Below are 230,686 nucleotides of genomic sequence, written 5' to 3'. Positions count from 1 at the left end.
AGCACCTTTTATGTTAAAAGTATTAGGGGCTAGTGATGATTATTTACAATTGGGATTAGACTATATCAATGTGATTTTAGCAGGTACAATCTTCTTTATGACAAATTATGCTTTTAATGCAATTTTAGTCTCTAAAGGAGATACAAAATCATATAGAAATACTCTAATCGTTGGTTTCTTTGCAAACTTAATACTAAACCCTTTATTTCTTTATGGCTTTGGACCCATACCAGCAATGGGAATAGCTGGTTTAGCTTTTGCAACGGTTGTAATACAATTTATGAACTCTATTTATATGTTATATAAAGTTCTTCAAACAAAACTTGTACACTTCAACAATTTAAAATACTTTTATCCAAATAAAAAAATATATAAAGATTTACTAGTACAAGGTTTTCCATCTAGTTCTAATATCATGATTATGTCTTTTGGATCTATGCTTCTTATCTATTTTGTATCATTATATGGAGTTAAAGCAGTAGCAGGTTTTGGAATAGGAATGAGAGTTGAACAACTTATGCTTTTGCCAGCTTTAGGGCTTAGTTCTGCTGTACTTACTTTAGTTTCTAATAACTTTGGTGCAAAAAAATATGATAGAGTTAAACTAATACTTGACAAGGGATTAAAATATGGATTTATAATCTCTACTTTTGGTATTGTGTTTTTATATATCTTTGGAAAACTAATTATTAGTCAATTTGATGATGATTTAGCAGTTATAAATTATGGACTTGAATATACACTAGTTGCTGTTTGGATTTTTTATGCTTATGTTACTTTATTTTTATGTGTATCAACACTTCAAGGAATAAAAAGACCAAAAATGATTTTTTATATTGCTTTATATAGACAAATAGTTGCAAAGTTTATAATAGCTTATGCAATTGTTGTGATATTTAATTTAGACTATATTTATCTTTGGATTGGTGTTTTAGTTATGATATATAGTGCTGCAATATTTGCATATTTTTATACAAAAAAATTATTAACTGCATATACTATATAATTTTACGCTATAGTGATTCTCATTTTACAAGTTAGTTCTTGTATAATAAATCACTATTAAATTAATATTTCAAGGCTTATTATGAGAATTTTGTTATTAAGTATTTTATTTTTTATCACTACTCAAATATTGGCAAAACCGATTACTTTTACAGAAGAGGAAAAAGAGTTCATAAAGAAAAATACTCTAGTAAAAGTTGGTATGATGCCAGATTTTGCCCCTTTTTCTTATTATACAAAAAATACTCCTGTGGGATTTGAACACGAATTATTAAATATGATATCTCAACGTACAGGCTTAGTTTTTGAAAAAACAATTGCAAAATGGACTACAATTTACACAGCCTTTAAAAATAAAGAATTAGATGTTATAACAAGTATTTCATATAAAAAATTTAGAGAACCTTTTACTACATTTACAAGTTCATATTATGATATTCCTATTACTATTTTTGTAAGGGACGATTTTGGAGACTATGTTGATATTAAAAGTCTAATAGGGAAAAAAGTTGGGGTACTAAAAGATGTTTTTTATATTGAAGAATTAAAAAAAGTTGGGGATATAAATTTAGTTTATTATGACACATATGAAGAGTTAACTAGGGATTTAGTTTATGGGAAAATCGATGCTTTAATGCAAAACTTAACTAATATAAACTATTTTATCAAAAAGAATTTATACTCAAATATAAAAATTGCTAGTGAATTAATTTTACCAAATACAAAAAAAGAGGATTTAAGACTAGGAGTAAACCCTGAAAAACCACTATTAGCCTCTATCTTACAAAAAGCCTTAGATTCAATCTCAAGTAAAGAAAAAGAAGCTCTTGTAACTAAATGGATTGGTTCAATAAAAGAGTATAAAGGTGGACATGTTGAGCTTAATAAAGATGAAAGAGCATACTTAAATACAAAAGTTATCAAATACTGCATAAACCCCGATGGATTGCCTTTTGAGGGCTTAAATGAAAATGGGGAACATACAGGAATAAGTTCTGATTATTATAGTTTATTTGAAAAAGTTTTATCTGCAAAATTTGAACTGATTAAAACAGAAAACTGGAATGAATCAATAACATATGTAAAAGAGGGAAAATGTGATATGATTGCTCTGGGGATGGATACTTATGAAAGAAGAAAATATCTAAACTTTACAAGTAACTATTTAAATGTACCTTTAGTTGTGGCAACAACTGTTGATGTTCCATTTATAAATCATATTCTTGATTTACAAGGTGAAAAAATAGGAATTATAAAAGGTGATGCTTTTGTAAAAATCCTAAGACAAAAATACCCATCTCTTAACTTAGTTGAAGTAGAAGATATAAAAGAGGGTTTAGATAAAGTAAAAAATGGAAAACTTTTTGGATATATTGATACCCTTGCTAGTATAGGATATGAGTTCCAGCAAAAATATTTTGGAGAACTTAAAATAGCTGGGAAAATTGATGAAACATTAAAACTTTCTATGGCAGTTGTAAAAGATGATACAACCCTACTAAATATTTTACAAAAAACAATAGATAGTCTAACAAAAGATATTCATAGGGAAATTTTTAGTAAATGGATACCTATAAAATATGAAAAAGGTGTAAACTATGATCTTGTATGGAAAGTTGGTCTTGGTTCTTTATTATTTATACTTTTAGTTGTTTATTGGAATAGAAAAATCATAAAAACAAATAAACTATTAGAAATAGCTCAAAAAGATATTGAAGAGAAAAACAAAGCCTTAGAAAAGCTTGCAACAACTGACAAATTAACAAACCTATATAATAGAAGAAAAATAGAAGAGTTGTTAGAGTTAGAGATAAATAGAAATGAAAGATTTGGACATTATTTTGGTTTAGCAATTATTGATATAGATAAATTTAAAGAGGTGAATGATACTTTTGGACACCAAGCAGGAGATAAAGTATTAGAAGAGCTTGCAAGCATATTAAATACAAATAGAAGGAAAACAGATTTTGTTGGAAGATATGGTGGTGAAGAGTTTGTAATTATTTGTCCAGAATCAGACCTTGAGGGAACTCTAAAACTAATGGAAACTATAAAAAATAAAATCTCTGAATACCCTTTTTATAGGGTAAAACATAAAACTGCAAGTTTTGGTGTAACTATATCAAAAAAAGGTGATACAGTAAAATCTATTTTAAATAGAGCGGATATTGCACTTTATGATGCAAAAAATGCAGGAAGAGATAGAATTGAATATAAGTAATTCTTTAAAGAAATACTTTATTCAATAATAGTTCCACTAAAGGCTCTTTTAGAAGCTTTTTTGCTTCTTTAAAGTCTATTTCATTTTCAATACAAATCTCTTTTAAAATTTTGCCTATAGTTTGTTTTTTATTTAATCTATCTAATAATTCATAAATCAAAGGATTTATCTCTCTATAGATAACTTCATTTGATTCAAAATCATAATAGATAACCACAAAGTTTTCTCTTTTTATAGTGTATTCTTTGTTTAAAATATCGTATTTAAACTTCTTGATTCGGGCACTTTTAGATAACTTATATGTATCTTTATAAGAAAATTTCTTTTGTTTGGAAAAACTATACTCTTTCATATAAATCTCTATTTCTATCCAATCAAAATAAAGAAGTTCGTAAAGATATTTATGGTTTTCAAAAAGCTTATTTTTCTTTACAAATTTAATATAATCTTTTGGTACCTTCCAAAGAAATGGAGTACTAGGAGTTTCAATCATAAACTTTTTAATTGAATCTTCAAAAAGCTTTTCATCAACTTCTTTTATAAAAAGTGGAAAACTATTTCTTAATACCTCTTCATATCTTTGAAAAACTAGTTTTTGATAAGTAGCTATAGGAGAGTTATCAAAACTCTTATTTTGGTCTAAAAGATTATCTAAAAATCTTATTTGTACCTCTTTTTCCAACTCAGGCATATCTTACTCTTTGTACAATTTTTTTCATTGCTTCATACTCTTTAGCTAACTCTTCTAATGGTGGGATATTATTGTCCCTTTCAATCATTACAGGGGAATCAATTTGTTTTAAGGTATATTCTAATAATTTCCAAACACCTGAACATATAGGCATTCCATGAGAGTCTATTCTTATATTTGCCTCTTCATCAAAATAATGCCCAGCCATATGCATATATGATATATGTTTTTTCTCTAATTTATCTATAAATTTTCTTGCTTTAAAAGAGTGATTTACAGAGTTAACAAATACATTATTAACATCTAAAAGCATCTTTGCACCAGATTTTTCCAATACTTCATTTATAAAATCAACCTCATCCATTTCTGCATAAGGAACATAATAATATGTAGCATTCTCAAGTATCAGATTTCTTTGAATAATATCCTCAACCTCTTTTACCTTGTCACTAACGATATTTACCATCTTTTTAGTCATTGGTATTGGTAAAAGTTCATAACTTTGTTTTCCATTGAAAGATGAAAATGAAAGGTGTTCAGAATAATATTCTATATTGTATCTATCTAAAAACTCTTTTATCTGTTTTACAAATTTTTTATTGATTTTTTCTGCTGAACCAATAGAAAGTGATAAGCCATGTGCAACTGTTGGTCTTGAAAAAACTGCTTCTTCAAATGCCTTTTCATATATTTTTGGCATATGCATCCAGTTTTCAGGAGTAACTTCCCACCAATCTGGTTGGAAATCACTCTTTTTAACATCAAGTAAAAAGTTGCTTCTAAGTCCTAGTCCGCAGCCTTGAAGTTTTGCCATTGATTAAACCTTAAATCAACCACATTTTCCAGCACCGCATGAACCTTCAACTTTTTTGTTCATATCAGCACCACATTTACCTGCACCACAAGCCATATTTGTTTTTTTACCAGAATTACCAGACATCTCGTCCTCTTTTGGCATCATCTTTTTATCAGATGAACCACACTTTCCAGCACCACAAGAACCTTTTTTTTCTACTTTTTTAGATTCACTTCCACATTTCCCAGCACCACAAGAACCACTTGCTGCAAAAGCACCTGTACTAGTTAGAGCAGCTCCTAAAAGAACTCCTGCTAACTTTAATTTTTGATTTTTCATGCATTTCCTTTTATTATGTTTGTTATTCTATTTACTTATATATTAAATATAGTTAAATTATTTTTCAATTGCTTCAACTTCAATTTGAAGTTTCACTTCTTCACTTACAGCAACCCCACCAAATTCAAGGGCTTTATTCCATTTTAAACCATAATCTATTCTATTTACTTTTCCTGTTAGTGAAAACCCTATTCTATTGTTTCCTTTAAAATCTTTAACACTTGCTAACTCTTCAACTTCTAATGTTACCTCTTTTGTAACACCTCTCATTGTTAAATCACCAATAACTTTTCCATCTTTGTAAGACTTCATATTAAAAATTATATTTGGAAATTTTTCAGCATAAAAGAAATCTGCACTTCTTAAGTGATTATCTCTTTTTTCTATACCTGTATCAATACTTGTTGCTTTAATCACTGCATTTAATTTATTAAATGTTTTCGAATCTAAATCAAAATCGATTTCACCATCATAATCTGTAAAATCCCCTTTTACATTTGAAATCATTAAGTGTTTAACAGAAAATCCAACTTCACTATGTGATTTATCCAACATAAATGGTGTTGCATTAACTAATGAAAAACCTAAAAACATCCCTAAAATCAACTTACCTAAAAAATTCATATCTAACTCCTTTTAATAATTTTTGTATTAGCATTTTAATTATCTTTTGTTAAGTTTTTGTGTAGAGAGTGTGGGGACTATTTTTTATTTTCTATGTTATACTTATACCCATGAAAATACTATTATTAGAAGATGATTTAATTCTAAATGAGATAATTGAAGAGTTTTTAAATGGTTTAGGATATGAAGTAACTTGCGTATTTGACGGGATGAATGCCAGTGAAGTTATATATGAAAACCATTTTGATTTATTGATTTTAGATGTAAATGTACCAAATATGACAGGCTTTGAATTTTTAAAAAGCTTAAGAGAAAACAATATCACAACACCAGCTATATTTATAACCTCACTAAATTCTGTAGAAGATATAGAGGAAGGGTTTAATTCAGGAGCTGATGATTATCTAAAAAAACCTTTTGAACTAAAAGAATTAGAACTTAGGATAAACAATATAAAAAGACTTTTACATTTAGATAGTGATGAAATAGAGATTGCAGAAAATATATCTTTTAACAGCAAATTAAACTATGTAAACAATAATTCAATCAAAACAAAATTGCCTTTAAAAGAAGCTCAGATATTAAAATACTTAGTCAACAATGCAAATAGATGTATCTCACAAGATGAACTAAGTTCAAATATCTGGACCTATGAAGGTTTACCTACCTCTTCAACCATAAGAACTTATATAAAAAATATTAGAAAAATTTTAGGGGAAGAGTATATAGAAACAATCAAAGGAGTTGGTTATAGATTTAACAAGAAGTGAGAGGGTAACTTTTCGTAAATTTTTGGGTCTGTATTTAGGCTCATCTTTAATCTTATTATCAATAATCTTTTTTCTTTTTTATAAAATGGAATCAAGACTGCAATACGATTTAATCACTTCAAATATGCAAAATGTAGCCTCAAAAGTTTCTTCAACTATAATATATGCACATCTTTCAGGACTTTCAATCAATACAGCTAAAATGGCAAATTTTATTAAATACGATTATGCTTTATATGATAAACAACACAGAAAACTTATAGGAAATATTAGAGATAAAATCGATTTATCAAAAAAATTACAAAAAATAGATGATAGTTATGTTTTAGTTGATAGTACTCCAAGGGGTCATTTAGGGGTACATCATATTGTTATTAGAGAAAATATTTACCATGATATTATTGTTGATTTAACAGAAAGATTGGTTTTCTCTTTCTTCTTAATCTATTCAACTATTGCTGTTGTGGGATATTATCTAGCTAGTTTATTTATTAGTCCAATAATAAATGAAAGAAAAAAACTAAATAACTTTATAAAAGATACAACCCATGAGTTAAATACTCCAATTACTGCTATTCTTATGAGTACAGGTAAAGATGCACCACTAACACAAAAAAATCTACAAAGAATAAATTTAAGTGCAAAAAGAATCTCCGAGATATATAAAGATTTAGTATATCTATTTTTACAAGATGCCAGTAAAAAACCTGCCATAGAAAATCTTCAATTAGATGAAATTATAAAAAATCAACTTGACTATTTTGACTCTTTTGCACAAAAAAAACGTCTAAAGATTACAGCTTCTACAGAACCTACTATGTTTAAAATAGATAAAGAAAACTTCACAAGATTATTTAATAATCTAATCTCAAATGCTATTAAATATAATAAAATAGAGGGGAATATTGATATCTCATTGAAAAATCGAGTACTTACTATAAAAGATACAGGTATTGGAATAAAAAAAGATAGAATAAAAGATATTTTCTCAAGATATTATAGAGCCACAAAAGAGCAAGGTGGTTTTGGTATAGGCTTAAATATTGTATATCATATTTGTAAAACATATGATATTAAGATTGAAGTTGAATCAGAAGAGAATATTGGAACAACGTTTAGATTAACATTTAAAGATTAAGTTTATATCCCAAACCTTTTATTGTGGTGATTTTATCTTTTCCTAAAATTTTACGAAGATTTTTTATATAGGTTCTAATAGTTGTAGCAGTGGGAACCTCATCATAAACCCAATTGTTTAAAGATATCTCATCTATAGAGACTGATTTATTTTTATTTTTTATAAAATACTCAAAAACTTTTGCTTCTGTTTTCGATAAGTGATTAGATTTTTCATTTATTTTTAGTATCTTTTCATCATTATCATAAAAAATATTTTCAGATAATTTTACAACTCCACTATCTTCTATATGTCTTAGTCTTTTAATATTGTTTATTCTAAGCTTCAACTCACTTAAATGGAAAGGTTTTTTTATATAATCATCAGCTCCTGCTTTAAAGCCATCTTCCATATCTTGTGAAGTGTGTAAAGAGGTTATATATATTGTGGGGATATCTATAGAGTTTGACTTTAACTCTTTTAAAAGTTCAAATCCATTTAAACTAGGTACATTTACATCTAAAATAAGTAAATCAAACCTATTTTCATAAATAGCTTCTAAAGCCTCTTGTCCATCAAAAGTTGTAAAGACTTCATAATCAAGCTCTTCTAAAAATTCTACAATAATCTCATTTAATAGAGTGTCATCTTCTAAAAGTAATATTTTCATAAAGAAAAGTATAGTATAACTTTGTGTAAATTTTATGGAAAACATTTATGTTATAATCTCAAAAAAGGATTTTTTATCAAACTAACACAAAGTGAAAGAAAAACATTTATAAGATTTTTCACCCTTTATCTAGGTGGATCATTCGTTCTTATGATACTAATTGCTTTTTTATATTACCAAAATGAAAAGAAGCTATATTTTGATTTGGCACAAACAAAAATGAGAAATGTAGTGTCAAACATCTCTTCACAAATAATTTTTGCACATATGAGTGGAAACTCTTTAGATATGAATCAATTTTTAAAAACAGACATATATCAAATCTCTTTTTATGATAAAAATAAAAATCTCCTATATGGAAACCTAAAAGATGAAAATATCGATTTTTCAAAAAATATTATAATGCATGAAAAAAATTTTATTCTTATTGATAAATCAACATATGGACATCTAAATATTTACTATATAGCAATTAAAGAGAATGTATTTTTCAATAGATTAAGTGCTCTTCAAAAAGAGATAGTTATACTTTTTTTATTTATATATATATTTATTTCCATAATAGGTTTTTTTCTAGCAAGACTATTTTTAAAACCAATAAAAGATGAAAGAACTAGACTAAATAACTTTATAAAAGATACAACCCATGAATTAAATACTCCAATTAGTGCTATTTTGATGTCAGCAGAAGATGAAGAGAATCTATCATCAAAACAAGTAAAAAGAATAAAACTTGCAGCCCAAAGGATCTCTGAAGTCTATAAAGACCTAACCTTTATATTTCTAGAAGATAAACAAAATATCTCAAATCCCAAAGAGTATAATCTAAAAGATTTAATTGAATCCCAATTAAAATATTTTGAAGCCTTAGCTTTAAAGAAAAAAATAACTATGAATTCTAGTCTTGAAAATACCTTTTACACTATTGATGAAAATGATTTTATCAGACTTTTTAACAATATTCTATCAAATGCAATAAAATACAATAAACAAAAAGGAAATATAGATATTATCCTAAAAAACAATTCTCTTATCATAAAAGATACTGGAATTGGTATAGAAAAGTCTAAAATAAAAGATATTTTCAATAGATACTATAGAGCTACAGAGTTTAGTGGTGGATTTGGAATTGGACTTAATATTGTTCATAATATTTGTGAAAAGTATTCAATAAAACCCACAATTGAATCTAAACTAAATGAAGGTACTCGTTTTACCCTAACTTTTTAAACTTTTATTCCGCTAAGTGTTTATATTTATGATAAATCTCTTTACCTTTTTCATTTCCTAATTGCATTGACTTTTTGGCATCTTTAACAGCATTTTTATAATCACCTTTATGGTAATAAGCCCCGCTTCTTTCTAAATATGCCCTTGCATTATCAGAATTTAAGTCTATAAATCTGCTCCAATACATTATAATTAAATCCCATTTATTCTCTTTTGCTAATATAAAATCCATTACTAAATAATGATTAATCTCATTTGGATTTTTATCAATTGCATCTAAACAATATGAATAAGCAGTAGATAATTCTAACCTATCCATATAGATTCTTGCTAAACTATTATAAATATAACTATTGTTTTCATCTACTTCTAATGCACTTAAAAGAAGTTTTAAAGCCTCATCACTATTATACTTTTCTCTCAATTCTCTTGCTTTTGTATACATAACTCGCGAGATATAGTTTCTATCATCTTTTACAGCTTTTTTACTTGGATTTAATGCATAAGCATAAAATATATCTTCTTTTGCATTTTCAAAATCACCTATTTTTGCATAAATTTTTGCTCTATATCTAAAATAATCTTGATTGTACTTATCCATAGATATAGCTTTATTGATATACTCTAATGCCTCATCATATTTTTTTAGCCAATAAAGATTTCTTCCTATTCTAAAATAGATTAAAGGATATTTTTTTGTCAAATTCAGAGCTTCTTTTAAAAGTTCATTTGATATTTCATACCGTGAAGATAATGAAGCCAAAGATGCTTTATCAATCAAAATTGCAGCACTCAAAGGTTTTAATTTTGGATTTTTATGTATTAAAGGTTCAATTGTATTAATATAATATTGCATTTGTTCATATGAACCTCCCCATCTAGGAATCAATGTGAGCATATATGCTTTTCTTAAATAAAATGATTCGGGGTAAATAGATATTGATTCATCAAATGTCTGTTTTATTAGATTATCCTCTCCTATTGTATTATATATCCTGATATATAATAAATAGTATATGTATGTTTTTTTATTTAATCCTATACTTGTTTCTAAATCTTCTTTTGCTTTTTTCATATATTCTGACATTTTTTCAAATTGTTCTATTTTAGTTTTATTTGCATATGCTCCCCCTCTTTCTAACCATGCCATATTATAATAATATATTGCCCTTGCTAGATAAGCAGTATAGGCTGTAGGAGTTTTTTCTATCCACAAGTTAAAAAGTTGTTCATAAGATTTATCTCTCATATCAAAAATATAGTAACTATCAATTAAACTTTTTTCATCTTTACTTTTGTTCTCAAAAGAGATATCTAAATTTTTTAAAGTTGTATTTAGTTTATTGAAATCCTTGTTAAAAAAAGAGTTTCTTAATTGAATAATTGGATTATCTGGGTAGTTTGTAAATTGCTCATTTGTTACTGCAACTTGAAGAGGTAAAGGTTCAACAATAGTTTCAGTATCCTGATTAAAAATATATAAAAAACTTATTATAGGTATTATGCTAAATAAAAGTGCATATACTAAAAATGATAAAATTTTTTTCATGAAAACTCCAATAAATATATTTTAAAATTATATAATTATATATATTTAAGTTATATTATTTCCACACTCTTTCCATATTAAAGGAATAAACTTCTTAAAATTTTTTAAGGAGTCATTATGAAATTATTAAAAATAGTTTCTATTTTAATCTTCTCTTGCATTCTTTTAAATGCAGAGCCAATCGATTTAAAAGGTAAGAAAGATGGATATGAAGTTCAACTTCAATCTGAAAAATCTTTAGTTGTAGGTGATAATACATTTGTTGTAACTCTTGCTAAAGATGGTGTAGCAGTAACAGATGCAAAAGTTAAAGCAAAGTTTTTTATGCCAGAGATGCCTGGTATGCCTTATATGGAATATGTAGGAAAAGCAAAACTTGTTGATGGTAAATATAAATTTTTAATCAATTTATCTATGAGTGGAACTTGGCAATACCATTTGTTGTTTAAAACAGCTGATGGAAAAGTTCACAAAATCAGATCTAGTGTAAATTTATAATGAAAAAACAATATCTATTAACTGCACTTTTACCTTTGTTTGTAAATGCTCAATCAGTAGATAGTATTGTAACTAGTGCTTTAGAGAAAAATTCATCTCTAAAAGCACTGGAATCTTCTATTAATATAACAAAAGAGCAAATTGCACTTTCAACAAAATGGGATAATCCTGTAGTAAATATTGGTGCTACAGATATTCAATTTAATGATTACAGAGCAAGAAACAAAGAACCTATGCAAAGTCAATTTATAGGACTTACTCAAGCTATTCCTTTAGGGGATAAACTACAATTGGCAAAAGAGGTTGCTACAAATGATTATACGATTTCAAAATATAATCTAGAAAATAAAAAACTTGAACTTAAATCAAATATTTACGAGTATGCCTATAAAATAAAACTTTTAGAAGAAAGAATCTTTTTATATAAACAGTTTAAACTAAATGTAGAAAAATTAGAATCTTTATTAAAAGATTTTTACAAATATGGAAAAGCAAATCAAAAAGATATATTAAGTGTTCAAATACTTTATAATGAACTTAATCTAAAACAACAACAACTTCAAACTTTTTTAAATACAAGCTATTTAAAACTTGAAGAATTAACATATGAAAACATTTCAAATATTGATATTAATACAGATATAAAACCAATAGTTCTTTCTAAAGATATTTCAAATCATCCAAAAATTTTATCTTTTGAACAAACACAAAATAAATTTACAAATATTTCAAAACTTGAAGAAGAGAAAAAAATTCCAGATATCAAGATGAATGTAACTTATTTTGAAAGAAGTCAAGAGTATGAAGATTATATGAATGTTTCTCTTTCTTTTCCTCTTCCTGTTTATGGAAAAGAATCAATTAAAGCAACAAAAGCAAAATTTCAATCTCAACAAGTAAAAAATCAACTTGATGATTTGAAAAACAGATTTTATGTTTCTATTAATACTCTTCAAAAAAATATTAATGATTCAATTGATACTTTTAAAATTATAGAAAAAAATATTATTCCAAAATATGATGAGTTGCAAGAACTTTTAGAAAGCAACAATAGTTTTCTTTTAAAAACAAATCTTGACACAAGAGAGTTAATAAAAAATCAAAACGATATTATCAAATATAAATTAAAAGCTGTAGATGAAAAAGAAAAATATTTCTCATCTTTAGCAAAATCATACTATTTTACAAGGATCGAAAAGTGAAACTAATTATAAGTGCCCTACTTCTGGGCTTTACAATACTCAATGCCCAAATTCTTGAAGTTGAGCAGTTGTTCAATAAAAAGCTTACGAAAGTAAAAAAAGAGCAAATAGGTACCTTAAAAAGCTTTTATGGGCGTACTGCTTTTGATGAGAGAAAAATTTATGATATTGTAAGTAGATTTGATGGTTATATCACAAATTTAAGTGCAAATGAACAATACAAAACTATAAAAAAAGGTGAAAAACTATTTTCTCTTTATTCAGATGAAGTTTTAGCAATCCAACAAGAGATTCAATTAACAAAAAAAATAAATAAAAATTTATTAAATAGCAATATTGAAAAACTAAAATCTTTAGATATCAATCCTTCAATCATACAGCAAGTTAAAAACTCAAAAACACTTATAAAAGATATCCCTTTTTATTCACCATCAAATTCTATAATTATCAAAAAAAATATCAATGATGGAAGTTTTGTAAAAAAAGGTAATCTACTTTTACAATTAGCTTCATTGGATAAATTATGGTTTATCGCTTCTGTTTATCAAAAAGATTTGGCTTTTATAAAAAAAGATATGGAAGCAAATATTTTAATAGATGGAATAAACAAAACTATAAAAACAAAAGTTGACAAAATCTATCCAATTGTTACCCGTGAAACAAAAAGTGTAGATGTTAGATTTATAATTGATAATAAAGACTTAGCTTTTTATCCAAATATGTTTGGAAAAGTTTCATTACAAGAAAACAAAAAAGAGATTTTAACTCTTCCAAAAACTGCTGTTCTTTTAAAAGGTGATAAAAAATATGTATTTAAGATGTTATCAAAAACTGAAATTGAACCAATTGAAGTTGAAGCTAAAAGAATCACTTCTAATAAATATGAAGTTATAAGTGGTATTGAAGAGAGTGAAGAAGTTATTGATAATGCTTTATTCTTATTAGATTCAGATGCAGTTACAAATGGATTATATAACTCTGATGATGGGGATTGGTAGGAAATATTATGGTTGAATCAATAATTGCATACAGTATCAGAAACAAATTTTTTATACTTATTACAACACTTGTATTAACTATCGCATCTTTTTGGGCAGTTAAAAATAGTAGCTTAGATGCATTGCCAGATTTATCACCTCCACAAGTTATTGTGCAAGTAAAATGGCCAGGGCAAAGTCCAAAAACAATTGAAGACCAAGTTTCTTATCCTCTGATTTCAAACTTAATGAGTCTTCCAAATATTCAAACAGTAAGAGCTATGAGTTCTTTTCAAAATGCTCTTATTTATGTAATATTTAAAGATGGTACAGATTTATATGACTCAAGAAATAGAATCTTAGAACAACTATCTCAACTTCAAGGATCTTTCCCTGCAGGTGTAGATGTTGCAATTGGACCAGATGCCACAGGTGTTGGTTGGGCTTATGAATATGCATTAAAATCTGATACAAAGTCTCTTGATGAACTAAAAACTCTTCAAGACTATTATTATAAGTTTGCTCTTTTAGGAGTTGATGGAGTTAGTGAGGTTGCTTCTGTTGGTGGATTTATTAAAAACTATGAGATAACTTTAGACCAAGATAAATTAGTACAATATGATATAAGTATTAAAGATATTAAAAAAGCCATAGAAAACAATAATGATGAAAAAGGTGGTAGAATTATTTTAGAAAATGGTTTTGAACATATGATTCAAGCAAAAGCATTTTTGAAAACAAGTGAAGATATTGAAAATATTACAATTAAAACAAATGATTCTATCCCTTTATTAGTAAAAGATATTGCACAGGTTAACATCACACCAACAAATAGAAGAGGAATGGCAGATTTAAATGGTCAAGGTGAAACTGTTGGGGGAATTATTGTTGTAAGATATGGTGAAAACCCTTATGATGTTATAAAAAGGGTTAAAGAGAAAATACAAACACTAAAAGTTGATGGGGTTGAAGTTATTGAAACTTATGATAGAACTTCACTTATTGATAAAGCTATTGATACTTTAAAACATACCCTTGTAGAGGAGTCTATAATTGTAATGATAGTATCAGCATTATTTCTTTTCCATCTAAGAAGTGCTTTGATTATTATCATCACTCTACCAATTACAGTTTTATTTACTTTTCTTTTAATGAAAGCCTTTGGCTTAGGTTCAAACATTATGAGTCTAGGTGGTATTGCTATTGCCATAGGAGCAATGGTTGATGCAACAATAGTTATGGTTGAAAATGCCCACAAATATTTACAAGGTAAAAATGATATATCAAATAAAGAAAGAGTAGAGATAATAATCAAATCAGCAAAACAAGTTGGACGTCCAATCTTTTTTGCACTGATTTTAGTTGTGGTTTCATTTTTGCCTATCTTTGCCCTAACAGGACAAGAGGGAAGACTTTTTTCACCTTTAGCTTTTACAAAATCTTTTGCCATGATTGCAGGAGCAATTTTATCAATTACACTTGTTCCTATTCTAATGATATTTTTTATAAAAGGAAAAATACTTGATGAAAAGAAAAACTATATAAATAGATTTTTCATAGCTCTTTATTCACCACTTTTAAATATCTCTTTAAAGTTTAGATATGTGGTTGTGGTTTTATTTATAGGTACAATTATCGCAATCTATCCTGCATATAAAAAACTAAATTGGGAATTTATGCCCATGATGAATGAGCAAACTTTTATGTATATGCCAGTAACTCCTTATGGTATTGGAATTGATTTAGCAAAAGAGTTAACACAAAAAACAGATAAAATCATAAAATCTTTTCCAGAAGTTGATACTGTTTTTGGTAAAGCAGGACGAGCTGATACAGCAACTGACCCTGCACCACTTGCTATGATTGAAACAATTATAACCTTTAAGCCAGAAGATCAATGGCGTGAAGGTATGACATACAAAAAATTAATGGAAGAGATGGATAAAAAACTGCAAGTTGCAGGTTTAATCAATTCTTGGACTTACCCTATTAGAGGAAGAATTGATATGCTTCTTACAGGTATTAGAACACCTCTTGGCATAAAACTATATGGAAATGACCATCAGGTTTTAGAAGATACAGCAAATAAAATCGAGCAAAAGCTAAAAAAGTTTAATAAGACTCTATCGGTTTCTACAGATAAAATAAATTCTGGTTATTATCTAAATATCTATTTAAAAGATGATATGATAGATAGATTTGGTATCACAAAAAATGATGTTTTATCAACTATATCTTTAGGTGTAGCAGGAGCAAAAATCTCTACACTTTTTGATGGATTAGAAAGATATCCTATCTCTTTAAGATTTAAAGCTGAACAAAGGGAAGATATCACATCTTTAAATAATCTTCAAGTAAAAACAAAACTTGGTTTCCAACCAATATCAATGTTTGCAAAACTTCACTATGAAGAGGGACCATCAGTTATAAAATCAGAAAAAGCATTAAATGTAAACTTTGTATATATCACTCCTAAAAGCGATATTTCAACAAAACAATATAAAGATGAAGCCCAAGAGTTATTAAAAGATTTACAACTTCCTGATGGATTTTATTATGAGTGGTCTGGACAAAGTGAATATTTAGAGTCTGCTATGAATAAACTTATTTATATCATTCCTCTTACATTTTTAATTATTTTCATACTTATATATTTTGCACTTAGAAATATTATCTACACTATGATTATATTTTTTACTTTACCATTTGCACTATCAGGTGGATTGTTTTATTTAGATTATCTAAACTTTAATATCTCTATTGCAGTAATCGTTGGATTCCTTGCTTTACTTGGAGTCGCATCTGAAACCTCTATTGTGATGGTTGTTTATCTAAATGAAGCCATGATTGAATTAAAAAAATCTACTATGGAATTTAGTAAAAAAAATATCTCTATGGCTATTTATAAAGGTGCAGTATTAAGACTAAGACCTAAGCTTATGACACTATTTGCTATTTTAGGTGGTCTTATTCCTATTATGTATATTGATGGGGTTGGAAGTGAAGTTATGCAAAGAATTGCAGCTCCAATGATTGGTGGAATGACTTCATCAGCACTATTAACACTTATTATTATTCCATCTATTTTTTATATTATTGCATTGATTAAAAAAGAAAATATAGTTCAAGAAAGTTTATCTCACTAATTTTTTAGTGGGATAAATTAAAAGCACACGATTACTACACGATTAATTTGTATAATTCTCTCACAGCTAAACGATATATAATGAAACTTGCGTTTAAACTAACTAACGACTAAACCAACAACCTACAAGATTTTCTCCTTTTGCAAGTTTCATTATATTAAAATTTAAAAAATCCTGATAAGTGATTGTTGATTACATTTGTGTTTGTAGATTAGTATTGTCTTCTTGGTCTTTCTTCTCTAGGTCTAGCTTCATTTACTCTTAGAGTTCTACCTTCAAGTTCACTACCATTAAGTTCTTCGATAGCTTGACTTCCACTAACGTCAGTCATCATTTCAACAAAACCAAAACCTTTTGATCTTCCTGTTTCTCTATCTGTAATTACTTTTGCACTTTTTACTTCACCAAACTTTTCAAAAGCACTCTTCAAACCATTGTCATCTGTTCTGTATGACAAATTTCCAACATAAATGTTCATTCTTAATCTTTCCTTTTCAAATAAGTATGAACATTATGCCTTTTTAATTTATTTTTGGCAAGTAAACTTAAGCTTCTTTGTCAAAATTTCTTTCAATTGCGGTAAAAACTCTACTTTTTACCTCATTAAACCCTAATACTGCCATGATGTCATAAACTGATGGAGCCTGTGTTCCCCCTGTTAATGCGATTCTAATTGGTTGAAATAGTTGTGGGAATTTTAACTCAAATTTTTCAATAAATGGTTTAGTAACTGTTTCATAATCACACGCTAAATGTAATGTATCTTTTACCTCTTCTAGAGTTTGCATATAAATTTCAAGAATTTTAATAGTATCTTCTTTTACAAACTTCTTAGTTCCTTTTGCTTCATAAGAAGTTGGAACATCTAAAATTTTATAAATAGCTTCTTTTAATTCAATTAATGTTTGAGCTCTCTCTTTTGATAAATCTAATAGCATCTCTTTTTTATCATGACCGCTTAATTGACAATCAAAAAACTCTAACTCTTTACATAATCTATCATTTGAAACATTTTTAATATAGTGTGCATTTAGCCATAAAAGTTTCTCTTCATTGTATGAAGAAGCAGATTTATTTATATTTTCTGGATCAAATAGTTCTAACATCTCTTCCATTGAGAAAATCTCTTGGTCTCCATTTGACCAACCAAGTCTTACTAAAAAGTTTAATAAGGCTTCAGGTAAGAACCCTTTTCTTTTATAATCCATCACATCAAGTGCACCATCTCTTTTTGATAACTTTTTACCTTGAGGATTATTTATCATAGGTACATGGTAAAATTTTGGAACATCAAAACCTAATGCTTCATAAATTACAATTTGTTTTGCTGTATTTGTTAAGTGATCATCACCTCTAATTACATCAGTCATCTCCATAAGTGCATCATCAATTGTAACAACAAAATTATATGTAGGCATTCCATTACTTCTTGCAATTACAAAATCATCAATCTCTGAACACTCAAAATTCATAAGAGATCTTACACCATCAATAAATGTAATTCTTCCCTCATTTGGAGATTTGATTCTTACTACTGGTTCAACACCTTCTGGAATTTCAGGTAAAGTTTTACCCTCTTCTGGTCTCCATGTTCCATCATATCTTGGAGTCTCTTTATTTGCCATTTGTTTTTCTCTTAAAGCATCAAGTTCCTCTTTTGACATATAACAATAATATGCTTTACCCTCATCTAATAGTTGTTGAATATATTTTTTATAAATGTCTAATCTCTTAGATTGATATTCAACTGTTCCATCATAAGATAATCCAACCCAATTAAATGCTTCTAAAATAGCATCCATTGCTGCTTCATTATTTCTTTGTGTGTCAGTATCTTCTATTCTTAATCTAAAAGTTCCTTTTGTTTTTCTAGCCCATAAATAGCTATATAGTGCAGTTCTTAATCCTCCAATGTGTAAATATCCAGTTGGACTTGGAGCAAATCTAGTTACAGCCATAGTATTCCTTATTCTTTTTTATCTTTATTGTTTATATAAAAGCCTATTGCAGAAAAAATTGCAACAGCAGCAATGAAAATTAACATTGCATAATCAAGAGCTTGCATTTGTTTCCTTCTCTTTTAATTGTCCACATGCAGCAGAGATATCAAGTCCTTTTGATTCTCTAATTGTACATAGTAAACCTCTACTTGTTAAATATTCTTGGAATTTTACCATATCATCCCTTTGTGGTCTTTGATATGAAGTACCTGGATAAGGATTAAAATATATCAAGTTTACTTTAGCTTTAATTCCATCTAATAATTTCAATAATTTTTTAGCAGATTCAATATCATCATTTTTATCTTTTATAACCAAATATTCAAACATAACTTTTTTTCTAGTATCAATTGGAAACTTTCTAACTGCATCAATAATTGATTTTATATTGTATGCTTTATTCATAGGAATCAATTCACTTCTTAAATCATCATCAACTGCATGTAAAGAGATAGCAAGTTGAATACCAAGTTCTTCATTTGCAAGTTTTTCAATTTTTGTTGATAATCCTGAAGTTGAAACTGTTTGTCTTCTTCTGTTTATTGCTAGTCCATCTTCTTCTGAAAATACTTTTACTGAATGAACAAAATTGTCATAATTATCAAGTGGTTCACCCATACCCATAAAAACAATATTTAATGTTTTGTTTTCAGGAATATTGTTATCTCTTTTTATTTGTACAATTTGATTTACTATTTCACCAACTGTTAGATTTCTTACAAATCCACCTTTTGCTGTAAGACAAAATGTACACCCTACTTTACATCCAACTTGTGTTGAGATACAAACGGTGAATTTTTCACTTTGTTCAATTGTTCCATCATCATTTATAACTTTTTTCTTCATTAGAAGAAGTACAGATTCAACTGTATGTCCATCTCTTAATTTAAATAGATACTTTATACTTCCATCAGAACTTTTCTCTTTTTTAACAATCTCTAAAATATCTATTGGATAATTTTCTTTTAAATCTTGAATTAAATCTTTTGGAATATTCTTCATATCGTCATATGAAGTTACATATTTTTTATATATCCAATTGTAAACCTGCTTTGCTCTAAAGCTTGGTTTTAATTTTCCTTTTAACTCATCTAATGTGTAATCATATATTGAATTCATGTTTACCTTTTCTTTTAATATTTATAGGTTTTTACTTTTACTATATATTTTTTCGTATAGTATTTAAATTTTCTTGTGTCTTTTTTTAGTACTAAAACTTAATGTTTTTATTTAACTTTTGTAGTTCATGTTTAGGATGATACTACAAATTTAGTTACTCTTTTTCTTACATTCTTTTTTTGAAAAGTTTGTGTTTTCACTTCGATATTCCTCGAATTTTATGACTGCTTTGCAGACTGCTTCGCTTTCAAGGTCAAACGTAAGAATGTTTACGTTTTCTTAACGACGTTCCTCGAGTTCCATGGATGCTTCGCATACCATTACACTTTCAACGTCTAAAAACGTGAAGCAGTTCACGTTTTCTTTACGACGTTTCACGTGAAACTTTTTATAATTTTCTTTTCTTCTAAGTACTTAGTTAACTTAGCCATTGCTTCTTTGTGATTAGCTATAAAATCTTTATGTGCATTATCATTTGTATAATTTGTAATTACAAATATACCTGCAACAGGTATTTCAAATTCTCGTGCAACTTGTACTATAGAAAAGTATTCCATATTTTCAATACCTATTCCATATTCATTAAACTGCTTAGATAATTCAAAGTTCTTAGATATATAATTTGAACTATTTACTATAGTGTCATTTCTCACCATTTTATTTTCAGACTCCAATACATTATCTAAAGGTGTATATGAATCATCATTTAAAAATGAAAGCTCAATATTTGCTGCTCTTTTTGATTCAACAATATCAAAAATATTATGATTTCCATAGCTACCTGCACTACCTATAAAAAGTAAAAAATCTGGCTTATCAAACAAACATTGTCTTGTAAGATTGATTGCACTTTCAATTAAGCCAACCCCAACTGGTTGAGCAAAATTAAAAGTTTCATTTCTTCCTGCACAAACTATCATTTACACTCCAAAAAATATTTAGGATAAATAGTAACTCTTTCCTCTTTTGCATCAGGAACATCAACATCTTTAGAATTATTTAGAGTGTTACTATAAAGAATATTTACATTGCTGTTATCGTTTATTTTGTCTTTATCAATTTGTACTTTTTCAAGAACACAATCTTTTTTTAAATCGTTTGATAAATTGTTAGCATAAGTATTACCCCAACTAATTGCTTCAAATCTTAAAAGATCTAAAGTTACATTATAAGTTTCTTCTTTTACACTCCAAGATAGATTACTAACAGATACTGTTGTATCTCTAAATCTTTTCAATTCTGTAAGTTCAGATATAAACATATGCATATCTTTCGCTTTATATGAATTTATTTTATATCTTAATTCTCCAACATATCCAGTGATTTTTGGAGTACTTGATATGTGTCGATATTTAGGTCTGATATTAAATTTTTCTAGCTCTCTTTCAACTATATTAAAATTCTTTATCTTCTTATTGAAAACTTTAAATCTATCGTTTACAATATTTTCTGTTTCATCTTCAATTGTAATCATTAAGTTAGCACTTAAAGTATCATGAGGTAATTGATGAGTGAACTCTTTTGTAAACTCTAACTGAAAAGAAAATCCAAAAACTGGTAATAACAATAGATTAAAAAACTTCATATTAAATCCTTACTGGTATGTTGTTCTCTCTTAAATAATGTTTCAATTCCATAATATCTATCTCTTTAAAGTGGAATATTGATGCGGCTAAAGCTGCGCTTGCACCGTGTTCAAATGCCTCTTTCATATGCTCCATAGTTCCTGCACCACCACTTGCAATTACAGGGATATCAACAATTGATGAAATTTGTTCAGTAATATTAAGTTCAAAACCTGATTTAGCTCCATCAGTATCCATAGAAGTTAAAAGTATTTCTCCCGCACCTCTATTATAAACCTCTTTTGCCCATTGTAATGCATCAAGTCCAGTATCTTCTCTACCACCCTTTACAAACACATGATATGAACCATCTTCAACTCTCTTTACATCTATAGCAACTACTATACATTGACTTCCAAATCTCTTTGCTCCCTCGTCGATAAATCCAGGGTTAACAACTGCTGAAGAGTTTACGGAAACTTTATCGCAACCAACATTTAAAAGTTTATAAATATCATCAAGTTTTCTAATTCCACCACCCACAGTTAATGGGATAAAAACCTCTTTTGCTACATCTCTTACTATATCAACTATTGTATCTCTATTTTCATGACTTGCAGTAATATCTAAAAATGTGATTTCATCTGCACCTTCATTGTTATATCTTTTTGCTACTTCAACTGGATCACCTGCATCTCTTAGGCCAACGAAGTTTACACCTTTAACAACTCTTCCATCTTTAACATCTAAGCAAGGTATAATTCTTTTTGCAAAATTACTCAAAATTTAATCCTTCTTTTTAATAAAAAATTATCTTATCTAATTGTAAGTTAAAAGCAGATATACTCTTTGTTCTAATGAAAAAAACAATAATAGCAAAAAAGAAATTTGGACAAAATTTTTTAAAAGATCAGACCGTATTATCAAAGATCATCCAATCGATGCCCAATAACAATAATCATATTGTAGAAATTGGCCCTGGCTTAGGTGATTTGACGGAAAATTTAGTCAAGTACAAAGATACAACAGCATATGAAGTCGACACAGATTTAATAGCTGTATTAAAGTCAAAATTTGCAATAGAAATAAATGACGAGCGTTTTAAACTTATCCACACAGATGTTTTAGAAGCTTGGGAACAAAAAGGTAGTTTACATAATTCAAATTATGATTTGATTGCAAACTTACCTTATTATATTGCAACAAATATTATATTAAGAGCATTTGAAGATATAAATTGTGAGAATATAATTGTAATGATTCAAAGAGAAGTTGCCCAAAAATTTGCTGCAAAAGTAAATGATAAAGAGTATTCTTCCCTTTCTATAATTACACAATTAGTTTCAAAAGAGGCAAGAATACTGTTTGATGTACCTCCTGAATCTTTTGATCCTCCACCAAAAGTGGTTTCTTCAATATTATTTATATCTAAAAAGAAAGATGTAGAATTAGATAAAGGTTTTTTAAAATTTTTAAAAGTTTGTTTTTCTCAACCTAGAAAAAAACTATTTAAAAACTTAACTTCACTCTATAGTAAAGAGGCTTTATCTAATATCTATAATGAACTTAATATAAAAGAGACTTTACGACCTCATGAAGTTGATGTATCTTTGTATAGCCAAATGTATACAAAGGTAAAAGATGGAAAACAACAAAGCTAACAATCAAGCAAATGAAGTAGCTAATAAAAATACAAATGTAGAAAAAAAACAAACTGAACAAAAGAAAAGTGCTCCTAAAAAAGAGCCAACTCAAGGGAAACAAAATCCTCAAAATAGACGAAGAAGAAACCCTAATAATAGTAGAGCTAAAACTAATACTAATAAATCAAATAGCTCATGGATTAATGACTTAAGAAAAGCTCATAGTATAAATGAAAGATCTCACAAAGAAAGATTAAACCCACACAATAAACTAAACCTTTCTACTAATGCAAAAGTTAGAATCACTCCACTTGGAGGATTGGGTGAAATTGGTGGAAACATGATGGTTATTGAAACTGAAAAGTCAGCAGTAATTGTTGATGTAGGTATGAGTTTCCCAGATGAAGATATGCACGGAGTTGATATTTTAGTACCAGATTTTACATATCTTAGACAAATTAAAGATAAAATTGCTGCAGTACTTATTACACATGGACATGAAGATCACATTGGTGCAATGCCATATTTATTTAAAGAGATGCAATTTCCAATTTATGGAACATCATTGCCTTTAGAGATGATTGGTTCAAAATTTGACGAACATAAAATAAAAGAATATAGAAAACTATTTAGACCAATAGAAAAAAGAGTTCCAATCAAAATCGGTGATTTTGAAATTGAATGGATTCATATTACTCACTCAATTATTGACTCATCTTCTCTTGCAATTAAAACAGATGCTGGGACAATAATCCACACAGGTGACTTTAAAATTGACCACACACCAATTGATGGTTATCCAACAGATTTACATAGACTTGCACATTATGGTGAGCAAGGTGTTTTACTGTTAATGTCAGATTCAACAAACTCTCACTCTCCAGGTTTTACTAAATCAGAAAAAACAGTAGGTCCTACTTTTGATAGACTATTCTCTACTTCTAAAGGTAGAGTTATTATGTCAACATTCTCTTCAAATATTCACAGAGTTGCACAAGCAATAGAACATGGATTAAAATATGGAAGAAAAATCTGTGTTATTGGAAGATCAATGGAGAAAAACCTTGAGGTTGCTATGAGTCTTGGGTATATAAAATTTCCAAGAGATCAATTTATTGATGCACATGAAGTTAATAAATATAATGACAATGAAGTACTAATTGTAACAACTGGTAGTCAAGGTGAATCAATGAGTGCATTATATAGAATGTCTATCCATGAGCATAGACATATAAAAATCAAGCCAGGTGATCAAATCATCCTTTCTGCAAAAGCAATTCCAGGAAATGAAGCAAGTGTATCTGGTATCATTAACCATTTATTAAAAGCTGGTGCTACAGTTGCATATCAAGATTTTAGTGAAATCCACGTATCAGGACACGCAGCACAAGAAGAACAAAAATTAATGTTAAGACTTATCAAACCAAAATTCTTTATGCCTATTCATGGTGAATATAACCATGCAGTTAAACATGCAAAAACAGGTATCGACTGTGGTGTACTAGAAAGAAATACATATATTATGAGTGATGGTGAGCAAATTGAAGTTACACCTAAATATCTTAAAAAAGTGAAAACAGTTAAAACTGGAAAAGTTTATATAGACAATCAATTAAATCACAAGATTGCAGATGATATTGTATTAGATAGACAAACTATGGCAAATGAAGGTGTAGTTATTATAGTTGCACAAATTAATGCAAATGATAGAACAATTGAAGAGAGACCAAGAGTTACTTCATTTGGTTTAGTTCCAGATAAACATGATAAATATTTTTCAAAAGAGATTGAAGATTTACTAGTTACATTCTTAAAAAATGCAAAAGAAGGTATTTTCAAAAACAATAGAATTGTTGAAGATGAAATAAGAAAAGTTGTTAGAAAACACTGTATTAGAAAATACAAAAAATACCCAATGATTGTACCAACACTATTTGTTCAGTAAGGAAATAAAAATGGATTTTAATAAAATAGCAAAAGAGGTATTAGATATTGAAGCAAATGAATTAAAAATTGCTTCAGAAAATATCTCTTCTTTTGATATAGAGAAAGCGATAAATCTAATTTATGATTGCAAAGGTAAAGTTATAGTTACAGGTGTAGGTAAATCAGGGCTTATTGGAGCAAAGATTGCTGCTACTCTAGCTAGTACTGGAACTTCATCTTTTTTCCTTCACCCTACTGAAGCTATGCATGGGGATTTAGGTATGATTGGAAAAGATGATATAGTTCTTGGTATATCTTATAGTGGTGAAAGTGAAGAATTAATTCAACTATTACCTCATATTAAAAGATTTGATATTCCATTAATTGCAATGGCAAAAAATATTGAATCTACTTTAGGTAAATATTCTGATATATTTATTGATATAAGTGTTACAAAAGAGGCTTGTCCTTTAGATACTGCCCCAACCTCTTCTACTACACTTACACTTGCAATGGGAGATGTGTTAGCAGTTTGTCTTATGAAAAAAAGAGATTTCCAAAAAGAGGATTTTGCTTCATTTCACCCAGGTGGTAGCTTAGGTAAAAAACTATTTATAAAAGTAGATGATTTACTAAAAAAAGATAATCTTCCAATTGTTTCACGTGAAACGAAAATCAAAGATGCAATAGTAACAATGAGTGAAGGAAGACTTGGAAACGTTCTTATAATAGATGAAAATAATCGTTTAGATTCGGTTTTAAGTGATGGAGATTTAAGAAGAGCATTAATGAGTGAAAACTTTTCAATAGAAAATAGTGTAGATACAATCTCAACTAAAAATCCTAAAACAATAAACAATAAAAATCTATTAGCAAGTGATGCTTTAAAGATTGTAGAAGACTATAAAATACAGCTTTTAATTATTACTAATGAAAATAATGAGATAATAGGTGTATTACATATCCATGATTTAATTGAAGCAGGAATAAAATGAAAAAAGAAATAATAGAAGATGAATCTCAAAGTCAAGAAACAAGACTAAACAAGTTTATTTCTCACAATAGTAACTATTCAAGAAGAGAAGCAGATAAGTTAATCGAAGAGGGAAAAGTTACAATAAACAATAAGCCTGTTAAAAATCTTGCAACAAAAGTGACTGCTAATGATGTAGTTAGAATTGGTAAAAAACTTATCAAAGAAGATAAAAATAGAATGTATACAGTAATAATGTATAACAAACCTAAAGGGGAATTAGTAACAAAAAATGATCCTCAAGGAAGAAAAGTAATATATGATTCTTTAGATAAAAAATATAAGCACTTCTTACCCATTGGAAGACTTGACTACGCTAGTGAAGGATTAATTCTTTTAACTGATTCAGTTGAAGTAGCAAATAAACTTATGCATTCAAATCTTGAAAGAATCTATAAGTTAAAAGTGAATGGTGAGATTCAACCAAAAGTTGAAGAAGCTATGATTCATGGATTAGAACTTGAAGATGCAAGAACTGGAGGACATGAAAAGTCAAAAATCACTTCAATGAATTTTGAGCCTTTTATAGCTTTTCAAATTATCTCAAACAATAAAAACTTTTCAAAATTGAAAGTTGCAATATCTGAAGGTAAGAATAGAGAGCTTAGAAGATTTTTTGGACATTTTGGTTTAGAAATACTAGATTTAAAACGTTTTGAATTTGGTGGTATATCATTAAACAATTTACCAACAGGAAAATCAAGATATTTAACAAAAGATGAATACAAAGACCTAAGACTTTTTTTAAATAGTAATGACTGATTTATCAAATATATTAAGACCTAAAAGTCTAAAAGATTTCATCGGACAAAAACATATTATCGGGCAAAACTGTGCCTTATATAAATTAATTCAGAAAAAAGAGATACCTCATCTCTTTTTTTATGGAAAACCAGGAACTGGAAAAACAACCCTAGCTAAAATTATATCAAAAGAGATAGATACAGATTATTACTACTTTAATGCAACATCAATCAAAGTTGAAGATTTAAGAAAAATATTTGTTAAATATAAAAACTCTTTTATAAAACCAATCGTATTTATAGATGAAGTACACAGGTTATCAAAAAACCAACAAGAGGTTTTACTTCCTATAATGGAAAACTATGAGGCCATTATAATTGGAGCTAGTACAGAAAATCCATTTTTTACACTAACAAATGCAATTAGATCAAGATCATTTCTTTATGAGTTTAAAGCCTTTACAAAATATGAATTAGAATTAGTATTAAAAAAAGCAGAAGCTTATATAGATTTTACAATAAATACAGAGGCAAGAGAGTACTTAATCCTTTCAAGTAGTGGTGATGCAAGGGCTATGTTAAATTTGCTTAATTTTGCCGTTAAAATTGATTCTAATATAACAATAGAATTGTTAAAAGAATTAAGAAGTAATCCAATAGGTGATGGAGTTAGTTCTAAAGATAGTCATTATGACTTAGCAAGTGCAATGATAAAATCAATTAGAGGATCTGATGTGGATGCAGCCTTATATTACTTAGCAAGACTAATAGATGGTGGAGAGAGTGTTGAGTTTATAACAAGAAGGTTAGTAATACATGCCAGCGAAGATATTGGAAATGCAAATCCAAATGCACTAAATATTGCAGTTAATACAATGCTGGCAACTTCAAAAATAGGATATCCTGAAAGTCGTATAATATTAGCACAATGTATTATATTCCTAACTTCATGTCCAAAATCAAATGCATCATATATGGGAATTGCTAAAGCACTTAATGAAGTACAAAATGGTAAAATTTTAGAAATACCAAAACATCTAAGAGATCAACATATTGGATACAAATATCCACATGATTATGGCGGTTGGGTAGAACAAGAGTATTTAAAAGAAGATTTGAAGTTATATGAATCAAATGATATTGGATACGAAAAAACTTTAAATGACTGGGTAAAAAAAATAAAAGGTGAATCTCACTAATTTGAGGAAAGAAGAGTAAAATGCTAGATTATTATTTATGGATTGTTGTTTTTCACGTAATGGCAGTGATGTCATGGATGGCAATGTTATTTTATCAACCAAGACTATATGTTTATCATACTGAACATAAAGATAAAAAAGAGTTTGTTGAAGTAGTAAAAATACAAGAATACAAAATGTACAAATATATAGGGCTTCCAGCAATGTGGGCAACAATTGTAAGTGGTATATTAATGCTGTATTTAAGACCTGATTTGCTTAAAGGTGATGGTTGGATGCATGCTAAAATATTTTTTGTAGTATTGTTAGTTGCATATTCATTCTCTTTAGAGTATTTTAGAAAGCAGTTAGAAAAAGAAAACTATACAAAAAGTGGAAAATTTTTTAGAGCTTACAATGAAGTACCAACATTCTTATCAATACTTATTGTTGGATATGTGATTACAAAAACATTTTCATTAGCTTTTACACTTATAACAATCGCCCTATCAGCATTTGTAATCTACAAAGTATTTAAACAAAAAGAGAAAACAAAATAATGAATTTTGAAAAAGTATATGTATTAGATACAAATATATTATTAGAAGATGCCTCAAATATATTTAAAATAAGTGATGACAATAAAAATTTAATAGTATTACCTGAAACAGTATTAGATGAGATAGATACAAAAAAAGGTGGATTTGATGAAATCAATTTCCAAGCAAGAGAATTTGCGAGAATACTAGAAAACTCTGAAATATTAGTCTCAGAAAAAGTTGGTTCATATAAAATTATTAGACTTGAAGTTTATGGAACAAAAGGTGCTATTATTGACGTAATCTCAAAAGAAGAGTACACCATAAATATAAAAAATGTAGCACCAAACATAATAAATGATAGGAAAATACTAGAAATAGCTTCATTTTGTGATGAATACTACAAAAATAGTGAAACTACATTTCTTTCACTAGATATCATGGCTAGAACAAGAGCTGTAAGTTTAGATATAAAAACAGATTCACTTATAGGTTCAAATAAAGATGAATTTAATTATGAATTTATCAAAACTGTTGAAGTAGCTTTTGAAGATACAGAGTTTTTAGAAGATTCACTTATTACAGATTTTGATGAAGAGTATACGCCTTATAATTTTTCATATTGTTTCAAAGTTAAAAGTTCAGATCAGATTATATTAGCAGCAGTAAAAAACAAAAGAATTATCTTATTAAATGAAGCCGAAGTTAGAGATCAAGTTATAACACCTCTAAATAAAGAACAACTATTTTTCTCAAATGCTATTTTATCGCACTTCTTCAATGTTCTGATTGTAGAAGCAAAGGCTGGTTCAGGAAAAACTTTATTAGCATTAAGTGGAGCATTAAAGCTAGTTAGACAAAAACATTATCAAAAAATAATTTATATTAGAAACTCTGTAGAATCATTAGATAAAGGCGAAGATGTAGGTTATCTACCAGGTTTAGAAGAGAAATTCAAAATTTATAATCATCCTTTAATGGATAGTTTGGATTATATTATTAGAAGCGAATACAAGAAAAAAAGAGCAAATAAAAAAAATATAGAAAACATTCCAGAACTTGATGACCAAGAGGTAAACCAAAGAGTAGAACAAATGATTCAAAACTATGGAATAGAAACAATGTGGGTAGGTGAAATGAGAGGGAGAACCTTGTCAAACTCATTTGTTATAATAGATGAAGCTCAAAATATGTCAAATAAAACTATGCAAATGGTACTTTCTAGGATAGATAGTACCTGTAAAGTTGTAGTATTAGGAAGTAATAAGCAAATAGATAACTTCTATGTAAATAAACACACCAACTCCTTAACAACTTTACTAAAATCAACTAAAAAAAGTAGTGAATTGGTAAATATCTTTGCAATCAAGCTACAAAAAGTTCTTAGAGGTCCAATAACTGAATGGGCTGAACAAATCTTCTCAAGTAAAAACAAATAATTAAGAATTTATAAGAGTTCTGCTACCTTTACGTATTAAAATATGTAAAGGTATGCAAAATGAAAATAGTATTTTTAGACAGAAAAACTTTAGGCCAAGATATAAATCTTGATAAGTTTAATACACTTGGTCAAGTCCAAATTTATGAAACTACACTACCAACTCAAACACTAACTAGAGTTAAAGATGCAGATATCGTAATTACAAACAAAGTTGTGATTGACAAAGAAATAATGGAAAATTCAAATATTAAACTAATTTGTATATCTGCAACAGGAACAAACAATGTAGACCTAGAATACGCTAAGGATAAAGGGATACAAGTTAAAAATGTTGCAGGATATTCAACAGCAAGTGTTGCGCAAGTAACAATATCTTTAGTTTTACACTTTATGCAAAAATTAAATTCATATATAAAATATGTAGAAAATAAAGAATGGGAGAACTCTGATATTTTCACATATATAGATGTACCATTTTACGAATTAAAAAACAAAAAGTGGGGAATAATAGGTTTAGGAACCATTGGAACAAAAGTTGCACAAATAGCAGAAAGTTTTGATTGTGATGTTGACTATTATTCAACTTCAGGAAAGAATAATAATACAAAATATAATCAAATGAATTTGGAAGAATTAATGAAAGAATCAGATATTATATCTATACACTCACCATTAAATGATACGACATATAATATGATAAATAAAACATATCTAGATATGATGAAAGAAGATGCAATATTAATAAATGTTGGTAGAGGTGGAATTATAAATGAAGCTGACCTTGCAAACAAAATTAATAGTAATAAAAGCCTTTATTGTGGGATTGATGTATTAGAGAAAGAACCTATTGAAAAGAGTAATCCACTAAATAAAGTTAAAAATAAAGATAGAATTATAGTTACACCTCATATTGGATGGGGTTCAGTTGAATCTAGAAATAAATTAGTAGAGTTAGTATTTGACAATGTAAAAGAATACATAGTATAATACGTATAAAAATACAAACTGGAGTTAAAATGAATCCTTTACAGTATACATCTAAAGAGATGTTTTCGTCAACTGAGCTAATTAGAAAAAATAAAATGATCTTTGACAAGTTATCTAAAGATGAGATTGACAAGGCAATTATCTTAAGGGATGGGAAACCAAGTTTTATGTTATTAGAGTTTTCAAAATATGAAGAATTGATGAATGAATATATAAACTTAAAAAAATCAATTCAAAACAAAAATGTAAAAACTAATAAAATAGAAAAAGTATATGAATATGAAGATAATATTAAAATTATTGAATCAGAACCAATATCAAAAGAGATTGATGATGAAGATTTAGCAAGTGCACTAAAAGAGATTGAAAATTTAGAGATTGAAGAGTTTTCTAATGAAAATATTGAAGATAAAAAAGAAAAAGATGAAAAAGAACCTTTAAAGGAGTTTTGGGAATAAATGATTGATGTATTAATAATTGGCTCAGGTGGAGCAGGATTAAGTGCTGCTTTAGAAGCAAAAAAAAATAATTCAAATGTTTTAGTAGTATCTAAAACTTACCCTACTCATTCACAAACCTGTCAAGCACAAGGTGGAATAAATGCTGTACTTGAAACTACAGAAAATGATTCAGTAGATAATTATATAAATGATACCTACAAAGCTTCACATAAATTAGCAAATAAAAGCCACATAGAGTACTTATGCAGTGAGTCAAAAAATACAATCGATTGGTTAGCCTCAATTGGTGTTCCTTTTAGTAAAGATATTAAAAACAATATAGCCCAAAGAAAATTTGGAGGAACAAAAGCAAAAAGAACTTGCTATAGCTCTGATTACACTGGATTAAAAATTTTACATACTTTATATGACCAATGCGTAAAAGAAGAAATAAAATTTTTAAACGAGTATTTTTTACTAAAACTAATTGTTGATGAAAACTGTGTAAAAACAGCTTTGTTTTTAGATATGGTAAAAGGTGAAGTTGTAGAAATAGAAGCTAAAACCATAATCTTAGCTACTGGTGGATATGCAGGAATATATCACCAATCAACGACAAATTCATTTGCTTCTACAGGAGATGGTATTGCAACGGCCTTCAAAGCAGGAGCATTATTGTCAAATATGGAATTTGTACAATTTCACCCTACTTCCCTTGAAAGTAAAAATATCTTAGTCAGTGAAAGTGCAAGGGGTGAAGGTGGATATTTAGTAGATAAAGATGGAAATAGATTTATTGATGAGTTAAAGCCAAGAGATGAAGTTGCAAGAGCAATATTTGAAAGAACCCACAAACATGAAAAAGTTTATTTAGATCTAAGACATTTAGGGAAAGAAAAAATAGAAGAAGTTATGCCTCAAGAAAGAAGGCTTATATTAGATTTTATGAAATTGAAAATGGAAGAGGAATTAATACCAATAAATCCATCAGCCCACTATACAATGGGTGGAATTCTAACTAATGATAAAACCCAAACTTCAATAGAAAATCTATATGCTTGTGGAGAATGTGCCCAAAGTGGAATACATGGAGCAAATAGATTAGGAGGTAACTCTTTATTAGAGATAGTTACTTTGGGAAGATTATCAGGTAAAATTGCAGCAAAAAATGCAAAAGAGATTGAATACAAGTATCAATCAGACAATAAACATTGTGAAAATGAAATACAAAGATTAGAAGATATATTAAGTAGAGAAAATAAAAAAGATTTATATAAAACAAAAAAAGAGTTAGGAAAACTACTTTTTAATAATTTAGGACTTTTTAGAGAAGAAAAAAGAGTAAAAAAAGTTTTAGACTATCTTGAAGAATTAGAGAATCAAATCCCTACAATAGGTATTGAAGATAAAAGTAAAGTTTATAATCGAAATCTAATTGATTATTTAGAGTATGAAAATATGTATCTTCTTAGTAAAACCATTGCAAAAAGTGCCTACGAAAGGAAAGAAAGTAGAGGTGCTCACTATAGAATAGATTTTGATGAAGAAAATAACACTTATGAAAAAATATCAATATCTAAATTAGAAAACAACAATTTAAAATTCTGTTTTGAGGATTTAAAATGAAAATAAAAATTCAAAGAAAAAAAACATCAAATGAAGAAAACTACATAGAAGAATATGATGTAAAACATGAAGAAACAATTTTAAACTCATTAATAGAAGTAAAAACAAAACATGATAACTCTTTAGCCTTTAGATGTGGTTGTAAAACAGGGGTTTGTGGTAGTTGTGCCATAAGAGTAAATGGAATTGAAAAATTAGCCTGTAAAACCCACCTAAATGAAAATGATATTATCGAACCAATAAAAAATACGCAAGTTATAAAAGATTTAATTGTAAATCTAGATTATGAAGAGAAAGTATTAAAAAACAGTAACTCTTTTTTAAATCAATTAAGTACATTAGAGATTACAGCAAAAGATGAAAAACTAATTGATAGACAAAGTAATTGTATTTTATGTCAAAGCTGTTTTAGCTCATGCCCTGTATTTGAAGTAAATGAAAATTTCTTAGGACCTTATGCTCTTACAAGAGCTTTAAGGTATGTAGAAGACAAAAAAGAAGCAAATCCTAGCCCTACTCTTGAAAAAATACAAAATAATGGAATATGGGATTGTACCCTATGTGGTAACTGCACAATGGTATGCCCACAATTTATTGATCCAAAAACAGATATTATGAATCTTAGAATGAAATCTGTGCAAAATGGATATGAAGATAAATCAATAAGTGCATTTAATAGTGGTTTTGATGCAGGTTTTGATAATTTTGGAGGGTTTAATCCTAACGGATTCTAAGAATCTCCAAAAGGAGAATTCTTAGATATTATCTTTTAAATAAAGATAATCAGACATTTGGGTCCAAGGTCTAACTTTTTTCATATAAGCATCTTGACTTTCAAAAATCTCTTTTAATTCAGAATTTTTTGCCGCCATCTCATCTCTAAGCTCTTGATTAACTTTTTTTAAGGCATTCATAACATCTTGTGGAAAAGTTTTAACTTGAATATTTGGATACTCTTTTGTCATCTCTTGCCAAGCACTTGCATTCATATCATAATTTTGAATATACATATCATATGCAGCTAATCTAAAAGAAGTAACAAGAACTTTTTGTAAATGTTTTGGAAGTTTATTAAATGTTCTTTCATTTACAAGAAATTGAATCTCTGAAGCTGGTTCATGCCAAGCAGTATAATAATATGGTGCAACCCTATGAAATCCCATTTTTATATCCATTGATGGCCCTACCCACTCTAAAGCATCAATAGTATTTCTCTCTAAAGAAGTATAAAGTTCACCACCAGGAATATTTACAACAAGTACACCAAGTTTAGCTAAAATCTCTCCAGCAAAACCAGGGATTCTCATCTTTAGACCCTTTAAGTCATCAAGTGATTTAATCTCTTTTCTAAACCATCCACCCATTTGCATACCAGTGTTACCACCAGGAAATGAAAGCATATGGTGTTTTTTGTAAACTTTTTGCATAAGTTCTAATCCACCACCATGGTAAAACCAACTGTACAGTTCAGGTGCAGTAAAACTAAATGGCAAAGAAGTAAAAGGCATAACAGCAGCATCAGAACCTTTCCAATAATAAGAAGCTGTATGTCCTAAATCATATTGTCCAGATTTAACCATATCAGATACTGCAAAAGGTGCCTTATGCTTATTTGCAGCATCAACTCTAATTTTTAATTCTCCATTTGATAACTCTTCGGCTAATTCAGCCATATGTTTTGTAGTATCAATTAAAGGAGAAAGTGTAGGCCCCCAAGAAGCAGCCATCTTTAATCTATAAACTTTTTTTGCATAAGAGAAACTAAAAAGTAAAGAAAAAAGTAATACAATTTTTAATAGTTGACTCATAACTATCCTTTAAATATTAAGTAGTTTGAAAAAAAATGTGTAAGAAATACATCTCAATCAAAGAGGAAATAATTTTATCATAATTTTTTTTAAGATATTTTTTAACAGAAGTTAATCAAAGACGTAAGAAAGAAAATATAAATATTTATCTAAGAATCTCAAAAAGAGAAACTTAGATATTATCTTTTAAATAAAGAAAATCAGACATTTTAGACCATTCTCTTACTTTTTTCATATAAGCATCTTGGGAATCTAAAACCTCTTTTAGCAATTGCGACCTAGAAGACATCTCATCTCTAAGTTCTTGATTAGCCTTTTTCATAGCATCCATAACAGGTTTTGGAAAAGTTTTAACCTGTATATCTGGATAATCTTTTTTCATTTTACTCCAAGCCGTAGCATTCATATCATAATTTTGAATATACATATCATAAGCTGCTAATCTCATCGATACAGTTAATACTTTTTGCAAATGTTCTGGTAACTTATCAAAAATTCTTTTATTTACTATAAAATGCATCTCTGATGCAGGTTCGTGCCAACCTGTATAATAATATTTAGCAATTTTTTGAAATCCCATATTTATATCCATAGATGGGCCTACCCACTCTAAAGCATCAATATTATTTCTTTCTAAAGAAGTATAAAGTTCTCCCGGGGCAATATTTATAACTTGAACACCTAATTTAGACATAATTTCTCCAGCAAATCCAGGAATTCGCATTTTTAAACCCTTTAAATCCTCTAAAGATTTAATCTCTTTTCTAAACCAGCCACCCATTTGTACACCAGTACTTCCCCCAGGAAATGATAAAACCCCATGATTAGCATAAACTTTTTGCATAAGCTCTAAACCACCACCTTCATAAAACCAAGCATATTGCTCAGGTGCAGTTAAGCCAAAAGGCATAGAAGTAAAAGGCAATGTAGCAATATCTTTACCTTTCCAATAATAAGAAGCAGAATGACCTAAATCATACTGTCCACCTTTTACCATATCTAATACACCAAATGGTGATTTATGCTTAGTAGAAGCATCAACTCTAATCTGAATTTCTCCATTTGATAACTCTTCCGCAAGTTTAGCCATATTTTGTGCAGCATCAAAAAGTGGAGATAAAGTAGGTCCCCAAGTAGTTGCCATTTTTAATCTGTAAACTTTTTTTGCATTAGAGAAAGTAAATAAGAGTGAAATAAGTAATATAACTTTGAGAAATAATCTCATCACTGTCCTTTAGGATGTTATTTTTTGATAAAAAAGAGTAAGAAGAATCGTTTTATCAAGATTGAAAGATTTTATCATAATTATTTTTAAAATAATTTTTAGTAAATATAATTTTAAGTTATAAAAAGAAAAGTAAGAAAAGAAAAATTTAAAGTAAATGCGATGGTGGTCGTAACTGGATTTGAACCAGTGACCAACACCATGTCAAGGTGCCACTCTACCACTGAGTTATACGACCAAAAGATTATACGTTTAAGTCGTGTAATTCTTTAAAAAGGAAAGCTTCAACGATTTCGTCGATACTTCTTTGAGTAGGAGCAACTAATACAGCAATATTTTCTTCAATAAATTGCCACACATATTCTTGTTCATTTATAACAACAACTGTTTCAACCCATGCTTCGATGTCATTTCTATCTTTATAAAATTTACAATTAGAGATTTGTCCATCATCAAGCTCAATAAATGCCCAATACTTTGATGCATCTAAAGTTGTTAAAAGTGCTTCATGTCTACTATTACAATCAACAGGGATTATTAAGTTCATTTTATTCCTTCATTTCACTTTTAAAAATATTATCAATTTTGACTTTGATAATCTTTAAAATGAAAAATTATTATATATTTTTACAGCTTATTAAAATATTACAAATAAAAAATATTTATAAATAAATTTTATCATACCATTTAGAAAAAACAAACAGTGACCACAGATGTTGTTTAAATTTCCTTTTTTTAGACAAATCATATATTTGTTTTAAATACTCATCATTAAAAAAATTAGTATTTTTATTTACTTTTAAAATCAAGTCTAAAATAGAATCTTTATACTCTTCATGAATCCATTCATTAAAAGGGGAGTTAAATCCCTTTTTTGTTCTATTTATTATCTCAGAAGGGATATATTTTGAAGCAATTTTTTTTAGTAAATATTTGTTTGTGTCCCCTACTTTTATGTTTGAATCTACACTAAACATAAAGTTAACTAATCTATAGTCTAAAAACGGCGTTCTAACCTCTAAAGAGTTCCTCATAGATATTCTATCAACTTTACTTAATAAAGCCTCTCCTAGCCATATTTTAAGATCAATATAGCTCATCCAGTCAACTGGATCCTTTTTAGGAGAATCTGATTTAAATGTTGGAACTTTTTTAAAGAGTTTTTTCTTTTGAATATCTGTAAAAATCTCACCAAAAGAGTTATATAGATTTTGTTTTTTGATTATTCTTCTTAAATATTCACTCTCTTTAGTATTATTTTGCAAAGCGCCGATTATTGAATCTAAAAAAACATTTTGCTCTTTACTCAAAGTTTTTTCAAACTCATAATACTTTAAAAACTTTGCATAATTGTCATAACCTAAAAACAGCTCATCACTTCCCTCACCACTTAAAACAGTTTTTATACCCATATTATGTATTTTTTTAGTAAGTATATTCAAAGGGATTGCCGCACTATCTCCATGGGGCTGTTCTAAAGCTTCAATAGTATCTTCAAGATTATTTATAAAATCATCTTTCCCTATTTCAACAGGAGTGTGTATAGAGTTAATGTGTTTTGAGGTAATCTTTGCATAATCCAATTCACAATAGTTTTTATACTCTTTATAACCAATAGAAAAGGTATTAATTCTTTTATTTGTGATTTTAGAATATAAAGCAGATATCAACGAACTATCAATACCTCCACTAAGTAATGACCCAACCTCCACATCAGAAACAAGTCTTGATTCAACACTTTTAAAAAGTAAATCTTCAATACCTGTTAAAGCTTCATTTTCATCTTTTATTCTCTTATATGTATTTATTTTATAAAAACGTTTTTTTGTAATTGTTTTTCCATCAAAAATCATATAATAGGAAGCATCTAAAGCAGTTATATCTTTATAAAAAGTATTTTCCTCTAAAGGCACAAAATATTGCATATATTGAGATAATGCTACTTTATTTATATTTGGAGTTGTTCCTAGTATTTTTATAATAGAATTAATTGAGCTAGAAAAGATAAATTTATTATCTTTAAAATAGTAAAAAAAAGGTTTCTTACCGTATCTATCCCTAGCACAAAAGAAAGTCTTCTTTTTCATATCATATATACAAAAAGAAAACATACCATTTAATTTATTTAAAAAATCCTCTTTATATTTTTGATATAGTCTTATTATAACTTCTGTATCTGAAGAGGTTTTACAAAGTAGATTTTCTTCTTTTATCAATTCTTTGTAATTATATATTTCTCCATTGAAAACTATTAAAACATCATCAAAAACCATTGGCTGATTTGCTTCTTTATCTAAATCAATAATTGATAACCTAGTATGACCAAAGATAGCATCCCCTACTTCTAAATGGGAATTAAAATCAGGGCCTCTATTATTTAAGTTTTCTAATGCTTGTTTAAAATTGCTAGAATAAAAATTTGTACCTAAGATACCACACATACTAAATTCCAAAAAAATTATGAATAATCAAAATATAAAAATAAACTAAAATAATAAAAGCAATACTACTAACCAAAATAGCAAAAGTTGTATCGACAGGTTTACAGTTATATAAAGAGGCTAAGTTTACATTATTTACAGCTAAAGGAACAATCAATTCTAAGAAAATTATTGAGCCAATAAATGGGTCTATATTAAAAAATAAGATTACGAAAAGTCCTACTATAGGCAATATTATATGCTTAAATAATACTACATTTATAGATAAGCTCCAATTTGCAGTTTTTATTTTAACTTGTGACATAAATATCCCAAATACAACCAACTGCATAACTATAGCTGCATATGCTCCCATAGTAAATAATTTGTCAAAATCCCCATTTAATGAAAACCCAAAATAGTTGTAGGCTATTGCTATAACGGTTACATGAATTGCTGGTATTTTTATAATCTCTTTAAGAGCATTAACAAATTTAAATTTATCTCCTGCAAAAAAGTAGACGGAAAAAATATAGATAAAAAAAACATTTGCAATATTTAAAATAGAGGTATAAGGAACACTAGCTTCTCCAAATAAAGCTATACCTAAAGGAATACCTAAATTTCCAGTATTTCCCACTAAAGAAGATGCCAAAAATACAGATTTATCTTGGGGCTCTTGTTTAAATATTTTTTTTGCATAGATAAAGGCTATAGCTAAAGTTATAAATATAGCTACAAAATAAATAAGTGGAGATATTAAAAAGTTCTCGTTTATTTTAGCTCTTGTTAATCCCCAAAATATAAGTATTGGTTGAAGAAAATATAGATTAAGTAAAACAAAACTTCTTTCATTTACTTGGCTTTGAAATACTTTTTTATAAATAAATCCGATTATAATAAAAAGATAGATTGTTGCGACAGATAATAATGCTTCGATAAAATATTCCTTTAAAAAGGAGTATTTTATCAAATAAAAGTAGTAATTTAGCTTTTAAGAAACCATAAACCCTTTAATCATAAAGAACACACAAGCAGAAAGGAAAGCAGCAGCAGGAACAGTGATTATCCATGCAGCAATGATTTTTTTAACAGCATCTCTTTTTACATATTTAACTCTTTTTGCTGTTTTAAATTCTCTTTTATCTTCTTTTACTTGGTCGATTTTTGCATCAATTGCTTTATATAATTCAGCAATTCTTACATAATCAGCTTTACTTTTTTTCTCTAGTTTTTCTAATTTAGTTAGTTCATCTTCATAAGAATCTAAAGTTTTTTTATGTCTTTTAAACTTTTTTCTTGTATCACTAAGAAATTTTGCTTCACTAGAATCAAGCCACTCTCTTAGGAAACCAACACCAAATACTCCACCTACAGCAATATGAGTAGAAGAAACAGGAAGTCCTAATTGACTTGCAAAAATTACAGTAATAGCAGCAGCCATAGCAATAGAGAAAGCTCTTACTTGGTCAAGTTCAGTAATCTCAGAACCAACTGTTTTAATAAGTTTAGGTCCATATAAAGCCAAACCAATAGCTAAACCAATAGCACCAACAGCCATAACCCAAAAAGGAATACCAACTTTAGATGAAATAGCATGACTTGTTACTGCATCATTAATAGCAGCTAAAGGTCCAATTGCATTTGCAACATCATTTGCACCATGTGCAAAAGATAATAGGGCTGCTGAAAAAATTAAAGGGATAGTAAATAGTGTATTAACACCTTCTCTATCATTTTTTATTTTTTGAGAAGCTTTATAGATAATTGGTTTAACTAAAATATATACGATAACTGCAAAAATTAAACCTAAAATAGCAGCTGTAAAGAAATCTAGTTTAATTATATGCTTTATACCTTTTAAAATAATATAAGTTGAAAAAGCCCAACTCATAACAGATACTAAGATAGGAACAAATTTTTGTGCAGAAGTGATTAAATCTTTTTTAAACATAATTTTCTTTTTGATAAAGAAAAGAAAACCTGCTGCAATGATACCACCTAATAAAGGTGAAATAACCCAAGATGCAGCAATTTTACCCATTGTTCCCCATGAAACAATTGAAAATCCAGCAGCAGCAATACCAGCTCCCATTACCCCACCAACAATTGAGTGAGTCGTTGATACAGGTGCTCCAATAGAAGTAGCAAAATTTAACCATAAGGCAGCAGATAAAAGTGCAGCAGTCATAGCCCAAATAAATACTTCAGGATTAGAAATTAATGCAGGATCAATAATCCCTTTTTTAATAGTCTTAACAACATCACCACCAGCAATAAAAGCTCCAGCAGCTTCAAAAATTGCGGCTATGATAATTGCCCACATTAAAGTCATAGCTTTAGAACCAACTGCTGGTCCCACATTGTTAGCAACATCATTTGCACCTATATTCATAGCCATATAAGCACCAAATACTGCTCCAATAACTAAAAACATATTGTTATGCATTGCTCCATGTGATGCATAACTCCAAATAAAAACTATTACAACAAAAAGTAGTGCCAATGAAAATTTAGCAAATGAGGGTAAGGTTTTTTCCGTAGCCCTATCTATTGTGTCTAAAGTTTGAATATCCAAGTTTTTCCTTTTGTAACCATTGTGTAACGAAAATATTTTAGGATTATATTGGTTTTTTATTTACTTAGACTTTAAGTAAACTTAAAATATTTATGACTAAAATATTTAAATTATCAGTAATCTCTATAAAATATTCCAAAAAAATATCCAAATTTCTAAAATTTTTATATAATATTAATAAAATTCTTGACAAAAAAAACTTTTTTCTATACAATAGTCATAAAATATAGAGTTTATAAATAAAAAAGGAGTTAAAAATGAGTATTACAATACTTACTGACGAAAGTTCTCCAAAAATCTCTAAAGTAAAAAAAGAGTTCGATATTTTCAGAGTAATAGCTATGAAAAAAGGAAATCTAAATATTATTGAGTTTTTCAATAAGGATGGTGCTTTTAGAGGTTTTGGTAGAGATACTAAAGCAGCGTATAAAAGAGCTAAAAAAGCTTTAAAAAATTACTACAAATAGTAAAAGAGGGATTACCCTCTTCTACTTCTTGAAGATGTTCTTCTACTATCAGAAGATGAATTTCTTCTTCTATTGTTATTTCTACCCCTAGAGTTAGAATAACCCCCTCTTCTATTTCTATTACCTCTATCACCCTTGTCATTTTTAAGTCTTTCAATAAGTCTTTCAATATCATTTTGTGATTTACCGATGTAATTATTTCCTTTAACATATGTGTCATTAGTTAAAATAGAAGCTAATTTATGAGCTATAGTAGTTAAATCATAATCCTCTTTTAATGATTCAACGATATTAATACCAGAATCATAAATTTTTTGATCTATAATTTTACTTCTCAATGAATCAGTTTTTTTCTCTTTTACTGAATTGATGTTAGGGATAACTTTTGCTTCTAATTTTCCACCTGTATCTTTTTGAATTTTTTGTAACATTTTAAATTCATGTGGAGTTACAATAGAAACAGCCATTCCGTCTTTTCCTGCTCTACCTGTTCTACCAATTCTGTGTACATAAGACTCAGAATCAAAAGGTAAATGGTAGTTAAATACGTGAGAAACATCATTTACATCAAGCCCTCTTGCTGCAACATCTGTAGCAATTAAAATCTCTAATTTACCCTTTTTAAAAGAGTTCATAGCTTCTTCTCTTTGTCTTTGCTCCATATCTCCATGAAGTCCCTTAGCAGAAAAGCCTTGTGATACTAAAAATGTAGATAATCTATCAACCTCTTTTTTAGTTCGACAGAAGATAATTGATTTTTCTGGATTTTTAAAATCATATAATCTAATTAAAGCATCATCTCTTTCATGTTCATCTACAACATAATATGTTTGAGTAATTTTAGAGTTTGTAATCTCTGATTTTGTAATTGTAATAAACTCAGGCTCAACTAAAATTGATTTAGCCAATGCTTTAATTGCAGGTGGCATTGTTGCAGAAAAAAGTAGAGTTTGTCTATTTGATGGCATATAAGTAAATATCTCTTTGATATCATCTAAAAATCCCATATCTAACATCTCATCAGCTTCATCTAAAACAACAAATGATGGATTTATTTCTATCTTTTTATCTCTTAAAAGATCTAAAAATCTACCTGGTGTTGCTACAACTATTCCTGCATTTTCAATATGTTTTAATTGTCTTGAGTATGATTGTCCACCATATACTGTAGCTGTGTTGATTGATAAATGTTTACCAAATCTGAAAAGTTCATCTGAAACTTGCATTGCAAGTTCTCTTGTTGGTACAATAACTACTGCTTCAACATCTCTATTTACTTCCATCATGTTTATGATTGGAAGTCCAAATGCTGCGGTTTTTCCCGTACCTGTATGTGCTTGTCCAACTATATCTTTTCCCGATAGAACAACTGGAATCGCATCTCTTTGAATAGGACTTGGTTCTTTAAACCCTGCATCTAAAATCGCCTTTTGTAATTTCTCTTTGAAATTGAAATCATTAAAAGTCATTATTTTCCTTAATATTAAATATAAAACATACACTAATAAGCTGGTGTTTTAAAAAGTAGAAAATTAAAAACTGATTTTAAATTGCTAAAACAAGGCCTTGAAATTCGATACTCAAAGTATTTACAGTATATTTGTGTATAGTTTCGCGGATTATATCCAATTTTAGATAAATTTAAGCTTTCATAAAATAAGGGCGAGAGCCCCTACTTTTTAGATACTATCAAGACCTTTGTAGTCTTCTAAGTATTTTGTATCATAATTGTTTGAAATGAAATCTTCGTTTTCCATCATTTTTTTATGGAAAGGTATTGTAGTTTTAATACCCTCTACCTCAAACTCATTTAAGGCTCTTTTCATAATATTAATAGCTTTATTTCTATCTCTTCCCCAAACAATCAATTTTCCAATCATTGAATCATAATATGGTGGTACAACATAACCAGCATAAACGTGTGAATCAACTCTTACATTTCTTCCACCTGGAACAAACCATTGGTCAACTTTTCCTGGACAAGGTAAAAATGTATTTGAATCCTCTGCTGTAATTCTAACTTCAATAGCATGTCCATTGAATTGAATCTCTTCTTGTGCAGGTAACTTTTCACCCTCTGCTACTTTAATCATCCATTCAATAATATCCAAACCTGATACCATTTCAGATACTGGATGTTCAACTTGAAGTCTTGTGTTCATCTCCATAAAGTAGATGTTTTGTTTATCATCTGCCAAAAATTCAAAAGTACCAGCACCCTCATATTTTAAATATTTAGTTGCTTTTACTGCTACGCCATGAAGTTTAGCTCTTGTTTCATCATTTAATAAAATAGCAGGTGATTCTTCAATAACTTTTTGGTGTCTTCTTTGTAAAGAACAATCTCTTTCACCAACATGGATTGCATTTCCATGAGAGTCCCCAATAACTTGTACTTCAATATGTCTTGGATTAGAAATAAATCTTTCTAGATACATAGTTCCATCACCAAATGCAGCCAATGCTTCAGAAGAAGCTGCCATAAATAGTTGTTCAAAATCTGCAGGGTCTTTAATAAGTCTCATACCTCTACCACCACCACCGGCAGCAGCTTTTGCCATAATTGGATATCCAATCTCTTCAGCAACTTTTTTACCCTCTTCTACAGAATGAACTGCACCATCAGAACCAGGTACAACAGGCACACCTGCTTTAATCATCTCATCTTTTGCTTTAGATTTATCAGCCATTTTTTCCATTACTTCAACAGATGGTCCAATAAATTTAATATTGTGTAATCTACAAATCTCTACAAAATCTTGATTTTCAGAAAGGAAACCATATCCTGGGAAAATTGCATCACAACCAGTGATTTCAGCTGCTGTAATAATTGCAGGAATATTCAAGTATGAATCGATTGATTTAACATCACCAATACATATAGCTTCATCAGCATGTTTTAAATAAGCAGCATTTTTATCACCAATAGAATAAATAGCAACAGATTTTTTACCCATCTCTCTAATAGTCCTTATAGCTCTTTGAACTATCTCACCCCTATTAGCAATTAGAATTTTTTTAATTTCTGCCATAATTTATTCTTCTTATAATTTTTCTACAACGAACATTGGCATATCATATTCAACTGGAGATGCATTTTCAATTAATACTTTTACTATCTTACAATCAAACTCAGCTTCAACTTCATTCATGATTTTCATAGCTTCTAAGATACATAAAGTTTGACCTTTTTTAACTGTATCACCCTCTTTTACGAATGCTTGAGCTTCTGGTGATGGTGATGAATAAAAAGTTCCAACCATAGGTGAGTTAATTGTATCTCCACTAATTGCAGCTGGTGCATCTGCAACTGGAGCAGCTACAGGTGCAGTGGCAGCTGGTGCAGCAGCTACTTGTGCAACTGGAGCAGAAGTTGTTACAACAGTACCACCCTCAAAACCTTTTTGCATTGCAACTTCAAATTCACCCTCTTTAACTTTTAATTTATTTAATTCACTTTTATCAAAAACTCTTATTAATTCTTTTATCTCTTTAAAATCCATCTTTTACCTCTTTTTGTAAATTTGTTCGAATATTACCATATTTTTTGTTATAAAATCTTTTATCAAATTTAAAAAAAAAACGTTTTCAGTCGATTTTTTATCAAAAATTACTAATTATTAGAGTAAAATTGAAGAAAATTTAACAAAATCTAGAATTTTTATTTTTTGTAACTTTTATATAACTTATATGAAATTAATATGAATTCTAAGAGGAACCATAATGATAAGTGATTTAAACTTTATAAATATTGCACATGAAATAGCAAGTGCTTCAAAATGTGTATCAAAACAAGTTGGTGCTGTAATAGTAAAAGATGGAAGAATATTATCAACTGGATACAATGGTACACCAGCAGGTTATATTAATTGTAGTGAACATTGGGATGATAAATACACAAAAGATCACCATGACTGGTCAAAAACATATGAGATACATGCAGAGATGAATGCACTAATTTGGGCAGCAAGAAAAGGGATATCTATTGAAGATGGAACAATTTATGTAACCTTAGAGCCTTGTAGTGAGTGTTCAAAAAATCTAATTGCAGCAGGTATAAAAAGAATTGTTTATGATAAAGCCTATGAACATACAAACTCTGAAGTTGTATCTAAATTTATAAAAGACAATGGAGTAACCATAGAGCAATTACAAAGATAATGGATACTTTAAATCATAAATTCTATTATAACTCTTATTTAAAACATGGAATAAGTGCAAAAGGTGTACACTGGCAATCAGAATACAACCAATATTTAAGATTTAAGATGATAACTATATATTTAGAAAATATTGAAGATTCAACTTTAATTGATTTAGGTTGTGGATTTGCAGAATATTTAAATTTTTTAGAAAAATATGATTTAAAGCTTAAAAAGTATATTGGTGTGGATTGTGAAAGTTTTATGATTGAAAACTCAAAAAAGAGGTTTCCAAAAGATATTTTTTTAAAAGCAAATATACTAAATGATAAATTTGATGATGTAGATTATGTAATTTGTAGTGGAGGATTAAATATTATGAATCAAGAAGATTTTTTAGAAGCTATAGAAAAATCTTTTAAAATTGCTAAAAAAGCTTTTATATTTAATTTTCTAACGAAAAACTCTTTGCATTTGATGAAAAAAAGAGATGTAATAAGATTTGTACACACACTTACAAATAGAGTTGAAATATCTTCAAATTATCTAAAAAATGATGCAACAATATGTTTAAAAAAATAAATATCATAACTTTTTCATATATTCGTAATAAAATAATAAACTAAAATAATACCTAAGGAAAACAGATGAAAGTTGGACTATTTATTCCCTGTTTCATGAATGAACTTTACCCAAATAGCTGTATGGCAACTTTAAAACTACTAAAAAAATTTGATTTAGATGTTGATTATCCAATGGAGCAAACATGCTGTGGACAACCTATGGCAAACTCTGGATGCTCAAAAGATATGAAAAGCTTAGCTTACAAATTTGTAGAAACTTTTAAAGATTATGATTATATTGTAGCTCCATCGGGTTCTTGTGTAACAATGGTAAAAGAGCACTATGAGCCTTTTTTTGATGATGATGAAGATTACAATAAAGTAAAAACATCAATATATGAAATCTGTGAATTTTTACATGATGTTTTAAAAATTGAAGAGATTGATACTACTTTTCCATATAAAGTTGGAATTCACAACTCATGTCACGGACATAGAGCTTTAGGTTTAGGTAGTGCAAGTGAATTAAATATTCCATACAATAATAAGTTAAAAAATCTTTTATCTCTTGTAAAAGATATTGAAATTGTTGAACTAAAAAGAGATGATGAGTGCTGTGGATTTGGTGGAACTTTTTGTGTAACAGAAGAAGATATCTCTGTTGCTATGGGAAAAGATAGAATAAAAGACCATCTTGATTCAAATGCACAAATAATCACAGGGGCAGATATGTCATGTCTTATGCATATGGAAGGGATTATAAATAGAGATAAAAAACCTCTAAAAGTTATGCATATAACTGAAATACTAGCAGGAGAATTCTAATGAGTATTCATAACCACCCACTAAAAGCCAAAGAGTTTGTAAAAAATGACGAAAGAATGCATTGGCACGACAAAGCTTTATGGTTTGTAAGAGAAAAAAGAGATTTAGCTTCTAAATCTATTCCAGAATGGGAAACTTTAAGAGCTTATGCAGACCAAATAAAAAGCCATACAATGGCAAATTTAGATAAATATCTTTTAGAATTTGAAGAGAATGCAAGTAAAAAAGGTATTAAAGTTCATTTTGCAAAAGATGCCCAAGAACACAACGAAATAGTATATAAAATATTAAAAGAAAACAGTGTAAAAAAAGTAGTTAAATCAAAATCGATGTTAACGGAAGAGTGTCACCTGAATCCATTTTTAGAAGAAAAAGGTTTAGAGGTTGTTGATACAGATTTAGGTGAAAGAATTGTTCAATTTAGACAAGAGCCACCTTCACATATTGTTTTACCTGCAATTCACCTGAAAAAAGAGGATGTTGCAAGAACTTTCCATGAAAAAATAGGAACAGATGAAAATAACTCTGACCCAACATATTTAACAAGAGCAGCAAGAGGTCACTTAAGAGAAAAGTTTTTAAATGCTGATGCTGGTATTACTGGTGTAAACTTTGCAATTGCCCAAACAGGTGGAGTTGTAGTTTGTACAAATGAAGGAAATGCAGATATGGGAGCTAGTGTTCCTAATCTTCATATTGCTTGTATGGGGATAGAAAAAGTTATCCCTAGACTTGAAGACTTAAGTGTATTTACAAGACTTCTTGCAAGAAGTGCAACAGGACAACCTATTACTTCATATACTTCACATTTTCATGGTCCAATTGAAGGTGGACAAATGCATATTGTAATAGTTGATAATAAAAGAACACCATTTTTACAATCAGAATCATATAAAAAAGCCCTAAACTGTATTAGATGTGGTGCTTGTATGAATACTTGTCCTATATATAGAAGAAGTGGTGGTCACTCTTACGATTATGTTATTCCTGGACCAATTGGTTCAACACTAAGTACATTTAGAGATCCTAAAAAACACAAAACCCTTTCTTTTGCTTGTTCATTATGTGGTTCATGCTCAAATGTATGTCCAGTAAAAATTGATTTGGACTCACAACTATATACACACAGACAAGATTTAAGAGAGCAAAATATAATCTCAAATCAAAAAAGATTAGGTATGCAAGCTGCTGTTTGGCTTATGAATAAACCAACATTATTCTCATTATTAGGAAAAGTTGCTAGAAAAATTGTACCAATCCTTCCAAAAGCATTAGTTTATAGTAAACTAAATGTATGGGGAAAACAAAGAGATATTCCAAATATGCCAGCAAAAAGTTTTAAAGAATTATATAAAGAGGAGTTTCAAAATGACAAGTAAAGAACAAATTCTTGCAAATATAAGAAACAACAATAAAGTAAAAGATAGTGAGCTTCCAAGTTATACAAATTTTGGAATTAAATATGATGACCCTTATGAAAAATTTTCTACAATGTTAGAGAGTGTAGGGGGTAATGCACTATTTATAAAAAAAGAGGAACTTGAAAAAACAATCTCTACTTTATATCCAGATGAAGAAGTGATTGCTTCAAACAGTGAATACTTTACAAATGATAACTTTAAAGCAAATGAAGAATCTGACCCACACAATCTAAAAGATATAGATTTAGCTATAATAAAAGGTGAATTCGCAGTTGCAGAAAATGGTGCTGTTTGGGTTAGTAATAAAGATAACAGACATAGAAGTTTATATTTTATTGCACAAAATATAATTATAGTTGTAGAAAAAAACAATATTGTTCATAATATGCATGAAGCTTATGAAAAAATCAGTTTTGTAAACTCTACATATGGAGCATTTATAAGTGGACCTTCTAAAACTGCAGATATTGAACAATCGTTAGTTATTGGAGCACACGGACCTAAGTCGGGATATGTTATATTTGTAGATTAATATATACCTAACCGAGGTAAGCATGAAAAAACTTTTTATTATAGTTTTTATTTTTATCAACTTCCTTTATGCCCAAAGTAAAGAGGTACTATTTTTAAACTCTTATCACAAAGGGTATAAATGGAGTGATGATATAATAAATGAAGTTGAAAAAAAATTCAAAGATATAGAAGATATTGAGCTAACTGTCCTTTATATGGATACAAAAAGGGTAGGTAGTTCAAGTTATATCGACAAACTTTATGCTTTATATAAAGAACAATTAGCTAATAGAAAGTTCGATTTAGTAATAGCTAGTGATAATAATGCTTTTGATTTTGCAGTAAAATATTATCAAGAACTTTTTAAGGACACCCCACTTCTTTTTTGTGGAATCAATAATTTCAAAAAAGATGAACTTCCAAAGGATGCAAACTTATTAAATAATATAAGTGGTGTAGTAGAACAAGTAGATTTAGAAAAAAACTTCAAACTTATTTTAAACCTTCAACCAAATATAAAAAATTTAATTATCATAAATGACCAATCGAAAACTGGTCTTGCCATGAAAAAAGACTTAATTCCTATAATGGATAAATATTCAAAAAAAGTTAATATAGAATATATTGATAATATGGATATTGAACATCTTAAAACAAAAATTACAAATTTAAATGTTAAAGATACTGCCATACTTTTAGTTTTATTATTTAAAGATAGTACAGGGAAGTTCTTTACATATAAACAAAGTGTAATGCAGATTAGAAAAGCAAGTAATGTACCTATTTATGGTCTTTGGGATTTTTATTTAGATTATGGAGTAGTTGGAGGGCTAATGACTTCTGCAATTGCTCAAGGAGATGCTGTATCAAATATGGCTCTTAGAATTTTAAATGGAACAGATATAAAAGATATTCCTATTTTAGAAAAATCACCCAATAGATACCTTTTTGATTATGATGAAACAAATAGATTTGATTTAGATATTAAAAATGTAGTTAAAGACTATGAAATTATAAATGAACCTCACAGTTTTATAAAAAAATATACAAAACTTGTAGTTCTTACAATAACAATTATTACGGTGCTTTTAATTATGGTTTTTTCTATGAGAGCAAATATTCAAAGAAGGAAAATTGTAGAAAAAGCCTTACAAAATAGAATAAAATTTGATAAAGTACTTGTTGACACCCTACCAAACCCAATATATTACAAAAATAAAGAGGGTAAGTTTATAGGTTGTAACAAAGCCTTTTCAGAATTAGTAAATATGTCAAAAAGTGAAGTTATTGGAAAAACAGCTAAAGATTTTTTCCCACCAGATATTGCCTTTAAAAATGCACTGATTGATGAAGAGATTATGGCAACACTTGGAACAAACACTTCTGAAATGACTCTGCATACTCCAAGTAATCATATGAAACATATAATTATAAATAAAGCCGTATATTTAAATAATGATGGTTCAATTGGTGGTATTGTTTGTGTTATGGATGATATTACAGATAGAATCCAACAAAAACAGTTTATTATCCAACAAGCTAAATTAGCAGAGATGGGTGATATGGTTGCTGCAATTGCCCATCAATGGAATGAACCTTTAGTAGAGTTGTCAGCCCAAGTTCAAGATATACAAACTTCGTTTTTATTAAATGAGTTAAAAGACACCCAAGTTGAAGAGTTTGTTAATGATTCAATGATTCAATTAAAGTATATGTCAAAAACTTTAACTGATTTTAGGAATTTTTTAAAACCATCAACAACAAAAACTCTTTTTTCAATTACTGAGTCATTTAATGAAATCTTTGAGATATTAGGGAAACAAATCTACTATTCAAATATTAACTTACAACTAAATTATGATCATGAAGAATCTGAACTTCTTATATATGGTTATGAAAATGAATTTAAGCAAGTTTTATTAAACCTTATTAATAATGCGAAAAATAAAATTATTGAAAAAAACTCTGAAAGTAAATATAATCTAATCATTAATATTTCAAGTTGTGAAAACTTTACAACTATTGAGATAATGGATGATGGTGGAAATATTGATGAAAAAATAGTAGACAAAATCTTTGAGCCATATTTTACAACAAAAAGTGATGGTACAGGTTTTGGTCTTTATATGGCAAAAGTTATTATTGAAGATAAAATGGGTGGATTAATTACAGCCCAAAATAGAGGTAAGTATGTTGTATTTACCCTTAAATTGCATCATAACAAAGGATAAGCAGTGAAAATACTCCTTCTAGAAGATAATAAAAAACTAAATACTACAATAAAAAAAAGATTAGAATTAAAAGGTTACAAAGTATTTAATTTTGAAGATGGGCAAGAAGCATATGACAACATCACAGAAGGTTTTTCTTGTTTTATTCTTGATATAAATGTACCAAATGTAGATGGGATAAAAATACTAAAAAAAATACGAGAATTTTATAAAGATGTACCAGTTATAATCATAAGTGCATCTGTTGAACTTGATATTATTAAAGAATCTTACGATTTTGGATGTAACGATTATCTAAAAAAACCTTTTTTTATTGATGAACTGGAGATAAAAATAGAAAGGCTTTGTCAAATAAAAGATGAAAGAGTTAAATTTGATGAGAACTCATATTTTGACTATAAGTCTTCAACTTTGATTATTGATGATACCTCTACAAGGTTAACAAAAAAAGAAAGACTTCTTATGAACCTATTTTTAACACAAAAAAATCAAGTTTTATCATATGAAATGATTGAAAATTATGTGTGGGAAGGATCATTTGCTTCTATTGATTCAATTAGAAGTCTAGTAAGACGCCTAAGGAAGAGCCTTCCAAAAGAATATATTCAAACTGTTGTTGATACTGGGTATATTTTCAACAGTTAATTAAAGCATCCTTTTATTTATAAATTATGTCAAAATTATCATACTTTTTTCATTTGGTGTCGTTACAATTTAAATCGAGAGACACAAAAAAACTAAGGAGATCACAATGAAAATGTTTGGTAATTCTACTAAACTGCTAGTTGCTGCAGCACTTGTTGCTGGATTAGGGACATCAGCATTAGCAAAAAAAGTTTATAAATGGAAATTGGCTACAACTTGGGGACCAACACTACACCCATTTATTGATGCACCTACAAAAATGGCAAAAATGGTTGAAGAGATGTCTGATGGAAGACTAATCATCAGAGTTGATGCTGCTAATAAACACAAAGCACCACTTGGTGTTTTAGATATGGTAAAAGGTGGTCAATATGACATGGGTCACTCTGCATCATATTACTGGAAAGGTAAAGATATTAATACATTACCATTCTCAACAATGCCTTTTGGTATGACTACACCTGAACAATATTCTTGGTTCTACTATGGTGGTGGAATGGAATTAATGGAAAAAGTTTATAAAAAACATAAAGTATTATCATTCCCTGGTGGAAGTTCAGGAAACCAAATGGGTGGATGGTTTAGAAAAGAGATTAATAGTGTTGATGACTTAAAAGGTCTTAAAATGAGAATTCCAGGATTTGCTGGGGAAATCATGTCAAAACTAGGATTAACAGTTACAAATATTGCTCCAGGTGAATTATATACTTCACTTGAAAGAGGAACAATTGATGCTTTAGAATGGGTTGGACCTGGTATGGATATCAACATGGGATTCAATAAAATTGCACCATTCTACTATACAGGATGGCATGAACCAGGATTAGATTTACAATTCTTAATCAACGAAAGAGCGTATAAAAAATTACCAAAAGATTTACAAGAGATTTTAGTTGTTGCAATGAAAGCAAGTGCTTTTGATATGTATCTTCAAAACTACCATATGAGTGCTGAAGCTTGGGCTTCTATTGAGAAAGATTATCCAAATATCAAAATCAAAACATTCCCAAAACCAGTTATGGATGCTATGAAAAAAGCAAATGCTGAATTAAGACAAGAGATGACTGCAAATAATCCTTTATTAAAAGAGATTTTAGATTCACAAGAAGCTTATCAGAAAAAAGTTAGAAAATGGACAGAGATGTCTGACTATATCTACTTAAAAGATAATTTATAAAAACAATAACTCCCTTTTTTAAGGGGGTTTGCTATATACTAATAAGCAATGTAAATATAATAAATTATGTTTATCTTACTTATTAAAAAATACCCAAAGGAAATTTAATGTTGTTAAAGTTAGAACGTGGCTTTGATAAATTCGCAGATTTTATCGGAACTATAACTGCTATAGCAATGGTACTAATGATTTTAAATGTGTTTTATGATGTAGTTATGAGATACTTCTTTAAAACCGGTTCAATTGCTATGCAAGAGATGGAATGGCACCTATTCTCTGTAATTATTTTAATTGGTATTGCTTATACTCTAAAAGAGGATGGGCATGTAAGAGTTGACCTTGTATATGATAAATTATCTCCAAGAAAAAAAGCCTTAATCAATATGGTAGGTACTGTATTATTCATATTACCTATTTCACTACTAGTTGGTTTAAGCTCAATAGATACAGTAGTTGAATCGTATACAATGATGGAACAAAGTGGTGACCCAGGTGGTTTGCCTTATAGATGGATAGTAAAAGCTTTAATTCCTTTATCTTTTTTACTTTTAATTATTACATCAATTGGGTTTTTTATTAAAAATCTAAATGTATTTAAAGGTATTAGTAAAGAATACAGTAATTACAACTTAAAAGAAGATATGCATCAAGTTCAATGTGAATTAGAAGAACATAAATTTCATGTTGTAGATATTGATGGTAAAGATGAAAATACAAAAAAAGAGGATACAAGTAAATGATTGGTATAGTGATGTTTTTTACAGCATTATTTATGCTGATTATTGGTTTTCCTGTTGCTTTTACATTTGCGGCAGTTTCGGTATTCTTTGGTATTCTTGCAGGTTTTATTGAAATATTTTCTTATGCAGAAGAGGGACAAGCTTTAATCTCTTTATTGCAAGAGGGATGGGTAGAAGGTATATCAATGTTTGATTATATGCCATTTAGAATCTATTCAATTCAACAAAGTACTATTCTTATGGCAATTCCTATGTTTATTTTTATGGGAATTATTCTACAAAAAACAGGTCTTGCTGAAAAACTTTTAGAATCTATGGGATTCTTATTTGGTGAGATAAGAGGTGGTGTTGCTATCTCAACTGTGTTAGTTGGTACATTACTTGCTGCTTCTACGGGAGTGGTTGGAGCATCAGTTGTAGCTATGGGAGTTATTTCTCTTCCTGTTATGATGAAATACAAATACAACACAGAACTTGCCACCGGAACTATCTGTGCTTCAGGAACTCTTGGGCAAATTATTCCTCCTTCAATTGTACTAATCATTTTAGGTGATGTTTTTCAAGTTCCAGTAGGTGACCTTTTCAAAGCTGCACTAGTACCTGGTCTGGCACTTGTTGGTGCGTATATTTTATTTATATTAGTAGTATCTTTTATAAAAAAAGATATGGCTCCTGCAATTCCAGCTGATCCAGCAAGAGGAAATAAGAAAAAACAAGTTATAAAAGCATTAATAGATATTATCCCTTCATTAACACTAATAATTTTAGTATTAGGTTCAATATTTGAAGGTGTAGCAACACCAACTGAATCTGCAGCTGTAGGTTGTATTGGTGCAATATTATTAGCTGTTGTTTATAAAACATTTTCATTAAATATTGTTAAAGAAGCAGCTTTAGAAGCTGTTAAAATTACATCTATGGTATTTGGTATCCTAATAGGAGCAACTGCATTCTCTATGGTATTTTCATATACAGGTGGAGATGAGATTGTTGAACATGTTATGCTAAGTCTACCAGGTGATGACAAATGGGGATTCATAATTTTTACAATGTTAGCAATATTAATCCTTGGATTCTTTATTGACTTTATTGAAATTTCATATATTATTGTTCCTATTTTAATACCAGTAGCTGATACCTTAGGGATAAATCCTATCTGGTTTGCAATTTTAATTGCCATGAATTTACAAACATCGTTTTTAACTCCGCCATTTGGTTTCTCTTTATTTTACCTAAAAGGTTGTGCCCCTGCAGGTGTAACTACAGGTCATATTTATAGAGGGGTTTTACCTTTTATTGCCATCCAAATAGTTGTTTTAGGAATAGTTGCTTTCTATCCAGAATTTTTTGGAATGTCAGCAGATATGTAGGTATAAAATGTCACACTGTATTAAACTTATTTCAAACATTATATTAAAACAGTGTGACAAAATGTTTTCATTTATAAACGATCCACAACAAAGAATCTATACAGTCCCACGTCTTGAGTGATACCATATTTTAAATTCAGAATAAAAAATATATAAAGGATTTAAAATGTTAGAGGGTAAATACCAAGATTTTTATAACGAAATATCAAAACAAATTGATACAAAAAAGATTTTTACAGATAAATTACACACATTAGCTTATGGAACAGATGCTTCTTTTTATAGACTTATTCCAAAAATAGTTATTAAAACTGATACTTCTAAAGAGGTTGAAGATATATTAAAACTATCAAACGAGATGGAACTAAGTGTTACATTTAGAGCAGCAGGAACTTCACTTTCAGGACAAGCGATTAGTGACTCAATTTTAATTGTTACATCAAGAAACTTTAGAGACTTTAGAGTTTCAGAAGATAAATCACTTATTTCACTTCAACCTGCACTTACAGGACAAGAAGCAAACAATATTTTAGCACCATTTTCTAAAAAAATTGGTCCCGATCCAGCTTCTATAAATGCAGCTATGATAGGTGGAATTGCAGCAAACAATGCATCTGGTATGTGTTGTGGAATCTCTCAAAACTCATATAAAACAGTTGATTCTATGAAATTAATCTTTGCAGATGGAACTAAGCTTGATACAGCAGATGAACAAAGTAAAAATAGTTTTAGACAGACACATAAAGAGTTTTTAGAAAGTTTAAATGCAATTGCAACAGAAACAAAAAATGATAAAGAATTAAAAGAAAAAATTGAAAGAAAATTCAAAATCAAAAATACTTGCGGTTACTCACTAAATGCCCTAACAGATTTTGATGATGAATTTGAAATCCTACAACACTTAATTATTGGAAGTGAAGGAACTTTAGCTTTTATTGAAGAGATTACTTATAAAACAGTTGAGGATTTAAAAGATAAAGCAAGTGCACTAATCTACTTTAAAAATGTAGAAGAAGCCTGTAGTGCTGTTACAAAATTGAAACTTGCTAGGGATTCAAAAACAATAGTTGTTGATGCAGTTGAGCTTATGGATAGAGCAGGGCTTAGAAGTATAGAAAACGACCCAGCAATGCCAGAATTTATAAAAGATTTTGATGAAGAGGTAACAGCTCTTTTAATCGAAACTAGAGCAGTAAGCGACGAAGCATTAAAAGTACAAATTAAAGAGATTGAAGAGCTTTTAGAAGAGTTTAAAGTTGTTAGAGATTTCTATTTTACAACTGATGTAAAAGAGTACACTATGTACTGGAAAATAAGAAAAGGTTTATTTCCAGCAGTAGGAGCTGTAAGAGATATAGGAACAACAGTAATTATTGAAGATGTTGCATATCCAATTGAAAGCCTTGCACAAGCTACTCTTGAACTTCAAGAGATATTTAAAAAACACAACTATAACGAAGCTTTAATTTTTGGTCATGCCTTAGAAGGGAACTTCCACTTTGTATTTACACAAGATTTCTCAACAGATGAAGAGGTTAAAAGATATGATGCCTTTATGAATGATGTTGTAAATCAAGTTGCAGTTAAATATGAAGGTAGCTTAAAAGCAGAGCATGGTACAGGAAGAAACATGGCTGCATTTATTGAAGTAGAGTGGGGTAAAACTGCATACTCAATGATGAAAAGAATAAAAGAGCTATTTGACCCTAAAGGGCTTTTAAATCCTGGTGTAATCATAAATGATGATGCTGAAGCTCATATAAAAAACCTAAAAGCTATGCCAGCAACTAATAATCTAGTTGATACATGTATAGAGTGTGGATTTTGTGAACCAACATGTCCATCAAATGATATTACTCTAACACCAAGACAAAGAATTGTAGTAAATAGAGAGATCTCAAGATTAGAATCTATAGGGGAAAATGAAGAAGCAAAAGAGTATATGGATGCATATCAATATGATGGATTAGAAACTTGTGCTGCATGTTCTTTATGCTCAACAGCCTGTCCTGTAAAAATTGATACAGGAAGTTTAACAAAATACTTAAGAGCTGAACAAATAAGTGATACGGCAAATAATATAGCTTCAAAAATTGCAAATAATTATTCAACTACCTTAAAAGGTATGAGAGTTGGTTTATCAGGAGCAAATTTAGTTCATAAAATACTTGGAACATCAAGTATGGAATCAATCACATCTACATTTAGAGATTGGTCAAATGGGAAAATACCAAAATGGAGCCCATATCTTCCAAAATCTATAAAGATAAATACAAATTTTGAGCAACAACAACTAGATAAAAAAGTTGTATATTTCCCTTCTTGTATAAATAGAAGTATGGGAAGAAATTCAAAAACTACAGTTGATGAAGAGTTATTTGATGTAACAATCAAACTTCTAAAAAAAGCTGGTTTTCAAATACTTTTCCCTAATAATATGGAAAACTTATGTTGTGGGATGCCTTTTTCATCAAAAGGTTTTAAAGAGCAAGCACAAATAAAATCTGATGAATTAGAAAAAGAGTTAAATGAGATAAGCAATTTTGGTCAATATCCAGTTTTATGTGATACAAGTCCATGTACTAAAACGATGATTGGAAACTTTAAATCAGATATAAAACTATATGAACCTATAGAATTTGCATTAGAACTTTTATCACCTGAATTAGATTTTGAGAAGATTGATGAAGCAATTACTATTCACACAACTTGTAGTTCAAGAAAAATGGGATTACATGAAAAATTTATTGAACTTGCTAATATGTGTTCAACAAATGTAATTGTTCCTGATAATGTAAAATGTTGTGGATTTGCAGGAGATAGAGGATTTAATTTCCCAGAATTAAACGATTCTGCACTTAGATTTTTAAAAGAAGATACAAAAAATGCAAAATATGCATTTAGTACTTCTAAAACTTGTGAAATTGGATTAAGTGAACACTCAGACTTAGATTATAACTCAATTTTCTACTTAATTGATAAGGTAACAAAAGCAAAAAACTGTTAATCTTTTTTTTATAAAACAGATATTTACCATTTTTTTGGTAAAATATCTGTCTTTATGTGAAAGGATTAAAATGAGAAAAATTATACTAGCCCTTTTTATGGCTGCTACTGTATCATTTGCAGAGTTAATTAATGGAGTTGCTCTAACTGTAAATGATGAACCAATTACATTATATGATATTGAAAAAACAAAACAACAATATAATATTCCAAGAGAAGATGCTGTAGCTCAATTAATAGATGAAACACTTTTTAATCAATTAATAAAAGAACATAATATCACAGTAGATCTATTTGATGTGAATAATTATTTGGAAAAAATAGCCGCATCTAATGGTATGGACTTATATCAATTTAAATCTGTTATAAAACAAAAATATAAAGATTATGATGCTTATGAAAAGCAAACTAAAAATATGATTTTAAGACAAAAACTTACAGATAAACTTGTAAGAGGAAATATAAAAATTGCAACAGAAGAAGATCTTAAAATATATTATGAAAACAACTCAAATATGTTTACAATGGCTACAAATGTTAAAGCTGTACAATATAGCTCAACAAATAGACAAAGTCTTGAAAGTGCTATGAGAAATCCAATGGTAGCTCTTCCTGATGTAAATAGTTCACCAATAGATTTAGATCAAAGAAATTTAAATCCACAACTTAGATATATGATTAATGAAACAAATAACAATCAATTTACTCCTATTTTTACAGCTGGAGATCAATATGTGACACTTATGATTTTACAAAAACAAAATCTACAAACTATTGCTTTTGAAGATGTAAGAGATAGAATTTTTAATATTATTATGCAAGATAGAGAACAAAAATATTTAAAAGATTATTTTGAAAAATTAAAACTATCTGCAGATATAAGAATAGTAAGATAATAAAGGAAATAGATGTTTGAAATAATTATTGGTCTTGAAGTCCATGTACAGTTAAATACTAAATCTAAACTTTTTTGTTCGTGTGCAACAAGTTTTGGAGAAGAGCCAAATACAAATGTATGTCCAACTTGTTTAGGTTTACCTGGAGCATTACCAGTTTTAAATAAAGAAGCAGTGCATAAAGCGATTATGTTAGGAACTGCACTTAAATCACAAATCAATACAAAATCGATATTTAATAGAAAAAACTATTTTTATCCAGACTTACCAAATGGATACCAAATTTCACAATTTGAAGTACCTGTTGTAGGTTTAGGTGAACTTGTAATCGATTTTGAAGATGGCACTAATAAAAAAATCGGTGTAACAAGAGCACACTTAGAAAATGATGCAGGGAAAAATATCCATGCAGGTTCAGTTTCTCACGTGGATTTAAATAGAGCAGGGACTCCACTTTTAGAGATTGTTTCAGAACCTGATATGAGAAATGCAGAAGAAGCAATTCTTTATCTTAAAAAACTTCACTCAATAGTTAGATACTTAGGTATCTCTGATGCAAATATGCAAGAGGGAAGTTTCAGATGTGATGTTAATGTATCTATTAGACCAAAAGGTGATACAAACCTTTATACTAGATGTGAAATTAAAAATATGAACTCATTTAAGTTTATTGAAAAAGCAATCAAATATGAAGTAAATAGACATATTGAAGCTTGGGAAGATGGAGTTCACGATAAAGAGATTGTTCAAGAAACAAGACTATTTGACCCAGATTCTGGAGAAACAAGATCAATGAGAGGTAAAGAGGACGCTGCTGATTATAGATATTTCCCAGATCCAGACCTTTTACCACTTATCATTACAGATGAGATGATGGAAAAATATACAAAAATCCCAGAACTTCCTGATGAAAAGAAAGAGAGATTTGTAAAAGAGTATAAAATCAAAGAGTATGATGCTTCAGTTATAACAGCTTCTGTTGAGATGGCAAACTACTTTGATGAGATGATGAAAGAGGGTATTTCAGGTAAAAATGGTGTTACTTGGCTTACTGTTGAACTATTAGGAAGACTTGATGGTTCAGGAATCGAAGATTCATTTATTGATGCAAAAACTCTAGCTACAATAGTAAAAAGAATAGAAGATAATACAATCTCTGGGAAAGCAGCTAAAGAGGTTTTAGATTATTTAATTGAAAATGAAACTTTAGATGTAGATTCATCAATTGATAAATTGGGATTAAAGCAAGTATCTGATGATGGAGCTTTATTAGAAATCATTGATGGAATATTAGCAGCAAACGAAGATAAAGTTGCAGAATATAAAGCTGGTAAAGAGAAACTAATTGGATTCTTCGTAGGTCAAACTATGAAAGCATCTAAAGGTAGTGCAAATCCACAAAAAGTAAATGAACTTTTAAAACAAAGATTATCATAACAAAGTAGAGATAACTCTACTTTGTAACTACACTATTTAACTTTCTTCATAATAGTTATCTATATTATTTGAAATTTTATCTAAAAGCTTAAACATAATATCAACCTCATCTTCAGATAGATCCTCAATCATTGCTTCTCTAAAGTTTTCAATTACTATTTTAGTTTTATCCAATACCCTTTGTCCTTCAGATGTAAGGTTTATAGTTTTTACTCTTTTATCCTCTTGTGTAGGTATTCTAACAATATAAGATTTTTTTTCTAAAGCATCAAGTGTTCTTGATATAGTTGTTTTATCTTTACCTAAATTTTTACTCAATTCATTTTGTGAAAGGGTATTATCTTGATCTATAAAATCCAATATAGCTCTTTGTTCAGGTGCAACATCAAAATCTTTTAATACTTTTGTCAAAGATTGATTTATTTTATTTGCAGTTTGAGCTACTCTATAAGGTACAGAAAAATCTTTTAATTTTTTCATTATAAACTCCTTTTCATATAGTTGCATATACAACTTTATAAATTACTTAAGCAACTATAGAAATCTTTTACAAAATTGTAATTAAAAAAACATCTGAAAAAACTTAAAAGCAAGATTTAGATAATATCACATATCAAATTAATCATAAAAAGGTTACTTATGGCAAAAATTGCAGTTATTGGTGCAGGTAAATGGGGACAAGCTCTACAATTTGCACTTAGCCAAAATCAAGAGTGTTTAATCACATCAAGAACAAAAAGAGATATTAAAAACTTTGTAAGCTTAGAAGAAGCCTTGGAGTGTCAATATCTTGTAATTGCAATACCAGCTCAACAAATAAGAGAATGGTTAGAAGAAAACTTTAAATATAAAAAAGGTCAAAAGGTATTAGTAGCTTCAAAAGGTATAGAAGCTAGTACAGGTGAATTTTTAAATGAGATTTATTCTGAGTATGTACCTGAAAACTCAATTGGTTTCATCTCTGGTCCCTCATTTGCAGCAGAAGTTATAAAAGGCCTACCTTGCGCTTTAGTTTTAAACTCTACATCTAAAAAGGTATATGATAAGTTTAAACCATTTTTCCCAGATTTTATAAAAGTGTATTATAGTGCAGATGTAATAGGTGCAGAAATAGCAGGTGCATACAAAAATGTATTAGCTATTGCCAGTGGTATTTGTGAAGGTTTACACTTAGGAAACAATGCTAGAGCATCTTTAATATCAAGAGGTTTAGTAGAGATGCAAAGGTTTGGGAAAAAATTTGGAGCAAAGAAATCTTCTTTTATAGGTTTAAGTGGAGCAGGGGATTTGTTTTTAACTGCTAGTAGTACCCTTAGTAGAAACTATAGAGTAGGTTTAGGTTTAGCCCAAGGTAAAACCCTAGAAGATATCCTAGAAGAGCTAGGAGAAGTAGCAGAGGGTGTAAAAACAGCAGAAGCTATATTTAAACTCTCAGAAGAGTATACAATATATTCTCCCATTGCAAAAGAGGTAAAACTAATACTTGATGGTAAAAACCCTAAAGACAGTTTAAAAGACCTACTTAGAGGATAAAATGCAAAATATCTCTTTTGTCAATCTATTATTCACACTTGTACCATTGATATTTGTGTGGTACTACTACAAAAAATGGACAAAAGACTCAAGTGAAATTATAATTTCCACAATTAGAATGTTAATCCAATTACTTGCAATTGGTTATCTTCTAATATTTATATTTGAATCAAAAAATATATTTTTGGGATTATTTATAATCTGCTTTATGATAGCAGTTTCAACTTTTATAGCACTAAGAAATACAATTGATAAATCTTTAAAACATTATTTTCATATACTTATTTCAATACTAATATCTGGTGTAATAAACTTATTTGTAGTAATCTTAGTATTAAATCTTGAATATACTTATGAACCAAGATATATCATTCCACTTGCTGGTATGATATTTGCCAATACAATGAATGCTTTATCTTTAGCAATTGAAAGGTATGAAAAAGAAACCCAAAGAGGCATAGAGTTTGAACAAGCAAGAGAGATAGCTTTTAAAGCATGTATGATACCCCAAATAAACTCTTTACTAGCAGTTGGGCTAGTTTCCCTTCCTGGTATGATGACAGGGCAGATATTAAGTGGTGTTGATCCTTTAATAGCTGTAAGATATCAAATAATGATTATGACAATGATATTATCAAGTGCAGGAATTAGTGCCATAATCTATTTTCTATTAAAGAAGAAGTTTATTTATTAAACTTTTCCTTATGAACTTCTCCCCATAAATACAACTGTTTTATAATAGGTTTTAAGGTTTTTCCATATTCAGTCAAAGAGTATTCAACTTTTGGTGGGACTACAGGGTAAACTTCTCTATGAACTAAACCATCCTCTTCTAACTCTCTTAATTTCTGAATTAACATCTTTTGTGTAGTTCGCGGTAACAGTTTTTTTAATTCACTAAATCTTTTTATATCTCTTCTTAAATACCATAAAATTAATATTTTCCACTTCCCAGCTAATACATCTATTGCTGTTTCTACGGGACATTTGTCATAATCTTCAATTTTATCTATATCTATTTTCTTAGTCATAATCTTTCCTATAGTATCTTTTTAGATAGTACCTTTCTTTTTAGTAAGTTCTTGTTCTTTTGATATATTTTAGCTAAAGTTATACTATAAAAAAATAAAAGGATAAATATGAAAGCATTTATTGTAGAAAAGAGTGGAGACAAAGAGTTTACAGCCGGTTTACAAGATATTGAAATTCCAGTTATTGAAGAGAATGAAGTATTAATAAAAGCAACTTACTCTTCATTAAACTATAAAGATGCACTAAGCTCTGTTGGAAATCCAGGAGTTACAAGAGTATTTCCTCATATTACAGGAATTGATGTAGCAGGAGTAATTGAAGAATCAAAAAGTGATTTATTTAAAGTAGGTGATAAAGTTTTGGTTACAGGTTATGATTTAGGTATGAATACTAATGGTGGACATAGTGAATATGTAAAAGTGCCTGCATCATGGGTAATAAAAATTCCTAATGGTTTAAGTGATAAAGAGATTATGACTTATGGTACTGCTGGTTTAACAGCTGCACTTAGTGTAAATGAGTTACTAAACAATGGAATAAATACAGGTGAAGTATTAGTTACTGGTGCAACAGGTGGAGTAGGAAGTTTAGCTGTTGCTATATTAAGTAAATTAGGTTTTAATGTAACTGCCATATCAGGGAAAGAGGAAAAAATTGACTTTTTAAAATCTTTAGGTGCAAAAGAGGTAATTCTTAGAAAAGATTTTGATATAGAAAATAAAAGACCAATGGGAAGTGAAAAGTATGATGCAGTAGTAGACACAGTTGGTGGAAATATCTTAGCAGAAGCTCTAAAAGTGATAAAATACGATGGAGTAGCAACTTGTTGTGGTTTAACCTCATCATTTGAATTAAATACAAATGTTTTTCCATTTATACTTAGAGGAGTAAGACTTATAGGTATAGATTCTGTTGAGTGTAAATTAGATAAAAAAGCTGCTGCTTGGGAAAAACTTGCAAATGAATTCAATGTAGATGTATTAGAGGATTTAACAACTCAAATAAGCCTTGAAGAGATACAAGAAGCATATAATAATCTTTTATCAGGAAAAGCTGTAGGAAGATATTTAGTAAAGTTATAGAGTAAATCTACTCTATAACACAATTTGCATCTTTTATAATATCTATTTTATTATCTTTGGCATACTCTTTGCCCCAATCGTGTAATTGCTCCAATATGGGAATAAGTTTTTCACCACTTTTTGTTAGTTTGTATTCAACCTTTGGTGGGATAACAGGATATACAATTCTATCAACAACACCCGCTTCTTCCAATTCTCTTAATTGTTGAGTTAACATTTTCTGACTAATATTTGGAATAATTTTTCTTAATTCGCCATTTCTTTTTACATCTTTTTTTAATGCCCAAAGAACAATAGACTTCCACTTTCCACCTATAATATCTGTAGCTAATTGAAAAAAACAATTGTATTCTTTAGTTTCCATAATAAAGTCCTACTTTTTATTTAATTTTAGTAAATATAGTTTTAATAGTAACTTAAAAGTAACTATAAAACTTTTTAGTATATACTTGACATTTGTAAAATATTAGGATAAAATTTTTCCACTTAAAAAATAATAAAGGACTTTTATGGCGAATTATATTGAATTAACAACTGAAAATTTTGAATCAACTGTAGGTGAGGGTGTATCACTAGTAGACTTTTGGGCTCCTTGGTGTGGACCGTGTAGAATGCTTTCTCCAGTTATAGATGAATTAGCAACAGATTTTGAAGGAAAAGCAAACATTTGTAAAGTAAACACTGATGAACAACAAGACTTAGCAGTTAAATTTGGAGTAAGATCAGTACCAACTATTTTAATTATGAAAAATGGAGAGATTGTTGACCAAGTTATTGGTGCACAACCAAAACAAGCTCTTGCTGATAAAATTAGCGCACAATTATAATATAATACGATTTTATGGTAGTAGAACTCTTCTACTACCAAGATAATATTACTTACAATACTATCCTTCTAGTTTAAAAAAAGAAAATTTTAGATAAAATTATCAAAATTGTAATCAACTAGGACAAAAAATGCAACAATTTTTAGAAGAAACAAAAAAAATTAGTAGAGAAATAGCTACCTTAAGTGGGGAAGTTAAAAATAGAGTTTTAAATGAGATGGCTGATGCTTTAATGGAGCATTGCGATTTTATTGTTAGTGCAAATGCAAAAGATATGAGTAAAGGTGAATTAGGTGGCTTATCTGAAGCCCTTTTAGATAGATTACAACTTACGGGTGAAAGAGTTGAAGCGATGGCCAATGCAATTAGAGAAATAGCTTCATTAAAAGAACCTGTAGGAAGAACTCTTGATGGATGGGTTACTGAAAATGGATTAAATATTCAAAAAGTTTCTATACCAATTGGAGTTATTGGTATAATCTATGAGAGTAGACCAAATGTAACTTCTGATACAGCAGCCTTATGTTTTAAAAGTGGAAATGCCTGCGTATTAAAAGGTGGTAAAGAAGCTGAAAACTCAAACCATGCTATAGCAAATGTATTAAGACATGTATTAGCAAAAAACAAGTTACCAGAACAAGCTATATCACTCTTACCTGATTCAAGTAGAGAGGGTGTTGCAAATCTAATTAAACAAGACAAATATGTTGATTTAATTGTACCAAGAGGTGGAGAAGCACTTATAAAATATATTAGTGAAAACTCAACTATACCTGTTGTAAAACATGATAAAGGATTATGTCACGTTTATATTGATAAAGATGCAAACCATGATAAAGCAATAAATATTGCTATAAATGCAAAGGTTCAAAGACCAGGTGTTTGTAATTCTATGGAAACATTACTTGTGCATCAAGATGTAGCAAGATATATATTACCACCTTTACATGAAGCTTTTGTTGCTGAAAACACAGTTTTAAAAGGGTGTGAGCTTACAAGGGAATATATAGATATTCAATGTGCAACACATGAAGATTATGATACTGAATATTTAGCAAATATCTTAAATATTAAAATAGTTAAAAATGTAGATGAAGCTATTTTTCATATAGGTAAATATGGTTCAGGGCACTCTGAATCAATTATAAGTGAAAACTACTCAATAGTAAATAAATTTTTAAATGAAGTAGATGCAGCTTGTGTATATGCTAATGCAAGTACAAGATTTACTGATGGTGGAGCCTTTGGATTAGGAGCAGAAGTTGGTATCTCAACAAATAAACTTCACTCAAGAGGCCCTATGGGAATAAACGATTTAACAACATTTAAATATAAAGTTTATGGAAATGGTCAAATAAGATAGGAAATCCTATCTTATTGATTATTAAACATCTTCATATTTTGCATCATTTGCTCCATCATTTTTTTCTCTTCTGGAGTCATATTTTCCATCTCTTTTTGAAATTCACTTTTTACACTATCCATGGTTTTGATAGGGTAATTAGGAAGTGAAAACTCATTATCATCTATAGCTATATTAAAATCAACTTTTTTTGCAATTTGTGTTTGAGAATATCCCATCATATTTGTTTCAATCTTAAGAGGAATACCTTTATATAAACAAAGTTTCATATCATCTAATTTCCAAACATCACAGCTAACTTTTAATATAGTTTCAGTTCCTACTTTTTTAGCACCAATACTTTTAAGTCCAGATTCTCCCATTAAAGCTGCAGTTTGAGAATTATCTAATTTTGAAACATCTTGCTTATAAATAAGTTTTTCTTCATAATCAACACTATAAACCAGACCATCTTCATACTTTAAAAACTCTTGCACAGTTTGAGTTTGTCCCATAACATTTTCAGTTAAAGATTCTTTTTCCACTTCAACTAAACCATAATCCTTAAATAAAAGTTTGGCATTACCTTTTAAAGAAGAACTAACTCCCATAATTTTTCCTTGCCCTGCAATAGAATATTCAACAATTCCTGATTGTATATCATATCTTTTAGAACTTCCAAATAAACACATTGCAAAGACAACTAAAGTGATAAATATTTTTTTTAAAAACATAATCTCTCCTCCCTATTTTTATATTTATTATAGTCCTGAAAGATTAAATATATAATTAAATAATTTATCTTGATGATATTGCAAGTTTTATAGCTAAACTTCCTAATACAAATGAGGTTAATATATTCATATATTTAACTATATTTGGATTTTTTGTAAGCTTTGAACTTAATATATTACCTGCAATACCAACTACTGAAAAAACTATTATTGTTAAAAGCATAAATATTAAACCTAAAATAATCATTTGCAAAGGAACATTACCATTTTGTGTACTTACAAATTGTGGGAGGAAAGCCAAGAAAAATATAGAAACTTTCGGATTTAAAACATTCATAAAAAAACCTTTTAGATACAATTTTTTTAATTCTGTTTTACTATTTTGTACACTTAGATCAAGGGGTTCATTTCTATGTTTAAATGCTTGATATGCAATATAAAGAAGATATGCTGCACCAACATATTTAACAAGATTAAAAGCAATCTCTGAAGTTTTAAAAATAACAGAGATACCAAAGGCTGCGGCACTTGTATGAATAATAAGTCCAGTACAAAGTCCAAGAGTAGTAACTATAGCTGCTTTTTTACTTTTTGTCATACCTTGGGTTAGAACATAAATATTATCAGGTCCCGGAGCCAAACATAAAAGAAATGAAGCCAAAATAAACATATACAAGTTTGTTAATTCAATCATATAAAATCCTTTGAAAAAAATAATTATATCTTAGTTATAATTTCAAAGATATAAGGATTTAAATGAGAAGTTACAAATCAGATAAAAAAAACATCTTAGCTACTACAGTTATTAAAACACCTTTAGGGGATATGTTTGCCGTATCAACCCAAAAAGGTATTTGTATGTTAAATTATTATAATCAAAATGAAGAAACCATACAAAAAGACTTAAATAAAATGAAAAAATTTTTTAATGCAGACGTAATACCTGCACATAATAAATTTTTTGAATGTCTACAAAAAGAGTTAGATGAATATTTTGAAGGTAAAAGAAAAGAGTTTACTGTACCCCTACAACTTGTTGGAACAACTTTTCAACAAAGTGTTTGGAAGATACTTCAATTAATTCCTTATGGAGAAACTGTTTCATATCTTGAAGAAGCACAACTTTTAAAAAATCCAAAAGCAGTAAGAGCAGTAGCAAATGCAAATGGTAGAAATCCAATTTCTATAATTATCCCTTGCCATAGAGTTATTGCAAGTGGTGGTAAAATAGGAGGATATACCTCAGGTGTGGATAAAAAAATCAAACTTTTAAAACTAGAAAATAGTTATGATTATGATATAATTCCATAAAATATAAATTTATATCAATAGAAAAAATATACAATTTAAATAAGAGTAGAAAAAGATGAAATTAATAGCGTTACAAACTAAAACAACAGATGATTTTAAAACAAATTACAAACATTTAAAAGAGTTAATTCAATCATGTGATGACAACTCATTTATACTTGCTCCTGAACTTTGTCTAACAGGGTTTTGTTATGATAGAATGGACGAAGCAGACGAGTTTACACAAAAAGTAAAAAAGAAAATAAAAAAACTTTCAGAGAATAAAACTATTGCAATAACTTTTCTTCAAAAAGAGGATATAGATTACTATAACACTTTATATATTTTCCATAAAGGTAAAGTTATACATAGACAATCAAAACATAAACTTTTCCCTCTAGGAGATGAACATGAATATTTTATTCCAGGGAAAGAAGAAAATATCAAAATTATTGATATTGATGGATTTAAAGTAGCCTCTCTAATCTGTTTTGAGATTAGATTTCCCCAATTATGGTTAAAAGTTTTAGGAGCTGATCTTATTTTAAACCCTTCTATGTGGGGTCTAAAAAGAAAAAATCATTTTGAGTCTATGTCAAAAGCTTTAGCAATAGCAAACCAATGTTATGTTTTAACTGCAAATAGTGCAAATGAGGATATGGCAAAAGGAAGTGGAATAATAACTCCTTGGGGCGAAGAGATAAGAGATGATAAAAAAGAGCTTATTTCTCACACCTTAGAAAAAGAAGAGATAAAAAAAGTTAGAAAATATATTGATATTGGATTAAAGAAAAAATGAAAGTAAACTCAATACTGTTTGTTTGTCTTGGAAATATATGTCGCTCTCCCCTTGCAGAAGGTATAGCAAAAGAGTATATAAAACAAAAAAATTTAAATATTAAAATTGAAAGTGCAGGAACAGGAAGTTGGCATATAGGAGAAGCTCCCTGTGAGAATTCCATAAAAGTTGCAAAACAAAATGGAATTGATATCTCAAATCAAAAGGCTAGACAAGTAAATAAAAATGATTTTGAAGAATTTGACTTAATTGTTGGTCTTGATGATAGCAATATTTCAAATTTAAAAAATTTAGGTTGTAAAAGCCCTTTAAAACTTGGAGATTTTGGTTTTGAGGGAGAGGATGTTCCAGATCCTTACTTTTTCAATGGATTTGAAGGGTTTGATAAAGTTTACAATATGATTGAAACTTGTGTCAAAACCCTAATAAATAGCAAGACTAAATAACTTTAGATAGTTTTTTAGCTTGTTCTACCCATTTTGCTTCTTTGATTTGATCATCCTCTAAGGTGAAATACTCTTCTACCCAATGGCAATTTTTAGAATTCCATTTTGCGATTTGATCAAAATGATAAATTCCCAGTTCATTAAGTCTAGATTCTAATTGCTCATCTATACCTTCTATCTCTTCTAAGTTATCTTTACCAGTTGGTCTTGGAGAACTTCTAATCAAAGGTTTATTATAAATATTCCCAGCAGCAGCTCCTCCATGAGAAGTTACACTGTTATAAACAGGTGTTCTATCTCCACCAAAAGCTTTTCCAACTAAGAAACCAATTAGGAAACCTAAAAATGCGGCAATTACTAAACATAAAACTATCTGAGATGCTATTTCTATCACTTCTTATTCCTCAACTATATTGAATTCTACTCTTCTATTCTCTTTTGAATACCCATTTGGACTATTTGGTACTAAAGGGATATCTTCACCATAACCTCTTGCAATCAATCTATCTTTATCTACACCAAAAAATATTAATCTATTTTTAACAGTTACAGCTCTTGCAAAAGATATCTCTTGGTTCACTTTTGCTTCACCTGCAGCATCTGTATGACCTGCAATCTCCATTTTAATATTTGGATTATCCTCTAAAAATTGAGCAATCCTTTTGATTGTTTTATCACTTTTTTTAGTTGTTTTATATCCTGCTCTTTTAAAAATAACTGGATTTTGTTTTACATAATCATTAATCTCAATTTGAAGTTTTTGTGTAGCAATAGATAAGTCTTCTATATTTTTCTCATCATTTTCTCTAATATATTTTGATGCCGTAGTTAAAAGGGGTTCAACAACTTCCTTAACAACATCTACAGATTCTTGAACAAAATCATTTTCAGCTTTTTCTTCAATATTAGCTTCAACTTCAAACACTTTTGGTTCTTGTTCAGTTTTATTATATAAATTATTATCTTCTTTTTGAATTTTATTATTTTCTTCAATAATTTTATCGGTTGAGGAGTTAATTATGGGTTCAACTTCTAATTGTGTTGGTTCAAAAGAAACATCGGCTTCACTATCTTTTACTAATTTTGGCGCATGTATATATACACACGAAACAATTAGAGTAAGCAACAATAATAATAAAAAAATCACTTTTTTTTCTGAACTCATATTATTCTCTTTAGTTTTTTCAGTACATTTTATCTTATTAATTATCAAAAATGTATAAATAAATAAGAAAATAAGTATTTTTATTTAGTTTTTGATTATAAGTTATAAATATTTTCTTTATTTTATAATTAAATATATTGCAAAAAGGAGTTGTCATGAAAGTTTTAATTATGTTGTTGGTTTTCATAAATCTTTTATTCGCTCTACCTGATGAGTTCGATAGAGACAGATATAACATTGGTGAAAAGATATTTGATAATAAATGTAGTGAATGTCATAGAAAATCTATGCCTATACCTTTATTAATGAAAAACTTTATAGAAGAGGATAATAAATTATTAAATTTAAAAGCTCCCACAGGAAATGAGATATCTTTTAGATTAAAACAGCAAATTGGTCACAGAGGTGATATTGAGTTTCATCTGATGGAAACTACTGATTTTGTAAAAGATTATCTATATAATCCTGATAAAGCAAAAACAATCTGTCTTGAAGGGGTTATAAGACACTTTGATACTATGCCAAGTATGAAGGGCAAAATAACAGAAGAAGAGATTGAAGATGTTACATTTTTTCTTTATTTCTTAGAAGGTTTTAATGATGTAAATGAGTTTTACCATGATGAAACAAAATTTTAAGTTATTCTTAAAAATTATTTAAGAGTTAGAAATACTTTTTTATACTTATTTAAAAAATTATTTTTTATTTTATAATTATAAGATATAATAAAAAAAGGAAAAAAAATGAGTGATAAAATTGATATTGTAAGCCTTCAACTATTCTCTTTAATTACAGTAGGGGTACTTACAAATGGTATGTTAATCTATACTTTTTTTACTATGGATTAATTCTTCTCAAGTAAGAAACTTCTTACTGTATAAAAAACCTATACTTTCAGTAAATTTAAAATCTTAATAAACTGCTATATAAAATAGAAATCCACTTAGATAATAAAAAAAAGTCATTGAAGAAAATAAAATAGTATTTTCATATTTTTCTATTAACATAATTCTCTCCTTGTTTTAATTGAAAGAATTTTATTAATAAATAATTTCAACTTGGTAACAATTTGTTATTTAACTAAATACTGAAATATATAAAACAAATGCTGCACCAAAATGTGCAATTGTTAATGCTGAATAAAATAGATTATCTTCGTATCTTTTTGCTAAAACTTTCATCTAAAATCCTTTGATAAAAAATTGTTATAACAATTATTACAAAATTATAAAAATCTTTTTTATATTTTTGTAATTAGGAAGATTATTTAATCTAGAATTAATTTTTAATAATAAATATCTATATAAACTCAAATATATTGAATAGGAAGATAATAAGTAGCTTCACCTTTTAATATCCTTATGGCTTTTTTACTTGTTGCTTCAATTATACCTTTTATATTTGATTAATATATAGCTAGATAAACTTCAAATATGGAAAATATAAATTTAGAATATACAGATATATTTGATGATAACAAAGTAAAAAAATTAAGCTTCTCAAAGCATTTAATTACTAAAGAGTTTAAAGAGGAGTCTCTTTTTGCTCTTCTTGTAGATGGAGAATCTATGCAACCTGTTATAAATGACAGGGCAGTTATAGTTGCAGACATTTCCCAAAAAGAGTTAGTAAAAGATGCCATTTATATAGTTTATCATGAAAATAAAATGTGGGTAAAAAAGTATAATATAAACTCAAATACTTTTATCTCCATAAACCCAGATTTTTCACATCTAGTTTATAAAAAAGAAAATACCCATATAGTAGGTAGAGTTTTACTCACCTTTACAAATTTGTAAATAATTATTCTTTCTCGTAAATTATCGTAAAAAGCCAAAATAACTACTAGATATTAATTTATATAGAGTTATTTTTAGATAAAATACAAAAAATCAATTAGGTAAGAAAGTGAATAAATTTGTATTAGTATTTATTTTATTTTGTTCAACACTATTTGCACAGGATAATATACTAATAAACAATGAAACAAAAATTGATAATTTTAATGTTTTAGTATATGAAGATAAGAACTCAAAACTAACATTAGATGAGATAACAAAAATAGACAATTTTAAAACTGTAAATAACCATATTAGCAATGGATTTACAAACTCTACTTATTGGTATAAATTTAAAATAAAAAACCAAAGCAATGAAGATATTAAAAGATATATTAAAATGTCTGAAAATATCTTAGATAAAGTAGATTTATACTTGTTAACAGAAGATAATAAACTAATAAAACACAAAAAAAGTGGACCTGGATACTTTATTGATGGACAAAAAAACAAACTTGAAAGAGCTCATTTAGAATTCACTATAGAAAAAGATGAAAGTATAACTATTTATATAAAAACTAGCTCTTTATATCCTATGTTTAACTCTTTTCATATATATGATAAAACCCAATTAGAAAGTTTTGAATACAACTATACAACAGTATATGCATTTTTGATAGGTTCTTTACTCTCTCTTGCTTTATATAATCTAATGATTTTCTTTTATACAAAAGATACAACATATCTATTTTACGTTTTATACTCTATATGTTTAATATCATGGCAAACATCTATGAGTGGAATTTTTCCTTTTGATATATTTTTTAGCAAAGAATCTTACTATCTAATAGGAACGGCTATCCCACTTTTAATAGTTTTTTTAAGTCTTTTTACAAATTCCCTTTTAGATATAAAACAGCAGTCAAAAAAATATTATAATATCATAAATGCAATTGCAATTTTTTATTTTATTTTAGCTCTTTGGAGTATATTTAATTTTAAACCAGCAATTACACTTATGAATGCAACAGCATCACTTGTTTTACCTTTTCTTTTATATATTGGATTTCTAAGCTATAAAAAGGGAAATAGAATAGCTATATTCTACCTATTTGCCCAAGGATTTTTCTTATCCCTTGCAACACTATTTTCCCTTTCTTCTTTTGGATTTTTAGAATATAACCATTTATCAAGACATGGAATAATGGTAGGTTCTTTTTTAGAGATGATTCTTTTTTCACTTGCTTTAGCATATAAAATAAAACTATTAGAAGAGGAAAAACTTATAATTATACAAAAAGCTAAAAACAGTTTAGAACTAAGGGTTCAGGAAAGAACAAAAGAGCTTGAAGAATCAAAGAAAAAACTTGAAATACTAGCAAATAAAGATCACCTATCAGATTTATATAATAGAAGACCTCTATTTGAAATAAGTAATAAACTAATAAGTCTTGCAAAAAGAGACAATAGTGATATTAGTGTTTTACTTTTTGATATAGATAAGTTTAAAGTTATAAATGATATTTATGGACATAAAGCAGGAGATGAAGTTATCAAAAGCTTTGCAAAACTTCTTAAAAGAGATAGAAGATCTTCAGATATTGTTGCAAGAGTTGGAGGGGAAGAGTTTGTTATCTTACAACCAGCTACAAAAAAAGAAGATGCCTACAAAGTAGCCCAAGAGATTAGAAAAAAAGTAGAAAATTTAGAAGTTATAAGTGATGACAAAACAATAAAATTTACAGTTTCTTGTGGTGTTGATTCTTTAATAAAAGAGGATACTAGACTAGATGAATTAATAGCAAGGGCTGATAAAAAACTATACGAAGCTAAAAATACAGGAAGAAATAAAGTTATAGCATAAACTATGCACTTATAGAAGTTTGCTCTTCCTCATCATCTTGAGTGCCGCTATTTTGTTCATATTGCTCTTTGGCATTTTCTGTATAGCCACTACTTTCTGATACTTTTTCTTGTATCTCTTGGGCTAATTCTTGCTGAGCTTGCATCATCATCACTCTAGCCCTTGAAGCTATAGATAAATCTTGTGGACTAGGATCCGCAGGTGCTAAAGCTGTAGCAATTACCCCTTGTAGATTTGTAATACTCTCTTGGGGAGTTGAACCTGTTTCAATACTAACAGGAACTTCACCAGCTACAGCATACATAACCCCATCTGGTCCTTTAGTATATGTAAAATTAGCCCCACCTACAGCAGCAGGACCACTTTGGTGAGCAGCTTCATGGGCTCTTACTTTACTATCTATTCCTCTAAGCTCAGATAAATACGCTTTTTCTTCATTTGTTAATTGGGTAGGATCATTACTTGTTTGCTCTTGCTCATTGTTATTAGACTCATTAGAGGCTTCATTTTTTTCAAGACCTCTTGAATCTTGCTGCACCCCTTGTTCGTCCGTTACAGCTTGTTGTTGAGCAGTTGCTCTTGAAAAATAGTCGACATTGTAGCCGAAGGTAGATGTGTTGTTTCCTATTTCCATAATACTAATTTTAGTATAAGGGAAATTAAAAGTTTTAATAGTCGGAGAATTTAATTTTAGAATTTAAAGTTATTTATGTATTTTAGATAAAAGCTGTGTTGGGGATGAGGAGTTGGACACTCCTCTTTTGTCTCTTGTACTCACAGGGGTGAGTACGCTTTCATACTTTTTAGTTGTAAAAAAGTATGGCAAAAAGCAACCAGACACGTTGTTGAAGCTAAAGTTCCCTACAGGTTTGTAATTATTTTCTGCCTTGCGAAACTCAATAAAAACGTGACATTCAGTCACCTTTTTCTCTCAGACATTCTCAGGCTTTTCCGAAAATAATTAAAAACCTTCCGGCTTCAACAAAGTCGGGGAGTTAACGCCGTATTTAATATCATTTTGGTAAAATATTTCATTATTTTTATGGAGATATTATGAAAGATATTATCAACTCTTTTAAAGCTCATTTATATGAAAGAACTTCAAGCCCACTAATTGGTGCATTTATTTTTTATTGGTTAATTTTTAATTACAAAATGATAGTTATACTATTTGATAATAAATTAAATTCAAAAACAAAATTTTTAGAAATTGACAATCTTTATAAAGAAGACATAATTACTATTCTAAATGTTGATGTACCAATACAAGGATTTTTAATTCCTTCAGGTATTACTCTTTTATATATTTTAGCTTTTCCATTCTTTAGTAATTTAATTCATAAAGCTTGGATTTGGCATCAAAATAAATTAAAAGAAATAAGTAATGGTAAAGTACTTACAAAAAAAGAGTTTGGAGAATTACAGCAAAAATTTATAGAACTTGAGTTAAGTTTTGATAATAAATTTCAGAAGAAAGATAGTGAAATATTAAAACTTAAATCTTTTATTGAAAAAAAAGACACTTTAATGCTTGAGTATCAATCAAAAATTGAATCATTTGAAAAGACAATTATTTCTAAAGATAATCAAATAGATGGATTAAGATATGACTCAGATAACTATTTTAATGAATTAAATCATAAAAAAGAAGAGATTACACAATTAAAACAACAAATAAATAATTTAAAACCTAATATTGATCTACTAGAAGAGCAAGTAATGAAACTATATGTCCCAAATTACAAAGAATTGTTTTCATTAGAAGAAATTAAAGAAAGACTAAATATAAATGAATTAAAGACAAAATATATAATAAAACAATTAAGTGGTAATGGATATATTAATTCTGTAAGTAAACAAATTTCTGCTAATAGAACTAAATTTGGATATATATTAACAGATAAAGGTGAAAATTTTTTAGTTGAAAATAATTATATTGAATAAAAGAGATTTTATAATGTTTATTTTTGTTAAGGTCAAGGCGGTGATTGAATTTTATGGAGGAGCTTACTAGAAGTAAGTGAGTCCATAAAATTTAAGCGCCAACGTAGAGATTGGCAAAAAGAGACTTTAGAAAATCTCTTTTAGAAGTCGTCGAAGTCGATACTACCTTTACTATAGTTAACTACGTTTCCTTCGAAGAAATTCGTTCTTTGGTCATTAAATGAAGCATAACCATCAACCCAAGGAATAGGGTGCTTCACATTGTACATTGGAGCGTATCCAACTGCTTCTAGTCTTCTATCTGCTAGATACTCGATATATTGTCTTATAATTGCGTCCGTGAACCCTAGGATTTGTCCTTGAGTTACGTATGCTCCCCATGATGCTTCTAGGTCTACTGCTTTTCTGAACATTGCTCTTACTGTTTGCTCTAACTCAGGTGTGAATAAGTCAGGTCTTTCTTTTCTTGTTGAGTTAATCATGTTTTGGAAAAGTAATAGGTGTGTTACTTCATCTCTTTGGATGAATCTAATCATTTGTGATGAACCTAACATTTTTCCTGATTTACCAAGTGCATAGATAGCTGCGAAACCTGCGTAGAAGTATAATCCTTCTAGGATTTGGTTAGCAAACATTGCTAAAACGATTTTTTCATCTGTGATATCACCTGCTAAGTTTTTATAAACTGCTGCAATATAATCATTTTTTTCTTTTAGCTTCTCATCATTTTTCCACATATCATAAATTTCATCTGTATTGTCAGAAATAGATTCAACCATTACTGCATAAGATTTTGAGTGGTTAGCTTCTTCATATGATTGTCTTGAAAGACAAGCATTTATCTCTGGTACTGTAATATATGGATTGATATTATCCATTAGGTTATTTGTTTGTAATGAGTCCATAAAAATAAGTTGAGAAAGTACTAAATCATACATTCTTTTTTCAGGCTTTGTTAGATATTTGTAATCCTTTGCATCACCTGTCATTTGAACTTCTCTTGGGAACCAAGTATTTGCTTCCATCATATCCCAAAGATTTAAAGCCCATTGGTATTTCATTCTTGTAAAGTTGATCATACCATCTGGATTTCCACCAAATATTCTTCTTTCAGTTAAAGTCTCTCTTGACTCTGGATTGTATATCGTTTTTCTTGACATCGGCTAAACCTCTTAATTTATTAATATATCATATGTTTTTATAGGTGAAGTAGGAAGAGGTTATCTTATTGACAACCTGCACACTCCATACTTCTATCTTCTACATCATTTACAGCTTCAGGAGACTGACTTCTTAGGTAGTATGTAGATTTTAATCCTAGCTTCCAAGCTAGAGTATAGATTTCGTGTAAGTATCTACCACTTGCTTTATCTAAAGACATAAAGATATTTGTACTTTGACCTTGATCTATCCATTTTTGTCTAACAGCAGCAGCTCTTACAATATCTAATTGGTCAACTTCATAAGCTGGAGTATAATAAGTCCATGTTTCAGGAGATAAGTTTGGTACAACTACAGGGATAAGTCCTGATAAGTTTTCCTCAAACCATTTTCTTTTGTATACAGGCTCAATAGCTTGTGTAGTTCCAACAAGAATAGAAATAGATGATGTTGGAGCAATAGCCATTAAGTAACCATTTCTCATACCATCTTTTTTAACTTGCTCTCTTAGTGCATCCCAATCATATCCACCATCAAATAAGTCTTTTTCAACTAAAGCATTAACTGCTTGTGGTGTATGGTCATGTGGCATAATCCCTTTTGACCAATTAGACCCTTCAAATGTTGGGTAAACACCTTTTTCAGTAGCTAACTCTGATGAAGATTTAATCGCATTATAAGAGATAGTTTCCATAACAGAATCAATCTTCTTAAGGTGGTCATTGCTTCCCCATACAAGTTTGCTTTCTGCAACCATTTGAGACTCACCCATTACACCAAGACCTATTGATCTTGATTTTAAGTTAGTTGCTTTTACTTTTCTAAGTGGATAGAAGTTAAGGTCGATAACATTATCAAGCATTCTAATTGCAGTTGGTACAACTCTTTCAATATCCTCTTTAGTGTTTACTCTTCCTAAGTTAATTGATGCTAAGTTACAAACTGCCGTATCTCCATCGTATTTCTCTTTTTCTACAATAAATACTCTTTTACCATTTATTGAATCAAGAGCTGTAATTTTATTTGCTTTTTTCTTTTGTCCACCATCAACTTCGATGATATCTGTTTCATCATAAGTTTCAATTGTACCATCTACATACTCTAACTTGATTTTGTAGTAGTTAGGATTTGTATTTTGGAAAATCTCTGTACAAAGGTTTGAACTTCTAATATGCCCAACATGAGAGTTAGGGTTTGCTCTGTTTGCATTATCTTTAAAACAAAGGAAAGGTGAACCAGATTCAAAATATGAAGTTAAAATTTTTTTCCATAAATCTTTTGCTTTCATTCTCTCTTTTGTAGTATTTTCATCGTGCTCATACTCTTCATATCTTTTTTTGAACTCTTCTCCGTGAAGTTCAGATAAATCTTTTACTTCATAAGGGTCAAATAAAGTCCAGTAACCATCTTCTAAAACTCTTTCCATAAATAAATCTGGAATCCAAAGTGCAGGGAATAAGTCGTGTGTTCTTCTTCTCTCTTCACCTGAGTTTTTCTTTAATACAATAAAGTCTTCAACATCCATGTGCCATGGCTCAATATAAGTTGCAATTGCACCTTTTCTTGTACCTAATTGGTCAACTGCAATAGCAATATCATTTGTGATTTTTAAGAATGGAATTACACCACCAGCAGCACTTTTGTGGTCATCAATAACTCCACCTAAAGCTCTGATTTGGTTCCAGTCCCAACCAATACCACCACCATATTTAGATAATAGTGCCATCTCTTTATAACCATCAAAGATACCTTCAATATTATCTGGAGATGAACCAATATAACAAGATGATAATTGGTGTCTGTTTGTTCTAGCATTTGATAAAGTAGGAGTTGCTAACATAACTTCAAATTTTGAAACTACATCATAAAACTCTTTTGCTTTTTCTTGTTTGTCTTCTTCATCTTGAGCTAAAAACATTGCAATAGCCATGAACATTTGTTGTGGAAGTTCAATTGGGTCTGCATTTTTATTTTTGATTAAATATCTATCATATAGTGTTTTTACACCTAAATAATTAAATAGTAAGTCTCTACTTGGATCAATATGGTTATTTAAATCGTCTAAGTCGTAACCTTCACCTAAGTTAGGAATTAATCTTCCTGCTTCTTTTCCATATTTTAAATAATCTTTTAAATGGCAATAAGGCTCACCTTTAATACCATGTGTTGCTTTTCCAACTCTATGATAAAGGTCAAATAAAAATAATCTAGCTGCTACAAAAGTCCAATTTGGAACATCTATATCAATTTTTTCAACTGCTGTTTTAATTAATGCATCTTGAATATCTGAAGAACTCATTCCATCAATAAATTTAATTTGTGCATCAAGTTCAAGCTCACTTTGAGATACCCCAACTAAACCTTGAGTTGCTTCAATAGTCATTTTCTGAATTTTAGTAATATCTAAAACTTCTTTTCTTCCGTTTCTTTTTTGAATCATTAGTGCCATATTATTGCCTTATAATCTAAATTCGTTTGTTTTTATTTAAATACTCTTTTAAAAATCGCATCCACATTTTTTGTATAATAATCGTAGTTAAAACACTCTCTAATTTGTTCTTCACTTAATTTAGCTCTTAAATCTTCATCAGATAATAAGTGTCCTAAGTATAAAGATTCTCCATTTTCGTTTGTTGTAGGTTTACCTTGTTGGATCTCTTCCCAAACTTTCATAGCATTTCTTTGAACAATTTTATAAGCGTCTTCTCTACTTACTCCTGCTTTTGGTAATTCTAGTAAAACTCTCTGAGAGAAAACTAAACCACCAGTTAAGTTTAAATTTTTCATCATATTTTCAGGCATAACAGTTAAGTTTGCAATTACATTGTTCATTCTGTGTAACATAAAATCAGTTGTAATAAATGCATCTGGTAACCAAAATCTTTCATTTGATGAGTGTGAAATATCTCTTTCGTGCCATAATGCAACGTTTTCCATAGCTGGCGCTGCATAAGCTCTAATTGTTCTTGCAAGTCCAGTGATATTTTCTGTTAAAATTGGATTTCTTTTATGAGGCATTGCAGATGAACCTTTTTGTCCTTTTGCAAAATATTCCTCAGCTTCATAAACTTCTGTTCTTTGTAAGTGTCTTACTTGAACAGCAAACTTTTCAACCGATGAAGCTAAAAGTGCTAAAGCAGTTGCAAGTCTTGCATATCTGTCTCTATGGATAACTTGGTTTGAACAAGGCTCAGGTTTAAGACCTAATTCTGCCATCGCATACTCTTCTAGTTCAAGTGGTGCGTGAGCAAAGTTACCCATAGCTCCAGAGATTTGACCTACAGAGATAACTTCCATAGTCTCTTCTAAGTTTTTAAGATGACGTGCTACCTCATCATACCATACAGCAAGTGTAAGTCCAAATGTAATAGGCTCACCATGGATACCGTGGCTTCTTCCTACCATAAGTGTAAACTTATGTTCTTCAGCTCTTTTTTTAATTGATTCCATTAACATCTTAACATCTTCAATTATGATTTTTAAAGAGTCTCTCATTTGAAGAGCAACACCTGTATCAACTGCATCTGAAGAAGTCATTCCATAATGGAACCATCTTGACTCTTCCCCAAGTGATTCAGAAACACTTGTGTTAAATGCGATTAAGTCATGTTTTGTAACTGCTTCGATTTCTTCTATTCTTTCTACTGAGAAAGTAGCGTTTTCAACTATTTTTTTACAATCTTCATCAGGGATAAGTCCAATTTTATTCCAAGCTTTTACAGCTGCTTTTTCAACTTCAAGCCATGCTGCATATCTTGCTTCTTGTGTCCACTTTGAGCTCATCTCTTCTCTGGCGTATCTTTCAACCATCTAGTAATCCCTTGTTATCTATATTTGAGTAATTTTTATCTAAGTTTTTCTAATTTTTAAGTATGATATCCTATCAAAATTAGCCAAAGATTTTGTTTAATCTTTGTTTACTTTTTACTTAAATTTTAGGAATTAATTTGCCATTTGTTTTAAAAAAATTTTCTGTTAAAAAAGGTAAAAAAATACAAATTGCATTGATGCAAGAAGTAGCTTTAAAACCCCGAAATGCCAGCCGTTTACTAGCAAGAGCAAGAGTCTTTGACATGGAAGAAAAACCATATTTACTATCAGAAGAGATTAGAGATGATTTTATCTATATTGCACTATTTGAGGGGCATTCTAGGGGTCTAAAACCTTTAGCTGTTTTTGAAGATTTTGCTATATTTGATAAGCCTTCAAATTTAATGATTCATCCAATTTCAAAAAAAACTGAATATTCACTTTTAGATGAAGTAAGATACCACTTTGGAGATAAAGCAAACCAAGCACACAGAATAGATGCAGAAACTTCAGGACTCGTATTAGTAGGTCTTACAGAAAAAGTTACAAATGCACTAGCTACCATGTTTGAGAAAAAAGAGTACAAAAAATCTTATTTGGCAATTGTTGAAGGTAAAGTTGAAAAAGAATTAACTATTGATAAAAACTTAAAAAAAGAGGGTAAATTAATAGGTGTCAGAATGACCACCTGTGAACAAGATGAAGGTAAAAGTTCAATAACCCATGTTAAACCTCTAAAATATAATAAAGACAAAGATATATCTTTAGTAGAGCTTGTACCAATAACAGGTAGACAACACCAAATAAGAGTACATCTTTATTCAATAGGGCATAGAATAGTTGGTGACCCTATTTATGGAATTGATGATAACACAGCAGAGGCTTATTTAAATAAAACCCTAGATTCCCAAGAACGAATAAATAGTACTGGCTCTTACAGATTATGGCTACAAGCTAACTATTTAGAATTTGTATATAAAGGTGTTATATACAAAATATATTCAAAAAATAAAGACATCTATAAAGAGTTTAATGATTAAACTCTTATGATGCCAATGAACACTGAAAACAGTTAGTTATATCTTTACATGTTGCACATGCAGGTGCAGTTTTACCAATACAATCATAAATAAACTTTTTCCATCTAATCTCTTTTGGTTTAACAGATGCTAAAGCTGTGAAGTTATTTGTCATAAGTCTTCCCATCTCTTTTCTACTAATTAAACCTAAATCTGAATATAGGTGTCCCATTCTAAGTGAAGTTTTTGCTATCCAAGGTGCTAAAGTATTTTTAGCATAATCATCATTTGCATTTGTTTGAAGAAGTTCTAATACTTCTATCTCCATAGTCTCATTATTACTCATTTTCTTCTCCTTTTCTCAATCTACATCACAAAATTCTAAATCAAGCCCTTGAGGTTTCTTTAAGTCCTTATTATTATCTATATAAAGATTTTTTAAAGACTTTAGATTACTAAGTGACTGAGGTAAAATTTCAATCTCATTATCTTCTATATCTAACTCTTCAAGATTTTGAAGAGCACCTAAATTTTCAGGTAAATCAACTAAAGAGTTTGAACTAACACTTAGATTGGTTAATTTTGTAAGACTACAAATCTCATCTGGAAGTGTACTTAAAAAATTATTATCTAAAATAAAAATTTTCAAATCCTCTAATTTACTTACATTAAAATCCAAAGAATTAAGTGAGTTATCACTTAAATCAAGTTTTATTAACATATCATGGGACTCTAAAGAGGGAAGATTTTTAAGATGATTCCCTTCTAAAAGAAGTGTTTCTAACTCTTCTATTTTAGATATAGAGCTTGGAAGATAAGTTAACTTATTAAAAGATAAGTCTAAATAGTAAAGAGATTGCATATTAGTAAATGAATCTGGCAACTCTTCAAGCTCATTTGTGTCCAATGACAAATATAAAAGTCTAGTTAAATTTCCTAAACCTTCAGACAACTCTTTAATCTTATTTGCAGCAAGAGTAAGTCTAGTTAAAGCCTTTAAGCTATAAAGCTCTTCTGGTAAAACTTCTAAACGATTACCATTTAGATTTAAAATCATCAATTTTGATAAATTGCCAATCGAAGATGGTAACTCTTCTATTAGATTGTTTTCACATTGAAGATTTTTAAGTTTTTCTAATTTTCCTATTGAGTCAGGAAGTTTTTTTAATCTATTATTTGAAAGTTTTAAAACAGTTAAGTTTTTTAAAACTCCAAAAGATTCTGGTAACTCTCTAATCTTCTTTTTTGACAAATCAAGATGTGTCATCATATTAATATCATCTATATGAGTTGAAATAGTAGCAGTTAACCCACTTGATTTAACCCATCTAATAAAATCATCAATATCAGTTCTCATCTTAACCCTTTAATCTATCATTCATAGCATCTATTAAAAAAGATATCTCTTCATAATCAACAAAACCAAAATCAACCATATTATACAAAGCCATCAAAGGCTTCCTACAACAAGTTTTACTACAACCTGTTACAAGCTTCTTAGCCTTCTTATAAGGAAGATCTGTTCCTTTAAAAATCTCAATGGCTTCTTCAATAGTTTTTTCACCACATTCACAGATTCTTTTATTTTTTAAATCTTCCATGTATAACTTCTATTTTAAATATGGATGTTGCTCTTTAAAATCATTAACATCTTTCATAGCAACAGCAATTTTTTCACTAAGATCAGGTAGTTTATCATAATCTGTCCAGATAGTATCTTCTACTATATCATGAACAACACCTGCAAGTTCAACAACTTTTCTTTTATACTTTGCTAACTCTTTCTTTTTCTCTTTTTGTTCGTCAGTCAATCCAGCCATAATTCCTCCTTTTTTAGATTAAATTGCATATAAATTTTCAAGTTTTAAATCTGGTTTTTCACCTAAATACATAAGTGAAAAAGTTAAATCTTTTTTAAATTTATAACTCTCATAAAGGTCTGTAATCTCTTTTACATCTTTTGGAGCATATCCAAAAATTTTCTTTAAACCTCTATAATATAAAACTCCTCTAAGAAGTTTTTCTGCATCTAAATAAGATTCACTTTGCATAAGCCATGGTGAGATTCTTATATGTCTTTTATTTACCACATATGAGTGTAAAAAACCTGTTTGTGTAGAAAGTTTTAATGAGTTTGAGAAAGTACAGTCATTTTTTATATACTCTTCTCTGTTATCCATAAAAACTTCTTTATCAATTCTTTTTGCCACATTTTCATAATCATCTCCACTAACTTGTTTAGCTATAGAGTTTGAAAAATTAAACGGCACAGCCTCTCCACTATGAAGAAATCTTACAAATAAAGAATGCTCTTGAAAATTAAAAGCTTCCACATAATGTTTTTGCTTATTTTCAATTAAAACAAAAATATTCATACTACTTGTATTTTGAATAAGTAGTTTTAATAATCTTGTTAAAACATCTTCATGCTCTTTTACAGCTTTTATAACATTTATAAAAATATGTTTATGAAACTCATAGGCACTTATAACACCTACAATCTTTCCATCTTCATATGCTGCAAAACAATACTGAGGATAAGCTTCATAAGTTTGTTTTAGAAGTTCAAACTCAAAAAGTTTATCACTTTCAAGTATCCCTTGAATATCCTCTTCAAAATCGTTTCTTAAATAACCGACGAACATAGGTATAACTCTTTTAATTCTTGAGCATCTAGTACTCTTTTTCTATTAGTTACAATTTCCCTAACCAGAGGTAAGATTGCTTCTAAAACTTCTTTTTCAGGTTCAATTCCCACAGATCTTAAATGGTAAAGTAAAGTAGAAGTACCCGAATGTTTACCTATAGGAAAACATCTCTCTAAGCCAACTTCTTTTGGAGTAAATGGTTCATATGAAGATTTTGATTTCATCATCCCATTTACATGAATACCAGATTCATGTGAAAATATATACTCACCTATAATAGGTAAATTAGTATCTACTCTTCTATTTGATGCACTGCTTACTGTTCTAACTAATGATTTTAAGCTCTCAGAGTTTATTGATACATCTTTGTTAAATAATCTAGCAAGACTCATTAATACTTGCTCAAAAGAAGCATTTCCTGCCCTTTCACCAAGACCAATAACAGTTGTGTTACAACTATAAGCTCCAGCTTCAAACCCAGCAATGGCATTAGCAGTTGCCATTCCAAAGTCATTATGAGTATGCATCTCAATATCTAAAAGATTTGAAGATGACAACTCCTTTATATTTTCATAAGTTTTGTGAGGTGTCAAAATACCAACAGTATCACAATATCTAAATCTGTTTGCACCTAAACTCTTACCTAAACTCATAAGCTCTTTTAAAAAACTTATGTCAGCTCGGCTTGAATCTTCTCCCCCGATGCATACAAACAGCCCTTCTTTTTTTGCTTCTAATACAACAGTTTCAAGCTGTCTTAAAAGTCTTTCTTTGTCACCTTTAAATTTAACATCAATTAAGATATCAGATACAGGAATTGATAAATCAACTGCCTTTAATCCACATTTTAATGATGCTTCTAAATCATTTAAAGTTGCTCTGTTCCAACTCATTATTCTTATAGGTAAATTTAGACCTAAAATCTCTTTTAAATCATCTTGTTCTTTTTGACCCATTGCTGGGATTCCAACTTCAAGTTCATCTGCACCAGCAGCATAAAGCTTTTGGGCAATATCTAGTTTTTCTTGAGTATTAAATGCTACGTATGGAGCTTGCTCTCCATCCCTTAAAGTTGTATCGTTTATAAGTAACATCAATTTACCTTTTGTTGAATTAAAGATAAATATGCAAAAACTATTCCATTTATTTTAAATTTAATTTTTCTGGTGAGTGAATTTTCTTTAAATCTTCCTCATCTAACTCTTCATATGAGTATAAAAAGCAGCAAGGTTTATCTTTGATTGTTTTTTCTATTTCCCAAAACTCATCTATCTTTCTAACAAAATATATTTTATCAGCTCTTAAAGATTTTAGAGGGAAACCAATTGCACCATGGCAAGTAGTAACAGGATAAAGTTCCAATAATTCATTGTTTATAGAAACTGGTCCATTACCTTTTAGTAAGATTATTTTTGGATTTTTCATAATAAAGAATTAGGGTTTACCCTAATTCTTGTTCAGATTCTTTTTCAGCAAAGAAATATTTTTTTGCTGCATCAAATACTGATTTTTCTATTGGTTGAAGTGCATAAGAATCATCACTTATTAAGTTGATTGATTGTAATTCACCTTGAGGACAATCCCCAATTTTTTCTGTAAGAAGTAAATCAATATCTTTTAGTGTATCTTTAATCTCTTCAATTGGATAAGAACCATCACAATCTTCAGGTCCTTTACAGTAAGCATTTTCAACTTTTCTATGCATTACAAATTTGATAGCTTTATCTCCAACTTCATAAATCAAGAACTCAGTTGCACTACCAAAGTGTAAGTTAATTGTACCTTCACCAGCAGTTGTAACAGCTACAAGTTTAGTCTCACCAGTTGAGCTTAACTCTTCTTTAGAAGCTTGTTCAATTTTGATTCTATCATTTGCTTGCTCTAAAGCAGCTCTCCAGTTTTCAATAACTTCATGTTTTTTCTTTCTAGCTTCAATATCATATTGATCTTCTAAAGCTTCCCATGTCATATCTTGGAATACATCTGGATTAAACTCTTCACCTCTATCTTCACCAATTAGACCAACAGCATCAGCTCTACATTGTCTACAATGGCTCATAAGTTTCATATCCATACCACATGCTTCTTGTGCAGCCATAACCTCTTGGTCAGTTGCACTTCTTTGTCCATTTAATCCATAATAAGTACCATACTCTTCTTTTGAAAGTAGAGGCATAATATTATGTAAAAATACACCAAGTTCTTTTAGTTTTTTAGCAACATTTGGTAATTCTTGGTCATTTACACCAGGAATAAGTACAGAGTTTGCTTTTACTAAAATTCCATTTTCAACTAACATCTTAATACCTTTAAGTTGTTGTTCTAAAAGAATTTTTGCACCCTCAGCCCCAAATACTTTTTTATGGTTCCAGTGAACCCATGGATAAATTTTTGCACCAATTTCACCAGTTTCATCAACAGAATTGATTGTAACTGTAACGTGGTCAACATTATATTTAATCATCTCATCAACATAATCTGGAAGTCTAAGTCCATTTGTTGATAAACAAAGTTTTTGGTCAGGTGCTTTTTCGTGTAACATTCTAAATGTATCAAATGTTTTTTTAGGATTTGCAAGAGCATCTCCTGGTCCAGCAATTCCCACAACTGACAGTTGTTGAATATCACCACCAACATATAATACCTTTTTAACAGCATCTTCTGGACTTAATTTGTTTGAAGTAACCCCTGGTCTAGATTCGTTTGAACAGTCAAACTTTCTATTACAGTAATTACATTGTATATTACATGCAGGAGCAACCGCAACGTGAATTCTCGCGTAATGTTGGTGTGCACCTTCACTATAACATGGATGGTTATTGATTTTATCCATCACCTCTTGCTCTAAACTATCTTGTGTACTACTTGATGTACAAGAACAACTCATAGTATCTCCTTTATACAAGCCATGCTTTTTTATTTGCTTTAACTTATGCACATAGTGTTCCTTTGAAAAAAGATTAAAAATATAGGAATAGAAAATGCATATCAATGGTAAATAAAAAAGGATTTTAAATGACTATTCAAGAACAAATAAAAGAGCAATTATTAAAAGAAGTTTTATCAAATATAGACAATATCTACGATTTTATGGACACAAGATACAACTTAGATAAGCACTGTAACGATGCTATTGTTAAAAAATTAAATGAATTAAAAGATGTAGTATATAAAGTATCAGGGCTTAGTGATTTAAATTAATTTATTCCACAAGCACTATTACACTCTTTTTCAATAGTTGATTTACAAGTGGATACTTCAAAATAATCATTTTTATCAATAGTATTTGTTACATTTTTATAAATTATCAAATAAAAAGGGGTTTTTATATATTGAATGATTGTATGTTTTTCAATATCATCACTAGAAATATGTAAAAGTATATAATTCTCTTTTACATTAAGTTTATAAATAAATCTATCTTCTTCTTTTCCCAAAAATTTTTTATCCATAACTTTTATTTTTCTCAAGACATGCCTCCTTCGCATCATCAATGACTATTATATAAGTCATCACATCTCGAATTATAAGTAAAATATATAATATCAAATAATCATTTAAATTATGTAATTAATTAAAATAAAGTGTTTGAAACTTCTTATTTTTTGTAAAGTAGAAACATATTTTGTAAGATTAAGATTTTATTTAGAAAAAAATTATAGATATTTTTTTAGTTTTAATAAGGTTTGAATAAGATAAAATTTTAAGATAAAGAGCCAATTGGTGATGAGTATAATAATTTTTAGTTTTAGTCAAAGATACTGCAATTTTATACCCATCACGAATTAGCTCTTAATTCATGGTCATCTCAATCATTTTTCCATTTATTACTTCAGAAATTTCAACTCCAAAATTGTAGCAATCTTTTAGTTCTTCTTTTGTAGGTATTAGTTTTATTTTCATAGGTTCTAAGGGTGGAACTCTAAAATTAAGTGATTTTAACCTGTGAGTAATCATATCAACAGCTTCACCACTCCAACCATAACTTCCAAAAGCTCCACCAACTTTTCCTCTTTTTTCAAGAAGCATCATACAAGACAATAAATCCCATACAGGTTTTGGTGCATCAGCGTTAATTGTAGGTGTACCTATTAAGATACCATCACTCTCTTCTAAAATATTTATCATATTTGATTCTTCAATTGAAGCCAAGTCATATACATTTGCAATTATTCCATCTACACTTTCAGCACCTTCATATATAGCTTCTGCCATATCTTGAGTATTTTTATAACTTGTTAGATAAAAAATTGAAAGTATTTTTTCACCGTTTGAGATAACTTTATAGTCATCTTGACTCCATTTTCTATAGTAATCAATATATTTTTTTGGATTATCCCTTAAAATTGGTCCATGTAAAGTTGCAATAATATCTATTTCAAATCTGTCATACAATTTTATTGCATTTAAAGCATAAGATTTAAAAGGTCTCATAATATGATCATAATAATATTTAAAGGCATAAAAGAAATCACCCACTAAATCATCAAAAAGTCTTTTATCATAATAGTGACTTCCAAATACATCTCCTGAAAATAATAGTTTATCTTCTTCAACATATGAACTCATAGTTTCAGGCCAGTGTAAATAAGGAGTTGTTAAAAACTTAATTGTTTTATCCCCTAATTTTATACTTTTATTTGTCCAAACTGTCTCAAAATCTATATTATCTTTATGTGTTATTGCTTTTAACATAGCAGTTGCTTGAGGTGAAATTAGAACTTTAGCTTGAGGAGCTTTTTCTATTAATTCTGGAATTGCACCCGCATGGTCTGGTTCTAAATGGTGTGAAATCACATATTTAATCTCATCATAAGAACAAAGTTTTTCTATTTTTTCAAAAAAATCTTTTTTAAACTCTTCTTTTACAGTATCAACAATAACGACACCTTCATCAGTTTTGATTAAATATGCATTGTATGATGACCCATTTGCTGTTTTCATAATAATATCAAATGTTCTAATATCTGGGTCAAAAGCACCTATAAAATATATATTTGGTGCTATTTCTATTGGTTCGTTTTGTGTATTTCTCATCTTATTGTGCTATTAACCTTCTCATCCATATTGGAGGATTATCTTGCATTTGAATTAATTTATTTAAGACATCCTCAATCTTTTCATTCTCTTTTGATGCTTGCATAGGGAAAACTTTCGCAGACTTTACCATCATTGAAGCTTTTGGACCTATTTGCTGAACATATAAAATATCACTATTTTCAATACATTCAATTTTGTAAGTTAATTTATCAATCTCATCATCAATCTCAATCGAAGAATCAACAGATTTTATAAAAGTGTAAGAGTCACCTTTTATTTCATAAATATAAAACTCTTTACACCATCCAAAATGTTCATTTACATGGATATTATCTTTAGAAGCAAATGCAATTTTCATAGTATAAAAATCCTAACTCTTGGGTCAATAATTTTTTGCATAGTATCGGCAATCATTCCATATGTACCAGTTGAAGCTATTGAGCATCCAACACAGGCACCTTGATATGCAAGTCTTAACTCTAATTCTGGTTCATTGACATAATCAACTAAGATAATATTTCCACCATCTTTTAATAAAATTGGTCTAATAAATCTATCTAAAGCATCATTGATAACTTCTAATTGTTTCTCTTTTGTTTGAGCTCTAAAATCTTCATTTAATTCAGCTTCTGCAGGTAACTCTTTATCTATACCTGTTAATTGGATGCTTGCCATTGCATGACCATTTGAGGCTGCTTTAATCATACAATCAAATCCCTCTTTTACACCCTCAACATTTTGTCTATCTTGTAATAAAATCAAGGCTAGTCTAAAAGCTGCTTGAGTATGGTTTTTCTTAACTGCTCGTCTAAAATAATCTTTTGCTTTTTCAATATCCTCTTCAACACCTATTTTTGTTTGATACATAAGTGCCAAATTGAAATTTGCTGAATCATTGTTATATTTACTTGCTTCATCAAACCACTCTTTTGCTTTAGTGTAATCTTTCTCTACACCTTCACCTTTTAGGTACATTAAACCTAAATTTGCCATTGCTTGATCATTTTTAACTTTTGCTTCTTCTACCCAAATTTTAAAAGCTGTTTCAAAATCTTTTTGTTTGTATGCAGCTAATGCTTCTCTATGTTTCATAAATCCCATTCCTTCACCTGGATTTGGAAGTTCTCTTCCAGCTTCTAATTCTCTAATTATATGTTTTATTAAATACTCATGGGCAAGCTCTACAGCTTCCTCATAATCTTCACTTGCAGCTTTTATATCAAAATCTAGAAATTGAACAAGATACGCATCACCTAATTCATTCTCACCACTATAACACTCAAAAGGGTATTCAAGTGATGAGTAATACTCCAAATCTTTTTTCATATTCTAGAATTCCAAAGCCTTATGTTCTACTCTGTCTTCCATTGCAATTGATTCTCTAAAAGGTTTTGGTTGATTAGAAGGGGAGAATACACCTTTTTTCTTATGTACTCTAATCTTATAAATCCCTTCTTCATTCCTTTGTAGATAATAATCATCATACTCTTGCGTATATGGCATATCCCATGCAATAGCACCTGGTGTTGGACATACATCAAAACACTTTGGAACTGAACAATCCACACACTCAATACATTTCTCAGGCTTTACATAAGTAAACTCCGGATCATCTAATGGTGAATCATCTGCACTAACTATTGCAGTAGCAGGACACTCTTCTACACAAGTATCACAATTGATACATTCATCAGTTATTATTACAGCCATTTTAAATACCTACTTATTTTCGCACTCACATGAACAACTAGTAGTACCAGAATCAAGTAAAGACTCACAGTTATCTTTAGTTACCACTTTACATGTATTATCTAAAATACTTCTATATATATCTTCTATAGTTAAGTACATTTTAGTTGCAGAAAATACTTTCACTCCATTTTCATAAAGGTTTTTAAATACACCCTCTCCCATATGATAGAAGATTGTACTTGTAGCTCCCACATCTTTTACAAATTTTGCTGTATCAAGACCATTTCCACAACCTGAATTTTCTTCAACAGTAAAAGAACCAGTTTTTGAATCTAATAATGCAAAGTATGGTGCATTTCCATATAAATCTGATATAGTAGTATCGTCATCTTTGTTTAATGGTATAGCGATCATCTCTTCTCCTCGCTTATGTTAATTATAAATAAATACATGCAAAAAGTGTTCCGCAGACACAAGGGAACAAATCTTGCATAAATACTAGTAAAATTAAAGATAAAGAGTCTAAGATGGTAAACAAGAAACTAATTAGAGATCTACTAAATGAGAGTGCATGTTCTCATAATAAAACAAAAAAAGCCTCATGTGATAAACCAAAACCAGGGGCAACTTCTGGAGGATGTGCTTTTGAAGGTTCACAAATTGCACTTTTCCCATATGCTGATGCTGTACACTTAGTACACTCACCTGCAACATGTATTGGAGCTTCTTGGGAAACAAGAGCTACATTAACTTCACACAATGGAGAGAATAATACTGTTACAGGGTACACAACTGATGTAAATACAAATGATGTAATTTTTGGTGGAAATAAAAAACTTGAAGATTCAATCAATTATATAGTTGAACATAAAAATCCTAAAGCAATCTTTGTTTATGAAACTTGTGTAACAGCAATGATTGGTGATGATATGGATAATGTTTGCGCTAGAATGGAAGAGAAACATAAAATTCCTATCGTAGTTATCCACTCTCCTGGATTTGTAGGTGGTAAAAACCTTGGTTCAAGGTTAGGGGCTGAATCAGTTCTTCATCAACTAATAGGAACAAGAGAACCTAAAGAGGTTCATAAATATGGAATAAATCTTATTGGTGAATATAATGTTACAGGTGATATGTGGCAATACACTCCTATTTTAGAAAAATTGGTATTAAAGTTGTTTCAACTTTAGCTGGGGATGGAAGAATTGAAAATATCCAAATGGCCCATACAGCAAAACTAAATGTAATAGTTTGTGCTAAATCACTAATCACTCTTTGCAGAAAAATGCAAGAAACATATGAAATCCCATATATCTCAATTTCATTTTATGGGAAAAGAGACACAAGTAACGCAATTAGAAGTATTGTAAATGCCTTTGGAGATAAAGAATTACTAGAAAAAGCAGAACAAGTAATTGCCGAAGAAGAAGCAAAACTTGAAGAAGCTTTAGCTCCATATAGAAAAATACTTGAGGGTAAAAAAGCTATTTTAAATACAGGTGGAAATAAATCTTGGTCAATAGCTAGTGCATTACAAGATATTGGACTTGAAGTTGTTGCTACAAGTGTTAGAAAAGCTACTTTAGAAGATAAAGAAATAGCAGCAAAATATGTTGATATTTTGATGACTAACCCAGGGACAGAACAAGCTAAACTTATTGATGAACACAATGTAGATATTCTACTAGCGGGTGGAAGAAGTTTATATACAGCTATTAAGAAAAAAGTTGCTTTTGTTGATGTAAACCAAGAGAAAAAGATAAGTTATGGAGCTTATGGGGGACTTGTAAATTTAGCAAAAGATGTTTGTCATGCTGTAAATAATAGAGTATTTAAAGTTGTAGGAACACCTGAACCTTGGGAGCAAGTTTAAAGTTTTAAAACATATAGGTTCTTGATTTTATACAAAAAGTAGTTATAATTAATTTTTTATAAAAGAGGGAACTTTATGGATGCGAAAAGAATAAGAAACTACTTTTTTTACCTTACTTGTTTAGTAGTTATACTAGCTGGACTTAAAGCTGCGAGTGAGATTGTTATAATTCTGTTTTTAGCAATTTTTATAGCTTCAATTGTTTCAACTATAATCAATTTTTTAGAACAAAAACGTATCCCTAAAATATTATCTTATCTAGTGGTTATTGGTATTTTTTCACTAATTACCCTTCTTCTATCTTATATAGTCAATATCTCATTAAAAGATTTTTTAACAAATTTGCCACAATATGAAAAACAACTTCAAGGATTAGTTGTAAATACTATAGCTCTTGGGGAATCATATGGTATAGAGGTTGACAAAAAAACAATCATGGAAGCCCTAAGTTTTAGTTCATTTTTTGGTATCACAACAAATGTAATAGGAAGTATTGGAACATTTCTTTCAAAATTTTTACTGCTTATTATTGGTATTGCTTTTATACTAGCAGAATCAAAATCTTTTGAAAAAAAATTAAAAATCATATTTGAAAAAGAAAAAGATAAACTAGAACACTTCAATCTTTTTTCGCACAATATTAAAAACTATTTTTTAGTTAAAACCTTTACTAGTTTTTTAACAGGTTTCTTAATAGCTATTATATTAATATTCTTTGATATAAACTACCCAATTTTGTGGGGTGTTATTGCAATGTTGTTTAATTTTATTCCTGTTGTGGGTTCTATTATTGCAGCGATCCCTGCGGTACTACTATCTTTAGTTGGAGCAGATATTAATACAACCATTATCTTAATAATTTTATATGTAGCTATAAATATCTCTATAAGTAATATTATTGAACCAAAATTTATGGGCAAAGAGTTAGGATTATCTCCACTTATTATATTTTTCTCATTAATCTTATGGGGTTGGGTTCTAGGAATTGTGGGAATGTTCTTAGCTGTACCAATTACAATGACTCTAAAAATTGCGTTTAATTCAAACAGCTCAACAAAATGGATATCTTTATTAATGTCTGATGTAGGTGGAAAAAAATAAAAATATTAACTATCTAGTAAAGCTTTCATAATATTTGCACTATTTTGAATAGAGCTTGTTCTTTGTCTTTCTAATTGAATAGCTTCAGTAGTTAAATCTTCATTTAAATTATCTTGCTCTTTAGCTATTTCATTTAGATCTTCAACTTTAAATTGATTACTAAATAAAGCTGTAGATAAATAATCACTTGAACTAATAGTTTCAATATTTTGACTACTTTGTGCATTTGAAAGCCCATCAATAGTTTGTAAGGTATTGCTATTTATTAAATTCATAATTAACCTCTTTGCATATACTAAAATTGTACAACCCATAAACTTGATTTTCAATTAATAGTAATTAAAATAATTAAAAATAACTTTCATATATGCACCTATAAATAATACTTTTATTAATATATTTGAGTTTATATAATAAAAAAATAATTAAATAAATATCTTTTAAATTACTGAATTGTAATTTATTTTTCTTTTGGAACACTTTTTGCATAAAAATAAAAAAGATAGAGGAAAAAACATGGAAGCAATTAGCTCAAAACCCTTACAATTAAATCCAATAAAATTATCTCAACCAATGGGTGCTATGTTATGTTTTTTAGGTATTAAAAACTGTATGCCTCTAATGCATGGGGCACAAGGTTGTGCTTCTTTCTCAAAAGTATTTTTCACAAGACACTTTAATGATCCAATAGCAGTACAAACTACAGCAGTAAATGATATTACAGCAGTTATTGATGGTGGAGACTATTCAATATCTGAATCAATAAAAAATATTACAAGCAAAGTAAAACCTGATTTAGTAGGACTTTTTACAACTGGACTAACTGAAACAAAAGGTGATGATATAAAAGGAGCAACTATTTTGCTTCAAGACCAACAAACAATTTGTTATGTAAATACACCAGACTTTGAAGGTTCTATAGAGAGTGGTTTTGCAAAATCTGTTGAAGCAATTATTGATCAATTAGTAACATCATCCGATGCAGTTGATACTCAAAAAGCAGTGATAATTCCAAATGTAAATATAAAACCAATAGAGATAGAAAAAATCAAAGACACAGTTGCTTTATTTGGATATGAAGTTGTAGCTTTACCAGATTTAAGTGATTCTTTAGATGGGCACTTAGGATTAAAACAAGGAGCTCTTAGTTCAGGAGGTATTTCTCTTGAAGAGATAAAAGAATTAGCAACAGCATCTTTAGTTATAACAGTTGGAAGTAGTGTAAAAAAAGCTGGACAAAAACTAAAAGAGAAAAATGAAAAAATAAATCTTTTCCATTATGATTCATTGGGTGGATTAGAAAATAGTGATAGATTCTTTAAAGACCTATGTGCAGTAAAAGATGTATCAAAACCACATCCAAGCATTGTTAGATGGAGAAAAAGACTGCAGGATGCTCTTTTAGATACACACTTTGCATTGGGAAGTTCATCTGTAGTTTTAGCTTTAGAGCCTGACCAATGTATATCTATAGCAAATACGATTATAGAAGCAGGGGCAAATATTAAAGCTATTATCACTACGCATAAAAATGACCTTTTAGATGAGATAGAGTGTGAGAACCTTCTAATTGGAGACTTTGAAGATGTTGAGAAGTATTTAGAAGATAGTGAAATACTAATATCAAGTTTTCATGGAGAAAGATACACAATGAAACATAAAAAAGCATTGATGTTAAGAGGCTTCCCTGATTATGAAGGAGTTGGGAATCAACTTAAAAACGACATTCTTTATGAGGGAAGTGCCTATTTACTTTTTGAGATGGCTAACATCATAAATAATCACAGACATGAGGTAAATCATGATGAGCATTAATTTACAAAGACCTATTGTTCCTGCCATAGGCTTACAAATGATAAATGGAAAAACAAGGCTATTGGGAATTCCAAAAGATAAAGTTCAAGTTGTAATGACTCTACCAAATATTGAAGAGTTTAATGAACAACTACATGAAGCTATAGAATTTTTTAAAGATAGAGCAGATTCTTTTATTATAACATCAAGCTCAATTGAAGAGTGTGAAAAAACAATAGAAGATTTTGATTTAAACCAGAATCTTATCTCGAGGGAGTTTAAAGATTTTTCAAAAGTATTTAAAGTACTTGATGAAAATAGAAAATTAAAAAAATCATTAATGATAATTGATACAAACTGTCAAATTACACATAAGGATATTTTATAAAATGGAAGTTAAATACAAAAAAGAAGTATACACACTAGGTAGAAAAGAAAGAAAACTTGAAAGTGAAGCACCAGCAGTTAGAGTAAAAATGGTAGGTGGAGAAACAAAAGTTATAGGAATGATGGCACCAAAAATACAAGTTATGATTACTCTACCTTGTATAAAAGCATATAACAACGGTTTACACAATGTTATTCAAGAATATTCGTCAAAAGCTATAGTTTATATTATTACAAAAAGTAGTGATGATAATTTAGAAAAAGTGAAAGCTGCATATTCTATAGATGAAAACTTTATCTCAAATGATTTCAAAGATTTTTCACTTAAATTTGGAGTTAATATGAGTGAAGAGCTTATTGCTAAATCTTTATTTGTAATAGATAAAGAGGGTGTTATTAAATATAAACAAATACCAACAAATATTGAAACAAGTTTTGATTTAGATGAATTTAAAAATGCACTTGATGAAGTAGTTAACTTCAAACAAAAAGGTCATACTCATGAAAACTGGATGGGTGTATAATGTCTTTTACTGATAACTTAAGAGTCTGGCTTAGAGAAAATGACTACGATATAAACGACCTAAATAAACAAGGTCGGCATGGAAACTCAGCTGTAATGAAAGCAGCAAGAGAAGCAAATATTGATGTGGTAAAAGAGCTTATAGGAAGAGGTGCAAATTTAGATATAAAAAATGTCGATGGAAACACTGCTTTATGGAATGCTTGTTTTGGTTCATCATATGAATGTTTTTATGCACTTATTGATGCAGGTATAGATGTAGACTCTATGAATGACAATGGAGTTACAGCATTAATGTATTGTGCAAGTGCAGGAAAAGATGATTTTGTAAAACTATTAATTGAAAACAATGCTGATGTGACTTTAGAAAACTTGGATGGATTTAAAGCAATTGACCTAGCTGTAACTCCAAAAATATTTAAAATGCTGAAGAATGCAACAGCTCCACAAGCAAACTGACATAACACTAAAAAACTCCTTTGAGCAAACCCAATTTATAGATTGGAGAACTCAAGCAAGGAGTTATAAACTCTATCCCAATTTTTTTCGAAGATACAATATTGATGAATATGAAGAATTAAGATTTATAAAGAATTTTGGAAAAATCACTACAACAAAAAAATATGGAAAAGAAGAAGTAAATTTAAGAGCAAATCCAAGTGCAGGAGGTCTTTATCCTTGTGAAGTTTATATTCAAATAAGAGGGATAAAAGGTTTTTTATCTGGAATTTACCATTATGAACCATTAAATAATAATTTAACCCTAATCCATGAATTAAGCAATGATGGACTTGAATATTACTTTAATACAGATTCTAAAAAATTCATTTTTCTTATTAGCAATGTTTATTTTAGAAGCTCATGGAAATATGATAAAAGGGCAAATAGATATTTACTTTTAGACACAGGACATCAGTTAGCATCCATTTATACTTCTCTAAAAAATGAAAATATAAGTTTTGACTTTGAATTTAATTTTGACAAAAAAAATCTAAATAAAGAGTTTGGCTTTGATACACAAGAGTTTTTTCAATGTGCAATCTTAGTAGATAATGAAAAAGATACAAAACCTAAACAGTTAAGAGAAACTCTTGTAAGTGTAGCTCCAACTGATTATTTTATAAAGAATATATTTTTAGAAGAGTTTATAAAAAGAATAGAAGATGAAAAAATAGAAGAGAAAATAGATTCTAGGATTTTTGAAAATTTAGAGATAAAAAATATTCAAAACTCAATTGATAAAAGAAGATCTATTAGAGGTTTTAAAAAAGAGTCAATATCAAAAAATGAGTTTGAAGAGCTTACTAAAGATATTTTTGAAATAGCACAAAAAATTAATATAGAACTTTATTTTATAAATAACAATATAAAAGATATGAAACAAGGTGTTTACAAAAATGTAACATTAGTAGAAGAGGGCGATTTTAAGCCTACTGCAGCCAAGTTAGCCTTTAATCAAAAGCTTGGAGGAGATAGTTGCTTTACACTTTTTTTTACGGCAAATGAGAATTCTAACTATCTTGTTAGCTATATTTTTTCTGCTTTTTTAGCACACATAATAAATCTTAGATGTACAAACTTAGATATTGGATGTAGTGGAATAGGTGCTTATTTTGATGATGAATCAAAAAAAGTTTTAAACACAACAAACAATATACTTTATCTACAAGCCATAGGAAAATAATATGAGTAAAGAGACCTATTTAAATATTTATAAAAAATATGACTTATATAGAAGTGATATCTATATGTTAACAGAAGAGAAACCAGCAGAAATATTTTTTCTATTTGAAGAGGTATGTGAAGAGCTTGTGGAACAAAGGGCTATAAATAGGCAGCTTCCTCCTGAGTTTATAAAAAATGCCCAACTTTTTTTAGGTCAAAATACTTTTATAAATGTATATTTCTCTTTTATAGATAATAGAGCTTTTTTTCTTAGTGACTTAATCGATTTTCTAGCCTTAATAAGATCTGCAAAAAAAATTTAAAAAATCTATTTTTATTGTGGAACACTTCTTGCATATATCCTAATAAATTAAAGGATGATGCCATGAGTAATATTAAAATAACTTCAAACACGTCAGGTGAGGGTATGATCAAAGTAGCTTTCGCTACTAAAGATTTAGAAAACATAGATTCACACTTTGGAAGTGCAAAGCAATTTGCAATTTATGAGATAAGTAAAACTTCTACAAATATGAGTGAAATAAAAAAAGTTGATGAAAAAGATACAGATAAAACTGTAGCTTTATTAGATGGTATTGATATTGTATATTTTACAAATGTTGGAGCTATTGCTGCAGCTAAACTGATTAATAGTGGTATTTTTACAATTAAATATAAAGAGGTAGTTGGAATTGAACAAGAGGTTAAAAAACTTCAAGATATGTTAAATGGCAATCCACCACCTTTTATCAAAAAAATTATTGAAAAAAAGGTTGCATAATGGATGCTAAAAAACTTTTTGTTGAAACTTTAATTGGTCAAATCAGAGCATTAGACCAGTTTGGAACTTGGGCAAATAAATCTGATGAAGAGTTACTGCAAGAAAAATATGTAAAATCAAAAGAGGAATTAAAAAATATTCCTATTATTGCAGATATTGATGAGATGCAAACTCAAGATATCAGACTTATATATCAAGCAGTAGCTCTTGCATTTGAGAAAATGACTACAGTTATGTGCTCAGTTGTAATGGAGATGAGTCATGAAGGTTTTGGTAGAGTTGTAGTATTTGCAAATGATATTGTGTTATGTGATAAAGGGTTTAAAGATGCCCATAGATTTTCATTTAGAACTTTAGAAAAACTTGAAGAAGAGGGTGAAAAACTACTTATCAAAGCTGAAGAAAAATACAAAAAATATAAAAGTTAATAAAAAGAAGAAGGAGAAGAATAATGGCAAAGATGGGAATTTTCTGTGGAACTGCTGGTGGAACGTCAATGGCTGTGGCGGATGCATTAGCTGAGGCTTTTGGAATTGAAGAAGATGATGTAATCAATATGGAAGAAGATTTTGATGATATCGAGCAATTTGAAGACTATGATGTATTATTTATAGGAAGTTCAACTTGGGGACAAGGTGATGTTCACTTCTCATGGGTTGACCCTCAACTTGAAATGGAAGATGAAGAGATGGATTTATTTGGAAAAACTGTAGCATTTTTTGGTGCAGGGGACAGTGTAAAACATGGTGAGCATTTTTGTTCAGCATTAGGAAAACTACATAAAACATTTACATCTTTAGGAGCTAAGGCTGTTGGTTCTGTTGAAAAAGATGGTTATAAATATGAGTTTTCTTTAGCTGAGATGGATGGGAAACTTTGTGGTTTAGCAATTGATAATCACAATGAAGAAGATAAAACAGAAGAAAGAATTGAAAGCTGGATTTCAAACTTAAAGGGACAAATTCCTGCATAAGTGAATTTTTAATCTTTTTTCTAGATTAAATAAATAAGTAAAAGGGCTATATATAAATTGTAGCATGAAAAGGAGTTAATTATGGCAACTGTAGAAGATTTTTATAAACTAAGAGATACAGAAGATTATTTCAGATTTTTTAATATCGATTTTGATCAATCATTAATCAATGTAAAAAGATTTCATATGATGAAAGAGTATGGAACTTTAATCAAAAAAGGTATTGGAACTATTACTGATGAAAATAAACTTCTTGAATTTTTAAAGTTTTCACTTTTAAGAGTTTATGGTGATTATAAAAATGGTCATGCTCCAAGCGCAGCTGATGTTTGGAATATGTATGAAACAGGAAAATTAGAAGGTTGTTCTTCATGTGGTACAACAGGAACTTCAACGGGAGGTTCATGTGGCTGCTAAAGGAATAAACCATGATGAAATAGTTAACCCAAATACTTATCTTCACGACAGTGTAACTGCAAGTAGATCAGGAAAAGATGAAGACACAGCAAAATTTGGTGTTGGACAAAAAGTTAAACTTATCAAAGAGATAGTAAATGATGGAACTTATCCACACTCTCCAATAGGTACACTTATGATGCCTGCTGGATCGATTGGTTATATTAAATCAATTGGAGAATTTCTTCAAGTTATTCGTGTATATGAAGTTCATTTTCTAGGTGTAGAAGAAGCACCTGTAGAAGTAGTTGGCTGTAGAGAAAATGAACTTGAAGCTATGGAGAACTATAGAAACGAAGTTGACGAAGAACTTGAGTTTATGAGAAAACATAGAGAGAAGTATTACAGCAAAGAGGATTAATACTTCCAATACCAAGTCAAATGAAAGAGTTTAAAGAACTTTTTCGTATGGCTTGGTATAAAAACCAATCTAAGGAAAGGAGAAGAGATATGGCAAAAGTTATTTTTATGCATTTTGATACTAAAACTGATGGTGTTTATGATGCAAAAATCGGTGAACCAATTGTAAGATTAGCAAAAGAGAAAGGTGTTCCAGTACCTTCTGATACTAAAGATTATTCTAAATGTTTAATCACTGTTGAGAATCTTGCAGATGAAGAACCAACAAGTTATATGGAGGATGAAGAGTTAGATCTTCTAGTACAATTTGGGGCTATTTCAGCTGAAGAAGCAGAACAATGTCAACAATTTACAATTAGCCCAAAAGTTAGAATAGCGCCTATGATGCTTGTTAAAGGTGACATTCTAGTAAAACCATTTAAAAAATAGTAAGGAAACAAAATGACAACAAGAGTAGAAATTATTAATGACTTTTTAGCAATTAATGTTAAACCAGGAAGTACAATTCAAGATGTAGTTGAAGCTTCAGGTTCAGCTTTACCATTCGGATGTAGAGATGGTGAATGTGGTACTTGTGTAGTAGAAGTTGAGCAAGGTATGGAATTTTTATCTGAAATCAATGAAAAAGAAGTAAAAGTTATTAAAGAAGCTTGCGCTGGAACTTGTACTGATAACACTAGACTTTCATGTCAAATGAAAGTTGTTAAACCAAATGGTGTAGTTAGAATTAAATACTAATTACAAATTTAGTCAAAAAATAAACAGAGAATTGCCTAAATCCTTTGTGGGTTTGGGCATAATACTTTAATGGCACCTACACTATCGACCTCAGTTGCTCAAAAGCAAAATCTTAATTTATCTTTGAAGATGTGGCTACCAATGCTACAAACTTCACTACAAGACCTAGAGAAACACCTAAAAAATGTCTCTTATGAAAACCCTTTTTTAGAGATTAAAAAACCAAAAGAGTTTTATAATAATTTTATGCCTCAAGGAACAAGTGGAGAGTTTATAGAATCTCTTGCTTTATATAGTGAATCGTTAAATGATAAAATAAGTGAACAAATTTGTGCACCAAACTTCCCAACTCCAAATTCACAAAAAGTTGCATTGGAAATACTTTGTGATATAAATGAAGATGGTTATTTTGAAGGGGATATAGAAAAAATAGCTATTACCTGTAATGTATTTAAAGAGTATGTAGAGTCTATAAGACAAAGATTTTCAAGACTAGAACCAGCTGGAATAGGAGCAATAGATTTATCAGAGTCATTTTTATTTCAATTAGATGCTTTTGATAAAGATATTGATGATGAATTATATAATTTTATAAAGAAAATTATAAAAGATATAGCTCACTTAGATAAATATGCAGCACACCATAGATTTGAAGATGCAAAAAACATAATTAAATATTTTAATAATCCACCAGCAGTAGATTATATAAATACAAATGTACAAATAATCCCAGATTTTTATGTGGATATTGGCGAAGATATAAATGTAAGAATCAATCATGCTTATTATCCAGATATAGAAGTAAAAGATCCTTTCTCATCAAAAAATGAAACTATAAAAGAGAAACTAAAAGAAGCAAGAGATTTAGTAAACCTATTAAATTTACGAAAATCAACTCTTTATAAAATTGTTTTACTAATAGTTGAAAAACAAATAGGTTTTTTTGTAGGGGGTGAGCTTAAACCCTTTTCAATGCAAGAGTTAGCAAAAGAGTTAGGATTTGCAGAATCAACAATAAGTAGAGCAGTTGCAAATAAATATATAGAGTGTAGTTTAGGAATTTTTCCTTTAAAACACTTTTTTACAAATGCAGTAAACAACAAAGATTTATCTTCATCACAAATAAAAAGTTATATAAAATCCCTTGTGGAATATGAAGATAAAGAAAGCCCATTAACAGATCAACATATCCTAGAGATGATATTTGAAAAATTTGATCTAAAAATGGTTAGACGTACAATCACAAAATATCGAAAAATGTTAGACATACCCTCTTCAAAAGAGAGAAAGAAACTCTACAAGGTAGAAAATCTATAAGAAAAGAGTTTCAAGCGAAACTTGCAAAGCAATGTTGAGAAAGAAACTCTACAAGGTAGAAAATTTATAAAAAAATTTTTTTTATATTTAACTCAAAGATTATCAACTCAACAGCTATGAATTATTTTCGCCAAGTTTTTTGATAAAATCTTTTTTATAAGATTTTGCAATAGAATCAAGATTTAAAATATCTTCAATAATATTTCTATCACTTGGAACAGATTTTAGATATTTTGATAAATCTTTTATTGTAAGATTTGATACTCTTTTTTCCAGAACCATTTTATCACTTGTTTTTATTGTTCCCTCGTTTAAAACTCTAACATACCAACCTGTAGCAAAATTTTTAACTATATATCGATTAATCTCTTTTCCAAAAATAACACCGATTTTCCAGCACGGTTGTCTTGGCTGTGTAACTTCAAGTCTTACCTCACCAACTTTATAAATATCTCCAGCGCAAACACTATCTTCTGTTAACTCATCAACTATAATATTGCATCCCATAAATAGTTTATCAAATGTTGGATTTTCATCTAAATGAACATATGATCCAATATGAATAGCTTTATCTTCACCACCATGAAATCTTTTATCAACTTGAATATCACCAGCAATGCCTAAGCTATCAACTTTTATAGAATCTACAAAATTGTCTTTTTTGTAAGCACTTTCAAACTCTTCATGTTTTTTAAGATACTTTTTTGCTTTTCCAGTTGCGATAGTTCTTATTTTCATTTTTTTCCTTTATAATTGTGGAGCAATAACTCTCATAAGATTCTCAGAGATAACTCTTACTCCTGAAGCTTTATTTATCCCTATTACTGAATTATCAATAAGTTCTTTCATCCAGTTTTCTACAGTTGATACAGTTTCATATGAAGAAACAAAAGTTGAAACTTCATAATTTAAAAATAAACTTCTGTTATCTAAATTTACACTTCCAATCATTGCCCACTTATTATCAAACAATATAGCTTTTGCATGTAACATAGGACCTCTGTAAAGCAAGATATCAATCTCATTTTCTTGTAACTCCCGTAAAAAAGAGTTTCTAGCAAGATCGGCAACAAGATGATTAGATTTACTAGGAGTGATAAGTTTAATATCAAGCCCCTTATGTTTGGCAATAATCAAAGCTTTACTTAGAGTCTCATTTGGTATAAAATATGGTGTAACTATCCATATTCTTTCTTTTGCGGAAAATATTTTATTTAAAATTGTTTCATACAAAATATCGGTTTTTACATCTGGACCACTTGGAAGGACTCTAATTTTATCATTACCATCTTCATACATAGGTATTAAATCAAAAGTTAATCTCTCTTTTGTAGCATAAAACCAATCTGATGCAAAAATTGTAAAAAAATCTTCAACACATCTTCCTTTACAAGAAAAAAGTATATCTTCCCATCTATTTCGAATATATTCTTTTCCAAAATACTCTTTTGAAAGATTAATCCCTCCACTTAATACCTTTTGATTATCAAAAATATAGATTTTTCTATGATTTCTCAAATTTATATAATTTCTAAAAGGTATTTTAAATATTGGCATAAAAAATTCAATCTCTACACCCAACTCTTTTAAACCAGTTAATCTTCTTTGAAAAAAATATGTAGATAAAGAACCTAAAGAATCAATCAAAATTTTTATCTTAACTTGCTCTTTAGCTTTTTGCTCAAGTAGTTCTATAATCTCTTTAGTAACATCATCATATTTAAAAACATAGGTGCAAATATATATACTCTTTTTAGATTCAAGTATAGATTTTTTGAATTCATTATATGATTCTATATAATCAAAATAAAGTTCAATCTTTCCATTTGAAGCATTGTTATATATTTCAAACTCTTTATTATCTTGAGAAGAACCTTCTTTTTCAATACTTATATTTTCCTCTTTATATTTAGTTCTTACTTTTCTTGTACCAAATATAAAATATAAAATAACTGCTAAATAAGGTACTAATATCATAAAAAGTATCCAAGCTATCATAGAGCTTGGTTCTCTTCTTTTATATATCATATGTATTAATACTAATATAATGGTAAATTCTCTAAGTAAAACTAATCCATATAAAATAAAATTTGAAAATTCCAATTGTGTTTTGTCCTTCAATAACTCTAAATTGATTTTACACAAAATAACTTTTATATGTTTCATTAAATTGTAAAAATTCAAAAAAAGTATCAAAAAATTTTAAAATTTACAAAATTTACATCACTTTTGCAGAAGTGTAAACAAGACAAAAAAACTCCTATTTATGGTATCTAGAGAATATTTTATTTTTTAAATCCCGATTTATTGGGCGTTGTAAATAAATTTGAAAATTTTTTTCAAAAAAAATATCTCTGTGGAACACTAAGTGCAATATTCATTTTCGTAAATATGAAAATCAAAGGAGATAAAATGTCAGATTTAAGACAAATAGCGTTTTACGGAAAAGGTGGGATTGGTAAATCAACTACATCTCAAAATACTTTAGCAGCAATGTGTCACTACTATAGTAAGAAAATTTTAATTGTTGGGTGTGACCCAAAAGCGGATTCAACAAGATTAATCTTACACGAAAAAGCACAGTCTACAATTATGCAATTAGCTTCTGAAGCTGGTACAGTTGAAGATTTAGAATTAGAAGATGTATGTAAACCAGGTGCGGATGAGTTCCACCCAGATAATGAAGAGATTACTGAAGGTTACATTATGTGTACTGAGTCTGGTGGACCAGAGCCAGGTGTTGGATGTGCAGGTAGAGGGGTTATTACTGCAATTAACTTCTTAGAAGAAGAGGGTGCATATGATGACGAACTAGATTTCGTTTCTTATGACGTACTTGGAGACGTTGTTTGTGGTGGATTTGCTATGCCAATTAGAGAAGGTAAAGCTCAAGAGATTTATATTGTAATGTCTGGTGAGATGATGGCTATGTATGCAGCTAACAACATTTCTAAAGGTATTTTAAAATATGCAAACACTGGTGGAGTTAGACTTGCTGGTTTAATCTGTAATGCAAGAATGACAGATAGAGAGTATGACCTAGCTAAACACTTAGCACAACAAATTGGTACTCAAATGATTCACTTCGTTCCAAGATCTAACCACGTTCAAAGAGCTGAGTTAAGAAGAATGACAGTTGTTGAGTTCTCACCATCATCTGACCAAGCTATGGAATATAAAGAATTAGCTAGAAAAATCATTGAAAATGATATGAAAGTTATTCCTGCTCCATTAGAAATGGATGACCTAGAAAACCTATTAATGGAATTTGGTTTAGAAGAAGAAGTAGAAGAAGGTGCAATTGGACAAAAAGAAGCGTAAGCCTCTTTCCCAATTGGACAATAACAAGAAATAAAATATATATAAAAAGAAAAAATAAGGAGAAGAAAATGTTTATATGTGGATACCACTTCCCAGCTGATATGGGTAACGATGTAAGTTTTGATAAAGTAATTGAAAAAGTTGAAGATGGATTAGATGCAGCAGGTAAATCTGTTACTATAACTGCAGAAACTAGAGAGGGAACTCTTTTAGAAACTATTGAAGTAGCAGAGGGTACTTTTGCTCATAAAGCATTAGTTGACTATTACAACAACACTGAGTGTGCTGAAAAAGATGGTTTCAAAATGATTTATTATACAAATAAATACCAAATTTCTGAAATCTCTAAATCAGTAGATGGTGCATCAACTAAAGATTTATGTAAAAAATTAGATGACATGAATCTATACAGAGTAAAAGTAGCGTAAGCTTCTTTTCTCACTTAAAGAAGGAGAAAATATGGGACCAGAAACATTAGAGAGTCTACAAAAAGAAGCTATTGAGGAAGTACTATCTGCTTATCCTGCAAAAGCTGCTAAAAACAGAGCTAAGCACTTAGGTGTTGATTCACCAGAAGGTGTTAAAGGTGCTTGTGATAAAACAAGATCAAACAAACAAACTGTACCAGGTGTTATGTCGCAAAGAGGTTGTGCTTATGCGGGATCTAAAGGGGTTGTTTGGGGACCAATCAAAGATATGATTCATATCTCTCATGGACCTATCGGATGTGGTCAATACTCAAGAGGTGGTAGAAGAAACTACTACATCGGGACAACAGGTATTGATACATTTGTAACAATGAACTTCTCTACAGACTTCAACGAAAAAGACATCGTATTTGGTGGAGATAAAAAACTTAAAAAAGCTTTAGAAGAGATTGATGAATTATTCCCATTAAACAATGGTGTATCAATTCAATCTGAGTGTCCAATTGGTCTTATCGGTGACGATATCCAAGCGGTAGCTAAAGTACATAAAAAAGAAACTGGTAATCAAACAATTGCAGTATCATGTGAAGGATTTAGAGGGGTTTCTCAATCTCTTGGTCACCACATTGCAAATGATATGATTAGAGACCACGTTATGCCAGATGCATCTCATAGAAAAGATTATGAAGCAACTGATTATGATGTATCAATTATTGGGGACTACAACATCGGTGGTGATGCTTGGTCAACAAGAATTTTATTAGAAGAAATGGGATTAAGAGTTATTTCTCAATGGTCAGGTGATGCTACTTATAAAGAGATTGCAAACGGACCTAAAGCAAAATTAAACTTACTTCACTGTTATAGATCTATGAACTATATTTCTAGACACATGGAACAAGAGTTTGGTATACCTTGGATGGAATATAACTTCTTCGGACCTTCAAAAACAACTGAGTCTTTAAGAAAAATTGCTTCATTCTTTGATGAATCAATTCAAGAGAAAACAGAAGCTGTTATCGCTAAATATACTGCAATGACTGATGCTGTTATCGCTAAATATAGACCTATGTTAGAAGGTAAAAAAGTAATGCTTTATGTTGGTGGATTAAGACCAAGACACGTTATTGGAGCTTACGAAGATTTAGGAATGGAAGTAATCGGTACTGGTTATGAGTTCGCTCACGGTGATGATTATAAAAGAACTAAACACGATATCGAAAGATCTACTCTAATCTATGATGATGCAAATGAGTATGAATTAGAAGAATTCGTTAAGAAGTTAAGACCTGACTTAGTTGCTGCTGGTGTTAAAGAGAAATATGTATTCCAAAAAATGGGATTACCATTTAGACAAATGCACTCTTGGGATTACAGTGGTCCATACCATGGGTATGATGCTTTTGCTATTTTTGCAAGAGATATGGATTTAGCTATGAACTCTCCTGTATGGGATCATACTACAGCTCCATGGGATAAAGAAGCGTAAGGAGAAGTAGGATGCAAGACGTAGAAAACATAGTAAACGGACAAAAATTATTTTTAAAACCTGAATATCAAGAAGTTTTAAAAAACAAAAAACAATTCGAAGGTTCAGCTGGTGCAGTTGCTCCTGAAAAAGTAGCAGAAATTGCTGAGTGGACAAAATCTTGGGAATATAGAGAAAAGAACTTGAGCCGAGAAGCAATCACTGTTAACCCAGCTAAAGCTTGTCAACCTTTAGGTGCTGTTATGGTAGGTTTAGGTTTTGAAAACACTATGCCTTACGTTCATGGTTCTCATGGATGTGTTGCATACTTTAGAACATATTTTACTAGACACTTTAAAGAGCCAACTCCTTGTGTATCTGACTCAATGTCTGAATCTGCAGCTGTTTTTGGTGGTTTAGCAAATATGAAAGATGGTTTAAGAAACTGTAACGCTTTATATAAACCTGAAATGATTGCTGTATCTACTACATGTATGGCAGAAGTAATCGGTGATGACTTAAACGCATTCATTACTGGTGCTAGAGAAGAAGCTGAAGGTGAATTAGATAATATCGAAATCCCTTATGCTCATACTCCATCATTCGTAGGATCTCATATTACTGGTTATGATAATATGATGAAATCTACTTTAGAGCAATTAAACCCATCTAGATCTGAAGCAGTTTTAGATGAAGAAAGAATTAACATCATCCCTGGTTTTGAACCATATTTAGGGTCTTTAAGAGAGATCAAAAATATTTCTAAGCTATTCGGTGACAAAATCATTATGATTGGTGACCATGAAGAGCAATGGGATACTGGAGCTGGTGAATATAAATTATATGCTGGTGGTACTAAAATCGCTGATGCTAAAACAGCTATCAACGCTAAAGCTACTATCTCATTACAAAAATATTCTACAGTTTCAACTGCTAAGACTATTAAAAACAAATGGAAACAAACTTACGAAACTTGTAATCCAATTGGTTTAAGTGGTACTGATGCATTTGTTATGAAATTAGCTGAATTAACTGGTAAAGAAGTTCCTGCTGAACTTAAAAACCAAAGAGCTAGACTTGTTGATGCTATGCAAGATTCTTATCCATATATGCATGGTAAGAAATTTGCAATCTGGGGAGATCCTGACTTCTTATTAGGTCTTGTTTCTTTCTTAGTTGAAATGGGTTCTATCCCAACTCACATTGTATGTCACAATGCTCCTAGAAAAGGTTGGCAAGAAGATATGCAAGCTATCTTAGAGAAATCTAATAGAGCTGATGAGTGTAATATTTGGCCAAACAAAGACTTATGGGCATTAAGATCATTATTATTTACTGAACCAGTAGATTTCATGATCGGTAATGTTTATGGTAAAGAGCTTTATAGAGATACTAAAACTCCATTAATCAGAATTGGTTTCCCAATTTTTGATAGACATCACTTACATAGATACTCTATGAGTGGTTATGAAGGTGGTATCAACTTATTAACTTGGATTACTAATGGTATCTTAGACCAATTAGATGAAGAGACTAAAGATATTGCTGAAACAGATTATTTCTTCGATGCAGTAAGATAATAATTTTTGAAAAACTAGAGGAAAACCTCTAGTTTTTTTTAAGTTATCGTTATATACTAAGGAACATAATGCTATGATGTTCTTTAGATTTTTTTTAAATACCGTTATATACTTAAATATATAACAAAAGGATAGAAAGTGGAAATATCGTCAAGTTTAACTCTAGAATTACTTAACCAACCTTTTTTACTAGAAAAAAGAATAGATCTTTTATTTGCTATTAAAAAGTGTGGTTCTATAAGTAAAGCAGCAAAAGAAGTACCAATGAGTTATAAAAAAGCTTGGGAAGCAATCAATACGATGAACAACCTATCAACTAGTCCTGTAGTTCATACAGAAACTGGTGGAAAAGGTGGAGGAGGAACAAGTTTAACTCAATATGGAGAAAATATACTTAAAACATACCTTGTATTAAAAGAGGAACATAACAAGTTTCTAAACAACTTAAAAAATATGGCTGATATTGATACAGGTACCTTAAAAAATATTGGGAGATTAGCAATGCAAATAAGTGCAAGAAACCAAATAAGTGGAATGGTCGAATATATAAATGAAGGAAGGGTAAATGCAGAAGTTTTTATAAAACTTAAAAGTGGATATACCCTAGTTTCAAATATAACAAAAGGGGCTGTAACTAACTTGGGTCTTTGTGTAGAAGATGAAGTAACAGCAATTTTTAAATCAAGTACAGTACTTTTAACAACAGATTTTACACTTAATATTAGTGCTAGAAATAAATTCCAAGGTGTAGTAGAGAGTATTCATGAAGGTGAAGTTAATTCGGAAGTTATTATTGATATTGGAGGAAGTGATAAAATTGCATCAGTTATAACATCTAGTTCAATAAAAACTTTAGGCTTAAAAGAGGGAAGCAAAGTTAGTGCCGTAATAAAAGCTAGTGATATTATGGTTGGTAAATAATTTAATAGGAGAATAAAATGATAAAAAAGATTTCGTTAGTATTAGTTTTTTTAGTAAGTAGTGTGTTTGCAGATAAAATAAATCTTGCGGTAGCAGCAAATGTTAGTTATGCAATTGGTGAATTAAAAGCAGAGTTTAATAAAATTTATCCAGATATTGAAGTTACTGAAACACTTACAAGTAGTGGTAAATTAACTGCACAAATTAAAAATGGTGCACCATATGATCTATTTATGGCAGCAAATATGAAATACCCAAATGCTTTATATAAAGATGGTTTAGCAGTTACAAGACCACTTATTTATGCTCAAGGTTCTTTAGCATATTTAAGTAACTCACAATTAGATTATTCTAAAGGAATAAATCTTGTAAAAGAATCAAATATAAAGAAGATTGCAATTGCAAATCCAAAAACAGCCCCATATGGAAAAGCAGCAGTTGAAGCTATGACAAATGGTGGAGTTTATGATGAAGTTAAAGGTAATTTAGTATTTGCAGAATCAATTTCTCAAACAGTTACATATGCATTAACAGCAACAGATGTTGGTTTTATAGCTAAATCAACACTTTATAGTGATAAAATGAAACAATACAAAAAAGGTGTTAACTGGGAAGATGTTGATTCTAAACTTTATACACCAATTAATCAAGGAATTGTTTTATTAAAAAGAGCAGAAAACAATCCTAGTGCTGCAGCATTTTATACATTTATGTTAAGTGCGAAAGCTAAAAAAATATTAAATGATTACGGATATTTAGTACCATGAATAAAATAGTTGCAACTATTTCTCAAATTCACAATATTGATAACCTCAATATTGTGGAGTTTGATTTTTCTAATTTAAAATTAAAGATGATGAGTCTTGATTTAAGTGATAAAATAAAAACAGGTCAAAAAGTTATATTAACAGTTAAACCAACAAATATAGCTATGGCAAAAAATTTACAAGGGGATTTGAGTTACTCAAATCAGCTTCCTGCAAAAATTATAAAAATTGAAGAGGGAAAACTTTTAACAGTTGTAAACACAAGAGTAAATGATACAGATTTACAATCTATATTCACAAGCTCATCTTTAAATAGAATGAAAATAAAAGAAAATGATAATGTTACACTTTTGTTTAAAGCAAGTGACTTATCTATATTGGACGTAGTAAATGATTGATATATTAAAAACATTAGAGTTTGAACCTTTTTTACTCTCTTTTAAGTTAGCAGGAATTACAACTTTGATTTTGTTTGTAATAGCAATGCCACTTAGCTGGTATTTATCACAAACAAAGTCAAAACTAAAACCAGTATATGAAGCAATAACTGCTTTACCAATTGTACTACCACCATCTGTTTTAGGTTTTTATCTTCTTTGGGCTTTATCTCATAACTCGCCACTTGGAGTTTTTTTTGAAGAGTTGTTTGGAGTAAAATTGGTTTTTAACTTCTATGGTTTGGTTATAGCTAGTTGTTTTTACTCACTTCCATTTATGGTACAACCTTTACAAAGTGGATTTGAAAGTGTAAATAAAAATATGCTTGAAGCTAGTTTTATTGCAGGAAAAGGGAAAATACAAACACTACTAAAAGTAGCCTTGCCAAATATAAAACCCTCACTTATGACTGCTATTATTGTAACTTTTGCCCATACAGTAGGTGAATTTGGAGTTGTACTAATGGTAGGGGGAAGTATTCCAGGAGAAACAAAAGTAGCTTCTGTTGCAATCTATGAATTTGTTGAGATTATGGATTACAAAGCTGCTCATATTTATAGTGCACTAATGGTTTTAATAAGTTTTCTTGTTCTTCTTAGTGTATATATCTTTAACCATAAACAAAATAGAAAATTTAGTGGAATTCACAAATGATAAAAATTGATATAAAAAAAGAGCTTCATGGCTCTACTGGAAAAATGGATTTAAATGTAAATCTTGAAATAGAAAGTGGTGATTTTCTAGCTTTAGCAGGTGTTAGTGGAAGTGGAAAAACAACTCTACTTAGAATACTTGCAGGTTTAGAAGAAGCAAAAGGAACACTAAAAGTTGATGATGAGATTTGGTTAAATGAAAAGTTTTGTTTGCCACCACAAAAAAGAAAAATTGGTTTTGTTTTTCAAGATTATGCCCTTTTTCCTAATATGACAGTTTTAGATAATCTTTTATATGTAACAAAAGATAAAGAGTTAGCAAACTATTTACTTGAAATTACAGAATTGAAAGAACTTTCTAAAAGATTACCAAATAGTTTAAGTGGTGGACAAAAGCAAAGGGTAAGTCTTTGTAGGGCTATGATGAATAAACCTAAACTTTTACTTATGGATGAACCTTTGTCTGCATTAGACCCAAATATGAGAACAAAGCTTCAAAATGAGATTTTACAGCTTCATAAAGAGTTTAATACCACAACAATAATGGTAAGTCATGACCCAAGTGAAATATATAGACTAAGTAATAGAGTAATTGTTTTAAATCAAGGATTAGTTACAAAAGATGGAAAAGCAAAAGATATACTACTTCAAACAACAGGAAGTGCAAAATTTTCTTTAGAAGGTGAGCTTTTAGCAATAACAAAAGTTGATGTAATCTATGTGGCTATTGTAGCAATTGGTCAACAAATTGTTGAGATTGTTATAAGTAGTGAAGAAGCCCAAGATTTAAAAATCGGAGAAAAAGTAAATGTTAGTACAAAAGCTTTTGCTCCAATGATAAAACAAAATTAAAAAGGATAAAAATGTTTAATAGAATATTGATACTAACACTTATATCAACTCTTTTTTTAAATGCAGATGATTTAAAAATAGCTGCAGGAGCTGGTTATAAAAAAGTTGTTCTTAAAGTAATAAAAGAGTATGAAAAAGATGGAAAAAACATAGATGGTTTTTTTGGAAATATGAGACAAGTTTCTACTCAAGTAAAACAAACTGACATTGCTTTAATCATAGGTGATAAAAACTTTTTATTAAACAAAAGTGGACTTGATATAAAAGAGTATTCAAGTGTTGGAAAAGGTAAGGTTGTAATTGCTTATCCAAAAGGAAAAACGCTTACTTCATCAAAAGATTTATTAAAAAAAGAGATAAAAAAAATTGCAATGCCCCAACCTAAAAAGGCTATTTATGGTATTGCCGGATTGGAATTTCTTAAAAATGAAGAACTTTACAAAAATGTAGAAGATAAATTATATGTGGTTGCAACAGTACCTCAATCTTTAACATATGTACTTACTAAAGAGGTTGATGCAAGTATTATAAACCTAACAGCTGCATTAGAAAATAAAGATAAAATAGGTGGATATATTGAAGTTAATCCAAATAGTTATTCACCTATAGAGATTATAGCAGCAAAAACCTCTTCATGTGAAAAAGAGTGTGAAGAGTTTTTAGAGTTCTTACAAACACCAAAAGCAAAAGAGATTTTTAAAGCATACGGACTATAAGATGGAAGCTATAGCCTTAGAACAAATTTCCAATCCCCTTTGGCTAAGCTTTAAAACTCTTCTTATAACACTAATTCTTTTTTTACTTTTAGGTGTACCTATCTCTTATCTTTTATCTAAAAAAGAGCTTCCTTTAAGGTGGCTTTTGGATACTTTAGTTACTTTACCTTTAGTATTTCCTCCCATAGCAGTAGGCTTCTTTTTACTTCTATTTTTAGGGAAAGAGAGTTTTATAGGACAAATACTTTTAAAAGCAAATATTGAGATAATCTTTAGTTTCACAGGGATTATAATTGCAGCATTTATTGCAGGACTTCCACTTATGGTTAAACCCTTGCAAGCAAGTATAGAACAATTTCCAAAAGAGATAAAAGAAGCCTCTTACTTAAGTGGTAAATCAAAGATATATACATTTTTGTTTATTATTCTTCCAACTATTAAAAATGCCTTGATTGTTGCATTATTAATTGCATCTGCAAGAGCTTTAGGTGAAGTTGGTATTACACTTATGTTAGGTGGAAATATAATTGGTAAAACCGATACCATATCTTTAGCCATATACAATGCAGTATTTGATGGAGAATACGATTTAGCAATGATATTAAGTGGAATATTAGTATTTATATCACTTTTATTCTTTTTGGCACTTAACTTTTTTGAAAAAAGGAAAAAAATATTATAATAAAATATATGAAAAAAGAGGATATATGTTTAACCTATCAATAACAGAACTAGAAAAATATATACAAGATGACATCCCATACGATGATTTAACTACAAGTTTACAAAATTGTAAGGATGAAAAAGCACAATTAGAAGTTTACACAAGAGAGGATATAGTGGTGTCTTGCACTGAGGAAGCTTCAAAAATTGCACAAATGTTAAACTGCGATGTTGAATATTTTGTAAAAAGTGGAGAAAGTATATCAAAAGGGGATATTCTTTTAAAATATACAGGTTTTTATGCAGATATACACAAAGCTTGGAGACTAACTCAAATTCTTTTAGAGTATAGTTGTAAAATCTCTACACAAGCCAAAAAGATGAAAAAACTAATTGATGAAGTAAATGATTCATGTGAACTTTTAACCACAAGAAAAACTTTTCCTTTCTCAAAAAGATTTTGTATAAAAGCAGCTATTGCTGGTGGAGCAATCCCACATAGGCTAGGGCTTTCAGAATCAATCTTATTTTTTGATGGGCATAGACTTTTATATAAAGATTCAAATGAGTTTTATGATGATATAAAAAGGATTAAAAAAAGCTCATCAGAAAAGAAAATTGCCGTGGAAAGTGAAGAGTATGAAGATAGTATTATGCTAATGAAAGCAGGAGTTGATACTTTACAATTAGATAAAATAGATTTTGACACTTTAAAAAAACTTGTTATGTACAAAAATGAACACTTTCCAAATATAAAAATCTTAGCAGCTGGAGGGATTAATCTCTCAAATGTACAAGAGTATGCTTCTTGTAAAATAGATGGGGTAGTTACTAGCTCAGTTTATGTAAGTGGTATGGCAAATTTAAGTAGCAATATCAAAATTATTCACTAGAGGAATATATCTTGCAATAACTCTAAAAAAATATGGAGTTTACCCATGGATATAGAAAAAGTAATATTTCCTCTAGTTTTAATTGCTTATATTACCCTTGCAATTTTATATGCAAACTATAAGCATAAGAAGAATTAAAATCAACGGAACACTTCTTGCATATAAATTAATACCTTTTGTAAATTAGATTTAAAGAGTAAGGAATTCAATGCCCCTTACTCTTTTATTTTTTACAAAAAAAATAAAGACGGGATAGATTCTTATGCAAGTGGCAACTACAGAAGCAACAGTAAATTATGCTAAAAAATTTTCCAACTACAAAGATTTTTATATAAAACATAATGATTTAATTTTTTCAAAACTTGGACTTGGAACATTTAATAAAGAACCTTATAAAGAGGAAAACTATGTTTTTCACTATATTGAAGGGGTTAAAGAATCAATCAAAAAAGGTATTAATCTAATTGATACTGCAAGTAATTATAGATATGGACAAAGTGAAAAAGAGATAGGTATTGCACTAAAAGAATTAATAGAAGAAGATGCTGTAAAAAGAGAAGAATTAATAATATGCTCAAAGGGTGGGTTTATCCAACTTGATTACCCATTTCCTGAAAATCCATATGAATGGATAAATGAAAATATAATAAAAGCTAAATTAGCAACACTAGATGATATAGAGTTAGATCAGCACTGTCTTAGTGCCGACTTTATAGAGTGGTCATGTAAAAAATCTTTAGAAAATGTAGGTATTGATACTTTTGATATATATTATCTGCATAATCCAGAGATGCAACTACTAAAATTAGGAAATGATAAATTTTTAAAAAAGATAGAATCTATATTTAAACGATTTGAAAAAATGGTTAATATGGGACTTATAAAATATTATGGTGTTGCAGTATGGAATGGTTTTATTAGTGAGATAAGTGGAGAGAATATAAACTTAGAAGATTTAGTAAAGATTGCACAAAAAGTTGGTGGAGATAAGCATCACTTTAAATATATTCAAACACCATTTAATATAGGAAAAACATCAATATATACTTTACCATCACAAACTGTAAATGGTGAAGAGTGTACACTATTACAAGCTGCACATAGACTTAAAATTGGAGTAATATCAAGTTCATCATTACTTCAAATGAATCTATTCAAAAAATCATTTAAACCAGAGACTGGTTACCTATTAGATCCTAAAATGATTTTAAAAAATGATATTCAACTAGCACTACAATTTGTTAGATCAACACCAGGAATTATAAGCTCACTTTTTGCATCAAAAGCACCTATTCACATAAGAGAGAATTTAGAGATAACAAAAATCAAAGCAACTCCTAGAGCAAACTACGACTTAATGTATAGAGTATAAAAGGTTATTATATGATATATGATGTATTAGTTGTAGGTGGTGGTGTAGCTGGACTTATGGCAGCAATTGAGGCTAAAACAGATACAAATAGAGTAGCAATTATCACTAAAGGTAATATTTTTAAATCCAACTCAGCAATGGCAAGTGGTGGAATAAATGCTGTTTTAGACCCCGAAGATAAACAAGCTATAGAATCTCATATTGAAGATACTTTTAAATCCTCAAAAGGCTTAGGAGATAGAAAAAGTATCACATATATGTGTAAAAGATCATCTGAAATAATTTCAAAATTAGTTACTTACGGGGTACCTTTTCAAAGGGATGAAAAAGGTGATATTGCTCAAAGACCATTTGGAGGAGCAGGTGTAAATAGAACTTGTTATGTAGGTGATAAAACAGGTGGCGCAATCACTCAAGCTTTGATAAAAAAAGCAAAAGAGTTAGGTATAAAATTTCTTGTAAATACATATGTAATGAATGTTATAAAAGATTCAAATAGAGTATGTGGAGTGATATCTTTAAGAAGACTTGATTCTACAGTTTTAGTTTATCCAGCAAAAGCTGTTGTTTTAGCAGGTGGAGGATATGCAGGAATATACAGAGGAAACTCTACAAATGCCCAAGATTATACAGGAGACCTTTTAGCTGTAGCTCTTAGAGCAGGACTTACTCTTACAGATATGGAGTTTGTACAATTTCATCCAACAGGTATTGCAAAAACAAACTACCTTGTGACTGAAGCAGCAAGGGGTGAGGGTGGATATCTTGTAAATAGCGATGGGGAAAGATTTGTAAATGAGCTTGATACCAGAGATAAAATTGCAAAAGCTATTTTAGAACAACAAAATAAGGGACAAAAAGTTTATCTTGACCTAAGACACGTAGGATTAGAAAAAATTCAAAAAAAATTACCCTCTTTATATACTGTGTCTTTTAATCAAGTTGGAGTTGATATAAGTAGTGAACTATTAGAGATAAAACCTGTTGCCCACTATACAATGGGTGGTGTTTTATGTGATATGACCCAAACAAAAATAGATGGACTTTTTGTTTGTGGAGAGATGGCAGCAAATAAAATACATGGAGCAAATAGATTAGGTGGAAATTCACTTCTTGAGGGAACTGTATTTGGAGAACTTGCAGGACAAAAAGCCTTAGAGTTTTCCAAAAAACATGATTTTTCAACTATTGATTATAACCTTGTAATCAAAGATATTCTAAATGTAGATAAAATTTTTGCAGGAGAAACATCAAAAAATTTTAATGCAATTAGAGTTTCATTAGGAAATACCATGTTTAAACATGTAGGTATTTTAAGAACTAAAGAGAGTTTAGTTAAAGCCTTTGATTATATAAAATATCTAAGAAATCAATCTTATTCTCTACACTGTATAAATAAAGAAAGAAGAAATAATGTTGAACTTATCTCAATTTTAGAGTTAAGAAATGCACTTGAAGTTTCTGAAGCTGTAATTTTAGCAGCTAAAAAAAGAAAAGAGAGCCGAGGAGCTCATCACAGAAGTGATTATGAAGAAACAAAAGAAAAATATGCAAAACATATTTTAATAAAAGAGATAAAAAAAGGTTTCTTTAAATTAGAATTAGAAGAAAAAGATCTCTTAAATAGAATAAGAGAGCTTATTATCAATAAACACTAAAGTGTAATTTAACTTAAAAAAAGGAGAAGATATGGCAAAAGTAATGCTTAGAGAAGATAGCGGTGTAATATATTTTTATGTTGCAAAAAAAGATATGGAAGAAACAATAGAAGCACTAGAGTTTGATACTGAAGAAAACTGGGGTGGAGAAGTTGAACTTTCAAATGGTGAAACTTGGTGGATACAACCAGGGCCTAAAAACTTACCTAAAGAGGAAGTTTGCAAAAAGATAGCTGACTAATCATTCATTGGGTATTTTATAGACATGAAAATACTATAAATACCCTAATTTTTATACTATAATATAATAACTATACAATCTAATGTTTATACTGCAAAAGGAGTTCAATAATGGCATTAATGGATAAATCTGCATGTGAGAGCTGTTTAACAACAAGAGAATTAACAACACTTTATGATATAGCTTCAATGATGGCAAACAATTATGATTTGAAAACATCTTTGGAAAAATCAATGAAGATTTTAAAAAACTCACTAAATCTTACAAACTGTACTATTCACCTTTTAGAAGAGGATGAAATGCTTAATGTTTTTGCCTCAGTTGAACTTTCATCAATACAAAAAAAACTTTCATGTTATAAGCTTGGAGAGGGTGTTACTGGTATGGCAGCAGAAGCCAAAGAACCTGTTGTAGTAGAAAATATACATAATGATTCACTATTTTTAAATAAATCTGGGAAAAAAGATTTTAATAACCTATCTTATGTTGCAGTACCTTTAGTTATAGAAGATATGACAATTGGAGTATTAGGAGCAGCACTTACAAAAAGTACAGAAATAGGTTTTGAGGACTGTGTTAGAATATTGACAATTATCGCTTCAATATTTGCACAATCAATTTACTCTTATCAACTAAATAATAGAGAGAAAGAGAGATTAAAAGAGTTGAAACTTTATTATAAAATGGAATGGGATTCAAAAGTTCACAACTTTGGAGATATTATTGGAGATAGCCCTAAAATGCAACAGGTATTCCAAGTAATACAAAGAATCGCTCAATCTGATGTTACAGTATTAGTTAGAGGAGAAACTGGTACAGGAAAAGAGTTAGTAGCAGCTGCAATACATAAAAGAAGTAAAAGAAAAGATGAGCCATTTATTAAACTTAACTGTGCTGCTATTACTGATACATTATTAGAGAGTGAACTATTTGGACACGAAAAAGGTGCATTTACAGATGCAAGAGAAACAAGAAAAGGTAGATTTGAATTAGCTGATGGGGGAACTTTATTTTTAGATGAGATTGGGGATATCTCAGCATCAGCCCAAGTAAAACTTCTAAGGGTTTTACAAGAAAGAGAATTTGAAAGAGTTGGTGGAAGCAAAACAATAAAAGTAAATGTTAGACTTGTTGCAGCAACAAATCGAAATCTTGAGAAGATGGTTGAAGATGGTGAGTTTAGAGAGGATTTATATTATAGATTAAATGTAATTCCAATAGATTTACCACCTGTTAGAGAAAGGGGAGATGATATTAGACAATTAGTTGAATTTTTCCTTGAAAGAGCCATTAAAAACCATAAAAAAGTTGTAAAAATCACTGATGAAGCTATGGAGATTCTTATGCATTATCCATGGCCAGGAAATGTAAGAGAACTTGAAAATACTTTAGAAAGAATAGTTTTAATGGGTAATGAAGATGGAATAAATAAATTTGATATGTTATTACTTCTTCCTGCACTTAATGATGCTAATCTTAAAAAAGAGTATAAAACTATCCCTATGGAAAATAAAACTTTAGAAGAGATAGAAAAAGAAGCAATAGAAACAGCTTTAGAAAATAATAACTTTAATCAATCCCATGCGGCAAAAGAGTTAGGTATTACTCTTAGACAAATTGGTTATAAAATCAAAAAATATGGGATATCAAATGATTTATAAAAATGAAGAGTTTAAAATTACAGATGAGATAATTGATATTGGTTATATGGCAGAAGATGTTGATGTAGAAAATATTGAAGGACAAGAATTCACTATAAAAAAAGCAAGTCCAGATAGAACTATTCAAATATTTATATCATTTCCAAATTTTGAAGATTTCAAAGAGGAAATAGAATCTTTTGATAACTTTATGAATGATTCAAAAGTAGAAATAAATACTTATCTATTTTTTAATAAAGAGATAGAATTACCCAAATTAAAGAGAATAATTCCAGTTTTTGATGTAAATGATGAGTTTGGAGAGATGTACGGAACGAAAATTGTAAGTGGGTCTATGGAAAACAAATTAACAAAGGCTTTATTTATAATTGGAAAAGATGGAGCCATTTATCATATTGATATACCTGAAGATTTAGAAAAGCCTCTTGATATGGAAAGAGTACGAGTTGAACTTAATAAGGTATATCAATCCTACACAGGAGTTGGATGTCATGGATGATATTATTGAAAAATTAAAAAATGGTACCTTAATTCCATTTTTAGGAATGGGTGTATTTGAAGGTACAATAGCATCTGATGGTACACAATTACCATTTGATAGCGACTCAATGATTTTAGCACTAAATAACGGTAGAGCTATGAGTCCAAGGCTAATGTATGAGTATAGCCGTGCTGCAATGAGTTTAGAACAAAGAAAAGGTAGAGAGTTTGTTGTTCAAATGACAAATCATATCTTTAGTTCAAAAGAGTATGAAGTACCAAAAGTTTACCAATGGTTATCAAAATTTAAACCAAAATATGTAATCGATACTACTGTTGATGACTCATTACAAAAAGTATATAGTGATTGTGATCACTTCTTAATCACAGGAATCTCTAGAATTACAGCAGATTATGACAGATTTATTATTTATAAATATGAAGTATCAACAAGTGAATATAAACAAGTAGAAAAAGAGGCCTTATCTTTAGATCTACCAATTCTATTTAAACCAATGGGTTCAACAAAGCCAGAAATGAATTTTATCATTTCAGATGCAGACTTTGTTGATTGGTTAACTGAAGCTATGGGTGGATATGCAATTCCTCCTGTACTAAAAGAGTACAGAAAAGATAAAGAATATCTTTTTATGGGAGTTGATTTTTCAAGAGATACCTTTAGAATGGTAGCAAATGAAGTAACAATTGGTCTTAAAGGTGGACTTACACTTTTAAATAAAGAAGAACTAACAAAAAAAGAGGATAAATTTATTAAAACTCATTCATTAGAAAATATTAAAATGAGTATTGATGAATTTATAGATAGCCATGGCGAATAAAACAAGTACCTGTGACTTCTGCGGGAAAGAGATAAAAGAAGTAAAAAAAATATTTAGTAGTGAAACTTCACATATTTGTGATGAGTGTATCACTATGTGTTCATCTGTTTTAGAAAAAGAAGCTGTACAAACTTCAAAAAAAGAGTTTCAAAAAGGTCTAAATGTACCTATTAAGATAAAAGAACATCTAGATGAATATGTAATAGGTCAAGATGACGCTAAAAAAGTTTTAGCTGTTGCTTTATATAACCATTATAAAAGAATTGATAAACCTATTATTAAAAATGTAGAGATTGAAAAATCAAATATTATGTTAGTTGGACCTACTGGTTCAGGTAAAACACTTTTAGCAAAATCCTTAGCAAAAATCATGGATGTACCTTTTGCAGTTGCAGACGCAACAGCATTAACAGAAGCTGGTTATGTGGGTGAAGATGTAGAATCTATCCTTTCAAGACTTTTAGCTGCTGCAGATTTTGACCTTGAAAAGGCAAAAAGAGGTATAGTTTATATTGATGAGATTGATAAAATTGCAAACAAAAGTGAAAGTGCTACAAGTGGTAGAGATGTGAGTGGAGAGGGTGTACAACAAGGACTTCTAAAAATATTAGAAGGTGCTGATGTTTATGTTCCAGTAAAAGGAAGTAGAAAAAACTCAACTGCTGAAACTGTATTATTTGATACAACTCATGTTTTATTTATCTGTGGGGGAGCTTTTGTAGGCTTACGAAAAGATAAAGAGAAAGAAAAAGCTTCAGTGATGGGATTTGTTAATGGTAAAGATGAAGAAGAGATAAAAAAAGAGATAGAGCCAAAAGAGCTTATCAATTTTGGACTTATTCCTGAGTTTATGGGAAGAATTCCTGTTATTGCTGAACTTGATAAACTATCAAGGGAAGATTTAATAAGAGTTTTAAAAGAGCCTAAAAATGCCATTACAAAACAATATGAAATCCTTTTTGAATTGGATGGAGTTGAACTTAACTTTAGTGATAGTGCACTAGAAGAGATTGCAGAGATTGCAGTTGAAAAAGATGTTGGAGCTAGAGGACTAAGAGGTATCATTGAAAAGATAATGCTTCCATTACAATATACAATACCTTCAGAAGAGAATTTAGGTTCATGTACAATCACAAAAGAGTATATAAATAAAGAAGAAGAGATAGAGCTAATTTATAAAAAGCCTGGAGATGAAAAACTTACAGACAAAAAAGAGATAAGCTACAGTGATATTAAAAAATAATCTACAAATATGTAATGCGGGGATTGAGGATATAGACTCATTAATCCCCCTTCTTAAACAACTATTTACCATAGAAAAAGATTTTCACTTTGACAAAGCAAAACATGAAGAGGGATTAAAACTTTTATTAAAAAGGAAAGAATCACTTGTTGTAATTGCAAAATTTGAGGAAGAAGTTGTTGCAATGGTTACCATGCAAACAATTATCTCTACAGCAGTTGGAGCTAAAACTGGACTTATTGAAGATTTTATCGTAAGTGATGATTATAGAGATATGGGAATAGGAACTTACCTTTTTGAGTATCTAAAAAAATATGCAAATAAACACCATATAAAAAGAGTGCAATTAGTGTGTGACAATGATAACACTAATGCAAAAGAGTTTTATCTAAAAAAATCCTTTAAAAGAAGTAACCTATCAGCTTGGTATAACCATTTAGATTAATAATGGAATAGTTATTGCATCTTTAGTTTTATATTTTAAAGCGAAGGATGAAAAAATGGCAGTTAGAATTACAGAAGAATGTATTAGTTGTGAAGCATGTGCACCAGAGTGTCCAGTTGCAGCAATCTTAGAAGAGGGTCATGAAAAGAATCCATATGAAGATTACTTTTATGTTAAACCAGAATCATGTGTAGAGTGTGTAGATCACGCTGACGCTCCAAGATGTGCTGAAGCATGTCCAACTGAAGGTGCTATTGTTTGGGATATGCCTTATACTGCAGAATTCAATGAATATTATGCAGAAAAAAATGAAGAGGGTGTATATAAAATTAGAGAGCACAAGAAAAAAGGTCTTATGTTACCTGAAGTAAAAGAACAAAAATTTATTGCTGATATCTCAATGGCTGATAGAGAAGAAGCGGCAAACGTTCAAAATTTCTAATAAAAAAAGGGGTTAATTCCCCTTTCTCTCAATCAAATTTTAAAAATTATTAAAAAATAACTATTTCGCTATATTCATGCTATAAATATATAATAATATTATCTTATAAAATTATTAGGAGATAATATGAGCCATTATAAAGTTAATATAGAAGAACATCATAATGAAATTCATCAAGCCTTAAATTCAACTGATTTAAAACTTTTAAAGAAACTATCAAACTCAAAAAGTATTGGTGTTAGAAGATCTTTAGCACAAAATAGTGCTTTAAATACAGAAATCGCAAACAGTTTAGCTTATGATCCAGTATTAAACGTATCATATATGGCTACCTTACATGAAAACTGTACTGTAACAAGAGAGTTTAGAGAAAGTGACCTTGCTCATAAATGTATTGTATGTACAGTAGATGAAAGACACCTTGATTGTTCAAAGTGTGATATATAAATTTATAATTGTATATTCTTACTTATAAGTTTGTATCCCACACCTCTTATATTTGCAATCATACCACTTTTTAGTTTTTTTTGAAGTTTATGAATCATACTTCTCATACTAACTGCTTCCATCTCTTTGTTGTCCCATACATATTCATGTATCATCTCAGAGGTAACAGTTTTATCAAGATTATTGATAAATAGAGTTAATAGAAGTTTCTCTTTTTGGGTTAATACAATCTCATGACCATGTTTATATAAAGATTGATCTTTTAAATCAAAACTAAAGCCTGAACCTAAATCAATTATATCCTTATCCACATCACTATTTAAAATTGTTTTTATATGGTATTTAATATGAAGCATCAACTCTTCAAGCTCAAAGGGCTTTTTTAAATAATCATTACATCCTAAATCATATGCTTTTGAGATATTATCTATATCAAGTTGTGCACTTACAATTATAACTGGCAAACTCTCATGTACTTTTCTTATTTGCTCTAAAACTTCATGTCCTGAAAAGCCTGGTACATTTATATCTAAAATATATAAATCATATTTATTGTTTAATACATGAGTCATAGCATCATAGCCATCATCTACACTTGTAACAAAAAACCCTCTATCCTCTAAGGCACTACAAATAAGTCTGTTAAGAGAGAAATCATCTTCTAATAAAAATATCTTCATATACTACTCTTTACAACAGAATCAATATTAAATATAAATTTAGTTCCAATATTTTTAGTACTTTCTACCTCAACTTCAATCTCATATTTATCGCAGATCTCTTTTACTATATTTAAACCCAAACCTAATCCTAGTTTTTTAGTTGATTGTTGATAATAAGCATCAAACACTTTACTTGTATCTTCAATACCAATACCAAAATCTTCTATTATAATAAGGTGTTTACCATTTTCTTTTCCAAAAAATAGATTAATTTCACCAGATTCTTTACTATACTTTATGGCATTACTCAAAGTATTATCAATAACTCTTTCAAACTCATATTTATTCATAAATATCTCTAACTCTTCATTGTATCCCAAATCAATATGAATATCTTTAGTATTTGCTAACTCATCAAAAAACTGAACTCTTGAACTTATAAAATGTAAAAGATTTATTTTAGATACTTTATACTCTCTACTCTCTTTTTTTATCTTATAAGAAAGATCGCCATAAATAGAAGATAAGGTTTTAACTGAAGCCTTTATAGCTTCAACTTGTTTTGATGGTCCATATTGTTGCTCTATTAAATCACTATTTAAAGAGATAATAGAAACCGGAGTATTCATCTCATGCATAATCTTTTTAACAAATAAATCTTGTTGTTCTAAAAGTCTAGCAATCATAATTTTACTTTTGTGAATCTCTAATTGGGTTTTTATTCTAGCTTGTATCTCTTTTGGTTCAAAGGGCTTTGTAATATAATCAACTCCACCCTCTTCAAAAGCTTTTACTTTATCCTCTACACTATCAAGAGCTGAAATAAATATGATAGGTATCTCTTTTAGATTTTCCTCTTTTTTTATAAGTCGGCAAAGCTCATATCCATCTATATTTGGCATCTTTATATCTAAAAGGATTAAATCAGGAGTATTTAGTTTAGCAGCTTCTAAAGCCATCATTCCATCAGGTGTAGCTCTGATATCATAATCTTCATCTTGAAGTACTTTATTTAAGTATTGTAGGTTTTCTAACTTATCATCAACAATCAATATAGTATATTTTTTAGTCATATAACCTCTAATTTCTTCTGTGATTTTAGTTATTATAACTTAAAAAAAGAGAAAGAAAATAAACAACCTGTATGAAACTTAAACAACTATTTATACTTTTACTTATAATAAACAGTAGTGCACTTATAAGTGTTGTATTTATATTAAGTGAGTATCAAAGAGCAGTAGACCAACTTGAAAATGCTTATAAGATGCAACATCGTTCCCTTGTCCTAGCTGATGAATTAAGACAAAGTAGTGATGATTTAACAAGGATGGCAAGAACTCATGTAATAACAGGTAAAGAGATGTTTAAAGAGCAGTTTCATACTGTACTTGATATTAGAAATGGCAAAAAAGAAAGACCAAAATATTATAATAGAATTTTTTGGGACTTTTATACCTTAGATGGAAGTAAACCTGAACTTGATGGAGCTAAAATCCCTTTAAAGGTGTTAATGAAACAAGCAGGTTTCCCAGAAGAGGAATTAGCACTTTTATATAAATCTCAACAAGAATCTGATGACTTAACAAATCTTGAAACAAAAGCTATGAATGCCATAAAAGGTATATTTCAAGATGAAAATGGAAACTACACAATAAAAAAAGAGCCTGATTTTAAACTCGCTAGAGAGATTATGCACTCAGATGAATACCATAGGGCAAAAATAGCTATTATGAAACCTTTAAATGAGTTTTATAAAGCCTTTGAAGCAAGAACACAGTTAAGAGTAGATGAAGCCCATGAAACTGTTAAAAAAATGGAAACATACCTTTCAATAGCTGTACTATTTTTAATTGTTCTTTTTGTATTTTCATTTATATTTATTGTTTTACATAGAATTATACATCCGGTTGAGATGTTAAATAAAGGGATGTTAAAACTAGCAAAAAATGATATGGATATAGACTTACCACAAAAAGTGTTTATGGATGAGGTGAGTGAGATGATTGGAGCAGTTGAAGTATTTAAAGACAATGCCATTCAACTAATAGAATCACAAAAACAAAATAAAAGACTTCTTGATCTTGCTGGGGAAGGGATTTTTGGACTTGATTCAAAGGGAAGATTTATATTTGTTAATCCAACAGCTTCAAACCTTTTAGGATATGATTCTGAAGAATTGATAGGTAAATACCTAAATAAAACAATTGCAAAACATCTTTTTTCTAAAACAGCACAACAAAAAGAGAGATTAATGTTGGTTCAAAAAGAGGAACAAACATTTATCTCAAAAGATAATAAAGAGTTTCCAATAGATTATATAAGTACTCCTATTTATTCAAATAATTCTAGTGTTTTAGAGGGTTCAGTTGTTGTTTTTTCAGATATTACAAAAAGAAAAGAGTATGAGAATCAACTAAAAAAAGCTACTATTGAAGCACAAAAAGCGAATAGGTCAAAATCTATATTTCTTACAAATATGTCCCATGAGTTAAGAACACCTCTAAATGCAATCTTAGGATTTACCTCTTTATTAAAAAAATCAAACCAAATAGAAAACTCTGAAAAACAAAATATAAATACAATATACAGTAGTGGGCAACACCTATTATCTTTAATAAATGAGATATTAGAGTTTGCAAAAATAGAAGCAGGAAAAATAAATATAAATCCAAATGATTTCAATCTATTTAGACTTTTAGAAGAGATAGAATCAATGTTTACTTCTAGATGTGAAGCAAAGGGTTTAAACTTTAGTCTAAATATTGATAAATCTGTTCCAAAATATATAAGATGTGATGAAAAAAGATTAAGACAAATTCTAATTAATATATTAGGAAACTCTTTAAAATTTACAAATGAAGGATTTATAAAAGCAAATATCAAAGCAGAAGGTTTAAAACTATTAGTTGATATTAGTGATTCAGGTATTGGTATGTCTGAAGAAGCCCTAAAGATTGTATTTAAACCCTTTGAACAAATAGAAGAAAAAACCCACAAACATGAAGGTACAGGATTAGGACTTGCTATTACAAAAGAGCTTATAGAAAAAATGGGTGGTAAAATTGAGGCACAAAGTGAACTTGAAAAAGGTAGTACTTTTAGTTTCAACCTTATAATAGAAGAGATTGATTTTGTACTAGAAGAAGAAAATACAAAAAACAATATTATAAAAGTAAAATCTACAGAGAATATAAATATACTAGTTGCAGATGATACAAAAGCAAATAGAGATTTATTGGTTCAACTTCTAAACTCTTATAATATAAATACTATAGAAGCCAATGATGGAAAAGAAGTATTAACTCATATTGAAAAATCAAATTTTGATTTAATATTTATGGATATTCTTATGCCAAATTTAGATGGGATAGAAACAACAAAAATATTAAAAGGAAAAGAACAAACAAAGGATATCCCTATTATTGCAATATCTGCAAATGTATTTGAAGATGATAAACAAAAAGCCTTAAACAGTGGAGCAGACTTTTTTGTACCTAAACCTTTTGAAGAAAAAGATATAGCAAATGCCCTACAAAAGTTTTTAAAGATTGATTTTGAATATGAAAATGAAACAACTACACAAAAAACAATTGTTTTAGAAGAAGATATAGCAAGAAAAATAGCTGATTTAGCAACAAAACTTGATGGAAACTCAATCCTTAAAACTCTTGAAGAAAATAAAGTAGATAGCTTTACAAAGACCACTATAACTACATTTGTAAACAAGTTTCAATTTAGTGAAATCTCTAAACTATGTTCTAGCTTGTATAAATAATATACCACAATTTTAAAATGTTTTAAAAAAAACAACACTAAGACAACACAACTTTTTTATACTTCCACCATAGAATATCAAAATGATATTTAATCACAAAGGAGTACAAATGAAGAAAATGTTTGCAAAAGCAATTGTAACATCTGCCCTTGTAGGTGGAATGTTAGTTCACGCTGCTGATACTATCAAAGTTGGTGTATTACACTCACTGTCTGGAACAATGGCAATTTCAGAGACTACATTAAAAGATACAGTTTTAATGTTAATTGATGAACAAAATAAAAAAGGTGGGGTTTTAGGGAAGAAACTTGAGCCTGTAGTAGTTGACCCAGCTTCAAACTGGCCACTATTTGCTGAAAAAATGAGAGGATTATTAACTCAAGATAAAGTTGATGTAACATTTGGTTGTTGGACATCAGTTTCTAGAAAATCAGTTCTTCCAGTTGTTGAAGAGTTAAATGGACTATTATTCTACCCTGTACAATATGAGGGTGAAGAGTCTTCTAAAAATGTATTTTATACAGGTGCTGCGCCAAACCAACAAGCGATTCCTGCAGTTGATTACTTAATGAATGAAATCGGTGTTAAAAGATGGGTTTTAGCTGGTACTGACTACGTTTATCCAAGAACAACAAATAAAATCTTAGAGGCTTATTTAAAAGCTAAAGGTGTTCCAGCTTCTGATATTATGATTAACTATACTCCATTTGGTCACTCTGATTGGCAAAGTATTGTAAGTGATATCAAAAAATTTGGTAATGCAGGTAAGAAAACAGCAGTTGTTTCTACAATCAATGGTGATGCAAACGTTCCTTTCTATAAAGAATTAGGTAACCAAGGTATTTCTGCTGAAGATATTCCAGTTGTAGCTTTCTCAGTTGGTGAAGAAGAGTTATCAGGTTTAGATACAAAACCTCTAGTTGGTCACTTAGCTGCGTGGAACTACTTCCAAAGTGCAGAATCTGACTTAAATGATGAGTTTATCAAAACTTGGAAAAAATTCATTAAAGATGACAAAAGAGTTACAAATGACCCTATGGAAGCTACATATATTGGTTTCAACCTTTGGGTAAAAGCTGTTGAAAAAGCTGGTACTACTGATGTTGATGCTGTAAGTAAAGCTATTATTGGTCTTGAAGTTCCTAACTTAACAGGTGGAACAGCAAAAATGCTTAAAAACCATCACTTAACAAAACCAGTACTTATTGGTGAGATTCAAGAAGATGGTCAATTTGAAACTGTATTCTCAACAGAAGAGGTTCCAGGTGATGCTTGGTCAGATTTCTTACCATCTTCAAAAGATGTAATTGCTGACTGGACTGCACCAATTAATTGTGGTAACTACAACACTGTAACTAAAAAGTGTTCAGGTCAAAACTACTAAAAATCTAAAAAAAGAGAGGGGTTTATCTCCTACTAATTTCTCCTCTCTTTTTTACAAAAGGCACTTATATGAAAATCAATTTTTTAAAAATAATCTTTCTTAATTTATTTTTCTTAAGCTCACTATTTGCAAATTTTGAAACTGATATCGAAAAATTAAAAACACAATCTTTTAAAACAAAAGCAAAAGTTGTTAAAGAATTAGTTGAAAAATATGCAGAAGATGACAGAACAGAGATTTTACTTAAAAAGATGGTAGAGGGTGACCTTCTTTATACAAAAAAAGAGGGAATATTTGTACTTCTAGAAAAAAAAGAGGGAAGTACTTATCACACAAAAACTTTTTTAGAGGGTAAAACGCTTAAACCACAAAATAGAAGAGAGTTTAAAAAAGTAAAAACAAATAATAGATTAAGAAGTATTATTAAATCAAATCTAGCAGAGATGAATCTTTTCTCAAAAAAGAAAGAGATAAGGCTTAAATCAGCAAAAAATATCTTATCAAATGTAGATGAAGACTCAAAAGAGTTAATAGAAAAAGCTTTATCAAAAGAGAAAGATAGTGAAGTAAAAGAGGTATTACTTGAAGCTAAGACAATTATTTTAGCAAAATATTCAAGTGGTGAAGAGCAAATCAAAGCAGTTAAAGACTTAAGTGATTTTATCTCTTCAGATACTCTAGCAACACTAAAAACAATTGCAAATAAAGAGGGTATTAGTAAAGAGTTACAAAAAGCTGCAAATAGCTCAATTTCATCTGTTGAAACAATCAGATCATATTATGGTGTTTTAGAAAAAGCATTTTTTGGTCTTAGTATGGGTTCTGTTTTACTTCTTGCAGCTATTGGACTTGCAATTACATTTGGTGTAATGAAAGTTATTAATATGGCCCATGGTGAGATGATGATGATTGGAGCATATACTACATATACTCTTCAACAAATTATGCCAAACTTAATAGAATACTCAATTATTGTAGCTATTCCTGCTGCATTTATTGTAAGTGGTATAGTTGGTATTATTATTGAAAGACTTGTAATTAAACACTTATATGGAAGACCACTTGAGACTTTACTTGCTACATTTGGGATTAGTTTAATATTACAACAAATAGTAAGAACAATCTATTCTCCACTAAATCAAGAGGTTAAAACTCCTGATTGGATGAGTGGAGCATTGGAGATAAACAGTGCACTTTCACTTACATACAATAGATTATATATCATTATCTTTGCTATTTTGGTATTTATTGGAATCTTAATGGTTTTAAATAAAACTTCATTAGGTTTAAAAGTTAGAGCTGTTACACAAAATAGACAAATGGCTCAGGCAATGGGGATAAAAACTTCATGGATAGATGCTATGACATTTGGTATTGGTTCAGGTATTGCTGGTATTGCAGGGGTTGCATTATCTCAACTTACAAATGTGGGACCAAATCTAGGACAAGCATATATTGTAGATAGTTTTATGGTTGTTGTATTTGGTGGAGTTGGTAACCTATGGGGAACACTAATTGGTGCAATTACACTTGGAGAAATCAACAAATTTATAGAACCAGTTGCAGGGGCAGTTTTAGCAAAAGTTATTATCCTTGTATTTATTATCCTATTTATTCAAAAAAGACCTAGAGGGCTTTTCCCTCAAAAAGGTCGAGATGCTCAAGACTAAGGTGGAAAAGATGAAACGAAAACCAATATTTTTACAAATTTTAGAAAATGATAAAGGTGGTAAAATAGTATTAGGAATACTTGCATTAGTAGTTATTTATGTTGCTTTTGCAAACCTTCTTTTACCACAAGATTCGGCACTTTATGTTTCAACATATACAGTTACTCTTCTTGGTAAATATTTAGCTTTTGCTCTTTTAGCACTTGCTCTTGATTTAGTTTGGGGATATATAGGAATACTTAGTCTTGGTCATGGTGCATTTTTTGCCCTTGGTGGATATGCAATGGGTATGTATCTTATGAGACAAATAGGTGATAGAGGTGTTTATGGAAATCCTGAATTACCTGACTTTATGGTATTTATGAACCTTAAAGAGTTACCTTGGTTTTGGTATGGTTTTGATAATCCTATTTTTACACTTATTATGATTATGTTTGTTCCTGGATTATTAGCTTTTGTATTTGGATACTTAGCATTTAGATCAAGAGTTACAGGAGTTTATTTATCAATCATCACTCAAGCTATGACTTATGCTCTTATGTTAGCATTTTTTAGAAATGACATGGGATTTGGTGGAAACAATGGACTTACAGACTTTAAAGATATTTTAGGTTTCGATTTACAAGCTGATAGTACAAGAATAGTTTTACTTATAATCTCTTTCCTTGCTCTTTTTGCAGGGTATTTAATAGCAAGATTTATTATAAACTCAAGACTAGGACGTGTTTGTATAGCTATTAGGGATGCCGAGAGTAGAACAAGATTTATAGGATATAAAGTTGAGCAATATAAACTTTTTATTTTTATAGTAAGTGCCGCTATGGCTGGTGTTGCTGGGGCTTTATATGTACCACAAGTGGGAATTATAAATCCAAATGTATTCTCACCATTATTTTCAATCGAACTTGTTATCTGGGTTGCAATCGGTGGAAGAGGAACTTTATATGGTGCAATAGTTGGAGCATTTATCGTAAATTATGCAAGTACATATTTTACCTCTGCTCTTCCAGAAGTTTGGTTATATGCTTTAGGTGGTTTATTTGTTGTAGTAACTCTATTCTTACCAAAAGGTGTAGTTGGACTTATTTCAAAATTAAATTTGAGAAAAGATAAAAAGGAGCTTTCTAATGCTACTGCTTAAACATGATAATGAACAAAATGTAGGTGATTTAAAAAAAGGTGATAGAATCCTTTATTTAGATGATGTTACAGTTAGTTTTGATGGATTTAAAGCTTTAAACTCTTTATCTTTATCAATAGAATATGAAGAATTAAGATGTATCATTGGGGCAAATGGTGCAGGAAAATCTACTATGATGGATGTAATTACAGGAAAAACAAAACCAGATAAAGGGGATGTTATTTTTGGACAAGCAGCAAATCTATTAGAAATGGATGAGCCAACAATTGCCGAAATTGGTATTGGAAGAAAGTTTCAAAAACCAACAGTATTTGAAGGTCACTCAATTTTTGAAAACCTTGAACTTGCTATGAAAGATGATAAAAGATTTTTCAAAACTTTATTTGCAAAACTTAGTGGAGAGCAAAAAGATAAAATAGAAGAGACTATGGAACTAATTGGTCTAAAAGAGCACTATAACAATCCAGCTTCTATCCTTTCACATGGACAAAAACAGTGGCTTGAAATAGGAATGCTTCTTATGCAAAGTCCAAAGCTTTTATTAGTTGATGAACCAGTTGCTGGTATGACTCCAGGTGAAGTTGAAAAAACAGGTCAAATCTTAACTGAGCTTTCAAAAAATCATTCTGTTGTGGTTGTTGAACATGATATGGAGTTTATTAGAAGTATTGCAAAAAAGGTTACAGTACTTCATGAGGGTTCTGTTTTGGCAGAGGGTTCTATGAAAGATGTTCAGAACAATGAGAAAGTTAGAAAAGTATATCTAGGAGAGTAAGATGATAAATATAAAGAATTTAAACCAATTTTATGGACAAAGTCATACTCTTTGGGATTTAAACTTAGAGATTGAACCTGCGAAATGTACTTGTCTTATGGGAAGAAATGGAGTTGGTAAAACAACTTTAGCAAAAGCTATTATGGGATTACTTCCTATTAAAAGTGGTCAAATTATTTATGAAGACAAAGATATTAGTAAATTAGGAAGTGAAAAAAGAGCAGGACTTGGTATAGGTTATGTTCCACAAGGAAGAGAGATATTCTCACAACTAACTGTTAAAGAGAATTTAGAAATTGGATTATTAGGAAACAGAAATGGCTTAAAACAAGTTCCTGAAAAGATATATGAGCTATTTCCAGTTTTAAAAGATATGTTAAAAAGAAAAGGTGGAGACCTTAGTGGAGGACAACAACAACAATTAGCAATAGGAAGAGCTCTTTGTTTAGAACCAAAACTTTTAATCCTAGATGAGCCAAGTGAAGGTATTCAGCCAAATATAGTTCAACAAATTGGAGGAGTTATTGATTACCTTACAAAAGAGGAAAAGATAACTGTTATTTTAGTTGAACAAAAACTACCATTTGCAAGAAGACATGGAGATGATTTTTATCTACTAGATAGAGGAAATGTTGTTGCAAAAGGTGAGATAGAACACTTAAGTGATGAGATAGTAGAACAATATCTATCAGTATAATAAAAAAAGGGATTTACTAAAAAAGTAACCGTCCCTTATATATAAATCAACTAGAACCATTTTAATATTATTATGGATATGAAATATATGCAATTTACTCAGAATATATCAATTATTTATAACATAGATTTAATTGTTTCTAATCAATTTCCTGTATATACTCCACCTTTAACCATTTTTTTATTTGATAAGTATAATTTGGGAATTAAAAAATGAAATACCTCCATTCTTATGGAAAAGTATTTCAAAGATGGCTGTAGGGTAATTGACAATAATTTAAATTAGATGTATAATTAAATCTTAAAAAAAGTACTTAAAAAGGTATTAAAATGAATACAATATTAGCAAACTATACAGCAAGTATTACAGAACTTAAAAAATCTCCAACAGAATTACTAAAAAATGCAGGAGATGAAGCAATAGCTATTTTAAATCATAACAGCCCAAGTGCATACTTAATTCCATCAGAAACATATGAAAAACTTATGGAGATAGTAGAAGAATATCACTTATCTAAAAAAGTAGAAGAAAGATTATCTGATATAGAAAAACCTATCAAAGTTAATATTGATGAGTTATAACCTAGAGTTTAACCAAAAAGCTTTAAAAGAGTGGAATAAACTAAATAGTACTATAAAAGAACAGTTTAAAAAGAAACTAAAAGAGAGACTTGAAAATCCAAGAATTCCAAAGGATAAGTTAAGTGGTTTTGAAAATGTTTATAAAATCAAATTAAAAACTATTGGTTATAGACTAGCTTATGAAGTAAAAGATGAACAGGTCGTTGTTTTAGTTCTAACTGTTGGTAGAAGAGAAAACAACGAAGTTTATAAAAATTTAAAAAAATAAAATAGGCTAATCCCTTTATCAAAATGGTTTTAAACTAAAACCATTTTGATCCCAACACATAATAAGAATATAGCAAAAGCAAGTTTTAACTGTTTTACATTTAATTTATATGCTAGTTTTACACCATATGGTGCGAAAAACATTGTCATTGGAACTAGTACTATAAATGCTAACCAATTAACATAACCTGTAGAGGCTAATGGTAGGTTTTCTACATTCCATCCCACAATAATATATCCAATAGTTGCAGGCACACTAATAATCAAACCAAACAATGAAGCTGTACTAACAGCTCTATGAATTGGAAAAGAGAATAAAGATAATAAAGGAACCATCAAAGTTCCCCCACCAATTCCTAGTAAAGAAGCAAAGCCACCAAGAAGTGTAGCAAAAATAGATTGCCCAAATCTTCCTGGAAGAGATTCTGCTATTACTAGACTTTTAAAACTACTAATAATCATATTAAGAGATACAAGTAAAAGTAGAATACCAAACATAAATTTTAAATTTGTTCCATCTATAAATTTAGATGAAAATGCTCCAATTAAAACTCCAAGAATCACAAATGGAATCCATTTTTTAGATAAATCCCAATCAATCCCACCTTTTTTATGGTGAGATCTAGCTGATATTATTGAAGTTACAACAATAGTTGATAAAGATGTTCCAATAGATAATGGCATAGCAATTGAGATATCAATATTCATATAAATAAAAATATGATAAAGCATAGGAACAATCACAATTCCTCCACCAACACCAAGTAATCCTGCAAGCAAACCAGCAACTACCCCACTTGCAAGTAAAATTGGAACTAAAACTAATAATTCATTCATAAAAATTTGTCCTTATTTAAAAACTTGATGCTTTACCATCACTTCTTGGGTCAAATGCCCCTTTAATTGTTTTAGATGTATCATAAACTAAAGCCCCTGCATGTCCAACAGCAGAATCTAGTTCACCTAAAATCTCAACATCATGACCTTTTTCTTTTAGTTCATTTATTAACTTCTCATCAAATCTAGATTCAAGTTTTAAACTTTGAGATGAGTTACCCCAAGTTCTTCCTAGTAGCCATCTTGGATTGTTTATACATGTTTGCAAATCCTCTTCATAATAAGCATATCTTGAGAATACTGCTGCTTGAGTTTGAGGTTGTCCATCTCCACCCATAGTTCCATAAGCCATTACTCTTCCATCATCAAACAATGCAATTGCAGGGTTCAATGTATGAAATGGCTTTTTATGTGGCTCTAAAGCTTGAATATGAGTTGAATTAAGAGCAAAGCTACAACCTCTATTTTGCCAAACAATACCAGTTTTAGGAAGAGTTAATCCACTTCCAAATTCGTGGTAAATACTTTGAATAGCACTTACAACTCTACCTTCACTATCTACAACTCCAAACCAAGTTGTATCACCAGGAGCTGCATTTTCTCCCCAAGGCATTGCTTTTTCTAAATCAATATCTTCACTTAATTTATCAAGATATTCAGGTTCAAGCCAAGCTTGTAACTCTTCAGGACTTGCTGCTGTATTCATTTTATCTCTATGTTTAAAAGCAATTTTTGTTGCTTCTACTAATAGATGTACATGATTTGTTGAATCTTTTTGTGGCAGTTTTTCTACCCATCTATCAAATAAACCTAAAATCATAAGTGAAGCAACACCTTGAGTTGGAGCTGAAGCATTAAAAAGTTTTGCATTGCTTGTTTTCATCTCTAAAGCTTTATTCCAAGAAGCATTATGCTCACTTAAATCTTTTTTTGATAATAAAGCATCTCTTTGCTTTAAATCATTTGCAATATTTTCTGATAAACTTCCTCTATAAAAATCGTCATATCCATTTTGACCTAGTGTTTCTAAAGTTTTTCCAAGTTTTTCTTGAACAAGCTTTTCACCTTTTTGTGGTACATTCGAATTTGGATAATAGATATCAGCAAAATATGGGTCTACTATTAACTCATCTTTTTTCTCTTCAAGTGTTTGAGATAAAGATTCAGTAACTACAATACCATTTTTAGCAGAAGTAACTGCTTCTTCTACAAGTTTTGAAGTTGAAAGTTTTCCATTCCAATCTTTTATACTTTTTTTGTATGCTAAGTCCCATGCTGAAACAGCACCAGCCACACTATTTGCAGCTAACCTTCCTCTAAAAGGGATTGTCTCTATCCCTTTATATTGACTCATATTTACATCAAAACCTGAGTATCCAGACGCTTCAATAAAACTAACACCCTCTTTAGGGTCATATATTAACCAAAAAGCATCTCCACCAATCCCAGTCATATGTGGGTAGTGAACTGCTAAAGATGAGGCAACTGCAATTGTAGCTTCAATTGCATTTCCCCCTTGTTTTAAAATTTCAAGTCCAGCATCTGATGCTTTATGGTGTGGTGAAACCACCATCCCATTATTTGAAACTTGTGTTAAAGGTAAGTTATTCATATTACATCCATCCTATTGCTTTGGGTAACCAAAGTGCTATTTCTGGGAATATCATCACAAGTGCAATTACTATAACTTGAATCACAATAAATGGTAATACCCCTTTGTAAATTTCCATTGTTTTAATCTCTTTTGGCGCTACACCTTTTAGGAAAAATAGTGACCATCCAAAAGGTGGGGTTAAAAATGAGGATTGTAAGTTTAAAGCAACTAAAATTCCTAGCCAAATCATATCCACATCTAAAGCATGAAATATTGGTAAAACAAGAGGTAAAACTATATATGAGATCTCTATCCATTCTAAGAAAAAACCTAAAACAAATAATACAACCATCATAAATAATATTGCACCCCACATACCACCAGGTATTGCTGCAAATAAATCTTCAACTAAATAATCCCCGTCTAATCCCCTAAAGCTTAATCCAAAAACTTGAGAAGCAATTAAAACGAACATAATCATACCAGTCACTTTCATAGTTTCATATAAAGTTTCTTTCAAAATTTCTAAACTTAGTCTTTTACTTAAAAAAACTATTAAAAGTGCACCTATTGCTCCCATTGAAGCAGCCTCAGTAGGAGCTGCAAGTCCACCAATGATTGAACCTAATACCGCAAAGATTAGTAAAAAAGGTGGTGCAACTGATTTAAAAAATTCTATCCATAACTCTTTTTTAGAGTATTGTCCTCTTTCCTCTTCATCAATTGGAGGCACATGATGGGGTGCAAATTTACTTAATAAAATTATATAAACAATATAACAAGTAGCTAATAATAATCCCGGCATTAATGCAGCAGCAAATAAAGGTCCTATAGCTTCTCCACTAATATCAGCTAATAAAATTAAAACTAAACTAGGAGGTAATATTTGTCCTAATGTTCCAGATGCGCAAATAGTACCACAAGATACACTATGACTATAATTTCTTTTTAATAGTGTTGGTAAAGCAATCATTGTTAAGGTAACAACTGTAGCACCAACAATACCTGTTGAAGCACCCATTAATATACCAACTACAATAATTGCAATTGCCATCCCACCAGGTTTTTTCCCTGATAATAAGCCTAAAACATCAAGCATCTTTTCTGCTAAACGGGATTTTTCCAGTAAAATACCCATAAAAACAAAAAGAGGAATAGCCAATAATGTATAGTTTGTTAATACACCAAAAATTCTTGAAGGTAAAAGATTAAATAGATTTAAATCAACTCCAATAACCCCAAAAAGTAAACCAGCACCTGCAATTGCAAAAGCAACAGGAACTCCTAATAAAATTAATGCAAAAAGAGAGACAACCATCATAATTGCTAATATTTGTGGATCCATTGATTATTTTTCCTCTTTTATTTTAGATACAGCTTTTAATAAAACTGCCAACCCTTGTATTAAGATAAGTGTAAATCCAATTGGTATTAAAGATTTAACCAAATATCTATAAGGTAAACCTCCTGGGTCTGGAGAGACTTCCCCTGTGTGATATGATTGCATTACATATTCACTTGATAAATATATTATAAATAACGAAAATGGAATGATTATTAATAAAGGAATTAAAACATCCATATATAGTTTTACTTTTTCACTATAATGATGATAAAAAAGATCCACTCTTACGTGCTCACCTTGTTGAAAAGTAAATGCTGAACCAAACATTGCGATTGCTGCTAATATATGCCATTGTAACTCTTGTTCTGCAATTGAACTTATATGAAAGAAATACCTAAAAAGAACATCACCTGAAACCATTAAAACCAGAATAAAAATCAACCATGAAGTTATTTGACCAGTGCGTTCTATGAACGCATCAAGTCTATTTGAAATACTTAATATCATGATGACAACTTAGTCATCACTACTTCTTCACTTTTATTTTGCCAATCATCGTGCATTGCTTTAAAAGCAAAGTAGCTGTCGTGAACTTTTTTTACTAATGGATCTTTTGCTGTTAATTTGTCATATGTAGCAAAAGTCACTTCTTTTAATTTTTCAATAACAGAATCTGGTAAAGTTTTAGCTTGTACCCCTTCATTTTTAACTAAGTCTTCTAAAGCTTCTGAGTTATTTGCTTCAGACCAAGATAATCCCATAAGATTACACTCTGCCGCAACTGTTTTTACGATTGCTTGTAAATCTTTTGGTAATGTCGCCCAAGCATCTTTGTTTATTAAACATTCAGTTGTATTACTTGGTTCTCCCCAACCTGTTGTATAGTAGAATTTAGCTGCTTTATGTAATCCCATTCTTCTATCTTGGAAAGGACCAACAAATTCTGCTGCATCAATTACACCTCTTTCTAATGCTGGGAAAATTTCACCACCTGGAAGAAGTTTAACTCCAACACCAAGTTGCTCTAAAACTTTACCTGCAAGCCCTGGAACTCTCATTCTAAGACCATCTAAATCTTTTACAGAATTAATCTCTTTTTTGAACCAACCTGTCATTTGAACACCAGTATTACCAGCTGCTAATCCTATTACATTAAATGGTTTATAAACTTCATCCCAAAGCTCTTGTCCTCCACCAAATTGTAACCAAGCATTTGTTCCTTGGAAGTTCATACCAAAAGGTACTGCTGTAAAGTATTGAGCTGCAAATGTTTTACCTGCCCAGAAAAATGAGTTACCCCAGTTCATTTGAATAGTTCCTTTTGAAACTGCATCAAAACCTTCCATAGCAGGAATAAGTTCACCCGCTGGATAATGTTTAATTCTTAATCTACCATCAGATAACTCTTCTATTCTTTTACAAAAGTATTCAGCACTTCCAGGTCCTGTTGAATAAAATGGAGCACCTGCACCATAGCAGTTTGTCATTTTCCATCTAAATGTTTTTTTTGAGTCTGCACTTGCAATTGAAGGTATTGCTACTGCTGCACCAATTCCAGCTAAACCTGTTTTTTTAATGAAATCTCTTCTATTTTTAGTCATGTTATTCCTTAGTTTTATATTTAGATTCAATTTGAATCAACTTAATGACATCACTCTTGTAAGATAAGAGTTAATATATTTAAAACATCAAAGAGATACTTATTAGTAGGATTAGTACCTCATATATGTTTTCTAATCGTATTTTATAACTTGGTGACATTTTTGTAAAGATATTTTTTATCAATAATTGTACACAGCCAATGTTTATTTTTTATACAGGCCATGTTTAAATTTTATATATAGTTAGAAAGTATGAAAAAATAGTCTACTTGTAATTGTATTTATGATAATATTACGCTTATTAAACCTATATACTCAAGGTATTTACTAGGGTTTTATTATTGAAAATGTGTTAAAGGTATAAGATGAAAATAGAGATAAAACCAAAACCTCTAACAAAAGAAGCTTTTAAGAAGTTTGGAGAAGTTATCGAAAAAGAGGGAAGAGATTCTATGATGATAAATAGAGGCTCTGCTGAAAAGTTTTATGAAATTTGTAATATGGATACAAATGAAAAAGGTGGAATCACCACTTTACATATATATGTGGGAAATAAAAGAAAATTTCCATTACTAATTGATATGTTAGAAAAACATCCTTTATTTTCCCAAACATTTATACCAAGAAGCAAAGAACCTTTCTACTGTGCAGTTGCATTAGGAGGAAGAGAACCAGACTTATCAACACTAGAAATTTTTGAAACAAATGGAGACCAAGGTGTTCACTACAATAAAGGTGTTTGGCACTTCCCATTAATTTGTATAAAAGATAAAGAAGAATTTTTTGTTTTAGATAGAGCAGAAACAAATAAAGAAGATAAATTAATAGTAGAACAAATAGAATATAATATGAAAGATGAAGAGATCTATTTAGTAAGAGATTAGTTTTTATACAATAATTAAATAAGCAGAAAAAGAGAATATGAGCATATCAATAGATTTTAAAAATGAAGTGTTTTCACTAAACAAACTACAACTACCAACAAGATACTATTATTTTAGTGAAACAGAAAACTATGTAAAACTTCTTAGCATAGGTGAGGGAATTTTTCCAAACGATAAAATAAAAACAAATATCTTACTTGAAAGTTCAAATGCAATTCTTACTACAGAATCCGCTACAAAAGTTTATCCTTCAAAAAAAGATTTTGGTATCAACTATATAAATATAAAACTAAAAGATTCAAATTTAGAGTTTTTAAATGATGAACTAATATTATATAAAAATTCAAAACTTCTACAAATCCTTAGAATAGATGCAGATGAAAACTCTACATTCTTTTATAGTGATATTTTAACTCAAGGTAGAAGTTATGAGCATTTTGATTTTGATTCAATGCTAGTTAGAAATAAATTCTTCTGTAATAAAAAGTTAGAGTATTACGAAAACTTTGAAGTATTAGGAAAAGATTTAAAAGATTATATAAAAAGACATGAAAACAAAAACTATATTTATCTAAAACTTTATATCAAAACAAAAAACAATGAAGAGTTTTTAAAGACTTTACATAAAGAGGGTTTTGATTCTTTTACTTTTTCAAAATCAAAAAATATGATTTTAGGTTCAATATCAGCAAATGACATGATAAAAATAAAAAAGCTTCAAAAAGAGATTTGGAATATATATAGAAAAAATATTGATAAAAAAGAGTTTAACTTAGGGAAACAGTAACATAGTTAAAAAACTATGCTAACTGTCTAATAATAGTTTATCGTCATCCAACTCTTCGCCATCTTCTCTAGCAAGAGCAAATAAGTTAAGTAGATCTTTTACCTCATATTTAGATCTTTCTTTACCTTCTAAATCAAAGATAATTTTACCTTCATGTAGCATGATAGTTCTACTACCATGGTCTAAAGCTTGTCTCATAGAGTGAGTTACCATCATTACTGTTAATGATTTCTCTTCAATAATTTGTGAAGTAATATCCATAATAAGAGCTGCCGTTTTAGGGTCTAATGCTGCTGTATGTTCATCTAGTAATAAAATACTACTTGGTTGTAAAGCAGACATTAAAAGACTAACTGATTGTCGCTGACCTCCTGATAAAAGTCCCATTTGAGAGTTTAATCTATCTTCCAAACCTAGATTTAGTCTACTTAATTGTTCTTGGAAAAGTTTTCTAAGTTTACTATTTAATGCAAAAGATAAAGTACCTCTTTTTCCTCTACCATAAGCTAAAGCCATATTCTCTTCAACTGTTAAATCACCACAAGTTCCAGCAAGAGGATCTTGAAATACTCTTGCAATATCTTTTGTACGACCAGTTGCCGGTAAAGCTGTTACATCTCTGTCATTAAAAAATATTTGTCCATGTGTTGCTTCAATATCACCTGCAATTGTATTAAGTAAAGTTGATTTTCCTGCACCATTAGAACCAATAACAGTTACAAATTGACCTGCAGGTATAGTTAAATCAACACCTCTTAAAGCTAACTTTTCAGTTGCTAAGCCATGATTAAAAGTAACATGTAAATCCTTACAACAAATCATGCTTTTTTCCTTTTTGCTTTTTTCGCTTTATATTCACTACGTAATTTTGGGAATATTAATGATAAGGTAACAAGCACAGCTGTAAGCAAGTTTAAATCAGAAGCTTGGAAACCTAAAAAGTCTGCGTTAAGTGCCATTGAAACTGCAATTCTATAAAGAAGAGAACCAATAATACAACTTAATACAACAACTAACATAGATTTTGTTCCAAATAAAGATTCACCTATAATAACTGCAGCAAGCCCTACAACAATAGTTCCAATCCCCATTGTTGAATCAGCAAAACCACTTGTTTGAGCAAATAAAGCCCCTGCAAGTCCTACTAAACCATTTGATAAAGCTAGTCCCACATAAACTTTTTCTTTTACAACAATACCATTTGCTTGAGCCATTCTTTTATTAGAACCAACTGCTCTCATTGCTAAACCATATTGAGTATATAAAAACCATGCTAATAATAAGCCCCCAATAAGAGCACACACAGCTACAAATATAACTTTTAAATACATAGCTGGAATTCCTAAATCCTCAAATGGAGTTAAAACTGTAGGCTCCATAATTAAAGCAAGATTTGGTTTTCCCATTACACGAAGATTTATCGTATATAAAGCTGTCATTGTAAGAATACTTGCAAGTAGATGAAGAATATTAAAACGTAAATTTAACCAAGCTGTAACAATACCTGCACTTGCTGCTGCAAGTGTACCTAATAAAGTTGATAAATAAGGATTAACTCCAGAAACTATAAGAGCAGCTGTTGCAGCTGCTCCTAGTGTAAAACTTCCATCAACAGTTAAATCTGGAAAATCTAAAATACGAAAAGTAAGATAGACTCCCATAGCAACTAACCCATAAATAAACCCTATCTCAAGGGTTCCTAAAAAAGCATATAGTGACAAATTAACAACTTTTTATTATTTTACAACTTTAGTAGCTTTTTCAAGTACCGCTTTTGGAACTTCAATTCCCATTTTTTTAGCCATTTTTGGGTTAACATAAAGATCTGTTCCCTTTGCCATTTTCACATCAATTGAACCTGGTTTTTCACCTTTTAAAATTCTTAAAACGATATCTCCTGTTTGACGACCTAAATCAAAATAGTTATATCCAACAGCTGCAATTGCACCTCTTTCAACTGTACTTGTATCACCTGCAAATACTGGAACTTGTGCATCAATACCAACTTTTATAACTGATTCAACAGCTGAGATAATTGTATTATCAATTGGGCAATAAATAGCATCTGCTTTTCCAACTAATTGTTTTGCTGCAATCATTACATCTGAAGATTTTGGAGCTGCTGCTTCTACAATTTTAATACCCATTTCTTCTGCTACAACTTTTGCACTGTCAAGCATCGAAACTGCATTTGCTTCACCTGGATTATATGGAATACCAATCACTTTAAGATTAGGTACAAACTCTTTAATTAAAGAAAAATGTTCTTTAATATTAGCCATATCAGATAATCCTGTAACATTTCCACCTGGTTTTTCTAAACTTGGAACAAGTTTTGCTGCTAATGGATCTGTAACTGCTGAGAATACAACTGGAATTGTTTTTGTAGCAGTAACTGCTGCTTGAGCTGATGGTGTTGCAATTGCAACAATAATATCAGGTTTTTCACCTACCATTTTTCTAGCAATTTGTGAAGCAATATCAGGTTTTCCCTGAGCACTTTCATAAGTAAATTTAAGATTATCACCACTATAACCATTGTCATTTAATGTTTTCTTAACTCCATCTCTTACAGCATCTAGTGCTGGATGTTCCACAATTGCAGTTGTTGCAATATAAACAGATTTTGCTTGTAAAGCAGAAGATACTAAAAGTGTTGACATAAGAGCACTTTTAAAAATTGAACTTAATCTCATATTTAATTCCTTAGAATGATTTGTTATTTATTTTAAACTTAAAAAGATTTTTTAAGAAAGTTATGAAATATTGTATATCTTTACAACTAAATGGTTACTTAGGTGAAGAGATAAAAACTGTATAAATAATGTATATAAATGATTTGTGGAGATAATAGCCATATAAAATGGCTATTATAATACTGAAGATAAAAAGTTTTTTAATTCATCTGTTGAGGATTGGCAAAAACCTCTTCACTTTCACCTGTTTCCCAAATTTTACCATTATGCATAAAAATAACTCTATCTCCAATGTCTCTTGCAAAGTTCATCTCATGAGTAACTAATATCAAAGTAATTCCCTCTTTAGCTAAGGATTCTAAAACCTTTAAAACTTCCCCAACCAATTCAGGGTCAAGAGCAGATGTAATCTCATCACAAAGTAATACTTTTGGAGACATTGCTAAAGATCTTGCAATAGCAACTCTTTGTTTTTGTCCACCTGATAAACTTTCTGGATATTGGTCAAAAAATTGATCCATTCCAACTTTTTTTAGACATTGCATTGCTAGTTCTTTTGCTTCTTCTTTACTTTTTCCAAGTATTAATCTTGGAGATAACATCACATTCAAGGTTTCTCTCAAATTGGAAAAGGTATGTGGGCAATGCCAGATGAGATGGCAAAAATGATGGTTGAAAAAATATCTCATCCTAAATCTGGAGCAAATACTGCTTGGGTACCATCTCCTACAGCTGCAACTTTACACTCGATGCATTATCATAAAGTTGATGTATTAAGTATCCAAAATGAGTTAAAAGGGAAAAGAAGAGCAAGTATTGATGAACTTTTAACTATTCCATTACTAAAAGAAGATTTATCAGAAGAGACTATCAAAAATGAAGTAGATAACAACTGCCAAAGTATCTTAGGATATGTTGTTAGATGGATTGATGCAGGTATTGGGTGTTCTAAAGTTCCAGACATAAACAATGTGGCACTTATGGAAGATAGAGCAACACTTAGAATCTCTTCTCAACATCTTGCAAACTGGATTGAGCATGGAGTTTGTACAAAAGAGGAAGTTTTAGAGTCTTTAAAACAGATGGCAAAAGTTGTTGATAAACAAAATAAAAAAGATGCAAGTTATATAAATATGGCACCAACTTATGATGGATATGCATTTAAAGCAGCTTATGCTTTAATATTTGAAGGTAAAGAGCAACCAGCAGGTTACACAGAACCACTTTTACATAGATATAGAAGAGAATATAAAGAAAGTATTATATAATTAGTGAATATTAAGTATACAGCTGGAAAAATAATAAGCTTTTAATTTTAGATAATATAAGAAAGAAAAATAAAGGGAGGCATCTGATGTTTTTAACAAACCGTGAGCAGGAAAAACTGCTTATTTATACAGCTTCTAAGCTAGCTTGGGAAAGAAAAGAAAGAGGACTTAAACTTAACTTTCCCGAAGCTTCTGCTATTATCAGTTCTTTTATACTTGAAGGGGCTAGAGATGGTAAAAGTGTTGCACAACTTATGGTTGATGCAACAAAAGTTTTAAAAGCAGAAGATGTTATGCCAGGTGTTGCATCTATGATGCATATGGTTCAAACAGAAGCTACTTTTGATGATGGAACAAAACTAGTAACTGTTCATAATCCAATTCCTGAAACAAAAACAGATGTAACTCCAGGGGAATACTTCATAGATGAGGGTGAGATTGAACTAAATGAAAATGCACCTGTAACTACAATAGAAGTAGAAAATGTGGGAGATAGACCAATTCAAGTTGGTTCACACTACCACTTCTTTGAAACAAATGCTTTTTTAGAGTTTGATAGAGAAAAAGCTTATGGTCAAAGACTAAATATCCCAAGTGGTACTTCTGTTAGATTTGAGCCAGGGTCTAAAAAAGAGATTGAAGTAGTTCCATATAAAGGTAAAAGATATATTGCAGGATTTAATGGGCTGACAAATGGTTACCTAGATGAAAAGGAAACTAAAGAAAAAGCTATGAAAAACTTAGCAGATTTTATAGGGAGTAGAGTATGAAAATTTCTAAAGCAAAATATGCATCAATGTATGGACCAACAACTGGTGATAGATTTAGATTAGCTGATACTTCTTTAGTAGCAAAGATTGAAAAAGATTATACAACTTATGGTGAAGAATCAAAATTTGGTGGTGGTAAAACTATTAGAGATGGGATGAGCCAATCTCCACTAGCAGTTGAAACTGCTGATGTTATCATCACAAATGCTGTAATTATTGATTATACTGGTATTTACAAAGCTGATATTGGCATCAAAGATGGAAAGATTTCTGCTATTGGAAAATCTGGAAATCCATACAACTGCGATGGGATAACTGAAGGTTTAGAGATTGGTGCAAACACTGAGATTCTTTCAGCAGAGGGTAAAATCATCACTGCTGGTGGAATTGACTCACATATTCACTTTATAAGCCCAGGTCAAATAGATGAAGCACTAGCAAGTGGTGTTACAACTATGATTGGAGGTGGTACAGGGCCTAATACAGGAACAAATGCTACAACTTGTACTCCAGGTGAATTTAACATCCACAAAATGATTGAAGCAGTTGATGACTTACCATTAAACTTTGGTTTTATGGGTAAAGGAAACAGCTCAAATTATGAAGCTCTAAAAGTGCAAATTGAAGCTGGGGCTATGGGATTAAAACTTCACGAAGACTGGGGAACAACTCCAAATGCTATTGATACTTGTTTAAAAGTTGCAGATGATTTTGATGTTCAAGTTGCAATTCACACAGATACTTTAAATGAATCAGGTTTTGTAGATAACACTGTAAATGCTTTTGGTGGAAGAACTATCCATACATTCCACTCTGAAGGAGCTGGAGGTGGTCACGCACCTGATATTATGAAAGTTGCAGGACTTGCTAATATCTTACCATCAAGTACAAACCCAACTTTACCATATACAAGAAACACAATAGAAGAACACCTTGATATGCTTATGGTTTGTCACCACTTAAGTTCAAAGATTCCAGAAGATGTAAGTTTTGCAGAATCTAGAATCAGAGGTAAAACTATTGCAGCTGAAGATGTACTACACGATATTGGAGCAATCTCAATTACAAGTTCAGATTCACAAGCTATGGGAAGAGTAGGTGAAGTAGTAACAAGAACTTGGCAAGTAGCAGACTCTATGAAAAAACAAAGAGGTGCACTTGAAGGTGATGATGAACTAAGTGATAACGAAAGAATCAAAAGATTTGTTGCAAAATACACTATAAACCCTGCTATTGCTTGTGGTATTGATGAGCATGTAGGAAGTGTAGAAGTTGGTAAAATGGCTGACTTAGTACTTTGGACTCCGGCATTTTTTGGTGTTAAACCAGAGATTATCATAAAAGGTGGATTTATAGCTTTAGCAATGATGGGTGATAGTAATGCATCTATTCCAACACCAGAACCAAATATGTATAGACCAATGTTTGGAAGCTTAGGTAAAGCAGCAGCTAATACAAGTGCAATTTTTGTATCTCACTTAGCTTTAGATAAAGGTTTAGAAGAGCATCTTGATACTAAAAAAGTGATGTTGCCAGTTAAAAACACTAGAAATATTGGTAAAAAAGATATGAAGCTAAATGACTTTATTGGAGATATTGAAGTTGATCCAGAAACTTATGATGTAAAAGTTAATGGTGAGATTATAGAATCATCTTTCCAAGAAGAGTTACCAATGGCTAAGAAATATTTCTTATTCTAGGAGTTTATTAAAATGATTTGTAAAGTAACTGAAATTAGAAGAGATGAAGAGGCAAATGATAGTGTACTTTTAGACTGGTTTGATATGCAAAAACCAAACTTATGTGCAATATCAAAAGAGGGTAGAGAGTTTATTGTAAAAGCAAAATACACTCACCTTCATGAAAATGATATTCTAGTTTGTGAAGATGGATATAAAATCAAAGTTTCTAAATCTGAGGATGAAATCTATACACTAACTTTTAGTGACCATATCACATTTGCTAAAATTGCTTATGAAATAGGAAATAGACACCAACCTATTTGTATAGAAGATTACAAAATAACTATTTTAGAAGATATCTCAACAGCTGATATTATAAAAGCTTGTGAGTCTATTGATAAAGTAGAAGTTCAAAAAAGCAGAGGTATTTTCAAACCAAATGGAAATGCACATCACTCCCACTAAAGCCTTAAGTAGGTTTATACAACTTCTTGATGGAGTTTTTCCATCAGGAGCTTTTGTACACTCTTTTGGGCTAGAACCACATATTGTTTTAGGTTTTGTAAATGACAAAGAAAGCCTAAAAAACTTCCTTGAAAATATAATTGAGGACCAATACCAAAAGATGGAGTTTACTATAGTAAAAAAGGTATTTACTCTACTTAAAGAGGAAAAACTAAACCATCTTCTAAAAGAGGATAAAAAGTTTGCTTCAATGCTAAGTTACGAGTGGGCAAAAGCTTCTAAAGATTTAGGTGAAAACTACCTAAAACATATAGATTTTGATATAAAAACCTCTATAGTAAAAAGCTACTTTGAAAAAGTAAAAAATAAAGAATCTTACGGAAATGAACTATTTATTTTAAGCTCTTATGCTTATGAATTAGGACTTGATGAAGATATATTTTTACTTCTTTGGGCGAAAAAAAGTTTAATAAATATAGCAAGTGCAAGTTTAAAAATCTCAAGAATAAAACCAAGTGAGATACAACAAATACTTTTTAGTTTTGATGAGATTTTAGAAGAAAAGATACAACAAAGTTCTAGAAAAGTAAGTAACTTCAACCCTCTATTTGAAGAGGTTATTTTCAGCCATCTTAATCTAGAACCAAAAATGTTTACAACATAAAAAGGATTATAAAATATGAGTATAAAAATAGGAATAGCAGGACCAGTTGGAAGTGGTAAAACATCTATTATTGAAAAACTAACAAATATTTTAAAAGATGAATACTCTCTTGGTATTGTTACAAACGATATCTATACAACAGAAGATGCAAACTACTTAAAAGAGAAACTTGATATCAATAGTGAGCAAATCATAGGTGTAGAAACTGGTGGTTGCCCACACACAGCAATTAGAGATGATATTTCGATGAATCAAAAAGCAGTAGAAGAGCTTGAAGAAAAGTTCAATCCAGATATTATCTTTGTAGAAAGTGGTGGAGACAATCTAAGTGCTACATTCTCTTATGAACTAATTGATTATTATCTTTATGTTATTGATGTTGCTCAAGGTGCAGATATTCCTAGAAAAAAAGGTGCAGGACTACTTTTTTCTGACCTTTTAGTAGTAAACAAAACTGACCTTTGTCCTTTTGTAAACGTTGATTTAGAAAGCTATCAAGAGGATGTAAAAAACAGTAGAAAAAACAAACCAAGTATATTTCTAACAAACAAAGATGATAATAGTTTTGATAAGCTAAAAGAGTGGATTAAAGCTTTAATATAAAGTGATTAGTGCTAAAAATAAGTATCTAGAAAACTTAGAAATAGCAACCAAAATCAAAAACTTTTTAAAATCGTATTTTAAAATCCCAGCAATAAAAGTAAGTGGGTCTCCAATAATTGGGGCCCAAGCTAAAAGAAGTGTAACTCCCCCATATTTTGAGAAAAACTTTATATACTTATCTATCTTTTCCCTTTTAAGCAAGTTTTTTCTTTCTAAAAACTCTTCTCCCTTGTATCCTAAAACATAGTTTACAATTGAACCTAAGGTATTTCCTATGGTTGCAAATAAAAGAAGATAATAAATATTGTAGCCTTGTAAAATATCATAAATAAGTACGGCTTCACTTCCAAAAGGGAAAAATGTGGCTGAAAGAAAAGCTGAAAAAAACAGAGTTAAATAGACCATTTATTACCTTTTTTTAATTAGCTATTCTATTTATAAAAACTTTAAGTTTCTTTAAGATAAAATTACAACCTTTTAAAGAGTAGCACAAAGAGTATTTAGGTACTTTTTATGCTCTTCTTTAGCCCCTTACAATCATTTTTAGAGACAACGCCCCAGGATGGGAACATAGCAAGGCACCTCTATCTTTGGTGTGTTTGGGTACCTGGAGAAGAGTGCTTTTAGCACTTTTCCTTTTTAAATCAAATCAGAAAAATCTTCATTTAAAATCAAAAGTTTTTTATCTTTTTTATTATAAATAAATCTATAATCTTTATCTTTAATAGCTTTTAATATAATATTTTTTATATCTTCTGATGTTTTATTGTTTTTTTTCATTAATACTGAAAAATCTTGTAAAGTAATAAATCTATCTTTCTGTATATTTTGTTTGTAAGCATTTTGGGCTTGTTGTTGATTAAATTCTAGTTGGGGCTTATAGATTGATCTCATTTCATTAAAAGCACTTTGTAGTAGCTCTATTTCCCTATTAAATACACCTATAATTCTTTTTTGATTCTTTTCAAGTCTAATTATCTCTGAACCATATTGTTTTTTCATCCATTTAATAGATTTTTTTAAAATATCAATTTGTTCATCTTTTGCTTTAACTATCTCTTTTATAGTTTCATTAGGAACAAACTCTTTAAGTTCAATAGTTGGTTCTTCTTTTGGTTTAGGTTCTTGAGTCTCGTTAATATAAACGTAGGTTTTACCAGATTTTTTTAAAGATTTTAGTTGTTTTTTTCTTATTCTATAGTGTACACCTTGGAGAGATAATCCAAGTATTTCAGCAGCTTGTGCAGTAGTTACCAATCTCTCCAAAGAAAATCCTTACATTTTGTCGCTATCTATTTCAATTACAGTATGCACATTCCCACGTGGTTTAAAGTCAGCTATAACTTTCATATATCTAGGTTTTAATTTATCATAAAGAGTATCAAATATCTCATTTGCAACATTTTCATGAGAAACCTCTCTATACATAAATGTATTAATGTATATTTTAAGTGCTTTTAACTCAATTACAAGCTTTTCTGGAACATATTCTAATTTAATAGTTGCAAAATCAGGGTATCCACTTCTTGGACATTTTGCCATAAATTCTGGAAGCTCTATATTGATAGTATAGTTTTTTTCATTTGTATTTGGCCAAAAATTTTCTTCATTGTTAATATCAAAGTCAACAATCTCTTTTTCACCATATTTCATTATTGTAAATCCTCATCGTGTTATTTTTTCATTAAAGATATTATTTTATCCAAAATTCACTTACAGATTTTATTATACTATTTTTATACCAATTAAGTATTATTATAAAACTTATTTGAGTATAAGTATTATTTATAGTATACTCATAAAATTTTAATTGGGAGTTTTTACATGCAAACTGTTTATGATTTAGTAATAGTTGGTGGAGGACCAGGGGGAATAGGTACAGCAGTTGAGGCTGCCGTACATGGAATTGAAAATATCTTACTAATTGACAAAGCTGATAATCATTCAAGTACTATAAGAAAATTTTATAAAGATAATAAGCGTGTTGATAAAGATTGGAAAGGTCAAACTATTAATATAGAAGGAAATATTCCTTTTATGGATGGGACAAAAGAAACTACACTTGATTTTTTTGACAAACTATTAGATGAAGAGAAAATTGATACTGCTTTCAATACTGAAGTTGAAAATATTATAAAAAGTGAAGAAGATGGTTTATTTATGGTAACCACTGCAACTAAAGGTTTTAAAGCTAAAGCAGTTGTTATTACTATTGGGAAAATGGGAAAGCCAAATAAACCTGCATATAAAATCCCACCATCTATAAAAGAGTTTGTAAATTTTAATTTAGACAAATGTAATGAGGGTGAAAAAATACTTGTTGTTGGTGGTGGAAATAGTGCTGCTGAATATGCATATGAATTAGCAGATGAAGGAAACACAGTAACTTTAGTTTATAGAAAAGATGAATTTACAAGATTAAATCCAGAAAATGAAGATATTCTATACCAATATAATGGTCAAGAGAAACTAAGACTTAGAATGGATACAGATATTTTATCTTTAGAAAATGAACATGGTAAAGTAAAAGTAAATTTTAATGATGGCTACTATACTATTTATGATAGAATTGTTTATGCAATAGGTGGAACTGCTCCTATTGATTTTCTAAAAAAAGTAGGAATAGAAGTGGACGAAAAAGGTAAGCCTATATATAATGAACATTATGAAACAAATATTTCAAGTATGCACGTAGCAGGAGATATTGCTTTTAATACTGGTGGTTCTATTGCTGCGGCACTTAATCATGGTTATCATATTGTAAACTCTTATTTACAAAAAAGTGGGAAAATATATTCACATACTCAAAAAGTTGAAGAATTTTTTGAAAACAACCCACAATTCAAAGCATAAATAATGGAAAAAAAGCTTTCAACAATAAAGCTTTTTTTCTTAATAATTCTTACACTCTTTTTCTTTTCAACAAGCTCTTTATTAGCTAGAGCTGCTTTACTAGATAACAATATAGATGCTTATAGCTTTACATTTTTTAGATTATTATTTGGAACTATAACTTTATTTATCATCTTTTTTTTTAAAAATAAAACTATAGATTTAAAACTAAAAAACAATTGGTTTAGTTCTAGTTTTTTATTTATTTATGCTATGACTTTTTCATATGCATATATAAATTTAGATGCAGGAATAGGAACATTAATACTTTTTGCAGTGGTACAACTACTTATTATGCTTGTAGCCCTTATAAAAAAAGAAACTATAACAAAACAAAAACTTCTAGGACTTTGTTTTGCTTTTGTAGGTTTAATCTATTTACTATTACCAGATGAAAAACTAAATATTTCAATTTTTCACTCTATGTTGATGATTATATCTGGTTTAGCATGGGCACTTTATACAATACTTGGAAAAAATACAAAAACTGCCCTAATACATACAAGTGATAATTTTTTAAAAGCTACATTTATTAGTATTGTTTTTTATCTTATATTTATTGATAATATAAACTTTAATTTTTATGGAGTTTTTTTAGCATTTCTTTCAGGAGGAATCACATCTTCCATAGGTTATTTGATGTGGTATTATATTTTACCTAAAATTACCATGGTTACATCAGGTATTGTTCAACTAATAGTTCCACCCTTATCAATTTTTTTAAGTGTTTTAATTTTGGATGAACTATTTACTTTTAAATTATTTTTATCTACAGATTTAATATTGTTTGGTATAGCTATTGCTATACTAAACTCAAAAAGAAAGAGATGAATTAGTTAATTTTTCGCATCCTGTGCAAACCAAACCTCTTTCATCTTCCATACACTCTACACATGCACTGATAATAGAAGGACAAAAATCTCTTTTTGTTTCACATTTTGGATGTTTTGCTGCTATGTAACTTACATTTAACACTGGATCCATTGCAAGATTATTCGCTATTTTTGAGTCAATATTTATATTTTTTGCCACTGCTCTTCTAACATTCATTAATGGAGATTTATGCAATATCCATAATTCTCTTAAGTCATTACTCTCTGTTGCTCTTTCAAGTTGATGATCTATTGTATTTTCAGGCATTGTCATCTTTTTTCCTTAAAATTTAATAATTAATTTTATTCCTTCTGAACTTACGTTCAGTTTAAAAATGAGTCATTTATGAGATATTTCATAAAATTACCTTAAATTTAAATATTAGTATTAAAATATAAAATATTTTAATCTATATAGATATAGTATTAATAAAAAGGATAAACAATGCCTCACTTACAATTTGAGATTAACAAAAAAATTGAAAATAATATAAAAGAGCAATTTATTGCAGATATTCAAAATACTTTTGCCCAAGTTATGGAGACAAAAACTGACCATATAGCTATTTCAATTAGAGAATATGATAAATACTCAATATCTATAGGACGAGCAAATAGTTTAGATGATATATGTCTAATGAATCTCGATATCAGAGAAGGAAGAACTATAGAACAAAGAAGAGAATTAGCTTTAAGATTTATGGATATTGTTTACACATTATTTAAAGTAGATAACAAAAATCAATATATTACATTTACAGAACACAAAGGTGAAGACTTTCATTTAGTAGAAAAGTACTTATCAGAGTGGAAAATAGGAGAAGATCCATTGGTATAAGAAAATTGTTTTTTGTAACTTTATCCTAAAATAATAAAAAAATTTATCTAATTATCATATTTTAAAATAAACTTTAATAATATTTCTAATATGATTATAAAACATATTTTAAAGGTAATCAATGAAAAAATCAGTTAATCTTATGTTATATAATGCTTTTAACACTAAGATTGATAAATTTATAAAAAACCCTACAAAATATACTTTTGATTTAAAGTCACGGTTACTAAGACAGGCCTATAATGAGAAAAATTGTTTTATAATCTGGTTTTTAGTATCTTTTTTTATTAATCTACTATTTTTTTTAATATTTTTCAAATCCTCAGATAAAATTGATACAGCATCATTATTTGCAATCACTTCTTTATTAATAACAATACTAGCAAGAAATCATACTGTGAACTCTATATTATTTGAAATAATAGGTGCAAAAGGGAAATATTATGTATTTCACCAATTATCAAATTCAATTGGTTATTTACATAAAATGATGGCTATTTCTGCACTAGTCTGGTTTTCTGTTCATCTAAGTTATGCCCTTGAAAAAGTACCAGCTGCATATCTTTCAATTGGAGTTAATCTTTTAATCTTATTTATAATAATAATTGGAACATCTTTAGCATATTTTAGAAGAAAGTATCATAATACCTTTGAAAATATTCATAGATATTTTGGTTATATTGCTATATTTTTACTTACAATCTATTATTTACAAATAAACTTTGTTTTAGGATTCAACCTTCTTGACACTTTACATAAGCCTCAATTTATTTTAATATGTATAATTGTTTTGTTATTAATAACACCTTGGATAGGTACAAAAAGAATATATCCAAAAATAGTTCATACTGCACCACATGTAATTGGAATAGAGATTTCTGGAAAACCTTCTTTTGGTACTTATTCAAAAATTACCTTAGCAAATGGATATTATCATCCCTTTGGTGACTCTATGATAAATTTTAATGATTTAAAAAATAGAACACTATATATCACCCCTGCAGGAGATAGAACAAAAAAAATAGTTAAAGATTTAAATAAAGGCAATCACACTTTAAGTAAGTGTAGTATAAAAAAACAAAGAAACAAAGGCTTTATGTATAATCACAGTGTTTATGACCATGTTCTAATAATAGTTACAGGAGGAGGAATTGCTCCAATAATTCCTTGTATGGTATTAAATAAAAAAACAAAAATGGATGTGATTTGGATTGGAAGAGCACAAGATAAAGAGTTTTCAACTGAATTATTATCAAAACTTACTCAAAGTATATCTAATCAGGAGATTGGCTTACATATTTTAGATACAACAAGTGATGAGTTAAAAGGGTTTAAAACTGATAACTATATAAATTTAGCACTCAAAGCAGTAAAACATTATAATCCTGAAGCAGTATTTGTAATGTCTAATCAAAAGTTTACCATAGATATGACCTATGCATTAAAAAAAATAGGAATAAAAACCTATGGAGCTAATTTTGACTCTTAAGATTTTCTATCACCTTTATATTCCATAATAGGAACAGTTAAACCACAATTAGATTCTATATTTTGGATTTTAAACTCAAAAATATCTCTTACTTTTTGATTTTCTAAAGTGAAGTATTTTAAATATTCTTGAAATTTGTCACTATCTTTATCTATTATATTTGCCTTACAAAATATTCTTAAAAGATAAGGATCTCCCTCAAAAGCATTAAATAAGAGTGTAATTTTACCATCATTTAAAACATCTTTTTGTGTTCTATTAGTACTTCCTGGATAACTTAAAAAAAGTATAGTATCTTCTGCTGCAATTGCAATACTATCATAAGCTTTTGGTGATAGATTTACTTCTGCATCACTACAAGAAGCGATATAAAATAACTTTTGCTTTTTTATAAAATCTATATCTTCTTTTGTTAATTGTTTATATTGTTTACCCATTTTTTTCTCTTTTTATGCAAAAAATGCATATTTAATTCCATTCAATAAATTTAAGTAAAAAATATTTTACTTTTTTTGTAATTATTACTTATATAAACATATAAAAAGCTTATTCCTTTCTAAAACATAAATAAATCATAAAATGATTATAATTATATATGAAAGAAAAAATATTCACTAAAATTTTTACAGATGAAAACTTACCATATTTGGAACTTCGATATTCAAACAATACAAAACATTATAAAAAACATTTACATGATACCTTGTCTATTGGAATAAATATAAAAGGTGAAACTATATATACAAATAAAGATAAAATCTATAATTTTGATATTGGAATGTTAGCATTAGTAAATCCAAATGAGATTCACTCATGTAACCCTATAGATAAAACTCCAAATCTTTATTATATGCTCTATTTAGATGAAAATTGGTGTTATGGTATTCAAAAAACTATTTGTGAAGATATAAAGGAGTTTATACCCTTTGATAAAGACTTTTTAGATGATAAAAATATATATGAAGAGTTTAAAAGCTTGTGTGAAACAATGTTTACTAATATAACCTATGAAGAAAAAGAGGAAGATTTAATACTGTTTTTTACAAAATTATTTAAAACCTACATAAATGATTTCCATAAAACTCCAAGTAATGAAGATGATTTAAAATTTTCGCAAGTACAAAAATATATTCAAAAAAACTATAAAGAGAATATCTCTTTAAATCACTTAGCAAACAAATTTGATTTAAATCCATTTTATATAATTAGACTATTTAAAAATAAACTAAATATGACTCCCCATGCTTATTTAATAAATGAAAAAATAAATAAAGCAAAAGAGTATCTAAAAAAAGGAAACTCTTTAGTAGATACAGCTTTAGAGTGTGGATTTGCAGATCAAAGTCATTTTCACAGAAATTTTTTAAAAATAGTTGCAACTACACCCAATCAATATAAACTCAATTTTGTACAAGACTAAATAAAATCAATAACTTATAATTTCTTTTTTAAAAGGAATTAGATGGAAATTTATTTAATGGGTTTTTTAGCCCTAGCTCTAGCACATTTTATGGCACTTTTAAGTCCTGGAGTAGACTTTTTTATAATACTCTCAAACTCTTCAAAATATGGAAAACTTAGTGGAGTAATCACTTCTACTGGTATTGCTATTGCAAACTTAGTATATATTTTGCTTGCACTATTTGGAATAACTCTTATAAAAAACAATGAGTTTATTTTTACTATTATAAAAATTCTTGGTTCTGTTTATCTTTTATATATTGGTTTTTTATTATTAAAATCTCAAAAAAGAGATCTTTTTGGAGAAAAAATTGAGAAAAAGAAAAATAAACAAGATATTCTAAAATATTTTTCAATGGGATTTTTTTCAGCTATTTTAAATCCAAAAAACTCAATATTTTATTTTACAATGTTTTCAATATCTATTCAAAATAGTACCCCATTTTTTGTTCAATCATTTTATGCCGCTTGGATGTTTTTTGCTGTACTTTTTTGGGATATATTTATTGTTTATTTAGTTACAAATAAAAAAAGCAAAAACTTTTTAGATAAGCATTCTAATCATATTGAAAACATATCTGGATTTATTCTATTTTGTATTGGTAGTTCAATACTTTTAAATACAATTATTACTTAGAATGGGGACAATTAGCACAATCTAATTTTAATTCATCTACATCACATTTTACACATTGAGTTAAGATTTTTTCATCAAAAACTCTTTTTTGTGTTGTATTTGGATTTAATGAAGCTTGATATGATACATTTAGCACTGGATCAAAAAGTAATTTATTTCCAATAAATTCATCAATATTTTTGTTTTTAGCCAAAGCTCTACGAACATTCATATCTGCAGAGTCACAAAGCTTTCTAAGTATCTTTATATTATCGCTTGTAATAGCTATTTTAATTTGTTCAAAAATAGTTTTTTCATTTATACTCATTATAAACTCCTCAAAAAAAATATATGCATATATTATTCCAAAGAGTAAAAATTTTAATTTAATAATTTTTTTCTTATATGTTCTAAATAAGATTTATAATAAATTTAACTATAATTCTAAAAAAAGAAAGGAAGATTATGAGTGTAGGATTTATAGGTTTAGGAAATTTAGGAACTGCTATTGCAAAAAGACTTACAGATATGGGTGAAGAGTTAACTGTATATAATAGAACAAAATCGAAAGTTGAACATTTAGGTTACCCAATTGTTGATTCACCAAAAGAATTAATTGAAAAATGTGATATTGTATTTATGTGTTTATTTGAATCAAGTGCTGTTGAAAATATATTTAAAATGGAAAATGGTTTATTAAGTGCTGATTTAACAGGAAAAACAATTATAGATTTAACAACAAATCACTATGAAAAAGTATTAGAGTTTCACAAACTTGTAGATGAAAAAGAGGGTGAATATTTAGAATCACCAATTTTTGGAAGTGTAGCACCAGCTTTACAAGGTTTAGTTACTATTGTAACAGCTGGTAAAAAAGAGACTTTTGATGCTTGCAAACCTTTATTAGAAAAAATTGGTAAAGAGATATTTTATTTAAAAGATGAAGGAAAAGCTTCAAAAATGAAACTTATCAATAACCTATGTTTAGGTTCATTTATGGCTACAATTGCAGAATGTACTGCTTTAGGTGAAGCTTGTGATATTGAAAAAAGTTCATTATTAGAGATTCTTGGAGTTGGTGGTGGGCAATCACTAGTTTTAAAAGCTAAAACTCAAAAACTATTAGAAGAGGATTTTTCTGCACACTTCTCAAATAATGCTATTTATAAAGATTTACATACATTACAAGATTTAGCATATAGTTTAAATCAGCCACTATTTACAGCTTCCGTTCCAAAAGAGTTATTTGGAAAAATGAAAAAAGATGGTAAAGGTGAAGAGGACTTTTGTTCAATTTACCAACTGTTTAAAGACTAATATTTATGTTAAAAGGTTTGATAACACTACTAATCTTCCAATTTCTTGGAGGATGTGTAGTGAGATTTTTTGATTTGATAGTTCCTGGTCCTGTTATTGGTATGGTTCTACTTTTATTTTTTCTTATTATTAAAAAAAGTAGTTTTCAATCCCTTGATAATGCAGCGTTTTTACATTTAAGATATTTACCACTTTTATTTATACCTGCTGCAATGGGAATTATCACACAAGTAGACACTATTTCAAAAGAGTTTTGGGCTATTGTTATTTCTCTATTTTTTGGAACATTAATTGCTCTTGCATTTAGTGCAAAATTAATAGATATTATGACAACAAAGAAGGAGAAAAAAAATGAATTATGATGCATTAGTAGAATATATTACATCAACTCCTCTAACTTGGTTGATTTTTACATTAGGCTCATACAAATTAGGAATTATAATTTATGAGAAAGCCAATAAACACACTTTGCTACAACCAATTGTAATTGCATATATTTTTATTATGAGCGCGATTTTAATAACAGGAACCTCATACAAAGAGTATTTTAAATCTGTTGAGATAATACACTTCTTTTTAGGACCTGCAACGGTTGCTTTGGCTTTACCTTTATATAAAAATTTAAAATATATCAAGTCTTTGTTTCTTCCAATTGTTATAACACTTTTTGTTGCTGGAACATTTTCAGTATTCATTGCACTTTTACTGCTTTGGTCTTTAGATGCAAGTATAAGTACAATGTTATCAATGACTACAAAATCTATTACTGCACCAATTGCAATTATAACTTCTGAACAAATTGGAGCAATTCCATCTTTAGCAGTTGGATTTGTGATTATTACAGGAATTATTGGGGCACTTTTTGGAAGTTTGGTATTTAAAGTTATGAAAATAAAACATGATACTTCAAAAGGTTTTGCTCTTGGATTAATCTCTCACGGAATTGGTACAGCAAGAGCTGTAGAAATGGGAGAAAAAGCAGCAGCATTTGGAGCACTTGCAATGGGACTTTGTGGTATATTTACTGCTATTTTATTACCTATTGTTATAGGATTTCTAAACTAATATATTTTTATATTAGTTTAGTTATATTTTATAAATATAGTTAGAAACCTCTATTAGGTTTCCATCTGGGTCTCTTAGATAAATAGAGTTTATCTCACCCATTGCTCCAGTTCTTTTTATAGGTCCTTCAATAACTTCTATTTTATTATCTTCAATATGCTTTTTAAACTCTTCTACACTAGTTTCGCTAATAAAACACAAATCAGAACTTCCCTCTTTTACATTTTTTGCTTTTGGCTCAAACTCATTTCCTAGTTGGTGTAGATTTATTTTTTGATGTCCAAATTTTAAAGCAATTCTTGTTTCTTTAAAAATCTCTTTTTCCATACCTAAAATATTTGTATAAAACTCTACTGTTTTATCGATATCTTTTACAGTTAGAACCAAATGGTCTAAAGATTTAATTTTGAACATAAAAATCCTTTTATTTTCTAATTACATCATAAATATCTGTTCTTCTATCTTTTAGATTATTTACACTTCCTATATTATGAAGTTCATTTAAAAGTTCTAAATCCACATCAGCTATTAAAATCATCTCTGTATTTGGTGTTGATTCTGCTTTTATTCCATTTGCAGGAAATGCAAAATCACAAGGTGTAAATACAGCTGATTGTGCATATTGAATATCCATATTGGCAACTTTTGGTAAGTTTCCAACACAACCTGCAATTGCAACATAACACTCATTTTCAACTGCCCTTGCTTGGGCACAAAGTCTAACTCTTGAGTATCCATTTTGAGTATCAGTTAAAAATGGTACAAATAAAATATTCATTCCATCTTTAGCAAGAAGTCTACTTAACTCTGGAAACTCTGAATCATAACAGATTAAAACTCCAATTTTTCCACAATCTGTGTCAAAGGTTCTAATCTCATTTGAACCTTTTAAGCCCCAAACTTTTTCTTCATCTGGGGTTACATGTATTTTTGAATATTTTTCAACGGTACCATCTCTTTTACATAAAAACCCAACATTGTATAAAACCCCATCAACAAGTTGAGGCATACTTCCTGTTATAATATTTATATTATAAGAGATTGCAAGTTTTGAAAACTCCTCTTCAAACTGAGGAGTATATTTTGCAAGTTCTCTAATTGCATCTGCTTCACTTAAATGATTGTATTTTGCCATAAGTGGAGCATTGAAAAACTCAGGAAATAGGGCAAAATCACTTCTATATGAAGAGATAGAGTTTACAAAATATTCGGCTTGTTCTAATACCTCTTCAATATTGTTATAGGGTCTTACTTGCCATTGGATAAGTCCAAGTCTTATAACTCTTTTTTCAGACATAGGCTCTTTTGTTGGTTTTGAATAATAGATATTGTCCCATCTTAAAAGACAAGCATAATCTTTACTATGGATATCCCCTTCAAGATAGTTTTTAATAACCCTTTTTACATAAAAATCATTTGATAATTGAAAATTTAATACTGGATCATAAATCTCTCTTGATTTAACCTTTTGAATGTACTCTTTAGGTGAAATTTTATCTGCATATTTTGAATAGTTTGGAATCCTTCCACCAAAAATAATACCTTTTAAATTTTTCTCTTCACAAAGCTCTTTTCTAAACTCATAAAGCCTTCTTCCAAGCCTTAAACCTCTAAATTTTTTATTTATAAAAATATCAACCCCATAAAGTAAGTCTCCATTATCATCATGGGTATCAAAGGAGTAATTCCCTGTAATCTCTTTATAACTATGTGTATCATCATACTTATTATAATCAACAATAATACTTAAAGCAAAGCCAGCCAATTCATCATTTATTTTAATCCCTGCTTGTCCATCAGGAAATTTTTCTATAAGTGAATAAAACTCTTCTTGAGTCCATACAGAATCGTCAAGATATCTATACTCATCTTCCATAAGTCTTACGATATCTTCATGATCATCTTTTGTTAAATATACTAATTCAATTTTATCTATTGATTCTTGCTCATTCATAAAATCCCTTTTATTGCGAGTTAGAATATTATAGCTATTTTATCTATATTAAAAAATAATATATTTAAGCTAAATATATTTTATAATTGAGAATATGCAGTTAAAAAAGCTTGTTCTTGGTATTTCATCAACTTTTCTGGAAATTCTATAATATTCTTTTTTTCAAAAGCTGAGATAGTTTGAGCTGAAACTAATTCAACTTCACATAAAGGATTTAGTTGAATTAATCCTTCCATTTTAAAAGTAACTGCACCACCCGCAAAATTACCTTTTTTTGCTCTTTTTTTAATATACACTTTTTCTATATTATTTTGTTCTAAAAAAAGTAAGAATTGGTTACAAAATTCTCTTATACTTAATTGATTTTCATCATCTTCTAATACTATTTTTTTTGTTTTTAAATCTATATATTCATTTTCGTTGAATGTTGCTATTAATAATTGGTTACTTTTTAATTCAATTCCACATATATTCACTATATTTTCCTTTTATTATTTGTGAAAGTATAGTTAAAAAAAAGAATCTTATTTAATTTAATTACAAAATGTAAGAGATTTATTTTTTATTTTTTTGTTTTAAAGGTAAGATGATTTTAAAATGGGCACCAATAAACTCTTTTTCTTCATAAATAAATTTTTTATTTTGAAGTTTAAGTTTACCATCCATATGCTTTTCTATAATTTCTCTAGACATATATAAACCTATACCTGTACCTTTCTCTTTACCTTTAGTTGTAAAGTATGGTTCAAATATTTTATCCATAATATGTGAAGGGATTCCTCCTCCACTATCTTTTACTGAAAAAATTGCATTGTTTCCATCTCTATAAATAGAAACAAACATTAGTCTATTTTCTTTATTTTTTTCAACAAGAACATCTTTTGTATTATTTAAAAGATTCATAATAACTTGTGTAAACTCATTTTCATAACCTAATACATTTACATCCTCAAGCCTTTGTATTACTTTGATATTTAATACACTAAATTTAGTATTTAAAAGTTTTAGTGTTTTTTCATAACACTCTTTTAAATTAAATAACTCTTTATTTCTATTTGGATTAAAATAGTTTCTAAAATCTTCAATTGTTTGAGATAAATATTTAACTGTATCTCCTATTTTTTCTAAATCTGCAACTTCATCCTCTTTTGGTATCTCCATACCCATATCTTTTCTCAATAAAAGCCCACTTGATGTTGTAGAGATGATAGATAAAGGTTGCCTCCATTGATGGGCTATATTCTCAAGCATTTGCCCCATAGAAGCCATTTTTGATTTTTGTATTAATAATTCTTCTTTTAGCTTTAACTCTGCCTCTGCTTTTTTCTGTAAGGTTATATCACTAAATGAACTTACATAATATAAAACTTCATTGTTATCATCTAATATTGAGTGGATAATTAATAACTCATTTACAACCGTTCCATCTTTATGTTTATTATTGATTTCTCCCATCCAGAAATGATTTATTTGTAAAGATTTATACATTTTCTTGTAAAATTCTTCACCATGAATACCTGATTTTAATATACTTGGAGTTTTACCTTCAGCCTCTTGGGCTGTATATCCGGTGATATTTGTAAATGCTTTATTAACCTTTAAAATCTTTTGATACTTATCTGTAATAACCATACCATTTTGTGTATCAAATGCTGCAGCTGCTATTTGAAGTTCTAATTTAGCTTTCTCAAGCCTATCTAACATAATATTTACTTCATTATATAATTTACCATATTCATTATTTTCTTTTGTATGGATCTCTTTATTTAAAGAGTGTGAGAAATCAACATTTTCCAAAAATGTAACAAGTTTTAAAATAGGTTTTGTAAATCTTCTTGATGAAATAGTTGCTAGAATATAAGAAAAAATCAACATAATAAATAAAATAGTTAAGATAGAATAGATATCTTTTTTTATTACATCATAAATAGATTGAATTGAAAATTTAAATTGAATATATCCTAAATGATTATTTTGGTACTTTGCGTCTACATACAGTTTTAAAAATTGAGTATCAATAGTAGTTTGTCTGTTTTTTTCATCAGGTAATTTATCAGCTACAAAACTTTTTTCATTTTTAGAATATTGTAAAATAGGAGTATTATCTAATTTATATAAAACCATTGAATCTAAAGTTTTAAAAGATTTTAATTTTGTAGTTATATCTGCTGCAACTGAAATATCATTTAATAATACTAGTTTTGCAATATCTTGCCCTAAAACTAAAGCTACTGATTTTGAAAGTTTTAATACATTGTTATATTGATTAGTCATATACCAATATACAAAACTACTATAACCTATTAACGCAGTTAAAATTGTAACTGAAACAATTATTGCTGTTAATCGCTTTTTAATAGAGCCTTTATATTGCATCTTTTAAACTACTTTGATGGATTTTCTATGGGAACTTCTTTATCATTCCCCCATTCAAGCCAAGAACCATCATAAACAGATACATTGTAACCCAATTCTTGAAGTACAATATAATTTAATGCTGCTTCTGCTCCACCGTCACAATAAAGAATTATCTCTTTATCTTTTGATACGTCTTTATAAACCTCTTTTAATTGATTTAAATCTTTCATTATATTGCCATTTTCAGACACTTGATAGTTTTGTGTGCAAGCATAATTTTTAGCTGTTGGAATATGACCAAACCTTTTAGCTAAAGATTCTTTCCCTTCATAATGTGATTTTTTTCTACCATCTATTATAGTTTTTTTACCAATTGCTAAAAGTGTACTAAGTTTAGTTTGGATTTTTTCATTATCAACTCTTGGTATAAACTCTTTTTTTTCTGGTTTATATTCTTCAGTAGAAATAGTGAATGATTTTTCTACAAGTGGTCCATATGCCACTTTTAAAATTCCTACATCATCATGCCCTAAGGTTTCTAAAATCCAATAAAATCTTGCAGCCCAAATAAAATCACCATTATCATAAGCTACAACTTTACTAGTACTGTCAATGCCAGCATTACTCATTAAATTTCTTAGAAAATCAAGTTTAGGCATCATAAATTTTTCATCAAATAAAGATTTTAAACCTGGTATATTTACTGCATTTTTTATATGTCCATTAAGATACTCTTGTGTATCTCTTAAATCAACTATTACTAAATTTGGATTATTATAATTTGTTTTTAACCAATCTATACTAACAATTGCAGGAATATCTTCATCATTTTTTAAATCTGAAGAAAATAATTGCACAAAAAGTAGTGACAAAACTAAAAAATATTTTAAAAAATTCATTTAATTTCCTTAATATAATAAAATTTTATCATAAAAAATATTTTATTATATTAAATATATAATTATTTTTTCATCATTTTTTTTCTAATTACTCTTTCTATCTCTTTTTTAATATTTAAAGATGATCTTGAAACATTGTTACTATAGGGAATTGATGTTACTACCTTATTACATTTATCACAAATAAAATCTAATTTTTGTAGTTTTAAATTATTGTCATTATATAAACTTTCATAATAAAGCTCTTCACCACAAGTTGGGCAAAAACATTGTAAATTTACAATATCATTTCTTGACCATTCCCATTTCCATTTTACATTATAAATAATATCTTCTTTATAATCTGATCGATTTTTTCTTATTTGTGATATTAATATATATATTATTACAGGTGAAATAAGTACTAGCATATCTATCCATAAAGGATATTTATCTAAATATTTATAATAAAGATTTTTTAAATTATCTTCATAAGAAAAAAGATAATCAGAGATACTAAAAGGCAATAATACAAAAGAAATAACTAATATTATGGCCAAAATTATCTTTGCTTCATAAGATAAAAATTTTTTATTTTTCATAAGTCTCCAAATATATTGAGAATATTTGATAGGAAAGTAAAAAAGAGGAAAGACCTCTTTTTTAATTATACATCTAAGTGTTCTACGTCTTTTGCGTGTTCTTCAATGTAGTTTCTTCTAGGTTCAACTTCATCACCCATAAATAAAGTAAATGTATCACTTGCAGCTTCAGCATCTTCAATATTTACTCTTAAAAGTCTTCTATCTTCAGGAGTCATAGTTGTTTCCCAAAGTTGCTCAGGGTTCATCTCACCAAGACCTTTATATCTTTGGATATATGCACCTTTTTTAGCTAAACCTTCAATCTCTTCTAAAACTTCAACTAAATCTCTACCCTCAAACATTGAGATATCTCTCTCAACAAGTTTTGAGTAAATATATGTAGCTTCACTAAAATATGGTGATGCAAATAATTCATCATCTATTACTAATTCTTCTAAACCTTCATTTGTTTGTACGAATAATTGAATATACTCTTCTGTAATCGTTTTAGTTAAGATATTATAACCCTTGTCTTCAATAAAGTTTTTAACCACTTCATAAAGCTCTTTTTGTTCCAATTTAACTAAATCTGGATTTTCAACAAGATGTTTTAATACTTCAATTAAAGAATATCTTTTTTCAAGTTGACTTAACATACCTCTATATCTTGAAACTGTTTTAAATAAGTCAATTAAATCGTTTACACCTAATCCATTAAATTCAAAACTCTCTGCACCATTTTCGATTAAGAAATTTGATAATGCTGTTTCATCTTTTAGATAAGTTTCATTTTTACCTTTTTTATATCTAAATAATGGTGGCTGCGCAATATATAAATAACCTTTTTCAACAATAGGTCTTAAAAATCTAAAGAAAAATGTTAATAAAAGTGTTTGAATGTGGCTTCCATCAACGTCGGCATCGGTCATAATAATTACTTTGTGATATCTAATTTTCTCTTCATCAAAATCTTCACCAATACCACAACCAAGAGCTGTAATCATATTTCTAATCTCATCAGATTTTAAAATTTTATCAAGTCTTGATTTCTCAACATTTAGAATTTTACCTTTTAGAGGTAAAATTGCTTGGTAAACTCTATCTCTACCTTGTTTTGCTGAACCACCTGCAGAATCCCCTTCCACCAGGTATAACTCTCTAACTGCTGGGTCTTTACTTTGACACTCTGCTAGTTTTCCTGGAAGTGTTCCAACTGTCATAGCATCTTTTTTTCTAGTTAAATCTCTAGCTTTTTTAGCTGCTTCTCTACCACGTGCAGCCATTAAAGCTTTATCCATAATAGCTTTAGCTTGTACAGGATTCTCTTCAAAATATTTATCTAATACTTCTGAAGTTAATTTTTGACAAATTGGTTTTACATATGATGAACCTAATTTACCTTTTGTTTGACCCTCAAATTGTGGCTCTGGTACTTTTACAGATACAACTGCAATAAGACCTTCTCTTACATCATCACCTGTAATTTTAGTATCTTTTTCCCTTGCATTTGCATTATTATTAACATATTTAACAATACTTCTAGTAAGACCTGCTTTAAAACCAGCTTCGTGAGTACCACCATCGATAGTACGGATATTATTTACAAATGATAGAGTTTTTTCTGTATATGTAGAGTTATACATAACAGCGATGTCTACTTCTACATCTTCAACTCTTTCTGAGAAAGCAACTGCATCTGATACAGCAGTTTCTTTATTTATATCTTCAACAAACTGTTTAATACCACCTTCAAAATGATAAACCTCTTTTGTTTTTCTAATTTCATCTTCTAAAGTAATAGAGATAAATGAGTTTAAGTATGCAACTTCTCTAAATCTTTTTGCTAATGTAGCAAATTCATATTGAGTTACTTCAAAAATTGAATCATCAGCCAAAAATTCAATTGTAGTACCTGTTTTTCTTGGGCTATCACCTATTACTTCTAAAGGTGCTTTTGGAATACCTTTTGAAAACTCTTGATAATGAATTTTACCTTCTCTGTAAATTGTCATTTTAAGATCTTTAGAAAGTGCATTTACAACAGATACACCAACCCCGTGAAGACCACCAGATACTTTATATGTATCTTTATCAAATTTACCACCAGCGTGAAGTACAGTTAAAACAACTGTAGCTGCACTCATATTTTCTGTTGGGTGCATCGATGTAGGAATACCTCTACCATCATCTTCAACTCTAATCCAATGATCTTTTGTCATAGTAATTTTAATATTTTTACAGAAACCTGCCATAGCCTCATCAATAGAGTTATCTACAACTTCATAAACCATATGATGTAAACCATTGATGTTTGTATCACCAATATACATCCCTGGTCTTTTTCTTACAGCTTCTAAACCTTTTAAGACTTTAATATTACTAGCGCCGTATTCTTGTTGACTCATTATAAATTTCCTTCTTTAAATTTATTTTTCTAAAACGATTGGCATTACAATTGTAAAGAATTTTTCATCTTCTAAATAGAATGGTAAATTTGATTCATTAAATCCAATCTTAACATCTTCGTTGTTTGTTTGACTTAAAAAGTCAAGCATATATTTTGCATTTACTGCAAGATAAAACTCTTGATCAATATTTAATTCAATATCAATTTGAGTTTTTGATTCTGTATCTTCATCTAAAGATTCAAATACAATAGAGTGTGGTCTAAAAGTAATTTTAATATTTGAGAATAATGAAGTTACTAATTTAATAGATTCCACTAACATACTTTTTGGAATTGTCATATTGTATTTTAAACTTTGAGGAATGATTCTCTCATAATCTGGGAATCTACCATTTATTAGTTTAGTAAAAAATTTCATATTTGAATTAGAAACAATTAGATTGTTTTCATCATACATAATATTTGCATCATCTAAAAATAGTTTTTGAATTTCAATAATTGCTTTTTTAGGAATAATAAATTGAGCTTCAGCATTTGAGATATTTTGTAAATGAGAAATAGCTAATCTTCTAGTATCAGTAGATACAAAATTTATTTTTGAACTTTTAATATCAATTAAAGCACCATTTAATTCAAATTTAGGATTATTGTTATCAATTGCAGGAGTAATTTTTCTAATAGAATTAATTAAATTAATAGTAGAAATTTCTAAATTTTTTAAATCATTTTGTAACATTAGTGATGGATATTCATCAGCATCATACATTGGTAATTTAAATGTTGATTTGTTTTGTTTGATAATTAGATTATTATCAGCAGTTTCAATTATGATATCTGCATCTTTTAATCTTTTAATAATACCTAATAGATTAGAACCATTTACTGTTGCTTTTCCATATATAGCTTCAGTAATAGATTCAATAGAACATTCTAATCCTATTTCGTAATCTGTTGCTTTTAATGTTAATTTAGAATCATTTACTTCTAAGTATATGTGAGAAGTAATAGAACTTGCATCTTTTTTTTCTAAAAAAGGTTGCATTGATGAAACAATATTTTCAAATATGCTTTTTGTTATTATGAACTTCATTTATTAGCTCCTATTTATTTATATTAATTAGTGGAAGTAGTAGACAATGTGAAAAGATGAAAACTTTATTTAAACAATCTGTTTTAGGCACTTTGTGTATGTGAATAAACATCATTAATAGTTCACACCTTTTCACACTTTAACTTTAAACTTTTTTTTCCACTCCTTAATGTATGATCTTATTTTTTAGATTTTGGATGATTAATTTGAAGTTTTCATCCGTTTCTATTAACTCATTTGTTTTTTGAATATTTTTAGATATTGAACTATGATCTTTCATACCTAAAAATTTTGCAATATCTGGCATAGAGTTATGAGTTAATTCTCTAGCAAGATATATTACTACTCTTCTGGCATTAGCCACTGTAGCGGTTCTTTTCTTAGATTTTATATCACTTGGTTTAATATTTAATTCATTTGCAACAAGGGATATTATATCAGGTAATTTTATATTTTCTTTTTTCTCTTTAATTTGTTCTTTTAAAAGATTTTGTGCAAGTTCTAAATTAATCTCTTGATTAAGTAGTGATGCACTGGCATTTAATTTAATTAAAACACCCTCAATCTCTCTAATAGAGTTATCTAAGTTAGTTGCAATATAGTTTACAATTTCTCTACTTAGATTAATTCCATTTAATTCACTTTTCTTTTCAATAATAGCAATTTTTGTTTCAAGCCCCGGAATTTGGATATCTGCTGTTAATCCCCATTCAAATCTTGATTTTAATCTATCAACTAAACCTGCAATTTGAGATGGAAGTCTATCTGAAGTCATTACAATTTGTTTTTTAGCATTATGAAGTTCATTAAATGTATGGAAAAACTCCTCTTGAGTTTGCTCTTTTCCACTTAAAAACTGGATATCATCTATTAGTAAAACATCGCATTTTCTATATTTACTTCTAAAATGTTCCATATTTTTATTTTTAATAGAAAATGTAAAATCATTCATAAACTGTTCAATTGTTACATAGATTACTGTTTTACCTTTTTCAATTGCATCATTACCAATTGATTGTAAAAGGTGAGTTTTACCAAGTCCAGTTCCACCATAGATAAATAGGGGATTATACTGAATACCTGGTTTTTCTGAAACTGCCAAAGATGCGTTATATGCCATTTGGTTAGAGCTTCCTAAAACAAAAGAATCAAAGGTATATGAAGGGTTTAATATAGTACTTTCAGTAGCTTCACTTTTTGCTTTTTCTGAAATAATCTCTTTTTTACTTTTCTTTTCACCTGTTATTTTTATCTCAATGTCTGGTTTTGTTCCATCATAGATTTCGAAACAGTGCTGAATTAAAGGCTTGTATTTACTTTTTATCCAAGATGCTAAATATCTGTTTGAAACTTCAAATACTGCTAGTTTGTCATCAGAAGAAATTTTTTTGTAGCTTAATTGTTTTAGATATCTTTTGTAATCTGTTGGATTAGCTTCTTTTTTAATAATAGTTAAAAACTCTTTGCTTGTCATTAAATACTTACTCTTTATATATAAATTGATAGATTATATCTAAATAAACTTTAAAAGTTTTTCACAGGTGAATAAAAAAATTTTATAATGTGAAGAACTTTTTGAACTTAAGTGAATATTTATGTAAAATGTACCATTATAAAGCACTTACATAATGTGAAAAGTTTAAATCTAAGGAAATGTGAAAAGTTGAAAATATTAGGAATTGACCCGGGAACAAGAAACTGTGGATATGCAGTTATTGAAAAAGTGGGAAATAATGTGAAATTAATAGAAGCTGGGTTGATTAAAATAAAAACAAAAATTCTTCAAGAGCAGATAGTAGAGATGTGTGAAGGACTTGATATGATTTTTAAAAAATATGAAATTAATGAAGTTGCCATAGAAGATATGTTTTATGCTTTTAATCCAAAAACAGTAATAAAACTAGCACAATTTAGAGGGGCAATCTCTTTAAAAGTTTTACAAGAGTTTGGTAATTTTGCAGAATATACACCTTTACAGGTAAAACAAGCAGTAACAGGAAATGGAAAAGCTCAAAAAGAGCAAGTGGCTTTTATGGTAAAAAGATTACTTGGAATAAAAAAAGAGATAAAACCACTAGATATAACAGATGCAATAGCAATAGCCTTAACTCACTCTCAAAGATTAAAATAGAGTTTTGGGATTTAAAAAAATGTTGTTATAATTCGCCTCATAAATTTATAGGGAAAAAAATGAAAAGAATTGGGATTTTAGCCTCACACAATGGAAGTGGCTTTGAAACTATACAAAAAGCGTGTGAAGAAAAAATTTTAGATGGACAAGTTGTACTTGTAATATCAAATAATAGTGATGCAAATGTATTAAAAAAAGCAGAAAATAAAAATATACCAAATTTTATAATAAATGCAAAAAAATTTCCAGATGAAAACTTAGATGAGAAGATTACAAATCTTATGCTTGAGTTTAAAGTTGATTTTATTTTTTTATCAGGATTTATGAAAAAATTAGAGAAAAATCTTATTTGTGCTTATGAAAATAAAATCATAAATTCACATCCAGCACTTTTACCAAAATTTGGTGGAAAAGGTATGTATGGCTCAAATGTACATAAAGCAGTAATTGAAAATAAAGAAACAGAGTCTGGTTGTACTATTCATTTTGTAAATGAAAACTATGATGAGGGTGAATATATTTTGCAAAAAAAGCTAGATATTTCTAATAATGAAACTGCCCAATCACTAGAAGATAAAATCAAATCTTTAGAATCAAAAGCTATTGTAGAAGCACTACAAAAAGTTATAAAATAGATGTGATTACTAATGTTTGATATAGCGATTCAAAATCAACATTATGTATTTATATTTATAATTTTTGCTTTGGCTTTAGTTTTTTTTATAATCTCAAAAATCAGTTATAATAAAAAACTAGAAAAAGAGGTAAATAAACAACTAAATGAATTAAGAGATAAAGATAAACTTTTAATTGCCCAATCAAAACTTGCGGCAGTTGGAGAAACTTTAGCTCATATAGCTCATCAATGGAAACAACCCCTATCACAAATAAACTCAGTAGTAGCAAATATAGAAGCAGATTTTGAAGATAAAAAATTAGATAGTGAAAAACTTGAAGAGCATCTAAATGAGATAGAAAAACTTACCTTTTATATGTCAGATACTATTGAAAGTTTTAATAACTATTTACAACCAAATGATGAAAAAGAGGTATTTTTTATAAAAGAGGCTTTTGATATAGCTTTTGGTCTTGTTTATAAACTTTTTGAATCAAAACAAATTGAGTGTAAATTTGAGATTCAAGAGGACTCAAAAATTGTAGGTATAAAAAAAGAGTTTATCCAAGCAATTTTAGTGATACTTAATAACGCAAAAGATGTATTAGTAGATAATAAAATAGAAAATCCAAAAATCAAAATTTTTATAGGAACAGTTGATAACAAGGCTTATTTAGAAATAAGCGACAATGGTGGAGGGATTCCAAAAGAGTTTTTTGAAAAAATTTTTGATCCTTATTTTACAACAAAACCGCATTCACAAGGAACTGGACATGGTCTTTGTATGGCAAAAATGATTGTTGAAAAATCTATGCATGGGGAATTAAAAGTTGAAAATGAAAATTTAGGAGCTAAATTTTCTATTATTTTATCAAAGGAAGAGAATGAATAGTTTAACTCTTTTGTATGCTGAAGATGAATTAGAAACAAGGGAAAACTATGGCAGATATCTAAAAAGATATTTTAAAGAGGTTTATGTTGTTTCAAATGGAAAAGAGGCTTTAGAATCTTACAAAAAATATAAACCAAATATTATGTTACTAGATATAAATATGCCCATACTAAATGGACTTGAATTAACAAAACAAATAAGAGAAGAGGATACTTTAACAAGAGTTATAATCCTAACGGCTCACTTAGAACAAGATAAATTATTGTTTGCAGCAGAATTAAATCTAACAAAATATCTTCCTAAACCAATTTCAAGAATGGAATTAAAAGAGGCTTTAAATGAAGCTACAAAGCAGTTTAAACAATTAAACAATCAAAATGAATACCTAAGTTTGAAAAATGGTTTAAAATGGAATAAAAGTGCAAAAACGCTCTTTTTTGAAAACAATGAAATAAAACTCACAAAACATGAAACACTTTTAATAGAACTACTTAGTTCAAAAAAAGATAAAGTTTTTTCAAGTGATGAGATTGCACTTTACTTATGGGATGATATTATTGATTTAGAAAACAGTACAAAATTAAAAGATATAATCAAACGTCTTAGAAAGAAACTTCCTAAAGACTCAATTGAAAATATTTATGGTGCAGGGTATAAATTAAATAAATAAAAATAGGAGTGAATATGAAAAAATTATTTGCAATTTTAACTTTAAGTTCTAGTTTATTACTAGCAGAGGGTTTTACTTTAAAAAGTGAAACTGTATCAGGACAATTTGGAAAAAAACAAGAGTTCAATGGCTTTGGATGTAGTGGAGAGAATATATCTCCTGATTTATCTTGGGAAAATGCACCAAAAGGAACTAAATCATTTGCATTAACTGTTTATGATCCTGATGCACCAACAGGTTCAGGATTTTGGCATTGGGTTGTTTTTAATATTCCTAAAAGTGTTTCAAAGCTTGAAGAGGGATTTGGAAATAAACCTCATAAAGATATTATTCAAAGTTTAAATAACTATGGAACAAACAGTTTTGGTGGGGCTTGTCCTCCTGTAGGAGATAAAGCTCATAGATATGAGTTTACAATTCACGCTCTTGATGTTGATAAACTTGAATTAGATGAAAAAACAAATCCTGCAGTTGTTGGGTTTTATCTTAACAGTCATACAATTGAGAAGTCAACTTTAACAGCTTATTACAAAAGATAATATTTGTAGCCTAACAGTTGCGGTCTGTAAATTTTAGTTAGTAACAAGTTAATTTATGACCGCAAGTATTAAGCTAAAAGAGAAAAACCTATTTTAGGTTTTTCTCATATTTGATAGAGGAGATTTTGTTTTCCTTTAGTTCTATAATTGTTAAGTTATTTTCATCTTTTTTAGGAAAACTTTCAGCTACTTTTTCATCTCTTATTAGTCCAATAGAATAATCGTATTTTTTAAATTTTGGAACCATAAATAAATTTGTAACAAATCCTGGTGCATCACTAACATCTGCAAAATATAAAGCATTGTTTATTTTCAAATAGTTTGGATTTGTTTCTAAAAAACTTTTTATCTCATCCCCTTTATCTTTTGAAAAAACTATTATTATTTTTTTAATATTTTTATTTATTTCTAGTATTTTATCAAATTGATCTTCAACTTTTAGACTTGATAAATCATCACCAATTTTTAAACTTGATGAAAAAGCTAAATTAATAAATAAAAATAGGCTTATTAAAATTTTCATATTTACTCCATTTAAAAAAGGTTAGTAAAAACTAACCTTTTTTTATGACATAATCTCTTCAACAGTGATATAATCACCAACTCTACCTGTCATTTGCTCTACATCAGTGTTAACTGGAAGTGTTTTCTTACCAGGTACCCATCCAGCAGGACAAACCTCACCAGTTTTTTCAGCATGTTGCCAAGCTCTTACTTGTCTTAAGAACTCATTTACATTTCTTCCAACCATTGGAGCTTGAACCTCTTGAGCTACTACTGTTCCTTCTGGATTGATTAAGAATCTTCCTCTTAATGCAATACCCTCTTCTTCAATCATAACACCAAATGCTCTACTTACTGCACCTGTAGAGTCTGCACCAATTGTAAGTTTTAATCCTTTTAATAAAGGTTCAGTTTCAACAAATCTTTTGTGAGAAAATTTTGTATCAGTTGATACAGCTAAAATCTCTACACCTAACTCTTGAAATTCATTATATTTTGCATTCATTGCTGCAATCTCTGTTGGGCAAACAAATGTAAAGTCTGCTGGATAAAAACAAACTACATGCCATTTACCCTTATAGTCTTCACTACTTACTTCTGTGTAGTGTCCTGATTTTGCATCGTATGCTTCCATTTTAAATTCTGGTACTTTTCTTAATACTAAACTTGAACTCATATTTTCTTCCTTTTTATTTTCTATAATATTTTGATTTTCACTTGATTCTTCTTTTTTTTCTATTGGTTTTGCACCTGTATCGCAAGCCATAATCACTCCTTGTAATTTATATCAAAAGATAATTTTTTTCCTTTAGATGATGAAAGTATACATTTTGATATCTTATATTAAACTTAATTTATCATTAGATTTACTTATAATTATACTATAAATAAAACTAATAATATTTTAATTATTTATTTATCAAATATTGATATCTGTATAAATGCTAAACAGTAAAATTTTGAATGCTTCCTCTTTTGATACTTTTTTGCCCCTTTTGTCTTTTAAAATATAATCATAAAAACTTTTAAGCTTTATTCTTAAAGCTCTTTAGGTTTGCTTCTTTAAAGATAACTTGCTTATCTTGCTAAAAGAAGTTTAAAAATAAAGGTTCCCTTGAAATTGGAACAATTTAAAAGGATAGTAATGGAAGGCTTATTAAGAACTGCACTTTATGAAAAACAGCTTGAAACAAAGTGTAAGATGGTTCCTTTTGCTGGATGGGAGATGCCTATACAGTTTGATGGAATCATAGCTGAACATGGTTATTGTAGAAACGATGTGGCACTTTTTGATACTTCACATATGGGAGAGTTTTTCTTTAAAGGTGATATTCAAACTTCAGGTATAAATGAAGCAACTTCTATAAATATAGACGCTCTTAAAATAGGAAAATGCAAATATGGCTTTTTGTTAAATGAAGAGGGTGGAGTTATAGATGACCTTATTATTTATAGAATAAGCGAAGATGAACTTATGATTGTAGTAAATGCTTCAAGAGCTGCACTTGATTTTAAAACTATTACAAGTAGACTTAAAACTGGTTCTTTAGATGACAGATCTAAAGAGGTTTCTAAACTGGATGTTCAAGGTCCAAACTCTAAAAAAATTTTACAAAAATATTTTGATGTAAATCTAGATGATATGGGTTTCTTCTCTTTTGTTCAAACAAAAATATTTGGTGAAGATTGTTTGTTAAGTCGAACGGGATATACAGGGGAACTTGGATTTGAACTTTATGTAGATGCCACTACAGCTGTAAAGATTTGGGATGCACTATTAGCTGATGGCGTTAAACCAGCAGGTTTAGGAGCTAGAGATGCTTTAAGACTTGAGATGGGTTACAGTCTTTATGGAAACGATTTAACAGAAGAGATTACACCACTTGAAGCAAATCTATCAATGTTTGTAAATTTACAAAGAGAGTATGTAGGGAAAAGTGCTTTAGCAAAACAGAAAGAGCAGGGTGTAAAAAGATTATTAATCCCTTTTAAAACAACTTCAAGAAGAAGTGCAAGAAAAGATTTTGAAGCTTACCAAGATGATAAAAAAATTGGTTTTGTAACTTCTGCAGCTTTTTCTCCAACACTAAATGTTGGAATAGGTTTGGTTATGGTTGATGTTGAAAATTTTGATGAAAATAGAAGTTTTGAATTAAGAGATGCAAGGGGAGCAATAGAGGCAAATAAAGCTTCGTTGCCATTTATAACAAAATAGAAGATTAGGAGAAAAAAATGAAAAAATTTAGTCAAGAGCATGAGTGGGTTGAAGTTGATGGTGAAAATGGTGTTGTTGGTATTTCTGCATATGCAATCGAGCAATTAGGTGATATTACATTTTTAGAGTTACCAGAAGTAGATGATGAAGTTAGTGCTGAAGATAGTGTTGCCTTTATTGAATCAGTTAAAGCAGCAAGTGATATTTATACTCCAGTATCAGGGACTATTACAGAAGTAAATGAGGCACTACTTGATACACCTGAATTATTAAATCAAGATGCAAATGCAAACTGGATTTATAAATTAACAATTTCAGATGAGAGTGAACTAGAAAGCCTTATGGATGAAGAGGCTTACAACGAATACACTGAATCATTATAGGAGATAAGTATGCCATATACTCCCCATACACAAACAGAAATAAAACAGATGCTTGAAACTATTGGTTTAGAAGAAGAGCATCAGCTTTTTGATTCTGTACCAAGTAATCTTAGAATTGACTCACTTGATATTGAAGATGGTTTAGATGAGTTTACAACTTTTGAGAAGTTTAAAACACTTGCTTCAAAAAATGCAACTGATAAAACTATCTTTTTAGGTGGTGGTTACTATGACCATATTGTTCCAAGTGCTGTTGATGCATTAAGTGGAAGAGCAGAATTTTATACAGCTTATACTCCATACCAAGCAGAAGCATCTCAAGGAACTTTACAAGTATTATATGAATATCAAAGTTTAGTTTGTAAACTAACTGGGATGGATGTTTCAAATGCCTCTATGTACGATGGTGCAACTGCCTTGGCTGAAGCTGCACTTATGGCTGTTAGAATCTCTAAAAGAAATAAAATCTTAGTAGATGGTGGAGTAAATCCAACATATATCAAAGTAGTGCAAACTTATTTAAAATTTAGAGATATAGAAGTTGAAATTATACCTTTAGATGGTGACCACAGTGATTATGAGACAATTGAAGCAAAAATAGATGATAGTGTTGGTGGATTTTTATTTCAAAACCCAAATTTCTTAGGTTCTATAAACTCATATGAAAAGATAATAGAGAAACTACATGAAAATAAAGCAATTGCTGTAATGTCAGCATATGCAGTATCTTTAGGAGTTTTAAAAGACCCTGCTTCTATGGGTGTTGATATAGTTACAGCTGATGGACAATGCTTAGGAAACTACCTTTCTTTTGGGGGACCATCATTTGGACTTGTAGCTACAAGAGAGAAATATATTAGAGATTTACCAGGAAGAATTATTGGTAAAACTTTAGATAAAGATGGCAAAGAGATATTTGTATTAACAATGCAAGCAAGGGAGCAACATATTAGAAGACATAGAGCAACTTCAAATATCTGTTCAAACCAAAATCTTTTAGCTTTAAGAAGTACAATCTTTCTATCTCTTTTAGGAAAAGAGGGCTTTGAAGAGCTTGCAACTACTTGTTATAGTAAAAGTGAATATCTAAAAGGTAAATTAGCTTTAGTTGAGGGTGTAGAGATTTTTAATAGTGGAGAAACTTTTAATGAGTTTGTTATTAAAACACTTTGCGATGCAACTGATTTATTAGAAGAGATGAGTAAAAAAGGTTTTTATGCAGGGATAAATCTTGGTAACCTATATGATGGGTTTGAAAACTCTATTTTAGTAACAGTAACTGAAAAAAGAACAAAAGAGCAAATGGATATGTTCGTTGAAGCTCTAGCACAAACTTTAGGAGTACAAGCATGAGTAAGGTATTAACAATATTTGAAAAATCTCAAGGGGGAAGAAAAGGTATATCTCTTCCTAAATTAGATGTTCCTAAAAGTGAAATCAAAAAAGAGTTTACTAGAGAAAATAAAGCGCAGCTTCCAGAACTTAGTGAGTTTGATGTGGTTAGACACTTTACAAATTTGTCAACTAAAAACTTTGCCATTGATAAAAACTTCTACCCACTTGGTTCTTGTACTATGAAATACAATCCAAAAATAGCTGAAAGAGTAGCAGCTCTTGAAGGCTTTGCTGGAATTCATCCACACTTAGTTACAAATAATATGAGTGAAGATGTTCAAGGTGCCCTTGAAGTTGTAGATATGTTAGAACAAAAACTTTGTGCAGTAACTGGAATGAGTGCTTTTACAACTACTCCACAAGCTGGAGCTCACGGTGAGATGCTAGGAATTATGATGATTCATAAGTACCATGAAAGCAAAGGAAACAAAAGAAAATATGTAATTGTTCCAGATTCTTCACACGGAACAAATCCAGCAACAGCAGCAATGGTTGGATATGAGGTTATCACTATCAAATCAGATGAAAATGGTGCTATGGATTTTGAAGCTTTCAAAGCGAAAATGTCTGATGAAGTAGCAGCTGTAATGCTTACAGTTCCAAACACTTTGGGTATATATAATAAAAAGATAAAAGAGATTTGCGATTTAGCCCATGAGTATGATGCAATGATGTATTATGATGGAGCAAATATGAATGCAATTATGGGTGTGGCAAGACCAGGAGATATTGGTTTTGATGTTATTCATATCAATGTTCATAAAACATTTGCAACTCCTCACGGTGGTGGAGGTCCAGGTTCAGGTCCTGTTGGGGTAAATGAAAAACTAAAACCATTTTTACCAGACCTTGGAATAAAAAAAGTTGATGGAGAGTATCAATTTTCAAATGGCGGGAGTGATTCTATTGGAAAAATATCACCATTTTTTGGAAACTATGGAATCTCATTAAGAGCAATTGTTTATATGACAATCTTAGGTGGAAATGGGATGAAAAATGCCAGTTCAAAAGCAGTACTAAATGCCAATTACATAAGAGTAAGACTAAGAGAGTATTTTGATATGCCTTATGATACTTTATGTATGCATGAGTGTGTATTCTCTGCAAAAACACTTGCTAAAGAGTATAAAGTAACAGCTATGGATATAGCAAAATATCTTTTAGATTTTGGTCTTCATGCACCAACTGTTTATTTCCCATTGATTGTAAAAGAAGCAATTATGATAGAGCCAACTGAAACAGAAAACAAGCAAACTATTGATGAGTTTTGTGACAGGATGATAGAAGCTGTAAAACTAGCAAAAGAGGATGCAGCAGCTTTCCAAGAATATCCAAAAACATTAGGTGTATGTAGACCTGATGATACAAGAGCTATTAAAGAGCTTGATGTTTGTTTTGACTGTTAAGAGATAAGATTTAAAAGGATTAGAAATGACTAAAAAAATGAATATTAGGGAAACAATAAAAAACAGTGACAATGGTAGAAAACCAGAGTGGCTAAGAAAAAAACTTCAATTTGGTGCACAAAAAGAGATGGACCAACTTTTAAACAATGTTGGTATCCATACAATCTGCCAAGAGGCAAAATGCCCAAATATAAGCGAATGTTTCTCTAAAAAAAATGCAACCTTTCTAATCCTTGGGGCAATTTGTACAAGAAGATGTAGCTATTGTAATGTAGCTACTGGAAAACCTCTTGAAGTAAACAAAAAAGAGATTGAGCAAGTAACAACTTCTGTTAAATTACTTGACCTTAAATATGTGGTTATCACAAGTCCAGCTAGGGATGATTTAAAAGATGGGGGAGCAAGACAGTTTTATGAAGTAACTCAAAATATCTTAAAAGAGTTACCAGATACAAAAGTTGAGCTTTTAATCCCTGATTTTCAAGGAGATATGGACTCTTTAAAACTTGTGGCAAATAGTGGAGCAGTAGTTTTGGGGCATAATATGGAAACAGTACCAAGTCTATATAAGATAAGAAAAGCTGCAAACTATAAAAGATCACTTCAAGTTCTAAAAAAATTAAAAGCTTTGGCTCCTAAAACTGCTAAAACAAAAACAGCACTTATGGTAGGGCTTGGTGAAACCGAAGATGAGATGATTCAAGTGATGAAAGACTTAAGAGATGTTGGGTGTGATTACTTAAGTATTGGTCAATATTTGGCACCATCAAATGAGTTTCAAAGAGTTGTTGAGTATGTTAGACCTTCACAATTTGAAAAATATAAACAGATAGCTTTAGATTTAGGCTTTGAGTATGTTCATTCAAGTCCATATACAAGAAGTTCATATTTAGCACATGAGTATGTAGGAGAGTAATATGTATGATGTAGTAGTAATAGGAGCAGGACCGGCAGGATATGAGATAGCTTCCCTATTAGGTGAGGGTGGAAAATCTGTATGTTTAATAGAAAAAGATGAGGAACACTTAGGTGGAACTTGTCTAAACTGGGGATGTGTTCCTGCAAAAAACTTTTTAGAAAGTGCAATATATACAAAAAAAGCCTCATATTTCAAAGAGTGTGGAGTTGATTTTACTTTAAATGGTTTTGATATAGACAAGCTTAAAAGTAATACATGCAGACTAATTTGTGATACTAAAACAGGAATTTTCAAAAAGCTTAAAAAAGCAAAAGCTGAGATTAAATATGGAACAGCCTCATTTGTAGATGAAAACTCTATAAAAGTAAATGATGAGATTATAGAAGCTTCTGAGTTTATTATAGCAACTGGTTCTAATCATAGGGAACATCCATTGATGAAAATAGATAAAGGTAAAATCATCTCCTCTAAAGAGGTTTTTACCCTTGATAAACTACCAGAATCTATTTTAATAGTTGGTGGTGGAGCTATTGGGTGTGAGTTTGCTACATTTTTTCACTCACTAGGAGTTAAAACACATATTGCAGAGTTTACACCAAAGCTTCTTCCTATAGAAGATGATGATATGGGAAAAACCATCAAAAGAGAGTTTGAGAGAAGTGGAATAAAAGTTGATGTAAAAGCAAATATTATTGAATATGAGGTTTTAGAAGATGGGGTTCAAGTTACACTTGATTTAGGGAAAAAACAAGAGGTGTTAAAATTTGATAAGGTTTTAATCTCTATTGGAAGAGTTCCAAATACAAGTGAGCTAAATCTGGAAAAAGCAAATATAGCAAGTGACAATGGTTTTGTAGAGGTGGACTCAAATTTACAATCAGAAACTAACAAAAAAATATATGCAATAGGTGATGTTATAAGATCTCCTGCTTTAGCCCATGTGGCTTATTATGAAGCAAAAAGGGTTGCAAACAAAATTTTAAACCATGAAGCCTTACCTCAAAAAGCTATTTTCCCATCTGTTACTTTTTGCTCTCCACAAGTTGCATCAATAGGGGAAAGTGAATACTCTTTAAAAGAGCAAGGTGTAAAATTTAAAACAAAAAAAGTGTTTTTTAAAACAAGTGCAAAAGCTAAAATAAAAGGTGATGATAGTGGGTTTATAAAAATCATCTATGATGAAGAGTCTGAAACTATTTTAGGAGCTGGTATTGTAGGAAATGAAGCAACTGAGTTGATACATCAATTTTTAGTTGCCATAAATGCAAAACTTACTTTAAAAGATTTATCAAAAATGATTTTTGCCCATCCAACACTTAGTGAATCAACTTTGGAGGTTTTTGGGCATTAAAGTAATCTTCTTAGGATAAAGTTGGTAGATGCCATCTTTTTTTGTAAGCAATTAATCTTAATATTACACCAAATATAAATATGGAAAGAAGGGTGATTTTGTTTATCTCATAGAAAGAATCAGCGGCAATTATTATAAAAGAGATGATTATGGCAATTGCACCATAAAAATCACTCATAAGTACAGCGGGAATTCTATTTATTACTACATCTCTAAGTGTTCCTCCACCAATTGCTGTTAAAAGTGAAAGTAGAACAATACCAATCATATTGAAATCTGATTTCATAGCTATTAAAGCTCCTGAAATAGCAAAAGAGACTAAGCCTATTGTATCTGTTAATACAAAAGCTAATTTCCCTTCTAAATCGGGTATTTTATGAAGTTTAAAAACTATTGCAATAATAAGTGTAGATAAAACTAATATTATAGGTAGATTGTTTGTAAATATATATGGGGTTTTATTGGCAATAACATCTCTAACCATTCCTCCACCAAAGGCAGTTAAAAAAGAGGAAATAAATATTCCTAAAATGTCTAATTTCATATGTACAGCAATTAAAAAACCACTAATTGCAAAAGATATTATTCCTACGATATCTGCTATTTCTAATGCAGTCATCTAAACCTTTCTTTTTTGTTGTGATTATACTTTATCTTTAGTAAGTACTTTCTGATGAATATCAATAAAATATTCAAAGCTTTTAAGGATATCGTATCTGTGTTTTTTCTTTTTAGAAGCTTTTGAGAGTTTTTTTCTAAATTGCTTTTTTTCGTATAGTTTTGTTATAGCTTTTTTCCATTTTTCTTTATCAATTTTTTTTACAATTCCACTTTTTGGTTCTTTTTTTATAATCTCTTTTGGACCACCAATATTTGAAACAATGGCAGGTAATCCTGAGATTTGAGCTTCTATTACAACTTGCCCTAAAGTATCAGTTATTGAAGGGAAAAGAAAAACATCACTTATGGTATAAACACTTAAAAGTTCCTCTTTTTGCATTTCACCAAAATAGTAAGCATTTTTAAGGGGATAATTTAAGTATTTGCCAGCACCTACCATTATAAGTGCAGCATCTAATCTCTTTTCTTCTATTAACTCATTCCAAGTATCTATTAAAAATTTAATATTTTTTTCATCAGTTAATCTTCCCACATAAAGAAATTTTACTTTCTCTTTTATTTTATATTTTTCTATTAGGTATTTTCCATGATTTATATTGTTAAATTTTTGAAGATTTATACCTATAGGGATTTTTTTTATTTTAGATGAGTCAATTTTTATATCATTTATCATCAACTTTTTATTCTCTTTTGAGCGGGTGAAAACAAGGGAAAAGTCCTTATAAAAATTGATTAATACCCTTTTTGAAATATTTTCTAAAAACTTTGAGTGAGTATTTTCATAAATATATGAGGGGTGATTTGTATGATATGTTCCTACAATAGGGATAGCAAGTTTTTTTGCAACTCTCTGGGCGCAAAAACCTAAAGGACCTGGCGTGGAGATATGAATAATATCAGGCTTTTCTTCCCTTAATAGTTTTTTTATTTGAAAATAACTTGGAAAAATAAGTGAAAATTGGGGATAAAAAGGCATCTTAAACTTAGCAATTTTTTTTACACTCGTTACATTTTTGTAAAAAGAAGAGGGTGTTTTTTGATTTGAAAAAAAGACTTTTAAATTTATATTATGAAGCTGGCTCATCCTTGCAATATCTTCAATAAAAGTTGAAGTACCATTTGTATCATAAAATGTATCAGTAAATAGATATATTTTCATATTTTAACCTTATACAAATAAAATAGAATGCTTATAAATATTATCATCGCAATTAAGATAGCATCTTTTATAATCACTTTTTTATCTATAATCATTGCAGCAATAATTTGTGAAACTCTTTTGAAAATTGTAATAAATTCAACTGCAATCAAGGAAGCTGCAATAAAGTACAAAAAATATATAAATGGCCAAACTGTATAAAGTAGAATCTTTTTAAGAGTAATTGTTTTTGATTCCTTTCTACTTAGAATAAAAAAATTTATAGCAATAAGAAATTGAATAAATGAATAAACCAAAAAGCCATTGTAAGTTTGTACAATTTTAACAGAAAAATACATGGTATTAAGTAGTGTAAACAATAAAAGTAAAAGCAAGGGGAGATTTTTTATCTTTTTATTTTTAATTTTATCAACATAATAAAAAAGGGTTAAAGCAAATAAAATAAAACTAAAAACTGTAGCTTCAAAAAAAGAATCATATTGTATATCAAGATTTTTATTAAATATAAATATTGAATTATAGAAAAAAGCAAGTATAGGCATAAGATAAATTGTTGAAAATACAAACATATTTATCATAGTGTAGTTGCCACTATTTTGATGATAGTTTTCTCTATATAGATAAAATACAAAAAGTTCTAATAGGTTTAGAAGATAAAATTTCCATTCATAAATAAATGAAAAATCTTCTTTATTAAAATCATACATGAAAGAATAGATTATCAAAAGTATAATTGATGAGATTAAAAACATCAAAAATGACTGAAAATTTCTATTTTCATAACTATTAATTTTTTTGTATAAAAAATTTTCTAAAAAGGCTGATAAAAACATATATATAAAACTCATAATTGTATTATGACAAAAAAAGTGGATTAGTTGATTACAATATTAATTATTTTATATGTATAGTAAAGATATTTTCTTTATTTTTATATGAATATTCCAATTCAAATTTATGTTTAACCAGGATTTTATTAACAATGCTTAGACCAAGACCAAACCCATCTCTTTGGGAAGATTCTTGAATAAAAGGTTTTAAATAATGCTCAATATCTTTTGAAAGTTTATCTGCACTATTTTTTACGATAATTTTATTTTCAACAGCTTCAATTTTTATTGGATAATTAGTAGTATATTTTAAAGCATTGTCAATTAGATTTTTCAAAGCAATACTTAAATACTCTAAATCAGCATAAATCTTAAAATCATCAGAAATATGTAATTTTACTTTTGATTCATCTTTTATATACAATTTATTTAATGCTTCTAAAATTAGTGTTTCAGCACTAAATTTTGTGAAATTTAGATTTGAAGAGTTTAATTTTTCCAATTGAATTAGTTCATTAGTAAGAGTTTCCAAATCTAAAAAGATTCTTTTTAAAAGCTCTTTATTTTGGGAAGGATTAAATTTTTCAATAACAAACTTCCCTTTTGCTATAGGGGTTCTAAGTTCATGCCCTATATCTCTTAATAGGTCTTCTCTTGTTTTAATTAATTCTTCCAAGTTTTTTGCCATTGAATTAAAAGTATTAGCTAATGTACCAATCTCATCATTTGAATTTATATCTATTCTACAAGAGAAATCTCCATTTGAAAAGTGATCAATCTCTTTTGTGATTTTTTTAAGTGGTGATAGAAGTTTTAGTATATATAAAAATATGATTATCAGAACAAATATATCTAAAAATACTAAGATATTTAGAGTTAGTTTTTCATTTATGTTTCTTTCATCTTGGCTTTTTAATATATATTCATCATCTAAATATTTTATGTGAATTATAAATTCATCTTCAAAGGGTATTTGTGAAATAGATATAAATCCAAAGGTATGTTTTTTATAATATATTCTACTAAGTGTATTATCAGATTTTTCTAATTGTTTAAGTCCATATTTTTTTATAATCTCATCAATTTTATTTTTATCATCAATATTTAGAAATATCTCATTTGATATTTTTAGATATTTGTCAGTTGCTAAATCTTCAATCCTTTGAGAATTGATTTTATCTATCCATAATCCTATTATTATCATTAAAATAAGACTAATTATAAATAAAATTGATATTTTTTTTCTAATACTCATTTTATCCTACAAATTTGTAACCAATGCCCCAAACAGATTTGATATATTTTGATTCCTTAGGATCATCTCCTATTTTATATCTTATATTTGAGATGTGCATGTCAATGGTTCTATTTTTTGTATTTTCATCTAAAGAAGTAGCATGAAGAATTTGCTCCCTTGATGAAACTTTATTTAGGTTTTCAATTAAAAAAATAAAAATATCAAATTCTATTTTTGTAAACTCTATAGGGTAGTTGTTTAAACTTACTTCATAATTTAATTTATCTATTATAAATTCATTAATTTTAATTTTGGAAGAGTGGCTCTTTTTTAGTATGGAGTTAATTCTAAGTACTAATTCTCTGGGTTCATAAGGTTTGGCTAAATAATCATCAACTCCCAACTCAAAGCCATGGATTTTATTTCCAATATCTCCCCTTGCGGAAGATATAATTACAGGAATATCTCTTATTTTTTTAAGTTTTTTAAAAAGGTCAAACCCATCCATATTAGGAAGCATTAAATCTAAAATAACAATATCAAAATTTAGAGAATTTTTTTCAAACTCTTTTAATGCTTCTTTTGGATCATGAAAACTTGTACAGTTAAAATCATAATCTTCTAAATACTCACATATAAAACTCTCCATTTGTTTGTCATCTTCTACTAAAAGAACATTTTTATTCAACTCTCCACTCCTTTAGATAAAAAGAAAATTTTTCCCTTTGTTCAGGTGTTAAAATAGAATGAATTTTTTTTAATACTTTTATTTCTAATTCTATTTCATCTTCTAATATATCTTCTAATATATCTTCATATTTTTCTTCATTAAAGTTGTCTGCTTTGAAAAGTTCTTTTAGTCTTAACTCTTTAGAAGCTCTTTTTTTAGTATATTTTGCATATTTCTTTCTATATTTGATTAGAGTCTTTTTTATTTTTTCAAGTTGATTCTCATTTAGATTTAAATAATCGAGATTTTTATGAATATGCTCTTTTTTGTATTCGTGAAAATCAAAATCGTGTTTACTAGCATATAAAGAGGTAAACAAAAATAAACTACATAAAACTGTTAATATCTTTAATTTTATCATCTTCAATTAAACCCTTTTCTATATCCATGTGACAAGCACTGCAGTTTGCTTTAGTTTTTACTTCACTATTTTTAAAAATCTCTTTTGGAATATTTTTATGTTCTTTTTTCCAAAAAGATGTTTGTGTTATAGCTATTATATCTTTATTTTTAATAGAGTTCAAAACCTTTACACTTGCCTCTTTTGTACTTTTTTCAGCACTATTTTCCAGCAAAAAGTTAAGTATATTTTGAGTATCTTCTTCATCTAAAGAAGCATCATCTCCAAAATGATTTTTTAAATCTGACATTAATATTTTCCAAGATTTTTCAGGCAAGATATTTGGAGGGATACAGAGTGTGGCACGATGCACACTCACTTACAAAAAGCTCATTTTTCTTTTCATAATTTATGGGTTCATATTTTGAAACTAGAAGTAAATTCCCTTGATTTGTAAAACTAAAAACTAAAAATAAAATAAAAATAATCAAAAATAAAAACCCTAAGGCTTTTTGAAAAATATTTAATTTTACATTTTTTACTATATTTAAAGTTTTATAACCTGTAAAAATTGAATTTAGTGTTTGTGTCTCAGGCTTGAGTAATCTATCGCTTAAAACTCCTCCAATATGGGCAACAATTAATATAATTAAAAGGGTTGAACAAAATTCATGTATCTCTTCAAATATCTCCATCTCTTTATAATAAGAATTATTTAGAAAAGATAATAAACCTTTTCCTTCTTGAATACCAAATGTTAAAACACCACTTATAATAGTTAAAGCAGTTACTACAAACATTGCAATCATTACATATGAAGCAGCAGGATTATGTCCTGCATACTCTTTATGTGAAAAAATATTTGATAAAAATTCTTTTAAAGCTTTTATACTTAATGGAAAATCACTAAATCTAGAATATTTAGGTCCAGCAATTCCCCAAAAGAATCGAAAACCTAAAAGAATAAAAATCGAATAACCAATTATTGCATGATAGGTTAAAAGATTGTCATCATCAGTTAAGAAAGCCAATAAAATAGATGTTGCAAATAACCAATGAAACACTCTTGTTGGAAGTGTCCAAATATAAGATTTCATAGAACTCTCCTTAATCATCCCATTTACCATAATTTGGGATTAAAATATCCTTTTCTGAATAAATCCCTTTTTGTGCAGTTGTATGACAAGCTGTACAATTAAAAAGCCCTTTTACCTCTTTTTGATTAATAAATCTTTTTGGAATCTCTCTATGCTCTTTTATAAAATAGGGTGTTTTGCTAATGGCAATAACACTTCCATCATTTCTCATTGTTCTAGCTATTTTTTTACTTCTTTTATAAGCTAAAGCTTTTTGGGCACTATTATCATCTAAATATTTAGATATAGCTTTAAAATCTTCATCAAGTAGTGTTGCATCAACACCAAAGTGATTATCTAAACCAGCCATCATTTTTTTCCAAGAATTACTTGGCAAAAGTCCTGGCTGGTATGCAAAGTGACAAGCTGCACATTCATTTATATAAAGTTTATTTTGAACAGGAGCAACTCCAGGTTTTTTATAACTATACCAATCTGCAAAAAGAGTTGATATAAAAATGGTAAATAAAAATATTAATCTCATTTTATCCTCCTTTATTTTGACATGATGTAAGTAAGTACATCACCTTTTTCTTTTGCTGTACCTTCTCTATTGTAGACATCATTAAAATTTCTTTTGAGCCATTTTCTTATTTTTTTCTCTTTAGTCAGTCTTTTAGGGTTTGTTTTTGGTGATAGTGGTTCAATAATCTTTGCAGTAAAAAAGTTTTCATGGGATTTTGTTAAATCTATTCCATGACACGATGTACATGAAACCTCTTTACCTTTTTTCCCCATATGTGTAGAGGTAAATATCTCTTCACCTCTTTTTAGATCAAAGCCTTTAAAGTTTGGTTCTACTTTTATAACTTCATTTTTTAGATTAGTTAAGTAGTTATCTATCACACTACTAAATGAAAGAGTTGCAATAAGTGCAGGAATAATTATCTTTTTCATCTCTTCTCCTTTTTATTTCTATTGAAATTATAAAAGAAGAGTATAAAGTGTAAGTGGGAATGTTCTTGACAATTTCTTTACAAATTGTCTTTAAAAGTTTCTCGTATTTTTAAAAATTCGTCTAAATGTTCAAAAAAGATATCTATAAGTTTTGGATCAAAATGTTTTCCACGCTCCTCTTTAAAAAGATTAAAGATTCTTTCATCATCCCAAGCTTTTTTATAACATCTATCACTACCTAAAGCATCAAATACATCGGCTAATGCAGTAATTCTTCCATATATATGAATATCTTCCCCCTTTAGTTTTCTAGGATATCCTGTTCCATCCCACTTCTCATGGTGTTCATAGGCTACAGTGGCAGCACATTTAAGAAGAGGTCTATTTGAATGCTTTAACATCTCAAATCCTAATTTCGCATGGGTATCCATAACTTTTCTTTCTTTTTCATCAAAACGCCCAGGTTTATTTAAAATGGCATCAGGGATAGCCACTTTCCCAATATCATGCATAGGACTTGCTTGTTTTAACATCTCTGCTTCATCTTTTGGAAGACCAACATATAAAGCAAGAAGTTTTGAATACTCAGCAACTCTTTTTACATGATTTCCTGTTTCTTTACTTCTAGTTTCACCAATAGCACCCATAGTAAAAACAACTTCTCTTTGGGTCTCTTCAATCTCCTTATTTAGGTTTTTTATTGTACTTAATCCCTCTTGTACTTTATTTTCAACTTCATTAAAACTTAGGGCTACATTTTTATTTACTTTTATTGATAGAAAAATAATTATTAAAATAGTAATTAAAAGTAGTATTATCATAAAAGTGAAATTATTAGCGATAAATTCTGAGGTTATGCTTTCTATCTCTTCTTCAATTTTTAGATTTAACTCTTTATTTCTATTTACAATTTCATATATAGTTTTTTGTAAAGATTTTTCATTTAGTTCTAAAATATTAAGTCTTATTACATAATCACCTATAATTTTAACTATTTCTAAATAATCTTTTATTTTTCTATTTTCATAAGAGTTGCTAAGGGATTCAATTTTTTCAATCCAAGTATCTAAATACTCTTTTTCTTTATATTGAAAAAGAACCTCTTTACTGTAATATTTTATGTCAGAAAAACTTTTTATTAATCTTATATTTTTAGTTTTTAGAATATCTTGTTCTAGGTTTGTTCTTAAAATATTTTCTTTTGGATAATTTTCTGAAAAAAGATTTTTTAATTCTATTTGTTCTAATTGTAAATTATATATATTGTCAAAATTCTTTTCTATCTCTTTTTCAGATTTTGAGAGTAATGCTAAGTGATTTAAAATTTTTGAATTTTTATGAATATCTTTTATAAAAAAATCTAAAAAATCATCTTTATCTTTTATTATTAACTTGTTTTTTAACTCTTCAAACATTTTTTCATATTTATGAAACTCTTTTTTTGTATCATATAATTCTTTTTTATTAGTTGTTGTAGTCGCATCTTTAACAAGTATATTCATATTCTCTTGCATCAAAACAAGTTTAGATATCTCTTTTCTTGATTGGTTATTTTCTTCCAATTTAGTAAGTAAAACACCATTTAGGAAAAATATTGCCAAAATAAGAAGAACAATTACAACAAATGTAAGTGTTACTATTTTTTTTATGTTCACAGTGATCCTAGGTATATAATTATTTATTGGATTATATTTAAATATAAATCGTATTTTAACAAAAAATGATCATTTTAACAACAATATAGTACAATTCTGTTTTTTTTTAATCAAATCAAACAACTTTAAGGAAATTAAATTGAATAAAATTAAAGATATTATTGATAGTTATACCCATACTACTGTATTCCTTTTAATTGTTGGACTTTTAGCTGCAATATTTTTTACAGCTACCTTTTTAATAAATAGAGCAATCTCTTTAGATGGGGGACATTGGTATTTTTCTGGTTCTTTAAGGCTTGTTTATCTTATCTTATTTTTTAGTATAGGTTTTATTATTTTTAGAGGAGTTTCATATTTCAAAGCTGTTTTAAAAGAGTATATTGATAATTTTAGATTTTGGACAATTGCTGGAACTATTGGTTTTGGATGTTTTTATTCTCTTCTATGTTATGCAGCAGATTTTTCTCCTGCTTGGGTTGTGGCAACAACTTGGCAGATTACACTTATCTCTTCACTTTTTGTTTTATCTTTTTTTGGTAAAAAATTATCAAAAAAAATATGGATTTTTACTTTAATAATATTTGTAGGCATCACTTTAGTAAATGTTAGTCACTTTGATATAAATAATATTGAGCCACTTCTTTTAGGTTTTTTACCCGTTTTAGTGGCATCTTTTTGTTACCCTTTTGGTAATCAATTGGTTTGGGAAGAGAAAAAGAAAAGAATAGATAAAAATAAAGACTATAAGGTTTTAAATAACACTTTTGTAAAAGTGTTTTTGCTAACTCTAGGAAGTTTTCCTTTATGGATAGTTTTATATTTTACTACAGATGCAACTGTACCTTCAACATCACAATATATCAATGTAGCTATTGTAACTTTATTATCAGGAGTTATAGCTACTTCACTTTTTTTATATGCAAGGAATCATGCAGATACTTCAAGCAAACTAATGCTTGTAGATGCTACACAGTCAGGGGAAGTATTTTTTGCTTTAGTTGGAGAGCTTTTATTTTTAAATGCAGCCCTACCAAACGCTACAGGTTTTGTAGGTTTAATAGTTACAGTTACAGGACTTATTTTATTAACAAAATCAAAAGAGTAGATTAATAGATAAAAGGGTTTGTTTTATCTACTATTAAATATATTAAAAAACTAAAAAATATAATTAAAAATAAAAAAGCATAAAGTTTTTGAAAAATATTTAATCTTACTTCTATTTTTTCTTTGCCATACTTAAAACCATTTATTATAGATTTTAAAGTTTGGTTCTCTTTATGTAGTAATCTATCCATTGCAATTCCACTAAGATGTAAGAAAATAAGAAGGTAAAGAAAATTTGCAAAAAACTCATGGATATGTTTATAGGTTTTGATTTTTTCTAAGAAGCCAAAAAAACCTTTTGCTTCTTGGGAACCATAAGTTAAACTTCCTGTAAATATTATTATAGTAACTACTATTAACATACTTATCATTACATAAGAAGCTAAAGGGTTATGTCCATTATAAAACTCTTTTGGACTAAAGATATTTTTTGCAAACTCTTTTGCTTTTTTTGTATCTAAGGCAAAATCTTTAAACTTTGAATATTTTGGACCAAAAAATCCCCATCCAAATCTAAAAAATAGAGTAACAAGTAAAAGATAACCTGAAATAGCATGGATTAAAATTGTATCATCATCTCCTGTTAAATAACAAATAACTATAAGTAGTACAAAACTTGAGTGAAATACTCGTGTGGGTAGTGTCCAGATATAGTTTTTATTCATCTATATTTCCTTTAAAAATAAACTTTACAGTAGTTCCTTTTTTCTCTTCACTAGATAATTCTATTTTTGCATTATGAAGTTTTGTAATTTTTTCCACAATAGACATTCCAAGACCAGTACCACCTGACTCTTTATTTCTACTTTTATCTGTTCTATAAAATTTTTCAAAAATCTTTTTTTGTTCATCTTTTGGTATTCCTATACCTTTATCACTTATGGTAATAACATAGTTGCCATTTTCAATAGAATTCTTTATCTCCACTGAGGATTCTTTGTAGCTGTAAGTTATTGCATTTTTTAGAATATTTTTTATAGCTATTTTTAGTAACTTACTATAACCTTTAACTTGAAAAACGTCATTGATCTGAGTTTTTAAATCAATTGCTCTAATATTGGCAAAGGGTTTTAACTCTTTAACTGCTTCAAATGTAATCTCATCAATATATACATCTTCAAGATTGTTTGAAGTGTTTTCCTTTTTTGCTAAAAATAGTAAATCATCTATTGTTTGTTGGATAATCATCACTTCATTTAAACAGGTTTGAAGACTCTTTTTATATTCACTTGAATCTCTATCTTTTCTAAGTGTTATCTCTATTTCCCCTCTAATAATAGTAAGGGGAGTTTTAAGTTCATGGGATGCATCAGAGCTAAATTGATTTATTTTTTCAAATGAGATTTCAAGCCTTTCTAAAAGGGAATTAATCTCAATTGCCAGCATATTTATCTCATCTTGTTTCTGACTAGTTGTAAGTCTTTTTGATAGGGTTGTTGAGTTGATATTTTTTAGATTATTTAAAATCTCTTCAATAGGTTTAAATGATTTGTAAACTAAAAAATATCCCCCTGTAATGGAAAAAATTAAAATTATAGGGATAATAAATATTAAAATATAAAAAAGATTTTGCATGGTTTCATTTAATATTTTATAATCAGTAGCAACTTGAAGTACATAATCATCTTTTAACATTGAGAATTTGATTTCACTAAGGATATAATTATCAAATTTTTTAAAATTAATAATATCTTTTGAAAGTTTTCGAAAGTTCTTATGAATTTCATCAGGGAAATAGGTAGATTTTAATATTTTCTGATTTTTATCTATTAATCTTATATAAAGTGGTTTAAATTTATATTCTTTCTCTTCATTGAAATCAACAATTAAGTAATTGTCTTGGTGTTTTATTAAATCATCTACAATATCTAAAACAATAACTTTTAAAGAGGTTTCTATTTTATCCAAGGTAGAAATTTGAAGGGTCTTATATATTGATAAGGCTAATATTATTAATATAAATGTTTGGATAATTATATTATAAATTAACAGTTTTCTTTTGATACTTAAATTATTCATCACTTATTCTAAACCCCATTCCTCTAACTGTTTTTATAAGCTTTTTTTCATATGGTTTATCTATTTTGTTTCTTAATCTGTAAATATAAACATTAACTACATTACTTATATTTATCTCATCCATATTGTTTAACATAGAACCTAAAACTGTTTCTGAAAGAACTTTGTTTTTATTTTTTATTAAATACTCCAAAAGTGCAAACTCTTTTGCTGTAAGAGTTATATTATCTTCTCCTCTTTTTGCAGTTTTTGAAAGTAAATCAAGTTCTAAATCAGCTATTTTAAGTTTTGTTTGTTGTTGATTATTTGATCTTAGTTGAACTCTCATTCTTGCAAGAAGTTCTGAAAAAGAGAAAGGTTTAGGAAGGTAATCATTTGCTCCTATATCCAAACCTTTTATGGTGTCTTCTACACTATCTTTTGCCGTTAACATGATAATTGGAGTAGTAATATTTGATGTTCTAAGTCTTTTGCAAACTTCTATTCCATCAATTAAAGGTAACATAATATCAAGTAGTATCAAATCATAAGTATTTACACTAGCTAAGTATAAGCCTTCTTCTCCATTTTTAGAAAAATCTACACTATAAGATTCTTCCTCAAGTCCTCTTTTTAAAAAGTTTATAATTTTTTCGTCATCTTCTATAATTAATATTTTCATAAAATTATTTTACCTTAATTTTAGTAAACTAATTTCATTATTAGCTTTAAACCTAAAATCAATTCCCCAATTTCCTATCCCTTTACTAACATAAATTGCAGTATCTTTTTTATAAATAAGACCATTAAGAAAGGGTTGAAAAAGTTTTACTACATAGTGAAAAGGGTATATTTGTCCCCCATGGGTATGCCCACATAAAAAAAGTTTACTATTTGATTTGAGTGCATAGATATAATCTTTTGGTTGATGTGCTAAAAAAATTGAGTTTTCATATCTACTTAGAATTTTCACTATTTTATCCTCTTCTCTTTTTACCCTAAAAAATTTTGAAAATCTATCACTTAATCCACCTATAGCTATAGTTTTATCCTTTATCTGTAAAATCTCATAGTTATTGTCTAAACAGATTAAATTTGTCAAAATATTTTTCAATTCTTTAAATCCATAAAACAAATCATGGTTACCACTTATATAATAGGTTTTTTTCTCTATCTTATTTAGTAATTCCAATCTCTCTTTTATAAACTTTACTTTACAGTCAATAATATCCCCTGTAATAACTATAAAATCAGCCTCACTTCTATTACAAAGTTTTACTAATTGATTTATACTATTAGTAGAGGTTTTTTTATTTATATGCAAATCACTTAAATGAAGAATTGATAACTCTTTTATTTTAGAATTAACAACAACTTCATTTATTTGTGGTAGTTTCATCTTATTTAAAAACCTCTTCTAAGTTATCTTTGGTGATATAGGAAATAGATTTTATAACACCATTTTCAAGTTTATAAAGAGTTGACTTTTCCTCTTTATTTACAAATCTATTATCTGCATCATCATAGATTAAAAGTATAGAGTGTTTATAATCTCTCATTTTTGGCATAGCAAAAAGCTTTGTAATAATTGATGGCATACCTGAAATATTGGCTATGAAAACAGCATGGTGTTTATCTAAAAAATCTGCTTTTTTTGAAGCAAGAAATGTATTTATATCTTTTCCCGTATCTTTCTCAAAAGAGACAATAATAGTTTGAATCTTAGAATCCACATCTTTCTTTTCATCAAACTGATTGGGTAATGAAAAATGTCCTATATCATCTCCAACTTTAAAACTATTAGCAAAAAGATATATTGATGAAATAAGGGTTAAAACTAGTATGTTTTTTAACATTAGTTATCCTTGAAGTTAAAATCATATTTTATATCTATTTGATCTCTTACCGTTAAAAAGAACATTGTAGGAGGTTCCATACCAAAATCAGTTAACTTAATTGAAAAATCACCATTTAGGTTTATATTTTTTTCAACTTCTTTTATTGTAGCTTTAGAGGTGATAGGTTTACTGATATTATTTAAAATCAATATTCCTGAAAGTAGATAACTATCTTCTTGTTTTGAAATAGAGTTTAAAATAAAAACAATTTTGGGAGAGTTTTTTACATTTAAAACCTCATACATATGTTTATCTCTATCTTTATTATCACTAATTAAAGAGATAGCTTCTATTTCAAACTTACCTTTTATTGATTCTAAAGAATCACTTTTTTCTAATTCTGTAACAATATCTTCTGTTTGGGGATTAATAGTACTATCTCCAAAAACTTCCGTATGAGCTTGAATCTTCCCCATAACTAAACTAAGACTATTTGCATTTGCAAAAACTACAGTAAATAATAAAACAAACACTAATTTATACATTTTTTCTCCTTTATAAGTAGGTTTTTTTGTGAATTTATTATCTTGATAAATGCTATTAAAAAAATAAATGGAACAAAAATTGTCAAGTTTTCTAAAGCTATAAATAATCCCATCCCTGAAGCAATCCAACCTATAAATACCATATATAAGGCTATTTTCTTTAGAGGTTTTTTTACTAAGCTTCTTAAAATATTTACATTGTAATAAGAGATTACAAAAGGGTATATAACTGATAATGCAAGGGGTTCTTGTAAAAAATAAAAAAGATAACTTAGTGCAAAAAGTATCATTATAAATAACTCATTTTCCATTCTTTGAATATTTAATTTAAGTGCTGCAATAACTCCAATTATGTGAAAAACTATAATCTCAGAAGTGAAGCCATCTCTCCAGATAGATACACTTAAATCTCTTGATAAAGTTTCAAATAAAGCAGAATCTAAAAATATCCATAAAACCATCACAAAGATGGGATATGGAGTAAAATTTTTAATCTCTTTATTTGTTTTAATTTTTTGCAAAAAATATGAGCAGATTAAAACTATAACTGTAAATATAATTGCAATAAACTCTCTTTTTGCAGGATCATAATTAAAAAGTAAAGTTCCTACACTATAAGAGATAGCAAGAGCTAATCCTAAATCTACAGTTGAAGCTTTCTTTAATTCATTAATTAAAAGAGGAGCTAATGCTCCAACACTTATCCCAAGAATAAAAAGTGTAATAGGTGAATAATTAGGATAGAAGAAAGTTAATACTAATTGCATCATTAGAAAAATTTTGATTTTTTTATCATTTGATAAAGAGATTTTATAACACAAAATTGAACCAATAATTCCACCTATTGGCAGAGGAGCTATATAATAGATATTTGAGGCAAAATATTCAACAATACCTGTTTGTGCTATAAGTAAGTAGTAACATAATTCAAATGCAATAAAAAATATAAGTGCTATTTTTGGCATAATAATTCCTTTTTGAAAATAAATAAAAATGTAGAAGCAAATAAAACATCAAATAAAGATATTAATAAAGCTTCTACACCTAAAGTTTTGTTATAAAAAAGAGCAAAAAAAACTGAACTTATAAAAACTCTTGTAATAACTGTAAGTTTTGTTAAGATGATCTCATGCACTTTATTTGTGAGAGCTAAGTAATGAATTACCCCTGTAATACTTACAAAAGCAAATACAATATATTCGTAACTTCCAGCAAATTTAAAACCAATAAGTGGATATAGAAAACTACTTAATAAAAGTAAAAAAATACCACCTACTCCATCAGCTAATACCCCTAAGAGATTATATTTTTGAAGTAAAGTAAATTTGAATTTAAAAGTAATAAAACTAAATAGTGATATAAGTGCAATAACTCCAAAAATACTTCTTGCTATCCATAAATTATAAATATCTGCTTGAAATATTTCTGCTTGAATAAACCCTGAGATACTTAAAACTAAAAAAATACCTAATAACCCAACTAAATAAAGAGTATAAAAAATAGTTTTCTTAAGCTCTTTAATATAGTTAACAAACATTGCAATTACCATAAAAAATACACCAATTCCCATAGCTACATGAGCATGGGCAATAATTAAATCATTTCTATGAAAAAGCCATCTAAGTTCAGGTATAAATAAAATATTCCCTTCAATATCTACAAAAAGAAAAGCAAGTATTGATATAAGAAGTGCTTTTTTAGCAAATTTTTCTATGTTTGAATCCTTATACCATCTATATAATATCGGTACATAAAGAAAAGTTAGCCATTGGAAAAACCACTCTTGCTCATAACTTAAGTGTCCTATAAAACTTCTATATAAAACAGAAAAAGCATAAAATATAGTTGGAATAATCCAAAGAACATTCCATCTAGCTTTAAATTCACCTTTGTTTAGCAGTTTTATAATAAGGTAATAAATAGGGATTAAAGCTAAACTCATACCTAAAGTGTTATCTCCATGGGGTCCTGAAATTGTACTTTCAACTTGTCCAATTGTAGGATTCATTAATATAAGTAAAGCAATGGGTGCAATAATGGTGATTCTTAGACAAACTTTTATCCATAGGGGAATGGTCTCATAGGCTTTTATATATTTAATAAGGGCAATAATATAAAAAACTCCAGATATGGCAAGTATGAAATTTAACTCATATGGAAAGTCATAAAAGGCAAGTCCTCTAGTATTTCCAAAAAGGATTGAACTAATCATAAAAACTAAAAATATATACCAAAATATTGTATAAAGGTTTAGATATTGTAATCCCACTTCACTTTTTACACCCTCTTTATTTATCAATAAAAAAGGAAGATATGAAAGCATTAATGGAACAAAACCATAAAGCATTAAACTAATATGTAGTGATCTCATACTTGCTGGGATTAGTGTTTGAGAATCAATATAAAATCCTAATAAATTTAATGAATAGGAAATTCCAAAAACCATCCCTAAAAATAAAAATATTAATGAAATCTTGAAATGTTTATTAATAAAAAAACTAAAGTTATCTAATTTGTCCATCTTTTACCTCGTAAATTGTATCTGCTGTTTTAGCAAGCTCTTTGTTATGTGTTGCAACAATAATTGTAGTTCCATTTTTTGACAACTCTTTAAATAGTTCAAAAACTTTTTGTGCATTTTTAGAATCTAAATTACCCGTTGGTTCATCAGCAAAAAGTATTTTTGGATTGTTTATTAAAGCTCTTGCTATTGCAGCTCTTTGTCTTTGTCCTCCAGAAATCTCTGTTGGAAACTTGTTTTTTAATGTTTCAATATTTAAGATTGAAAGTATTTTTAAAATCTCATCATCACTAGCTTTAGGGTTTGCAAGTTTTATATTTTCAAATAGGTTTAAATAGTTTATTAGGTAATGAAATTGAAAAATAAAACCTATGTTTTTTTGTCTAAATTCATCTATGTTTTTTATAGTTGAATAACTACTACCTTCAAAAAATAGTGTTCCCTCTTTTGGTTTAAGTAGGGTAGATAACACAGATAATAAAGTTGTTTTACCACTACCACTCTCACCTATTAAGCACACAAACTCGGCTTCTTTTATCTCAAGAGAGACTTTGTTTAAAGCTTTGTCACCATTATAATCATGGGAAATATTAGCTGCTTTTAGTATCATATTTTATCCCCTTGCATAAGAATAATAGGGTCAATTCTTGAAGCATTTATTGCAGGAATAATTGAACCTAAAATAGCCATTGATAGTGAACAAATAAATAGATATATTGCAAGGGTAGAAGATATTTCTCCATTTACATATCCATGAAAAAGTGAAGAGTTTTTTATTAGTGCTAGTGCAATATAAGAGATAAAAAAAGAACTAATAAAACTTAGTATTCCTAAAATTGAACTTTCTAAGATTATTTGTGAAACAATTTTTTTAGTTGAGATTCCAATTGCTCTTTTTATACCAAATTCAGTTTTTCTTTGATTTATTGTGATACTCATGATACTTACAATCCCTAAAAGACCCATACAAAAAGAGATTAGACCAATAAGGTTTGATGAGGTTTTGATAATTTTAAATTGATTATAATTATCCACAAAATTTTGAGTAGATTTTACTTCTATATCTTTACTCAGGTTTTCTATATCTTTTACTAGATTTTCAATATTTGAATCTATCTTACTGTTTACCATCAACATAGAAGCACTTTTGTTAAAAATTTTACTTGCATCTTCAAGTTTCAAAACAACTCCACCATTTTCAAATCCAATATCACTTTTAAAAACACCAGAAACATTAAAAGTTTTGTCTGCTATTTGAATACTGTTTTTGTTTTTTAAAGATTCATAAATAGAGTTACCAACTAATACTTCATTTAGTTTTGGGTAAGTGCCTTTTATAAGTTTATAGTTTTCAAATCTATTATCAGACATACCATAAACAGCCACAATTGGAAGTTTTTCTACAGGGCTTGCTCCAACAATTATGGCAGAAGCTTTTTTTACATTATCTAATTTTTTTATTTCATCTAATAATTTTACATCTACATTTGAAAAAAATGTATCAGAGATTTTTGCTTGGGTTATTATAATATCTCCATCACTTTTTAACATATTTGAATACATAGATATAACTCCATTTGAAATAGAGCTAATCAAAAATATTGATGTTATTGAGAAGATAAGACTTATAAATATTAATATTGTTTTTAATTTGTTAGCTTTTAAAGCTTTAATTGCAAGTGTAAACAATAAAATCCTTTCATCCGATTTTTGTAAATTTATAAGAAATGGATGAAAAGATTATGAATTTAATATGAAAAAAAATTCATATTTGTTTAAAATATAGAAAGATTTGTTTTAGTTGTAAATAGTTCTAAAGCTTTTGTTCCAACTAGTGAGTTTCCTTGTTTATTTAACCTTGGTGAATAAACACAAATAGCCATTTTCTGAGGTACAATGGCAACTATCCCACCACCAACACCACTTTTTCCTGGAAGTCCCACATGAAAAGCAAAATCCCCAGAAGCATCATAATGACCACAAGTTAACATCAAAGAGTTAATTCTTTTTGCTTGTGGTTCTGTTACTACTGCTTCATTTGTATTCGGTATTGTTCCATGGTTTGCTAAAAAAAGCATAGATTTTGCTAACTGTTTTGTGTTCATCATTATAGAGCATTGTTTAAAATAGCTTTCAATAACATCATTTGTATTATTTTCAATATTATTAAAACTTTTCATCATATTTATTAAAGCAAGATTTCTATACCCATGCTTAAGTTCAGATTTATAAATATCTTGGTCAAAATTAATAGTTTGGCATCCTGAGACTTTTTTTATAAACTCTAAAATAGTAGGAAATGTATTTTGTTTATATTTTGAAACTAAAGTATCTGTTGTAACTATTGCTCCTGCATTTATAAAAGGATTTCTTGGTATCCCTTTTTCGTATTCAAGTTGTACAAGGGAGTTAAAAGGGTTTCCTGAAGGCTCATGCCCAACTCTTTTATATAACTCTTTTCCATATAAATCAAGTGATAAAGTAAAGCTAAAAACCTTTGAAATACTTTGAATAGAAAAAAGCTTTTCACTTGAACCTATGTTGTATTGAGTTCCATCAAGTTTGATAATACTCATAGCAAAATCATCAACTTCAACTTTGGCTAATGCTGGAATATAATCAGCTACTTTGCCTTTTTTTAAAAAAGGTTTTATCTCCTCTTTTATCTCTTCAAGAACTTTTTGATAATTCATAAAACACCTTTATTGATATTTATAAAATAGTAACAAAATTTAGAGTTTAAAAAGTGTCTTTTAACTGAAACTTATTTATTTAGATCTTTTAATGCTGCTTCAATATTTTGTCTTAAAATTAATTCTTTGGTATCAAATGTGATACCTAATTTATGAAATTTTCTTAATATTCTATTGTTTACACCAGTGATTATTAGTTTTTTTTCATTTTTTTGAAAGTTATCTATAATAGATTTAAAAGCAACAAGAGCAGTCATATCCATCATAGAAACGTTTTCCAAGTTTACTATTACTGTTTTAATCTCTTCTTCTGTATCTAATAAAGTTTTTAATGCTTGTTGGGCTGCTCCAAAAAACATAGGACCATTTATATTATATATTAAAGTATCTTCAGGAATATGTATCTCTTTTGAATTATGTTCATTATTAACTAAGTTTATTGAATATAAATCTATAGTTCTTTTAATAAATAAAATAGAAGCCAATCCCATACCAACTCCAACTGCAATCTGCATATCTAAAAGAATAGTTAAAATAAAACATGTCAATAAAACATAAACATCGTATTTAGGAGCAACTTTTATAATATTAATAAAATGTTTAAATTCAGACATGTTCCAAGCTACTACCAAAAGTAAAGCAGATAAAGAAGCCATTGGTAAATAAGATAAATAAGGAGCGAAAAAAGCAATAGATAAAAAGATAAAAATAGCATGAATTATTGAAGATATTTTTGAATTAGCTTTTGATTTGATATTTACTACTGTTCTTGCAATAGCTGCTGTTGCAGGAATACCTCCAAAAAAAGGAACGGCTATATTAGCTAAACCTTGACCTATTAACTCTTTATTTGGATCTGTTTTATGTCCTGTCATACCATCTGAAATTACTGCACAAAGTAGTGATTCTAATGCCCCTAAAATTGCAATTGCAACACTATGAGGAAGAAGTTTATAAAACATATCCAAATTTAAGTCCTCTATGGTATAACCTTCCCAAGGAAGTGAAAATTGTAAAGGTATGGGAGGTATTCCATTTCCTTTTATGTCTCCTATTTGGTAATGAAAGCTTGAATATATTGTAGAGATTTGGAATTGTGGGTAATAATTATTGAATAAAACAACAGCTATTGTAACAATACCTAATGCTACCAATGGTGCAGGGATTTTACTTTTTGTTTTTGGCCAAAAAATTAAAATAAGTAATGTGCTTAATGCAACTATAAATTCATTTGGATTGAATGTGTGAAAAGATTCAAATATTGTGATTACTTTTTGATGAAAATGTCCTGTAAAATCATTTATCTCTAAACCAAAAAAATCTTTTATTTGAAATGTTGCAATAACAACTGCAATACCAGAAGTAAACCCAACAGTTACAGGATATGGAATAAGCTCAATCAAATTTCCAAGTTTTAAAACTCCCATTAATAAAAGAAAAAAACCTGATAATAATCCACATACTAATAAACCTTTTAATCCAAAATCTTGAACAATAGGTATTAAAATGACAACAAACGCTGCCGTTGGACCTGAGATATTAATTTTGCTACTACCAAAATAAGCAGCAATGATACCTGCAATAATTGCAGTATAAAGGCCATTTTGTGGTGGTACACCAATTGCAATAGCTAAAGCCATTGATAAAGGTAAAGCTATAATCCCTACAATAATTCCTGATAAAAGGTTTAATTTAAAAGTTTTCATTTTTTTCTTTTAGATTTTGATCTAATAAGTTTTTTTGATTTAGCATTTTTTAGTTTACTAATTACTTCGGATGATATTTTATACATAAATCTTATACTCTCTTTTAGATCATCTTTTGAATTATTATTTCTTACATTTTCAAAATAGCTTAAGAGTTTTAAGTAGTCAATCTCAAGTAAAAAAGGGTACCTTCTGACTGATTTTTTCTCTTCATATATCCATTCACTAAGTAGGGCAAATATTATTTGTTCAGGAATCCAAAATTCTCCTGTTTTAAAATTTTTGTCAAACTGTAATACAATAATATTATAATAGTTTAATAAAGCTTCATATTGAGGAGGAAGGTTTTTTTTCTTTGTTTCTTTCATATATGAATCAATAAAAGTTTTAAGTTCATATGCATCAAAAATAGATTCTTTTAACTTATCTCTTAAAAAAAATATTGTTTTTGTAATATCTTCATTGTAAGAATCCTTTCCTAAATTAACTTTGTACTCTCCTTTATCTATTTTTTTAATATAGTCGTTGCATAAAGTTTTTATATAAATAAGAAGTGCTTCTGTTTTAATATCTCTAAATATTTTCATGATTTTTCCTAAAATGGAATTTTATACCATAAATAATTAATAATGAATTAAGTTCAAATAAATATATATAATTCATTTATTATGCTTTTATATTAATATAGTTAAAATTTAAAAAAATAAAAATGGAATAAATTGAAAGCTATAGTTGATAAACAAATCAATAAAATAAAAAGAGATTTATATTTAAATGCAGCAGTAGAGTATATTGACAACAACGGATATAAACAATTAAAGATTTCACAATTGGCAAAAAATTTAGAGGTATCTATAGGTACTATATATAATCTGTTTGGATCAAAAGAGGAGTTATATTTAGAGTATCTAATTTTAAAATTTGAGAATTTCTTTAAACAATTAGTTGAAAATGAAACAGATAGTCCTATGAAAAATTTGGAACTCTATTTAAAAGCAAAGTATAAAATTTTTATTCAAATAGATAAAAAGAGTAATTATCCAATTATAGATGATCCTTTTTTCTTTCACAAATTAGATGTTATAAATCATCCCGTTGTTACAAAGATTTATCAGTTTTTAGAAAAACAGTTTGAAAAAATATTTAAGAATAAACAAAAAATAGATGCAATGCATCTTACTATACTTTTTAAAAAGCTCTCAGATGGCTATATTGAAAGTTATATGTTGAAAAAATTTGATACAACAAATATTGTTGAGGATACAATGGAACATTTTTTTCATGGTTTAAATCTATCAAAAGTATAAAGTTTTACTTAAGTAATAGTAACTTAATTGAAACTAATTGCTTGACTTAGCATATTTTTAAGTATATTTAAGATATAATCGCCAAAAATTATAGAAATTATCATAAAGAGTATAAATGAGAGACATTAGAAACATTGCCGTGATTGCACACGTTGACCATGGAAAAACAACTTTGGTTGATGAATTATTAAAGCAATCTGGAACTTTCGCAGCACACCAAGAGGTTGACGAAAGAGTTATGGATAGTAATGATATTGAAAAAGAAAGAGGAATTACTATCCTTTCTAAAAATACTGCAATTGACTATGAGGGTGTTAGAATTAATATTATTGACACTCCAGGACACGCCGATTTTGGTGGAGAAGTTGAAAGGGTTTTAAAAATGGTTGACTCAGTGCTTCTTTTAGTAGATGCACAAGAGGGAGTTATGCCTCAAACAAAATTCGTTGTTAAAAAAGCATTATCTTTAGGACATAGACCTATTGTTGTTGTTAACAAAATTGATAAACCTGCTGGTGAACCAGATAGAGTTGTTGATGAAGTATTCGACCTTTTTGACCAAATGGGTGCAGATGAAGAGCAACTTGAATTCCCAGTTATCTATGCAGCAGCTAGAGATGGTTATGCAATGCATGCGTTAGAAGATGAGAAAAAAGACTTACAACCATTATTTGAAACTATTTTAAATGAAGTTCCAAAACCAAAAGGTAGTGAAGAAGAGGGATTACAACTTCAAGTATTTACACTTGATTATGATAATTTCATTGGAAAAATTGGTATTGCAAGAATTTTTAATGGAACAATTTCACAAGGTGAAACGGTTTTATTATGTAAAGCAGATGGGGAAAAAGTAAAAGGTAGAGTTACTAAACTTATTGGATTTAAAGGTTTAGAAAGAATTGAAATTAAAACTGCTGGTGCAGGTGATATCTGTGCTGTCGCTGGTTTTGAAACAATTGATGTTGGAGATTCTTTATGTGATCCAGCAAATCCAATGCCACTTGACCCAATGCATATTGAAGAGCCAACTCTTTCAGTTACATTTGCTGTAAATGATTCTCCATTAGCTGGTACTGAAGGTAAGTTTGTAACTTCAAATAAAATTGATGAAAGACTTGCCGCTGAGATGAACACTAATATTGCTATGAATTATGAGCAAATTGGTGAGGGTAAATTTAAAGTTAACGGAAGAGGTGAACTTCAAATTACAATCTTAGCTGAAAATATGAGAAGAGAAGGTTTTGAGTTCTCTATTGGTAGACCAGAGGTTATTACAAAAGAAGAAAATGGTGTAACTATGGAGCCATTTGAACATTTAGTAATTGATACTCCTGATGAGTATTCTGGAACTATTATTGAAAAACTTGGTAAGAAAAAAGCTAATATGACAAATATGGTACCAATGGGTGCTGGATTTACAAGATTAGAGTTTGAAATTCCTGCAAGGGGACTTATCGGTATTAGAACAGAGTTCTTAACTGATACAAAAGGTGAGGGTGTAATGAACCACTCATTCTTAGATTTTAGACCATATTCTGGAACAGTTGAATCAAGAAAAAATGGTGCTTTAGTATCTATGGAAAATGGAGAAGCATTAGGATATTCAATTTTCAACCTTCAAGAAAGAGGAATTATGTATATTAAGCCTCAAGATAAGGTATACAACGGAATGGTTATTGGTGAGCACGCGAAATCTAATGACTTAGATGTTAACCCTATCAAAGGTAAGGCACTTACAAACGTTAGGGCATCTGGTTCAGACGACGCAATTAAGCTAGTTCCACCAAGAGTGATGTCCCTAGAGAATGCTTTAGAGTGGATTGAGGAAGATGAGTTAGTCGAGGTAACACCAAAGACTGTAAGAATAAGAAAAAGAGAGCTTGACCCAACTGCTAGGAAAAGAGCTGCTAAGAAGGCGAAATTCGCTGAATAGCATCTAACCTAGAAAGGTTAAAAGGGGAAGAGCTTCGGTTCTTCCCCTTTTTTTTTGATTAAAATTTAATATTGGAGATAAATATGAAAACTATTGTGAGAAAACAAACTATTAAAAATGAAGAAAAACTATTTTATAAACAGGAGAAAAAGAATATGAAAACTATTATTGTCAAGAAAATTATTGTACCCGCTAAGGAAGAGATTAAATCGATTAATAGTTGGAGTAATAATACTTCCTGGCAAGTAAAAAGATGCAATGAGGGTGTTATTAGGGCACTCTTAGAAATGGCCACAAGTAAGAAAAAAACCATGCAAATCTTATATGAGGATTTGGATTATTTTGAAGAGGAGTTAAATCTATACGTTGAATCAATTTAAAGGTTAATAAATGATTCATATAGATTTTAAAATTTATAAATAAAATAGGAGAAAACCACTTTTTCTCCTATGTATAAGGAGAAAAAGATGGAAATCAATACAACAAAAAAAGATTATTTAATAGTAGTAGCAATATATTTTTTAACTATAGCTACAACATTCATAGCAATAGCATAATTTATCACTTAATAAATTGTTTAACAAATGGAGATTTATCTCTTTTTGTTAAATATAAAAATCAATAAAATTTAATTTAAATTAGCACTTAAATATTAATATTGCTAAAAATATTAGCAAATACTATTGACAAGTGCTAAAATATTTGTTATAATTCTTTCAACTTGATAAATATTCTATCAAGAATAATTTTTTAGGAGGAAAAGATGTTATTAACAAGATTTGACCCTTTTAAACAATTTAAAGAGTTAGAAAAAAATTTTTATAATTATCCAAGTAATGAAGGTGTAAATGGTTTTGTACCAGTAGTAAATACAAGAGAATCTGATGGTGCATATCATATAGATGTTGATTTACCAGGTGTTAAAAAAGAAGATATTTCAGTAGATATAGATAAAAATGTTTTAACAATTTCAGGTGAAAGAAAAACAAAAGAGGAAGTAAAAGAAGAAGATTATTATAAAGTTGAAACCTCTTTTGGAAAATTCTCAAGAAGTTTTACAATGCCAGAAAATGTTGATATAGAAAATATAAATGCAAAAAGTAATGATGGTGTTTTAGAAGTAATTATTCCTAAAGTGGAACCTACTAAAACAAAAAAAACCATTGCAATAGAATAATATATTTTAAAGAGGAAGAACTTTCTTTCTCTTTAAGAAGATAGATATAAGAGGTATTAGTTATTTAACAATTGTGTATATTTTTTTCATTTCAATACCTCTTTTCTCTATTTTCTAAGATATTTTTATATTGGTCATATATTTTTTACTTTTTATGTACATTTTCAGTTTTTTTATCCTAATATTTTTCTTATATTCAAAATAAAGGTATATTATGAATTTAAGAGACTATTACTTTTTTAATTCATTAAATGATGCAGAGATTAAAAGATTAGAAGAGATTTCAGTATTAAAAAAATTTTCTCGAGATGAAATTTTATTTTATGAAAAAGATCAATCTAAATATTTGCATTTGTTAGTTAAGGGAATAGTAAAAATATATAAACATGACTACAAAGATAATGAATTAGTCATTCATAATATAAATGCCTTATCTTTTATAGCTGAGATTGCAAATTATGAAGAGAAACCTTTTCCTGCTAATTGCTCTTTTGAAACTAAAGGAGAAGTGATACTTATAGATTATGAAAAATTTAGAGATGAATTTTTATTTAAAAAAGATATAGCAATGCTTTTTATCAAGTCTTTAAGTCAAAAAATTAAATATCTAGAGGGTTTTATAAATAATAGTGTGAGCATTGATGTAAATGCAAAAGTAGCTAAATTTATTTATGATAATGAAAAAACTATCAATAGTATGAAACAAATAAAAATAGCTGAAATATTAAATATAAGAGAAGAGACTCTATCACGAAAAATTAGCTCTTTTGTAAAAAAAGGTATTATCCAAAAAGATAAAAGAAATATAATAATTCTAAATCATGAAAAACTCTTAGAAGAATTTATCTAAGAGATATTTAAAAGAGTGATTTCTGAACTAGCACCCAATCTCATAGGTGGTCCCCAAAATCCAGTTCCTTTATTTACATAAATTTGCGTATTTTCATTATGTTTATTTAAACCTTTTACATAAGGTTGTTGAAGTTTAACTAAAAAATTAAAAGGAAAAATCTGTCCTCCATGGGTGTGACCACTTAAGATTAAGTCAATTTTTTCATCTTTTATCTCTTCAATAAATTTAGGTTGATGGGCTAAAAGTATTTTAGGAGCCGAATCTGTACTTAACATAGCTCTTTTAAGATTAGGAGCATATGCATTGATTCTATTTCCCATAATATCATAAACCCCTAAAAGATTAAATCCTTCACCTCTTTTACCTATATAAACACTTTCATTTTCTAGAGTTTTTATACCAAGATTATTTACATAATCAATTATTGATTGTACTCCATGAAAGTATTCATGATTTCCTACTATAAAATAAGTACCATATTTAGATTTTAAATGCTTTAGTTCCTCTAAGGCCTCTTTTGCATACTTTATATCTGTATCTACTAAATCACCTGTAATTACAACAACATCAGCTTTTAGAAGATTAACTTGATTTACAACAGATGATATAAACTCTTTGTCTATCAAACCACCTATGTGAATATCACTTAGTTGAACAATTTTGTATGGCTTATTTAAATTTTTAATTTTAACATCAACAGTTTCAAGTTGTATATTTCTCGCATTGTACATAGCTTTTGCATTTACAGCACTTGCAAGGCTCAGTGCTGAGACATCAAGACTCTTTTTAAAAAAAGTTCGTCTATTTTCATTTAATGGAGCTACTTTTAATAAACTTGCAGAGATATCATAAATAACAGTTGCAATAAACAATAAAAATATTACTCCAATGGGTACAGATAGTAAAAAGTATACTAGATTTGGAACTACTGGATTATATCTAACTACCAAATAACCTAAAACACCAATAAGATTGATTATTAAAAATATATTTATATATCTTTTTATTTTATTAGAAAAATGAAGTTTACTTACAAGCCTTTTTGATATGTAAAAAGTTAATAAAGACATTACTGCTAAAACAATTGTTGCAAATATAATAAATTTCATGGGAAAATTATACACTCAGAGTTTTAACAAAAAATTAATGTTTAACAAAATTTTATATTGATTGCTTAATAGCTTTTATAAGTTTATCTATCTCTTCTTCTTTTTGAGAATAGTGTATAGATATCCTTAACCATCCTGGCTTCTCTTCAATCTCTTTTTTTGAGTTAAAACCTAAAAGGTCATGTCCATATGGACCAGCACAAGAACATCCAGCTCTTGTTTGAATACCACCATTTGAAGATAGTCTTCTACAAATATCATATGGATTTATATCTTTTATATTAAAAGATATAATACCTATATTTTTAGAAATTTTATTTCCATATATTGTGATATTTGGGATTTTTTCTAATTCATTTAGTAAGTACTTTAGCAAAATATCTTTTCTTTTAAAAATAAATTCAAAGCCTATTTCATTTCTTAGTTGATAAGCCAATGCACTTTTAATAAGTTGTAAGATTCCTGGAGTTCCAGCAGTTTCCCTTACACTTAGCTCTTTTTCATATTCTTGAATTTTAGAATTTACATAAGAAACTGTTCCTCCACCTGCAAAAGTTGGAGATAAACTCATATCTACAATAGATTTTCTAATAATTAAAAGTCCACAACTTCCAGGGCCACCTAGTAATTTATGAGGTGATAGATATAAAGCATCATAATAATTACAATCAACATTCATATATGGGGAACTAGCTGCTGCATCAAAACAAACTACAGCATTGTATTTTCTTAAGATATTTGAGATATCTTTATAGCAAGTGATTATCCCTGTAACATTTGAAGCTACACAAAAACTTCCAATTATTTCTCTGTGTTGATTCTCTTTTAACGTCTTTTCTAACTCTTCTAGGTCAATTAAACCATCTTGTGTTAAACCTATTCTTTTAACTTCACATAGAGCTTCTCTATGACTAACCTCATTTGAATGGTGTTCATAAGGTCCAACAATTACTAAAGGTAGATTCTCTTTAGGTATAGAAATATCGTATCTTTTTTTAGTTGCAGGGGGAATATATAGACCTAAAAGTTCTTGAAATTTTTTAATTGCAGCTGTTGACCCACAACCTGTTGGTATAACTGCAAACTCTTTTGTTAATTCAAGGCTTTTTTCAAGTGATAAGATAGCATTATTATAATATTCACTAGTAATATTAGCATTTGAAGACTCTTTTGAGTGTGTATTTGCATAGGTTTCAAGTACATCTCTAAGACGGTTTTCTATTTGCCTAAAAGCAAGCCCTGAAGCAGTATAATCAAAATACTCATTCTTACTTTTTCCAATAGTGTTATATCGTACAAAATCTAATATATTTGTATTTTTATCAAAAAATGGTCTATATAAATCTTTTTTCATAGAATAATTATATCTTATTTTTATTATATCTTTGGTTAATAAAAGAAATTAAATTTTTTATTTTTTTTGTTTAGAATTTATGAAAAAACTTTTCTATTTTATAAATAGTAAATTATAATAGTAGGCTAATAACTTTATAATAAATAATATGATATATTACTTATAAAATATATTAAGGAGAATTATGGAACCTTTAATTATAGTTACACTTGTTTCTATTGCAATATTAGCTTTTGTAATATATACAGTATTAGATGTTATAAAAAGTGATTTTAGAAATGATACAAATAAAACAATTTGGGTATTATTTATTTTACTTGTAGCTCCAATAGGGAGTATTTTCTATATGATTTTAGGTAGAAAACAAAAAATAAAATAAGAAGAGAAAAATTTCTCTTCTTTTTATTAATTAGCTTTTGTTAGAAGATAGTTTCTAAAGCTTGAGTGTTCAGAATTTTGATACTCAAGAATCATATTCTCAATATATTCTTTTGTATCCTCTTCTGCAAATTTTATCCCTGTTTTTTGTGCATATTCAGTCTCTTTACCATGTAAGAAACCTGCCACAACCATCTCATATCCAACTACTGGTTTTCCATCTTTTTTTACTTTTGTACCAATAAGTCCAATATCAGCAATATGTGAGTGTGCACAAGAGTTTGGACAACCATTTATTGAAATAGCAACTCTTTCACCAAATTCAGGGAATTTTTCTTCAAGATAGTCAACTACCTCTTTTGCTTTCCCTTTTGTTTCACTAATGGCAAATTTACAGAAGTTTAATCCTGTACAAGCTTGAACTCTTGCTTTAAAGTTTGAAGGAAACGGTGAAATACCAGCATCTTCTAACTCTTTAGCCATAGCTTCTGCATTTTTACTTGGAACAGAAGTTATAATAATATTTTGAGTAACAGTTGCTTTAAGTGCTGTTGCTTCATATTTTTCAAATAATTCAATTAATTTATTTAATCCATCAAGACCAATGTGACCAGAATTTAAAGCACAACCAATAAAGCTTTTACCTTTTTCAGTACTTTCATTTATACCAAAATGTTCTCTAAATTTAGAATGAACATACTCAATATCATTTTCATCTTTGATTTTAAAGTTTAAAGAGTCTTGTAAAACTTCTCTAAATCTTTCAATACCCCATTCTTCTATGATATGTCCAAGTCTAGCTTTTCTTCTATTTTCTCTGTTACCATTGTCTCTATAGATTTTAATAACAGCTTTTGTTAATGGTATTACTTGTGATGGTGTAATAAATCCTATATGGTCTGCAACTCTTCTATTAGAAGCTAGTCCTCCACCAACGCTAACTGCAAATTGGATTCTTCCATTATCTTGTTTTACAGCATTAAAGCTTAGGTCTTGCATCTCATGGTGCATACAGTTTTTAGAACAACCATTTACTCCAATTTTAAATTTTCTTGGAAGATTCGAGAATGCTTTATTCCCTTTTAGGGCTTCATTAATCTTTTCAACCACATCTCTTACATCAGAAATCTCATCTTTATCTATACCATTTACTGGACATGAAACAACATTTCTTGGAACATCTCCCGCTGCAAAAATTGTATTTAATCCTACTGTATCAAGAAGTCTAAAAACTTCAGGTAAATCAACAACTCTTATGTAATGAAATTGTAAATCTTGTCTTGTAGTAAAATCAGCAGTTCCTCTTGCATATTTTTCAGAAATCTCTGCAATCATTTTTAGCTGAGGAAGAGTTAATTCACCACTAATTAGTTTTACTCTTAACATAAAATATAAAGTTGGATCATCTTCTGCTTGAAGGTTTCTATTTTGAGTATATAGACCATACCATTTAAATCTGTCTATATCCTCTGGGTCTACCTCTTCGCCTGTTATTGCATAAAGATAGATGTCTTGAAGTACATCAAGACCATCTTTTTCTTTTTTTATCCGTTCAACTCTTTGAGCTTTACTCTCTTTTGCCATCTCTTGTCCTTAAAAATGTCCCATTTTTGTCTTCACTTCGTTCGTCACAAGACTACGCTATGAAGGAAGGGACCTATTCTTGATTTATTTTCTTTTAGCAGTGGAATAAAATTCCACTTAAAGAAACAAACCCTAAAGTGATAAACTAGTTTATCTTAGTAAATCTCTTTACAACCCCATTCAGGGTAGTTTCTTCTAATAAACTCATTAAGCTCAACTTCTGCTTTTGAGTACTCTTTTTTATCTTCTTCTAGTTTTGCAAACCCTTCTATATGGTTTACAATCATACCAGCTCCAACTGTAGAGTTTGTATATTTATCTATAATAATAAAACTTCCAGTATATCTATTCTCATGGTATGGATCTACTGCTATCTCTCTATCTAATGATAAAGTACATTTTGCTATATCATTTAATTCTAAAGTCTCTGCATCAATCTCTTCAAATGTATTAATATTTTTCTTAAATTGAATCTCATTAAATGTACCATTTATAACACTTGTTGCTCTTTTGATAATATAGTTTTGATTTAACTTTAATGGAGTCTCATCCATCCATACTACCATTGCAGATAAGTGATTTGATATTTTAGGAATATCTGTTGATTTTACAATCATATCTCCTCTTGAAATATCAATCTCATCTTCAAGTGTTATTGTTGTTGCCATTGGAGCAAATGCTTTTTGAATAGTTTCAACTTGTTCATCTTTTCCAATTGGTCTTAAATCTTTAATATCATTTGATACTATAGCTTTTACTTTTGAAGTTTTTAGTGATGGTAATACTGTAATCTCATCTCCAACTTCAATAGAACCACTTGTAATAGTCCCAGAAAAACCTCTAAAGTTTAAGTGTGGTCTTATTACATATTGAACTGGCAATCTAAAAGAGTTATTCTCTTTTTTATTTATCTCAATATTATCAAGAAGAGTCATTAAAGGCTCATCTTTATACCAAGGTGCTTTAGGAGAGTTTGTTAATATATTATCTCCATCTAAAGCAGATATTGGAATAAATCTAAAATCAATATCTTTATTATGAGGAAGGTATTCAATAATCTCTTCATAATCTTTTTTGATTGAGTTAAATACATCTTCACTAAAGTCAACTAAGTCCATTTTATTAATAGCAACGATTAGGTTTTTAATACCTAATAAAGATGCGATATAAGAGTGTCTTTTAGTTTGTGTTAAAACCCCTTGTCTAGCATCTATAAGAATAATTGCTAAATCTGCTGTTGAAGCTCCTGTTGCCATGTTTCTTGTATATTGCTCATGACCTGGAGTATCTGCAATAATAAATTTTCTTTTATCTGTTGAGAAAAATCTATAAGCAACATCAATAGTAATACCTTGTTCTCTTTCACTTGCTAGTCCATCAACTAAAAGTGCCAGGTCCATTTTATCACCAGTTGTACCACTTTTTTTACTATCTTTTTCAATAGCTGCTAATTGGTCTTCAAAAATCATTTTACTATCATATAAAAGTCTTCCGATTAGTGTTGATTTTCCATCATCTACTGAACCACAAGTTATAAATCTTAGGATATCTTTATTCTCATGTTCTTTTAAATATTGTTCAATATTTGTTGCAATTAAATCTGATTGGTGTGCCATCTTAAAAATACCCCTCTTGTTTCTTTTTCTCCATTGATGCGTCACCATCACTATCTATTAATCTTCCTTGTCTTTCACTTGTTGTACAAACAAGCATCTCTTGAATAATCTCTGGAAGAGTTGTTGCTGTTGAATTAACTGCTCCTGTTAAAGGATAACATCCAAGTGTTCTAAATCTAACATCTTCCATTTTTGCTGTAGCTCTTAACTCTTCTGGCATTCTTTCATCATCAACAAGAATTTTTGTTCCCATATATTCAACTACAGGTCTTTTTTTAGAGAAATATAAATCTGGAATAGGTATTTGCTCTAAATAGATATATTGCCAAATATCTAATTCTGTCCAGTTTGATAATGGGAATACTCTAATTGATTCACCTTGAGTGTGTCTACCATTATAGATATTCCACAGCTCTGGTCTTTGGTTTTTTGGATCCCATCTATGGTTTTTATCTCTAAAAGAGTAGATTCTCTCTTTCGCTCTAGATTTCTCTTCATCTCTTCTTGCTCCACCAAATACTGCATCAAACTTTTGGATATCAAGTGCTTGTTTTAGACCTTCTGTTTTCATAATATCTGTATGAAGTGCAGAACCATGTTCAAATGGAGAAATATTCATCTCTAAACCTTTTGGGTTTGAGTAAACGATTAATTCCATTCCTACTTCTTTTGCTCTTCTATCTCTGAACTCAATCATCTCTTTAAATTTCCATGTTGTATCAACATGCATTAAAGGTAATGGTGGTGGTGCTGGGTAAAATGCCTTTTGTAGTAAGTGTAACATTACTGAACTATCTTTCCCTACGCTATATAACATACCTGGGTTAGAAAACTCTGCTACTACTTCTTTCATTATATGCATACTCTCTGCTTCTAATTGTTTTAGATGCGTTAGTCGTTCGTTACTTATGTTAATTTTATTCATAATTACCATTCCATTAATTTATATTTTTATAAATTGAATCCTTCAAATTAAAAGTTTGATATCATCAAATTTTGATTATTTTACGTGCAATCCACACTCTTTGTGTTCTGGGTTTTCCCACCACCATCTTCCTGCTCTTACATCTTCACCATCCTTAATGGCTCTGGTACAGGGTGCACATCCAATACTAGGGAAACCTTTGTCATGAAGTTTATTGTATGGAACATTGTTTGTTTTTATATAGTCCCAAACCTCTTCTTCACTCCAATTAATCAAAGGATTAACCTTTATAACTTTAAAATTTTCATCCCACTCAACAATTGGTGTATCTGTTCTAGTTACACTTTGTGCTGCTCTTAATCCTGTAATCCAAACTTTTAGAGGTTTTAAAGCTCTTTTTAAAGGCTCTATTTTTCTAATATTACAGCATCTTTTTCTATTTTCAATACTTTCAAAGTGACCATTTACACCTTGAGTTTGATAAAGTTCTTCAACTTGAACAACTTCAGGGAAAAAAACATTTAGTTTTACACCATATTTCAAATTTGTTGCATCCATCACATCATAGGTTTCTGGATGTAATCTTCCCGTATCTAGTGTAAAAATATTTGCTTCTTTATTTGTTTTTAAAATCATGTCTGTTAAAACTTGATCTTCTGCACCTAAGCTACTTGATAAAGCAGCATCTCTTCCATACTCTTTTATAAAATATTCTATAATCTGTGTTGCCTCTGCTTTAGCAAACTTTTCGTTTAATTCATTAATTTCCATGCATATCTTCTTCTAAATTTGGTAATCTGGTTCTTTTACTTTTCCAAAAGAGATTTTGTTCCAAGCTCTTTCATGGAAGTAATAAAGTGCCATTTTTGTAAATAACTCTATTGAACCTATTGAGGCCGCCATTGTTAAGTTACCAGTTATAAAATATGAGATAATTACAGTATCAAGAGTTCCGACAGCTCGCCAAGAGACAGATTTAGCTACAGACCTGTAAGCTTTTTCTGCCATTTTCGCCTCTCATTTAATAAGGATTATGAGAGGATGAGTTTTTACTCATCGTCATATAATCCTGAACTTAGATATCTCTCACCTGTGTCACATAAAATTGTAACAATCGTTTTACCTTTGTTTTCTGCTTTTGATGCAATTTTTTCTGCAACAAATACATTAGCTCCAGCACTAATACCAACTAATAAACCTTCGTTTTTAGCTAGGTTTCTAGAAGTTTCAATTGCATCTTCATTGCTAACTGTAACAACTTCACTGAATAAATCAGTATTTAATACATCTGGAACAAATCCCGCACCAATACCTTGGATTCTATGAGGACCTGGTTTCCCACCACTTAATACAGGAGAAGCTTCTGGCTCAACTGCAATAATTTGGATATCAGGGTTATGCTCTTTTAATACTTCACCAATACCAGTGATTGAACCACCTGTACCAATAGCTGCAACTAAAATATCAACTTTTCCATCAGTATCTGCAAGAATCTCTTTTGCAGTTGTTTTTCTATGGATTTCTGGGTTTGCTTCATTTGCAAATTGTTGAGGAATAAAAGAGTTTGGAGTCTCTTTTGCTAACTCATCAGCTTTGTCAATAGCACCTTTCATACCCTTTTCTGGCTCAGTTAAAACTAGTTCAGCACCTAATGCTTTTAATAGTTTTCTTCTTTCAATACTCATAGAACTTGGCATTGTAAGGATAAGTTTGATTCCTAATCCTGCACAAACAGAAGCTAAAGCAATACCAGTGTTTCCACTTGTTGGCTCAATAACTGTAGTGTTTTCATTGATTAACCCTTGCTCTAAAGCAGCTTTAATCATGTTTGTTCCAATTCTATCTTTTACTGAGTGAGTAGGGTTCATAAACTCACATTTTCCAAGAATTGTAGCCTCTGTAGCATCACTCGCTTTTTGTAATCTAACAAGTGGTGTATTTCCAATTAATTCAGTAACGTTTTGTGCAAATTTCATTTCATATCCTTTCTATATACTGTAATGTAAAACTTCGTTATATTTATCTTGATACTCATCTAACTGAGTAAGACTTAAATCAAATATTTTTTTGGTATTGTCTTTAGCATCGGAAAAAAACATATTTAATATTGGATTTTCTGTCTTACTATCGATAACTTTTAAATCACCTTCTAGTGCAATCAGAATATCTTTTACTATTATGTTTTCTGGTTTATCAGCTAAGATATACCCACCTTTTGCTCCCCTGATACTCTTTACTAAGCCAGCATGTCTTAATTTGCTTAAAAGCTGTTCCAGATAATTTTGAGGAATCTTAGCATTTGAAGATATCTCCTTTATCTGTAGAGGTGTATCATTCTCATGCTTACTTAGTTCGTACATAGCTGTTAGACCATATACACCTTTTGTTGAAATCAGTGGCATCTTAATCCTTAACTTAATGCTTGTTCTAAATCTTCAATTAAATCTGCTGGATTTTCTAATCCAATTGATAATCTAATTGTTGTAGGATTTATTCCCGCTTCTTTTAACTCAGTCTCATTCATTTGAGAGTGAGTAGTAGATGCAGGGTGAACAATCAATGACTTACTATCACCAATATTTACAACAACACTAAATAGTTTTGTTGAATCAATAACTTTTTTTGCTGTCTCATAATCTTCTACCTCAAAAGAGATAAGCCCAGATGCTTTTCCATCTTTAAAATATTTTTGAGCTTTTTCATAATAAGCACTTGACTCTAATCCTGGATAATTTACAGCTTTTACTTTAGAATTAGATTCTAAGAATTTCGCAACCTCTAAAGCTGAGTTAGAGTGTTTTTCCATTCTAATATCTAAAGTCTCAATAGTTTGTAAAAGTAACCAAGAGTTATAAGGAGATTGTGTTGCTCCAATATCTCTTAAAAGATTTAGTCTGATTCTAAGACAAAAATTTGGTAAAGGTACATCTGTGTACACTAAACCATGATAAGATGGATCTGGTTGTGTAAAGTGATAATATCTTTCACTATTTTCTTTAAAGAAATCAGCTAATCCATCTCTTTCTACAACAATTCCACCAACACCGCTTCCTTGACCGTTTGTATATTTTGATGTTGAGTGAACTACCACATCAACTCCCCATTTAATAGGGTTAAATAAAGCTGCACTTGCAACTGTATTATCACAAACAGTTAAAACACCGTTTCTTTTTGCAATTTCTACAATTTTATCTATGTCAGCAATTGCAATTTGAGGATTTGATAATGACTCAAAGAAAATTGCTTTAGTTTTATCATCAATTTGTTCTTCTAAATCTGATGCATCAGCACTTTTAAATACTTTTGTAGAGATTCCAAATCTTTTCATAGTATAAGTTAAAAGTGTAACTGCTCCACCATATAGCTTGTCAGAGATAATTACATTGTCTCCAGCTTCAGCTACATTAGCAATAGCATAAAAAATTGCAGATTGACCACTTGCCGTACAAATAGCAGCAGCACCACCTTCAAGTTGTGCAAATCTTTGTTCTAATACATCAGTAGTTGGGTTTGTTAATCTAGTATAGATTGAACCTAACTCTTTTAGAGCAAAAAGATTAGCCGCATGCTCAGCATCTCTAAATGCATATGCAGTAGTTTGAGCAATAGGAACATTCATAGTTCCCCAACCTTCTTTGTTGTTGTAGCCACCATGTATTGCAATAGTCTCTTTTTGCATAAAAAATCCTTTTTATTAATTTCTACTTTTTTAATTTGTAGTGAAATTGTATAGTATTTTTTTTATAATGTCAAGTATTTTAATCATAATTTTATAAATTCCCTATTTATAGGGCTATAGATAATCTATATTAAATTAATCAAGATTAATAAAATTGTAATAAAATTTAATAAATTTAAGTTTTTAGTGAAAAAAATTTATTTAAAAATAAGGTTGTATATGCAATAGTTGTATATACAATAAAGGTTTTTAATGAAAACAGAATTAGAAAATTCAATTTTATTTAGAGTAAATCGTGTAGCAAATCTATTAAACACATCTTTTAATCATAAATTACAAGACTATGATATTGCAATAGAACAAAGAATTACACTGGAATTTATCAAAAATATGCAAAGTGTAAGCCAAACGAAAATTGCAGATGTTTTAGTTAAAGATAAAACAACTATAAGTAGAACTTTAAGAGCATTAGAATCAAAAGGTTATATTAAAAGAGATGAAAAGGTAGTTGATAAACGTACAAATCTTATAAAATTGACAAATCTTGGAGAAAAAGTTTTGGAAAATAGTTCTAAAACTGTGAAATCTTTTCGAAGCAAAATTTCATCAGAATTAACAAATGATGAAAAATTACAACTGTTTGAGCTTTTGGATAAAGTAATCAAACCAATAAAGGAATAAAATGAAAAAAGCAACCAATCATATTTATTTAATTATATTATTATCAATTCTTTCATCAGTTGCACCTATCGCAACAGATACTTATATCCCCTCTATTCCTGATATAGCAAATGATTTTAGTGTAAGTATCGAAAAAATAGAATTAACATTATCAATATTTTTAATAGGATTTTCTGTTGGACAAGTGTTTGGAGGTCCAGTTTCAGATAGAATAGGTAGAAAAAAAAGTTCAATTTTTGGACTTTTGGGTTTTGCCTTTTTTAGTTTTATAATAGTTTTTAGTACTACTGTTTATGAATTATGGGTTTATAGATTTTTTGAAGCTTTTTTTGGAGGAATGGTTGTAGTAAATGCTATGGCTGTTGTAAGGGATAAGTTTCATGGCAAAGAAGCAGCAAAAGTGTTTTCTTTAATAGGAACTATTAGAAGTATCGCTCCACTTATAGCTCCTGCAATTGGATCATTTATCATACACTTTTTTTCTTGGGAAGCTGTATTTTTATATTTAACTTTTTATGCATTATTTACAGCTTTTCTTATATATAAAGATTTGGATGAGAGTTATACCTATGTAAAACAAAGTATTTATCACTCTTATAAAATGGTACTTACCCATAAAGTTGCCATGAAAGCAATGCTTACATTAGCTTTAGGGTTTTCAGGATTTTTTATATTTATTGCAAAATCATCGTTTATTTTTATAGAGCATTATGGTGTATCAACAGATTATTTCCCACTATTTTTTGGATTTAATTTTGTGATATTAATCTTTATGATAAAAGTAAATATTCAATTATTAAAAAAATTTTCTCCAGTAGATTTAGTTAAATACGCGATTATTATACAAATTTTTGCTGGAATAGCATGGATATTAACTTTTGAAAATCAAACAATTGTAATCACTATGGCTCTAATGGCTGTGTATATGAGCATGATGGCATTTGTTTTTGGTAACTGTATGGCTTTATCTTTGGAACACTTTTCTAAAAATGCTGGGGTGGCTTCTGGAGTAGTTGGGGTTTTACAGTTTGGTTTAGGAGCAATTATTTCATCTGTAGCATTACTTTTTCATAGTGAAACTTTTTTACCAATTGGAATAAGTATTACAACTATCTCTATAGTTGCATTTTTGATATTTAGAAGTTATAAATAGGAGACTTAATGATTAAAATTTTATCTTTTTTAGGATTAGTAGCAAGTGCATGTTTTGCAAATGAACTTGAAAATCCTGATTTAACAACAACGTGGGTTGGTATAGCAACTTTGGTTATATTTGTAATAGGTTATTACTTTATTGCAAATGAGGAGAAATATCACATAGATAAATCTGTTCCAGCTCTTTTTATTGGGATATTTACATTTTTGATGATTTCAGCATATTATGCAATAAATGGCTTAAATATACATTTAGTTCACAATGAAGCAGAAGCTGTAATTTTAGAGATTGCGGAGATTGTATTCTTCCTTTTTGTTGCTATGACCTATATAGAATCACTTATTCATATGGGTGTTTTTGATAGATTAAAATATAATCTAATCTCAAAAGGTTACACATATAGAAAACTTTTTTGGGCTACTGGATTTTTAGCATTTTTTATCTCACCAATTGCTGATAACTTAACAACAGCACTTATCCTTTCAACTGTTTTAATCACTATTGAAAAGACTAAAAAAGAGTTTTTAGTTCCAGGTGCAATTAATATTGTAGTTGCTGCAAATGCAGGTGGAGCATGGTCTCCATTTGGAGATATCACAACTCTTATGGCTTGGACTGCTGGAAAAGCACATTTTATTGACTTTTTATATCTATTCCCATCTTCTGTATTAGGGTATTTGGTAACTGCATTTTTATTATCAAAAGTTGTTCCCACTACAAAACCAGCTTTTGATGCAAATACTGAGAAAAAACCAGAGATGAAAGAGGGTGCTAAAACTGTAATTGTATTAGGAGTTATTACTATCATTACAGCTGTAATCTCACATCAAGTGTTAGATTTCCCAGCTATGTGGGGTATGATGTTTGGTCTTGTATTACTTAAAATCTACTCATATAAACTTACTATTAAGTTTGGTAAAGAACATTTTGATGTATTTGAATCTATGTCAAAAATTGAAAACAATACCTTGATGTTTTTCTTTGGTATCTTAGCTGCAGTTGGTGCTTTATATTTTGTTGGTTGGTTAACACTGGCTTCTGTTGTATATCATCCTGATTATTTAGGTGCTACTTATGCAAATATAGCTGTTGGTTTCTTATCAGCTGTTGTTGATAATGTTCCAGTTATGTCTGCTATTTTAAAAGCAAATCCAGATATGGATCTTTCAAATTGGATGTTAGTGACTTTAACAGCTGGTATTGGTGGTTCTTTAATCTCTTTTGGTAGTGCCGCTGGTGTTGGTGTTATGGGAAAACTAAAAGGTGTTTATACTTTTAGTTCTCATATGAAATATGCTTGGACTATTTTGCTTGGATATTTTATATCTATAGGAATTTGGTATTTACAATTTGAGGTTTTAGGTTTTAACTAAAATATTACCAAAGACCTACCAAATGGGATTCTGTTTTTCTGATTAGACAGAGCCCATAAAACTTCATAAGAGGGTGGAATTTTAGGAAAAATTCCCTCTCCATCTGTAAAATATAAAAGCATAGAACTCATAGGCAAGTTTGCATCAACAAACTCAAACACTGGTCTATAATCAGTTCCCCCTCCACCTTTTAGTGCAAAATCCATATCTTCGCCACCTTGAAAAGAGTAGTGTGCATGAACTTTTGCATCTGCAATAAGAAGTTCAATAGCAACTGATGGAAAGTTTTGCATGATTGATTTAAACTCTTCAATAAAAGCTCCCAAAAGCTCCTCTCTAATACTTCCTGAGGTATCAATGGCAACCACTAAACTCAAAGTATCACTTGCTAAACTAGGAAGAGCTATCCCTCTATAGATATGCTTTTTATTTGGTGGCATAAAAGCGTAGTTGTTTCTCATATGTCTATTGATTGCATTGTATAGTTCAAATCTCCAATCAATATTTTTTGCAGTCATTTTTTTAGCAAATCTTTCAAAACCTGTTGGCATCAAAGATTTTCTTTGTGCTACTTCTTTTGCTAGTGTTGCTGCATATTCCCACTGTTCTTCATCATTTTCATCTTCTATCTCTTGGATTTTATCTATATTTGCAAAGATAGAATCTTTTTGCTCTTTTGCATCAACTAAAGTGTTGTTTGATTTGTCTGTTTTGTCATCAAAGGCGTTTGTCCCTTCAAAATCATTTTGCTCCAAAAGAACTTTGTAAATCTCCTCTGCATACATATTTTTGAAGTCTTTATGGTAGTTTGCCCCTTTTGGGATTTTCAAACCATTTTTTTTAAGCATTGAGTTTATTGCAAAATCTGTTGCTAGTTGCCAAAGCTTTCCTTTTCTGTTTAGTTTTCTTTGTTGGTGGGATAAGATATGGTGCATAACACAATTTGTAAGTATAAACATCAACTCATCTTTTGAGCATCTGTTTATAAACTCTGGATTGTATTTGAACCTTTTACCATTACTGGCATAAAATTTAATCTCTTCATCCTCTTCGTGCTTTAGTCTTGAAGCTAACATTCCAAAGTATGGATACTTTGATGTTAACTGACTTTTTGCTTTTATAAGCAGTGTATTTGCATCAATCATGATTAGTGTAACAATGAGTTAAAGTTTTTAATCCATAAAGGCCAACTTTTTAGATAATCAAGTTCAATATCTCTTTCTCTTAAATCTTGAACTATCATAACTGCAAACTCCCCAGGAAGGTTTAGAGTGTATTTTAGTAGGTTGTCTAAAGTTTCCCCTGCACTTTCATCATCAACTCTCATAGATAAAGAAGTACACAACATATGTAAAGCTGCTGTTTCTTCTGGAACTTCTTGGGTTTTTCCTTCAAGTATCTCTTCTATATTTGGCAGTTTGCTCTCTACATCTTTAAACCCTAAAAATGAAGCTGCTAACTCTAAACCAATAGCACCACCTATCATAGTAAGAAGTAAATCATCATCAGGTTTTGATTCTAAAATCTCATTTACATATTCCCAAGTTCTAGGAGTGGCAAATGACTTACTGTCATCTTGAGTGTTAAAAGCAAAAAGTGCATCTGGTCTATATGAAATAAAAGCGATGATTGTTTTGTTTATCTTTGCTTTAGTTGCCCAAGCTTTCCAATCTTCGATATTGGGTTCCATTTCTAAGTGAACAAATCTATTTGCCAAAGGACTTGCCATACGAAATACAACCCCTCTATCACTTTCTCTATTTCCTGCTGCAACTATTGACCAACCATCTGGAAGTGTATATTCCCCAATCTTTCTATCTAGGATTAGTTGATAGGCTGAAGCTTGTACCATAGGGGCTGCTGTATTTAACTCATCTAAAAAAAGTATCCCTTTTTCTTTACTTCTATCTGGTAAAAATGAAGCAGGAGCCCAAACTGCGCTACTATCTTCTTGGTTGAAAAAAGGTATTCCTCTTAAGTCTGTTGGGTCAAGAAGTGAAAGTCTTAAATCTATACACTCTATACCTTGCTCTTTTGCTATTTGTGAGACAATTGAAGATTTTCCAATCCCCGGAGGTCCCCATAAAAAAATAGGAACTTTTCTTTTTGTTAGGTGTTCGATTGCTCTTTTTGTATTTTGAGGATTCATAGATTGCCTTTTTGTTATTTGTCCTCTATTTGCAAATATCATACCAAATTGGATAAAATCTGTCTTATTAAATAAATGGATGGGTATGAAAGTAGCAATTATTGGAGCTGGAGCGGCTGGAATTATCGCTGGTATTACAGCAAAAAGAGAAAATAAAAATATAGAGATAGACCTTTTTGATATAAATAATGGCATAGGTAAAAAAATCCTGGCAAGTGGAAATGGAAGATGTAATATCTCAAATATAGATTGTAAAGTTTCAAATTATATAGGTGAAAACCCAAGTTTTGTAGAGTTTGCACTAAAGCAGTTTGATTTTAACTCTTTTAAAAAGTTTTGTAAATCTATTGGATTATTACTTGATATAAAAGAGGACGGAAAAGTTTATCCCCTATCAAATGAAGCAAAATCAGTAGTAAACTTACTAAATAGTGCAATAGAAAGTTTAAATATAAACACAATTCTAGAAACAAAAATAACAGATATAAAAAAACAAAATGACAAGTTTGTAGTTGTATCAGAAGATAAAGAGTTTAAAGACTACGACAAAGTTCTAATAAGCTCAGGACTAGCAGCAGCTCCACAACTAAATGCAACAGAAGACGGAATGAACATAGCATCAAACTTCGGACACTCTTTTAACCTAACTTATCCATCACTTGTAGGACTTCATACAGATTTTGAAAACTCTTCAAGAATACAAGGTGTAAAAAAAGTAGCACAAGTAAGTTTATATATAGATGGACAAAAAGAGAATGAAATCTTAGGAGATGTACTATTTACAAAATATGGAGTATCAGGATTTGCTATTTTGGATATCTCACAATATGCAGTTTATCCACTATCTTTATACCAAGATGTACAAATAGCAATAAACCTTTTTCCAAATCTTAGCAGAAACGAAGTTTTAGGTATGGTTGAAAGCCTATTTAAAACTCTACCAAACCAAGAAGCAGTAGAACTTCTAACAGGAATAGTATCAAACAAATTAGCACCAATATTACTAGAAATGTCAAAAATAGATAAACAAAGCAAAGCCAAAGATATAAATGCAAAACAAATAAGAGCAATAGTAAATACCCTTATAAACTGGAGATTCAAAATCACAGATACCCAAGGTTTCAAACACGCAGAAGCAAGTGGGGGTGGAATTAGAACTGATGAAGTAGATGAAAAAACTTATGAAAGTAAAAAGTGTAGTGGACTTTATTTTGCTGGAGAAGTGCTTGATATAGTAGGGAATAGGGGTGGATATAATCTGCAGTTTGCTTGGGCTAGTGGGTACCTAGCAGGAAAAGATATATCGAAGTAATTATAGTTCTTTATATTAATTGTATCATAATGTAAAATATTATATATTTGTTAATTAAAATATAATATTTAACTCAAATTAAGAGAAATTATATTATTATATTCACCTTAAGGGTGAAAATAGGAACTACATTGGAAATAGAGTTTAAGAGTAATAAACTAAAAAAACAATATGAAAATAGTAAAATTGCAGAAAAAGCATATGGAGCACAAGTAGCAAAGAAATATATAATGAGAATAAATACTTTGAAAGCTACAAAGTCATTTGATGAACTTTATAAAATTCCTACCTTAAAATTTCATCCTCTTTCGGGAAATAGAAAGGGTGAATATGCAATATCTTTAACTGGGTATTGGAGGTTAATTATCACTAATAATGGTGATACATTTGATATAGCAAAAATAGAGGAAGTGAGTGATCATTATGGGAACTAATATTTATCAGTCAGACTTAGCAATACATCCTGGAGAATATCTTGAAGAGATAATTGAAGATATTGGAATGAGTCAATCTGAACTAGCAAATAGGTTAGGAAGACCAATTCAAGCAATAAATGAAATTATAAAAGGAAAAAAGAGTATTACTTCTACAACTGCATTAGAACTTGAAGATGTTTTAGGTGTTCCTTCTCATATTTGGTTGGGATGGGATAGTGAATATCAAATTGTGATTGCCAAGCAAGAAGAATTAAAATTAATGGAAGAAGAAAGTGCTCTTGTAAAGAACTTTCCTTATTCAGATTTAGTAAAATTAGGTTTTGTAAAAGCAACAAGAAAAGCTGTGGAAAAAGTTGATGAATTAAAAAGTTTTTTTGGTGTAGCAAAGTTAGCTCAAATTTCACAAGTTAAAACTTATCAAGCAGCTTTTAGAGTTTCAAGTACAGAAAATGTTTTACATGAATCAATAGCTTCATGGATACAAGCAGTTAGAGTTAAAGCTAAACAAGTAGAAGTTGAATTGTTTGATGAAAATAAATTAAAAGAAAATTTACCTAAACTTAGATCTCTTGTAAATATAGAACTAAATCAAGCAATTAGAGAGATTCAAAGTATATTAAAAAGTTGTGGAATTGTACTAGTTATGCTACCACATTTTAAAAATACAAAAGTTCATGGAGCAACTTTTTGGTTGGATAAAAATAAGGCAGTAATTGCAATGACTTTAAGAGGGAGTTACAGTGATGTTTTTTGGTTTAGTTTCTTTCATGAAATTGGACACCTTTTACTTCATCCTAAAAGAGAAGTATTTTTAGAAAATGGCTATACAAACCCTAAGTTAGAGAAACAAGAAAAAGAAGCAGATAATTTTTCAAGTGAATTACTTATTCCAGAAAAAGAGTATAAAAAGTTTTTATCAATGAATAAAATGTCAAGAGAAGGAGTTATTCAATTTTCTGAAAAACTTAATATTAAACCTTTTATATTAGTTGGTCGATTAATGCATGATGGAATAATCGGTTATGATAATAATCAATTATCATCTCTGAGAGATAGGTATAAATGGAAATAAGAAATTAAAATTCTAAAATTTCTAAAACCTCTCTTTCAAAACAGTTAATTTCTTAATCATTTTAACTTCAAAATTTCCAACATCACAAGTGACTTTATTTTCAAAAATCTTCAAAGGCTTAACTCTCTTATATGATTTCCTTTCACAAGAAAAACAAACAAAATTTTTATCCTCAATAGCCTTTTGCAAAAATCTATATTCTATATTCATCTTATTACTTTATTAATAAACTTCATCATGAGTTCCTATATCTATAGGAATTATTTGATTATCTTTTATGATAAAATCAATAATCATTCTATATTCCATATTTATTGAGATTGAATAAAAATCTGTGAGTTTTCCTTTTAGTTTATGAAGTCTTAAACTAGGGTGATAAGGGTCTTTTTCTAAGATAAAAATAGATTTTGCGTATCTTTCAAACATATTGGGATGTTTTTTTAAAAACTTTTTTAATCTCTTTTTATATTCCTCTGTGATTATTAACTCATAGTTCATTTTTTAACTCTTCAATATGCTCTTTGGCACTTTGAGATTTAAAATTTCCTTTTTCTATATCTTGCATCGATTTTATATATGCTAAATCAAGCTCAACTTCTCGAAGTTCTTTATATCTTTCTATATCTAGAACTACATATTTGTTTTTACCTCGAACATTTATGATAAGTTCATCAACAGTTTCAAATAGTTTTGAAAACATTGATACACCTTTTGTTTTCACATCATTTGCATTGATTATCATAATAGTATCCTTAATAGTACTTTTAAAAGTATTATAGTTTAAAAAGAAAATTTTGTCAAAAAGTGTATCAAATAAGTTCTTAAGATAATTAATTAAATTATATTATTCTACAATCCCACTCATACAAGTAACTTCAAACCCAGCTTTTCTCCAAGCTTTTACAATCTCAAGTAAACCTATACTATCACTTGGCATATGTGGAGCTATGATTATATTTCCTATGTTTTGTTCTATCACTGCTTGTTGTACATCTTCTGGTACATGCATAGCAACTATAGTTCCTACACCTGCTTCAAAATAAGATTTATAAACATCAACTCCACCATTTGTTCCACCTGCCATAAGAACTTCTATTTTCCCTGCATAGTCGTTATCTGAACCAACTCTTATAAGAGGTTTGGCAACTTTGCCTTGGTAGTATTCCCATGAGTTTAACTCTTCTATTATATCTTTTAGAGTTGTTTTTGCTTTGTTATCAAAAGCTTTATCTAATCTTGTTTGAACTATCTCTTCTGTTATAAAATCTGCTGGAATATGGATATTTAGATATGGAAGATTCATAAGTCTTGCAGCTGAACTTACTTTGTCGTAGTTTGAAGCGTGTC

Annotated in this window: 251 protein-coding genes, 1 tRNA gene, 1 other RNA gene and 1 pseudogene (2 of these 254 cut by a window edge); 136 read left to right on the top strand and 118 right to left on the bottom strand. The window is 29.0% G+C overall.

Features of this window, described 5'->3' with window-relative positions; all coding sequences use genetic code 11:
* Together ACKU3H_RS04310 and ACKU3H_RS04305 are read left to right on the top strand one after the other, a co-directional pair.
* Nucleotides 1-1,006, top strand: the 3' portion of a protein-coding gene (locus ACKU3H_RS04310; protein ID WP_320035750.1) for an MATE family efflux transporter. 344 nt of this gene lie to the left of the window's left edge; only the last 1,006 of its 1,350 coding nucleotides appear in the window; the start codon falls outside the window, past its left edge; its stop codon occupies nt 1,004-1,006.
* A gap of 81 nt (nt 1,007-1,087) precedes the next feature.
* Complete coding sequence (locus ACKU3H_RS04305) at nt 1,088-3,226, top strand: diguanylate cyclase (RefSeq protein WP_320035749.1); 2,139 nt, start codon at nt 1,088-1,090, stop codon at nt 3,224-3,226.
* Between the two features lie 4 nt (nt 3,227-3,230).
* Here ACKU3H_RS04305 and ACKU3H_RS04300 read toward each other — a convergent pair whose 3' ends face one another.
* The 4 genes from ACKU3H_RS04300 to ACKU3H_RS04285 are packed head-to-tail and all read right to left on the bottom strand — an operon-like array spanning nt 3,231 to nt 5,676.
* Nucleotides 3,231-3,917: a putative DNA-binding domain-containing protein gene (locus ACKU3H_RS04300; RefSeq protein WP_320035748.1), complete on the bottom strand. Its 687-nt coding sequence runs from the start codon at nt 3,915-3,917 to the stop codon at nt 3,231-3,233.
* The gene (locus tag ACKU3H_RS04295) at nt 3,910-4,731 is read right to left on the bottom strand and encodes a DUF692 domain-containing protein (RefSeq protein WP_320035747.1); all 822 of its coding nucleotides are present in this window, start codon (nt 4,729-4,731) and stop codon (nt 3,910-3,912) included. Before ACKU3H_RS04295 ends, ACKU3H_RS04300 begins: the two co-directional genes overlap by 8 nt.
* Nucleotides 4,732-4,746: 15 nt before the next feature.
* Entirely contained in the window at nt 4,747-5,052 is a 306-nt protein-coding gene (locus tag ACKU3H_RS04290) for a hypothetical protein (protein WP_320035746.1), read from the bottom strand.
* A 57-nt stretch (nt 5,053-5,109) separates the two neighbouring features.
* Nucleotides 5,110-5,676 (bottom strand): YceI family protein, encoded by a 567-nt coding sequence (locus tag ACKU3H_RS04285; RefSeq protein WP_320035745.1) that lies wholly within the window; start codon nt 5,674-5,676, stop codon nt 5,110-5,112.
* A gap of 110 nt (nt 5,677-5,786) precedes the next feature.
* On the opposite strand from ACKU3H_RS04285, the gene ACKU3H_RS04280 reads away from it, so the two are divergent.
* Nucleotides 5,787-6,446, top strand: coding sequence for a response regulator transcription factor (locus ACKU3H_RS04280; RefSeq protein WP_320035744.1), 660 nt, complete (start codon nt 5,787-5,789; stop codon nt 6,444-6,446).
* Nucleotides 6,421-7,584: a HAMP domain-containing sensor histidine kinase gene (locus ACKU3H_RS04275; RefSeq protein ID WP_320035743.1), complete on the top strand. Its 1,164-nt coding sequence runs from the start codon at nt 6,421-6,423 to the stop codon at nt 7,582-7,584. The genes ACKU3H_RS04280 and ACKU3H_RS04275 overlap by 26 nt, the downstream gene beginning before the upstream one ends.
* On the opposite strand, the gene ACKU3H_RS04270 is transcribed toward ACKU3H_RS04275, so the two are convergent.
* Nucleotides 7,574-8,233: a response regulator transcription factor gene (locus tag ACKU3H_RS04270; protein ID WP_320035742.1), complete on the bottom strand. Its 660-nt coding sequence runs from the start codon at nt 8,231-8,233 to the stop codon at nt 7,574-7,576. The genes ACKU3H_RS04275 and ACKU3H_RS04270 overlap by 11 nt on opposite strands.
* Before the next feature lie 150 nt (nt 8,234-8,383).
* Here ACKU3H_RS04270 and ACKU3H_RS04265 point away from each other — a divergent pair, with 150 nt between their 5' ends.
* Nucleotides 8,384-9,463, top strand: a complete 1,080-nt coding sequence (locus ACKU3H_RS04265; protein WP_320035741.1) for a HAMP domain-containing sensor histidine kinase — start codon at nt 8,384-8,386, stop codon at nt 9,461-9,463.
* A 4-nt stretch (nt 9,464-9,467) separates the two neighbouring features.
* On the opposite strand, the gene ACKU3H_RS04260 is transcribed toward ACKU3H_RS04265, so the two are convergent.
* On the bottom strand, nt 9,468-11,012 hold the full coding sequence (locus ACKU3H_RS04260) for a DUF4034 domain-containing protein (protein WP_320035740.1): 1,545 nt from the start codon (nt 11,010-11,012) through the stop codon (nt 9,468-9,470).
* A 117-nt stretch (nt 11,013-11,129) separates the two neighbouring features.
* Here ACKU3H_RS04260 and ACKU3H_RS04255 point away from each other — a divergent pair, with 117 nt between their 5' ends.
* From ACKU3H_RS04255 to ACKU3H_RS04240, 4 genes are read left to right on the top strand one after another with little or no spacing between them, the layout of a single operon-like run.
* Nucleotides 11,130-11,510 (top strand): FixH family protein, encoded by a 381-nt coding sequence (locus ACKU3H_RS04255; protein WP_320035739.1) that lies wholly within the window; start codon nt 11,130-11,132, stop codon nt 11,508-11,510.
* Nucleotides 11,510-12,712, top strand: a complete 1,203-nt coding sequence (locus ACKU3H_RS04250; RefSeq protein ID WP_320035738.1) for a TolC family protein — start codon at nt 11,510-11,512, stop codon at nt 12,710-12,712. Before ACKU3H_RS04255 ends, ACKU3H_RS04250 begins: the two co-directional genes overlap by 1 nt.
* A complete protein-coding gene (locus ACKU3H_RS04245) occupies nt 12,709-13,710 on the top strand; it encodes an efflux RND transporter periplasmic adaptor subunit (protein ID WP_320035737.1) in 1,002 nt (333 codons plus the stop codon). Before ACKU3H_RS04250 ends, ACKU3H_RS04245 begins: the two co-directional genes overlap by 4 nt.
* Before the next feature lie 8 nt (nt 13,711-13,718).
* The gene (locus ACKU3H_RS04240) at nt 13,719-16,835 is read left to right on the top strand and encodes a CusA/CzcA family heavy metal efflux RND transporter (RefSeq protein WP_320035736.1); all 3,117 of its coding nucleotides are present in this window, start codon (nt 13,719-13,721) and stop codon (nt 16,833-16,835) included.
* Between the two features lie 211 nt (nt 16,836-17,046).
* Here the strand turns inward: ACKU3H_RS04240 and ACKU3H_RS04235 are convergent, their stop codons facing one another.
* From ACKU3H_RS04235 to hisF, 6 genes are all read right to left on the bottom strand, one after another.
* Nucleotides 17,047-17,313, bottom strand: coding sequence for an RNA-binding protein (locus ACKU3H_RS04235; protein WP_320035735.1), 267 nt, complete (start codon nt 17,311-17,313; stop codon nt 17,047-17,049).
* Between the two features lie 67 nt (nt 17,314-17,380).
* Nucleotides 17,381-18,793, bottom strand: a complete 1,413-nt coding sequence (gene gltX, locus ACKU3H_RS04230; RefSeq protein WP_320035734.1) for a glutamate--tRNA ligase — start codon at nt 18,791-18,793, stop codon at nt 17,381-17,383.
* 93 nt (nt 18,794-18,886) lie between these two features.
* The gene (gene rlmN / locus ACKU3H_RS04225; protein ID WP_320035733.1) at nt 18,887-19,954 is read right to left on the bottom strand and encodes a 23S rRNA (adenine(2503)-C(2))-methyltransferase RlmN; all 1,068 of its coding nucleotides are present in this window, start codon (nt 19,952-19,954) and stop codon (nt 18,887-18,889) included.
* 374 nt (nt 19,955-20,328) lie between these two features.
* Nucleotides 20,329-20,874: a purine-nucleoside phosphorylase gene (locus ACKU3H_RS04220; RefSeq protein WP_320035732.1), complete on the bottom strand. Its 546-nt coding sequence runs from the start codon at nt 20,872-20,874 to the stop codon at nt 20,329-20,331.
* Nucleotides 20,871-21,539 carry a hypothetical protein gene (locus tag ACKU3H_RS04215; protein ID WP_320035731.1) on the bottom strand — a complete coding sequence of 223 codons (669 nt, stop codon included), beginning with the start codon at nt 21,537-21,539 and terminating at the stop codon, nt 20,871-20,873. Before ACKU3H_RS04215 ends, ACKU3H_RS04220 begins: the two co-directional genes overlap by 4 nt.
* A gap of 1 nt (nt 21,540) precedes the next feature.
* Nucleotides 21,541-22,302, bottom strand: coding sequence for an imidazole glycerol phosphate synthase subunit HisF (hisF, locus tag ACKU3H_RS04210; protein ID WP_320035730.1), 762 nt, complete (start codon nt 22,300-22,302; stop codon nt 21,541-21,543).
* Nucleotides 22,303-22,376: 74 nt separating this feature from the next.
* On the opposite strand from hisF, the gene rsmA reads away from it, so the two are divergent.
* The 11 genes from rsmA to ACKU3H_RS04155 are packed head-to-tail and all read left to right on the top strand — an operon-like array spanning nt 22,377 to nt 33,809.
* On the top strand, nt 22,377-23,180 hold the full coding sequence (gene rsmA / locus ACKU3H_RS04205; protein WP_320035729.1) for a 16S rRNA (adenine(1518)-N(6)/adenine(1519)-N(6))-dimethyltransferase RsmA: 804 nt from the start codon (nt 22,377-22,379) through the stop codon (nt 23,178-23,180).
* Entirely contained in the window at nt 23,161-25,107 is a 1,947-nt protein-coding gene (locus tag ACKU3H_RS04200; RefSeq protein ID WP_320035728.1) for a ribonuclease J, read from the top strand. Before rsmA ends, ACKU3H_RS04200 begins: the two co-directional genes overlap by 20 nt.
* A gap of 10 nt (nt 25,108-25,117) precedes the next feature.
* Nucleotides 25,118-26,083, top strand: coding sequence for a KpsF/GutQ family sugar-phosphate isomerase (locus tag ACKU3H_RS04195; RefSeq protein ID WP_320035727.1), 966 nt, complete (start codon nt 25,118-25,120; stop codon nt 26,081-26,083).
* On the top strand, nt 26,080-26,883 hold the full coding sequence (locus ACKU3H_RS04190; RefSeq protein ID WP_320035726.1) for a pseudouridine synthase: 804 nt from the start codon (nt 26,080-26,082) through the stop codon (nt 26,881-26,883). The genes ACKU3H_RS04195 and ACKU3H_RS04190 overlap by 4 nt, the downstream gene beginning before the upstream one ends.
* Complete coding sequence (locus tag ACKU3H_RS04185) at nt 26,876-28,063, top strand: replication-associated recombination protein A (RefSeq protein WP_320035725.1); 1,188 nt, start codon at nt 26,876-26,878, stop codon at nt 28,061-28,063. Before ACKU3H_RS04190 ends, ACKU3H_RS04185 begins: the two co-directional genes overlap by 8 nt.
* 20 nt (nt 28,064-28,083) lie before the next feature.
* Complete coding sequence (gene hemJ, locus ACKU3H_RS04180) at nt 28,084-28,602, top strand: protoporphyrinogen oxidase HemJ (protein ID WP_320035724.1); 519 nt, start codon at nt 28,084-28,086, stop codon at nt 28,600-28,602.
* Nucleotides 28,602-30,020 (top strand): PhoH family protein, encoded by a 1,419-nt coding sequence (locus ACKU3H_RS04175; protein WP_320035723.1) that lies wholly within the window; start codon nt 28,602-28,604, stop codon nt 30,018-30,020. The genes hemJ and ACKU3H_RS04175 overlap by 1 nt, the downstream gene beginning before the upstream one ends.
* Before the next feature lie 59 nt (nt 30,021-30,079).
* Complete coding sequence (locus ACKU3H_RS04170) at nt 30,080-31,009, top strand: D-2-hydroxyacid dehydrogenase (RefSeq protein WP_320035722.1); 930 nt, start codon at nt 30,080-30,082, stop codon at nt 31,007-31,009.
* Between the two features lie 29 nt (nt 31,010-31,038).
* Nucleotides 31,039-31,467 (top strand): hypothetical protein, encoded by a 429-nt coding sequence (locus ACKU3H_RS04165; protein ID WP_320035721.1) that lies wholly within the window; start codon nt 31,039-31,041, stop codon nt 31,465-31,467.
* Complete coding sequence (locus ACKU3H_RS04160; protein WP_320035720.1) at nt 31,468-33,075, top strand: FAD-dependent oxidoreductase; 1,608 nt, start codon at nt 31,468-31,470, stop codon at nt 33,073-33,075. It abuts the gene before it with no gap.
* The gene (locus tag ACKU3H_RS04155) at nt 33,072-33,809 is read left to right on the top strand and encodes a 2Fe-2S iron-sulfur cluster-binding protein (RefSeq protein WP_320035719.1); all 738 of its coding nucleotides are present in this window, start codon (nt 33,072-33,074) and stop codon (nt 33,807-33,809) included. The genes ACKU3H_RS04160 and ACKU3H_RS04155 overlap by 4 nt, the downstream gene beginning before the upstream one ends.
* A gap of 21 nt (nt 33,810-33,830) precedes the next feature.
* On the opposite strand, the gene ACKU3H_RS04150 is transcribed toward ACKU3H_RS04155, so the two are convergent.
* The 7 genes from ACKU3H_RS04150 to ACKU3H_RS04120 form a co-directional block, all read right to left on the bottom strand.
* Complete coding sequence (locus tag ACKU3H_RS04150; protein WP_320035718.1) at nt 33,831-34,883, bottom strand: TRAP transporter substrate-binding protein DctP; 1,053 nt, start codon at nt 34,881-34,883, stop codon at nt 33,831-33,833.
* 172 nt (nt 34,884-35,055) lie between these two features.
* On the bottom strand, nt 35,056-36,108 hold the full coding sequence (locus ACKU3H_RS04145; protein ID WP_320035717.1) for a TRAP transporter substrate-binding protein DctP: 1,053 nt from the start codon (nt 36,106-36,108) through the stop codon (nt 35,056-35,058).
* A 163-nt stretch (nt 36,109-36,271) separates the two neighbouring features.
* Nucleotides 36,272-36,346, bottom strand: a tRNA-Val gene (locus ACKU3H_RS04140).
* Between the two features lie 6 nt (nt 36,347-36,352).
* Nucleotides 36,353-36,655 (bottom strand): hypothetical protein, encoded by a 303-nt coding sequence (locus ACKU3H_RS04135; RefSeq protein ID WP_320035716.1) that lies wholly within the window; start codon nt 36,653-36,655, stop codon nt 36,353-36,355.
* A gap of 115 nt (nt 36,656-36,770) precedes the next feature.
* Complete coding sequence (gene asnB / locus ACKU3H_RS04130) at nt 36,771-38,549, bottom strand: asparagine synthase (glutamine-hydrolyzing) (RefSeq protein WP_320035715.1); 1,779 nt, start codon at nt 38,547-38,549, stop codon at nt 36,771-36,773.
* Nucleotide 38,550: 1 nt separating this feature from the next.
* Nucleotides 38,551-39,501: an AEC family transporter gene (locus ACKU3H_RS04125; RefSeq protein WP_320035714.1), complete on the bottom strand. Its 951-nt coding sequence runs from the start codon at nt 39,499-39,501 to the stop codon at nt 38,551-38,553.
* Between the two features lie 21 nt (nt 39,502-39,522).
* Nucleotides 39,523-41,106 (bottom strand): inorganic phosphate transporter, encoded by a 1,584-nt coding sequence (locus ACKU3H_RS04120; protein WP_320035713.1) that lies wholly within the window; start codon nt 41,104-41,106, stop codon nt 39,523-39,525.
* 257 nt (nt 41,107-41,363) lie between these two features.
* Here ACKU3H_RS04120 and ACKU3H_RS04115 point away from each other — a divergent pair, with 257 nt between their 5' ends.
* The gene (locus tag ACKU3H_RS04115) at nt 41,364-41,573 is read left to right on the top strand and encodes a hypothetical protein (protein WP_320035712.1); all 210 of its coding nucleotides are present in this window, start codon (nt 41,364-41,366) and stop codon (nt 41,571-41,573) included.
* A gap of 11 nt (nt 41,574-41,584) precedes the next feature.
* Here the strand turns inward: ACKU3H_RS04115 and ACKU3H_RS04110 are convergent, their stop codons facing one another.
* The 3 genes from ACKU3H_RS04110 to accB form a co-directional block, all read right to left on the bottom strand.
* Complete coding sequence (locus ACKU3H_RS04110; RefSeq protein ID WP_320035711.1) at nt 41,585-43,042, bottom strand: DEAD/DEAH box helicase; 1,458 nt, start codon at nt 43,040-43,042, stop codon at nt 41,585-41,587.
* 210 nt (nt 43,043-43,252) lie between these two features.
* Entirely contained in the window at nt 43,253-44,605 is a 1,353-nt protein-coding gene (locus ACKU3H_RS04105) for an acetyl-CoA carboxylase biotin carboxylase subunit (RefSeq protein ID WP_320035710.1), read from the bottom strand.
* 12 nt (nt 44,606-44,617) lie between these two features.
* On the bottom strand, nt 44,618-45,076 hold the full coding sequence (gene accB / locus ACKU3H_RS04100) for an acetyl-CoA carboxylase biotin carboxyl carrier protein (protein ID WP_320035709.1): 459 nt from the start codon (nt 45,074-45,076) through the stop codon (nt 44,618-44,620).
* A gap of 220 nt (nt 45,077-45,296) precedes the next feature.
* Between accB and ACKU3H_RS04095 the strand changes: the two genes are divergently transcribed.
* From ACKU3H_RS04095 to gatB, 13 genes are all read left to right on the top strand, one after another.
* Entirely contained in the window at nt 45,297-45,734 is a 438-nt protein-coding gene (locus ACKU3H_RS04095; protein WP_320035708.1) for a dCMP deaminase family protein, read from the top strand.
* A complete protein-coding gene (locus tag ACKU3H_RS04090; RefSeq protein ID WP_320035707.1) occupies nt 45,734-46,297 on the top strand; it encodes a class I SAM-dependent methyltransferase in 564 nt (187 codons plus the stop codon). The genes ACKU3H_RS04095 and ACKU3H_RS04090 overlap by 1 nt, the downstream gene beginning before the upstream one ends.
* Nucleotides 46,298-46,362: 65 nt before the next feature.
* Nucleotides 46,363-47,103, top strand: coding sequence for a (Fe-S)-binding protein (locus tag ACKU3H_RS04085; RefSeq protein ID WP_320035706.1), 741 nt, complete (start codon nt 46,363-46,365; stop codon nt 47,101-47,103).
* A complete protein-coding gene (locus ACKU3H_RS04080) occupies nt 47,103-48,482 on the top strand; it encodes a lactate utilization protein B (RefSeq protein WP_320035705.1) in 1,380 nt (459 codons plus the stop codon). Before ACKU3H_RS04085 ends, ACKU3H_RS04080 begins: the two co-directional genes overlap by 1 nt.
* Nucleotides 48,472-49,056 carry an LUD domain-containing protein gene (locus ACKU3H_RS04075; protein WP_320035704.1) on the top strand — a complete coding sequence of 195 codons (585 nt, stop codon included), beginning with the start codon at nt 48,472-48,474 and terminating at the stop codon, nt 49,054-49,056. Before ACKU3H_RS04080 ends, ACKU3H_RS04075 begins: the two co-directional genes overlap by 11 nt.
* Before the next feature lie 22 nt (nt 49,057-49,078).
* The gene (locus ACKU3H_RS04070) at nt 49,079-51,268 is read left to right on the top strand and encodes an ABC transporter substrate binding protein (protein WP_320035703.1); all 2,190 of its coding nucleotides are present in this window, start codon (nt 49,079-49,081) and stop codon (nt 51,266-51,268) included.
* Between the two features lie 3 nt (nt 51,269-51,271).
* Nucleotides 51,272-51,913 (top strand): response regulator transcription factor, encoded by a 642-nt coding sequence (locus tag ACKU3H_RS04065; protein WP_320035702.1) that lies wholly within the window; start codon nt 51,272-51,274, stop codon nt 51,911-51,913.
* A gap of 106 nt (nt 51,914-52,019) precedes the next feature.
* Nucleotides 52,020-53,090, top strand: coding sequence for a TRAP transporter substrate-binding protein (locus ACKU3H_RS04060; protein WP_320035701.1), 1,071 nt, complete (start codon nt 52,020-52,022; stop codon nt 53,088-53,090).
* Between the two features lie 107 nt (nt 53,091-53,197).
* The gene (locus ACKU3H_RS04055) at nt 53,198-53,830 is read left to right on the top strand and encodes a TRAP transporter small permease subunit (RefSeq protein ID WP_320035700.1); all 633 of its coding nucleotides are present in this window, start codon (nt 53,198-53,200) and stop codon (nt 53,828-53,830) included.
* The gene (locus ACKU3H_RS04050; RefSeq protein ID WP_320035699.1) at nt 53,827-55,200 is read left to right on the top strand and encodes a TRAP transporter large permease subunit; all 1,374 of its coding nucleotides are present in this window, start codon (nt 53,827-53,829) and stop codon (nt 55,198-55,200) included. Before ACKU3H_RS04055 ends, ACKU3H_RS04050 begins: the two co-directional genes overlap by 4 nt.
* Before the next feature lie 166 nt (nt 55,201-55,366).
* A complete protein-coding gene (locus ACKU3H_RS04045) occupies nt 55,367-58,207 on the top strand; it encodes an FAD-binding and (Fe-S)-binding domain-containing protein (RefSeq protein ID WP_320035698.1) in 2,841 nt (946 codons plus the stop codon).
* A 70-nt stretch (nt 58,208-58,277) separates the two neighbouring features.
* Nucleotides 58,278-59,102 (top strand): peptidyl-prolyl cis-trans isomerase, encoded by an 825-nt coding sequence (locus ACKU3H_RS04040; protein WP_320035697.1) that lies wholly within the window; start codon nt 58,278-58,280, stop codon nt 59,100-59,102.
* 12 nt (nt 59,103-59,114) lie between these two features.
* Nucleotides 59,115-60,539 carry an Asp-tRNA(Asn)/Glu-tRNA(Gln) amidotransferase subunit GatB gene (gene gatB / locus ACKU3H_RS04035; RefSeq protein WP_320035696.1) on the top strand — a complete coding sequence of 475 codons (1,425 nt, stop codon included), beginning with the start codon at nt 59,115-59,117 and terminating at the stop codon, nt 60,537-60,539.
* Between the two features lie 36 nt (nt 60,540-60,575).
* Here gatB and ACKU3H_RS04030 read toward each other — a convergent pair whose 3' ends face one another.
* Nucleotides 60,576-61,019 (bottom strand): MarR family transcriptional regulator, encoded by a 444-nt coding sequence (locus ACKU3H_RS04030; protein ID WP_320035695.1) that lies wholly within the window; start codon nt 61,017-61,019, stop codon nt 60,576-60,578.
* A 159-nt stretch (nt 61,020-61,178) separates the two neighbouring features.
* Here ACKU3H_RS04030 and ACKU3H_RS04025 point away from each other — a divergent pair, with 159 nt between their 5' ends.
* Nucleotides 61,179-62,072 (top strand): NAD(P)H-dependent glycerol-3-phosphate dehydrogenase, encoded by an 894-nt coding sequence (locus tag ACKU3H_RS04025; RefSeq protein WP_320035694.1) that lies wholly within the window; start codon nt 61,179-61,181, stop codon nt 62,070-62,072.
* A gap of 1 nt (nt 62,073) precedes the next feature.
* Nucleotides 62,074-62,766, top strand: coding sequence for an ABC transporter permease (locus ACKU3H_RS04020; RefSeq protein WP_320035693.1), 693 nt, complete (start codon nt 62,074-62,076; stop codon nt 62,764-62,766).
* Here ACKU3H_RS04020 and ACKU3H_RS04015 read toward each other — a convergent pair.
* The gene (locus ACKU3H_RS04015; protein WP_320035692.1) at nt 62,756-63,103 is read right to left on the bottom strand and encodes a helix-turn-helix domain-containing protein; all 348 of its coding nucleotides are present in this window, start codon (nt 63,101-63,103) and stop codon (nt 62,756-62,758) included. The two genes, ACKU3H_RS04020 and ACKU3H_RS04015, sit on opposite strands and share 11 nt — an antisense overlap.
* Nucleotides 63,104-63,211: 108 nt before the next feature.
* On the opposite strand from ACKU3H_RS04015, the gene ACKU3H_RS04010 reads away from it, so the two are divergent.
* Nucleotides 63,212-64,186: a YhdH/YhfP family quinone oxidoreductase gene (locus tag ACKU3H_RS04010; protein ID WP_320035691.1), complete on the top strand. Its 975-nt coding sequence runs from the start codon at nt 63,212-63,214 to the stop codon at nt 64,184-64,186.
* Nucleotides 64,187-64,193: 7 nt separating this feature from the next.
* Here the strand turns inward: ACKU3H_RS04010 and ACKU3H_RS04005 are convergent, their stop codons facing one another.
* Nucleotides 64,194-64,550, bottom strand: a complete 357-nt coding sequence (locus ACKU3H_RS04005; RefSeq protein WP_320035690.1) for a helix-turn-helix domain-containing protein — start codon at nt 64,548-64,550, stop codon at nt 64,194-64,196.
* A 145-nt stretch (nt 64,551-64,695) separates the two neighbouring features.
* On the opposite strand from ACKU3H_RS04005, the gene trxA reads away from it, so the two are divergent.
* Together trxA and ACKU3H_RS03995 are read left to right on the top strand one after the other, a co-directional pair.
* A complete protein-coding gene (trxA, locus tag ACKU3H_RS04000; RefSeq protein ID WP_320035689.1) occupies nt 64,696-65,013 on the top strand; it encodes a thioredoxin in 318 nt (105 codons plus the stop codon).
* 130 nt (nt 65,014-65,143) lie between these two features.
* Nucleotides 65,144-66,376 carry a glutamate-5-semialdehyde dehydrogenase gene (locus ACKU3H_RS03995; protein WP_320035688.1) on the top strand — a complete coding sequence of 411 codons (1,233 nt, stop codon included), beginning with the start codon at nt 65,144-65,146 and terminating at the stop codon, nt 66,374-66,376.
* A gap of 11 nt (nt 66,377-66,387) precedes the next feature.
* Here ACKU3H_RS03995 and ACKU3H_RS03990 read toward each other — a convergent pair whose 3' ends face one another.
* Nucleotides 66,388-67,089 carry a hypothetical protein gene (locus tag ACKU3H_RS03990; protein ID WP_320035687.1) on the bottom strand — a complete coding sequence of 234 codons (702 nt, stop codon included), beginning with the start codon at nt 67,087-67,089 and terminating at the stop codon, nt 66,388-66,390.
* A gap of 64 nt (nt 67,090-67,153) precedes the next feature.
* Nucleotides 67,154-67,783: a LysE family translocator gene (locus ACKU3H_RS03985; protein ID WP_320035686.1), complete on the bottom strand. Its 630-nt coding sequence runs from the start codon at nt 67,781-67,783 to the stop codon at nt 67,154-67,156.
* 62 nt (nt 67,784-67,845) lie between these two features.
* Here ACKU3H_RS03985 and ACKU3H_RS03980 point away from each other — a divergent pair, with 62 nt between their 5' ends.
* Genes ACKU3H_RS03980 through ACKU3H_RS03970 form a run of 3 tightly spaced genes read left to right on the top strand, consistent with a single transcriptional unit; the run spans nt 67,846 to nt 69,624 of the window.
* Nucleotides 67,846-68,400, top strand: coding sequence for a methylated-DNA--[protein]-cysteine S-methyltransferase (locus tag ACKU3H_RS03980; RefSeq protein WP_320035685.1), 555 nt, complete (start codon nt 67,846-67,848; stop codon nt 68,398-68,400).
* 55 nt (nt 68,401-68,455) lie between these two features.
* On the top strand, nt 68,456-69,178 hold the full coding sequence (locus ACKU3H_RS03975) for a carbon-nitrogen hydrolase family protein (protein ID WP_320035684.1): 723 nt from the start codon (nt 68,456-68,458) through the stop codon (nt 69,176-69,178).
* Nucleotides 69,175-69,624: a low molecular weight protein-tyrosine-phosphatase gene (locus tag ACKU3H_RS03970; protein ID WP_320035683.1), complete on the top strand. Its 450-nt coding sequence runs from the start codon at nt 69,175-69,177 to the stop codon at nt 69,622-69,624. The genes ACKU3H_RS03975 and ACKU3H_RS03970 overlap by 4 nt, the downstream gene beginning before the upstream one ends.
* Here ACKU3H_RS03970 and ACKU3H_RS03965 read toward each other — a convergent pair.
* Both ACKU3H_RS03965 and ACKU3H_RS03960 read right to left on the bottom strand, forming a co-directional pair.
* Nucleotides 69,617-70,018 (bottom strand): hypothetical protein, encoded by a 402-nt coding sequence (locus tag ACKU3H_RS03965; protein WP_320035682.1) that lies wholly within the window; start codon nt 70,016-70,018, stop codon nt 69,617-69,619. The genes ACKU3H_RS03970 and ACKU3H_RS03965 overlap by 8 nt on opposite strands.
* A gap of 3 nt (nt 70,019-70,021) precedes the next feature.
* A complete protein-coding gene (locus tag ACKU3H_RS03960) occupies nt 70,022-70,789 on the bottom strand; it encodes an OmpA family protein (protein ID WP_320035681.1) in 768 nt (255 codons plus the stop codon).
* A 155-nt stretch (nt 70,790-70,944) separates the two neighbouring features.
* Here ACKU3H_RS03960 and ACKU3H_RS03955 point away from each other — a divergent pair, with 155 nt between their 5' ends.
* The 3 genes from ACKU3H_RS03955 (at nt 70,945) to ACKU3H_RS03945 (ending at nt 74,431) form a co-directional block, all read left to right on the top strand.
* On the top strand, nt 70,945-71,427 hold the full coding sequence (locus ACKU3H_RS03955; protein ID WP_320035680.1) for a hypothetical protein: 483 nt from the start codon (nt 70,945-70,947) through the stop codon (nt 71,425-71,427).
* A 795-nt stretch (nt 71,428-72,222) separates the two neighbouring features.
* Nucleotides 72,223-72,588, top strand: coding sequence for a S24 family peptidase (locus tag ACKU3H_RS03950; RefSeq protein WP_320035679.1), 366 nt, complete (start codon nt 72,223-72,225; stop codon nt 72,586-72,588).
* 109 nt (nt 72,589-72,697) lie between these two features.
* Nucleotides 72,698-74,431, top strand: coding sequence for a diguanylate cyclase (locus ACKU3H_RS03945; RefSeq protein ID WP_320035678.1), 1,734 nt, complete (start codon nt 72,698-72,700; stop codon nt 74,429-74,431).
* Nucleotide 74,432: 1 nt separating this feature from the next.
* On the opposite strand, the gene ACKU3H_RS03940 is transcribed toward ACKU3H_RS03945, so the two are convergent.
* Nucleotides 74,433-75,065, bottom strand: coding sequence for a putative metalloprotease CJM1_0395 family protein (locus ACKU3H_RS03940; RefSeq protein WP_320035677.1), 633 nt, complete (start codon nt 75,063-75,065; stop codon nt 74,433-74,435).
* A gap of 419 nt (nt 75,066-75,484) precedes the next feature.
* On the opposite strand from ACKU3H_RS03940, the gene ACKU3H_RS03935 reads away from it, so the two are divergent.
* The gene (locus ACKU3H_RS03935) at nt 75,485-76,375 is read left to right on the top strand and encodes a hypothetical protein (protein ID WP_320035676.1); all 891 of its coding nucleotides are present in this window, start codon (nt 75,485-75,487) and stop codon (nt 76,373-76,375) included.
* Between the two features lie 140 nt (nt 76,376-76,515).
* On the opposite strand, the gene ACKU3H_RS03930 is transcribed toward ACKU3H_RS03935, so the two are convergent.
* The 3 genes from ACKU3H_RS03930 to purB all read right to left on the bottom strand — a co-directional run bounded on the left by ACKU3H_RS03930 (nt 76,516) and on the right by purB (nt 81,346).
* Nucleotides 76,516-77,535 (bottom strand): ribonucleotide-diphosphate reductase subunit beta, encoded by a 1,020-nt coding sequence (locus tag ACKU3H_RS03930; protein ID WP_320035675.1) that lies wholly within the window; start codon nt 77,533-77,535, stop codon nt 76,516-76,518.
* A 65-nt stretch (nt 77,536-77,600) separates the two neighbouring features.
* Nucleotides 77,601-79,985 (bottom strand): ribonucleoside-diphosphate reductase subunit alpha, encoded by a 2,385-nt coding sequence (locus tag ACKU3H_RS03925; RefSeq protein ID WP_320035674.1) that lies wholly within the window; start codon nt 79,983-79,985, stop codon nt 77,601-77,603.
* Between the two features lie 32 nt (nt 79,986-80,017).
* Entirely contained in the window at nt 80,018-81,346 is a 1,329-nt protein-coding gene (gene purB, locus ACKU3H_RS03920) for an adenylosuccinate lyase (RefSeq protein ID WP_320035673.1), read from the bottom strand.
* Between the two features lie 137 nt (nt 81,347-81,483).
* Between purB and ACKU3H_RS03915 the strand changes: the two genes are divergently transcribed.
* Complete coding sequence (locus ACKU3H_RS03915; protein ID WP_320035672.1) at nt 81,484-82,386, top strand: RluA family pseudouridine synthase; 903 nt, start codon at nt 81,484-81,486, stop codon at nt 82,384-82,386.
* Between the two features lie 4 nt (nt 82,387-82,390).
* Here ACKU3H_RS03915 and ACKU3H_RS03910 read toward each other — a convergent pair whose 3' ends face one another.
* The 8 genes from ACKU3H_RS03910 to nifB are packed head-to-tail and all read right to left on the bottom strand — an operon-like array spanning nt 82,391 to nt 87,900.
* Nucleotides 82,391-82,711, bottom strand: a complete 321-nt coding sequence (locus tag ACKU3H_RS03910) for a nitrogen fixation protein NifQ (protein WP_320035671.1) — start codon at nt 82,709-82,711, stop codon at nt 82,391-82,393.
* A 15-nt stretch (nt 82,712-82,726) separates the two neighbouring features.
* Nucleotides 82,727-83,722, bottom strand: a complete 996-nt coding sequence (locus tag ACKU3H_RS03905; protein ID WP_320035670.1) for a hypothetical protein — start codon at nt 83,720-83,722, stop codon at nt 82,727-82,729.
* A 1-nt stretch (nt 83,723) separates the two neighbouring features.
* The gene (locus ACKU3H_RS03900; RefSeq protein WP_320035669.1) at nt 83,724-83,966 is read right to left on the bottom strand and encodes a hypothetical protein; all 243 of its coding nucleotides are present in this window, start codon (nt 83,964-83,966) and stop codon (nt 83,724-83,726) included.
* 9 nt (nt 83,967-83,975) lie between these two features.
* Nucleotides 83,976-84,185 carry a CCE_0567 family metalloprotein gene (locus tag ACKU3H_RS03895; protein ID WP_320035668.1) on the bottom strand — a complete coding sequence of 70 codons (210 nt, stop codon included), beginning with the start codon at nt 84,183-84,185 and terminating at the stop codon, nt 83,976-83,978.
* Nucleotides 84,186-84,203: 18 nt separating this feature from the next.
* On the bottom strand, nt 84,204-85,010 hold the full coding sequence (locus tag ACKU3H_RS03890) for a hypothetical protein (protein WP_320035667.1): 807 nt from the start codon (nt 85,008-85,010) through the stop codon (nt 84,204-84,206).
* Nucleotides 84,992-86,107 (bottom strand): homocitrate synthase, encoded by a 1,116-nt coding sequence (gene nifV / locus ACKU3H_RS03885; protein WP_320035666.1) that lies wholly within the window; start codon nt 86,105-86,107, stop codon nt 84,992-84,994. Before nifV ends, ACKU3H_RS03890 begins: the two co-directional genes overlap by 19 nt.
* Nucleotides 86,108-86,156: 49 nt before the next feature.
* Nucleotides 86,157-86,438, bottom strand: coding sequence for a hypothetical protein (locus tag ACKU3H_RS03880; protein ID WP_320035665.1), 282 nt, complete (start codon nt 86,436-86,438; stop codon nt 86,157-86,159).
* Nucleotides 86,439-86,454: 16 nt separating this feature from the next.
* Nucleotides 86,455-87,900: a nitrogenase cofactor biosynthesis protein NifB gene (nifB, locus tag ACKU3H_RS03875; protein WP_320035664.1), complete on the bottom strand. Its 1,446-nt coding sequence runs from the start codon at nt 87,898-87,900 to the stop codon at nt 86,455-86,457.
* Between the two features lie 128 nt (nt 87,901-88,028).
* Here nifB and ACKU3H_RS03870 point away from each other — a divergent pair, with 128 nt between their 5' ends.
* Nucleotides 88,029-88,214: a hypothetical protein gene (locus ACKU3H_RS03870; protein WP_320035663.1), complete on the top strand. Its 186-nt coding sequence runs from the start codon at nt 88,029-88,031 to the stop codon at nt 88,212-88,214.
* Here ACKU3H_RS03870 and ACKU3H_RS03865 read toward each other — a convergent pair.
* From ACKU3H_RS03865 to ACKU3H_RS03840, 6 genes are all read right to left on the bottom strand, one after another.
* On the bottom strand, nt 88,211-88,483 hold the full coding sequence (locus ACKU3H_RS03865; RefSeq protein WP_320035662.1) for a hypothetical protein: 273 nt from the start codon (nt 88,481-88,483) through the stop codon (nt 88,211-88,213). The two genes, ACKU3H_RS03870 and ACKU3H_RS03865, sit on opposite strands and share 4 nt — an antisense overlap.
* A 322-nt stretch (nt 88,484-88,805) precedes the next feature.
* The gene (locus tag ACKU3H_RS03860) at nt 88,806-90,050 is read right to left on the bottom strand and encodes an FprA family A-type flavoprotein (protein WP_320035661.1); all 1,245 of its coding nucleotides are present in this window, start codon (nt 90,048-90,050) and stop codon (nt 88,806-88,808) included.
* A 1-nt stretch (nt 90,051) separates the two neighbouring features.
* Complete coding sequence (locus ACKU3H_RS03855; RefSeq protein WP_320035660.1) at nt 90,052-90,411, bottom strand: NifB/NifX family molybdenum-iron cluster-binding protein; 360 nt, start codon at nt 90,409-90,411, stop codon at nt 90,052-90,054.
* Nucleotides 90,408-91,379 carry a NifU family protein gene (locus ACKU3H_RS03850; RefSeq protein WP_320035659.1) on the bottom strand — a complete coding sequence of 324 codons (972 nt, stop codon included), beginning with the start codon at nt 91,377-91,379 and terminating at the stop codon, nt 90,408-90,410. Before ACKU3H_RS03850 ends, ACKU3H_RS03855 begins: the two co-directional genes overlap by 4 nt.
* Nucleotides 91,380-91,382: 3 nt before the next feature.
* Nucleotides 91,383-91,763 (bottom strand): 4Fe-4S dicluster domain-containing protein, encoded by a 381-nt coding sequence (locus ACKU3H_RS03845; RefSeq protein WP_320035658.1) that lies wholly within the window; start codon nt 91,761-91,763, stop codon nt 91,383-91,385.
* A gap of 9 nt (nt 91,764-91,772) precedes the next feature.
* Complete coding sequence (locus tag ACKU3H_RS03840) at nt 91,773-92,159, bottom strand: NifB/NifX family molybdenum-iron cluster-binding protein (protein ID WP_320035657.1); 387 nt, start codon at nt 92,157-92,159, stop codon at nt 91,773-91,775.
* A 113-nt stretch (nt 92,160-92,272) separates the two neighbouring features.
* Here ACKU3H_RS03840 and ACKU3H_RS03835 point away from each other — a divergent pair.
* Both ACKU3H_RS03835 and ACKU3H_RS03830 read left to right on the top strand, forming a co-directional pair.
* Nucleotides 92,273-93,618: pseudogene (locus tag ACKU3H_RS03835) on the top strand (nitrogenase component 1).
* Nucleotides 93,619-93,693: 75 nt separating this feature from the next.
* Complete coding sequence (locus tag ACKU3H_RS03830; RefSeq protein WP_320035654.1) at nt 93,694-94,719, top strand: AI-2E family transporter; 1,026 nt, start codon at nt 93,694-93,696, stop codon at nt 94,717-94,719.
* Between the two features lie 5 nt (nt 94,720-94,724).
* Here ACKU3H_RS03830 and ACKU3H_RS03825 read toward each other — a convergent pair whose 3' ends face one another.
* On the bottom strand, nt 94,725-94,994 hold the full coding sequence (locus tag ACKU3H_RS03825; RefSeq protein WP_320035653.1) for a hypothetical protein: 270 nt from the start codon (nt 94,992-94,994) through the stop codon (nt 94,725-94,727).
* 241 nt (nt 94,995-95,235) lie between these two features.
* On the opposite strand from ACKU3H_RS03825, the gene nifN reads away from it, so the two are divergent.
* The 14 genes from nifN (at nt 95,236) to ACKU3H_RS03755 (ending at nt 103,713) form a co-directional block, all read left to right on the top strand.
* Nucleotides 95,236-96,534 (top strand): nitrogenase iron-molybdenum cofactor biosynthesis protein NifN, encoded by a 1,299-nt coding sequence (gene nifN, locus ACKU3H_RS03820; RefSeq protein ID WP_320035652.1) that lies wholly within the window; start codon nt 95,236-95,238, stop codon nt 96,532-96,534.
* A complete protein-coding gene (locus tag ACKU3H_RS03815; protein ID WP_320035651.1) occupies nt 96,524-96,901 on the top strand; it encodes a hypothetical protein in 378 nt (125 codons plus the stop codon). Before nifN ends, ACKU3H_RS03815 begins: the two co-directional genes overlap by 11 nt.
* 1 nt (nt 96,902) lies before the next feature.
* Complete coding sequence (locus tag ACKU3H_RS03810) at nt 96,903-97,424, top strand: redoxin family protein (protein WP_320035650.1); 522 nt, start codon at nt 96,903-96,905, stop codon at nt 97,422-97,424.
* Entirely contained in the window at nt 97,424-97,882 is a 459-nt protein-coding gene (locus ACKU3H_RS03805; RefSeq protein WP_320035649.1) for an ankyrin repeat domain-containing protein, read from the top strand. Before ACKU3H_RS03810 ends, ACKU3H_RS03805 begins: the two co-directional genes overlap by 1 nt.
* Complete coding sequence (locus ACKU3H_RS03800; protein WP_320035648.1) at nt 97,857-99,107, top strand: nitroreductase family protein; 1,251 nt, start codon at nt 97,857-97,859, stop codon at nt 99,105-99,107. The genes ACKU3H_RS03805 and ACKU3H_RS03800 overlap by 26 nt, the downstream gene beginning before the upstream one ends.
* Before the next feature lies 1 nt (nt 99,108).
* A complete protein-coding gene (locus tag ACKU3H_RS03795; protein WP_320035647.1) occupies nt 99,109-99,411 on the top strand; it encodes a hypothetical protein in 303 nt (100 codons plus the stop codon).
* 62 nt (nt 99,412-99,473) lie between these two features.
* A complete protein-coding gene (locus tag ACKU3H_RS03790) occupies nt 99,474-99,869 on the top strand; it encodes a NifB/NifX family molybdenum-iron cluster-binding protein (protein WP_320035646.1) in 396 nt (131 codons plus the stop codon).
* Nucleotides 99,869-100,297, top strand: coding sequence for a NifX-associated nitrogen fixation protein (locus ACKU3H_RS03785; RefSeq protein WP_320035645.1), 429 nt, complete (start codon nt 99,869-99,871; stop codon nt 100,295-100,297). The genes ACKU3H_RS03790 and ACKU3H_RS03785 overlap by 1 nt, the downstream gene beginning before the upstream one ends.
* A gap of 23 nt (nt 100,298-100,320) precedes the next feature.
* A complete protein-coding gene (locus tag ACKU3H_RS03780; RefSeq protein WP_320035644.1) occupies nt 100,321-100,842 on the top strand; it encodes a flavodoxin in 522 nt (173 codons plus the stop codon).
* An 81-nt stretch (nt 100,843-100,923) separates the two neighbouring features.
* Entirely contained in the window at nt 100,924-101,259 is a 336-nt protein-coding gene (locus tag ACKU3H_RS03775) for a nitrogenase-stabilizing/protective protein NifW (protein WP_320035643.1), read from the top strand.
* Entirely contained in the window at nt 101,249-101,659 is a 411-nt protein-coding gene (locus tag ACKU3H_RS03770) for a nitrogen fixation protein NifZ (protein ID WP_320035642.1), read from the top strand. The genes ACKU3H_RS03775 and ACKU3H_RS03770 overlap by 11 nt, the downstream gene beginning before the upstream one ends.
* A gap of 89 nt (nt 101,660-101,748) precedes the next feature.
* Nucleotides 101,749-102,087 (top strand): hypothetical protein, encoded by a 339-nt coding sequence (locus ACKU3H_RS03765; RefSeq protein ID WP_320035641.1) that lies wholly within the window; start codon nt 101,749-101,751, stop codon nt 102,085-102,087.
* 12 nt (nt 102,088-102,099) lie between these two features.
* A complete protein-coding gene (locus ACKU3H_RS03760; protein WP_320035640.1) occupies nt 102,100-102,396 on the top strand; it encodes a 2Fe-2S iron-sulfur cluster-binding protein in 297 nt (98 codons plus the stop codon).
* Nucleotides 102,397-102,465: 69 nt separating this feature from the next.
* Entirely contained in the window at nt 102,466-103,713 is a 1,248-nt protein-coding gene (locus ACKU3H_RS03755; RefSeq protein ID WP_320035639.1) for an RNA polymerase factor sigma-54, read from the top strand.
* A gap of 114 nt (nt 103,714-103,827) precedes the next feature.
* Here the strand turns inward: ACKU3H_RS03755 and ACKU3H_RS03750 are convergent, their stop codons facing one another.
* Nucleotides 103,828-104,451, bottom strand: a complete 624-nt coding sequence (locus tag ACKU3H_RS03750; RefSeq protein WP_320035638.1) for an MOSC domain-containing protein — start codon at nt 104,449-104,451, stop codon at nt 103,828-103,830.
* 9 nt (nt 104,452-104,460) lie between these two features.
* Nucleotides 104,461-105,816 (bottom strand): phospholipase D-like domain-containing protein, encoded by a 1,356-nt coding sequence (locus ACKU3H_RS03745; protein WP_320035637.1) that lies wholly within the window; start codon nt 105,814-105,816, stop codon nt 104,461-104,463.
* Nucleotides 105,817-106,125: 309 nt separating this feature from the next.
* On the opposite strand from ACKU3H_RS03745, the gene nifH reads away from it, so the two are divergent.
* The 22 genes from nifH (at nt 106,126) to ACKU3H_RS03635 (ending at nt 125,241) form a co-directional block, all read left to right on the top strand.
* Complete coding sequence (gene nifH / locus ACKU3H_RS03740) at nt 106,126-107,034, top strand: nitrogenase iron protein (protein ID WP_320035636.1); 909 nt, start codon at nt 106,126-106,128, stop codon at nt 107,032-107,034.
* A 68-nt stretch (nt 107,035-107,102) separates the two neighbouring features.
* Nucleotides 107,103-107,462 carry a hypothetical protein gene (locus ACKU3H_RS03735; RefSeq protein WP_320035635.1) on the top strand — a complete coding sequence of 120 codons (360 nt, stop codon included), beginning with the start codon at nt 107,103-107,105 and terminating at the stop codon, nt 107,460-107,462.
* Between the two features lie 31 nt (nt 107,463-107,493).
* Nucleotides 107,494-108,951, top strand: coding sequence for a nitrogenase molybdenum-iron protein alpha chain (gene nifD / locus ACKU3H_RS03730; protein ID WP_320035634.1), 1,458 nt, complete (start codon nt 107,494-107,496; stop codon nt 108,949-108,951).
* Nucleotides 108,952-108,962: 11 nt separating this feature from the next.
* A complete protein-coding gene (gene nifK, locus ACKU3H_RS03725) occupies nt 108,963-110,510 on the top strand; it encodes a nitrogenase molybdenum-iron protein subunit beta (protein WP_320035633.1) in 1,548 nt (515 codons plus the stop codon).
* A gap of 138 nt (nt 110,511-110,648) precedes the next feature.
* The gene (locus ACKU3H_RS03720; RefSeq protein ID WP_320035632.1) at nt 110,649-111,431 is read left to right on the top strand and encodes a TOBE domain-containing protein; all 783 of its coding nucleotides are present in this window, start codon (nt 110,649-110,651) and stop codon (nt 111,429-111,431) included.
* 20 nt (nt 111,432-111,451) lie between these two features.
* Nucleotides 111,452-112,198 carry a molybdate ABC transporter substrate-binding protein gene (gene modA / locus ACKU3H_RS03715; protein ID WP_320036461.1) on the top strand — a complete coding sequence of 249 codons (747 nt, stop codon included), beginning with the start codon at nt 111,452-111,454 and terminating at the stop codon, nt 112,196-112,198.
* Entirely contained in the window at nt 112,195-112,596 is a 402-nt protein-coding gene (locus tag ACKU3H_RS03710; protein WP_320035631.1) for a TOBE domain-containing protein, read from the top strand. Before modA (ACKU3H_RS03715) ends, ACKU3H_RS03710 begins: the two co-directional genes overlap by 4 nt.
* Entirely contained in the window at nt 112,589-113,290 is a 702-nt protein-coding gene (gene modB / locus ACKU3H_RS03705) for a molybdate ABC transporter permease subunit (protein WP_320035630.1), read from the top strand. Before ACKU3H_RS03710 ends, modB (ACKU3H_RS03705) begins: the two co-directional genes overlap by 8 nt.
* The gene (locus tag ACKU3H_RS03700; protein ID WP_320035629.1) at nt 113,287-114,141 is read left to right on the top strand and encodes an ATP-binding cassette domain-containing protein; all 855 of its coding nucleotides are present in this window, start codon (nt 113,287-113,289) and stop codon (nt 114,139-114,141) included. The genes modB (ACKU3H_RS03705) and ACKU3H_RS03700 overlap by 4 nt, the downstream gene beginning before the upstream one ends.
* Before the next feature lie 11 nt (nt 114,142-114,152).
* Nucleotides 114,153-114,857, top strand: a complete 705-nt coding sequence (modA, locus tag ACKU3H_RS03695) for a molybdate ABC transporter substrate-binding protein (RefSeq protein WP_320035628.1) — start codon at nt 114,153-114,155, stop codon at nt 114,855-114,857.
* A 1-nt stretch (nt 114,858) separates the two neighbouring features.
* Nucleotides 114,859-115,539, top strand: a complete 681-nt coding sequence (gene modB / locus ACKU3H_RS03690) for a molybdate ABC transporter permease subunit (protein WP_320035627.1) — start codon at nt 114,859-114,861, stop codon at nt 115,537-115,539.
* Between the two features lie 25 nt (nt 115,540-115,564).
* Nucleotides 115,565-116,413 carry a ModD protein gene (modD, locus tag ACKU3H_RS03685; RefSeq protein ID WP_320035626.1) on the top strand — a complete coding sequence of 283 codons (849 nt, stop codon included), beginning with the start codon at nt 115,565-115,567 and terminating at the stop codon, nt 116,411-116,413.
* Nucleotides 116,414-116,675: 262 nt separating this feature from the next.
* The gene (locus ACKU3H_RS03680; protein WP_320035625.1) at nt 116,676-117,785 is read left to right on the top strand and encodes an aldo/keto reductase; all 1,110 of its coding nucleotides are present in this window, start codon (nt 116,676-116,678) and stop codon (nt 117,783-117,785) included.
* A gap of 11 nt (nt 117,786-117,796) precedes the next feature.
* Complete coding sequence (locus tag ACKU3H_RS03675) at nt 117,797-119,443, top strand: FAD-dependent oxidoreductase (protein WP_320035624.1); 1,647 nt, start codon at nt 117,797-117,799, stop codon at nt 119,441-119,443.
* A gap of 31 nt (nt 119,444-119,474) precedes the next feature.
* Nucleotides 119,475-119,684, top strand: coding sequence for a putative nitrogen fixation protein NifT (nifT, locus tag ACKU3H_RS03670; protein ID WP_320035623.1), 210 nt, complete (start codon nt 119,475-119,477; stop codon nt 119,682-119,684).
* A gap of 110 nt (nt 119,685-119,794) precedes the next feature.
* Nucleotides 119,795-121,345, top strand: coding sequence for a sigma 54-interacting transcriptional regulator (locus tag ACKU3H_RS03665; RefSeq protein ID WP_320035622.1), 1,551 nt, complete (start codon nt 119,795-119,797; stop codon nt 121,343-121,345).
* The gene (locus ACKU3H_RS03660; RefSeq protein WP_320035621.1) at nt 121,335-121,844 is read left to right on the top strand and encodes a hypothetical protein; all 510 of its coding nucleotides are present in this window, start codon (nt 121,335-121,337) and stop codon (nt 121,842-121,844) included. The genes ACKU3H_RS03665 and ACKU3H_RS03660 overlap by 11 nt, the downstream gene beginning before the upstream one ends.
* The gene (locus ACKU3H_RS03655; RefSeq protein ID WP_320035620.1) at nt 121,837-122,664 is read left to right on the top strand and encodes an SIR2 family protein; all 828 of its coding nucleotides are present in this window, start codon (nt 121,837-121,839) and stop codon (nt 122,662-122,664) included. The genes ACKU3H_RS03660 and ACKU3H_RS03655 overlap by 8 nt, the downstream gene beginning before the upstream one ends.
* On the top strand, nt 122,654-123,907 hold the full coding sequence (gene clpX, locus ACKU3H_RS03650) for an ATP-dependent Clp protease ATP-binding subunit ClpX (protein WP_320035619.1): 1,254 nt from the start codon (nt 122,654-122,656) through the stop codon (nt 123,905-123,907). Before ACKU3H_RS03655 ends, clpX begins: the two co-directional genes overlap by 11 nt.
* The gene (locus ACKU3H_RS03645) at nt 123,891-124,352 is read left to right on the top strand and encodes a GNAT family N-acetyltransferase (RefSeq protein ID WP_320035618.1); all 462 of its coding nucleotides are present in this window, start codon (nt 123,891-123,893) and stop codon (nt 124,350-124,352) included. The genes clpX and ACKU3H_RS03645 overlap by 17 nt, the downstream gene beginning before the upstream one ends.
* A 55-nt stretch (nt 124,353-124,407) precedes the next feature.
* Nucleotides 124,408-124,794, top strand: a complete 387-nt coding sequence (locus tag ACKU3H_RS03640; RefSeq protein ID WP_320035617.1) for a 4Fe-4S dicluster domain-containing protein — start codon at nt 124,408-124,410, stop codon at nt 124,792-124,794.
* Between the two features lie 126 nt (nt 124,795-124,920).
* A complete protein-coding gene (locus tag ACKU3H_RS03635; RefSeq protein ID WP_320035616.1) occupies nt 124,921-125,241 on the top strand; it encodes a hypothetical protein in 321 nt (106 codons plus the stop codon).
* A 2-nt stretch (nt 125,242-125,243) separates the two neighbouring features.
* Here the strand turns inward: ACKU3H_RS03635 and ACKU3H_RS03630 are convergent, their stop codons facing one another.
* A complete protein-coding gene (locus tag ACKU3H_RS03630) occupies nt 125,244-125,921 on the bottom strand; it encodes a response regulator transcription factor (RefSeq protein ID WP_320035615.1) in 678 nt (225 codons plus the stop codon).
* Entirely contained in the window at nt 125,918-126,976 is a 1,059-nt protein-coding gene (locus ACKU3H_RS03625; protein WP_320035614.1) for a hybrid sensor histidine kinase/response regulator, read from the bottom strand. The genes ACKU3H_RS03630 and ACKU3H_RS03625 overlap by 4 nt, the downstream gene beginning before the upstream one ends.
* Before the next feature lie 71 nt (nt 126,977-127,047).
* Between ACKU3H_RS03625 and ACKU3H_RS03620 the strand changes: the two genes are divergently transcribed.
* From ACKU3H_RS03620 to ACKU3H_RS03585, 8 genes are all read left to right on the top strand, one after another.
* Complete coding sequence (locus ACKU3H_RS03620; RefSeq protein ID WP_320035613.1) at nt 127,048-129,678, top strand: response regulator; 2,631 nt, start codon at nt 127,048-127,050, stop codon at nt 129,676-129,678.
* A gap of 109 nt (nt 129,679-129,787) precedes the next feature.
* The gene (gene urtA, locus ACKU3H_RS03615) at nt 129,788-131,062 is read left to right on the top strand and encodes an urea ABC transporter substrate-binding protein (RefSeq protein ID WP_320035612.1); all 1,275 of its coding nucleotides are present in this window, start codon (nt 129,788-129,790) and stop codon (nt 131,060-131,062) included.
* A gap of 68 nt (nt 131,063-131,130) precedes the next feature.
* Nucleotides 131,131-132,732 carry an urea ABC transporter permease subunit UrtB gene (gene urtB, locus ACKU3H_RS03610; protein WP_320035611.1) on the top strand — a complete coding sequence of 534 codons (1,602 nt, stop codon included), beginning with the start codon at nt 131,131-131,133 and terminating at the stop codon, nt 132,730-132,732.
* Nucleotides 132,733-132,742: 10 nt separating this feature from the next.
* On the top strand, nt 132,743-133,873 hold the full coding sequence (gene urtC, locus ACKU3H_RS03605) for an urea ABC transporter permease subunit UrtC (RefSeq protein ID WP_320035610.1): 1,131 nt from the start codon (nt 132,743-132,745) through the stop codon (nt 133,871-133,873).
* On the top strand, nt 133,860-134,648 hold the full coding sequence (gene urtD, locus ACKU3H_RS03600) for an urea ABC transporter ATP-binding protein UrtD (RefSeq protein ID WP_320035609.1): 789 nt from the start codon (nt 133,860-133,862) through the stop codon (nt 134,646-134,648). Before urtC ends, urtD begins: the two co-directional genes overlap by 14 nt.
* Nucleotide 134,649: 1 nt before the next feature.
* Entirely contained in the window at nt 134,650-135,345 is a 696-nt protein-coding gene (urtE, locus tag ACKU3H_RS03595; RefSeq protein WP_320035608.1) for an urea ABC transporter ATP-binding subunit UrtE, read from the top strand.
* Nucleotides 135,346-135,674: 329 nt separating this feature from the next.
* Nucleotides 135,675-135,926, top strand: coding sequence for a type II toxin-antitoxin system prevent-host-death family antitoxin (locus ACKU3H_RS03590; protein ID WP_320035607.1), 252 nt, complete (start codon nt 135,675-135,677; stop codon nt 135,924-135,926).
* Nucleotides 135,916-136,194, top strand: a complete 279-nt coding sequence (locus tag ACKU3H_RS03585; protein ID WP_320035606.1) for a type II toxin-antitoxin system RelE/ParE family toxin — start codon at nt 135,916-135,918, stop codon at nt 136,192-136,194. The genes ACKU3H_RS03590 and ACKU3H_RS03585 overlap by 11 nt, the downstream gene beginning before the upstream one ends.
* Nucleotides 136,195-136,223: 29 nt before the next feature.
* Here ACKU3H_RS03585 and ACKU3H_RS03580 read toward each other — a convergent pair whose 3' ends face one another.
* The 5 genes from ACKU3H_RS03580 to ACKU3H_RS03560 are packed head-to-tail and all read right to left on the bottom strand — an operon-like array spanning nt 136,224 to nt 141,570.
* The gene (locus ACKU3H_RS03580; RefSeq protein WP_320035605.1) at nt 136,224-137,030 is read right to left on the bottom strand and encodes a sulfite exporter TauE/SafE family protein; all 807 of its coding nucleotides are present in this window, start codon (nt 137,028-137,030) and stop codon (nt 136,224-136,226) included.
* A gap of 16 nt (nt 137,031-137,046) precedes the next feature.
* Nucleotides 137,047-138,642, bottom strand: a complete 1,596-nt coding sequence (locus ACKU3H_RS03575; protein ID WP_320035604.1) for a gamma-glutamyltransferase family protein — start codon at nt 138,640-138,642, stop codon at nt 137,047-137,049.
* 1 nt (nt 138,643) lies between these two features.
* Nucleotides 138,644-139,969 carry a TRAP transporter large permease subunit gene (locus ACKU3H_RS03570; protein ID WP_320035603.1) on the bottom strand — a complete coding sequence of 442 codons (1,326 nt, stop codon included), beginning with the start codon at nt 139,967-139,969 and terminating at the stop codon, nt 138,644-138,646.
* Between the two features lie 3 nt (nt 139,970-139,972).
* Nucleotides 139,973-140,476, bottom strand: coding sequence for a TRAP transporter small permease subunit (locus ACKU3H_RS03565; RefSeq protein ID WP_320035602.1), 504 nt, complete (start codon nt 140,474-140,476; stop codon nt 139,973-139,975).
* A complete protein-coding gene (locus ACKU3H_RS03560; RefSeq protein WP_320035601.1) occupies nt 140,473-141,570 on the bottom strand; it encodes a TRAP transporter substrate-binding protein DctP in 1,098 nt (365 codons plus the stop codon). The genes ACKU3H_RS03565 and ACKU3H_RS03560 overlap by 4 nt, the downstream gene beginning before the upstream one ends.
* A gap of 365 nt (nt 141,571-141,935) precedes the next feature.
* Here ACKU3H_RS03560 and ACKU3H_RS03555 point away from each other — a divergent pair, with 365 nt between their 5' ends.
* Together ACKU3H_RS03555 and ACKU3H_RS03550 are read left to right on the top strand one after the other, a co-directional pair.
* On the top strand, nt 141,936-142,454 hold the full coding sequence (locus ACKU3H_RS03555) for an ureidoglycolate lyase (RefSeq protein WP_320035600.1): 519 nt from the start codon (nt 141,936-141,938) through the stop codon (nt 142,452-142,454).
* Between the two features lie 37 nt (nt 142,455-142,491).
* On the top strand, nt 142,492-143,241 hold the full coding sequence (locus ACKU3H_RS03550; RefSeq protein WP_320035599.1) for an urease accessory protein UreD: 750 nt from the start codon (nt 142,492-142,494) through the stop codon (nt 143,239-143,241).
* A gap of 18 nt (nt 143,242-143,259) precedes the next feature.
* On the opposite strand, the gene ACKU3H_RS03545 is transcribed toward ACKU3H_RS03550, so the two are convergent.
* The 4 genes from ACKU3H_RS03545 to ACKU3H_RS03530 all read right to left on the bottom strand — a co-directional run bounded on the left by ACKU3H_RS03545 (nt 143,260) and on the right by ACKU3H_RS03530 (nt 146,539).
* A complete protein-coding gene (locus ACKU3H_RS03545) occupies nt 143,260-144,063 on the bottom strand; it encodes an ABC transporter ATP-binding protein (RefSeq protein ID WP_320035598.1) in 804 nt (267 codons plus the stop codon).
* Nucleotides 144,060-144,962, bottom strand: coding sequence for an ABC transporter permease (locus tag ACKU3H_RS03540; protein ID WP_320035597.1), 903 nt, complete (start codon nt 144,960-144,962; stop codon nt 144,060-144,062). Before ACKU3H_RS03540 ends, ACKU3H_RS03545 begins: the two co-directional genes overlap by 4 nt.
* 15 nt (nt 144,963-144,977) lie before the next feature.
* Nucleotides 144,978-145,937 carry an ABC transporter substrate-binding protein gene (locus ACKU3H_RS03535; protein ID WP_320035596.1) on the bottom strand — a complete coding sequence of 320 codons (960 nt, stop codon included), beginning with the start codon at nt 145,935-145,937 and terminating at the stop codon, nt 144,978-144,980.
* A 200-nt stretch (nt 145,938-146,137) separates the two neighbouring features.
* The gene (locus tag ACKU3H_RS03530; protein WP_320036460.1) at nt 146,138-146,539 is read right to left on the bottom strand and encodes an ATP-binding cassette domain-containing protein; all 402 of its coding nucleotides are present in this window, start codon (nt 146,537-146,539) and stop codon (nt 146,138-146,140) included.
* A gap of 33 nt (nt 146,540-146,572) precedes the next feature.
* On the opposite strand from ACKU3H_RS03530, the gene ACKU3H_RS03525 reads away from it, so the two are divergent.
* The 6 genes from ACKU3H_RS03525 (at nt 146,573) to ureG (ending at nt 151,389) form a co-directional block, all read left to right on the top strand.
* Nucleotides 146,573-147,205: a hypothetical protein gene (locus ACKU3H_RS03525; protein WP_320035595.1), complete on the top strand. Its 633-nt coding sequence runs from the start codon at nt 146,573-146,575 to the stop codon at nt 147,203-147,205.
* 86 nt (nt 147,206-147,291) lie between these two features.
* A complete protein-coding gene (locus tag ACKU3H_RS03520; RefSeq protein WP_320035594.1) occupies nt 147,292-147,975 on the top strand; it encodes an urease subunit beta in 684 nt (227 codons plus the stop codon).
* The gene (gene ureC / locus ACKU3H_RS03515) at nt 147,972-149,675 is read left to right on the top strand and encodes an urease subunit alpha (protein WP_320035593.1); all 1,704 of its coding nucleotides are present in this window, start codon (nt 147,972-147,974) and stop codon (nt 149,673-149,675) included. The genes ACKU3H_RS03520 and ureC overlap by 4 nt, the downstream gene beginning before the upstream one ends.
* A 12-nt stretch (nt 149,676-149,687) precedes the next feature.
* Nucleotides 149,688-150,122 (top strand): urease accessory protein UreE, encoded by a 435-nt coding sequence (locus ACKU3H_RS03510; RefSeq protein ID WP_320035592.1) that lies wholly within the window; start codon nt 149,688-149,690, stop codon nt 150,120-150,122.
* Nucleotides 150,097-150,786: an urease accessory UreF family protein gene (locus tag ACKU3H_RS03505; protein WP_320035591.1), complete on the top strand. Its 690-nt coding sequence runs from the start codon at nt 150,097-150,099 to the stop codon at nt 150,784-150,786. The genes ACKU3H_RS03510 and ACKU3H_RS03505 overlap by 26 nt, the downstream gene beginning before the upstream one ends.
* A 15-nt stretch (nt 150,787-150,801) precedes the next feature.
* Nucleotides 150,802-151,389, top strand: coding sequence for an urease accessory protein UreG (gene ureG / locus ACKU3H_RS03500; RefSeq protein WP_320035590.1), 588 nt, complete (start codon nt 150,802-150,804; stop codon nt 151,387-151,389).
* Here ureG and ACKU3H_RS03495 read toward each other — a convergent pair.
* Nucleotides 151,381-151,794 carry a YqaA family protein gene (locus tag ACKU3H_RS03495; RefSeq protein ID WP_320035589.1) on the bottom strand — a complete coding sequence of 138 codons (414 nt, stop codon included), beginning with the start codon at nt 151,792-151,794 and terminating at the stop codon, nt 151,381-151,383. The two genes, ureG and ACKU3H_RS03495, sit on opposite strands and share 9 nt — an antisense overlap.
* A gap of 115 nt (nt 151,795-151,909) precedes the next feature.
* On the opposite strand from ACKU3H_RS03495, the gene ffs reads away from it, so the two are divergent.
* Nucleotides 151,910-152,006, top strand: an RNA gene (gene ffs, locus ACKU3H_RS03490) — signal recognition particle sRNA small type.
* A 22-nt stretch (nt 152,007-152,028) separates the two neighbouring features.
* Here the strand turns inward: ffs and ACKU3H_RS03485 are convergent.
* Nucleotides 152,029-152,655 (bottom strand): DNA-binding protein, encoded by a 627-nt coding sequence (locus ACKU3H_RS03485; protein WP_320035588.1) that lies wholly within the window; start codon nt 152,653-152,655, stop codon nt 152,029-152,031.
* A gap of 9 nt (nt 152,656-152,664) precedes the next feature.
* A complete protein-coding gene (gene queF, locus ACKU3H_RS03480; protein ID WP_320035587.1) occupies nt 152,665-153,042 on the bottom strand; it encodes a preQ(1) synthase in 378 nt (125 codons plus the stop codon).
* Between the two features lie 171 nt (nt 153,043-153,213).
* Here queF and ACKU3H_RS03475 point away from each other — a divergent pair, with 171 nt between their 5' ends.
* Entirely contained in the window at nt 153,214-154,242 is a 1,029-nt protein-coding gene (locus ACKU3H_RS03475; RefSeq protein WP_320035586.1) for an NAD(P)-binding domain-containing protein, read from the top strand.
* Nucleotides 154,243-154,245: 3 nt separating this feature from the next.
* The gene (locus ACKU3H_RS03470; RefSeq protein ID WP_320035585.1) at nt 154,246-155,112 is read left to right on the top strand and encodes a DMT family transporter; all 867 of its coding nucleotides are present in this window, start codon (nt 154,246-154,248) and stop codon (nt 155,110-155,112) included.
* Here the strand turns inward: ACKU3H_RS03470 and ACKU3H_RS03465 are convergent.
* A complete protein-coding gene (locus ACKU3H_RS03465; RefSeq protein WP_320035584.1) occupies nt 155,095-155,427 on the bottom strand; it encodes a hypothetical protein in 333 nt (110 codons plus the stop codon). The genes ACKU3H_RS03470 and ACKU3H_RS03465 overlap by 18 nt on opposite strands.
* Nucleotides 155,428-155,598: 171 nt before the next feature.
* Here ACKU3H_RS03465 and ACKU3H_RS03460 point away from each other — a divergent pair, with 171 nt between their 5' ends.
* Together ACKU3H_RS03460 and ACKU3H_RS03455 are read left to right on the top strand one after the other, a co-directional pair.
* Nucleotides 155,599-155,991 carry a tautomerase gene (locus ACKU3H_RS03460; protein ID WP_320035583.1) on the top strand — a complete coding sequence of 131 codons (393 nt, stop codon included), beginning with the start codon at nt 155,599-155,601 and terminating at the stop codon, nt 155,989-155,991.
* A 121-nt stretch (nt 155,992-156,112) separates the two neighbouring features.
* On the top strand, nt 156,113-157,480 hold the full coding sequence (locus ACKU3H_RS03455; RefSeq protein ID WP_320035582.1) for a hypothetical protein: 1,368 nt from the start codon (nt 156,113-156,115) through the stop codon (nt 157,478-157,480).
* Here the strand turns inward: ACKU3H_RS03455 and ACKU3H_RS03450 are convergent.
* Complete coding sequence (locus ACKU3H_RS03450) at nt 157,477-157,917, bottom strand: pyridoxamine 5'-phosphate oxidase family protein (RefSeq protein WP_320035581.1); 441 nt, start codon at nt 157,915-157,917, stop codon at nt 157,477-157,479. The genes ACKU3H_RS03455 and ACKU3H_RS03450 overlap by 4 nt on opposite strands.
* Nucleotides 157,918-158,075: 158 nt before the next feature.
* Here ACKU3H_RS03450 and ACKU3H_RS03445 point away from each other — a divergent pair, with 158 nt between their 5' ends.
* Both ACKU3H_RS03445 and ACKU3H_RS03440 read left to right on the top strand, forming a co-directional pair.
* Nucleotides 158,076-158,900 carry an AraC family transcriptional regulator gene (locus tag ACKU3H_RS03445; RefSeq protein ID WP_320035580.1) on the top strand — a complete coding sequence of 275 codons (825 nt, stop codon included), beginning with the start codon at nt 158,076-158,078 and terminating at the stop codon, nt 158,898-158,900.
* Nucleotides 158,901-158,942: 42 nt separating this feature from the next.
* Nucleotides 158,943-159,578 carry a LysE family translocator gene (locus tag ACKU3H_RS03440; RefSeq protein ID WP_320035579.1) on the top strand — a complete coding sequence of 212 codons (636 nt, stop codon included), beginning with the start codon at nt 158,943-158,945 and terminating at the stop codon, nt 159,576-159,578.
* Here ACKU3H_RS03440 and ACKU3H_RS03435 read toward each other — a convergent pair.
* Entirely contained in the window at nt 159,571-159,885 is a 315-nt protein-coding gene (locus ACKU3H_RS03435; RefSeq protein WP_320035578.1) for a hypothetical protein, read from the bottom strand. The genes ACKU3H_RS03440 and ACKU3H_RS03435 overlap by 8 nt on opposite strands.
* Before the next feature lie 137 nt (nt 159,886-160,022).
* Between ACKU3H_RS03435 and ACKU3H_RS03430 the strand changes: the two genes are divergently transcribed.
* The 3 genes from ACKU3H_RS03430 to ACKU3H_RS03420 are packed head-to-tail and all read left to right on the top strand — an operon-like array spanning nt 160,023 to nt 161,939.
* Entirely contained in the window at nt 160,023-160,874 is an 852-nt protein-coding gene (locus tag ACKU3H_RS03430) for an NAD(P)-dependent oxidoreductase (RefSeq protein WP_320035577.1), read from the top strand.
* Between the two features lie 59 nt (nt 160,875-160,933).
* The gene (locus ACKU3H_RS03425) at nt 160,934-161,236 is read left to right on the top strand and encodes a CidA/LrgA family protein (RefSeq protein ID WP_320035576.1); all 303 of its coding nucleotides are present in this window, start codon (nt 160,934-160,936) and stop codon (nt 161,234-161,236) included.
* Complete coding sequence (locus ACKU3H_RS03420) at nt 161,226-161,939, top strand: LrgB family protein (protein WP_320035575.1); 714 nt, start codon at nt 161,226-161,228, stop codon at nt 161,937-161,939. Before ACKU3H_RS03425 ends, ACKU3H_RS03420 begins: the two co-directional genes overlap by 11 nt.
* A gap of 21 nt (nt 161,940-161,960) precedes the next feature.
* On the opposite strand, the gene ACKU3H_RS03415 is transcribed toward ACKU3H_RS03420, so the two are convergent.
* The 9 genes from ACKU3H_RS03415 to dnaA form a co-directional block, all read right to left on the bottom strand.
* Nucleotides 161,961-162,353 (bottom strand): VOC family protein, encoded by a 393-nt coding sequence (locus ACKU3H_RS03415; protein ID WP_320035574.1) that lies wholly within the window; start codon nt 162,351-162,353, stop codon nt 161,961-161,963.
* A 10-nt stretch (nt 162,354-162,363) separates the two neighbouring features.
* Entirely contained in the window at nt 162,364-163,893 is a 1,530-nt protein-coding gene (locus ACKU3H_RS03410; protein WP_320035573.1) for a carbon-nitrogen hydrolase family protein, read from the bottom strand.
* An 80-nt stretch (nt 163,894-163,973) separates the two neighbouring features.
* Nucleotides 163,974-164,369 (bottom strand): DUF3010 family protein, encoded by a 396-nt coding sequence (locus ACKU3H_RS03405; protein ID WP_320035572.1) that lies wholly within the window; start codon nt 164,367-164,369, stop codon nt 163,974-163,976.
* 79 nt (nt 164,370-164,448) lie between these two features.
* Nucleotides 164,449-166,269 carry a PAS domain S-box protein gene (locus tag ACKU3H_RS03400; protein WP_320035571.1) on the bottom strand — a complete coding sequence of 607 codons (1,821 nt, stop codon included), beginning with the start codon at nt 166,267-166,269 and terminating at the stop codon, nt 164,449-164,451.
* A gap of 8 nt (nt 166,270-166,277) precedes the next feature.
* Complete coding sequence (locus ACKU3H_RS03395) at nt 166,278-167,150, bottom strand: rhodanese-like domain-containing protein (RefSeq protein WP_320035570.1); 873 nt, start codon at nt 167,148-167,150, stop codon at nt 166,278-166,280.
* A 62-nt stretch (nt 167,151-167,212) separates the two neighbouring features.
* Nucleotides 167,213-167,731 carry a hypothetical protein gene (locus ACKU3H_RS03390; protein ID WP_320035569.1) on the bottom strand — a complete coding sequence of 173 codons (519 nt, stop codon included), beginning with the start codon at nt 167,729-167,731 and terminating at the stop codon, nt 167,213-167,215.
* A 65-nt stretch (nt 167,732-167,796) separates the two neighbouring features.
* The gene (gene gyrB / locus ACKU3H_RS03385; protein ID WP_320035568.1) at nt 167,797-170,118 is read right to left on the bottom strand and encodes a DNA topoisomerase (ATP-hydrolyzing) subunit B; all 2,322 of its coding nucleotides are present in this window, start codon (nt 170,116-170,118) and stop codon (nt 167,797-167,799) included.
* A gap of 21 nt (nt 170,119-170,139) precedes the next feature.
* Nucleotides 170,140-171,210, bottom strand: a complete 1,071-nt coding sequence (dnaN, locus tag ACKU3H_RS03380) for a DNA polymerase III subunit beta (protein ID WP_320035567.1) — start codon at nt 171,208-171,210, stop codon at nt 170,140-170,142.
* 166 nt (nt 171,211-171,376) lie between these two features.
* Nucleotides 171,377-172,684 carry a chromosomal replication initiator protein DnaA gene (dnaA, locus tag ACKU3H_RS03375; RefSeq protein ID WP_320035566.1) on the bottom strand — a complete coding sequence of 436 codons (1,308 nt, stop codon included), beginning with the start codon at nt 172,682-172,684 and terminating at the stop codon, nt 171,377-171,379.
* 189 nt (nt 172,685-172,873) lie between these two features.
* Between dnaA and ruvC the strand changes: the two genes are divergently transcribed.
* From ruvC to ACKU3H_RS03350, 5 genes are read left to right on the top strand one after another with little or no spacing between them, the layout of a single operon-like run.
* Nucleotides 172,874-173,341, top strand: coding sequence for a crossover junction endodeoxyribonuclease RuvC (ruvC, locus tag ACKU3H_RS03370; protein WP_320035565.1), 468 nt, complete (start codon nt 172,874-172,876; stop codon nt 173,339-173,341).
* Between the two features lie 59 nt (nt 173,342-173,400).
* Nucleotides 173,401-173,976 (top strand): phosphoribosylglycinamide formyltransferase, encoded by a 576-nt coding sequence (gene purN, locus ACKU3H_RS03365; RefSeq protein WP_320035564.1) that lies wholly within the window; start codon nt 173,401-173,403, stop codon nt 173,974-173,976.
* A gap of 12 nt (nt 173,977-173,988) precedes the next feature.
* A complete protein-coding gene (locus ACKU3H_RS03360; RefSeq protein WP_320035563.1) occupies nt 173,989-174,849 on the top strand; it encodes a HAMP domain-containing sensor histidine kinase in 861 nt (286 codons plus the stop codon).
* The gene (locus tag ACKU3H_RS03355; protein ID WP_320035562.1) at nt 174,842-175,519 is read left to right on the top strand and encodes a response regulator transcription factor; all 678 of its coding nucleotides are present in this window, start codon (nt 174,842-174,844) and stop codon (nt 175,517-175,519) included. Before ACKU3H_RS03360 ends, ACKU3H_RS03355 begins: the two co-directional genes overlap by 8 nt.
* 14 nt (nt 175,520-175,533) lie before the next feature.
* Complete coding sequence (locus ACKU3H_RS03350; RefSeq protein ID WP_320035561.1) at nt 175,534-176,058, top strand: YbhB/YbcL family Raf kinase inhibitor-like protein; 525 nt, start codon at nt 175,534-175,536, stop codon at nt 176,056-176,058.
* An 88-nt stretch (nt 176,059-176,146) separates the two neighbouring features.
* Here ACKU3H_RS03350 and ACKU3H_RS03345 read toward each other — a convergent pair whose 3' ends face one another.
* Nucleotides 176,147-176,581, bottom strand: coding sequence for a hypothetical protein (locus ACKU3H_RS03345; protein ID WP_320035560.1), 435 nt, complete (start codon nt 176,579-176,581; stop codon nt 176,147-176,149).
* Between the two features lie 42 nt (nt 176,582-176,623).
* Entirely contained in the window at nt 176,624-177,328 is a 705-nt protein-coding gene (locus ACKU3H_RS03340; RefSeq protein WP_320035559.1) for a peroxiredoxin, read from the bottom strand.
* Nucleotides 177,329-177,706: 378 nt separating this feature from the next.
* Here ACKU3H_RS03340 and gcvT point away from each other — a divergent pair, with 378 nt between their 5' ends.
* Genes gcvT through lpdA form a run of 6 tightly spaced genes read left to right on the top strand, consistent with a single transcriptional unit; the run spans nt 177,707 to nt 184,231 of the window.
* The gene (gene gcvT / locus ACKU3H_RS03335) at nt 177,707-178,777 is read left to right on the top strand and encodes a glycine cleavage system aminomethyltransferase GcvT (RefSeq protein WP_320035558.1); all 1,071 of its coding nucleotides are present in this window, start codon (nt 177,707-177,709) and stop codon (nt 178,775-178,777) included.
* Nucleotides 178,778-178,794: 17 nt separating this feature from the next.
* Nucleotides 178,795-179,160, top strand: coding sequence for a glycine cleavage system protein GcvH (gene gcvH, locus ACKU3H_RS03330; RefSeq protein WP_320035557.1), 366 nt, complete (start codon nt 178,795-178,797; stop codon nt 179,158-179,160).
* Nucleotides 179,161-179,169: 9 nt separating this feature from the next.
* Entirely contained in the window at nt 179,170-180,513 is a 1,344-nt protein-coding gene (gene gcvPA, locus ACKU3H_RS03325) for an aminomethyl-transferring glycine dehydrogenase subunit GcvPA (RefSeq protein ID WP_320035556.1), read from the top strand.
* On the top strand, nt 180,510-181,961 hold the full coding sequence (gcvPB, locus tag ACKU3H_RS03320; RefSeq protein WP_320035555.1) for an aminomethyl-transferring glycine dehydrogenase subunit GcvPB: 1,452 nt from the start codon (nt 180,510-180,512) through the stop codon (nt 181,959-181,961). Before gcvPA ends, gcvPB begins: the two co-directional genes overlap by 4 nt.
* A 25-nt stretch (nt 181,962-181,986) precedes the next feature.
* A complete protein-coding gene (gene lipA, locus ACKU3H_RS03315; RefSeq protein WP_320035554.1) occupies nt 181,987-182,877 on the top strand; it encodes a lipoyl synthase in 891 nt (296 codons plus the stop codon).
* 1 nt (nt 182,878) lies between these two features.
* Nucleotides 182,879-184,231 (top strand): dihydrolipoyl dehydrogenase, encoded by a 1,353-nt coding sequence (gene lpdA / locus ACKU3H_RS03310; protein ID WP_320035553.1) that lies wholly within the window; start codon nt 182,879-182,881, stop codon nt 184,229-184,231.
* Between the two features lie 10 nt (nt 184,232-184,241).
* Here lpdA and ACKU3H_RS03305 read toward each other — a convergent pair whose 3' ends face one another.
* The 11 genes from ACKU3H_RS03305 to ACKU3H_RS03255 all read right to left on the bottom strand — a co-directional run bounded on the left by ACKU3H_RS03305 (nt 184,242) and on the right by ACKU3H_RS03255 (nt 192,836).
* Nucleotides 184,242-184,850 carry a TRIC cation channel family protein gene (locus ACKU3H_RS03305; RefSeq protein ID WP_320035552.1) on the bottom strand — a complete coding sequence of 203 codons (609 nt, stop codon included), beginning with the start codon at nt 184,848-184,850 and terminating at the stop codon, nt 184,242-184,244.
* Between the two features lie 24 nt (nt 184,851-184,874).
* Nucleotides 184,875-186,011 carry a glycosyltransferase gene (locus tag ACKU3H_RS03300; RefSeq protein ID WP_320035551.1) on the bottom strand — a complete coding sequence of 379 codons (1,137 nt, stop codon included), beginning with the start codon at nt 186,009-186,011 and terminating at the stop codon, nt 184,875-184,877.
* On the bottom strand, nt 186,008-186,859 hold the full coding sequence (locus ACKU3H_RS03295; protein ID WP_320035550.1) for a hypothetical protein: 852 nt from the start codon (nt 186,857-186,859) through the stop codon (nt 186,008-186,010). The genes ACKU3H_RS03300 and ACKU3H_RS03295 overlap by 4 nt, the downstream gene beginning before the upstream one ends.
* Before the next feature lie 46 nt (nt 186,860-186,905).
* Complete coding sequence (locus ACKU3H_RS03290; RefSeq protein WP_320035549.1) at nt 186,906-188,096, bottom strand: ArsS family sensor histidine kinase; 1,191 nt, start codon at nt 188,094-188,096, stop codon at nt 186,906-186,908.
* Between the two features lies 1 nt (nt 188,097).
* Entirely contained in the window at nt 188,098-188,766 is a 669-nt protein-coding gene (locus ACKU3H_RS03285; protein ID WP_320035548.1) for a response regulator transcription factor, read from the bottom strand.
* Nucleotides 188,759-189,169 carry a Spy/CpxP family protein refolding chaperone gene (locus tag ACKU3H_RS03280; protein ID WP_320035547.1) on the bottom strand — a complete coding sequence of 137 codons (411 nt, stop codon included), beginning with the start codon at nt 189,167-189,169 and terminating at the stop codon, nt 188,759-188,761. Before ACKU3H_RS03280 ends, ACKU3H_RS03285 begins: the two co-directional genes overlap by 8 nt.
* The gene (locus tag ACKU3H_RS03275; RefSeq protein WP_320035546.1) at nt 189,135-189,458 is read right to left on the bottom strand and encodes a cytochrome C; all 324 of its coding nucleotides are present in this window, start codon (nt 189,456-189,458) and stop codon (nt 189,135-189,137) included. The genes ACKU3H_RS03280 and ACKU3H_RS03275 overlap by 35 nt, the downstream gene beginning before the upstream one ends.
* 19 nt (nt 189,459-189,477) lie before the next feature.
* A complete protein-coding gene (locus tag ACKU3H_RS03270; protein ID WP_320035545.1) occupies nt 189,478-190,245 on the bottom strand; it encodes a cytochrome b/b6 domain-containing protein in 768 nt (255 codons plus the stop codon).
* A 10-nt stretch (nt 190,246-190,255) separates the two neighbouring features.
* Nucleotides 190,256-190,768, bottom strand: a complete 513-nt coding sequence (locus ACKU3H_RS03265; protein WP_320035544.1) for a diheme cytochrome c — start codon at nt 190,766-190,768, stop codon at nt 190,256-190,258.
* An 11-nt stretch (nt 190,769-190,779) separates the two neighbouring features.
* Nucleotides 190,780-191,181 carry a DUF1924 domain-containing protein gene (locus ACKU3H_RS03260; protein ID WP_320035543.1) on the bottom strand — a complete coding sequence of 134 codons (402 nt, stop codon included), beginning with the start codon at nt 191,179-191,181 and terminating at the stop codon, nt 190,780-190,782.
* A gap of 77 nt (nt 191,182-191,258) precedes the next feature.
* Nucleotides 191,259-192,836: an HD domain-containing phosphohydrolase gene (locus tag ACKU3H_RS03255; RefSeq protein ID WP_320035542.1), complete on the bottom strand. Its 1,578-nt coding sequence runs from the start codon at nt 192,834-192,836 to the stop codon at nt 191,259-191,261.
* A gap of 139 nt (nt 192,837-192,975) precedes the next feature.
* Between ACKU3H_RS03255 and ACKU3H_RS03250 the strand changes: the two genes are divergently transcribed.
* A complete protein-coding gene (locus tag ACKU3H_RS03250; RefSeq protein ID WP_320035541.1) occupies nt 192,976-193,944 on the top strand; it encodes a multidrug resistance efflux transporter family protein in 969 nt (322 codons plus the stop codon).
* A gap of 1 nt (nt 193,945) precedes the next feature.
* On the opposite strand, the gene ACKU3H_RS03245 is transcribed toward ACKU3H_RS03250, so the two are convergent.
* The 13 genes from ACKU3H_RS03245 to ACKU3H_RS03185 all read right to left on the bottom strand — a co-directional run bounded on the left by ACKU3H_RS03245 (nt 193,946) and on the right by ACKU3H_RS03185 (nt 205,831).
* On the bottom strand, nt 193,946-194,608 hold the full coding sequence (locus ACKU3H_RS03245; RefSeq protein ID WP_320035540.1) for a cytochrome b/b6 domain-containing protein: 663 nt from the start codon (nt 194,606-194,608) through the stop codon (nt 193,946-193,948).
* Nucleotides 194,601-195,962, bottom strand: a complete 1,362-nt coding sequence (locus ACKU3H_RS03240) for a HAMP domain-containing sensor histidine kinase (protein ID WP_320035539.1) — start codon at nt 195,960-195,962, stop codon at nt 194,601-194,603. Before ACKU3H_RS03240 ends, ACKU3H_RS03245 begins: the two co-directional genes overlap by 8 nt.
* Nucleotides 195,955-196,623, bottom strand: a complete 669-nt coding sequence (locus ACKU3H_RS03235) for a response regulator transcription factor (protein ID WP_320035538.1) — start codon at nt 196,621-196,623, stop codon at nt 195,955-195,957. The genes ACKU3H_RS03240 and ACKU3H_RS03235 overlap by 8 nt, the downstream gene beginning before the upstream one ends.
* Before the next feature lie 9 nt (nt 196,624-196,632).
* Complete coding sequence (locus ACKU3H_RS03230) at nt 196,633-197,340, bottom strand: metallophosphoesterase (RefSeq protein ID WP_320035537.1); 708 nt, start codon at nt 197,338-197,340, stop codon at nt 196,633-196,635.
* Nucleotide 197,341: 1 nt separating this feature from the next.
* Entirely contained in the window at nt 197,342-197,797 is a 456-nt protein-coding gene (locus ACKU3H_RS03225; RefSeq protein WP_320035536.1) for a hypothetical protein, read from the bottom strand.
* Complete coding sequence (locus tag ACKU3H_RS03220; protein ID WP_320035535.1) at nt 197,797-198,324, bottom strand: YceI family protein; 528 nt, start codon at nt 198,322-198,324, stop codon at nt 197,797-197,799. Before ACKU3H_RS03220 ends, ACKU3H_RS03225 begins: the two co-directional genes overlap by 1 nt.
* Nucleotides 198,312-199,289, bottom strand: a complete 978-nt coding sequence (locus ACKU3H_RS03215; protein WP_320035534.1) for a hypothetical protein — start codon at nt 199,287-199,289, stop codon at nt 198,312-198,314. Before ACKU3H_RS03215 ends, ACKU3H_RS03220 begins: the two co-directional genes overlap by 13 nt.
* Nucleotides 199,277-200,845 (bottom strand): hypothetical protein, encoded by a 1,569-nt coding sequence (locus ACKU3H_RS03210; protein WP_320035533.1) that lies wholly within the window; start codon nt 200,843-200,845, stop codon nt 199,277-199,279. The genes ACKU3H_RS03215 and ACKU3H_RS03210 overlap by 13 nt, the downstream gene beginning before the upstream one ends.
* Nucleotides 200,829-201,455 carry an ABC transporter ATP-binding protein gene (locus tag ACKU3H_RS03205; protein WP_320035532.1) on the bottom strand — a complete coding sequence of 209 codons (627 nt, stop codon included), beginning with the start codon at nt 201,453-201,455 and terminating at the stop codon, nt 200,829-200,831. The genes ACKU3H_RS03210 and ACKU3H_RS03205 overlap by 17 nt, the downstream gene beginning before the upstream one ends.
* Complete coding sequence (locus tag ACKU3H_RS03200) at nt 201,452-202,534, bottom strand: FtsX-like permease family protein (RefSeq protein ID WP_320035531.1); 1,083 nt, start codon at nt 202,532-202,534, stop codon at nt 201,452-201,454. Before ACKU3H_RS03200 ends, ACKU3H_RS03205 begins: the two co-directional genes overlap by 4 nt.
* Nucleotides 202,535-202,620: 86 nt before the next feature.
* The gene (locus tag ACKU3H_RS03195; protein WP_320035530.1) at nt 202,621-203,538 is read right to left on the bottom strand and encodes a glutaminase; all 918 of its coding nucleotides are present in this window, start codon (nt 203,536-203,538) and stop codon (nt 202,621-202,623) included.
* A 71-nt stretch (nt 203,539-203,609) separates the two neighbouring features.
* A complete protein-coding gene (dauA, locus tag ACKU3H_RS03190) occupies nt 203,610-205,244 on the bottom strand; it encodes a C4-dicarboxylic acid transporter DauA (protein WP_320035529.1) in 1,635 nt (544 codons plus the stop codon).
* Nucleotides 205,241-205,831 carry a hypothetical protein gene (locus tag ACKU3H_RS03185; RefSeq protein WP_320035528.1) on the bottom strand — a complete coding sequence of 197 codons (591 nt, stop codon included), beginning with the start codon at nt 205,829-205,831 and terminating at the stop codon, nt 205,241-205,243. The genes dauA and ACKU3H_RS03185 overlap by 4 nt, the downstream gene beginning before the upstream one ends.
* A gap of 132 nt (nt 205,832-205,963) precedes the next feature.
* Between ACKU3H_RS03185 and ACKU3H_RS03180 the strand changes: the two genes are divergently transcribed.
* The 5 genes from ACKU3H_RS03180 (at nt 205,964) to ACKU3H_RS03160 (ending at nt 210,511) form a co-directional block, all read left to right on the top strand.
* Nucleotides 205,964-206,551: a TetR/AcrR family transcriptional regulator gene (locus tag ACKU3H_RS03180; RefSeq protein ID WP_320035527.1), complete on the top strand. Its 588-nt coding sequence runs from the start codon at nt 205,964-205,966 to the stop codon at nt 206,549-206,551.
* Nucleotides 206,552-206,666: 115 nt separating this feature from the next.
* Nucleotides 206,667-208,484 (top strand): translational GTPase TypA, encoded by a 1,818-nt coding sequence (gene typA, locus ACKU3H_RS03175; RefSeq protein ID WP_320035526.1) that lies wholly within the window; start codon nt 206,667-206,669, stop codon nt 208,482-208,484.
* 83 nt (nt 208,485-208,567) lie between these two features.
* Entirely contained in the window at nt 208,568-208,864 is a 297-nt protein-coding gene (locus ACKU3H_RS03170) for a hypothetical protein (RefSeq protein ID WP_320035525.1), read from the top strand.
* A gap of 383 nt (nt 208,865-209,247) precedes the next feature.
* Nucleotides 209,248-209,661 (top strand): Hsp20/alpha crystallin family protein, encoded by a 414-nt coding sequence (locus tag ACKU3H_RS03165; RefSeq protein ID WP_320035524.1) that lies wholly within the window; start codon nt 209,248-209,250, stop codon nt 209,659-209,661.
* A gap of 214 nt (nt 209,662-209,875) precedes the next feature.
* Nucleotides 209,876-210,511: a Crp/Fnr family transcriptional regulator gene (locus tag ACKU3H_RS03160; RefSeq protein WP_320035523.1), complete on the top strand. Its 636-nt coding sequence runs from the start codon at nt 209,876-209,878 to the stop codon at nt 210,509-210,511.
* Here the strand turns inward: ACKU3H_RS03160 and ACKU3H_RS03155 are convergent.
* On the bottom strand, nt 210,508-211,623 hold the full coding sequence (locus ACKU3H_RS03155; protein WP_320035522.1) for a metallophosphoesterase: 1,116 nt from the start codon (nt 211,621-211,623) through the stop codon (nt 210,508-210,510). The genes ACKU3H_RS03160 and ACKU3H_RS03155 overlap by 4 nt on opposite strands.
* Before the next feature lie 52 nt (nt 211,624-211,675).
* Nucleotides 211,676-212,977, bottom strand: coding sequence for an aminotransferase class V-fold PLP-dependent enzyme (locus tag ACKU3H_RS03150; RefSeq protein ID WP_320035521.1), 1,302 nt, complete (start codon nt 212,975-212,977; stop codon nt 211,676-211,678).
* 184 nt (nt 212,978-213,161) lie between these two features.
* Here ACKU3H_RS03150 and ACKU3H_RS03145 point away from each other — a divergent pair, with 184 nt between their 5' ends.
* Complete coding sequence (locus ACKU3H_RS03145) at nt 213,162-213,356, top strand: PLDc N-terminal domain-containing protein (protein ID WP_320035520.1); 195 nt, start codon at nt 213,162-213,164, stop codon at nt 213,354-213,356.
* A gap of 26 nt (nt 213,357-213,382) precedes the next feature.
* Here the strand turns inward: ACKU3H_RS03145 and ACKU3H_RS03140 are convergent, their stop codons facing one another.
* From ACKU3H_RS03140 to ACKU3H_RS03105, 8 genes are all read right to left on the bottom strand, one after another.
* Nucleotides 213,383-214,939 (bottom strand): nitrite/sulfite reductase, encoded by a 1,557-nt coding sequence (locus tag ACKU3H_RS03140; protein ID WP_320035519.1) that lies wholly within the window; start codon nt 214,937-214,939, stop codon nt 213,383-213,385.
* A 155-nt stretch (nt 214,940-215,094) separates the two neighbouring features.
* Nucleotides 215,095-216,555: a sulfate adenylyltransferase subunit CysN gene (gene cysN / locus ACKU3H_RS03135; RefSeq protein WP_320035518.1), complete on the bottom strand. Its 1,461-nt coding sequence runs from the start codon at nt 216,553-216,555 to the stop codon at nt 215,095-215,097.
* Between the two features lies 1 nt (nt 216,556).
* The gene (cysD, locus tag ACKU3H_RS03130; protein ID WP_320035517.1) at nt 216,557-217,480 is read right to left on the bottom strand and encodes a sulfate adenylyltransferase subunit CysD; all 924 of its coding nucleotides are present in this window, start codon (nt 217,478-217,480) and stop codon (nt 216,557-216,559) included.
* A 75-nt stretch (nt 217,481-217,555) separates the two neighbouring features.
* A complete protein-coding gene (locus ACKU3H_RS03125; protein WP_320035516.1) occupies nt 217,556-218,251 on the bottom strand; it encodes a phosphoadenylyl-sulfate reductase in 696 nt (231 codons plus the stop codon).
* A gap of 12 nt (nt 218,252-218,263) precedes the next feature.
* A complete protein-coding gene (locus ACKU3H_RS03120; RefSeq protein ID WP_320035515.1) occupies nt 218,264-218,488 on the bottom strand; it encodes a DUF2061 domain-containing protein in 225 nt (74 codons plus the stop codon).
* A gap of 41 nt (nt 218,489-218,529) precedes the next feature.
* Complete coding sequence (gene cysK / locus ACKU3H_RS03115) at nt 218,530-219,456, bottom strand: cysteine synthase A (protein WP_320035514.1); 927 nt, start codon at nt 219,454-219,456, stop codon at nt 218,530-218,532.
* Between the two features lie 12 nt (nt 219,457-219,468).
* Nucleotides 219,469-219,882: an Rrf2 family transcriptional regulator gene (locus ACKU3H_RS03110; protein WP_320035513.1), complete on the bottom strand. Its 414-nt coding sequence runs from the start codon at nt 219,880-219,882 to the stop codon at nt 219,469-219,471.
* Between the two features lie 8 nt (nt 219,883-219,890).
* Nucleotides 219,891-221,159, bottom strand: coding sequence for an O-acetylhomoserine aminocarboxypropyltransferase/cysteine synthase family protein (locus tag ACKU3H_RS03105; RefSeq protein WP_320035512.1), 1,269 nt, complete (start codon nt 221,157-221,159; stop codon nt 219,891-219,893).
* Nucleotides 221,160-221,411: 252 nt separating this feature from the next.
* On the opposite strand from ACKU3H_RS03105, the gene ACKU3H_RS03100 reads away from it, so the two are divergent.
* Genes ACKU3H_RS03100 through nhaD form a run of 3 tightly spaced genes read left to right on the top strand, consistent with a single transcriptional unit; the run spans nt 221,412 to nt 224,369 of the window.
* Nucleotides 221,412-221,840, top strand: coding sequence for a MarR family transcriptional regulator (locus ACKU3H_RS03100; RefSeq protein ID WP_320035511.1), 429 nt, complete (start codon nt 221,412-221,414; stop codon nt 221,838-221,840).
* Between the two features lies 1 nt (nt 221,841).
* Entirely contained in the window at nt 221,842-222,993 is a 1,152-nt protein-coding gene (locus ACKU3H_RS03095) for a multidrug effflux MFS transporter (protein WP_320035510.1), read from the top strand.
* 8 nt (nt 222,994-223,001) lie between these two features.
* Nucleotides 223,002-224,369, top strand: coding sequence for a sodium:proton antiporter NhaD (gene nhaD, locus ACKU3H_RS03090; RefSeq protein WP_320035509.1), 1,368 nt, complete (start codon nt 223,002-223,004; stop codon nt 224,367-224,369).
* Here the strand turns inward: nhaD and ACKU3H_RS03085 are convergent.
* Both ACKU3H_RS03085 and ACKU3H_RS03080 read right to left on the bottom strand, forming a co-directional pair.
* On the bottom strand, nt 224,366-225,514 hold the full coding sequence (locus ACKU3H_RS03085) for a DUF2201 family putative metallopeptidase (RefSeq protein WP_320035508.1): 1,149 nt from the start codon (nt 225,512-225,514) through the stop codon (nt 224,366-224,368). The two genes, nhaD and ACKU3H_RS03085, sit on opposite strands and share 4 nt — an antisense overlap.
* A gap of 2 nt (nt 225,515-225,516) precedes the next feature.
* The gene (locus tag ACKU3H_RS03080; RefSeq protein WP_320035507.1) at nt 225,517-226,518 is read right to left on the bottom strand and encodes a MoxR family ATPase; all 1,002 of its coding nucleotides are present in this window, start codon (nt 226,516-226,518) and stop codon (nt 225,517-225,519) included.
* Between the two features lie 85 nt (nt 226,519-226,603).
* Between ACKU3H_RS03080 and ACKU3H_RS03075 the strand changes: the two genes are divergently transcribed.
* The 3 genes from ACKU3H_RS03075 (at nt 226,604) to ACKU3H_RS03065 (ending at nt 229,339) form a co-directional block, all read left to right on the top strand.
* Complete coding sequence (locus ACKU3H_RS03075) at nt 226,604-227,830, top strand: NAD(P)/FAD-dependent oxidoreductase (protein WP_320035506.1); 1,227 nt, start codon at nt 226,604-226,606, stop codon at nt 227,828-227,830.
* A 131-nt stretch (nt 227,831-227,961) separates the two neighbouring features.
* Nucleotides 227,962-228,264: a type II toxin-antitoxin system RelE/ParE family toxin gene (locus ACKU3H_RS03070; RefSeq protein WP_320035505.1), complete on the top strand. Its 303-nt coding sequence runs from the start codon at nt 227,962-227,964 to the stop codon at nt 228,262-228,264.
* Nucleotides 228,254-229,339 (top strand): HigA family addiction module antitoxin, encoded by a 1,086-nt coding sequence (locus ACKU3H_RS03065; protein ID WP_320035504.1) that lies wholly within the window; start codon nt 228,254-228,256, stop codon nt 229,337-229,339. Before ACKU3H_RS03070 ends, ACKU3H_RS03065 begins: the two co-directional genes overlap by 11 nt.
* Nucleotides 229,340-229,360: 21 nt before the next feature.
* Here ACKU3H_RS03065 and ACKU3H_RS03060 read toward each other — a convergent pair whose 3' ends face one another.
* From ACKU3H_RS03060 to ACKU3H_RS03045, 4 genes are all read right to left on the bottom strand, one after another.
* Entirely contained in the window at nt 229,361-229,549 is a 189-nt protein-coding gene (locus ACKU3H_RS03060) for a hypothetical protein (RefSeq protein WP_320035503.1), read from the bottom strand.
* A 12-nt stretch (nt 229,550-229,561) separates the two neighbouring features.
* Nucleotides 229,562-229,837 carry a type II toxin-antitoxin system mRNA interferase toxin, RelE/StbE family gene (locus ACKU3H_RS03055; RefSeq protein WP_320035502.1) on the bottom strand — a complete coding sequence of 92 codons (276 nt, stop codon included), beginning with the start codon at nt 229,835-229,837 and terminating at the stop codon, nt 229,562-229,564.
* Nucleotides 229,827-230,081 (bottom strand): prevent-host-death protein, encoded by a 255-nt coding sequence (locus tag ACKU3H_RS03050; RefSeq protein WP_320035501.1) that lies wholly within the window; start codon nt 230,079-230,081, stop codon nt 229,827-229,829. Before ACKU3H_RS03050 ends, ACKU3H_RS03055 begins: the two co-directional genes overlap by 11 nt.
* A gap of 102 nt (nt 230,082-230,183) precedes the next feature.
* A protein-coding gene (locus ACKU3H_RS03045; RefSeq protein WP_320035500.1) for a hypothetical protein crosses the window boundary here: on the bottom strand, nt 230,184-230,686 show its 3' portion. The gene runs 319 nt beyond the window's last position; only the last 503 of its 822 coding nucleotides appear in the window; the start codon falls outside the window, past its right edge — the gene reads right to left on this strand; its stop codon occupies nt 230,184-230,186.

This window comes from Halarcobacter sp., assembly GCF_963675975.1.
Classification (GTDB): domain Bacteria; phylum Campylobacterota; class Campylobacteria; order Campylobacterales; family Arcobacteraceae; genus Halarcobacter.
The sequence above is the reverse complement of the archived record's forward strand: the minus strand, read 5'-3'. Positions and strand labels throughout refer to the sequence as shown.

Coding starts and splice junctions, on each gene's coding strand:
- urtD (WP_320035609.1), top strand. CDS start 133,860: ATGCTACTGCTTAAACATGATAATGAACAAAATGTAGGTGATTTAAAA.
- ACKU3H_RS03850 (WP_320035659.1), bottom strand. CDS start 91,379: ATGAAAAAAGATTTGGAGTATTACTCATCACTTGAATACCCTTTTGAG.
- ACKU3H_RS03910 (WP_320035671.1), bottom strand. CDS start 82,711: ATGAGTAATAATGAGACTATGGAGATAGAAGTATTAGAACTTCTTCAA.
- ACKU3H_RS03830 (WP_320035654.1), top strand. CDS start 93,694: ATGGATGCGAAAAGAATAAGAAACTACTTTTTTTACCTTACTTGTTTA.
- ACKU3H_RS03815 (WP_320035651.1), top strand. CDS start 96,524: ATGAGCATTAATTTACAAAGACCTATTGTTCCTGCCATAGGCTTACAA.
- ACKU3H_RS04070 (WP_320035703.1), top strand. CDS start 49,079: ATGAAAAAACTTTTTATTATAGTTTTTATTTTTATCAACTTCCTTTAT.
- ACKU3H_RS04145 (WP_320035717.1), bottom strand. CDS start 36,108: ATGAGATTATTTCTCAAAGTTATATTACTTATTTCACTCTTATTTACT.
- ACKU3H_RS03940 (WP_320035677.1), bottom strand. CDS start 75,065: ATGGAAATAGGAAACAACACATCTACCTTCGGCTACAATGTCGACTAT.
- gcvPA (WP_320035556.1), top strand. CDS start 179,170: ATGCCATATACTCCCCATACACAAACAGAAATAAAACAGATGCTTGAA.
- ACKU3H_RS04305 (WP_320035749.1), top strand. CDS start 1,088: ATGAGAATTTTGTTATTAAGTATTTTATTTTTTATCACTACTCAAATA.
- ACKU3H_RS03530 (WP_320036460.1), bottom strand. CDS start 146,539: ATGTTATCTCCAAGATTAATACTTGGAAAAAGTAAAGAAGAAGCAAAA.
- ACKU3H_RS03420 (WP_320035575.1), top strand. CDS start 161,226: ATGAATTATGATGCATTAGTAGAATATATTACATCAACTCCTCTAACT.
- ACKU3H_RS03495 (WP_320035589.1), bottom strand. CDS start 151,794: ATGGTCTATTTAACTCTGTTTTTTTCAGCTTTTCTTTCAGCCACATTT.
- ACKU3H_RS04300 (WP_320035748.1), bottom strand. CDS start 3,917: ATGCCTGAGTTGGAAAAAGAGGTACAAATAAGATTTTTAGATAATCTT.
- ACKU3H_RS03635 (WP_320035616.1), top strand. CDS start 124,921: ATGAGCCATTATAAAGTTAATATAGAAGAACATCATAATGAAATTCAT.
- ACKU3H_RS03170 (WP_320035525.1), top strand. CDS start 208,568: ATGAAAACTATTGTGAGAAAACAAACTATTAAAAATGAAGAAAAACTA.
- ACKU3H_RS04295 (WP_320035747.1), bottom strand. CDS start 4,731: ATGGCAAAACTTCAAGGCTGCGGACTAGGACTTAGAAGCAACTTTTTA.
- ACKU3H_RS03445 (WP_320035580.1), top strand. CDS start 158,076: ATGAAAGAAAAAATATTCACTAAAATTTTTACAGATGAAAACTTACCA.
- ACKU3H_RS03220 (WP_320035535.1), bottom strand. CDS start 198,324: ATGTATAAATTAGTGTTTGTTTTATTATTTACTGTAGTTTTTGCAAAT.
- ACKU3H_RS03760 (WP_320035640.1), top strand. CDS start 102,100: ATGACAACAAGAGTAGAAATTATTAATGACTTTTTAGCAATTAATGTT.
- ACKU3H_RS04270 (WP_320035742.1), bottom strand. CDS start 8,233: ATGAAAATATTACTTTTAGAAGATGACACTCTATTAAATGAGATTATT.
- purB (WP_320035673.1), bottom strand. CDS start 81,346: ATGGTTGAAAGATACGCCAGAGAAGAGATGAGCTCAAAGTGGACACAA.
- ACKU3H_RS03765 (WP_320035641.1), top strand. CDS start 101,749: ATGGCAAAAGTTATTTTTATGCATTTTGATACTAAAACTGATGGTGTT.
- ACKU3H_RS03575 (WP_320035604.1), bottom strand. CDS start 138,642: ATGAATAACTTACCTTTAACACAAGTTTCAAATAATGGGATGGTGGTT.
- ACKU3H_RS03970 (WP_320035683.1), top strand. CDS start 69,175: ATGAAAGTAAACTCAATACTGTTTGTTTGTCTTGGAAATATATGTCGC.
- ACKU3H_RS03980 (WP_320035685.1), top strand. CDS start 67,846: ATGAGAAGTTACAAATCAGATAAAAAAAACATCTTAGCTACTACAGTT.
- ACKU3H_RS04020 (WP_320035693.1), top strand. CDS start 62,074: ATGCAAAATATCTCTTTTGTCAATCTATTATTCACACTTGTACCATTG.
- urtB (WP_320035611.1), top strand. CDS start 131,131: ATGAAAATCAATTTTTTAAAAATAATCTTTCTTAATTTATTTTTCTTA.
- rlmN (WP_320035733.1), bottom strand. CDS start 19,954: ATGAATTCAATATATGATTACACATTAGATGAGTTAAAAGGAAAATTA.
- nifH (WP_320035636.1), top strand. CDS start 106,126: ATGTCAGATTTAAGACAAATAGCGTTTTACGGAAAAGGTGGGATTGGT.
- ACKU3H_RS03195 (WP_320035530.1), bottom strand. CDS start 203,538: ATGAATTATCAAAAAGTTCTTGAAGAGATAAAAGAGGAGATAAAACCT.
- ACKU3H_RS04175 (WP_320035723.1), top strand. CDS start 28,602: ATGAATTTTGAAAAAGTATATGTATTAGATACAAATATATTATTAGAA.
- ACKU3H_RS04185 (WP_320035725.1), top strand. CDS start 26,876: ATGACTGATTTATCAAATATATTAAGACCTAAAAGTCTAAAAGATTTC.
- ACKU3H_RS03880 (WP_320035665.1), bottom strand. CDS start 86,438: ATGAAAAATCCAAAAATAATCTTACTAAAAGGTAATGGACCAGTTTCT.
- ACKU3H_RS03925 (WP_320035674.1), bottom strand. CDS start 79,985: ATGGCACTAATGATTCAAAAAAGAAACGGAAGAAAAGAAGTTTTAGAT.
- ACKU3H_RS04085 (WP_320035706.1), top strand. CDS start 46,363: ATGAAAGTTGGACTATTTATTCCCTGTTTCATGAATGAACTTTACCCA.
- ACKU3H_RS04240 (WP_320035736.1), top strand. CDS start 13,719: ATGGTTGAATCAATAATTGCATACAGTATCAGAAACAAATTTTTTATA.
- dnaA (WP_320035566.1), bottom strand. CDS start 172,684: ATGACAAGCAAAGAGTTTTTAACTATTATTAAAAAAGAAGCTAATCCA.
- gcvPB (WP_320035555.1), top strand. CDS start 180,510: ATGAGTAAGGTATTAACAATATTTGAAAAATCTCAAGGGGGAAGAAAA.
- ACKU3H_RS04040 (WP_320035697.1), top strand. CDS start 58,278: ATGAGAAAAATTATACTAGCCCTTTTTATGGCTGCTACTGTATCATTT.
- nifV (WP_320035666.1), bottom strand. CDS start 86,107: ATGTTACTTATAAACGATACAACTTTAAGGGATGGAGAGCAAGCTCCA.
- ACKU3H_RS03855 (WP_320035660.1), bottom strand. CDS start 90,411: ATGAAAATTGCATTTGCTTCTAAAGATAATATCCATGTAAATGAACAT.
- ACKU3H_RS03580 (WP_320035605.1), bottom strand. CDS start 137,030: ATGAATGAATTATTAGTTTTAGTTCCAATTTTACTTGCAAGTGGGGTA.
- ACKU3H_RS04050 (WP_320035699.1), top strand. CDS start 53,827: ATGATTGGTATAGTGATGTTTTTTACAGCATTATTTATGCTGATTATT.
- ACKU3H_RS03080 (WP_320035507.1), bottom strand. CDS start 226,518: ATGAATCCTCAAAATACAAAAAGAGCAATCGAACACCTAACAAAAAGA.
- typA (WP_320035526.1), top strand. CDS start 206,667: ATGAGAGACATTAGAAACATTGCCGTGATTGCACACGTTGACCATGGA.
- ACKU3H_RS03790 (WP_320035646.1), top strand. CDS start 99,474: ATGAGTAATATTAAAATAACTTCAAACACGTCAGGTGAGGGTATGATC.
- hemJ (WP_320035724.1), top strand. CDS start 28,084: ATGCTAGATTATTATTTATGGATTGTTGTTTTTCACGTAATGGCAGTG.
- ACKU3H_RS03415 (WP_320035574.1), bottom strand. CDS start 162,353: ATGTTCAAAATTAAATCTTTAGACCATTTGGTTCTAACTGTAAAAGAT.
- ACKU3H_RS03845 (WP_320035658.1), bottom strand. CDS start 91,763: ATGGCTGTAATAATAACTGATGAATGTATCAATTGTGATACTTGTGTA.
- ACKU3H_RS04160 (WP_320035720.1), top strand. CDS start 31,468: ATGATTGATGTATTAATAATTGGCTCAGGTGGAGCAGGATTAAGTGCT.
- ACKU3H_RS03450 (WP_320035581.1), bottom strand. CDS start 157,917: ATGGGTAAACAATATAAACAATTAACAAAAGAAGATATAGATTTTATA.
- ACKU3H_RS03800 (WP_320035648.1), top strand. CDS start 97,857: ATGCAACAGCTCCACAAGCAAACTGACATAACACTAAAAAACTCCTTT.
- ACKU3H_RS03655 (WP_320035620.1), top strand. CDS start 121,837: ATGGATGATATTATTGAAAAATTAAAAAATGGTACCTTAATTCCATTT.
- ACKU3H_RS03505 (WP_320035591.1), top strand. CDS start 150,097: ATGGAAATGCACATCACTCCCACTAAAGCCTTAAGTAGGTTTATACAA.
- lpdA (WP_320035553.1), top strand. CDS start 182,879: ATGTATGATGTAGTAGTAATAGGAGCAGGACCGGCAGGATATGAGATA.
- ACKU3H_RS03355 (WP_320035562.1), top strand. CDS start 174,842: ATGAATAGTTTAACTCTTTTGTATGCTGAAGATGAATTAGAAACAAGG.
- ACKU3H_RS03210 (WP_320035533.1), bottom strand. CDS start 200,845: ATGGACAAATTAGATAACTTTAGTTTTTTTATTAATAAACATTTCAAG.
- ACKU3H_RS03055 (WP_320035502.1), bottom strand. CDS start 229,837: ATGAACTATGAGTTAATAATCACAGAGGAATATAAAAAGAGATTAAAA.
- ACKU3H_RS03710 (WP_320035631.1), top strand. CDS start 112,195: ATGAATAAAATAGTTGCAACTATTTCTCAAATTCACAATATTGATAAC.
- ACKU3H_RS03340 (WP_320035559.1), bottom strand. CDS start 177,328: ATGGCTTGCGATACAGGTGCAAAACCAATAGAAAAAAAAGAAGAATCA.
- ACKU3H_RS03125 (WP_320035516.1), bottom strand. CDS start 218,251: ATGGAAATTAATGAATTAAACGAAAAGTTTGCTAAAGCAGAGGCAACA.
- ACKU3H_RS04075 (WP_320035704.1), top strand. CDS start 48,472: ATGACAAGTAAAGAACAAATTCTTGCAAATATAAGAAACAACAATAAA.
- ACKU3H_RS03105 (WP_320035512.1), bottom strand. CDS start 221,159: ATGCAAAAAGAGACTATTGCAATACATGGTGGCTACAACAACAAAGAA.
- ACKU3H_RS04265 (WP_320035741.1), top strand. CDS start 8,384: ATGATACTAATTGCTTTTTTATATTACCAAAATGAAAAGAAGCTATAT.
- ACKU3H_RS04215 (WP_320035731.1), bottom strand. CDS start 21,539: ATGAAGTTTTTTAATCTATTGTTATTACCAGTTTTTGGATTTTCTTTT.
- nifK (WP_320035633.1), top strand. CDS start 108,963: ATGCAAGACGTAGAAAACATAGTAAACGGACAAAAATTATTTTTAAAA.
- ACKU3H_RS04045 (WP_320035698.1), top strand. CDS start 55,367: ATGTTAGAGGGTAAATACCAAGATTTTTATAACGAAATATCAAAACAA.
- ACKU3H_RS03795 (WP_320035647.1), top strand. CDS start 99,109: ATGAGTAAAGAGACCTATTTAAATATTTATAAAAAATATGACTTATAT.
- ACKU3H_RS03860 (WP_320035661.1), bottom strand. CDS start 90,050: ATGAGAAATACACAAAACGAACCAATAGAAATAGCACCAAATATATAT.
- ACKU3H_RS03060 (WP_320035503.1), bottom strand. CDS start 229,549: ATGAATATAGAATATAGATTTTTGCAAAAGGCTATTGAGGATAAAAAT.
- ACKU3H_RS04110 (WP_320035711.1), bottom strand. CDS start 43,042: ATGACTTTTAATGATTTCAATTTCAAAGAGAAATTACAAAAGGCGATT.
- accB (WP_320035709.1), bottom strand. CDS start 45,076: ATGGATTTTAAAGAGATAAAAGAATTAATAAGAGTTTTTGATAAAAGT.
- ACKU3H_RS03150 (WP_320035521.1), bottom strand. CDS start 212,977: ATGAAAAAAGATTTATATAGACCATTTTTTGATAAAAATACAAATATA.
- ACKU3H_RS04055 (WP_320035700.1), top strand. CDS start 53,198: ATGTTGTTAAAGTTAGAACGTGGCTTTGATAAATTCGCAGATTTTATC.
- ACKU3H_RS04255 (WP_320035739.1), top strand. CDS start 11,130: ATGAAATTATTAAAAATAGTTTCTATTTTAATCTTCTCTTGCATTCTT.
- dauA (WP_320035529.1), bottom strand. CDS start 205,244: ATGAAAACTTTTAAATTAAACCTTTTATCAGGAATTATTGTAGGGATT.
- ACKU3H_RS04250 (WP_320035738.1), top strand. CDS start 11,510: ATGAAAAAACAATATCTATTAACTGCACTTTTACCTTTGTTTGTAAAT.
- ACKU3H_RS04025 (WP_320035694.1), top strand. CDS start 61,179: ATGGCAAAAATTGCAGTTATTGGTGCAGGTAAATGGGGACAAGCTCTA.
- gatB (WP_320035696.1), top strand. CDS start 59,115: ATGTTTGAAATAATTATTGGTCTTGAAGTCCATGTACAGTTAAATACT.
- ACKU3H_RS03120 (WP_320035515.1), bottom strand. CDS start 218,488: ATGGCAGAAAAAGCTTACAGGTCTGTAGCTAAATCTGTCTCTTGGCGA.
- ACKU3H_RS04220 (WP_320035732.1), bottom strand. CDS start 20,874: ATGATAGTTTGTGCAGGAAGAAATGAAACTTTTAATTTTGCTCAACCA.
- ACKU3H_RS04060 (WP_320035701.1), top strand. CDS start 52,020: ATGAAAATGTTTGGTAATTCTACTAAACTGCTAGTTGCTGCAGCACTT.
- ACKU3H_RS03510 (WP_320035592.1), top strand. CDS start 149,688: ATGATTTGTAAAGTAACTGAAATTAGAAGAGATGAAGAGGCAAATGAT.
- ACKU3H_RS04095 (WP_320035708.1), top strand. CDS start 45,297: ATGATAAGTGATTTAAACTTTATAAATATTGCACATGAAATAGCAAGT.
- ACKU3H_RS03630 (WP_320035615.1), bottom strand. CDS start 125,921: ATGAAGATATTTTTATTAGAAGATGATTTCTCTCTTAACAGACTTATT.
- ACKU3H_RS03665 (WP_320035622.1), top strand. CDS start 119,795: ATGGCATTAATGGATAAATCTGCATGTGAGAGCTGTTTAACAACAAGA.
- modD (WP_320035626.1), top strand. CDS start 115,565: ATGTTTAACCTATCAATAACAGAACTAGAAAAATATATACAAGATGAC.
- ACKU3H_RS03660 (WP_320035621.1), top strand. CDS start 121,335: ATGATTTATAAAAATGAAGAGTTTAAAATTACAGATGAGATAATTGAT.
- ureG (WP_320035590.1), top strand. CDS start 150,802: ATGAGTATAAAAATAGGAATAGCAGGACCAGTTGGAAGTGGTAAAACA.
- gyrB (WP_320035568.1), bottom strand. CDS start 170,118: ATGAGTCAACAAGAATACGGCGCTAGTAATATTAAAGTCTTAAAAGGT.
- ACKU3H_RS04170 (WP_320035722.1), top strand. CDS start 30,080: ATGAAAATAGTATTTTTAGACAGAAAAACTTTAGGCCAAGATATAAAT.
- ACKU3H_RS03550 (WP_320035599.1), top strand. CDS start 142,492: ATGAGCATATCAATAGATTTTAAAAATGAAGTGTTTTCACTAAACAAA.
- ACKU3H_RS03935 (WP_320035676.1), top strand. CDS start 75,485: ATGAAAGATATTATCAACTCTTTTAAAGCTCATTTATATGAAAGAACT.
- ACKU3H_RS03625 (WP_320035614.1), bottom strand. CDS start 126,976: ATGACTAAAAAATATACTATATTGATTGTTGATGATAAGTTAGAAAAC.
- ACKU3H_RS03805 (WP_320035649.1), top strand. CDS start 97,424: ATGTCTTTTACTGATAACTTAAGAGTCTGGCTTAGAGAAAATGACTAC.
- ACKU3H_RS03185 (WP_320035528.1), bottom strand. CDS start 205,831: ATGAAAATATTTAGAGATATTAAAACAGAAGCACTTCTTATTTATATA.
- ACKU3H_RS03735 (WP_320035635.1), top strand. CDS start 107,103: ATGTTTATATGTGGATACCACTTCCCAGCTGATATGGGTAACGATGTA.
- ACKU3H_RS04190 (WP_320035726.1), top strand. CDS start 26,080: ATGAAAAAAGAAATAATAGAAGATGAATCTCAAAGTCAAGAAACAAGA.
- ACKU3H_RS03955 (WP_320035680.1), top strand. CDS start 70,945: ATGAAAGTTTTAATTATGTTGTTGGTTTTCATAAATCTTTTATTCGCT.
- ACKU3H_RS04010 (WP_320035691.1), top strand. CDS start 63,212: ATGAAAGCATTTATTGTAGAAAAGAGTGGAGACAAAGAGTTTACAGCC.
- ACKU3H_RS03230 (WP_320035537.1), bottom strand. CDS start 197,340: ATGAAACTACCACAAATAAATGAAGTTGTTGTTAATTCTAAAATAAAA.
- cysN (WP_320035518.1), bottom strand. CDS start 216,555: ATGGCACACCAATCAGATTTAATTGCAACAAATATTGAACAATATTTA.
- ACKU3H_RS03470 (WP_320035585.1), top strand. CDS start 154,246: ATGGAAAAAAAGCTTTCAACAATAAAGCTTTTTTTCTTAATAATTCTT.
- ACKU3H_RS03525 (WP_320035595.1), top strand. CDS start 146,573: ATGTGGGCAATGCCAGATGAGATGGCAAAAATGATGGTTGAAAAAATA.
- ACKU3H_RS03280 (WP_320035547.1), bottom strand. CDS start 189,169: ATGATAAAATTAAAGATATTAACAGTTTTATGTAGTTTATTTTTGTTT.
- ACKU3H_RS04090 (WP_320035707.1), top strand. CDS start 45,734: ATGGATACTTTAAATCATAAATTCTATTATAACTCTTATTTAAAACAT.
- ACKU3H_RS03840 (WP_320035657.1), bottom strand. CDS start 92,159: ATGATCGCTATACCATTAAACAAAGATGACGATACTACTATATCAGAT.
- ACKU3H_RS03640 (WP_320035617.1), top strand. CDS start 124,408: ATGGCAGTTAGAATTACAGAAGAATGTATTAGTTGTGAAGCATGTGCA.
- gltX (WP_320035734.1), bottom strand. CDS start 18,793: ATGGCTGTAACTAGATTTGCTCCAAGTCCAACTGGATATTTACACATT.
- ACKU3H_RS03270 (WP_320035545.1), bottom strand. CDS start 190,245: ATGAAATCTTATATTTGGACACTTCCAACAAGAGTGTTTCATTGGTTA.
- ACKU3H_RS03560 (WP_320035601.1), bottom strand. CDS start 141,570: ATGACTAAAAATAGAAGAGATTTCATTAAAAAAACAGGTTTAGCTGGA.
- ACKU3H_RS03895 (WP_320035668.1), bottom strand. CDS start 84,185: ATGGCTGGATTGACTGACGAACAAAAAGAGAAAAAGAAAGAGTTAGCA.
- ACKU3H_RS03110 (WP_320035513.1), bottom strand. CDS start 219,882: ATGCCACTGATTTCAACAAAAGGTGTATATGGTCTAACAGCTATGTAC.
- ACKU3H_RS03145 (WP_320035520.1), top strand. CDS start 213,162: ATGGAACCTTTAATTATAGTTACACTTGTTTCTATTGCAATATTAGCT.
- ACKU3H_RS04280 (WP_320035744.1), top strand. CDS start 5,787: ATGAAAATACTATTATTAGAAGATGATTTAATTCTAAATGAGATAATT.
- ACKU3H_RS04195 (WP_320035727.1), top strand. CDS start 25,118: ATGGATTTTAATAAAATAGCAAAAGAGGTATTAGATATTGAAGCAAAT.
- ACKU3H_RS03455 (WP_320035582.1), top strand. CDS start 156,113: ATGAAAAAATCAGTTAATCTTATGTTATATAATGCTTTTAACACTAAG.
- ACKU3H_RS04005 (WP_320035690.1), bottom strand. CDS start 64,550: ATGGAAACTAAAGAATACAATTGTTTTTTTCAATTAGCTACAGATATT.
- ACKU3H_RS04235 (WP_320035735.1), bottom strand. CDS start 17,313: ATGAACATTTATGTTGGAAATTTGTCATACAGAACAGATGACAATGGT.
- ACKU3H_RS04115 (WP_320035712.1), top strand. CDS start 41,364: ATGAGTATTACAATACTTACTGACGAAAGTTCTCCAAAAATCTCTAAA.
- rsmA (WP_320035729.1), top strand. CDS start 22,377: ATGAAAAAAACAATAATAGCAAAAAAGAAATTTGGACAAAATTTTTTA.
- ACKU3H_RS03065 (WP_320035504.1), top strand. CDS start 228,254: ATGGGAACTAATATTTATCAGTCAGACTTAGCAATACATCCTGGAGAA.
- ureC (WP_320035593.1), top strand. CDS start 147,972: ATGAAAATTTCTAAAGCAAAATATGCATCAATGTATGGACCAACAACT.
- ACKU3H_RS03085 (WP_320035508.1), bottom strand. CDS start 225,514: ATGATTGATGCAAATACACTGCTTATAAAAGCAAAAAGTCAGTTAACA.
- ACKU3H_RS03620 (WP_320035613.1), top strand. CDS start 127,048: ATGAAACTTAAACAACTATTTATACTTTTACTTATAATAAACAGTAGT.
- ACKU3H_RS03545 (WP_320035598.1), bottom strand. CDS start 144,063: ATGATTTGTTGTAAGGATTTACATGTTACTTTTAATCATGGCTTAGCA.
- ACKU3H_RS04200 (WP_320035728.1), top strand. CDS start 23,161: ATGGAAAACAACAAAGCTAACAATCAAGCAAATGAAGTAGCTAATAAA.
- ACKU3H_RS03265 (WP_320035544.1), bottom strand. CDS start 190,768: ATGAGATTAATATTTTTATTTACCATTTTTATATCAACTCTTTTTGCA.
- ACKU3H_RS03295 (WP_320035550.1), bottom strand. CDS start 186,859: ATGAGTTTTATATATATGTTTTTATCAGCCTTTTTAGAAAATTTTTTA.
- ACKU3H_RS03155 (WP_320035522.1), bottom strand. CDS start 211,623: ATGAAATTTATTATATTTGCAACAATTGTTTTAGCAGTAATGTCTTTA.
- ACKU3H_RS03290 (WP_320035549.1), bottom strand. CDS start 188,096: ATGAGTATTAGAAAAAAAATATCAATTTTATTTATAATTAGTCTTATT.
- ACKU3H_RS03235 (WP_320035538.1), bottom strand. CDS start 196,623: ATGAAAATATTAATTATAGAAGATGACGAAAAAATTATAAACTTTTTA.
- ACKU3H_RS03990 (WP_320035687.1), bottom strand. CDS start 67,089: ATGTTTTTAAAAAAAATATTTATCACTTTAGTTGTCTTTGCAATGTGT.
- ACKU3H_RS04155 (WP_320035719.1), top strand. CDS start 33,072: ATGAAAATAAAAATTCAAAGAAAAAAAACATCAAATGAAGAAAACTAC.
- ACKU3H_RS03390 (WP_320035569.1), bottom strand. CDS start 167,731: ATGAAAAATAAAAAATTTTTATCTTATGAAGCAAAGATAATTTTGGCC.
- ACKU3H_RS03535 (WP_320035596.1), bottom strand. CDS start 145,937: ATGAGATTAAGTTCAATTTTTAAAAGTGCTCTTATGTCAACACTTTTA.
- ACKU3H_RS03890 (WP_320035667.1), bottom strand. CDS start 85,010: ATGTTCGTCGGTTATTTAAGAAACGATTTTGAAGAGGATATTCAAGGG.
- ACKU3H_RS03555 (WP_320035600.1), top strand. CDS start 141,936: ATGAAAATAGAGATAAAACCAAAACCTCTAACAAAAGAAGCTTTTAAG.
- ACKU3H_RS04015 (WP_320035692.1), bottom strand. CDS start 63,103: ATGACTAAGAAAATAGATATAGATAAAATTGAAGATTATGACAAATGT.
- ACKU3H_RS03460 (WP_320035583.1), top strand. CDS start 155,599: ATGCCTCACTTACAATTTGAGATTAACAAAAAAATTGAAAATAATATA.
- ACKU3H_RS04080 (WP_320035705.1), top strand. CDS start 47,103: ATGAGTATTCATAACCACCCACTAAAAGCCAAAGAGTTTGTAAAAAAT.
- ACKU3H_RS03075 (WP_320035506.1), top strand. CDS start 226,604: ATGAAAGTAGCAATTATTGGAGCTGGAGCGGCTGGAATTATCGCTGGT.
- ACKU3H_RS03930 (WP_320035675.1), bottom strand. CDS start 77,535: ATGTCAAGAAAAACGATATACAATCCAGAGTCAAGAGAGACTTTAACT.
- urtA (WP_320035612.1), top strand. CDS start 129,788: ATGAAGAAAATGTTTGCAAAAGCAATTGTAACATCTGCCCTTGTAGGT.
- nifD (WP_320035634.1), top strand. CDS start 107,494: ATGGGACCAGAAACATTAGAGAGTCTACAAAAAGAAGCTATTGAGGAA.
- ACKU3H_RS03680 (WP_320035625.1), top strand. CDS start 116,676: ATGCAAGTGGCAACTACAGAAGCAACAGTAAATTATGCTAAAAAATTT.
- cysD (WP_320035517.1), bottom strand. CDS start 217,480: ATGAATAAAATTAACATAAGTAACGAACGACTAACGCATCTAAAACAA.
- clpX (WP_320035619.1), top strand. CDS start 122,654: ATGGCGAATAAAACAAGTACCTGTGACTTCTGCGGGAAAGAGATAAAA.
- ACKU3H_RS03410 (WP_320035573.1), bottom strand. CDS start 163,893: ATGAATGAGCAAGAATCAATAGATAAAATTGAATTAGTATATTTAACA.
- lipA (WP_320035554.1), top strand. CDS start 181,987: ATGACTAAAAAAATGAATATTAGGGAAACAATAAAAAACAGTGACAAT.
- ACKU3H_RS03905 (WP_320035670.1), bottom strand. CDS start 83,722: ATGAGAACTGATATTGATGATTTTATTAGATGGGTTAAATCAAGTGGG.
- nifB (WP_320035664.1), bottom strand. CDS start 87,900: ATGAGTTGTTCTTGTACATCAAGTAGTACACAAGATAGTTTAGAGCAA.
- ACKU3H_RS03095 (WP_320035510.1), top strand. CDS start 221,842: ATGAAAAAAGCAACCAATCATATTTATTTAATTATATTATTATCAATT.
- ACKU3H_RS03475 (WP_320035586.1), top strand. CDS start 153,214: ATGCAAACTGTTTATGATTTAGTAATAGTTGGTGGAGGACCAGGGGGA.
- ACKU3H_RS04150 (WP_320035718.1), bottom strand. CDS start 34,883: ATGAGTCAACTATTAAAAATTGTATTACTTTTTTCTTTACTTTTTAGT.
- gcvT (WP_320035558.1), top strand. CDS start 177,707: ATGGAAGGCTTATTAAGAACTGCACTTTATGAAAAACAGCTTGAAACA.
- ACKU3H_RS03400 (WP_320035571.1), bottom strand. CDS start 166,269: ATGCAATATAAAGGCTCTATTAAAAAGCGATTAACAGCAATAATTGTT.
- nifN (WP_320035652.1), top strand. CDS start 95,236: ATGGAAGCAATTAGCTCAAAACCCTTACAATTAAATCCAATAAAATTA.
- ACKU3H_RS03700 (WP_320035629.1), top strand. CDS start 113,287: ATGATAAAAATTGATATAAAAAAAGAGCTTCATGGCTCTACTGGAAAA.
- ACKU3H_RS04165 (WP_320035721.1), top strand. CDS start 31,039: ATGAATCCTTTACAGTATACATCTAAAGAGATGTTTTCGTCAACTGAG.
- ACKU3H_RS03345 (WP_320035560.1), bottom strand. CDS start 176,581: ATGAAAATTTTAATAAGCCTATTTTTATTTATTAATTTAGCTTTTTCA.
- ACKU3H_RS03825 (WP_320035653.1), bottom strand. CDS start 94,994: ATGAATTTAATAAATAGCAATACCTTACAAACTATTGATGGGCTTTCA.
- ACKU3H_RS03215 (WP_320035534.1), bottom strand. CDS start 199,289: ATGCCAAAAATAGCACTTATATTTTTTATTGCATTTGAATTATGTTAC.
- urtC (WP_320035610.1), top strand. CDS start 132,743: ATGAAACGAAAACCAATATTTTTACAAATTTTAGAAAATGATAAAGGT.
- ACKU3H_RS04105 (WP_320035710.1), bottom strand. CDS start 44,605: ATGGCAGAAATTAAAAAAATTCTAATTGCTAATAGGGGTGAGATAGTT.
- urtE (WP_320035608.1), top strand. CDS start 134,650: ATGATAAATATAAAGAATTTAAACCAATTTTATGGACAAAGTCATACT.
- ACKU3H_RS03275 (WP_320035546.1), bottom strand. CDS start 189,458: ATGTCAGATTTAAAAAATCATTTTGGAGATGATGCTTCTTTAGATGAA.
- ACKU3H_RS03950 (WP_320035679.1), top strand. CDS start 72,223: ATGGAAAATATAAATTTAGAATATACAGATATATTTGATGATAACAAA.
- gcvH (WP_320035557.1), top strand. CDS start 178,795: ATGAAAAAATTTAGTCAAGAGCATGAGTGGGTTGAAGTTGATGGTGAA.
- modB (WP_320035627.1), top strand. CDS start 114,859: ATGGAAGCTATAGCCTTAGAACAAATTTCCAATCCCCTTTGGCTAAGC.
- ACKU3H_RS04260 (WP_320035740.1), bottom strand. CDS start 11,012: ATGAAAAAAATTTTATCATTTTTAGTATATGCACTTTTATTTAGCATA.
- ACKU3H_RS03570 (WP_320035603.1), bottom strand. CDS start 139,969: ATGGATCCACAAATATTAGCAATTATGATGGTTGTCTCTCTTTTTGCA.
- nifT (WP_320035623.1), top strand. CDS start 119,475: ATGGCAAAAGTAATGCTTAGAGAAGATAGCGGTGTAATATATTTTTAT.
- ACKU3H_RS03050 (WP_320035501.1), bottom strand. CDS start 230,081: ATGATAATCAATGCAAATGATGTGAAAACAAAAGGTGTATCAATGTTT.
- ACKU3H_RS03590 (WP_320035607.1), top strand. CDS start 135,675: ATGAATACAATATTAGCAAACTATACAGCAAGTATTACAGAACTTAAA.
- ACKU3H_RS03995 (WP_320035688.1), top strand. CDS start 65,144: ATGCAACAATTTTTAGAAGAAACAAAAAAAATTAGTAGAGAAATAGCT.
- ACKU3H_RS04290 (WP_320035746.1), bottom strand. CDS start 5,052: ATGAAAAATCAAAAATTAAAGTTAGCAGGAGTTCTTTTAGGAGCTGCT.
- trxA (WP_320035689.1), top strand. CDS start 64,696: ATGGCGAATTATATTGAATTAACAACTGAAAATTTTGAATCAACTGTA.
- asnB (WP_320035715.1), bottom strand. CDS start 38,549: ATGTGTGGTATCTTAGGTACAAATTTTTATTCTAGCAATTTTAAACAA.
- ACKU3H_RS03960 (WP_320035681.1), bottom strand. CDS start 70,789: ATGAGTTCAGAAAAAAAAGTGATTTTTTTATTATTATTGTTGCTTACT.
- ACKU3H_RS03140 (WP_320035519.1), bottom strand. CDS start 214,939: ATGGCAAAAGAGAGTAAAGCTCAAAGAGTTGAACGGATAAAAAAAGAA.
- modA (WP_320035628.1), top strand. CDS start 114,153: ATGTTTAATAGAATATTGATACTAACACTTATATCAACTCTTTTTTTA.
- ACKU3H_RS03100 (WP_320035511.1), top strand. CDS start 221,412: ATGAAAACAGAATTAGAAAATTCAATTTTATTTAGAGTAAATCGTGTA.
- nhaD (WP_320035509.1), top strand. CDS start 223,002: ATGATTAAAATTTTATCTTTTTTAGGATTAGTAGCAAGTGCATGTTTT.
- ACKU3H_RS03585 (WP_320035606.1), top strand. CDS start 135,916: ATGAGTTATAACCTAGAGTTTAACCAAAAAGCTTTAAAAGAGTGGAAT.
- ACKU3H_RS03245 (WP_320035540.1), bottom strand. CDS start 194,608: ATGAATAAAAACTATATCTGGACACTACCCACACGAGTATTTCACTCA.
- ACKU3H_RS03755 (WP_320035639.1), top strand. CDS start 102,466: ATGGCACCTACACTATCGACCTCAGTTGCTCAAAAGCAAAATCTTAAT.
- ACKU3H_RS03300 (WP_320035551.1), bottom strand. CDS start 186,011: ATGAAAATATATCTATTTACTGATACATTTTATGATACAAATGGTACT.
- dnaN (WP_320035567.1), bottom strand. CDS start 171,210: ATGAAGTTCATAATAACAAAAAGCATATTTGAAAATATTGTTTCATCA.
- ACKU3H_RS03165 (WP_320035524.1), top strand. CDS start 209,248: ATGTTATTAACAAGATTTGACCCTTTTAAACAATTTAAAGAGTTAGAA.
- ACKU3H_RS03160 (WP_320035523.1), top strand. CDS start 209,876: ATGAATTTAAGAGACTATTACTTTTTTAATTCATTAAATGATGCAGAG.
- ACKU3H_RS03565 (WP_320035602.1), bottom strand. CDS start 140,476: ATGATATTAAGTATTTCAAATAGACTTGATGCGTTCATAGAACGCACT.
- ACKU3H_RS03675 (WP_320035624.1), top strand. CDS start 117,797: ATGATATATGATGTATTAGTTGTAGGTGGTGGTGTAGCTGGACTTATG.
- ACKU3H_RS03870 (WP_320035663.1), top strand. CDS start 88,029: ATGACTATTCAAGAACAAATAAAAGAGCAATTATTAAAAGAAGTTTTA.
- modB (WP_320035630.1), top strand. CDS start 112,589: ATGATTGATATATTAAAAACATTAGAGTTTGAACCTTTTTTACTCTCT.
- purN (WP_320035564.1), top strand. CDS start 173,401: ATGAAAAGAATTGGGATTTTAGCCTCACACAATGGAAGTGGCTTTGAA.
- cysK (WP_320035514.1), bottom strand. CDS start 219,456: ATGAAATTTGCACAAAACGTTACTGAATTAATTGGAAATACACCACTT.
- ACKU3H_RS03395 (WP_320035570.1), bottom strand. CDS start 167,150: ATGAATTTTTTAAAATATTTTTTAGTTTTGTCACTACTTTTTGTGCAA.
- ACKU3H_RS03750 (WP_320035638.1), bottom strand. CDS start 104,451: ATGAAAATAAGAACTATCGCAACTGGAAAAGCAAAAAAGTATCTTAAA.
- ACKU3H_RS04030 (WP_320035695.1), bottom strand. CDS start 61,019: ATGAAAAAATTAAAAGATTTTTCTGTACCTTATAGAGTAGCTCAAACT.
- ACKU3H_RS03360 (WP_320035563.1), top strand. CDS start 173,989: ATGTTTGATATAGCGATTCAAAATCAACATTATGTATTTATATTTATA.
- queF (WP_320035587.1), bottom strand. CDS start 153,042: ATGAAATATGGTGAAAAAGAGATTGTTGACTTTGATATTAACAATGAA.
- ACKU3H_RS04285 (WP_320035745.1), bottom strand. CDS start 5,676: ATGAATTTTTTAGGTAAGTTGATTTTAGGGATGTTTTTAGGTTTTTCA.
- ACKU3H_RS03785 (WP_320035645.1), top strand. CDS start 99,869: ATGGATGCTAAAAAACTTTTTGTTGAAACTTTAATTGGTCAAATCAGA.
- ACKU3H_RS03900 (WP_320035669.1), bottom strand. CDS start 83,966: ATGGAAGATTTAAAAAATAAAAGAATCTGTGAATGTGGTGAAAAAACT.
- ACKU3H_RS03780 (WP_320035644.1), top strand. CDS start 100,321: ATGGCAAAGATGGGAATTTTCTGTGGAACTGCTGGTGGAACGTCAATG.
- ACKU3H_RS03520 (WP_320035594.1), top strand. CDS start 147,292: ATGTTTTTAACAAACCGTGAGCAGGAAAAACTGCTTATTTATACAGCT.
- ACKU3H_RS03440 (WP_320035579.1), top strand. CDS start 158,943: ATGGAAATTTATTTAATGGGTTTTTTAGCCCTAGCTCTAGCACATTTT.
- ACKU3H_RS03305 (WP_320035552.1), bottom strand. CDS start 184,850: ATGACTGCATTAGAAATAGCAGATATCGTAGGAATAATATCTTTTGCA.
- ACKU3H_RS03260 (WP_320035543.1), bottom strand. CDS start 191,181: ATGAAAAAGATAATTATTCCTGCACTTATTGCAACTCTTTCATTTAGT.
- ACKU3H_RS03465 (WP_320035584.1), bottom strand. CDS start 155,427: ATGACAATGCCTGAAAATACAATAGATCATCAACTTGAAAGAGCAACA.
- ACKU3H_RS04135 (WP_320035716.1), bottom strand. CDS start 36,655: ATGAACTTAATAATCCCTGTTGATTGTAATAGTAGACATGAAGCACTT.
- ACKU3H_RS03350 (WP_320035561.1), top strand. CDS start 175,534: ATGAAAAAATTATTTGCAATTTTAACTTTAAGTTCTAGTTTATTACTA.
- ACKU3H_RS03775 (WP_320035643.1), top strand. CDS start 100,924: ATGGCAACTGTAGAAGATTTTTATAAACTAAGAGATACAGAAGATTAT.
- ACKU3H_RS03240 (WP_320035539.1), bottom strand. CDS start 195,962: ATGAATAATTTAAGTATCAAAAGAAAACTGTTAATTTATAATATAATT.
- ACKU3H_RS03810 (WP_320035650.1), top strand. CDS start 96,903: ATGGAAGTTAAATACAAAAAAGAAGTATACACACTAGGTAGAAAAGAA.
- ACKU3H_RS03225 (WP_320035536.1), bottom strand. CDS start 197,797: ATGTTAAAAAACATACTAGTTTTAACCCTTATTTCATCAATATATCTT.
- ACKU3H_RS03435 (WP_320035578.1), bottom strand. CDS start 159,885: ATGAGTATAAATGAAAAAACTATTTTTGAACAAATTAAAATAGCTATT.
- ACKU3H_RS03430 (WP_320035577.1), top strand. CDS start 160,023: ATGAGTGTAGGATTTATAGGTTTAGGAAATTTAGGAACTGCTATTGCA.
- ACKU3H_RS03205 (WP_320035532.1), bottom strand. CDS start 201,455: ATGATACTAAAAGCAGCTAATATTTCCCATGATTATAATGGTGACAAA.
- ACKU3H_RS03975 (WP_320035684.1), top strand. CDS start 68,456: ATGAAATTAATAGCGTTACAAACTAAAACAACAGATGATTTTAAAACA.
- ACKU3H_RS03985 (WP_320035686.1), bottom strand. CDS start 67,783: ATGATTGAATTAACAAACTTGTATATGTTTATTTTGGCTTCATTTCTT.